Source organism: Thalassospira sp. MIT1004, assembly GCF_001858545.1.
Lineage (GTDB): Bacteria > Pseudomonadota > Alphaproteobacteria > Rhodospirillales > Thalassospiraceae > Thalassospira > Thalassospira xiamenensis.
On sequence record NZ_MCAO01000033.1, the window covers coordinates 346,030 to 517,071 of the forward strand.

The 171,042-nt window shown below is 53.2% G+C and carries 165 protein-coding genes, 2 tRNA genes, 1 pseudogene and 1 riboswitch (1 of these 169 only partly in view); of the genes and pseudogenes, 87 read left to right on the plus strand and 81 right to left on the minus strand.

Features of this window, described 5'->3' with window-relative positions:
• The 15 genes from BC440_RS13145 to BC440_RS13215 all read right to left on the minus strand — a co-directional run.
• Positions 1-186 carry the 5' end (the start) of a MarR family transcriptional regulator gene (locus BC440_RS13145; RefSeq protein ID WP_071240261.1) on the minus strand. 318 nt of this gene lie to the left of the window's left edge, so only the first 186 of its 504 coding nucleotides appear in the window; its start codon is at positions 184-186; its stop codon lies off the left edge, out of view.
• A 124-nt stretch (positions 187-310) separates the two neighbouring features.
• Positions 311-2,101, minus strand: coding sequence for a thiamine pyrophosphate-binding protein (locus BC440_RS13150; protein WP_071240262.1), 1,791 nt, complete (start codon positions 2,099-2,101; stop codon positions 311-313).
• 262 nt (positions 2,102-2,363) lie between these two features.
• Positions 2,364-2,440: transfer RNA gene (locus BC440_RS13155), tRNA-Ile, on the minus strand.
• Positions 2,441-2,586: 146 nt separating this feature from the next.
• Positions 2,587-2,958: an MbcA/ParS/Xre antitoxin family protein gene (locus BC440_RS13160; RefSeq protein WP_083379364.1), complete on the minus strand. Its 372-nt coding sequence runs from the start codon at positions 2,956-2,958 to the stop codon at positions 2,587-2,589.
• A 238-nt stretch (positions 2,959-3,196) separates the two neighbouring features.
• The gene (locus BC440_RS13165; protein ID WP_071240263.1) at positions 3,197-3,499 is read right to left on the minus strand and encodes a hypothetical protein; all 303 of its coding nucleotides are present in this window, start codon (positions 3,497-3,499) and stop codon (positions 3,197-3,199) included.
• Between the two features lie 135 nt (positions 3,500-3,634).
• Positions 3,635-4,546 carry a hypothetical protein gene (locus BC440_RS13170; RefSeq protein ID WP_139192121.1) on the minus strand — a complete coding sequence of 304 codons (912 nt, stop codon included), beginning with the start codon at positions 4,544-4,546 and terminating at the stop codon, positions 3,635-3,637.
• 19 nt (positions 4,547-4,565) lie between these two features.
• Positions 4,566-5,681: a hypothetical protein gene (locus tag BC440_RS13175; RefSeq protein ID WP_071240265.1), complete on the minus strand. Its 1,116-nt coding sequence runs from the start codon at positions 5,679-5,681 to the stop codon at positions 4,566-4,568.
• A gap of 472 nt (positions 5,682-6,153) precedes the next feature.
• The gene (locus BC440_RS13180; protein WP_071240266.1) at positions 6,154-7,116 is read right to left on the minus strand and encodes a TniB family NTP-binding protein; all 963 of its coding nucleotides are present in this window, start codon (positions 7,114-7,116) and stop codon (positions 6,154-6,156) included.
• Positions 7,109-9,157: a Mu transposase C-terminal domain-containing protein gene (locus BC440_RS13185; protein ID WP_071240267.1), complete on the minus strand. Its 2,049-nt coding sequence runs from the start codon at positions 9,155-9,157 to the stop codon at positions 7,109-7,111. The genes BC440_RS13180 and BC440_RS13185 overlap by 8 nt, the downstream gene beginning before the upstream one ends.
• Complete coding sequence (locus BC440_RS13190) at positions 9,154-9,789, minus strand: TnsA endonuclease N-terminal domain-containing protein (protein ID WP_071240268.1); 636 nt, start codon at positions 9,787-9,789, stop codon at positions 9,154-9,156. The genes BC440_RS13185 and BC440_RS13190 overlap by 4 nt, the downstream gene beginning before the upstream one ends.
• A gap of 911 nt (positions 9,790-10,700) precedes the next feature.
• Positions 10,701-11,957: an MBL fold metallo-hydrolase gene (locus tag BC440_RS13195; protein ID WP_139192122.1), complete on the minus strand. Its 1,257-nt coding sequence runs from the start codon at positions 11,955-11,957 to the stop codon at positions 10,701-10,703.
• A gap of 104 nt (positions 11,958-12,061) precedes the next feature.
• Entirely contained in the window at positions 12,062-14,317 is a 2,256-nt protein-coding gene (locus tag BC440_RS13200; protein ID WP_083379367.1) for a DUF87 domain-containing protein, read from the minus strand.
• A gap of 295 nt (positions 14,318-14,612) precedes the next feature.
• Positions 14,613-14,885, minus strand: coding sequence for a hypothetical protein (locus tag BC440_RS13205; RefSeq protein WP_071240271.1), 273 nt, complete (start codon positions 14,883-14,885; stop codon positions 14,613-14,615).
• A 299-nt stretch (positions 14,886-15,184) separates the two neighbouring features.
• Positions 15,185-15,955, minus strand: coding sequence for an RES family NAD+ phosphorylase (locus tag BC440_RS13210; protein WP_071240272.1), 771 nt, complete (start codon positions 15,953-15,955; stop codon positions 15,185-15,187).
• A complete protein-coding gene (locus BC440_RS13215) occupies positions 15,936-16,325 on the minus strand; it encodes an antitoxin Xre/MbcA/ParS toxin-binding domain-containing protein (RefSeq protein WP_071240273.1) in 390 nt (129 codons plus the stop codon). Before BC440_RS13215 ends, BC440_RS13210 begins: the two co-directional genes overlap by 20 nt.
• A 156-nt stretch (positions 16,326-16,481) precedes the next feature.
• Between BC440_RS13215 and BC440_RS13220 the strand changes: the two genes are divergently transcribed.
• From BC440_RS13220 to BC440_RS13240, 5 genes are all read left to right on the plus strand, one after another.
• Positions 16,482-17,009, plus strand: coding sequence for a multiubiquitin domain-containing protein (locus BC440_RS13220; RefSeq protein ID WP_083379368.1), 528 nt, complete (start codon positions 16,482-16,484; stop codon positions 17,007-17,009).
• Positions 17,009-17,389, plus strand: a complete 381-nt coding sequence (locus BC440_RS13225) for an E2/UBC family protein (RefSeq protein ID WP_071240274.1) — start codon at positions 17,009-17,011, stop codon at positions 17,387-17,389. Before BC440_RS13220 ends, BC440_RS13225 begins: the two co-directional genes overlap by 1 nt.
• Positions 17,386-18,795, plus strand: coding sequence for a ThiF family adenylyltransferase (locus BC440_RS13230; protein WP_071240275.1), 1,410 nt, complete (start codon positions 17,386-17,388; stop codon positions 18,793-18,795). The genes BC440_RS13225 and BC440_RS13230 overlap by 4 nt, the downstream gene beginning before the upstream one ends.
• Positions 18,796-19,228: 433 nt before the next feature.
• Positions 19,229-19,969: a hypothetical protein gene (locus BC440_RS13235; RefSeq protein WP_139192124.1), complete on the plus strand. Its 741-nt coding sequence runs from the start codon at positions 19,229-19,231 to the stop codon at positions 19,967-19,969.
• A 10-nt stretch (positions 19,970-19,979) separates the two neighbouring features.
• Positions 19,980-20,567 carry a hypothetical protein gene (locus tag BC440_RS13240; RefSeq protein ID WP_071240277.1) on the plus strand — a complete coding sequence of 196 codons (588 nt, stop codon included), beginning with the start codon at positions 19,980-19,982 and terminating at the stop codon, positions 20,565-20,567.
• Between the two features lie 147 nt (positions 20,568-20,714).
• Here BC440_RS13240 and BC440_RS22960 read toward each other — a convergent pair whose 3' ends face one another.
• The gene (locus BC440_RS22960) at positions 20,715-20,894 is read right to left on the minus strand and encodes a hypothetical protein (protein ID WP_139192125.1); all 180 of its coding nucleotides are present in this window, start codon (positions 20,892-20,894) and stop codon (positions 20,715-20,717) included.
• A 16-nt stretch (positions 20,895-20,910) separates the two neighbouring features.
• Positions 20,911-21,264 (minus strand): DUF2513 domain-containing protein, encoded by a 354-nt coding sequence (locus BC440_RS13245; protein ID WP_071240278.1) that lies wholly within the window; start codon positions 21,262-21,264, stop codon positions 20,911-20,913.
• Positions 21,265-21,908: 644 nt separating this feature from the next.
• On the opposite strand from BC440_RS13245, the gene BC440_RS13250 reads away from it, so the two are divergent.
• Both BC440_RS13250 and BC440_RS23150 read left to right on the plus strand, forming a co-directional pair.
• On the plus strand, positions 21,909-22,658 hold the full coding sequence (locus BC440_RS13250) for a tyrosine-type recombinase/integrase (protein ID WP_071240279.1): 750 nt from the start codon (positions 21,909-21,911) through the stop codon (positions 22,656-22,658).
• The gene (locus BC440_RS23150) at positions 22,591-24,591 is read left to right on the plus strand and encodes a hypothetical protein (RefSeq protein WP_175484488.1); all 2,001 of its coding nucleotides are present in this window, start codon (positions 22,591-22,593) and stop codon (positions 24,589-24,591) included. The genes BC440_RS13250 and BC440_RS23150 overlap by 68 nt, the downstream gene beginning before the upstream one ends.
• A gap of 956 nt (positions 24,592-25,547) precedes the next feature.
• Here the strand turns inward: BC440_RS23150 and BC440_RS13260 are convergent.
• The 3 genes from BC440_RS13260 to BC440_RS13270 form a co-directional block, all read right to left on the minus strand.
• Positions 25,548-26,456 (minus strand): TniB family NTP-binding protein, encoded by a 909-nt coding sequence (locus BC440_RS13260; protein WP_071240281.1) that lies wholly within the window; start codon positions 26,454-26,456, stop codon positions 25,548-25,550.
• Positions 26,453-27,292 (minus strand): Mu transposase C-terminal domain-containing protein, encoded by an 840-nt coding sequence (locus BC440_RS23535; protein ID WP_244271160.1) that lies wholly within the window; start codon positions 27,290-27,292, stop codon positions 26,453-26,455. The genes BC440_RS13260 and BC440_RS23535 overlap by 4 nt, the downstream gene beginning before the upstream one ends.
• A 1,022-nt stretch (positions 27,293-28,314) precedes the next feature.
• Entirely contained in the window at positions 28,315-29,157 is an 843-nt protein-coding gene (locus tag BC440_RS13270; protein ID WP_071240283.1) for a TnsA endonuclease N-terminal domain-containing protein, read from the minus strand.
• Here BC440_RS13270 and BC440_RS13275 point away from each other — a divergent pair.
• Positions 29,149-29,820, plus strand: a pseudogene (locus tag BC440_RS13275) (ATP-binding protein); the annotation flags it as partial. The gene BC440_RS13270 and the pseudogene BC440_RS13275 sit on opposite strands and share 9 nt — an antisense overlap.
• On the opposite strand, the gene BC440_RS13280 reads toward BC440_RS13275, so the two are convergent.
• From BC440_RS13280 to BC440_RS13300, 5 genes are all read right to left on the minus strand, one after another.
• Complete coding sequence (locus tag BC440_RS13280; protein ID WP_063092241.1) at positions 29,821-30,432, minus strand: SAM-dependent methyltransferase; 612 nt, start codon at positions 30,430-30,432, stop codon at positions 29,821-29,823.
• Positions 30,433-30,505: 73 nt separating this feature from the next.
• A complete protein-coding gene (locus BC440_RS13285) occupies positions 30,506-30,799 on the minus strand; it encodes a hypothetical protein (protein WP_063092240.1) in 294 nt (97 codons plus the stop codon).
• A gap of 71 nt (positions 30,800-30,870) precedes the next feature.
• Complete coding sequence (locus tag BC440_RS13290; protein ID WP_063092239.1) at positions 30,871-31,185, minus strand: hypothetical protein; 315 nt, start codon at positions 31,183-31,185, stop codon at positions 30,871-30,873.
• An 89-nt stretch (positions 31,186-31,274) separates the two neighbouring features.
• On the minus strand, positions 31,275-31,745 hold the full coding sequence (locus BC440_RS13295; protein WP_063092238.1) for a GNAT family N-acetyltransferase: 471 nt from the start codon (positions 31,743-31,745) through the stop codon (positions 31,275-31,277).
• A 226-nt stretch (positions 31,746-31,971) separates the two neighbouring features.
• A complete protein-coding gene (locus BC440_RS13300) occupies positions 31,972-32,715 on the minus strand; it encodes an SDR family oxidoreductase (protein WP_063092237.1) in 744 nt (247 codons plus the stop codon).
• Positions 32,716-32,837: 122 nt separating this feature from the next.
• Between BC440_RS13300 and BC440_RS13305 the strand changes: the two genes are divergently transcribed.
• The gene (locus BC440_RS13305) at positions 32,838-33,752 is read left to right on the plus strand and encodes a LysR family transcriptional regulator (protein ID WP_063092236.1); all 915 of its coding nucleotides are present in this window, start codon (positions 32,838-32,840) and stop codon (positions 33,750-33,752) included.
• An 81-nt stretch (positions 33,753-33,833) separates the two neighbouring features.
• On the opposite strand, the gene BC440_RS13310 is transcribed toward BC440_RS13305, so the two are convergent.
• The 12 genes from BC440_RS13310 to ade all read right to left on the minus strand — a co-directional run bounded on the left by BC440_RS13310 (position 33,834) and on the right by ade (position 42,401).
• Positions 33,834-34,799 (minus strand): glyoxylate/hydroxypyruvate reductase A, encoded by a 966-nt coding sequence (locus tag BC440_RS13310; RefSeq protein WP_065702163.1) that lies wholly within the window; start codon positions 34,797-34,799, stop codon positions 33,834-33,836.
• Positions 34,800-34,966: 167 nt separating this feature from the next.
• Positions 34,967-35,386, minus strand: coding sequence for a VOC family protein (locus tag BC440_RS13315; RefSeq protein ID WP_063092234.1), 420 nt, complete (start codon positions 35,384-35,386; stop codon positions 34,967-34,969).
• A 34-nt stretch (positions 35,387-35,420) separates the two neighbouring features.
• Positions 35,421-35,897 carry a DUF6314 family protein gene (locus BC440_RS13320; RefSeq protein WP_063092233.1) on the minus strand — a complete coding sequence of 159 codons (477 nt, stop codon included), beginning with the start codon at positions 35,895-35,897 and terminating at the stop codon, positions 35,421-35,423.
• 75 nt (positions 35,898-35,972) lie between these two features.
• Positions 35,973-36,344, minus strand: a complete 372-nt coding sequence (locus tag BC440_RS13325; protein WP_063092232.1) for a histidine triad nucleotide-binding protein — start codon at positions 36,342-36,344, stop codon at positions 35,973-35,975.
• A gap of 32 nt (positions 36,345-36,376) precedes the next feature.
• Entirely contained in the window at positions 36,377-36,703 is a 327-nt protein-coding gene (locus BC440_RS13330) for a phosphoribosyl-ATP diphosphatase (protein WP_007088470.1), read from the minus strand.
• 2 nt (positions 36,704-36,705) lie between these two features.
• Complete coding sequence (gene hisF / locus BC440_RS13335; protein ID WP_063092231.1) at positions 36,706-37,467, minus strand: imidazole glycerol phosphate synthase subunit HisF; 762 nt, start codon at positions 37,465-37,467, stop codon at positions 36,706-36,708.
• 24 nt (positions 37,468-37,491) lie between these two features.
• Entirely contained in the window at positions 37,492-38,220 is a 729-nt protein-coding gene (gene hisA / locus BC440_RS13340) for a 1-(5-phosphoribosyl)-5-[(5-phosphoribosylamino)methylideneamino]imidazole-4-carboxamide isomerase (protein ID WP_037989078.1), read from the minus strand.
• Positions 38,217-38,771, minus strand: a complete 555-nt coding sequence (locus tag BC440_RS13345) for a GNAT family N-acetyltransferase (protein ID WP_037989259.1) — start codon at positions 38,769-38,771, stop codon at positions 38,217-38,219. The genes hisA and BC440_RS13345 overlap by 4 nt, the downstream gene beginning before the upstream one ends.
• On the minus strand, positions 38,768-39,418 hold the full coding sequence (gene hisH, locus BC440_RS13350; RefSeq protein WP_037989080.1) for an imidazole glycerol phosphate synthase subunit HisH: 651 nt from the start codon (positions 39,416-39,418) through the stop codon (positions 38,768-38,770). Before hisH ends, BC440_RS13345 begins: the two co-directional genes overlap by 4 nt.
• Entirely contained in the window at positions 39,415-39,855 is a 441-nt protein-coding gene (locus BC440_RS13355; protein ID WP_063092230.1) for a DUF2628 domain-containing protein, read from the minus strand. Before BC440_RS13355 ends, hisH begins: the two co-directional genes overlap by 4 nt.
• Before the next feature lie 71 nt (positions 39,856-39,926).
• A complete protein-coding gene (hisB, locus tag BC440_RS13360; RefSeq protein WP_007088464.1) occupies positions 39,927-40,526 on the minus strand; it encodes an imidazoleglycerol-phosphate dehydratase HisB in 600 nt (199 codons plus the stop codon).
• A gap of 144 nt (positions 40,527-40,670) precedes the next feature.
• Positions 40,671-42,401 (minus strand): adenine deaminase, encoded by a 1,731-nt coding sequence (gene ade / locus BC440_RS13365; protein ID WP_063092229.1) that lies wholly within the window; start codon positions 42,399-42,401, stop codon positions 40,671-40,673.
• Positions 42,402-42,608: 207 nt separating this feature from the next.
• On the opposite strand from ade, the gene hslV reads away from it, so the two are divergent.
• The 3 genes from hslV to BC440_RS13380 all read left to right on the plus strand — a co-directional run bounded on the left by hslV (position 42,609) and on the right by BC440_RS13380 (position 45,142).
• Positions 42,609-43,169 (plus strand): ATP-dependent protease subunit HslV, encoded by a 561-nt coding sequence (gene hslV / locus BC440_RS13370; protein WP_007088462.1) that lies wholly within the window; start codon positions 42,609-42,611, stop codon positions 43,167-43,169.
• A 58-nt stretch (positions 43,170-43,227) separates the two neighbouring features.
• A complete protein-coding gene (gene hslU / locus BC440_RS13375; RefSeq protein ID WP_007088461.1) occupies positions 43,228-44,538 on the plus strand; it encodes an ATP-dependent protease ATPase subunit HslU in 1,311 nt (436 codons plus the stop codon).
• A gap of 124 nt (positions 44,539-44,662) precedes the next feature.
• Entirely contained in the window at positions 44,663-45,142 is a 480-nt protein-coding gene (locus tag BC440_RS13380; RefSeq protein WP_223304937.1) for a GNAT family N-acetyltransferase, read from the plus strand.
• Between the two features lie 17 nt (positions 45,143-45,159).
• Here BC440_RS13380 and BC440_RS13385 read toward each other — a convergent pair whose 3' ends face one another.
• Together BC440_RS13385 and BC440_RS13390 are read right to left on the minus strand one after the other, a co-directional pair.
• Complete coding sequence (locus BC440_RS13385) at positions 45,160-46,548, minus strand: ATP-binding protein (RefSeq protein ID WP_247643573.1); 1,389 nt, start codon at positions 46,546-46,548, stop codon at positions 45,160-45,162.
• Positions 46,549-46,814: 266 nt separating this feature from the next.
• Complete coding sequence (locus BC440_RS13390) at positions 46,815-47,396, minus strand: malonic semialdehyde reductase (RefSeq protein WP_063092226.1); 582 nt, start codon at positions 47,394-47,396, stop codon at positions 46,815-46,817.
• Positions 47,397-47,541: 145 nt separating this feature from the next.
• Here BC440_RS13390 and BC440_RS13395 point away from each other — a divergent pair, with 145 nt between their 5' ends.
• The 7 genes from BC440_RS13395 (at position 47,542) to BC440_RS13425 (ending at position 53,815) form a co-directional block, all read left to right on the plus strand.
• Positions 47,542-48,795: a polysaccharide deacetylase family protein gene (locus BC440_RS13395; RefSeq protein WP_063092225.1), complete on the plus strand. Its 1,254-nt coding sequence runs from the start codon at positions 47,542-47,544 to the stop codon at positions 48,793-48,795.
• 145 nt (positions 48,796-48,940) lie between these two features.
• Complete coding sequence (coaBC, locus tag BC440_RS13400) at positions 48,941-50,158, plus strand: bifunctional phosphopantothenoylcysteine decarboxylase/phosphopantothenate--cysteine ligase CoaBC (RefSeq protein ID WP_063092224.1); 1,218 nt, start codon at positions 48,941-48,943, stop codon at positions 50,156-50,158.
• Positions 50,159-50,236: 78 nt separating this feature from the next.
• Entirely contained in the window at positions 50,237-50,710 is a 474-nt protein-coding gene (gene dut / locus BC440_RS13405) for a dUTP diphosphatase (protein ID WP_063092223.1), read from the plus strand.
• Between the two features lie 139 nt (positions 50,711-50,849).
• Positions 50,850-51,305 carry an Rrf2 family transcriptional regulator gene (locus BC440_RS13410; protein ID WP_007088455.1) on the plus strand — a complete coding sequence of 152 codons (456 nt, stop codon included), beginning with the start codon at positions 50,850-50,852 and terminating at the stop codon, positions 51,303-51,305.
• A 202-nt stretch (positions 51,306-51,507) separates the two neighbouring features.
• Positions 51,508-52,458 carry a cysteine synthase A gene (gene cysK, locus BC440_RS13415; protein ID WP_007088454.1) on the plus strand — a complete coding sequence of 317 codons (951 nt, stop codon included), beginning with the start codon at positions 51,508-51,510 and terminating at the stop codon, positions 52,456-52,458.
• Between the two features lie 120 nt (positions 52,459-52,578).
• Entirely contained in the window at positions 52,579-53,382 is an 804-nt protein-coding gene (gene moeB / locus BC440_RS13420) for a molybdopterin-synthase adenylyltransferase MoeB (protein ID WP_063092222.1), read from the plus strand.
• Entirely contained in the window at positions 53,372-53,815 is a 444-nt protein-coding gene (locus BC440_RS13425; RefSeq protein ID WP_063092221.1) for a DsrE family protein, read from the plus strand. The genes moeB and BC440_RS13425 overlap by 11 nt, the downstream gene beginning before the upstream one ends.
• A gap of 13 nt (positions 53,816-53,828) precedes the next feature.
• Here BC440_RS13425 and BC440_RS13430 read toward each other — a convergent pair whose 3' ends face one another.
• Positions 53,829-54,503, minus strand: a complete 675-nt coding sequence (locus BC440_RS13430; protein ID WP_063092220.1) for a LysE family translocator — start codon at positions 54,501-54,503, stop codon at positions 53,829-53,831.
• 81 nt (positions 54,504-54,584) lie between these two features.
• On the opposite strand from BC440_RS13430, the gene BC440_RS13435 reads away from it, so the two are divergent.
• Both BC440_RS13435 and BC440_RS13440 read left to right on the plus strand, forming a co-directional pair.
• Entirely contained in the window at positions 54,585-55,502 is a 918-nt protein-coding gene (locus tag BC440_RS13435; RefSeq protein WP_063092219.1) for a LysR substrate-binding domain-containing protein, read from the plus strand.
• A 100-nt stretch (positions 55,503-55,602) separates the two neighbouring features.
• Positions 55,603-56,136 (plus strand): MgtC/SapB family protein, encoded by a 534-nt coding sequence (locus BC440_RS13440; protein WP_063092218.1) that lies wholly within the window; start codon positions 55,603-55,605, stop codon positions 56,134-56,136.
• A gap of 10 nt (positions 56,137-56,146) precedes the next feature.
• Here BC440_RS13440 and BC440_RS13445 read toward each other — a convergent pair whose 3' ends face one another.
• The gene (locus BC440_RS13445; RefSeq protein ID WP_063092217.1) at positions 56,147-57,187 is read right to left on the minus strand and encodes a LacI family DNA-binding transcriptional regulator; all 1,041 of its coding nucleotides are present in this window, start codon (positions 57,185-57,187) and stop codon (positions 56,147-56,149) included.
• Between the two features lie 53 nt (positions 57,188-57,240).
• Positions 57,241-58,572 (minus strand): GH1 family beta-glucosidase, encoded by a 1,332-nt coding sequence (locus BC440_RS13450; protein WP_063092354.1) that lies wholly within the window; start codon positions 58,570-58,572, stop codon positions 57,241-57,243.
• 229 nt (positions 58,573-58,801) lie between these two features.
• On the opposite strand from BC440_RS13450, the gene BC440_RS13455 reads away from it, so the two are divergent.
• From BC440_RS13455 to ugpC, 4 genes are all read left to right on the plus strand, one after another.
• Entirely contained in the window at positions 58,802-60,046 is a 1,245-nt protein-coding gene (locus tag BC440_RS13455) for an ABC transporter substrate-binding protein (RefSeq protein WP_063092216.1), read from the plus strand.
• A gap of 156 nt (positions 60,047-60,202) precedes the next feature.
• Entirely contained in the window at positions 60,203-61,054 is an 852-nt protein-coding gene (locus tag BC440_RS13460; protein ID WP_063092353.1) for a sugar ABC transporter permease, read from the plus strand.
• Between the two features lie 2 nt (positions 61,055-61,056).
• Complete coding sequence (locus BC440_RS13465; protein WP_063092215.1) at positions 61,057-61,911, plus strand: carbohydrate ABC transporter permease; 855 nt, start codon at positions 61,057-61,059, stop codon at positions 61,909-61,911.
• A gap of 5 nt (positions 61,912-61,916) precedes the next feature.
• Positions 61,917-62,990 (plus strand): sn-glycerol-3-phosphate ABC transporter ATP-binding protein UgpC, encoded by a 1,074-nt coding sequence (ugpC, locus tag BC440_RS13470; protein ID WP_063092214.1) that lies wholly within the window; start codon positions 61,917-61,919, stop codon positions 62,988-62,990.
• Positions 62,991-63,048: 58 nt separating this feature from the next.
• Here the strand turns inward: ugpC and ddpX are convergent, their stop codons facing one another.
• Positions 63,049-63,606: a D-alanyl-D-alanine dipeptidase gene (gene ddpX / locus BC440_RS13475; RefSeq protein WP_007088442.1), complete on the minus strand. Its 558-nt coding sequence runs from the start codon at positions 63,604-63,606 to the stop codon at positions 63,049-63,051.
• A gap of 19 nt (positions 63,607-63,625) precedes the next feature.
• Between ddpX and tsaB the strand changes: the two genes are divergently transcribed.
• Together tsaB and BC440_RS13485 are read left to right on the plus strand one after the other, a co-directional pair.
• Positions 63,626-64,444, plus strand: a complete 819-nt coding sequence (gene tsaB / locus BC440_RS13480) for a tRNA (adenosine(37)-N6)-threonylcarbamoyltransferase complex dimerization subunit type 1 TsaB (protein WP_063092213.1) — start codon at positions 63,626-63,628, stop codon at positions 64,442-64,444.
• Positions 64,441-64,980, plus strand: coding sequence for a GNAT family N-acetyltransferase (locus BC440_RS13485; RefSeq protein WP_063092212.1), 540 nt, complete (start codon positions 64,441-64,443; stop codon positions 64,978-64,980). The genes tsaB and BC440_RS13485 overlap by 4 nt, the downstream gene beginning before the upstream one ends.
• A 103-nt stretch (positions 64,981-65,083) precedes the next feature.
• Here the strand turns inward: BC440_RS13485 and BC440_RS13490 are convergent, their stop codons facing one another.
• The gene (locus BC440_RS13490; protein ID WP_007088439.1) at positions 65,084-65,329 is read right to left on the minus strand and encodes a sulfurtransferase TusA family protein; all 246 of its coding nucleotides are present in this window, start codon (positions 65,327-65,329) and stop codon (positions 65,084-65,086) included.
• A 195-nt stretch (positions 65,330-65,524) separates the two neighbouring features.
• On the opposite strand from BC440_RS13490, the gene BC440_RS13495 reads away from it, so the two are divergent.
• The 30 genes from BC440_RS13495 to BC440_RS13640 all read left to right on the plus strand — a co-directional run bounded on the left by BC440_RS13495 (position 65,525) and on the right by BC440_RS13640 (position 99,460).
• A complete protein-coding gene (locus BC440_RS13495) occupies positions 65,525-65,947 on the plus strand; it encodes a Fur family transcriptional regulator (protein WP_007088438.1) in 423 nt (140 codons plus the stop codon).
• A 165-nt stretch (positions 65,948-66,112) separates the two neighbouring features.
• Positions 66,113-66,904, plus strand: coding sequence for a GNAT family N-acyltransferase (locus BC440_RS13500; protein WP_007088437.1), 792 nt, complete (start codon positions 66,113-66,115; stop codon positions 66,902-66,904).
• Complete coding sequence (locus tag BC440_RS13505; protein ID WP_063092211.1) at positions 66,901-67,803, plus strand: lysophospholipid acyltransferase family protein; 903 nt, start codon at positions 66,901-66,903, stop codon at positions 67,801-67,803. The genes BC440_RS13500 and BC440_RS13505 overlap by 4 nt, the downstream gene beginning before the upstream one ends.
• A gap of 144 nt (positions 67,804-67,947) precedes the next feature.
• On the plus strand, positions 67,948-69,333 hold the full coding sequence (gene miaB, locus BC440_RS13510) for a tRNA (N6-isopentenyl adenosine(37)-C2)-methylthiotransferase MiaB (protein ID WP_063092352.1): 1,386 nt from the start codon (positions 67,948-67,950) through the stop codon (positions 69,331-69,333).
• The gene (locus tag BC440_RS13515) at positions 69,330-70,424 is read left to right on the plus strand and encodes a PhoH family protein (protein ID WP_063092210.1); all 1,095 of its coding nucleotides are present in this window, start codon (positions 69,330-69,332) and stop codon (positions 70,422-70,424) included. The genes miaB and BC440_RS13515 overlap by 4 nt, the downstream gene beginning before the upstream one ends.
• Positions 70,408-71,010, plus strand: a complete 603-nt coding sequence (gene ybeY / locus BC440_RS13520) for an rRNA maturation RNase YbeY (protein ID WP_063092209.1) — start codon at positions 70,408-70,410, stop codon at positions 71,008-71,010. The genes BC440_RS13515 and ybeY overlap by 17 nt, the downstream gene beginning before the upstream one ends.
• Positions 71,007-71,987: a hemolysin family protein gene (locus BC440_RS13525; protein ID WP_082242524.1), complete on the plus strand. Its 981-nt coding sequence runs from the start codon at positions 71,007-71,009 to the stop codon at positions 71,985-71,987. Before ybeY ends, BC440_RS13525 begins: the two co-directional genes overlap by 4 nt.
• A complete protein-coding gene (gene lnt, locus BC440_RS13530; RefSeq protein WP_063092208.1) occupies positions 71,980-73,560 on the plus strand; it encodes an apolipoprotein N-acyltransferase in 1,581 nt (526 codons plus the stop codon). Before BC440_RS13525 ends, lnt begins: the two co-directional genes overlap by 8 nt.
• A gap of 99 nt (positions 73,561-73,659) precedes the next feature.
• Positions 73,660-74,130, plus strand: coding sequence for a helix-turn-helix domain-containing protein (locus BC440_RS13535; RefSeq protein ID WP_037989098.1), 471 nt, complete (start codon positions 73,660-73,662; stop codon positions 74,128-74,130).
• Positions 74,131-74,440: 310 nt separating this feature from the next.
• Complete coding sequence (gene metK / locus BC440_RS13540) at positions 74,441-75,613, plus strand: methionine adenosyltransferase (RefSeq protein WP_063092207.1); 1,173 nt, start codon at positions 74,441-74,443, stop codon at positions 75,611-75,613.
• Positions 75,614-75,745: 132 nt separating this feature from the next.
• Positions 75,746-76,462 (plus strand): tRNA (guanosine(46)-N7)-methyltransferase TrmB, encoded by a 717-nt coding sequence (gene trmB, locus BC440_RS13545; RefSeq protein ID WP_063092351.1) that lies wholly within the window; start codon positions 75,746-75,748, stop codon positions 76,460-76,462.
• Between the two features lie 233 nt (positions 76,463-76,695).
• Positions 76,696-77,205: an RNA polymerase sigma factor gene (locus tag BC440_RS13550; protein ID WP_065701880.1), complete on the plus strand. Its 510-nt coding sequence runs from the start codon at positions 76,696-76,698 to the stop codon at positions 77,203-77,205.
• 104 nt (positions 77,206-77,309) lie between these two features.
• On the plus strand, positions 77,310-78,236 hold the full coding sequence (locus BC440_RS13555; protein ID WP_063092206.1) for a DUF4880 domain-containing protein: 927 nt from the start codon (positions 77,310-77,312) through the stop codon (positions 78,234-78,236).
• Between the two features lie 195 nt (positions 78,237-78,431).
• Positions 78,432-81,158, plus strand: a complete 2,727-nt coding sequence (locus tag BC440_RS13560; RefSeq protein WP_063092205.1) for a TonB-dependent receptor — start codon at positions 78,432-78,434, stop codon at positions 81,156-81,158.
• Positions 81,159-81,340: 182 nt separating this feature from the next.
• Positions 81,341-82,069 carry a heme acquisition protein HasA gene (locus BC440_RS13565; protein ID WP_063092204.1) on the plus strand — a complete coding sequence of 243 codons (729 nt, stop codon included), beginning with the start codon at positions 81,341-81,343 and terminating at the stop codon, positions 82,067-82,069.
• A gap of 116 nt (positions 82,070-82,185) precedes the next feature.
• Entirely contained in the window at positions 82,186-83,934 is a 1,749-nt protein-coding gene (locus BC440_RS13570; protein ID WP_082822649.1) for a type I secretion system permease/ATPase, read from the plus strand.
• Entirely contained in the window at positions 83,931-85,268 is a 1,338-nt protein-coding gene (locus BC440_RS13575; protein ID WP_063092203.1) for an HlyD family type I secretion periplasmic adaptor subunit, read from the plus strand. Before BC440_RS13570 ends, BC440_RS13575 begins: the two co-directional genes overlap by 4 nt.
• 100 nt (positions 85,269-85,368) lie before the next feature.
• On the plus strand, positions 85,369-85,971 hold the full coding sequence (locus tag BC440_RS13580; protein ID WP_063092202.1) for a biliverdin-producing heme oxygenase: 603 nt from the start codon (positions 85,369-85,371) through the stop codon (positions 85,969-85,971).
• A gap of 156 nt (positions 85,972-86,127) precedes the next feature.
• Positions 86,128-86,667 (plus strand): ribosome maturation factor RimP, encoded by a 540-nt coding sequence (gene rimP / locus BC440_RS13585; RefSeq protein ID WP_082822658.1) that lies wholly within the window; start codon positions 86,128-86,130, stop codon positions 86,665-86,667.
• Positions 86,668-86,676: 9 nt separating this feature from the next.
• Entirely contained in the window at positions 86,677-88,236 is a 1,560-nt protein-coding gene (gene nusA, locus BC440_RS13590) for a transcription termination factor NusA (protein ID WP_037989105.1), read from the plus strand.
• 19 nt (positions 88,237-88,255) lie between these two features.
• Positions 88,256-88,846: an RNA-binding protein gene (locus BC440_RS13595; RefSeq protein WP_007088418.1), complete on the plus strand. Its 591-nt coding sequence runs from the start codon at positions 88,256-88,258 to the stop codon at positions 88,844-88,846.
• Between the two features lie 80 nt (positions 88,847-88,926).
• The gene (gene infB, locus BC440_RS13600; protein WP_063092201.1) at positions 88,927-91,587 is read left to right on the plus strand and encodes a translation initiation factor IF-2; all 2,661 of its coding nucleotides are present in this window, start codon (positions 88,927-88,929) and stop codon (positions 91,585-91,587) included.
• 17 nt (positions 91,588-91,604) lie between these two features.
• Positions 91,605-92,024, plus strand: a complete 420-nt coding sequence (rbfA, locus tag BC440_RS13605) for a 30S ribosome-binding factor RbfA (protein WP_007088416.1) — start codon at positions 91,605-91,607, stop codon at positions 92,022-92,024.
• Complete coding sequence (truB, locus tag BC440_RS13610) at positions 92,024-92,950, plus strand: tRNA pseudouridine(55) synthase TruB (RefSeq protein WP_007088415.1); 927 nt, start codon at positions 92,024-92,026, stop codon at positions 92,948-92,950. The genes rbfA and truB overlap by 1 nt, the downstream gene beginning before the upstream one ends.
• Before the next feature lie 17 nt (positions 92,951-92,967).
• Positions 92,968-93,237 carry a 30S ribosomal protein S15 gene (gene rpsO / locus BC440_RS13615; protein WP_007088414.1) on the plus strand — a complete coding sequence of 90 codons (270 nt, stop codon included), beginning with the start codon at positions 92,968-92,970 and terminating at the stop codon, positions 93,235-93,237.
• Positions 93,238-93,459: 222 nt separating this feature from the next.
• Positions 93,460-95,586 carry a polyribonucleotide nucleotidyltransferase gene (gene pnp, locus BC440_RS13620; protein ID WP_063092200.1) on the plus strand — a complete coding sequence of 709 codons (2,127 nt, stop codon included), beginning with the start codon at positions 93,460-93,462 and terminating at the stop codon, positions 95,584-95,586.
• Between the two features lie 106 nt (positions 95,587-95,692).
• Positions 95,693-97,087: a nitronate monooxygenase gene (locus BC440_RS13625; RefSeq protein ID WP_037989291.1), complete on the plus strand. Its 1,395-nt coding sequence runs from the start codon at positions 95,693-95,695 to the stop codon at positions 97,085-97,087.
• A gap of 219 nt (positions 97,088-97,306) precedes the next feature.
• Positions 97,307-97,744 (plus strand): iron response transcriptional regulator IrrA, encoded by a 438-nt coding sequence (gene irrA / locus BC440_RS13630; RefSeq protein ID WP_007088411.1) that lies wholly within the window; start codon positions 97,307-97,309, stop codon positions 97,742-97,744.
• 247 nt (positions 97,745-97,991) lie between these two features.
• The gene (locus BC440_RS13635; protein ID WP_063092199.1) at positions 97,992-98,429 is read left to right on the plus strand and encodes a rubrerythrin family protein; all 438 of its coding nucleotides are present in this window, start codon (positions 97,992-97,994) and stop codon (positions 98,427-98,429) included.
• Positions 98,430-98,491: 62 nt separating this feature from the next.
• Positions 98,492-99,460 (plus strand): serine hydrolase, encoded by a 969-nt coding sequence (locus tag BC440_RS13640; protein ID WP_082822648.1) that lies wholly within the window; start codon positions 98,492-98,494, stop codon positions 99,458-99,460.
• 18 nt (positions 99,461-99,478) lie between these two features.
• On the opposite strand, the gene BC440_RS13645 is transcribed toward BC440_RS13640, so the two are convergent.
• The 3 genes from BC440_RS13645 to BC440_RS13655 are packed head-to-tail and all read right to left on the minus strand — an operon-like array spanning position 99,479 to position 102,470.
• A complete protein-coding gene (locus BC440_RS13645) occupies positions 99,479-100,285 on the minus strand; it encodes an ABC transporter ATP-binding protein (RefSeq protein WP_063092198.1) in 807 nt (268 codons plus the stop codon).
• Complete coding sequence (locus BC440_RS13650; RefSeq protein WP_063092197.1) at positions 100,279-101,340, minus strand: iron ABC transporter permease; 1,062 nt, start codon at positions 101,338-101,340, stop codon at positions 100,279-100,281. The genes BC440_RS13645 and BC440_RS13650 overlap by 7 nt, the downstream gene beginning before the upstream one ends.
• A gap of 5 nt (positions 101,341-101,345) precedes the next feature.
• Positions 101,346-102,470, minus strand: coding sequence for an ABC transporter substrate-binding protein (locus tag BC440_RS13655; protein WP_063092196.1), 1,125 nt, complete (start codon positions 102,468-102,470; stop codon positions 101,346-101,348).
• 188 nt (positions 102,471-102,658) lie between these two features.
• Here BC440_RS13655 and BC440_RS13660 point away from each other — a divergent pair, with 188 nt between their 5' ends.
• Positions 102,659-103,447: a class I SAM-dependent methyltransferase gene (locus tag BC440_RS13660; RefSeq protein ID WP_063092195.1), complete on the plus strand. Its 789-nt coding sequence runs from the start codon at positions 102,659-102,661 to the stop codon at positions 103,445-103,447.
• A gap of 133 nt (positions 103,448-103,580) precedes the next feature.
• Here the strand turns inward: BC440_RS13660 and BC440_RS13665 are convergent, their stop codons facing one another.
• The 3 genes from BC440_RS13665 to BC440_RS13675 form a co-directional block, all read right to left on the minus strand.
• Complete coding sequence (locus BC440_RS13665; RefSeq protein WP_063092194.1) at positions 103,581-104,036, minus strand: OsmC family protein; 456 nt, start codon at positions 104,034-104,036, stop codon at positions 103,581-103,583.
• A complete protein-coding gene (locus BC440_RS13670; RefSeq protein ID WP_063092347.1) occupies positions 104,033-104,665 on the minus strand; it encodes a GntR family transcriptional regulator in 633 nt (210 codons plus the stop codon). The genes BC440_RS13665 and BC440_RS13670 overlap by 4 nt, the downstream gene beginning before the upstream one ends.
• Positions 104,666-104,886: 221 nt before the next feature.
• Positions 104,887-107,238 carry an alpha/beta fold hydrolase gene (locus tag BC440_RS13675; RefSeq protein WP_065702165.1) on the minus strand — a complete coding sequence of 784 codons (2,352 nt, stop codon included), beginning with the start codon at positions 107,236-107,238 and terminating at the stop codon, positions 104,887-104,889.
• Positions 107,239-107,521: 283 nt separating this feature from the next.
• Here BC440_RS13675 and BC440_RS13680 point away from each other — a divergent pair, with 283 nt between their 5' ends.
• Both BC440_RS13680 and BC440_RS13685 read left to right on the plus strand, forming a co-directional pair.
• On the plus strand, positions 107,522-108,799 hold the full coding sequence (locus tag BC440_RS13680; protein WP_063092192.1) for an MFS transporter: 1,278 nt from the start codon (positions 107,522-107,524) through the stop codon (positions 108,797-108,799).
• Between the two features lie 90 nt (positions 108,800-108,889).
• Positions 108,890-109,453, plus strand: coding sequence for a CHAP domain-containing protein (locus BC440_RS13685; protein WP_007088400.1), 564 nt, complete (start codon positions 108,890-108,892; stop codon positions 109,451-109,453).
• A gap of 146 nt (positions 109,454-109,599) precedes the next feature.
• On the opposite strand, the gene bioB is transcribed toward BC440_RS13685, so the two are convergent.
• The 13 genes from bioB to BC440_RS13750 all read right to left on the minus strand — a co-directional run bounded on the left by bioB (position 109,600) and on the right by BC440_RS13750 (position 122,773).
• On the minus strand, positions 109,600-110,592 hold the full coding sequence (gene bioB / locus BC440_RS13690; protein WP_063092191.1) for a biotin synthase BioB: 993 nt from the start codon (positions 110,590-110,592) through the stop codon (positions 109,600-109,602).
• The gene (locus tag BC440_RS13695) at positions 110,592-111,167 is read right to left on the minus strand and encodes a biotin transporter BioY (protein ID WP_063092190.1); all 576 of its coding nucleotides are present in this window, start codon (positions 111,165-111,167) and stop codon (positions 110,592-110,594) included. Before BC440_RS13695 ends, bioB begins: the two co-directional genes overlap by 1 nt.
• A gap of 287 nt (positions 111,168-111,454) precedes the next feature.
• The gene (locus tag BC440_RS13700) at positions 111,455-112,093 is read right to left on the minus strand and encodes a GntR family transcriptional regulator (protein ID WP_223304939.1); all 639 of its coding nucleotides are present in this window, start codon (positions 112,091-112,093) and stop codon (positions 111,455-111,457) included.
• A gap of 99 nt (positions 112,094-112,192) precedes the next feature.
• The gene (locus BC440_RS13705) at positions 112,193-112,939 is read right to left on the minus strand and encodes a proteasome-type protease (RefSeq protein ID WP_063092188.1); all 747 of its coding nucleotides are present in this window, start codon (positions 112,937-112,939) and stop codon (positions 112,193-112,195) included.
• A gap of 19 nt (positions 112,940-112,958) precedes the next feature.
• Complete coding sequence (locus BC440_RS13710; RefSeq protein WP_063092187.1) at positions 112,959-113,777, minus strand: transglutaminase family protein; 819 nt, start codon at positions 113,775-113,777, stop codon at positions 112,959-112,961.
• A 1-nt stretch (position 113,778) separates the two neighbouring features.
• On the minus strand, positions 113,779-114,726 hold the full coding sequence (locus BC440_RS13715; protein ID WP_063092186.1) for an alpha-E domain-containing protein: 948 nt from the start codon (positions 114,724-114,726) through the stop codon (positions 113,779-113,781).
• Between the two features lie 18 nt (positions 114,727-114,744).
• On the minus strand, positions 114,745-116,148 hold the full coding sequence (locus tag BC440_RS13720) for a circularly permuted type 2 ATP-grasp protein (protein WP_063092185.1): 1,404 nt from the start codon (positions 116,146-116,148) through the stop codon (positions 114,745-114,747).
• A gap of 164 nt (positions 116,149-116,312) precedes the next feature.
• Positions 116,313-117,074 carry a precorrin-4 C(11)-methyltransferase gene (gene cobM / locus BC440_RS13725; RefSeq protein ID WP_063092184.1) on the minus strand — a complete coding sequence of 254 codons (762 nt, stop codon included), beginning with the start codon at positions 117,072-117,074 and terminating at the stop codon, positions 116,313-116,315.
• Positions 117,074-119,023: a precorrin-3B C(17)-methyltransferase gene (gene cobJ / locus BC440_RS13730; RefSeq protein ID WP_231858549.1), complete on the minus strand. Its 1,950-nt coding sequence runs from the start codon at positions 119,021-119,023 to the stop codon at positions 117,074-117,076. Before cobJ ends, cobM begins: the two co-directional genes overlap by 1 nt.
• Entirely contained in the window at positions 119,020-119,760 is a 741-nt protein-coding gene (gene cobI, locus BC440_RS13735; protein WP_063092182.1) for a precorrin-2 C(20)-methyltransferase, read from the minus strand. The genes cobJ and cobI overlap by 4 nt, the downstream gene beginning before the upstream one ends.
• Positions 119,757-121,010, minus strand: coding sequence for a bifunctional cobalt-precorrin-7 (C(5))-methyltransferase/cobalt-precorrin-6B (C(15))-methyltransferase (locus BC440_RS13740; protein WP_063092181.1), 1,254 nt, complete (start codon positions 121,008-121,010; stop codon positions 119,757-119,759). The genes cobI and BC440_RS13740 overlap by 4 nt, the downstream gene beginning before the upstream one ends.
• Positions 121,007-121,699, minus strand: a complete 693-nt coding sequence (locus BC440_RS13745) for a precorrin-8X methylmutase (protein ID WP_063092180.1) — start codon at positions 121,697-121,699, stop codon at positions 121,007-121,009. Before BC440_RS13745 ends, BC440_RS13740 begins: the two co-directional genes overlap by 4 nt.
• A 36-nt stretch (positions 121,700-121,735) precedes the next feature.
• Positions 121,736-122,773 carry a sirohydrochlorin chelatase gene (locus BC440_RS13750; protein WP_063092179.1) on the minus strand — a complete coding sequence of 346 codons (1,038 nt, stop codon included), beginning with the start codon at positions 122,771-122,773 and terminating at the stop codon, positions 121,736-121,738.
• A 418-nt stretch (positions 122,774-123,191) separates the two neighbouring features.
• On the opposite strand from BC440_RS13750, the gene cbiB reads away from it, so the two are divergent.
• Complete coding sequence (gene cbiB, locus BC440_RS13755) at positions 123,192-124,211, plus strand: adenosylcobinamide-phosphate synthase CbiB (RefSeq protein ID WP_223304940.1); 1,020 nt, start codon at positions 123,192-123,194, stop codon at positions 124,209-124,211.
• On the opposite strand, the gene rfaE1 is transcribed toward cbiB, so the two are convergent.
• From rfaE1 to BC440_RS13770, 3 genes are read right to left on the minus strand one after another with little or no spacing between them, the layout of a single operon-like run.
• A complete protein-coding gene (gene rfaE1, locus BC440_RS13760) occupies positions 124,208-125,680 on the minus strand; it encodes a D-glycero-beta-D-manno-heptose-7-phosphate kinase (RefSeq protein WP_063092177.1) in 1,473 nt (490 codons plus the stop codon). The genes cbiB and rfaE1 overlap by 4 nt on opposite strands.
• Positions 125,681-125,722: 42 nt before the next feature.
• Positions 125,723-126,307, minus strand: a complete 585-nt coding sequence (locus tag BC440_RS13765) for a D-sedoheptulose 7-phosphate isomerase (RefSeq protein ID WP_063092346.1) — start codon at positions 126,305-126,307, stop codon at positions 125,723-125,725.
• A gap of 28 nt (positions 126,308-126,335) precedes the next feature.
• On the minus strand, positions 126,336-127,289 hold the full coding sequence (locus BC440_RS13770) for a UDP-glucuronic acid decarboxylase family protein (RefSeq protein ID WP_063092176.1): 954 nt from the start codon (positions 127,287-127,289) through the stop codon (positions 126,336-126,338).
• A gap of 253 nt (positions 127,290-127,542) precedes the next feature.
• Here BC440_RS13770 and BC440_RS13775 point away from each other — a divergent pair, with 253 nt between their 5' ends.
• Positions 127,543-128,772 carry a hypothetical protein gene (locus tag BC440_RS13775; protein ID WP_063092175.1) on the plus strand — a complete coding sequence of 410 codons (1,230 nt, stop codon included), beginning with the start codon at positions 127,543-127,545 and terminating at the stop codon, positions 128,770-128,772.
• Positions 128,773-128,817: 45 nt separating this feature from the next.
• Here BC440_RS13775 and cobT read toward each other — a convergent pair whose 3' ends face one another.
• Entirely contained in the window at positions 128,818-129,849 is a 1,032-nt protein-coding gene (gene cobT, locus BC440_RS13780) for a nicotinate-nucleotide--dimethylbenzimidazole phosphoribosyltransferase (protein WP_063092174.1), read from the minus strand.
• 237 nt (positions 129,850-130,086) lie between these two features.
• On the opposite strand from cobT, the gene cobS reads away from it, so the two are divergent.
• Both cobS and BC440_RS13790 read left to right on the plus strand, forming a co-directional pair.
• Positions 130,087-130,839: an adenosylcobinamide-GDP ribazoletransferase gene (gene cobS / locus BC440_RS13785; protein ID WP_037989300.1), complete on the plus strand. Its 753-nt coding sequence runs from the start codon at positions 130,087-130,089 to the stop codon at positions 130,837-130,839.
• A gap of 83 nt (positions 130,840-130,922) precedes the next feature.
• Positions 130,923-131,534 (plus strand): histidine phosphatase family protein, encoded by a 612-nt coding sequence (locus BC440_RS13790; RefSeq protein ID WP_063092172.1) that lies wholly within the window; start codon positions 130,923-130,925, stop codon positions 131,532-131,534.
• A gap of 69 nt (positions 131,535-131,603) precedes the next feature.
• Here BC440_RS13790 and BC440_RS13795 read toward each other — a convergent pair whose 3' ends face one another.
• Entirely contained in the window at positions 131,604-132,179 is a 576-nt protein-coding gene (locus tag BC440_RS13795) for a hypothetical protein (RefSeq protein WP_223304942.1), read from the minus strand.
• Between the two features lie 312 nt (positions 132,180-132,491).
• Positions 132,492-132,716, plus strand: a riboswitch (cobalamin riboswitch).
• A 59-nt stretch (positions 132,717-132,775) separates the two neighbouring features.
• Here BC440_RS13795 and cobU point away from each other — a divergent pair.
• From cobU to BC440_RS13840, 9 genes are all read left to right on the plus strand, one after another.
• The gene (gene cobU, locus BC440_RS13800; RefSeq protein WP_082822647.1) at positions 132,776-133,315 is read left to right on the plus strand and encodes a bifunctional adenosylcobinamide kinase/adenosylcobinamide-phosphate guanylyltransferase; all 540 of its coding nucleotides are present in this window, start codon (positions 132,776-132,778) and stop codon (positions 133,313-133,315) included.
• 32 nt (positions 133,316-133,347) lie between these two features.
• Entirely contained in the window at positions 133,348-134,388 is a 1,041-nt protein-coding gene (gene cobW / locus BC440_RS13805) for a cobalamin biosynthesis protein CobW (protein ID WP_063092170.1), read from the plus strand.
• Between the two features lie 90 nt (positions 134,389-134,478).
• The gene (gene cobN, locus BC440_RS13810; RefSeq protein ID WP_063092169.1) at positions 134,479-138,246 is read left to right on the plus strand and encodes a cobaltochelatase subunit CobN; all 3,768 of its coding nucleotides are present in this window, start codon (positions 134,479-134,481) and stop codon (positions 138,244-138,246) included.
• A 199-nt stretch (positions 138,247-138,445) separates the two neighbouring features.
• The gene (locus tag BC440_RS13815; protein WP_063092168.1) at positions 138,446-139,132 is read left to right on the plus strand and encodes a hypothetical protein; all 687 of its coding nucleotides are present in this window, start codon (positions 138,446-138,448) and stop codon (positions 139,130-139,132) included.
• Between the two features lie 164 nt (positions 139,133-139,296).
• Positions 139,297-140,094 (plus strand): endo alpha-1,4 polygalactosaminidase, encoded by a 798-nt coding sequence (locus BC440_RS13820; RefSeq protein ID WP_223304944.1) that lies wholly within the window; start codon positions 139,297-139,299, stop codon positions 140,092-140,094.
• A 53-nt stretch (positions 140,095-140,147) separates the two neighbouring features.
• Positions 140,148-140,774, plus strand: coding sequence for a cob(I)yrinic acid a,c-diamide adenosyltransferase (cobO, locus tag BC440_RS13825; RefSeq protein ID WP_063092167.1), 627 nt, complete (start codon positions 140,148-140,150; stop codon positions 140,772-140,774).
• Between the two features lie 48 nt (positions 140,775-140,822).
• Complete coding sequence (locus BC440_RS13830; RefSeq protein WP_063092166.1) at positions 140,823-142,337, plus strand: cobyric acid synthase; 1,515 nt, start codon at positions 140,823-140,825, stop codon at positions 142,335-142,337.
• Between the two features lie 192 nt (positions 142,338-142,529).
• Positions 142,530-143,201: a glutathione S-transferase family protein gene (locus BC440_RS13835; protein WP_037989310.1), complete on the plus strand. Its 672-nt coding sequence runs from the start codon at positions 142,530-142,532 to the stop codon at positions 143,199-143,201.
• Positions 143,198-144,004, plus strand: a complete 807-nt coding sequence (locus BC440_RS13840; protein WP_063092165.1) for a class I SAM-dependent methyltransferase — start codon at positions 143,198-143,200, stop codon at positions 144,002-144,004. The genes BC440_RS13835 and BC440_RS13840 overlap by 4 nt, the downstream gene beginning before the upstream one ends.
• A 34-nt stretch (positions 144,005-144,038) precedes the next feature.
• Here the strand turns inward: BC440_RS13840 and BC440_RS13845 are convergent, their stop codons facing one another.
• Together BC440_RS13845 and BC440_RS13850 are read right to left on the minus strand one after the other, a co-directional pair.
• A complete protein-coding gene (locus BC440_RS13845) occupies positions 144,039-145,070 on the minus strand; it encodes a substrate-binding domain-containing protein (protein WP_063092164.1) in 1,032 nt (343 codons plus the stop codon).
• A gap of 72 nt (positions 145,071-145,142) precedes the next feature.
• Positions 145,143-145,955 (minus strand): tetratricopeptide repeat protein, encoded by an 813-nt coding sequence (locus tag BC440_RS13850; protein WP_223304946.1) that lies wholly within the window; start codon positions 145,953-145,955, stop codon positions 145,143-145,145.
• A 240-nt stretch (positions 145,956-146,195) separates the two neighbouring features.
• Between BC440_RS13850 and BC440_RS13855 the strand changes: the two genes are divergently transcribed.
• The gene (locus BC440_RS13855; RefSeq protein WP_063092162.1) at positions 146,196-147,101 is read left to right on the plus strand and encodes an SDR family oxidoreductase; all 906 of its coding nucleotides are present in this window, start codon (positions 146,196-146,198) and stop codon (positions 147,099-147,101) included.
• A 151-nt stretch (positions 147,102-147,252) separates the two neighbouring features.
• A complete protein-coding gene (locus tag BC440_RS13860; RefSeq protein ID WP_063092161.1) occupies positions 147,253-148,260 on the plus strand; it encodes a complex I NDUFA9 subunit family protein in 1,008 nt (335 codons plus the stop codon).
• Between the two features lie 86 nt (positions 148,261-148,346).
• Here the strand turns inward: BC440_RS13860 and BC440_RS23155 are convergent, their stop codons facing one another.
• The 3 genes from BC440_RS23155 to BC440_RS13875 form a co-directional block, all read right to left on the minus strand.
• Complete coding sequence (locus BC440_RS23155) at positions 148,347-150,494, minus strand: methyl-accepting chemotaxis protein (RefSeq protein WP_158526691.1); 2,148 nt, start codon at positions 150,492-150,494, stop codon at positions 148,347-148,349.
• 114 nt (positions 150,495-150,608) lie between these two features.
• Positions 150,609-151,394: a cobalt-precorrin-6A reductase gene (locus BC440_RS13870; RefSeq protein ID WP_051682189.1), complete on the minus strand. Its 786-nt coding sequence runs from the start codon at positions 151,392-151,394 to the stop codon at positions 150,609-150,611.
• 26 nt (positions 151,395-151,420) lie between these two features.
• Positions 151,421-152,554 carry a cobalt-precorrin-5B (C(1))-methyltransferase gene (locus tag BC440_RS13875; RefSeq protein WP_063092159.1) on the minus strand — a complete coding sequence of 378 codons (1,134 nt, stop codon included), beginning with the start codon at positions 152,552-152,554 and terminating at the stop codon, positions 151,421-151,423.
• Positions 152,555-152,789: 235 nt separating this feature from the next.
• Between BC440_RS13875 and cobA the strand changes: the two genes are divergently transcribed.
• From cobA to BC440_RS13910, 7 genes are all read left to right on the plus strand, one after another.
• A complete protein-coding gene (cobA, locus tag BC440_RS13880) occupies positions 152,790-153,659 on the plus strand; it encodes a uroporphyrinogen-III C-methyltransferase (protein ID WP_063092158.1) in 870 nt (289 codons plus the stop codon).
• A gap of 78 nt (positions 153,660-153,737) precedes the next feature.
• Entirely contained in the window at positions 153,738-154,526 is a 789-nt protein-coding gene (locus BC440_RS13885; protein ID WP_065702167.1) for a sulfite exporter TauE/SafE family protein, read from the plus strand.
• 155 nt (positions 154,527-154,681) lie between these two features.
• Positions 154,682-155,302 carry an SCO family protein gene (locus BC440_RS13890; protein ID WP_063092156.1) on the plus strand — a complete coding sequence of 207 codons (621 nt, stop codon included), beginning with the start codon at positions 154,682-154,684 and terminating at the stop codon, positions 155,300-155,302.
• Between the two features lie 55 nt (positions 155,303-155,357).
• Complete coding sequence (locus tag BC440_RS13895) at positions 155,358-156,698, plus strand: cobyrinate a,c-diamide synthase (protein ID WP_063092155.1); 1,341 nt, start codon at positions 155,358-155,360, stop codon at positions 156,696-156,698.
• 84 nt (positions 156,699-156,782) lie between these two features.
• Positions 156,783-157,244, plus strand: coding sequence for a YcgN family cysteine cluster protein (locus BC440_RS13900; RefSeq protein ID WP_063092154.1), 462 nt, complete (start codon positions 156,783-156,785; stop codon positions 157,242-157,244).
• A 183-nt stretch (positions 157,245-157,427) separates the two neighbouring features.
• A complete protein-coding gene (locus tag BC440_RS13905) occupies positions 157,428-158,918 on the plus strand; it encodes a PAS domain-containing methyl-accepting chemotaxis protein (RefSeq protein WP_063092153.1) in 1,491 nt (496 codons plus the stop codon).
• A gap of 192 nt (positions 158,919-159,110) precedes the next feature.
• Positions 159,111-159,863: an MBL fold metallo-hydrolase gene (locus BC440_RS13910; RefSeq protein ID WP_223304948.1), complete on the plus strand. Its 753-nt coding sequence runs from the start codon at positions 159,111-159,113 to the stop codon at positions 159,861-159,863.
• A gap of 79 nt (positions 159,864-159,942) precedes the next feature.
• Here the strand turns inward: BC440_RS13910 and BC440_RS13915 are convergent, their stop codons facing one another.
• The 6 genes from BC440_RS13915 to BC440_RS13940 all read right to left on the minus strand — a co-directional run bounded on the left by BC440_RS13915 (position 159,943) and on the right by BC440_RS13940 (position 164,646).
• Entirely contained in the window at positions 159,943-160,209 is a 267-nt protein-coding gene (locus BC440_RS13915; RefSeq protein WP_007088354.1) for a DUF1150 family protein, read from the minus strand.
• A gap of 16 nt (positions 160,210-160,225) precedes the next feature.
• Positions 160,226-160,729 (minus strand): Hsp20 family protein, encoded by a 504-nt coding sequence (locus BC440_RS13920; protein ID WP_007088353.1) that lies wholly within the window; start codon positions 160,727-160,729, stop codon positions 160,226-160,228.
• Between the two features lie 236 nt (positions 160,730-160,965).
• Positions 160,966-162,636 carry an adenylate/guanylate cyclase domain-containing protein gene (locus BC440_RS13925; RefSeq protein ID WP_063092151.1) on the minus strand — a complete coding sequence of 557 codons (1,671 nt, stop codon included), beginning with the start codon at positions 162,634-162,636 and terminating at the stop codon, positions 160,966-160,968.
• A 192-nt stretch (positions 162,637-162,828) separates the two neighbouring features.
• Positions 162,829-163,554, minus strand: coding sequence for a gamma-glutamyl-gamma-aminobutyrate hydrolase family protein (locus BC440_RS13930; protein WP_063092150.1), 726 nt, complete (start codon positions 163,552-163,554; stop codon positions 162,829-162,831).
• A gap of 206 nt (positions 163,555-163,760) precedes the next feature.
• On the minus strand, positions 163,761-164,210 hold the full coding sequence (locus BC440_RS13935) for a YeeE/YedE family protein (RefSeq protein ID WP_007088350.1): 450 nt from the start codon (positions 164,208-164,210) through the stop codon (positions 163,761-163,763).
• Positions 164,211-164,214: 4 nt separating this feature from the next.
• Complete coding sequence (locus BC440_RS13940) at positions 164,215-164,646, minus strand: YeeE/YedE family protein (protein ID WP_037989156.1); 432 nt, start codon at positions 164,644-164,646, stop codon at positions 164,215-164,217.
• Between the two features lie 120 nt (positions 164,647-164,766).
• Between BC440_RS13940 and BC440_RS23160 the strand changes: the two genes are divergently transcribed.
• On the plus strand, positions 164,767-164,910 hold the full coding sequence (locus tag BC440_RS23160; RefSeq protein WP_156487995.1) for a hypothetical protein: 144 nt from the start codon (positions 164,767-164,769) through the stop codon (positions 164,908-164,910).
• Positions 164,911-164,956: 46 nt separating this feature from the next.
• On the plus strand, positions 164,957-165,931 hold the full coding sequence (locus tag BC440_RS13945) for a methyltransferase domain-containing protein (protein WP_063092149.1): 975 nt from the start codon (positions 164,957-164,959) through the stop codon (positions 165,929-165,931).
• A 110-nt stretch (positions 165,932-166,041) separates the two neighbouring features.
• Here BC440_RS13945 and BC440_RS13950 read toward each other — a convergent pair.
• Both BC440_RS13950 and BC440_RS13955 read right to left on the minus strand, forming a co-directional pair.
• Positions 166,042-166,117: transfer RNA gene (locus BC440_RS13950), tRNA-Ala, on the minus strand.
• Positions 166,118-166,217: 100 nt separating this feature from the next.
• Positions 166,218-166,523 carry an FYDLN acid domain-containing protein gene (locus BC440_RS13955; RefSeq protein WP_007088347.1) on the minus strand — a complete coding sequence of 102 codons (306 nt, stop codon included), beginning with the start codon at positions 166,521-166,523 and terminating at the stop codon, positions 166,218-166,220.
• Between the two features lie 346 nt (positions 166,524-166,869).
• On the opposite strand from BC440_RS13955, the gene aroA reads away from it, so the two are divergent.
• The 3 genes from aroA to rpsA all read left to right on the plus strand — a co-directional run bounded on the left by aroA (position 166,870) and on the right by rpsA (position 170,893).
• Complete coding sequence (gene aroA, locus BC440_RS13960) at positions 166,870-168,216, plus strand: 3-phosphoshikimate 1-carboxyvinyltransferase (protein ID WP_063092148.1); 1,347 nt, start codon at positions 166,870-166,872, stop codon at positions 168,214-168,216.
• A 103-nt stretch (positions 168,217-168,319) separates the two neighbouring features.
• Positions 168,320-168,964, plus strand: a complete 645-nt coding sequence (cmk, locus tag BC440_RS13965; protein ID WP_063092147.1) for a (d)CMP kinase — start codon at positions 168,320-168,322, stop codon at positions 168,962-168,964.
• 225 nt (positions 168,965-169,189) lie between these two features.
• A complete protein-coding gene (gene rpsA, locus BC440_RS13970) occupies positions 169,190-170,893 on the plus strand; it encodes a 30S ribosomal protein S1 (protein ID WP_007088344.1) in 1,704 nt (567 codons plus the stop codon).
• Positions 170,894-171,042 lie beyond the last annotated feature (149 nt).

The following is a 171,042-nucleotide window of genomic DNA, read 5'->3' on the forward strand; positions in this document are numbered from 1 at the left end:
GGCCAGCTCTCGTTGGGTCAGACCTTCCTGATCCCAGAGGATACGCAAAAAGATCCACTGTCCGAATGTGACATGATGCGATGACAGCCGAATTTGCAGGGACCGGTTAAAACCGCGCGTTGCAAGTCGGATAATGTGCGCAAAACGCTCTCGCGAGTTGGGAACTTTATTTTCTTTATCCGCCATCGATCGAAAGATGCCCTTAAAAGCCAATTGAAAATGTTTTCGGATTGACTGATACAGTCGTCCCAGACCGAAGTCAAACGTGCTTGACAGGATGACTGCCAAGCACGCTCAAACGGCAAACATCTTATTGACCTTCGTCAGCTTCTGCCGTTTCTTCGGCAGTGCGCGTCATGCCAGCAGACATTGCCTTTGTGTAACCGGGGGTTATGCGCGCATCAATGACAACAGGCTGACCGGCCTTGACCGCTGCCAGCCCTTCTTTGATCACGTATTTCAGTTCCGCTGCGGTGCTGACCGGACCAAATGCAGTGACCCCCTGTGCGCGTGCCATTGCTGCCAGATCAATATCCGGCCCGCCAATATGCTGCCCGATCCATTTGTTTTCGACCGGCCGATCACGGCTGATTGCGACCTTTTCCTGATGGATTTCATCATTATAGAAGGATCGATTGTTGGCAATGATCGCAAGGAACGGAATGCCATAGCGTGCCGCAGTCCAGAAGGCCGAAACACCCATCAAAAAATCGCCATCGCCCAATACAGCAACCGGCAGTCGGTCGGTGTCACGCAGCGCAAGTGCAGCCCCCACCAGCATGCCCGGACCAGACGCAATGCCAGCACCGCCGTCATAGCCAAGATAATCAAGCGGGTGACGGAAATGCCACGAATCGCCGCCCCAGCTGAGGGGCAGGCGAACCAGCGACACCACATCATCTGACAGGGCCTCACCCATCGCAGCAGCAAGACTATCGACATCCAATGGCGCACTCTCATCGGACACTGTGCCAATGCATTTTGCGGGCAGGTTTTCCGGGGGGGACCCAGCCTCTATGCCAGTTTCCTCGCAAAGCGCTTTGATCACAACATCGGGTTCTGATGCGATATGCAAGTCGGCCCGCACAGCGGCCTGATGGTCCATACTCCAACCGTTATGAAGCTGATGGTCCACAGACACCTGAACAAGCTTCGCTGCTTCGGCCACTGGTCCTGCCTGTTTGAGCGTTCCGGCAACATCGACCCAGTCAAAACTGACAATAAGGTCTGCCTCATTCAAAACCTTCGCGCCATCTGGTGACATAAAGAAACCCGGCGCGCCAGTATGCAGCGCATGGTCCGTCGGGAAGGCTGCGCCAAGTTTAATATCGGTCAAAACGCGTGCATTAAATTCTTCGGCCAGTGCCACACGGCGCGCCCAGTCTTCAGCAGAACGTGACACCCGCCCCATCAGGAATACGGGCGATTTTGAGGTTTGCAGCAATGTGTGCAGTTCGACCAAGGTTTCGCGTGAAGGGACAGTCGGGGCAGGCAGTGCAAAGCGACTGACATCTGGCAACTTGACCGGGTCGGTGACTTCTTCTTCCTGAACCGAGACATCAAAACAAACATAAACTGGCGCCATCGGTGCGGTTTTTGCAATTGTCGCACCACGGATCATGGCTTCAAGCGAGGCAGGAAGGGAGGCGGGCTGATCATCCCATTTAACATACGGGCGCACCAAGGCCGCCTGATCCCGAGATGTATGGATCCAGTCAATCCATGGTCGACGCTCAGCTGCGTCAACCGGACCGGTTGCGCCAAACACCAACACGGGGACGCGATCACACCAGGCGTTATAGATCGACATTGTTGCATGCATCAAGCCGACATTGGCATGGACAATTGCGGCCATCGGACGTCCGGTGACTTTCGCCCATCCGTGCGCAATCGCGACAGTGTGTTCTTCATGCAGACAAAGAAGCATTCTGGGGTCTTTATTGCCCAGATGGTTTACCAGACTGTCATGTAAACCACGGAAACTGGATCCGGGATTAAGAGCGACAAATTCAACATCAAGGGCACGTAATATCTCAGCAATAAGGTCACTGCCCCACAGCCCTTCTGATCCTGACGCAACAGGATTCTCGACCTTTTCCATTTTTCCTCCCGGACTTTTCCGTCTTTTATCAAAGCAAATTAGAAGTTTTCTTTTTAAATACTTCGATATCTAACATTATGTCAAACGGGATTTCTACATACACTTGGGCTACTATTGAACAACGGTCATCTTTTTTGCTGACTTAGGGTGACCCTTAAAGCCCTACACATGTGCCCGAGGTCACATCAGGTGGAAGATAGATAAGTTTTGAATTGCCAATAACTCGACAATCTATCAGTAATTTTTAGAAGTCTAACAGAGGTGGTGGGCCCGGCGAGACTCGAACTCGCAACCAGACCGTTATGAGCGGTCGGCTCTAACCAATTGAGCTACAGGCCCCGATTGAGTAAGAGTTTGCGGATCCTCAATACGCCGCCGTAAACTAGATATATTCGGCCCAAGGTCAAGCGCAAACTCAGTTCACGCTCATGGACATTAACAGCGACATCGCTGGGGCAATTTGTCTCAGACACTTTAATTTCAGCCTAATGAGCATTTTCAGCTTCGAGATATTCTTTGACGTGGAAAATACCCTCAACGCCTCTTTGCACCATCACCTCCAAGGCACTCAGACCACCGAAGGTTTGGTTCGGCTTCTTCACCCACTGATAGCCTCGCCGTTTGTCGACAAAAAGCACCCTCAGCTGTTTATGAATGCCTAACAACAAATGCGCCCGAACCAACATGTCGTCACTAGGGCTTTGCTGCTCGTTCCTAAACGCTATCCCGTTGTCACCAAGAAGAACCTGCACTTCGGCATCCGAGAGCTCCCAGTTCTTCAACAATCTGAATGCCGCGCGGCACAATGCTTGAGATTCCTTCTGAGTAAGTACGTTCTCCACCTGCTTTTTAGACATTCTCACCTCCAGTCGGGAGCACACTCCAGAACTAGAATTCACCAATATCACTGAATAGCCCCTGAAATTGAAGAAACCCGGTTTGATCAGATTTGTCGTCTTTCGAATTCGACGGGTAACACCATTCCGTTGGCACTATGTTTGCTCTTCGGGATGTAGAATATTTTTATGTAATCGAAGACAACCTGACGTGCCTCATCCCGTGATTTATAGACCCTGCGGAGAATGCGCTGACGCATCACTTTGAAACACCCCTTTCATTTAGCAAACGCATCAACCGGTTTCTGAAACGCGACAATTCATAGATCCACTGCTTCCGCACCACCTCGACGACTTTCAGTCTTTGATCTGGGCAGTTAACAAAGTAACTCTCAGCCGCGGCAATCAACTTTTCCGCAGTGACCGGAAGCTTTGACCGCAAAATCGATCCAGCAACTTCAAAGACATTTGCTTCAATCTGACTGGTTGCACTCTCGCGTTCGCCACGGGCAACGGCAACGCATTTTTTCAACAAATCATCTTCAAAATCTCTTGCAGGCATTGGCACACCATTATCCAGAGAAGCTTCGCACCAGACAGAGAAAGGGCTGAATGCCAAATCAACCCATCAGAACTGCCCGTGAGAGCAAAGCTAATCATCGACGGCTCGCTATACAGCGCTCCAAGGTCATTACATTCACAACTTTTCAAGTAGAGCTTTCAGCTTTGCCGCGCCTCTTGAGTAAAGCAGCTCCAGGCTCTCAAGCCCCTCTGTTTCTTCAAATGCCGGCGGCAAGAATCTTTCCATCTGCTCACGATGTAAACCCTGAGCTTTGATCTGATCAATCACGCGCTCGAGGTCACCAAGACACGCGGTGAAGAGCACGACTTGCTCCAAGGCATCTTTCATTAACTCCGCAGAAAATGCACCCTCAGAAAGATCAACAAGCCCCGAAGCAAGCTCGTCATTCAGTGCAACGCTTGGAAGAGTTTTACCAAGGTTCTCTTTGTACGAACCAACTTCAAGCGCTTTTCCCCTCTCATCATAAAGCACGGAGACCTTGATGCCTGGTGCCTTCGCGGAAGGTCTAACGCTAAACCACCCACCTGACTGATCAAAGTAGCATTGCCCAAAAACGAATGGTTCGATCTTGGGGCTCTCAAACAACACCTCGGGCCCAGCCCTAGAAATCTCGTCTCGGAATACTTTGATGTTTTCAAGCGGATTGACAAGGGTAAGGCGAACTTCATCCGGAGCACCAAAACCAATTACTGAGGCAAACAATGAAGTGCGACCAGACAATCCAAGACTGCGATCTTGCATAAAGTCCGCTGAAAGCGCGCTTACAACAGTTTTTATATCTGCTGGTTTGTGTCCGTGAATAATAGCGTTCTTAGGCTCATGTTTAGACCGCTTTGCAATCAGCTTCTTGCATTCAACCTCAAGCCATGAGCCATGAGATGATGCCAGTGCCTCGATGGACTTGAGCTCATCTACCGTCGGCTCAGCAAGGATATCATTGAACCTCCATCCCCGCTCATAGGCGTTAAGCATTTCTTGTTCACTCAAGCGCCTTTGCTTGTCTCCCTGCCAGAGCAGTGCACGCAAGAAGGTCCACCTGCTTCGGTCAACCATTGAACAAACCTGTTCTGCGATGCCACTCAGGGACAGGTTTAGGCTGCAAAAATTGTCTTTCATCGCTGAAAAGTTTTTGAAGAACTTCTGGATCAACCCCGAACTTGAGAAACCCACGTTCCTTTTGGGAGTACATCAACAATTCAATTTCTCCCTTTTTGATCATCTTCAACATTCTCACATATGACAGCCCCTGCTTGTTGTACTTCTGCACAGCTGCCACTAACTGCACCGGAAGAATTGAGCACTTTTTGGCAGTCTCTTCCAATTCATGCAGGAACCCGGCAACAACTTCTTCATCAAAGCGCCAGCAATGGTTGCCATCCAGATCTGGAGAATGGAACGGCCTCAAGAAGCCCGCATCGACCAATGTCTTCAGAGTATGCAAGGAGATCGACAACATGTTGGCTGCAGCACCGATACTTATCAATCTCGACTTCAAGTCCAGATAAGCATCGATACTTTCGTGAGTAAGAAGTCGATTTACCGTGCCCCCTCGACGGAACGTGACGGTTTTCAGATGCCCCTCTTTGATCAACCTATCGAAGTGCTCCCGGCTGACCCGAAGCCATTCGCGCGCGTCAGCAGCACAAACAAGCCATTTGTGTCTCCCAGATCTAGGGGTAATAGTTTTCGGCGACACCACTGGTGCCTCGCCAGCCACCGAGTGCAGATAAGCCTCGAAACCTGCAAAAACGACCGGGATACGGTCCTGATGATCTAGACTAAACTGATACAACTTTTCCAGACTGTATCCAACGCAAGACAGTGCTGAATAGTCCTCAGCGGGAAAGAACAACTTCCCTATGTGAGAGATGAAACCGTTCGGCCAATTGGCGAGCGCATCGGCAGATACTGCCACGTGGCTCACTATCTTATCCACACTCAACTGATGGTAACATCTTCCATCCAGATTAGCGTAACTGAGAAGTGAAGAGCCAAGTATTGCGACTGTCTCTATGATTTCTCGAAAGGAAGCACTCTTTAGTTGGTTCGAAAAACCGTACTGCTCCAAATCAAAATCAGTCCCCACATACTTGTTGGACAAAAGCCTTAGCAAGCCAATATGCGCATTGGATAGGGCAGAATCTGCATTCTCGTTGGGCATTGAACACCTGCAAAAGTCGACAGTTGTTCGATAAAAACGGGAATTCTCACCACAATCTGAACACACCTCTCGTAATCTGCAAAGATGCTTGGGGCAATGCGTCACCAACCTCAGATCCCAAAAACTCGAAAGATATCCATTTTCCCGAGCACATTGAGAGCAAATTGCTTTCGTTGGCCACTCAAGGAAATATCTAGAGATCACCTCGCCATTTGGTATTCCGACCTTTGAGTGGTTTCCCTCGAGGGCGTTCAAAGGAGCCAAAAGGCTAAGTTTTCCGGTACCTTGCCCCAAGATTTCGGCAAGTTTCGGCAGAGCGTTGTTCCACTTTGACGCTTTGATCCTTGAGTAATCGAGACCAGCGAGCTTCAGAATCCACGACGAACGTTCATAGAAATTGATATGAGAAACTCGTATCAGATATCCAATCAAGCTCTCGTCTCGAATAGGCGGCGCAGTAATTGGTACGACTTCAGAAAGGTACATCAGATACCCCTTTCCGTTGCCCCGTTTTCATCTTACCTACCGCTTTGCTCTGCCCCGGTTGCGATGGCCGAATAGCCTTGGTATCGAGTTCAGCAGACGCTTCCTTTAGCTCCGAAAGAGCAGCCAGAAGATGTTGTTCAGTGAGTGCCTGACACCGCGCTAACAACGCGATTTCAACAGCTCGATAGATAACCTTTGTGATGTAACCAATTAGCCCTTTGCACGACCGAGCAAGCCTCAACATGACTTCACTGCTTTTAAGAACTGACTTTGACGGATCAGGCAACGGCAGTTCGTTGTTCAAGAAATGGAACAACATTAGGAGCTCTTTCGCACCATCCTTCGTCGAAGGATCAAATGGGTGCAGCTCAATTCGCCCGCGCCGGCGCGTTTCAAGTTGAGGGTTCACCATAAAGATGTCGTTGACCTCCGGAAGTCCAACAAACAACACTGGCCTACGTAAAATTTCGAGCTGCGTCTTCAACCAATCGGCCGTATCGTAGCGACGAGCTTGACTACCTTTGTTGGTCAAATGCTGAAATTCGTCGAAGATCAGCATGCTAACACTGGCGTGATCTGCAAACCGTGCGATCCGTCGCTCCATAGACTCTCGCGTGCCCATACTCGCGCACGGATCCCCTAATGCATGAAGGATACGGGACGCCAGGTTTTTGATCGTGCAACTTTGCGGAATGATAATGGACAGAACTCGACTACAATCGTGTTCACTATTTGCGACTGTGCAAAAGTTCTCAATGATAGACGATTTTCCAGCTCCGGTTTCTCCGACCAACGTCATTATACCTGGCGCATATGCCCGAGCACCTGATCGGTGAAAGTTTGTTATCCGAGCAGTTGCCTGTTGGAACTGGTTATGATGAATCCTCTGATTTTGAAAAGCTGCCAAACCATCCGCTTGAGCATCGGTCAGGATCATTTCTTTATGCATTATCGCCTCCCGTTCCTCTGGACGGAGACGTTGATTTCCAGTGAGCTTTTTCGATCTCTGCTGCAATCTCATCAGATGAAAAATCAAATTCCTGAACTGGAATATCTTCTCTTTGCTTATCCTCTGATGCATTCTCGAAATTAGTCACCACCTCAGCTATGACTTCTTCTCGAACATATCTGTGAGCCTTGTTTCGCTGCACCTTCCGCTTACTAGTCTTAAGTTGCTGCGCGAGCTCGAAGGTTGTCACACGAGCATTGAGGAGCTTTTCCTCAGAGTGCTTGCGTGCACCGTCCGTCTCCTTGGAAACAACCCTGCTGATCAACTTGTGACGCCAAACCGACAAACCGTCAGCATATGAGGCATATACGCAACTTGCAGGTAAGAAAATTCTGTTCCGCGCATCCTCCACATAAACCATGAGCAGGTTTTCTGGATCATATTTAACGCGAACTTTTGGGTTGCGCCCCAAGTTCATTCTTCCGGTCATCAGCTGACGGTAAAGCAGTTTGATAGCTTCTGATTGGAATTGCAGATTGAACAACCGCACGCCGATACGCGACAACGTACATGTTTCAACGCACGAAGTCAGAACACTTAAATCTTCGAGGTTACTTAGGAGGCGGACGGGATGCTTTTCCGTACCTTTTGTCCACCTGTTAATAGGACAGTCCCTGATCCCTTCGTGATAGGTGTTTGGATACTCATCGACCACAAACTTTGTCACAAGCAACATCAAATCTTGAATGGTAAGCTTGGCGTTCTTTTCGGACTCATAATCGCCACGCTCTTTAGTGTTGGAAAACGTCGTCCCGTCAAGCGTATGGATCAGTTTTGAATTGAGCGTTTCAAAAAACCGCTCGACCTTCCCCTTATAGCGTGGCTTTCGTTTCGGGTTGTATTCAATAGAAATTCCAAGCTGACTTAAGGCATCAAGCAAATTCTGTGAGTGGAACTCCAAACCATTGTCGACAACCAAAACAACGATCATGCCCAAACAAGGCCACTCATGTTCGATGTCAGCTTCTATTTCATTGCCGCTTTGGGCATTGAATTCATCAACAACGCTTTTTATGAACTTGTCCTTAGGACTTATCGCATTTCTCAAGCACCTCATGATTGAGCGATAGGAGGGTGGTTCAGGGCTTATATCAAACCCGACCACCATGCGGCTGTAGCTGTCTAAGGCTAGCGTCACCCAGACGCGCCCCATCACATCACCGTTTGGGTAGACAACCAATAAGTCTACCAAGTGGTGATCTATCTCGACCCTCTCCAAGGCATAACTCGTAATAACTCCCGAACCGACAGGACCAAACTTTTGCTCTGCCACCTGCTGGCCATGATGGGCTACAAGCACCTCATAGGGGTCCAGTTTGCTGAGGTACCTATAAATTGTCCGACGGCTGGGAGCTTTTAACTTCATGCCAACCGACGCAGTCTGATTTTCCCTTTTTATTCGTCGACAGATAGCCCGATAAATCTCCGTTCCGGTACTGTATTCCGGCTTCAAATACCGTTCATGCACAATTTCCCAAACGATACTTTCAAGTCGGTTGTCAAAACGCATCTTGTCCGGGCCCTTGAAGCAATTTCTAGGCAACAAGGCACGAATATCCTTCCCGCCGGAAATCCAGGATTTGTACCAGCGCATTAGGGTCCGTTTGGAGGGAATGTTTTCACAACCGTCTTGATCGCAACGCCGAACTACACAGCTAACTGCCTGATTAAGATTGCTTGCACCTGACGCCCCATCCACCTGCCTGACAAATGCGAGTCTGGCTCGAGCTTCTGTTCGCTCCTGATCACTAAAAGAGTCAAATGAGACCAACTGATGCTGAGCATAATTGGTAAAGTCGCTCAAAATCTCCGCTTCACCGTCAAATACTGCCTGTGCAATCTCTTTAGACGGTATCAGCAGCGGCTCGCCCGTATCCAGACTACTGAGATGAACGTCTTGGTTTTCGGTCAAAGTCACGACCTTATACTGCGCACCTTGAAACGCTAGGCGAGAGCCTTCAGGAAGATGAATTCTTGTCATTTCCTTCCTCCCTCGTCCACGAGTTCGACAGAGGACATCCTCCCGATCTTTTCATCCAGATTGAGCTTAAGTTGTCCCGTTGCGACCAGTGTCAAAGCGTCATCAAGGGTCGCCTCTTCACCCATGATTTCCACCACATCCTGAATCAGGAAACTTCCTGCGCTCTCGGAATAGGACCTGAACCTACTCGCATCGAACTCTGGGGAAGCACTCAAGCGGTGAGGACTAAGGGACCTGACGTTCGAACTTCTTGGTTCCCGCCGAATGTCATCTTCCGTCCAAATCTCGAACTGATAGCCTTTTTCGGCTAATACCGTTTCGATAACCGGAAACCGTTTCAAATTCTCCGGCTTCCCAAGATCGCGCTTGGGCTTGACCTCAATCACTGTCCGACCGAAGTCACCAGTGATCAAGATGTCCGGAAAATACACTCTCTCCCGACCATCAAACTGGTAGTTCAATTTGAATGGCTGCACCGCAATATCATCAACTTCGGGAATGAGATCGAGAATGATGAGGGCATCTCTCTCAAGCTGAGATTCCCAGGGAAGTAGACGTTTGACCTTACGGCTGTAGTAAAGACCGTGCACTCGCCCTTTGCTGCGGCTTACAACTTGGCGTACCGGTTTCATAATAAGTTTCTCCTTCGCATGATGCAGGCAAAGCTCACCCGTGGCGTGCTGACACGCAGTGCTTGCCTTGGATTTGGCAACGTGCTAAAGGAGGAGGTGCAAACTAGCTCGCTTTAGCGACGTAATTGACCGGTTCAGTTCTCTGGATCGGTTTTTTGCGTTTTGGGGCCTCCCTTTACGGATTTATTTCGAGCTTCATAATCCTGCCACAGGCATTTTTGTCAACTTGCCCTCAAAGCAGAAAACATACCAATGGTTGCATAGTATTTTTTGTAAATACTGCCGATTCTGCATTACCCATCCACGTCGATTCTGTATTTTCCAAATCCGTTTTACAGAATTCTCCTTAGTACAGACTCATTTTTTTGTATTAAAATTAGGATTATATCAGTTCTCTGGAAGTCCTCTAACAATGGTACGCCCTTCAACAAACAACTGACAATTTTATGTATTTCCGAAATACAAATCCAAATTCTGTATCCATTTTCATAACAAATAATTCAACCTTAAATTTAATTTCGATTTGAAATGAAGTGGTCAAAGTAGCCTGTTGCAGGCTAAGCCAGCCTGGAAAAAACCTGATGCCGATTGAGTAACTTATAAGACTCGGGGCTGTTTTCTTAATTTATGCTCGGGCTGGGGCAACATATGGCCGACCAGGTCAAACTCCAGGCGCGAATTCCTGGTCGGCGTGAACAACAAACCAGCTAATTGCTGTTTCGATGATGCTCTAGACATAGGTAAGAAGAAGCTGCCGCCGTAGTGCGAAATCGTTGTCAACTTCTTGGCACAAATGACAGCTTTTGTGGCACGAATGACAACTTTTGTGGCACGTGACATGGTGAGATTACGGCAATCGTTTCGGGAGTGATTTTGTCCGTTAATTGAGGTTTCCGGACAAAAGGTTGTAGTTAAAGCTTTTGGATAATCTCCAGGAATTCTGATTCTGGATATTGGGAAACATGAATGAAATTCGCGCCGTGAGATTCCACGTAGTCATGTATCTCGTCGCTCGCATGTCCCCGATATTGGGGGGGATCACTGGCATTTGCGACGAAGTTATACGCACTTGTCGCGCAAACCAAATCTCGATGAAAGTCTAGGCGTGAGCCGTGATGGGATAAAACCAAAGTGGAAATATTCTGAAGATATCGGTGATAATAATGCATCCACTTGGTTCGATATGCTTCGTTTCTGAAAGGTGCGTCACCAGTAGCTAACCACCCCACAGGGCACGCATCCAGATTAGAATGTGGCCAGTGAGTGAGTAGGAAGGTTTGAAACTTTGGAGTTGCAGGATTGAACGGTGACATTGGTCCAGAATACAGGGACATTGACACATGGTTGTGGGTGCTTCTTGCTCTGCTCGGCTTAAATCGACCATAAGCTCTTTTGAGCCTCATGCGTTGACGGCGATCTTTCAGGCTAGTGGCAAGGTCTTCGGAACGTATGCGCCTCTTTGTCGTTTTGCTGCCAAAAAGAATCGCTCGAACCTCACGCTGAAAGTCTGCCAGTTTGACAGAAGGTTCACTTGAGACGTAGGGAATCAATACCCAGTCAATGGAAGAACTTGGATGTGAAATTCCAAGACAGGAACCTGGTGCGAGATCGGAGAGCTCCGCTTGGGCAGATTTTTGTTTTCGTACTTGTTTCAGCTTGTTTTTATCGACTTTTAAGCTGAAGCCTAGTTCATCTCTCTCCCCAGCGTCACGCGGCGGTTCTTCAGGTGCTCGCATATCATCATCGCTGTTGCCTCTGGCACGAATTACGCGGCCAACTCCACGTTTGCCAAACCAAACATCTGGTTCAAGGCATGCCTCAATGTGATTTAGGTTGGTACCAGTTTCAGCCTCAATACGAAAAATATCAGCGAGGTTTACTTGCTGATCAATATAGGGAATTAAGACGGTATCGACACTTATATGTGTCAGTAATTGATCCAGTCCCTGCACATGATCATTATCCAAGTGCGAGAGGACAAGAAGATCAATTTTTTCGTAATTATTTACATACCAATCTATAGATTGCTGGAGAGCGTCATTCTGTGTTGCTCCGCAATCATACACGATGGTGAACTTTTCCGTTCTTGAACTGCGGATTCTGATTTCAGAAGTATGAAAACCGCCCTGACCAACAGGGTGTTGGCATCGGATAACCTGAGTTGGCAATTGTGCCTCCCACTAAAAATATACAGAAGAAATTACACTCCGGTGTAAGAGGTTTATTTCAACTTTAGGCGCTGGCTGTCACGTAGCGCTTATGTCTGGGATGATCAGAAAGGAATCTCATCATCCAAGTCATCAACAATTGCTTTTTGTCCTGTTGCGGACTGTGGTCCCTCATTTGGAGTTTCGATTGCAGGCAATTGGGGCACTGGATTCTGGGCCCGGAAAGAATCGAGGAAGGGTTGACGGTCATTCAGTCGAACAAGAACGGGATTTTCACAAGACGAAGCTTTGCCAAAAATCACGGCATGACGGGCTTCAAGACTAGGTAATATACCGGCATAATCACGGCCGATATAGTTGGAGAGAAACTCCTTGCCGGTATCGTCAAATGTGCGCATCGCGAAGATTGTGTTGCATTGATTGAGAATGGTTTTGGTTACGTTGGCGGTACGCTGGGTGATGAGCAGACATCCAAGGCCGTATTTTCGTCCCTGCAGAATTGCGCGAGCACTTCGCGCCGTTGCCGCCTTGTCACCCTCAGCTACGACCGAATTCCATTCCGGGACAAGCGAGTGTGCTTCCTCGTAAACCAGACAAAGCCGACCTTGGTCAGCCATTCCCAGTTCCTGGCACACTTCAAGAGCGGCATCCGAAAAAATCGCGGTAATTTCAGTTGGTGTCAGCGTGGCCCAGTTTGCATCGCCCTGATACATGCGGCCAGCTTGCCGAGTAACTTCAAATTGTGCCGGATTGAGAACACGTAAACTCCTTGGGTTTTCCGGCAGAAGGAATTCGCGTAGTTGCTCTGTAACCTTTGCTCGAAATGCGGGATGGCTTCCGCCTTGCTCTTGATTCTGGTGAGCTACGCCGCCGCGCCCTGCGTTCATCAGTTCTTGATGTTGCTGACCTTCGTAGGTCGCATCAATAAATTCCGACAGCAATGTCGCATATTGGTTGGTCAAGTCTAAGCAAATGACCTTGATGCCGTCGGCAATCATGCGCTCGACCAGTTCGATCGATAGATAGCTCTTGCCGATGCCGAGGATACCGAGAATGGCAGTGTTGTGGGTGACGGCTTCGGAGATGTTTACGCCAACGCCAAAATTGGTGTCGGGAAAATGTCCGACCACGTTTGGAGAGATGTTTTGGTCCGTGGTTTCCAGCAGAAAGACCGGCGCATTGATCCGTGGCAGCCATTTTACCGGTATGAATTTGCCGGCATCACTATCCCATCGACCAATCTTGCGGGCCTTGGCACGGGCATAGCCATAAGTGTTTTTCTGCTGAACAATGTCTTCGCGCGTCAAACCGTCAATGATCTGAAAAATGACGCTATGGTTGCCAATTTTTGACTCAACCAGTCGCCCTTCGGCAAGATCAGTGTCTTCGATGACTTCAAACAGAAGGTACTCGAGATTGGCATCGCTTACGACGATGCCGCAAAGTCGTTCAATCTGTGCGATTTCATCGATGTCAGCTAGCGCGTCAGGTGCAGCAGAAACAGCAAGTGCTGTGCCTGAAGTGTGGTTTTTCGTCAGATTTTTCAGGTTGTTTTGGAGGCCTTTGGGCAGTTCTACCGTCAGAGATCTAAGCAAAATTCCTTCGTCACGCCCGACATAGTTCAAGGCAACGCCCAGCATCCAGGGTCCATTATTGTCGGCGATAATCATGGGTGTGCCACGAGAAACTCTGGTGTCTCCGCTTTGACGTATCAGAACGATGTTGGGGGACTGATAGGCTGCAATTTCGCCAACAACATCATTGGTTGTCAGAACGTGCCATTGCTGAGCAGTCCAATCACAAAAATCCAAAACCGACTCAACCGGCCTCAGCACCACGATCACCGCCCAGGCAGTCAGAATGATTGGTGCTTCATAAGGTTGCGAACGGTGGAAAATCCAGACGCAGATCAGAATGACAATCGTGAAGAGGACAACCGGGCTTCCCAAACTGCGCACAGCGTTGTCGAGCATCCGCACCCAGGGGCGGTTTTCTGATCCGCTGGAAGGTCTGAGGAGCAGCACTCCTACAGAGGTGATAAAAATGACAACGCATAGCGCGATAGTCGATGTTAGTAGCGTTGCATCAAGGCTGTCCTGTTCAACGACAAGAGATCCCGCAAATAAAGCTGCTCCTGCCATAAAAGCATTGGTTGCTGCATCGGCAGGTGGTGTGAAGTGCGGATTGAGCAGACGGCTGCCAAATAGCAGACTGGCAAAGCCGCTATAGAGCCAAATGGCATTCTGATTGGGGGTAAAGCCGGTTGAAATAAACAGATGCTGTAAATATGCGAGAAACGCGCCGTATAGAATAAGGCTGAAGACCCGATTTCGTGTTTTGCGCCGAGTTGCTTCTGCCATTCTCTAAATCCCCCAAAACTGTTGAATATTAGACGGCCATAAGAACTTGGGCGTCAAGATTATCCAGAGAGCTTAGGATGATTTCGCGTTTGCATAGGTATCCTGCTCGCAAGAGCAGTAATCAGGTACTTATTGAAGTCCGAGACCTGACCATAGCTCTGTCTGTGTCGATCACAAAAGCTGCTGTGGTGATCATCTCTTGGTGGTCGTACCCTGCGATCTTTGGGCGAACTTCAAAGAAGGATCCAATGCGAACATGGTGTTGGTTTCGGCTCGCAGTGGCTATTTTGGCGTATCAACATGCCATGTAAGCGTCAAACTCATCCATTGTGGTAATGATTTTCGCCACTCGGCCGTCAACCGTTACAATATGCATCTGCATGCCATCGTTTTCGATGCTGGCACAGGCTGCCTCCCTAATTTGCCACAACTCTGCCTCAGCAACACGAACCGCATCCCGCGCTTCATACATCTTTTGCTTGGCGTCCGTGATGATGTCCCAAGAAACCTCCAGGTTTTGGGGGCTGGGTATGTATTCTTCGTTTTCTTCTTGCATGTAAAGCTCCATGTTTGGTTCTTGATATATCGGTAATCATCAGGACAAATTTTATCCCGATATGGTTCCATATCTTGCAAGATCCTTGTTTGCACAAGGGATATCCAGAAAAAATCTAGGATGAATGGGAACGAAGTCCAAAGGCGTGCAATAAAAAGAATGGCGCCCAGCTTGTAGCGGACGCCATTCTCAAGTTTGTCTCGGAGCGTAAGGATGGATCATTTGATCCGGTGAGTCATTATCTACGCATTTCACCAGAGCATATTAGACCCTAATCGAAGGTCCGGCCCAAAGAAGCCCGTTTAATGCCATCACGCAACCTGAGGGATAGGTTCTTCACGTTTTAGATCATCAGGGTCGAGTTTGTTTTCTTGGTCTGTACGTTTGCTGTCAAAAGCATACAAACTCGTGATCTTCTGTCCGTTCCATGAAAACCGATAATGCTCCATCTGTGTCGCCCGATCAGCAACAGCATCCCTCTGTAGCACGACCAACCTTGTGCCTGTTGGTCGTTCCGGCGAGTGGAACAGAACCCCATGAACATTTGCCTCTTCGCTCTTTTCCATATCTCGCAATCGTTGAAGGATACTTGCGCCAATATTGCGACGTTCTGATCTAGCCAGATTGAGTGACAGCATGCGGGCATCCAGAAAGCGCCCGATCACAGGTCTTCCCAGCATCCGCATGTCTAGGCCAATCGGCTTCTCCGACGTGCGTCCAAGAAAAATTTCCCGCTTCTTGACGGAAACTGCAAGGGCAGTCTGCCTGTCGGTGGAAAGTTCCAAGCACCTGATCGATTTATCAAATAGCCAGGTTCCTTCTGGATTTGGATAAGCGAATGGTGCGTGGTTCCAGTTCTGGAGTTTGGGAGACGTCTCGTCGAGTGAATGGCCGCTGAGCGAAATCAGCTTCTCCCGTTCCTTGAGCCTCGGGTTGGTCATGCTTTCGAGCTTTACGAATTGCTCGTCATTGCCGTTGGCAATCCGCCCGTAAATTGGAACGGGCGGAAAACGGGAAGGAATCAGGAGATAACCGGTTTCGTTGATGTCTCGAACGGGGAACTCATCCACCTCGCTGCGCATCTACATACTCTCTTACTTTGTAGATATCGATGACTTGACCACCAAGCATTACTTCAAGCGCAGTGTTGCCATCGAAAAATTCATTCTCGGTTTTAATCCACTTGTCGGCAGCCTGCGGGTCCGGCAGCAGAATTTCGAGCGCTTTATAGATGCTCAGCAAGTGAGATATGCGTTCCGTGGTGTCGTTTGGCAGATTGCCTCCTTCTTTCTTCCACTTGAAAAACGTTGATCTGGCTGGCGAACCCAGAAGTTTGATCTGTTCGTCTGTGGAGAGCTCCCAAGTTTCGGCCAGGCTGGAAAAGGCGTCGATTGCAGACGACCGATCAACACTCCCTGCATCCGTTTCGCGCACAGGGTTAGAGCGTGTCATGCATAGGCTCCTAAAAATAGTTTATATTTGGACTTGCGAATCCATTTAGTCCAGATCTATACTGGTCTATATCGAGACGCTTTCATGATTCTAGTCCATGAAAGGTAAATTGCAAGTAAATCCGCCGATTCAGGAATGACGCGAAGGAGTTTGATTATGAGTGCTGTTGTTGAAGATGTCCGCGTAGGGTCCGATAAAGGGCGTAAACCCAAAGATAAAGGGTCCTACGAAATCCTTGTTGGCGATGCTGACCTCAATTTTAGGCAGTTCGTTCTCGATGATCCGATTCCGACGGGTCGTCAGGTCATCGAGGCCACCGGTATGCGTAAAGCCGAAGAACGGTTGGTATTTCAGGTTCTGAAGAATGGTGAGCTTGAAGAGCTTCGACTTGAAGAGACCGTCGATCTTCGTGAGGCTGGGGTTGAGCGGTTTCTCATCTTCACCAGCGCTGAGTCTTTTCGAATTGATCTTGATGGCAAACGCCTTGAATGGGGGCAGGCCGTCGTGAGTGGTCGTGTGCTCAAGCGTCTCGCGGGTGTAGATCCTGCCAAATACTCTGTGTGGCAGGAAATTCGGGGCGCAGAGGATCGTTTGATTGCAGACAATGATCTCGTACGCCTAGATCACGCGGGACTGGAACGTTTCTTCACCGGTGTTTCAGATACCACGGAAGGATCAAACTGATGTCCTTCTTGCCTTCGAAAGATCGTCGTTATCTTGCGGACCGTGACGTTTCCTTCCACGAAGTTGTGGAAGGAAACAAGAAAGGAGTGGTTCTTGAAAACTTCTTGCTGCCGGCAGGGAAATACCAAACAGCAAGTGCTGATATCCTGATCATGTTACCGCCAGCCTATCCGGATGCTCCTCCTGATATGTTCTACGCATTTCCGCATCTGCAATTAGTTGCGAGCCACCGGCAACCTAATTGCACAAATGTTCGCATTAACTTTGATCGGAAAAGCTGGCAACGCTGGTCGCGACACAATGACCAGTGGCGACCTGGGGTCGATGGGCTTTGGACAATGGTAAAGCGCATTGAACAAGCGCTGGAGGTGGCAGCGTGACAAATTGTGACCTGATCTTTCAGCAAGTTCACCGAGAACAGCTCTGCCAGCTGTTGGCCAGTAGGAAAGGTGAAGAACGGGCTGCATATATGCTGTTTGGTATCAGCGATATTGCTAAAGACCCATGGCAACTGACCCGCCGGGTTCGCTATACCTCATATGAAGTCATCCCAATTCCAGAAGAGGACTATGTTTCCGCAAGTCGGAGGCATGTCACTTGGAAGACCAACTCCTTTGTAAAGCTTTGTCAGCGTGCAAAACAGGACGGTTTGGTCGTGGCTATTGCTCACAACCATCCAGCCTGCACAGACGCATTCTCAGACCAAGATGATCAAAATGAACGTGATCTCTATCAGTTGATGGTCAATCGTAACGGCGGTGAACATCCGTTGGTTAGCGTGCTGCAGGTTGGCAAAGATACGATCCGGGCCCGAGTGTGGAACGGTCCTAGCGTGCCTGACGACTGTCAACGGATCAGTTTCATTGGTTCCGGTATTGAAGTCTCGACGATACAACGAGATCGGCCGAAAGCGTTTCTTGATCGTCAGGCGTTGGCATTTGGTGAAGATGTCAACGCTGCGCTCAGGGATTTAAGAGTGGGTGTAGTCGGATGTGGCGGGACAGGCAGTCCTGTTGTTCATCTTCTGGCCCGTCTTGGGGTGGGTCGGATCGTGGTTCTCGATGACGATATCGTAGAGACGACCAACCTCAACAGGTTACAAGGTGCAACCATTGATGACGCCAACGAAAAGACGCCAAAAGTTGATGTGATGGTGCGCGAAGTTAACCGAATGGGATTGGGCGTTCAGGTCGCTTCAATCAGGGGTTGGGTGAATACGCCTGAGGCGCGTGACGCACTAAAATCTTGTGACGTCATATTTGGATGTACTGATGATCATTCAGGGCGCTTGTTTTTGAACCGCTTTGCCCTGTTCTATCTGATTCCGGTCATCGATACTGGACTGGTCTTAATGCCAAATGAGTCGGGAGCGCCTGGGTTACAAGAAATGGCGGCTAGGGTTTCTGTTTTGGCGCCCAGTGCACCGTGTCTTGTGTGTCGTAAGACAGTGAATGTCACACGTGCACGGGAAGAAGATCTTCGTCGACATTCTCCGGAAGAATACGAGGCCTTAAAGAACGAAGCCTATGTTCGGGGAAGTGGCAATCCGGCGCCTGCGGTTGTGACTTTTACGACCGAAGCCGCAACGATGGCAGTGAACGAATTATTGCAAGGCTTGGTGGACTTTCGCGCAGAGGGTCGGTGGGCGTGGCAAAGATATCGTCGACTTGACCGAGCAACAGAACGGGTACAAGGAGCAAAGGCGATACCTGGTTGTGGCATATGTGCGGATCCGACAATTTGGGGTCGTGCAGATATTGAACCTTTTCTTGATCGGACCGGATGATGGGAATCTTAATCAATCTAGTACGCAAGTTTCTGGAGGCCTTCCACTTTGTTACTTGCAGTGATGTGACAGTACGCTTTGTTTCGCGTCACCCGAACCCGGAACAGATAAGATCCGGTGAGATGTTGATTGTCCGAGACAAGATCGACAAATGGTTGTGCTTCCATTGCCCGGATGGATGTGGAGAAATAATCAAATTGCCACTCAATCCGAGACAGCGACCACGGTGGGGAGTTTCAAGCGATTGGCTGAGACGACCAACAGTCAATCCGTCTGTGCGGCAGACGTCAGGGTGCAAAAGTCATTTTTGGGTCCGGAAAGGAAAAATCGATTGGTGCGGAGATAGTGGAAATAGCGCCTGAGCTGAGATCTAGAAGTTGAATTTAGTTTACCAGAATCAGAAAATTTAACTTGAATCTCGAAAGGATATTGCGTGGACGTTTACGAAAATATTGTTATTGGAGGTTTCATTTATACACTCGGGTTTTGTGCAGGTCGAAGAGCCCTACCTCCACCAACGAATATTAATTTGTTGCAGCAAACTCCGATGGACCAATCATTGGCAGATGTTCTGATCGGTATGCCAAACGTTTACCATCTGATTGAATTCAAACGTAGGGCCAGTAGAAGTCAGAAGGAAACGGACAAACGCCGTTTCCTCGAACGATATCTGAGCGTCCATGATCGGCGTTTCTGTAACATCTCGCGGGCAACCCATCTTTATATCGAAAACGATCTGCGCAGTGGCAGCCTTGAAGTATTCTGTGCGCCATACCTTGACTTTGTAACAGGCCTCAAAAAAACCACCTTGGATTTGATCGCAAATACGATTTTGGACGGGGTGCAAGTGACGGACTTGCGAATTTCAGGCAAGGAGTGTTGCGATTATCTTGAGCTTGTTCAGCAGGCATACAAGGGAATGTACAAAGCTAGTGGTTCGGCTGGGGATAGCGGCGGTTTTATAATTGTTGGCGGTGCGTCAACCGGTGAGATTCAGTTTCAGGCGTTACCTGACATTCGACAATTTGCAATGACAGGTCGTGAGCTTCAGCGATTACATCAAGACCAACGTCGCGATCTGGATCAAAAGATTGATACCAGCAAAACTCGCTCACGAGTGAATGAACGGGAGCGATCGCAAGATAGAACAATTTCGCGCGGCTTAAGTATGTAGGGGTTAGCAGATGAATGAATTCTCAAAGAGCTCAACTGAGTTCGAAGAAGCGTTGCGGGTTTTTTACGGCTTGATGGAGAAGGCTGAAAATGACCGGGAAATCTCTTTGAAAGCGGCAAATGACTTGCGGAAAGCGGTTGAGCGGTTTGAAGAAACAACCCGAACCAGTTTAGCTATTGCAGCACTAGAGCGCGCGATGAAACCTATCGCCCGTGACATTGGGACAAGTGTGAAATCCGATATCTCGGCAATGTATAAAGAAGCGGAAAAAGCTAAGGAATGTGCAGAAGCTGTCACTACCAACATGACTCAAAAAGCGCGAAAAGTCCTATGGCCGATCCTTGGCGTTCAGGCGATGCTGATTGTGCTAATCTTGACTCTGATTACGGTAGGATATTTTTATTTTAGTCCGCTCTTCGGTTTGGAAGCCAAGCGGGCGGAATATGCACAACTGGCGCAGAATGTTGAGTTACTGGAGTTAGTTGAGAACAGCAGCGTTCGGCCATGTAGCACGAAGGAAGGTCAGCGCTTTCTCTGCACAAAAATATACAGGAATGGTAGTGCCGACAATCAAGTGTATTATGTTCAGCCTTACTAAAGTTCCCAGCAGCAAAGTTGCTTTGTTAAACCGGTCACACCAACGTTCAGCAATGGCCTGATCTGGTACGAGGGCTATGTATGTGCACCATTTAATCGCGCGACAAATTTTCCAAGGATGGTCAGTGCGGGCCCACCGAGTTTTCGTTCAATCAAATTCAACTGCGCCAGCTCTTTGAGAATATTCTCGGGAACTCGCTTTTTCATCAGCCCTGAAGCCAATCCGACAATGGCCATCTTCTTGTTCTTCAGAAAGTTTGGCGTTCACTCTTGCGGCCTCTCGCGCGAAGTGTGCAATGGCGCGACGGCGTCGCTCTTCATTGTTCATGTCTACCTCGTGTTTCCTAGAGTGTGAGACCTGTCGCTTTTGATATCTCCTGTTTCAGATAACCAATGGCGATGGTCGAGAGAATCTCCAAGGTCACATATCCACCGGCCTCGGCCACTTTGCTTCTGGTCTTGGACCAGATCGTCTCATTGCGAAGTGCTTGTGTGAAGTCATGCCCTGCCGAAGTCAGGCGATAGGCGTTGTCATTGACCCGTGCAAGAAAGCCGCAATCACAAAGTAATTCCAGGTGATGGTTTTGCTTCTTGAGCTCTGCCGAAGCGCTGAGTGGTCGGCGTGTAATAAAAACAATATCTGGACTGTCCTCTATCTCCATTAGGAGATCACGCAAGTAGCTGTCATCCCGATGCATGGAATCCCTCCTGCCAACGAACAAATTGAGCACCATCCTGGACGCAATACGCGCATGCGACGACGTTACATTACGAGAATCTTATACCCTTTTTGCTGCCCATCCATAACATACGACATGACTCAAAATGCCGCAGGTATTTCCCGACTAATGAGTCTCATCCACGAAAAAGGGAATCTCAAATTAAAAAACGAGTCTCAAAGATGAAAACGGGAGTCTCATTGAAAAAAATGGAGTGGATACCAAACCATTGAAAAAATGGACTTCTACTTTTTCTCGAAGAATTTTCATGTAATCAGAATTTTCATGCGGTTTCCGAAATGCGTGAAACTTGATGAGTGCATCCTGGGAGCTTGATGCGTCAAAATCTTGAGGTATTCTTCAATCTAGGGCAGAATTCAGCTCGCTTCTTCCCTTGGAGCAGTCCCATGAATCGGCCTAGTACAGAGCAGTCCTACCTTCTTAGTCTGGCGGCCTCGGCCGGCGATCTTGTCGACACTGCATTGGCAACATCTACGCGTCGAAGATACCAAGCTGCTTGGAAACGATATCAGGATTGGTGCAGGTTGCACGGCTTGGTACAGAGCGCTCCTTCGGCCAAGACAATCGGTCTGTTTCTCACAGAGCGTTCCCGGATAGTAGGCATGTCGGCTCTGACACAAGACCTCTCGGCGATCCGGCATCATCTAAGACTTTCCGGGTGCGCGGTAAGGGACGATCGCGAGCTTTTGGCTCGCCTCCTGAAAGGGTGTCGGCGCGCAAAAAAGAATATCAATCGACCTAAACGCAAAATCGAACCTGACACGCTTCTCCGAGCGTTGGAACTTATTCCCCAAACCCTGAAGGGTCGACGGGATCGTGCGATGTTACTGACTGGTTTTGCTAGCGCGATGCGTCGATCGGAGTTGGTCTGCTTGGAATGGAGTAACATCCGATTTGAGGAAGAGGGGTTCTGTATCACCACTGGTTGGAGCAAATCAGGTAAAGCGATTGATGGCTGTTTTGTTCCCAGAGTTTCTTCACCATTGTGTGCATGGTCAGTGCTAAGCGGATTACGTGGTGAGCTCTCAGACAGTAGCCAATTCTGCTTTCCTCGAATTGCGGCTCATGCTCCCACCATGCAGCACGTTTCCGACCGATATCTTTACCGCCTCATAAAGCATCTGATGGCCGAGCTTGGAGCTCCTCACGAAGAGTATGGTGCTCATTCATTGCGGCGGGGGTTTATTACCGCAGCTCATCATGCCGGCGTTGTGAACGGCGATATTCTCAATGTCACGCACCATCGCACCGAAAGGGGTCTCATGCCATACATTGCTGGCGTCGATGGCAATGCTTACCGGAAAGTCATCGCAAGTCTTGGAGCAGGTTTCGATCAAGATGAAAGAGGCTAGTGCCGAACTTAAAAGCATTCCTGCGTATGTCGCGAGAGAATTTGAACACCCGCAATATCTGCTCGATTTTGTGGGGGTCGGACATGACAGTATGTTGTCGGTCGAGGAAGGTTATGATTCTCAGCAGATTTGGTTGATTGCTCGAATTTTGGAAATCAATGAATCAGTTTTAACAGTCGAACACGATCTTTACGGATGGGCCAGATCAAACGCGCATACAGCAGTTCTGCGACGGTTTCCCATCAAGGATTTTTCGCAGGTCCGTGAGAGTCAACTTCTTTTCTACCACAGACAGATCCTACCCAAAGAACAGTCTTTGGTGACCTATAGGATGTGGGTTGACCCAGAATCTATAGAACATGTTTGGCTCCATCGCGAAACCAAGAATGATGTTCTGCTCTCGCGTTCATCACAGAGTAATAGAATTAATCAAGGGTGGATTGCACCTCGGTTTCGTGTGTCGTCTATCTTGAGACAGTCTGGTAATCGTAGCCACTATGGATCAGAGTTTAAGGAAAAAATTCTTCTAAGTCCCGGCGATCTTTTTTGGATCTATTTTCACAAATCACCTCTCTTGGTCCAGTATCTTCTGGAAGGAGCGACGAAGCCCGTATTGCCGCGATTTTTTCAGCGGCAACCAAAACAAGTTGGCCTAAGGTATGAGGCCGTACTGAATAAATGTGACAGTCTGACTTATATTCGTGCGGCTATAAATTTGGCGAACTTTCAGGTTTCGGGTGGAAGATCGAATGCCTACCTCAGTAAAACAGCTCAGATGCTCGTCGGTATTTTGTTTCGCGACGGGCGCGCATTCTCCGAATTTCCCCTACTCTTTCCGTTTACCGAACCGTTTATGATCGAGTTTCTGGGGCGTCGTGTGTTGACTTCAGAGCCAAAACTGGACCGTCCTCTAGATGAGGCGGCTGAAGGGCAATTAATCAATCGTCAGGCCATTCAAGCTGTTCAGATTATTTCAATTGAACCCAAACACTGTGTCACGCGACTTTATTTCTCAAGCAAGCAAAAAATTGCGAAGAGGTTTAGACCGAATAAAAACGGTCGAATTGATGTCCCGGTTTCTGGATTCTTTGGTGAGTCAATTCTGCGGAAAACGTTTAGGTGGACACCGCCACCCGAACTTGCGTTGAGAACCGCGCAAGTTGGCCCTCCCCTCCGTCCAGCCAGTTACAATCGACTCCCGACGGATCATCCAAAAGAGAGGTCGATTGGAAATGTGAATACGCCGGAAGAGCTAATTCGAGTATCTAGGACACTATTTGATCAGAAGGTAAAAGTTCCTTTCAAAAGAATACGGACGATCTTGGGTCAAGCTCCTCATTACGACTATCGTTTCCGAACATTTCAACTCCTTCCATCTAGCCCAAATGGAAACAGAGCTATCTTCACTACTTGGTTGGGCAGTAAGGTTGGCTTTCCAATCAGCCCGACCGCATCCGCACTTTTCTCACTGGTTGAGTCCACTTCAGCGCAGGTATGGACATTGGCTGCCGATTGGCTTCCAATGAGTCATGAATATCCGACGATCTCACTTGTTGAAATACCTGAGTGGTGGGGCACCCCGATCCTCGTACAGCCCCATAGCAAACGCCGACTTTGTGTCCTAATGGCAAGGTTGTACCTTCATAACGCGAATTACTATTTGTTCTGTGTCGAGCGGCGATCGCCGCCCCATTATTCTCCGTTGCGACTTGGAAACTTTTTGGTCAAGCCGGACGAAGAAATGTGGCTTGGTCAGGATGTTCTCTTGGATATTCTTTACACTGGCGTTCGGTCAAGTAATGGCGGTTGGCCTCGAACGGAAGAACTCGTAGAAGTAGCCGGATGCTATTCATACCCTGTCAGAAGAAAAGCTAAGAGCCGAGAAGGGGTAGGAGACGATCTTTTGCGTGCAATTAATAAACTGGATTATTGAGGTCATAATTGAGCAGTGCTGTACCCTCACGTAATTCGTGACATGGGTCATCAATCGGACGTAAGAAGTAGGATCGCCAACACTTGGCATTCGTGCCGCACGCGATAAGGCTCCAGGGCCAGTTGAAAATGAGCCGACCCACGAGTGCCATTAGTTGATGTCGAGTTTCGCAATCGAGAACGCCAATGTTGGGTTTTTCGCCTGGCATGTTGAGCCTCTCATAATCTCCACCCATCAATTTATGGACAGTATTCCGTAGCTCAGGTGCTCTGTGCCCTTGCCCTGTGCAGCAACGCATAAGTTCTGAGATCAATCGAAGCAATGCTTTCGGCGTATCCGATGGGGTGTCCCAGAAAATTGTCCCCGTTGTTATTGCTTGATCTATCCTCTGTTGTAGTCGGAAGGCATAGGAATCAATGTGAAAATTCGTCTTTGCGTCACGCCGGTCCATGCCGCATTTGTCGCACTTGTGGATCTCGCCGCGATGCAGGCAGACGGGTGCTTCGCAATTCCAACAGCGATCAAGCAGACGTTGGCGATGTTTTGTACAAACCGTAACGCAATTTAGGCGCCAAAACAGCTGATAGTAGCCCTCTTCCTTTAGGCACTGTGGACAATAGGTTTGGCCGAACTTCTTATGAAGTCTGTGAAATATCCCAAGGACGGTGATCTCTTGCTGCAACCCTGAGCCTGAAGTTTCCGGTAGCAAAAGCTTTTCGTAAAATGGAAAGGTGGTTGCGAGTGCTTTTGCTGGCGAAGTGCCCGTCAGTATCGCCATCTGACGGAGAATGTTTGAGTCTCCCAGGCGATCAGTATCCCTGTTCCATATCGGATAGAGGGGCCAGACCAGATCACAAAATGTTTGTAGATAAAGCCCATTCAAATGCGCCGTTCGGACAACCCAGCTCGATAGGCTTTCACCGCATTTTGGCCGTGGACGGACTGGTAAATAGCTCCTAGCCATGAGACTGCTTGGCCAAATCACGTAGCCTTGCTGCCTGAACGGACTTTGGAACAAAGCCAGTATCCCTGAAGTGAGCAACTGTAAGGCTTGGGGAGCCATCATCAAATGCAATGTAAGTTGCTTCTTTCAGAAAATCGATCATATCTCCCAAATTGCCCTCACCTACAGTGAGGATCATCTGTGCAATTTCCTCGTTCTTATAAAGGAATGAAGGTTCGGGTAACGGAATCAAGGATTCGATCATATAGAGAAGTTTTCGGTACTCCTCGCCGTCTTTCCATAGAGGCAAACTATAGGGGCGAAATCGGCTGGCTAATTGGGGGTCAGATGCAATGACCCGTGCTGCAGAGTCTATGCCAGCAGCAACAAAAGAGATGCGTAACTCATTGCTTAAAAATCGCAGCATGTTCAAAAACTCGTGCTGAGACCGAACACTGCAGCGGGCGACATTGTGAAACTCGTCAATGATGATTGAACGAAGACCGAGACTTTCGCATAAAGTAAGAGTTTGGATCTCAAGAACAGAAGTCGCGGCTGACTCTTTAAAGAGTGCCCCCAGACGTTTTAGCATCATGGAATAAAAACGTCGCAAATCGGGTCTGGGGGGCATGGTTATAAATATAACGGGAACATTGTTGGATTCAGCTTCGATATCCGTGATCGGCGGATGAGCTTTAAGCGCTCTTTCCAGAATCATCGTTTTTCCGTTGTTGCTCTTTCCAATCAGCAACATTGAAGGCATCCGATGACACGGAGGTTGTTTTACTGTGAGAGAAATCTCTCTCAACAAACGATCAGCATATTCGTAGGAAGTCCACTTTGGTTCCTTCATCCAAAGGGTTTTCTTTTCCGCATTTTCCGCGAGTAGCTGGAGGGTTCTTGGGTGCAGGTGAGATGTCATTCGAGATCAATCCCTGTCTGCAAAATCTTTGGATCGAACTCATAAACTGCTTTACGCCCTTCCGAGCGTCCGCCTTTGTCTCTATCCGCTTCCCGTGTAGTGGCGAGCTTATTACCATCAACGTGTTTGGCTCTTTCGCCGTTATTGATGGCTGGAACTGTAGAAGGGTTGTTGCTAGGCTGGAGTGCCTTTTGCCGTCTCTTGCGCTTGTGGTGCTTCGTTTCTTTGAGAGCTTTCTCGGTGTCCCGACGCATTTCAAGCAGGCTTTCCACAATCTGAGTCTCGTTCTCTAAAGCCCTTCCTGCACGCTCTGCTTCACGAGTAATGATGTTGTATTCATATTGGCTCATTGGTGGCAGGGATTTATCCCTGTAGACGAGCGGGTAATACTTCTGTTCGCTAGGCACATAGATGAACAGTTTGGAGATATCGCGTGGGTCATAGCGAACCGTGTAGCTTCTCTTCTCGCCCATATTGAGGAGGTGATCCAGGATTTCACCATCATACTCAATGTGATTGAAGCGAACGCCGTACTTCTGAACCGTTCTCGTAACCTGCGGTAGGAAATCCAACAAAAAGCGATCTGGGTCTTCAGGTTCTCTGCTTGTCTTGCCATATTTTTCGTACATTATCTGTAAACCTTGTTCGAACTTTGCCATCGGGGGCATGCCGATTTCGGTATGCACTTTGTTATGGTAGACGCCAGTAATGAAAAGAGCCCACCTTCGATCTAATTCGCTTAAAGTCAGGCATGCATCTTTTTCCGGGTTGTAGTCGGAATTCTTGTTTGGAGGGCTTCTTGTCGAACCTGGTTGCCCATGATTTTGCCGGTTCATGTTTCTGATCCAGCTTTCTACTGTGCCCCCAAAATTCGGTTGTCCTAAGGGTCTGAACAGAACGGATATTCCATATTCTTGGCAATCTCTGACAAACAGATTTCTCCTGAACTCTTTGGCATTATCGGTATGAATTATGCCGGGTAGTCCGTGCATTGGCCATGGAGCGCTAATACGGCGTTTAAGTAACCATTTGTCCTTCCTTAGGACAGCGTGTGTCAGACACATCGCAACGGAAAGAGTGCTGGGGTGTGCAAAGCTCACATAGTATCCGAGACATGCTCGGCTATAACAATCAATAGCGGTCGTTAAAAAGGCTCTTCCGATTACGCATCTGTTTTCTGGATCGACGAGATGTCTGTCGGTTGGTGTATGATCAATTTGAATGCATTGCAGCGGATACTCTGCGTACGGAAAGTGCCCTTGTTCCAGTTTATATTTTTCGTTCGCGTGCTTTACTGAAAACCGTTTGCTGCATACGGTTTTGGGCGCCACCGAAAGAATCCGTTTCCGAAATGCGGATATTGAAGGCAACGGGATATTCTTTAGTTGGCAATCTACACGTAACTCGTTGTACGCAGAGGCTAGCGTTGGTCTTCGTTTGTTTAGGTAATGTGTATCGATCGTGGACGTCATCAAGGCCTCTTGATCCTTAGTGAGCCGTCCAGTTCTAGGCATGGTCTTCTTGCTCGAATGCAAAAAACACGAGGTGTTTGGCTTCTTGATATATCGTTGGACCAGTCTGTAGAACGTAGCAGGTGAGACATGCAATTCTTCTGCATGTGCTTCAGCTTGGGCTCTGGTCTTCTGCTTGGTATCTAGCCACCGTTCGACACTAGTGCGAAATTGGCACGCCCTTTTCCATTCTTCGTCGGAAACCTTATCCCGCTTGTTATCGCTGGCAACTGGGGGATGACCTTGTTGCATCATGGCGTCAACCTGCGTTCTATTTCGATTCGGACCCGAAACATACCACATAATGGCTCAGTCGTCAGCAGGTGCCATATCGACCACCACTTTACTTAGAAATCTTGCCACATACTGACAAGGCTATTTTCAGTTACGAGCGACATCGGATCAGATGCGATTTGGCGGTTTGCCAGCATCCTTAGAACTTCAGAAAATACGAGGTTACTTGGGAAGTTTCCCAATTCTTGTTGAACGTTTTGAATCAGTTTAGGTCCGCCTGTCCGAAGAAGTGATGCAATGGCTGTTTCCAGCTTCGTATTTTCGGGATTGCGGCGAAATGGCATTAGCTGTTCGGCTCGATGCAGTTCCGGCGTTCTGATTTCGTCTTCGCTATAGACAGCAAATCTCCAGCCGCGCCGTTTTGCCCAACGTTGAGCGTGCTTGAATTTTCCTATGAGATCCGGCGATTTTGGGCCGTTAAGCTCAGAGGTGAATTTGACCTCGACAAAGATGCTTTCAAGATGAGTTGGTATGTTGTTATGGTAGACACGTCGCACGATATGGAAATCTGGGGTGTAAGACCTGAGGCGAAAGTCTTCGTCAAAATAACCAATCTTTATGGGTTGTGCATCGATAACACGCACACCTCTTCTCAGAGCCATGATTGTAATGAAGTCTCGCTCAAGGCGGCTTTCAAACTTTACGAAGCCACCTGTGCTATCGATAATGATGTTTCCAGTTGATGAAATCCTGCTCGGCGGAATTTCGCGCTGACTGATGGTGGTTTGGGAGGCTGCTGAAAGTACTTCGAATAAAGCGTCAGATTCCGAGGAAATTTTAGCGAGTCTCAGGTTATCGTGCTGAGTCTCATATTTAGAGAACCAGTCAGTCCATTGGTCGTTGATATCATTGGCCATAGCGAATCTCACATTTAGAAAACTTTTCCAGGTGGCCATCGTGTTCGCCCTGGCGAGATTTCCTTAGCCCATCATGGCGTTCTGTTTTTGGATGAATTACCGGAATTTCAGCGCAATGTCCTTGATGCATTGCGTCAGCCACTTGAAACCGGGCAGGTATCGGTTGCGCGTGCCAATGCGCATGTAACCTATCCGGCGCGCGTGCAACTGGTGGCGGCAATGAATCCCTGCAGGTGCGGCTATTTGGGTGATAATGATCTGGCGTGCACGCGGGCACCGCGATGTGGCGAGGATTATCAGGCGCGGCTTTCCGGCCCGCTTCTGGATCGTTTTGATATCCAGATTGATGTTCCCGCAGTCACACCCGAAGAACTTGACCTTCCGGCGTCGGGCGAGACGACGCAGGTGGTGCGCAAACGGATTTTGGTGGCGCGCGAAACCCAGTCATTACGATATAAAAATGATAATATTTTGACCAATGCTGAAGCAGATGGCGAGGTCTTGCAAAAAGCAGCGGTTCTGGATGAGGATGGGCGTGCCTTGTTGCAGGATGCCACGCGTCAGATGAAGCTTTCAGCTCGCGGGTATCATCGTGTTTTGCGTGTTGCCCGCACGATTGCCGATTTGGCGGGCATGGATAACGTCAAGCGCGGGCATATCGCCGAAGCCCTTGGTTACCGGCATATGGCTTATCGGAGATGATCAGGCAACACGGGAAATCCGGTAAACGGACGATGGTGGTACATTGCGCATGATCGTTCCGATCCGGCTGGCGCGAAGGCCCATCCGATCAAGAATGGTGCTTGGAATCGGGCAGCGCGGGCCATAGGTGAACTGATAGAGGGCACCGGTAGGTCCAAGATAACGGAATGCACCATTCAAAACGCCCATCACTTGGCGGGGTCGCATGGAAAGCAATGGCAGGCCGCTGATGGCAGCACCCAGATCATTGGATGGATAAAGCGGGTTTAAGGTGATTCGGCTGGCATCCATATGCAGCACCCTGGCACGTGGATAACGATCTGAGAGCAATCGGGCAAATTCGGCCCCGGCTTCGACCAGGGTCAGATCGCCCTCATCAAGACCGCGCGCGATCAGGGCCCGTGTAAAAACACCGGTACCCGGACCAAGCTCAAGCACGGAGCCGGTTGCGGGGGAAATTTCGGATGTAATCAATTCTGCCAATGCCGAACTGGAGGGGGAAATGGCCGAAACCCGTTTGGGATCGGCCACCCAGGCCCGAAAAAACGGCAACAGGTCCGACATCGCATTTACTGCCTTTTGATCGAATTTCGATAATGACGTCAATCTCATCATCCTTCATGTCGCCAAAAGTGCAGGTTTGTGTTCATTTTGTGAGAACACGTGAAAAACCGGGATATCGCGATTAATGTGTGTTCCGACGCAGATCATCAATCAACTGTGCCTTGGCTGGATCAGTATGGAAACTTGAAGGGATGATCATCATTCCCTTGGTGCCATCGCGGGCTTCGATCATATAAAGGGTGGCATCATCCCCTGGATCGGTACCTGCATCGACACTGTTGCTGTGCACGATTTTCAGATCTGCCGGATCATAGACCGGGCCGCCCCCATCACAACGTAATACGCCATCTTCATAAACGAATTGATGCGAAAAGCCGTGGCGGATGGCATTTTCCTGCAGTTCTGCGAGATTCATGACTTGGCTCCTTGCTCGTTTTGATATCCGTGTTTCATAAACGCGCAAAGAGAATGACTGTTCCGTCAGGATTAAGGATTGCCCGATTTGCTCTCGCGTTGCTGACTTCGCAAATGGTCAATCAGTTCGGCTTTTTCATGTTCTGTGTAAAAACTGCTCGGTACGATCAGGGTGCCACGCGTACCGTCGCAGGCCTCGATCATATAAAGCGTCGCATCATCACCCGGATCGGTGCCGCTATCGACGGATCGACTGTCGATAATAGTCAGATCATTGGCGGAATAGCTTACTTCCTTGCCATCGCAGGTAACATGGTTTCCAGCCGCACTGAAATGATGGGTGAAGCCCTTAAGTGTGGCAATTTCCTGCAGTTCGGAGAGATTCATGGTGTAAGCTCCGTTTGCCGGTGTTTCGTGGGATTTCAATCATAGCATGATAAGGCTGAGAAATATTGCCATTACTATGACAGAAAACCTCAGATTTCCTTTTTCATGCCTTCGTGGCTGGCGACAAAGCCGAGCCGTTCGTAAAAGCGGTGCGCATCCTTTCGGCTTTTATCGGTTGTGAATTGCACAAGCGATGCACCAAGTAATTTCGAAATCGAAATGGATTCGGTAATCAGCTTTTTCCCCACATTCTGACCGCGACATTTTGACGACACCCGCACCCCTTCGATCTGCGCACGCAGACGGCCTTTGCGCGAAAGCCCGGCAATCAGGGTCAGTTGCAGACAGCCAACAATATCATCACCGCGACACGCCAGCAGGTATTTGTTGGGAAGGGCTTCGGTGCTTTGGCTTTGCATGGCATCGAACGCGGCATAATAGACATCAGGCAGCGGATCGCGCAGTTCTTCGCGGGTTTTGCCCTTTTCGTCATCGGCCAGAAGCGCAACGATGGCCGGGAGGTCTTCGTGGGTGGCGTAGCGGAAGGTAATATCGGTCATAAAGGCATCCTTGTTCGGGTCGAGGTGCCATCATGGGTTAAAATCAGGGGCTTGCCAATTTGCTCGGTGGAGTTTTTGCGAGTTTCTTGTCGCTGTTTTGGCAATAGGGCCATTCGTAGAACGGCAAAGGTGCCGTCCTCATGTTTGCAGGACGGCACCTTTGCGTAATCACCCTGTCGCGCGGGATCTGGGAAAAGCGGCAGGGCAATCAATTTAATGATCGGGATCAGGCAAGGCCGCCATTGGCGCGCAGCGTCTGTCCATTGACCCAATCGGAATCCGGCCCAGCCAGGAAGGAGACAACACCGGCGATATCTTCTGGCTGTCCGAGGCGTTCAAGTGGCGGCATTTTGGAAAACTGCGTAATCTGTTCGTCGGTCTTGCCGTTCAGGAACAGCTCGGTAGCAACCGGGCCGGGGGCTACGGCATTGACCGTGATATTGCGGCCGCGCAGTTCCTTGGCATAAACACCTGTCATGGCTTCAACCGCCGCCTTGGTTGCATTGTAGACCGCATAACCCGGCAATTTCAGATGAAGGGCCGTGGTTGAAAAGTTGATTACCCGACCGTTATTGCGCAGGCGTTTGGCCCCCTCGCGCAGCATGTTGAAGGTACCGCGTACATTGGTATCCATCATCGAGTCATAGACCGCGTCACTCATTTCCGAGATCGGCTGTGTGGTCATGACGCCAGCATTATTGACGATGACATCAACCCCGCCAAAACGGGTTTCGGCGTGATCGAACATCTGTTTGACGGCATCGGCATCGGTGATATCGGCCTTGATTGCCATCGCCTGATGGCCGCTTGTTGTCAGTTCGTCGACAAGGGCGTTTGCGCTGTTGGCACTGTTGGCATAGTTGATAACAACGGCAAAGCCATTCTGTGCCAAGCGTTTGGCAAGGGCCACACCAATGCCACGTGCGGCACCGGTGATAATGGCGGTTCTGGTTTCATTTGCATTTGTCATGTCGGTTTTCCTGCCTGGTGATGAACCAATTTCGATGGGCGGAGTATGAACCGGATGACATTTGGGATAATTACCCCATAATCGACAATACTGTTCGATAAATCATAACAATTTGAAATGCGATGGACCGGTTTGAGGAAATGCGCAACTTCGTTCGAATTGTCGAGCGCAGAAGCTTTACCAAAGCAGCGACGGATCTTCAGATACCACGCGCCACGATGACCAACGCCATTCAGCGCCTTGAAGAACGGTTGGGTACTCGGCTTCTGAATCGCACCACCCGGCAGGTTCGACCAACTCTGGACGGCGAAGCTTATTACAAGCGCTGTATCCGGATACTGGGCGAGCTGGAGGAAGCCGACGGCCTTTTTCGGCCTTGTGCGCCCAAGGGGCTTTTGCGCGTCAATCTTCAGGGGACACTGGCCCGGATGTTTGTCATTCCGGCCCTGCCGGGCTTTATGGATGAATATCCTGATATCACGCTTGTGGTGGCGGATGGTGATCGGTATGTCGATCTGGTTCATGAGGGATATGATTGCGTTTTGCGCAGTGGGGAACTGGTCGATTCATCCATGATCAGCCGTCGTTTGGCAACAATGCCCGAGGTGACGGTTGCAAGTCCCGGCTATCTTGAAAAATATGGCATGCCCGAGCGGATCGAGGATTTTGAACGCCAGGGACACCGGGTTGTTTCCTTCCTTTCCGGTGCGGATGCCAAGTCGATGCCGATTGATTTCACGATTGACGGTCTTGTGCGGCAGGTGGAGATTCCTGCCAATATTTCCGTGACCGGGGCGGATTTATATATCGCGGCGGCTATTGCCGGGCTTGGGATCATTCAGGTCCCGTATTACCGCGCGGTGGCCGATCTGAAGGCTGGTCGGCTGGTCGAAATCCTGCCGCAATATCCGCCGGAATCGATGCCTGTATCGGTGCTGTATCCACATAACAGGCAACTTTCACCGCGCGTTCGGGTATTTACCGACTGGCTGGGGCAGCTTTTTGCCAATGGGATCGAAGGACTGATGGCAAGCTGATTGCGGTTCGAGGTGACTAACGTTGGCAGGCAGAATGGACTGGCATAGCCAACCATTCTGCTCCTTTACCAACGATGCGGCTTAATATCCTGTTTTACGATCAACAAGGCCGCGCGGGGTTTCGCCGCGTGAGATGCGATCAATATTTTCGGCGATCTGATCGACCGATTCCTCAATCCGTGTCGCGGCCGCGATATGCGGCGTGATGCGGATTTTCGAATGATCCCAGAACGGGTGGCTTTCGGGTAGCGGTTCGGTTACCGCCACATCAAGGAACGCCCCGCGCAGATGCCCGGTATCGATCAGGCGCAGAAGATCCGCCTCCACAATCATCGCACCGCGCGCGGCATTGATCACTGCGGCATTTTTTGGCAATTGGGACAGAGTGTTTCCGTTCAAAACGCCCTCGGTTTCGGCGGTACGCGGCAACATGCAAACCAGGATGTCGGATTGTCCAAGGAACTCGTTGAGGGTTTCGGCCCCGGCATAGGTGGTGATGCCATCAATCGCCTTCATCGTGCGGCTCCAGCCGGATACGGCAAAGCCAAGCTGGGTCAGGGCGGTGGCGACCGCCGCACCAAGTGCACCCAGCCCCATCACCCCGACCCGGCATTTCGAAATACGTGCGACATCGTGCTGGGTCCAATCGGCCTTGGCCTGCTGACGGGCATAAATATCGAAATCGCGCATGAAATGCAGCGCGGCATACAGATGATATTGCACCATCTGATCGGCCATACCGGCATCTTCAAGGCGAATGACTGGCACTTCTGTCGGAAGGCTGGGCGCTGAAAGTACATGATCAACACCCGCGCCAAGTGAGAAGATCGCCTGAAGTCCCGTCAGGCTTTTAAGCAATCCCTGCGGCTGTTTCCACAACAAGGCAAAATCAATCGTTTTGGGATCGTAATTTTCACATTGTGTGACGATATTTGCATCCTGCAGGCGGGCGACCATGGCCTCTTTCCAGCGATCATCCTCGCCCGCCGCCGCAATCAGGATGCTGGGGGTTTTGCGGGTAGCATTGGCGGAACTGGCGGCGGACATGGGCAATTCTCCTGACGGACGGATGATGTGGATCGACGATTTAGGGATGTCGCGGATACCGATCAGAACCGGCATCGCTCATATTACCTGATCATATAACGCATTGCAGGGCAAAGCGTTCCGCGACATCAAAGCCAAAGTCTGATCATCTCTGCCTGAAATGCCAATTAATGCGCAAAAATCATCGCCGGATCGCGGAATGTCTTGAATTCCAGACCATTGCCGGCCGGGTCTTCCACAAAGAAAGTTCCCTGTTCGCCCGGTTCATCTTTAAAGCGGATTTTCGGCTCCAGCAGGAATTTAACCCCCGCTTCTTTCAGGCGATCTGCCAGATCATGCCATTTATCCCATTCCAGAACCGCGCCAAAATGCGGGATTGGCACCGCATCACCATCCACATTCCCCGCGCCGGCATTTTGTCCTGCTTCGGGGCGAACATGGGCAGAAAGCTGATGACCAAAGAAATCAAAATCAATCCATGCCTCGGTCGAACGACCTTCGTCACAGCCAAGGATATCGATATAAAACGCGCGTGTATCGGCAATCGATTTAATCGGAAATGCCAGATGGAACGGGGGCAGTGACATGTGAACCTCGTAACGTTAAGGAAATTGCTGCGGCCTAGGCCTTTGGTTTTCGAAGATAAATGCTGTGCAACAAATGGTCTTTCTTCGGGCCAGTTATTTTTATTTTAGTTTCGAAATGATTTTCATCATGCCAGATCATGCAATGATGATAAAAATCATCACCACAGGGATGAATGTCTCGTGCACAAAGCACATCGGCAGCATTCTCTCCAAATTGCAGCAGGACATAGCGATTGCCAAAGCTTAACGGATCGCGAAACAGAAGCTCAATCCCGGGCAGGTCTTCATGCAGAACGAAGTCGTATTCGCGGTAACCGTCAAAGCGTTTGCCATCCCCGCGCTCAAGAACTCCTTCCTCCCGATAGCGTATAATTCCGGTCTTTTCAGGCTCTATCAGACGAAAAGTCACATCGCCTTTGAACTTTCCTGTGGGACCAATATCTCGCACAAGCGTCCAGTCACCCGGAAGGCTTTGGAAAATCATAGCGGCGGACGAGATATCTCGGATCATGACATTCCGGTAAATCAAAAAGGCAGGGACGCCATAGCCGCCCTGCCCCGAATTCTAGTCTTGCAGGCGTTAACCTTAGTCTTTTGGCAACATCAGGCCCAGCTTTTTGCCGCCGATGATATGGACATGAAGATGCGGGACGTCCTGGCGGCCATGGTCGCGGGTATTGGCGATCAGGCGATAACCGTCCTCGACAACGCCTGCCGCGGCGGTGATTTTGCCGATTGCGCGTGTATAGGCGATAACTTCTGCGTCCGATGCATTGGCTGCAAAGTCGTCATAGCTGGTATAGGCACCCTTCGGGATCACAAGGATATGGGTCGGGGCCTGCGGGGCGATGTCGTGAAAGGCAAGGACGTGATCGTCCTCAAAAACCTTGTTGCACGGGATTTCGCCACGAAGAATTTTGGCAAAGATGTTTTGCGGATCATAGGCAGAGACGGCCATGGGGATGCTCCTGATCTTGACGGGATATGACCCTATTTATCGGTGCGGGATGCCTTTTCGGCAATACCGGAAATACCCTGGCGTTCGGCCAGTATGTTCCATACATCTTCCGGTTTTACCCCCTGATCGGCCCAAAGAACAGTCAGATGATAGAGCAGGTCGGCACTTTCGGATGCCACTTTTTCCGGGGTTTCGGCAAGGGCCGCGATCACGGTTTCAACGCCTTCTTCGCCAACTTTCTGGGCGATTTTTGCCGTGCCCTTGGCAAAAAGTCTGGCGGTGTAGCTCGTTTCTGGATCGGCACCCTTGCGGGCGGCAATCACAGTGTAAAGCTGATCAAGGATATGTTTATCAGTCATAATCACCCCTCGCGGACCGGGATGCCGGCGGCTTTCATGTGGTCCTTGACCTCGCGGATACGATAGGTCCCGAAATGGAAGATCGAGGCAGCCAGAACCGCCGAGGCATGGCCTTCGGTCACACCTTCGACCATATGGTCCAGCGTCCCGACACCGCCCGATGCAATCACCGGCACATGTACGGCATCCGCAATTGATCGCGTCAGCGGCAGGTTAAAGCCCGACTTGGTGCCATCGCGATCCATCGAGGTGACCAGGAGTTCCCCGGCGCCATATTCCGTCATTTGTTTTGCAAACGAAACGGCGTCAATCCCGGTTGGTTTGCGACCACCGTGGGTAAAGATTTCAAACTTGTCCGGGCCGGTCGATTTGGCGTCAATCGAAACCACAATACATTGTGATCCGAACTTGCGTGCCGCTTCGCGCACGAAATCGGGGTTATTGACCGCGGCCGTATTGATCGAAACCTTGTCGGCACCTGCCAAAAGCAGTTTGCGAATATCTTCAAGCGAACGCACGCCGCCACCGACTGTGACGGGCATAAAGCATGCCTCGGCGGTGCGGGCAACAACGTCGAAAATGGTATCGCGATTGTCGCTTGATGCGGTGATATCAAGGAAACAAAGCTCGTCTGCGCCTTCGGCGTCATAGATACGTGCTTGTTCCACTGGATCGCCGGCATCAATCAGATCAACGAAATTGACTCCCTTGACGACGCGACCGTCCTTGACGTCGAGACAGGGAATGACACGGGTTTTCAGCATGGTCGGTTTCCTGTTTGGGTCCGCTTAGGACAATGCCCTGATAGCTTCTGCCAGATCAATCCGGCCATCGTAAAGTGCGCGTCCGGAAATCGCGCCGTCAATCCCGGCATCGGTATGTTTGGCAACTGCAATCAGATCATCCAGCGATGAAACCCCGCCCGATACGATTACCGGGGTCGAAATCGCGCTGGCAAGGGCTACCGTGCTTTCGATATTCGGGCCGCCCATTGCACCATCGCGGTCAATATCGGTAAAGATGATTGCGGTGACACCGCAATCCTCGAATTTCTGAGCGAGCTCAAGCGCGGTGACTTCGGATGTTTCGGCCCAACCTTCAACCGCGACATAGCCATCGCGGGCGTCAATGCCAACCGCAATACGACCCGGCCATTTTGCACAGGCTTCTTTGACAAAATCTGGATTACGCAGGGCGACAGTGCCAAGGATCACACGGGTGATGCCCTTGTTAAGCCAGTAATCAACCGTTTCCATCGTGCGGATACCGCCGCCAAGCTGGGTTTTGGCCTTGCCTGCGACTGCGGCAAGGATGCGGTCAACCGCGGCTCCATTGACCGGTTCACCGGCAAAAGCACCGTTCAGATCGACGATATGGACCCAATGACAGCCGGCAGCGACAAATTCACCGGCCTGTGCACCCGGATCGTTGTTGAATACGGTGGCCTTGTCCATATCACCGCGCAGCAGGCGAACGCATGCACCATCTTTAAGGTCGATTGCCGGATAGAGATTCACTGGTCAGTGTCCTGTATTTTCTTGGTGTAGTAGTAACCTTCGACCATTTTACCGTTGACCATTGCGTAATAGGGATTGATGCCCCAACGGACATAACCCAGCCCGTTATAAAGTGCGATGGCAGCAGTCTGGGTTTCACGAAGATCAAGTTTCAAAACCGAATAACCGCGTTCGCGCGCATAAAATTCGATGCTGCGCACGATGGCCTTGCCATTCCCGCGCCCGCGCGCCCACGGTGCCACGAAATGGCCGGTGATCTGGGCCGAATGCCGTTGTGCTTCAAGGTTGGACGGCGTTTCAAGCAACTGGGCGGCCCCGGAAATCACGCCGTCAACGCGCGATACAAACAGATGACGCCCCGGCATCAGCAAAACGCCGCGCCAGTATTTTTCCATATCCGGACGATCCGGCGGGGTCAGCCAGCCAAAACCTCCGCCTTCGACGATTGCCTGGGTACAGGCATCAACGATGTCGGAAAGGTCGCCCGCGCTCAGTTCCGTAACGCGTTCGGCGGTAACACCGGGTTCGATCGTATTGCTCGGTGCGGTCATGGTTTCCATCCCAGGAAGTTACCAATGATGGTAAGTCCCGTTTTCTGGCTTTTTTCCGGATGGAACTGGGTACCGATCATGTTGTCGCGCCCGATCATCGCCGTAAGCGCGCCACCATAATCGACCGATACCAGCCGTTCATCCGGATTTTGAACATGCATGTGATAACTGTGCACGAAATAGGCATGATCGCCATCCGATACACCCGACAACACGGAATGCGATTTGCCAGACAGATCAAGGACCAGCTCGTTCCAGCCCATATGCGGGATTTTAAGCGACGGGTCTGCGGGTTCAATTGCAACCACTTCGCCCTTGATCCAGTCAAGACCCGGGGTGTCGGCAAATTCGCGACCAACCGTCGACATCAACTGCATGCCGACACAAATGCCAAAGAATGGCTTACCACCTTTGATGACCTGCTCGTTCAGAACTTCGACCATGCCGGTAACGGCATCAAGGCCGGCACGGCAATCGGCATAGGCACCAACACCGGGCAGGACGATATGGCTGGCATTGCGGACCTTTTCCGGATCATCGGTGACAATGATATCGGCGGAAATGCCGGTTTCGCGGGCCGCGCGTTCAAACGCCTTGGCAGCAGAACGCAGGTTGCCTGAACCGTAATCGATAATCGCAACACTCATGGGTAGGGGGTGCTCCCGGATAAGGGGGTGGGCGCAACATTTTGCAGGGTATCGTGAACAGCGCGTCCGCCACGCAGGCGATCAAAGAAACGATGTTCGGCTGCATTTTCGTTGGGGCCTGCGACAATTTCGACAAGCTTCCAGCCACCGGCCGCGAGCTTTTTGCGCCGCAAGTCATTGGCAATCAGGCCAAAACCGATGCCGGTCGCAAGGGCGAGGGCAAAATCCATTTCCGGACCGCCATCGAATAGATAGATCACAAGATTGCAAATCAGCGATACGCCGATCAGACCAAAAAAAGCGGCCCACAAACGATGATAAAGCGCCCAGATGCCGCTAAAAATAAAGGCCCAGAAATTAAAGCCTTCGCGGATCAGGATCGCATTTTCCATCGGATTGGCATCGCCGGGATGGGTATGGACTGTGTAAACCTTCATCGAAAACCGACTTCCTGTTCCAGGTGATGCATCACCCGGTCATTCGGATCATACTAGGGGCATCTGGCGGGTTAAAGCGACCCGCCGAGAACACCCTTGGTCGAGGGAATGGCATCGGATTTGCGCGGATCGATCTCGATCGCGGCGCGCAGGGATCGTGCCAGCGCCTTAAAGGCACTTTCGACGATATGATGGTTGTTATCGCCATACAGATTTTCAACATGCAGCGTCAGGCCAGCAGCCTGTGCAAAGCCCTGGAACCATTCGCGGAACAGTTCGGTGTCCATATCCCCGACCTTGTCGCGAGTAAACTCGACATTCCAGATCAGATAAGGACGGTTTGAGCAATCCAGCGCCACACGTGTCAGTGCCTCGTCCATCGGAAGCAAGCAACTGCCGTAACGATTGATGCCCTTTTTATCGCCCAGTGCTTGCGAAAACGCCTGACCGATTGCGATGCCTGTATCTTCGGTGGTGTGATGGAAATCGATATGCAGGTCGCCCTTGGCCCGGACTTTAAGGTCCATCAGGCTGTGGCGTGAAAGCTGTTCGAGCATGTGATCAAGGAAGCCAATCCCAGTCTCGACATCGTATATGCCGGTCCCGTCAAGATTAAGCTCGACCGTGATCTGTGTTTCGTTGGTATTGCGCTCTACGCGGGCCTTGCGCATGCAAAGCTCCTTTCCTGCAGGTATCAATGCATCTGTTGGGTCGTATTTAGCAATAACAGCAGCGAAAAGCCAGTTTAACCGGCTAAGTATTGGCCACAAAACGTAACCGGTATTTGTCATTGTTAAACTGTCCGGTTTGATGGCTTAGACAAAGTCGAACTTGTCGACGTCAAACAGGCCCTTGTCCGTCATTTTCAGGTGCGGGATTACCGGCAAGGCTAGGAAAGCGACCTGCAGGAACGGTTCTGGCAGGATGCAACCAAGATCCTTGGCGGCAGCGCGTAGCGTGATCAGATCCTTCTCGACCACCTCAAACGGTTCCGTACTCATCAGTCCGGCAACGGGTAACGCCAGTTCGGCCGTGATCCTGCCACCATCTGCAACGGCAAAGCCGCCACCCAGTTCAATCAGTCGATTGACCGCGGCGGCCATGTCGGCGTCATTGGCACCGACCACAGTGATATTGTGGCTGTCATGCCCGACCGAAGATGCAATTGCACCGCGTTTCAAACCAAAACCACGGACGAAACTGCGCCCAATATTGCCGTTCTTGCCGTGGCGTTCGACAACGGCCACCTTGATCACATCCTTTTCAAGATCGGGTTTGAGGCCGTTATCGCCAATTTCAAGGGTGGCTTCATCCCGGAAGGTCAGGATCAGGCCCGGTTTGACGCGTATCACAGGCGTTTGGTTCTGACCCGGTTTGGGTTCGGCCATGAATGCCTCGGCGGTGACCGGTTTGGCCTTCATCGAGGTCAAGCCAATTGGCGCAACGGTTTCGCGGGCGTCAAACAGACCGTTGGTGACCAGACGGCCACCGGCAATCACATCGCTGACCGCGCAGGTTTCCAAATCATCAAGTATGGCTATATCGGCCCGCCAACCAGGCCCGATCAGTCCGCGGTCACGCAAGCCGAAAATGCGGGCCGCTGAATGCGATGCAGCGCGATAGACATGATGGATAGGGCAATTACGTGCTTTTAAATGACCAATTAATCGTTCAATAAGACTATCAAGGTGACCCTCTTCACCAATATCAAGCGGATTGCGGTCATCTGTGCATAGCGCAACGAAGCTTGACGTATTTTCATCCAGAATTTCGGCCAGCGCCTCAAGATCCTTGGAAACAGATCCTTCGCGGATCAGGATCGCCATGCCCTTGGCAAGCTTTTCGCGTGCTTCGGCGGCTGATGTTGCCTCGTGATCGGTGCGGATGCCCGCGGCCATATAGCCGTTCAGTGCCGTACCCTGTACCAACGGGGCGTGACCATCGATATGGCCGTCCTGAAAGGCTTCAAGTTTTGCCATGATGCCGGTATCAAGGTTCAGAACACCCGGATAATTCATCATTTCGGCCAGCCCGACGACCTTGGGATGGTTTCGGAATGGCAGAAGATCATCGATTTCAAGCTGCGCACCCGATGTTTCAAACCCGGTTGCCGGAACGCACGATGACAGATTAACGCGGATATCCATCACGGACCGTTCGGCGCAATCCAGGAAGTATCTGATCCCGTCCGCTCCCAGCACATTGGCAATTTCATGTGGGTCACACAGGACCGTGGTCACACCGTGCGGCAAGACGCAGCGATCAAATTCAAACGGCGTGACAAGCGAGCTTTCGATATGCAGGTGCGTGTCGATAAAGCCCGGGACGGCGAATTTACCGGCACAGTCAATTTCGCGGTCGCCCTCGTATGTGGCATGCGTACCAACAATCCGGTCACCCACAATGGCAATATCGGTTTCAGTTACCTTACCGGTGATGACATCAAGCAATCCGATATTGCGCAGGACCAGATCGGCCTTGATCCTGCCCTGACCGGCCAGAATGCATTTGCCAAGATGGGTTTGCGCAAGGTCAGGATTGCTCATGATCATTTTCCTTCGTTCTTTGAAATTCTTTTATGGTCCAAGGGTAAAGCATGTGGCGGTGATACGTCCTGAATTTTTTCTGTTCCGTCGCATTGAAACAGTGTTTGTGATCCGGGGATGGTGGTTCGCGGGGCTTGGCCCTTGACCGGGCGGTTGTGCGTGCTAACTCTTGATCGAACGCATTGGATGAAAATCTAGGGATTATTTATGAGCGAAAAATCGCAGCCGAGCTGGCATGGCACGACGATCCTGTCGGTGCGCAAGGGCAATGAAGTGGTGGTTGCCGGTGACGGTCAGGTTTCTTTGGGCCAGACCGTGATCAAGGGTAACGCCCGCAAGGTGCGCCGCATCGGCCAGAAAGGCGAGATCATCGTCGGATTTGCCGGGGCGACGGCGGATGCCTTTACCCTTTTGGAACGTCTTGAAGCCAAGCTGGATCGTCATCCAGGCCAGACCATGCGCGCCTGTGTCGAACTGGCCAAGGACTGGCGCACGGATCGCTATCTGCGCAAGCTTGAAGCAATGATGGCCGTGGCCGACAAGGATGTTTCGCTGGTCCTGACCGGAATGGGCGATGTTCTTGAACCGGAAGACGGCATTATCGCCATCGGATCGGGCGGGAATTATGCACTTGCCGCGGCGCGGGCCCTGATTGATCTGGACCTGAGTGCCGAGGAAATTGCCCGCAAAGCCATGGCGATTGCCGGTGATATCTGTGTTTATACCAATGACAGCGTTACGCTGGAAAAGATCGAGGATGCGAAATAAGGGTGCCGTTTAGGGCCTGACATCGCATTTCCGTCGCAAGAACTAACGGATAAATTTAATGACCCAACATTTCAGCCCGCGCGAGATCGTATCCGAGCTCGATCGCCATATCATCGGTCAGAAAGATGCCAAGCGGGCGGTCGCCATTGCCTTGCGCAACCGTTGGCGCCGCCAGCAGCTTGACGACACGATGCGCAATGAAGTGCTACCCAAAAACATTCTGATGATCGGCCCGACCGGTGTTGGCAAAACCGAAATCGCCCGGCGTCTTGCCAAACTGGCAGAGGCCCCGTTCATCAAGATCGAAGCCACCAAATTCACCGAAGTTGGTTATGTCGGTCGTGATGTTGAACAGATCGTTCGTGACCTTCTGGAAGTGTCGCTGGACCTGACGCGTGAAAGCATGCGCAAGAAAGTCCGTGCCAAGGCCGAAATGCAGGCCGAGGAACGCATTCTTGATGGTCTGGTTGGTGAAAATGCCTCGGCTGATACCCGTCAGAAATTCCGCAAGATGCTGCGAGAAGGCGAATTGCAGGACAAGGAAATTGAAATCCCTGTTCAGGAAAACAGTTCTTCTTCGATGCCGACCATCGATATTCCCGGCATGCCGGGCGCACAGATGGGGATGCTGAACCTGTCGGACGTGTTCGGCAAGGCATTTGGCGGTCAGACCAAACCAAAACGCATGACCGTCGAGGAAGCGTTTGAGCGTCTGATAGACGAGGAAGGCGACAAGCTTCTGGATATGGACAAGGTCACCGCAGAGGCCATCGAAAACGTTGAACAGAATGGTATCGTGTTCCTTGACGAGATCGATAAGATCACCGCGCGTTCCGAGCGTGGCGGTGATGTATCGCGCGAAGGTGTGCAGCGCGATTTACTGCCGTTGATCGAAGGGACAAGTGTCTCGACCAAACATGGTACGGTCAAAACCGACCATATCCTGTTTATCTGTTCGGGGGCATTCCATCTTTCAAAGCCATCGGACCTGCTGCCGGAATTGCAGGGCCGTTTGCCAATCCGGGTCGAGTTGAAAGCCCTGACCGAGGAAGATTTCCGCCGTATTCTGCTGGAACCGGAAGCATCCCTGATCAAGCAGTATGTCGCACTGCTGAAAACCGAGGATGTTACGCTGGAATTCGCCGACGATGCAGTTGATGAACTTGCCCGTATTTCGGCCAGCGTCAATGAAACGGTGGAAAATATCGGCGCACGTCGACTGCATACGGTGTTGGAAAAGCTTTTGGATGACATCAGCTTTACCGCAACTGACCGCGGCGGTGAAACGATTAAGATTGATGCGAATTACGTCCGCGAGCAGGTCGATGGCCTTGCCAAGGATGCGGATCTTTCGAAGTTTATTTTGTAATCGAGATGTTCGATTAGGGCAGATACGCAAAGGGCTAGCACGATGTTGCTAGCCCTTTTACTTTAACCCTGCGCGGTTTGATCTTGGACTATAATTAGGGCATGTATATTGAATGGGTACGGTCATGTCATATGACATTGTTTATCTGGCAGACAGACCTGATTGCGTTGATGCCTGTGCGGCTTGGGCATATGGGCGTTGGGGCGTGCAAAAGACTAAGAGTAGTCTTGAAAATGCCAGGGCTTACTTTGCTCAATGCAGTCAGAAGGACGGTCTTCCGATGACTCTTCTGGCGATCAACCGCGATACCAACCTGCCGATCGGGATGATTAGCCTTTGGCCGCAGGATGGGCAGAAATGGCCGGATAAAACCCCATGGATTGCTGCAGTCTATACGCTTTACCGCTATCGCGGGATGCGCATTGCAACAACGCTTGTCGAGCGTATCCTGCAAGAAGCAAAACGTTTTGACTTCGATATTGTTTATCTTCAGGCCGGAAGTGCTGCCGGGATGTATCGAAAATTGGGATTTCGCGAAATTGAACGCAGAGATGCGAGTACTGCTGCCGCCGGTCATGAAATCCTGTTCTGCAAGGATATGTGATTGTTGCCCAAAGCGGTTCAGGCGGTATGGAGTTTGCGGATATTATCGCTGGCCTTGGCGGGCAGATAGACGGTGAATACCGAACCAACCCCCTGTTCGCTGTCGATGATCATGGTGCCACGGTGGCGTTGCACCAGATGTTTGACGATAGCGAGACCAAGACCGGTGCCACCAACGGCACGCGACCGTGCCGTATCGACCCTGTAAAACCGTTCAGTCAGGCGTGGCAGATGTTCGCGTGCGATTCCGTCGGAATGATCCCGGACGGCAACGGCCAGAACACGGTCATGCCGGTAACGGGCCAATGCACCCGGGGTGTTTTTGGCCAGTGTGATCGATACATCAATACTGGTTTTGGGATGTCCGTATTTGATGGCGTTTTCGACCAGATTGACAAAAACCTGGGTCATTTCCTTTTCCTCGCCAACAATTTCGGTGTTGTCGAGGTCGCAGGAAATCCTGATTTCCATGCCCTTGGCTTCGGCCTTCATCGCCAGTGTCTGGGCGACTTTGTCGATGATCTTGCCGATATCGCAATCATCAGATGGCGGTGTATGTTCGTTCAGCTCGATCCTTGCAAGTGACAGCAAATCTTCGATCAGGTGCTGCATACGCTGGCCCTGATCACGCATGACCGGCAGGAACTGGTGCAACGCATCGGGATCGTCCTTTGCCGGGCCTTCAAGCGTTTCGATAAAGCCCAGCAACACCGAAAGCGGGGTGCGTAGTTCATGCCCGGCATCGGTCGCGAAATCGGCGCGCATCTGTTCAAGTTTGCGAAGCTCTGTCAGGTCCGAGAAGGACAGAACAAAGTTCCGGTCCCCGGTTGCGGCTGGCAGGCGCGCGGTCAGAACATCGAAATGACGATGGGCGTCGCTTGCCAGAACGAATTCGGCATGTTTCATCTGTTCGCGTTCGCCCGCGACATCATCAAAGGCATCAAGCAGGATCGGATCGCGGATATATCGTGTCAGATCGCGACCGGTTTCCAGATTGTGGAACAGGCCGCGTGCGGCCTGGTTAAAACCGGTCACAACGCGTTGCCGGTTGACCATTACAACCGGGTTCGGCAGGTGATCAAGGATTTCGGCATCGGTGCTGGTCTGGGCTTCAAGATGGGCGATGCGTTCGCGAAATGCGTTGGTGATCTGGGTATAAAGGGACGACAGCTCGGACGCCGCACCGAAAAAAAGATGCTGTGGCGGGGTGCCGCGGAACTTGTCACGCAATGCGGTAGCGTAACGCGCAACACGGCGCAGATCATCGAAATAGATACGTAAAACCCCGGCGACACCGACCCACGCCAAGACCGCACACAGAATCGCTGTGCCCCAGCCAAGCAATTCCATCGATGCCAGTACGATAAAGATCGCAGCATTCGGGAATGCAACCGCAAATGCGGTCATTAACAACTGGCGAAAGCCCAACGGATGCTCCTGATGTCGGGTACCCCAGAGGGTACGCATTAACGCATGCAAAAAATTTCGACTAAAATGATTATGCGCCGGTAAAGATCAAATAAAAGTTAGATGACAGTTTTCAAGTATCGGAAAAGCTTGAAAAAATACGTCGTCCGAACCCTGATCATACAGGTGTATAATCCGATTTTGCCAAAAAATCTGCGAATGCGCCAGCGCGGCCATCTCGCGTCGGTTTCGACTTCAGATAGAAATCAGATAATTTCGGCACCTTCGTCAAACGCAAGGCGAGGGCTGCGATCAAACAGTTTTGAGGGGTCGCCATAGCCGATATTGATCAGGAAATTGCTTTTGACCGACGTGCCCGCGAAGAATTCCCCATCAACCTTGGCATTGTCAAAGCCTGACATCGGGCCGCAATCAAGTCCAAGGGCACGTAACGCCAGAATGAAGTAGGCTGCCTGTAATGTTCCGTTACGAAACGCGGTGGTGGCAATCAGGTCATCATTGCCTGAAAACCACGATTTTGCATCTGTATGCGGGAACAGTTTCGGTAATTTTTCATGGAATTCCATGTCATAGGCAATGATGGCTGTGACCGGAGCTGCCAGGGTTTTTTCCCGATTTCCTTCGGAAAGTGCCGGTTCCAGACGTTGCTTGGCGTCCTGTGATTTAACAAACTTGATGCGCATCGGTTCGCAGTTGGCGCTGGTCGGGCCCATAACCGTAAGGTCCCACGCCTTTTTCAGAAGCGCTGTGTCGACATCGCGATCCTGCCAGCCATTGTGGGTTCGAGCTTCATTGAAAAGAATGTCGAGTGCGTCTGAATCCAGCATGCGAATCTCCCTTAATACTGCGGTTGAATTGAGTGCCTTTCAGGTAGGTTGCAGTGAACTATACACAAGCCGAGTGACGAAATTGTGGAAAAACAATTGGTTCGCTGGTAGGTTCACAAAAAACATAATTACCGGAAACCATAAAATGAAGACTGTGGTTTTGGGGGCTGCAGTGACCAATGAGTGGGGTCGCAAAAAGATGGATGTGGCAATGCAAGCACAGACCAATGGGCAGCAAACTTCTGATGCTGTTGCGCGCGCCAAACGCGCAAACATGTTTCGTTGCATGGTATTCGGCACGGCCTTTGCGGTCGGTCTGACATTTGGTGTCTCGCCGGGCATGGCTCAGAATGCCGATACAAGCGGTACTGCAACGGAAATCCAACCTCCTGCTGCTGATGTGTTGCAGTCTGATAATCGCCAAAGCAACAATGATGCCTCCAGGGACGTACAGGCACCATCGGGTGATGCGACGTCGGCCGTTGTGTTTATGTATCATCGGTTCGCGGAAACCGATTTCCCGTCGACCAATATTCGTGGTCCGCAGTTCGAAGCCCATATCCGCGAACTGACAAGTGGCAAATATACGGTCATGGGCATCCCGGAAATCATTGATGCCATGCAAAATGGCAAAGGACTTCCTGATTATGCCGTCGGTATTACGGTCGATGACGCCTACCGTTCGGTTTATGACGTTGCGTGGCCAGCCTTTAAAAAGCACAATATCCCGATGACGGTATTCGTCGCGACCGAGCAGGTTGATGCCGGGTACGAGAACTACATGACCTGGGATATGTTGCGCGTACTGGTCAAGGACGGGGTAACCATTGGCGGCCACAGCCAGCATCATTCGCACTTGCCAAGCTTGCCAATCGAGGAAGTGAAGGCCGAACTTGCGCATTCGGCGCAGCGTTTCAAGGAAGAACTGGGCTTTGTCCCGGACATCTTTGCATATCCGTATGGCGAGGCCAGCGACGAAGTTGTCGCAGCGGTCAAGGAAGCCGGTTATAAGGCGGCATTTGGCCAGCAAAGCGGCGCGATGAGTACGGAATCGGATATGATGTATTTGCCGCGCTTTGCCATGAACGAGAATTACGGCGAAATGGACCGCTTTATTCTGGCGGCAAATTCCCTGCCGTTATCGGTCAGCGATGTGACACCGCCAAATTACACGCTTGAACGTAATCCGCCAGCATTCGGCTTCACCCTTAAGCAGAAGGCAGCCCACATAGCCTGTTACCCTTCCGAGGGCGAACCGACCATGAATCGGCTGGGCGATGAGCGGGTTGAAATCCGTCTGGATGCCCCGGTTTCATCGGGGCGGTGGCGGATCAACTGTACTTCGATGGGGCCGAATGGACGGTGGCGCTGGTTTGGAATGCTTTATACCGTTCCCTGATAAATCATTGAGAATGAACAATGAAATGGCGCCATGGGTTTTACGAACCTGTGGCGTTTTTTCTGATCACTTTGGACGCTTGCGCGCAATCAACGGAGAAGGTAGGTTAATCACACTTCTTCAACGTAAATAGCTGGTAACCACAGTGCAGGCAGGAAAAAATATCCTTCTGATCATCTCGGGCGGCATTGCCGCCTATAAGGTTCTTGAGGTGATCCGGCGGTTGCGTGACCGGGATATCAATATACGCGCGATCCTGACCAAAGGCGGTGCAGAGTTCGTTACACCGCTGTCGGTGGCGGCCCTGACCGAGAACAAGGTTTATCAGGATCTTTTTTCTCTGACCGATGAGGCCGAAATGGGCCATATCCGCCTGTCGCGTGAGGCCGACCTTGTTCTGGTCGCTCCGGCAAGTGCCGATATCCTTGCGAAAATGTCCACCGGACAGGCGGGTGATCTTGCAACGACGGCCCTGTTGGCTACCAACAAGCCGGTGATGGTCGTTCCGGCGATGAATGTCGAAATGTGGAACCATGCGGCGACACAGGCAAATATCGCGACCCTTGAAGGGCGTGGCGTGATGTGTGTCGGGCCGGCGGCGGGTGATCTGGCTTGTGGTGAAACCGGATCGGGTCGTTTGGCAGAACCTGCTGAAATCATCGCAGCGGTTGTTGATTTTCTTGAAGGACAGCCGGTTTCAAAACCGCTTTCAGGGAAAAAGGCCGTTGTAACCAGTGGCCCGACATACGAGCCGATTGATCCGGTGCGCTACATTGCCAACCGGTCTTCGGGCAAGCAAGGGCATGCGATTGCCGCGGCTCTTGCTGCGGCCGGTGCAGATGTGACGCTGGTTAGCGGCCCGGTAAGCCTGCCTGATCCGATGGGTGTCAAAGTTGTGCGTATTGAAACAGCCCGCCAGATGCTTGATGCGGTGCTGGCCGCCCTGCCCGCCGATATTGCGGTTTGTGCTGCCGCAGTTGCAGATTGGCGCGTGGCCGAAGAAGCAGGTCAGAAGCTTAAAAAAGATGGCTCTGGTGTGATTGCAGACCTGAAGCTTTCGGAAAATCCGGATATTTTGGCGACACTCAGCCAGAAAGGTCCTAAACGCCCGCAATTGGTTGTTGGTTTCGCTGCCGAAACGGAAAATGTCATCGAACATGCCCGCGCCAAACGGGCGCGCAAGGGGTGTGACTGGATTCTTGCAAATGATGTCGCCCCTGGAACCGGGACCTTTGGCGGTGATCATAATGAAATTTTCCTGATTTCCGGGGTGGATGCCACCAGTGACGAAACTTGGCCTCGTCAGGGTAAGAACGGTGTGGCGCGGGCGCTGGCAGAACGAATTATCCAGCATTTTGCATGATATTATGGATTTAACCCGGTCAGTGTTTGTGTGGCATTGCAACGCATCTGACCAGAAAAGTGAAGACAAGGATTGTTTATGACGCGTTTGACTGTCGATCTGAAACAGCTGCCCCATGGTGCGGATTTTCCGCTGCCCGATTATGCCACCGCACAGTCGGCGGCCGTCGATTTGCAGGCAGCGATTGACGATACGCTTGTGATTGCACCGGGTAAACGGGCCATGGTTGAAACCGGTATTGCGATTGCCCTGCCCGCCGGGTTCGAAGCACAGGTTCGCCCGCGTTCGGGGTTGGCTGCGAAAAATGGCGTCACGGTTCTGAACAGCCCGGGGACGATCGATGCGGATTATCGCGGTGAAATCAAAGTAATCCTGATCAATCACGGTGACGCGGCATTCACCATCGAGCGGGGTATGCGCATCGCCCAGCTTGTGGTCGCACCGGTAACCCAGGTGGCGTGGAATGCAGTTGCCGATCTGGATGAAACGGCGCGTGGTGCCGGTGGCTTTGGATCGACCGGTGTTGCTGCACCGGCGGTAAAAACGGTCTGATTGCCGTAAATACAGCAGCAATATCATCGAAAGCATTTGGGTTATCTGATGATGTTGCTGCGTTGTGAACTCTGATAATCGCCAGTCCCGATATTTCCGGGGGGATCAGCGGAACTGCAAGGGGAGCATGAAAGAGACGATGTTAAAACTGTCAAAGAAGATGCTGTTCGCCATAGAGGCGGTGGTGGACATCGCCTATAACGCTGCGGGTGAACCGGTGCAAAGTCGCGATATCACCGCACGTCAGGGCATTCCGAAACGTTATCTTGAACAGACCCTGCAACAGTTAGTGCGTGCCGACATTCTGGTCGGTGTGCGCGGTCCGCGCGGCGGGTATCGTCTGGCACGTGAACGTCGGCGCATTACCCTTGCCGATATTGTATCCGTCATCCGGTCAATGGAAACATCCGACGACCCGATCGAGGATCCGGCAGGATCGCCGTTGGGTAAGGAAGTTGTCCGTCCGCTTTGGCGGGAATTGCAGGACGAAATGATGGTGGCGCTGACCCGGATCACGGTCGAGGATCTATGCAACCGTGCGCGTGACGCAGGCCTGCGCAGCGGGATTGAGGAATCACCGGATTTCATTATTTAGTCGTCGGAACGGGCTGCGGATTGTTGTATCGTTAAACCACAAGAATCCGCTGCGGTTCATATCCAATACACAGGCATCGGAAACCGGCCAAACCAGGTTTTGCGTAAAAACTGTTTAAACCCAATTGACTTGGGTGTTAAACGGGATAAATACAAATCAAGAATGTGATTGGTTTTAAATTACAAGAAATTGCGAGGAAAACATGACTGAGTTTCGCGGCAAGATTTACGACAGCATCATCGACACCATTGGTGCGACGCCGCTGGTTCGTCTTTCACGTCTGGCAGCGGCCGAGGGTGTGAAGGCCGACCTGATTGGCAAGCTTGAATTCTTCAACCCGCTGGCCTCGGTCAAAGACCGTATCGGTCTCGCAATGATCGAGGATGCCGAAAAGTCCGGTCGGATCAAGCCGGGTGCAACACTGGTCGAACCGACATCTGGCAATACCGGTATCGCGCTTGCTTTTGTTGCGGCGGCCAAGGGTTATAAGCTGATCCTGACCATGCCCGAAAGCATGTCGCTGGAACGCCGCAAGATGCTGATGCTTTTGGGCGCGCAGATTGACCTGACCCCGGCAGCCAAAGGCATGAAGGGTGCTGTTGCCCGCGCCGAGGAACTGGTCGCCGAGATTGATGGCGCGATCATGCTTCAGCAGTTTGAAAACCCGGCAAACCCGGAAATTCATCGCAATACGACGGCCGAGGAAATCATCAAGGATACCGCAGGCAAGATCGATATCTTTGTTGCCGGTGTCGGTACTGGCGGGACATTGACCGGTGTTGGTGAAGTCCTGAAAAAACATAATCCGAATATCCAGATCGTCGCGGTCGAGCCCGAAGACAGCCCGGTTATTTCCGGTGGCGCACCTGGACCGCATAAAATCCAGGGCATTGGTGCCGGTTTCATTCCAGGTAACCTTCATACCGATGTGATTGACAAGGTCATGACGATTGGCAATGAAACCGCCTTTGCCACCGCACGCAAACTTGCCAGCATCGAAGGTCTGCCGACCGGGATTTCGTCCGGTGCGGCCGTTGCTGCCGGTATCGAGCTTGGCCAGTTGCCGGAAAACGAAGGCAAACGTATCGTGATCATCATTCCGAGCTTTGCCGAACGTTATCTGTCGACCCCGCTGTTCGAAGGTCTGCAGTAATCCGGTTTTGCTGACCGAAGCATCTTAAGAAGGCCCGGATTTTCCCGGGCCTTTCTTGTCTGAGGCATGCGCGCTATATGCAATGGCAGACCCGTTTGGCATGAATGAAAGAAACCGCCTGTGAGTGATTTTGATTTCAGCGAAAATGAAGTGCAGCGCTATGCCCGGCATATCGTTCTGAAGGATGTTGGCGGCACAGGGCAAATGAAGCTGAAGCGCGGGCGGGTGCTGATTGTCGGCGCGGGTGGACTTGGATCACCATTGGCAATGTATCTGTCCGCGGCCGGGGTTGGCAGCATCGGGATCGTCGATGCGGATACGGTCGAACTTTCCAATCTGCAGCGTCAGATCGTGCATGGCATGAAAGATCTTGGCAGCCCCAAGGTCGAAAGTGCCAAATCTACCATGCTTGATATGAACCCGGAAATCACCGTACGGACGCATGACGTGCGGCTTGATGCGTCCAATGTTATGGACCTGATTGCGGATTATGATGTGATTGCCGATGGGTCGGATAATTTCGAAACACGATTCCTGCTAAACGATGCATGCTATTTTGCGGGCAAAACGCTGGTGTCGGGTGCAGCCCTTCGGTTTGACGGGCAGGTTTCGACATTCAAGGCGCATCTGGGCGATCCGCATCCCTGTTATCGCTGCATCTATCACAGCCCACCGCCCGAGGATGCCATTCCGTCCTGTGCGCAGGGGGGTGTTCTTGGTCCCGTCGTGGGCATGATTGGCGGGATTCAGGCAACCGAAATCCTCAAGGAATTGATGGGGATTGGCGATGGTTTGTCCGGCAGGCTTGTGATTGTCGATGCACTTGGTGCATCCTTCCGAAAGATCAAAGTCCCGCGCGATCCGGGCTGCCCGCTTTGTTCCGAAAACGCCAGTATCAAGGACCTGTCCATTCATGAGCATTGAAACCGCGAAACAGTCGGAAAGCCCACGGAAATTGTCACTGGTGGTGTTTTCAGGCAGCTTTGAAAAGGTTCATTACGCACTCGTAATGGCATCTGCGGCACTGGCTTCGGGGCGCGAAGCCACCCTGTTTTTCACCATGGAAGCCTGTCGTGCGGTTCTGGCTCCGTCGGGCTGGCGTCATTTGCGGACAGAGGCCGAAGGGGCAACGGCTACCTCGATTGATCTCAGTTATTCCATACGTGGCATCGGCACGTTCGAGGAACTGCTGTCGGCCTGTGTCGCACTGGATGGTAAGTTCATGGTTTGCGATATGGGTCTTCGTGCGCTTGGCCTTGAAAACGAAGCAAAGCGCGAAGAACTTAAAATCGAGACGGGCGGCGTGGTAACGTTTCTGAATGACGCCCGTCAACAGGGCGAAATGCTGTTTATCTAAGACGTTGAAGAATTCAGTTGGTGCTTGTCAGTAGCTTGATGCCAAGTCCGGCAAGACACAGGCCCACCCCACGTTCAACCCAGATTTTAATAGCTGCGATGCGCGCTTGCACCGAAGGCAGTGTCAACGCGACCGCGACCAGTGCAAACCAGATCATGTGGCATGCCGCGATATACAAACCGTAACCGATTTCCATCAAAACCGGTGTATCGGGTGAAATCATCTGACTGAACAATGAAACGATGAACAGCATCGTCTTGGGGTTAAGGGCATTGCAGGCAAAACCGATCCAGAAAGCGGATCGGTTCCGTTTTTGATCTTCTTCCGGCCTGTTAGTGCTTTTGTTTGTCATTCGAGTCTGAAGGGCCGCGGGTCTTTTCGAAAATAAAGGCCGAATATCTGGCCAAAGTGCGGATATCCCCAGCCATATCAGATAGGCAGCACCCAGATAGCGCAAGCTGGTCAGAACCCAGACATTACTGGCAAATACAACGCCAAGCCCGATCAGCGTATAGGCCAGATGTACTGAAACACCGCTGCCGATCCCGATAGCGCACAGAACACCAGCGCGACGACCCCGTGTAAGTGCAATACGCGTCACCATGGCGAAATCCGGTCCGGGGCTGATAACGGCAAGAATGGTGATGATGGCGACGGCAATGACTTCGATCTGGGCAATAACGGGCATATTCGTGGTCCTTGATCTGTGAGTTGATTCAGTATCAAATTGAAAAGATCATCAGAAAATCGAAAATTCGTGGGAAATTTCGTGAGTAATTTTCACAGAAAGCGCAATCTGCCGCCACTTGCTGCGTTACCTGCCTTTGAGGCCGCGGCACGGCATCAAAGCTTTTCCCGCGCTGCCGAAGAATTGCACCTGACGCATGGTGCGATCAGCCGTGCAGTCGCGCAGATCGAGGAACGGCTGGGTATTGATCTGTTTGTTCGTCGCAACCGGCGTGTCTGGTTGACCCCGGCAGGCGAACGGCTTTTCAAGTCGGTCGTAACAGCCCTGGACGGGCTGGATGGCACGGTCGAGGAAATTCACCGCCATGACAGTGCATCGCCGATACTGTCAGTATCGTGCGAACCCAGCCTTGCCATGCGCTGGTTGATGCCAAGGCTGGGTGCGTTTCGCGAAGCTAATCCTGACTTGAATATCGATCTAAGGCTGGCCGGTGGGCCGGTTGATCTGCTGGTTGAGGGATGCGATCTGGCAATCCGGCGGGCCGATTTCGGCATTGCCGAGGATTACGAGGTAACCCGCCTTTGGCCGGAATTTGCCGGGCCGGTTTGTGACCCGGATTGCTGGGAAGGCATTCTGGTTCGCGATTTGTCCAATGCGCGATGGCTGCATAGTCGTACGCGGCCGGATGCCTGGGATATTTGGAAACGGGCGAGTGGAAGTAATGCAAGTCCGGCAAGCAAGCAATATTTCGACCATTTCTTTTTTACACTTCAAGCCGCTGTCAATCGTTTGGGGACTGCAATCGGGCCTTTGCCGCTGGTTTATGATGATCTCGTGGCTGGCCGATTGGTTGCGCCGCACGGTATGGCACCTACCGGCTATGACTATGTCCTGATTACATTGGATAGACCGGGGCGCGACCCGCGGATTTTGCGCTTCTTTGACTGGATGATGGTCGAAGCCAAGGGAATTGAAAGTGGAGTCGTGCCGCAAGACTGATTGATATCGGGCTGCCCGATTGACCGTTGGTGGAACAATGCACGAACAGGGTGCGTTTCGGTCTGTATATCAAACAGATTAAGCGCGAACTGGAAGCGGCATGACCAATCTTTCCTATCTTGCAACCGTCGAAGGCTATTTCGATATTGCGGTAATCGACATGATCCTGCGGCTGTGCGCGGCAACCGTCATTGGCATGCTGATCGGGTTAAACCGGGATGTGAATGGCAAGCCGACCGGCATGCGCACATTGGCATTGGTAGCACTTGGTGCGGCGGTTGTGTCGGTGGTTGCTGTACATTTCGAGGATTTGATCGATCACCCTGATGCACTATCGCGCGTCGTGCAGGGGATTTTGCAGGGCGTTTTAACCGGCATCGGCTTTATCGGGGCGGGTGTTATTCTGCGCCATCCAAAGGATATGTCAGTCAGCGGCCTGACGACGGCGGCAACCGTCTGGATCACGGCGGCACTTGGCATCGCATGCGCCCTTGCGGCCTGGCATATCGTGGTGATCGCGACGGTGTTGACGTTGATTGTCCTGATTGTTTTAAAACCGGTCGAACTGATGCTGGTTCGGCTTCTGGGTAGCGACGAAACGGTGGAAGATATCAGGAAAGACAACGAAGGCTGATTGCCATCGATCAGAAATCCTCCCCCTCCCGGAAGGCGGCGAGGTCATCAATCCGCCGATAAGGCAGCAGCGTTTGCAGTTCTTCGGCGGGTGTGCCGGTCATCAGGCTGTGCAAATGTTCTGACAGGACTTTTCCAACCTTGCGTTGCGGCTGGTAGTAATAGGCAAGTTTCTGTTTTGAAAGCATACGGAACGGCATGCCGCCAAAGCCGACAACACCAATTCCGTCACGGATCGTATCCATGTCCAGTTCCAGCAATGCTTCGAGTGCACCAATCATTGTCATCTGACTTGCGCAGACCACGGCAGTAGCATCGCGCTGATCAGTCAGCAGGCGGATGGTGGCTTCGCGGGCCGCGCGGACGGAAACATCCGAAGTCATCCAGATCAGGCTTTCTGGATCAAGTCCTGCCTCGATCATGGCGCGGCGCGCACCGCGTTTGCGATATCCGAAAAAGGTCAGGTCTTCAGGCGGATCAATCATGCCGATTTTGCGGTGGCCGTCATCAATCAGGCGTTTGACCGCATCATATGCCGCCTGTTCATCATCGTGATCGACAAAGGCATGCGGAGTTAAAAGTTCGGTACGGCCAAAGCTGACAAAGGGAAAGTCATGTTGCAGGCAGTATTTGGCGCGGCTGTCCTGCAATGTGGTGCGCGAAAAGACAACCGCATCGGCCATGTGTTGCGTATGTACGCGGCGAACGGGTTCAAGTGGATCTTCGCTGCTGGTCTGGGCCAGGACAACCAGTGAATAGTGATCGGCCTCCAAACCTTTTGCCAGGCTTTCAACCTGGGCCAGAAAGCCCGGGTCGCCATAATCACCAACTTCGGGGGAATACAGGATCGAACAGACCTGCATGGTTTTGCCGGTGCGCAGCATGACGCCACGGGCATCGGGGTGATAACCGATTTCGGCCGCCGCGGCTTTGACGCGTGCGACCGTATCAGGTTTGACCTCCGGCCCGTCTTTCAATGCACGAGAAACCGTTGTGACCGACAGGCCAAGACGGTCAGCAATAGTGCGAAGGTTCGGGCGGGAGGCTGACATACACAGGTCCGTTCATCTATTCTTTGGCGGACAATCTAATCGCCCGTTTGTGGTTAAGGCAATGCGTTGCTTTCGATCACGCGCCGCATGAAGTCATAAGACGCCTTTGGCGTCCGTTTCTGCGTGTTGTAATCGACATGCACCAACCCGAACCGCTTTTCATAGCCATATGCCCATTCGAAATTATCAAGCAGGGACCAGGGCATATATCCTTGCACATTTGCGCCTTCGTCAACGGCGCGCAAAAGAGCCGAGAGATATTCACTGTAGTAGGCAATGCGATCCTGATCTTCGATATAGCCGTCATGACCGGGAAGATCGATGAAGGCACCGCCATTCTCGGTCACGAAAACCGGCGGATTGCCGTAGTTCTCCTGCAGGATTTTCATGGTGCGATAGAAGCAGTCACCATCAATCGCCCACCCCATTTCTGTGCGACGGAAATATTTTGGCGGTTCGGCGTGTTTGAACGGCCATGCGCGTCCTTCAGTGGCTTCTATATAGCTTGGAAAATACTGGTTCAGGCCCTGAAAATCGACTTTGGTTTTGATCGCTTCAAGGTCTCCATCCTGAATATGGGGTTCCATGCGATCAATAATCAGCTCGGGATAGCGGCCGAAATAGACCGGATCAAGGAAGGTGCCATTCCATTTGGCTTCGAACAGATCGACCAGATGGGCGTCCTGTTCGCGCCGATGCGGCAATGTATAGGCCTTGTGCATCGGCAAAACGAATCCGACCGGTGCATCGGGATAATGATGCTTGATCACGCGGGTCGCCCGCGCATGGCACATATTCAGATGATGGGCGACGCGCATCGCCGCGCGTGGATCGGTAATGCCCGGTGCGTGGCGGCCTTCTTCGTGACCGACCCATGCAACCACGTTGGGTTCGTTAAATGTAACCCATGATTTGACCCGGTCGCCAAACCGCTTCACCAGCAATTCGGTGTAATCGCCAAACCAGTCAACGATATCGCGATTCGCCCAGCCCCCGCGATCCTGCAACGCCTGTGGCAAATCCCAGTGATAAAGACAAAGCCAAGGATCAAGACCGCGTTCGCACATTCCGTCAATCAGCCTGTCGTAAAACGCCATGCCGACTTCATTAACTTCGCCGGTGCCATTCGGTATGACACGCGGCCACATTACCGAAAATCGATAATGTTTCGCGCCAAGCCGGCGGATCAGGTCAAGATCCTCGGCCCAGCGATGGTAATGATCGCAGGCGACGCTGCCGTTGTCGCCATTGGCAACCCGGCCGGGTGTGGCGCAGTAGGTGTCCCAGATGCTGGCGCCGCGCCCGTCGTCGCTCGCGCCGCCTTCAATCTGATAGCTTGAGGTCGAGACACCCCAGCGGAAACCGTTGGGAAAAGGTTTAATCATGATTGCTTCCTTGCCCTGTCGCGGATCACATTCGTTGGCAGATCCAAAATCGTAACGTTTCGGAAATTTCGGCAAAAAAATAATGCCGGATCGATTTCGCCTTATTATGGCCGGGTTTTCTTGATTGACAAGAGTGAATAAAGCGCTTATCAAAAAAATCGAAACGTTACGAATTTTCGACCATTTAAGAAGTCGGGCGCGAACGTATCCATTAGGGAGGACATCCGTTATGAAGAAATTTTCAAGGGTTGCAGCACTTGCGACATTTCTGAGCGCCGGTGTTTCTGCCGGTGCGCTTCACGCCCAGACTGCCGAAGTTCTGCATTGGTGGACATCGGGCAGCGAGCAGGCTGCTTTGGGCGAAATCCGTACCGTTTTCGAAGCACAGGGCGGTAAATGGGTCGATACACCGATTGCGGGTGGCGGCAATGCCCGCGCGGCTGCGGTTAACCGCATGCTGGGCGGCGACCCGGCGACTGTTTTCCAGTTTTCCATCGGGCAGCAATTGCGTGAATTGGCCGATCAGGGGCTTCTGGCCGATGTAAATGCGGTGGCCGAGGAAGAAAACTGGGATGAAAAGCTGCCGCCACTTATCGTTCAGGCGGCAAAATATGATGGTGATTATATCGCTGCCCCGATCAACATCCATGGTGAAAACTGGATGTTCTACAACAAGGAAGCGCTTGAAAAAGCCGGGATCGAGGTGCCGAAAAGCTGGCCGGAATTCGTTGATGCGGCCAAAAAGCTTGAAGATGCCGGTGTGATTCCGATCGGCCTTGGCGGGCAGCCGTGGCAGGAACGCATCCTGTTTAACAGTGTCCTTCTCGGCGTTGGCGGGCGTGAATTCTACGCCAAGCTATACAGCACGCTGGATGATGAACTTCTGGCATCCGACACCATGCGCAAGGTGTTTGAAGCCTTTGCAGCGCTCAAACCCTTTGTCGATGAAGCGAGCCCGGGTCGTAACTGGAACGAAGCGACCAATATGGTCATCCGCGGCGACGCCGCGTTTCAGTTTATGGGTGACTGGGCCAAGGGTGAAATTATTGCGGCCGGTGTCGAACCGGGCACAACGGTCGGCTGTGCCTTCGCCCCGGCCATCGATACCGCCTATATCATGACGGTTGATGCCTTTGCCTTTTCCGCGATGGACAGCGAAGAAGCACAGGCGGCCCAGGAAAAAATGGCGCATGTGATGCTGGAGCCTGATGTCCAGATTGCGTTCAATAAGAAAAAGGGTTCGATCCCTGCCCTTCTTGATGTGCCGGGTGACAGTTTTGATGTCTGTGCACAAAAGGCCATGGCGACATTGCAGGACAAGAAAACCCATCTGGTCAGTACCGGTCTGTTTGGTGTTCCAAGTGCCGTTTCCGGGGCAATTGATGACAGTATCTCCAATTTCTGGAACAGTGCTGACATGAGTCCGGAACAGGGGCAGGAAGAATTCCGTCAGGCGATTTCCTACGCCAAGTAAGGCAGATGGAATGACACGGCTTTGCAGGTGTGCCGCTGCTTGATGCAGCGGCACCTTTACAAAGAAGCGAGATTACTTATGGCCGAACCGGCACAGGGTGCGTTGAAAACTTCGCACGACGGCAGACGGCGCTGGCGTCCGCAATGGACGGCAAGAATGGCGCTGATCCCTGCCATGACGATTACCATCGTCTGTTTTTATGGCTTTATTATCTGGACCTTTGTGATTTCGCTGACGCGGTCGCGTCTGTTGCCGGTCTATAAATTTACCGGCTTTGACCAATATGTGCGCCTGTTCGCCAATGAACGTTGGTGGACGGCAATGCAGAATATTGCCATTCATGGCTTCCTGTTTATCGGTGGATGTATCGTTTTCGGTTATTTGCTGGCGATTCTGATTGATCGCGGGATCAAGGCCGAGGGCATGTTTCGCACGGTTTTCATGCTGCCGCTTTCGATGTCTTTCATCGTGACAGGTGTCATCTGGCAATGGGTGATGAATCCGGGTTTGGGGCTTCAGGATGCTGTGCGCGAACTGGGCTGGACTACATTTGAGTTCAACTGGATCGTGCGTCAGGACCGGGCGATCTATACCCTTGCCATTGCCGGAATCTGGCAGCAGGTCGGGCTGTGCATGGCGCTATTTCTAGCAGGGCTGCGTAATGTCGATCCCAATATCTGGAAGGCATCAAGGGTGGATGGCATTCCGGTCTGGCGGGTCTATCTGCATGTGATTACGCCGATGATGCGCACCGTATTCTTTACCGTATTCATCCTGATGAGCGCGATTGTCATGAAGGCCTATGACCTTGTCGTTGCCCTGACCGGCGGCGGGCCCGGCTTTTCATCGGATTTGCCGGCGAAATTTGTGGTCGATCATATCCTGAACCGGCAGGAACTTGGCCTTGGTGCGGCCGGTGCATTTGTATTGCTTTGTACCGTGATTGCAGTCATTTCGCCCTATATCCATTTTGAACTGCGCAAAGCACGCGACGGTGGGGGGCATTGACCATGCGATTTAACTGTCTTGCGCTTTATGGACTGCTCGGGATTGCTGCCCTGATGATTTTGGCGCCGGTTTTTATCATGGTGTCGACATCGCTTAAACCGATGGATGAAATTCGTGATGGCAGCATCTTTGCCCTGCCGGTGGAACCAAGTTTTGACGCGTGGCGCGAAGCATGGTCTGGCGATTGTAGCCAAACCGCAGGCGGAAATTGCGGTGGTCTGTCATCCTCCTTCCTGACATCAGTCAAAATCGTCATTCCGGCGCTTTTCCTTTCGGTCGGACTTGGTGCGGTTACCGGTTATGCCTTGGCAGCGTGGAAAATACGCGGGGCCAATCTGATGTTTGCTGCCCTTCTGGTTGGCATGTTCATCCCGCCACAGGTAACACTTTATCCCCTGATCATCATGGTGCGCGAACTGGGAATATTCGGATCCATTCCGGGATTGGTTCTGGTGCATGTCATATGGGGCGTTGCCTTTACCACCATGATGTTTCGTAACTTTTTCAAAACCGTTCCACAGGATCTGCTGAAAGCCGCCCGCATTGACGGAGCCGGTTTCTGGCCCTTGTTCTGGCATGTCATGTTGCCCCTTTCGTTGCCGATCCTCGGTGTCGCGATGATTTTGCAGTTCACATATATCTGGAACGATTTTCTGTTGGGCCTGACCTTTGGTGGGCGATCCGGACAACCGATGACGGTTGCGCTCAATAACCTTGTCGGATCGCAGTTCGGCGAGAAGGAATATAACGTGGATATGGCTGCCACCATGCTGACGGCGCTTCCGACATTGGCTGTTTATCTGCTGTCGGGGCGGTTGTTTGTTCGCGGAATTGCGGCTGGTGCAGTGAAAGGATAACGGACATGAACGGCGTTGAATTACGTGGTGTGACCAAGGCCTATGCCGGTCTGACCGTGATGAAGGATATCAATCTCGAAATCGAGGATGGTGCGTTTCTGGTCCTGTTAGGGCCGTCGGGGTGCGGCAAATCGACGATCTTGAACATGATTGCCGGTCTGGAACCCGTCACCGGCGGATCAATCCACATCGCCGGGCGGGATGTCACGGAACTGGAGCCTGATGAACGCGATATCGCGATGGTGTTTCAGTCCTATGCGCTCTATCCGACCATGTCGGTGCGCAGGAATATCGGTTTTGGCCTTAAAATGCGTGGCATGCCCAAGGCCGATATCGAAAAGCGTGTCGATGACATTGGTGAACTTCTGCAAATCACCCCGCTTCTGGATCGCAAACCGTCGCAATTGTCCGGCGGGCAGCAGCAACGCGTGGCGATCGGCCGTGCGCTGGTGCGCGAACCATCGGTTTTCCTGTTTGACGAGCCTCTATCGAACCTTGATGCCAAATTGCGTGCCGATATGCGTGTTGAATTGAAACGTCTTCATGAACGGCTTGGCCGGACCATTGTCTATGTCACCCACGATCAGATCGAAGCCATGACGCTGGCAACCAAGGTTGTGGTATTGGACAAAGGGTCTATCCAGCAGGCTGATACACCGGAAAATGTTTATCGCCGACCGGCCAACCGGTTTGTCGCCAGCTTCGTCGGTGCCCCGACCATGAATTTCATTGATGGCAAACTGGTTCAGGTGGGTGACGGAATTGCGTTTGACGGGGGATCGGGCCAATTGCCATTGGTAGATTTGCCCGGCCGCGCCCGTGAACTTATCGGCTGCCCCATGACATTGGGCGCGCGGCCGGAACATCTTGTATTTGATGATTTTGGTGCAAATGCCCGGGTCCTTCTGGCAGAGCCGACCGGGCCTGATCAATATGTCCGTCTTGCCGTCGCCGGGGCGGAGGTTACGGCCCGTACAGGCCCCGAACAGCATTTCAGTTCCGGCAGTGATGCCCGGATCATGATTGATGGTGCGCGTGTATCGCTGTTTGATCCGGAAAGTGGTCAGGCCGTACTATAGAAACCGGGCCGACCGCGTGCTTATTACGGTTGGTCCGGCAACTTTGTTGCCCAATCAATTATTTCATCATGCTTTGCGGCAGGGAACTGTCGGAAAACAGGGGATAATTGCTGCGTGCGTTAGGCAGTTGATAATGCCACCATTCGTGGCTGTAATATTCGAAACCCGCACTAACCATGATGCCCAGAAGCAGCAAACGGTTGGCCTCGGCGTCTTTTGAAAGCCCGTCCGCTCCATGATAGGACCGGATATGCATTTCATCAAACCCTGCCCCCATATCCAGTTCCTTGCCGTTTGCGTCCAACAGCGTTAGATCAATGGCAACACCACGGCCATGTGGCGATCCAAGATCGGGATTGGCGATGAAATCGGGATTGGGTGTATGGTTCCAAAGAGCCCGCTGGGCTTCTTGTGGGCGGAAGGCATCCAGAATACGAATGCGTTTACCGTGACGTCGCGCCATGGCGACAGCCTTTTTCAGGCAGTCCGCCGCATCACGATGAAGATAGCAGGCAGGCCGTGAATAAATCGGTGCCCCGGTGAAATTGCGATCCGTGGCATAAACAATATCAATTTCGACATCATATTCTTGTGGCGTAATTTCGACCAGCGCCATTGCCGGAGGCCCCCTGTTCTTGTCGTTTACCGATTACATCAAAAAAATGCTGACCGGTCAGTTGCGTAACAATCCCCATAGCGCAGATCAGATCGCACCGCAAACGTCATCCGGGGCCATTGAAAAAACGGGCCCAACGCTTTTGGCTATCGACACCGCGTCAACGTCACTTTCAACTGCCGTGCTGGTCAATGGCGAGGTCAAGGGCGAGCTTTATGAGGATATGGAACGCGGGCAGGCAGAAAACCTGATGAGGTTTATTGCCGAAAGTCTGGATCAGGCGGGAATCACCTTTGACGAGGTTGATGGTGTCGCCGTCACCGTCGGACCGGGCGCTTTTACCGGTATGCGGATCGGCCTTGCGACCGCGCGTGCGCTTGGGCTAGCACGTAAAATTCCGGTGGTTGGTGTCAGTTCGCTTGAGGCGGTGGCCTATGGCGTTTCCGAACGTGATCAGCAGGGACGAAATATTCTGGTGGCACTCGACAGCAAGCGGAACGAAATTTTTGCCCAGGCCTTTGATGGCAAGAAGCGCCCGCTCAGTGCGCCGGAATGTGTTGCACCCCGACAGGCTCTGATGATGGCTCCACCGGGCGATACGCTTCTGGCCGGCGATGCTACCCCGCGCCTTTTGACTGCGGCTGCCCACGCGCCGGATGCGTTTTATGATTGCACGACGCCGGGGCTACCGCGAGCCGGGAATGTGGCGCGGATTGCAGCGGCGCGTTGGGGAACGGATGAAAACCTGCCGCCTGTGCCAATGTATCTACGTGCACCCGATGCGCGCCGGATCGAGGATCAGGGACCGGCAAAAAACAAGCCGGTACATGAGGAATGAGTGCTTCATCCCACCAGCCGGAAGTTGAAGACGGGATTGAAGTCGTTCCCCTGACTGCGGCGTTTTGCAATGTTGCAAGTGCGCTTCATGCTGAAGGGTTCGAAGATCAGGATTGCTGGTCGGCGGATGAGATGATCACACTGCTTGATGTGCCTGGGGCCTTCGGGTTTCTGGCCTTTGCACCGGGGAATGAGGCGGAAAACCGCCTTGATATCCCACTTGGTTTTATCCAGATGCAGGCAGTGCTGGACGAGGCGGAAATCAATACCATCGTTGTCGCAAAGGAAGCGCGTAAACGCGGCGTTGCCAGAAAACTGTTGTCTGCGACCTTTGATCGCTTGCGCGAAACCGGTGTCGGGCGGGTTTTACTGGAAGTGGCCGATGATAACGCACCGGCGATTGCGCTTTATCGTGATTGCGGCTTTGCCGAGATCGGGCGGCGCAAGAGATACTATCGCCGGAAGTCCGGGCGTGAGGTTGATGCGCTGGTTATGGAGCGTGATCTTGGTGCTTGTGTTTTGGGCTGGGGCGATTAATGCAAGCTGGATGTATTCTATTTCGCTATATCCACATCAAATGTGTGGTTTTGACCGTCAAGCTGTTATAGTCTAGGCCTTGATGACGACGCGCGGGATTTGTTCAACCTTTTCGTATCGTTAAACGGTATGTGTTCGGTGCGTCGGCAAGTTCGACAAGGTCAATGACGGTGTCGCCCATTTCGGTGACAGAACGCGGAACGTTTTTTAACGGTTCGCCAGCGCCTAGTGTTACTTCGAGAACCTGACCCTGTGTCATGGTTTCAAGTTTCAGTCGGGTGCGAACAAATGTCATCGGGCAGACATCCTTTGTGATGTCGATCTTATGATCGGGCGTGATGTCGTCCATATGCTGTCTCCTGATTGGGCACCGGAAACGTGAAGTAGCGTTTCATCGGGCTGGAGGCAAGCTGGAGAGAACAAATTATCGCTATTTGTACCTTGCGATATGTGACAGTTTTCTCGATATTTAGCCCACATGAGAGCAAAAGCCTGGGAGCATCCTGGCTGGGGACAGGCGGAACCGGAAACGAGAAACAAGACTATGCTTACAGAATCAACCATCGAGCAGAAGTGCATCGACGCGGGTTTGAAAATGACCGGCCAACGCCGGGTGATTGCCCGGGTCCTGTCGGAATCAGAAGATCATCCCGATGTGGAGCTCGTTTATCGCCGGGCGACCGAAATTGACCCGAAGATTTCGATTGCAACCGTTTATCGGACCGTTCGCCTGTTTGAAGAGGCGGATATTCTTGAAAAACACGATTTCGGTGATGGCCGTGCACGTTACGAGGAATTGACCGAGGAACACCACGACCACCTGATTGATATGCGATCAGGTAACGTGATCGAGTTTTCGAACGAAAAAATCGAAAAGTTGCAGGAAGAGATCGCCAGAGAGCTTGGTTACAAGCTTGTCGGTCATCGATTGGAGCTTTACGGCGTTCCGATGAAGGACGAAAAGTAACCGATTTCTGACAATACGGTTGCGAAAATCGCAGATTTCAAGCCACCCGTTCATGCTGAGCGGGTGGTTTTTCATATTCCTGTTACGCGTTCTTAACAAAGCCTTCACTCGCCCCTGACGCGAAACTTGCGCAAAATCTGCGCAGATGAACGAAAGGGAGTTGCGATGAGCGACGATCGACAGCAGCGGTTAGAGGTGCGCCTCGCCGAAACCGAGGACGAAATCCTCGCCAGTCAGAAACTTCGCTACAAGGTGTTCTATGAGGAACGCGGGGCAAAGCCCAGCGCGGAAATGGCTGCGGCCGAGCGCGACTTTGACAATTATGATCCTTTATGTGACCACCTGCTGGTAATCGATCACAATCGCGGTCAGGGACCAGACGGTGTTGTCGGAACCTATCGCCTGCTGCGTCAGTCGGTTGCAAATCAGCATGGCGGCTTTTACAGCGCTGATGAATACCACATCCAGTCAATGCTTGATGCGGCACAAGGCAGCGGCGAGATCATGGAACTTGGTCGTTCCTGCGTTGAAGAAGCCTATCGCACGATGCCGACCCTGCAACTTCTCTGGCAGGGAATTGCTGCCTATGTTTTCAAATACGATATCAAGCTGATGTTTGGCTGCGCATCTTTCCATGGCACCGATCCGGATGCCTTTGGCGATGTTCTGACCTATCTGCATCACAATCATCTGGCACCCGAAGAAATGCGACCTCGCGCAGTCGAAGGCCGGTACGAGCCGATGGCGCGCACGACGATTGATGCAATTGATGCACGACAGGCGCTTCGCGATCTGCCGCCATTGATCAAGGGCTATCTGCGATTGGGTGGTTTCGTCGGTGACGGTGCGGTGGTTGATCATCAGTTTAATACCACCGACATTTGCATCGTGTTACCGACGGAAAAGGTAACGGATCGTTACTACAAGCATTATGAGCGGACCGCGAGGGTATCGTGAACTGTTATGCGTGTGCAGCCATCCGGCTGTTGGCCTATGCCCTGCTGACTTTGATCCTGATCCCGGTTCAGGTGATGGCAATTGCATTTCGACTGCGATTGGCCGATGATCTGCCGCGGTTTTATCATGCGCTTTGCCTGAAAATCCTTCATATTGAGCTTCGCGTTTCCGGGGCAGAGTTGATGGACGGTCCGGGTATTATTGTGGCCAACCACGCATCCTATCTCGATATTCCGGTGCTGGGGGCCTTGGTTCGAGGCAGTTTCATTGCCAAGACCGAGGTCGCCAGCTGGCCGATCTTCGGAACGCTTGCCAAGTTGCAGCGATCCACTTTTGTCGAGCGTCGCCCGGCCCGCGCTCGCGAGCAGAATGACCAGATTTCCCGGCGTCTTGCCGATGGGCACAAACTGATCCTGTTCCCGGAAGGCACAAGCAACGATGGCAACCGTGTGCTGCCGTTCAAATCGACTTTGTTCGGTGTTGCCGAACGCACCCTGCCCGATGGATCGCAGGTAAAAGTCCAGCCGGTTTCGATTGCGGCTACCCGTCTTGATGGAGCACCGATCGGACGCGATTTGCGTGCTTTCTATTCCTGGTACGGTGATATGGACTTGGCGCCGCATTTGTGGCAGTTTCTGGCTCTTGGCAAAGTAACGGTTGAGCTGGTTGTTCATCCGCCTGTGACCTTGGCCGATGCCGGGTCGCGCAAGGAACTTTCCCGGATGTGTGAAACAGCTGTTGCGCGTGGACATCATGCAGCACTGACCGGCATGCATCAGGGGGTTCCGGTTCCGCTGATTGATAATGGACGTACCGGTGATCTGATTGGCTTTTCGCCGCTGGCCATTGTTTCCGAAGATTTTCGTCTGTTCGGACCGGATCGTCAGTTCGGCTCCTGACCGTTTTGCCGTATGATCCGATTGCGTGAATTGGGTTTCATGTAACCGGAATTTCAGATATCGAAGATGTCCGGTCTGCGGTGTGAGCTTTCACACCGCTTTTCGGCGTATTCGAGAAAGCAGAAAACGGATCCAGAAGTGAGTGTGACGAAAAAGCTTTTTGTAAAAACCTATGGCTGTCAGATGAATGTTTATGACAGCCAGCGCATGCAGGACGTATTGGCGCCGCTGGGTTACCAGCCGGTCGACGATGCCGCAGGTGCCGATATGGTTATCCTCAATACTTGCCACATCCGCGAAAAGGCTGCTGAGAAGGTCTTTTCCGATCTTGGCCGTATTCGTAAACACAAAAAAGCCAAGGAAGCCAATGGCACGGACAAGATGATTGTCGCTGTTGCCGGTTGTGTTGCGCAGGCCGAAGGTGCGGAATTGATGCGTCGCGAACCGATGGTCGATATGGTGTTCGGGCCGCAGACCTATCATCGTTTGCCGGAAATGGTAGCGCGCGCCAATCGCGCAGTCGGGCGTGATCGCATCATTGATACCGATTTCCCGGCCGAGGAAAAGTTTGACCACCTGCCACAACAGGTTTCAAGACAGGGTTATTCGGCCTTTCTGGCGATTCAGGAAGGTTGCGATAAATTCTGTACCTTCTGTGTTGTGCCTTATACCCGTGGTGCCGAATATTCCCGACCGGGCATGGATATCATCAATGAAGCCCGCCAGCTCGTTGAAAAGGGCACCCGTGAAATCACTTTGTTGGGTCAGAACGTCAATGCGTATCACGGCGACAGCCCGAATGGCGGCGAATGGACGCTTGGTCGTCTGTTACGCGAATTGTCCGAGATTGATGGACTTGATCGCATTCGTTACACAACCTCGCACCCGCGCGATGTAGATGATGACCTGATTGCAGCCCATCGTGACCTTCCCAAACTGATGCCGTTTTTGCATCTTCCCATTCAGGCAGGATCGGATCGTGTGTTGCAGGCGATGAACCGCAAGCATGATGGCGCATCTTATCGCGAAATCGTTACAAAACTCAAAGATGCCTGCCCTGATCTTGCGCTGTCGTCTGATTTTATCGTGGGTTTTCCCGGCGAATCCGACAAGGATTTCGAAGACACGATGCAAATGGTGCGCGATATCACCTTCATTCAGGCTTTCAGCTTTAAATACAGCCCGCGCCCCGGCACTCCGGCATCGGCCATGGAACTGCAGGTTCCCGAGCCGGTAAAGACCGAACGGATCATGCGTCTTCAGGCGCTTCTCGCCGAGCAGCAGCTTGAATTCAACCGAAACTGTCTTGGTCGGGAAATGGGTGTCCTGCTGGAACGCCACGGCAAACTTGAAGGACAGCTTGTCGGAAAAAGCCCTTATATGCAGCCGGTTCATGTCAGCGGTTTGCCAGAATCCGCATTGGGACAGATCGTAAGGTTGAAAATCACCGAAGCACTGCCTAATTCCCTTGGCGGTGAACTGGTCGATGCCCCGGTTCAAAACCGGGATTCTGAAAGGAAAATTGCGTGACTGCCACTTCAGCCAAGGCAAAAAACACGGCAAAAGCCAAGTCTTCGACCAAAGACACCGACCAGATCGAATTTGCAGATAATGCACTTGCCCAGCTTTTATATGGGCCGCAGGCCGAAAACCTGACCCGCCTTTCCGAAGGTACCGGGGTTCAGGTTTCCAGTCGTGGATCGGTTGTGACCCTTGCCGGGCAAGGTCCCAAAGTAGCCCAGGCCAAAAAGGTTCTTGGTCAGCTTTATGCGCGCTTGCGCGACAAGGAAATAGATCATGTCGATGTCGAAACGGTTGATGGTGCCATCCGTTTGTCCGAACCCGACGAAGCTGACCCCTGGACCGGGCAGACCAAAGATATGTTTGGCGGGTCGCGTCTGACCATCCAGACCAAAAAACGCCGGATTTCGCCGAGATCCAAACGCCAGAAGGATTATGTCGAGGCCATGCTTGATCATGAGCTGGTCTTTGGCATTGGTCCGGCCGGAACCGGCAAGACCTATCTGGCGGTCGCAATGGCGGTCCAATCGCTTATTCAGGGTCAGGTTGATCGTATCGTCTTGTCACGTCCTGCGGTCGAGGCCGGCGAACGGCTTGGTTTCCTGCCGGGTGATCTGAAGGACAAGGTAGATCCGTATCTGCGTCCGCTTTATGATGCGCTGCATGACACCTTGCCTGGCGACGTCGTGATCAAGCGAATGGAAAGTGGCGAGATCGAAGTTGCCCCGCTTGCTTTTATGCGTGGCCGTACTTTGGCCCATGCCTTTGTCATTCTGGACGAAGCACAGAATACGACAGCCATGCAGATGAAAATGTTCCTGACCCGTCTCGGCGAAGGATCGCGGATGGTGGTGACGGGTGACCTGACTCAGGTCGATTTGCCCGATGGCACAAAATCGGGTCTGCGAGATGCGCTTGAAACCATCGCGGATGTCAAAGGTGTCGCGACGATCAAGTTTGATCAGCGCGACGTTGTTCGCCATGCGCTTGTCACCAAGATTGTTCAGGCTTATGACGCGGCAGATGCATTGCGGGACAGACTGAAAAAAGGCTATCGCGGAATCAAAGACGAGGATCAGGGCGATGACAGCACCGCTTGATCTGGACCTTGATGTTGAAGCGGGCAATTGGACCAAGGCCGACATTGATGCGATTGAAAATGCTGTGCGTGCCGCCCTTGATGGCGCTGTGCGTGACGGTGCGCTTTGGGAAGAAGATGCGGCTCCAGCCGATGGCACACCCGACCAAGGAGATGGTGCATCGCTTTTAAGTATTGCGCCGGTGGTTGAGGTCGGTGTTCGGTTATCCGATGATGCGTCTGTCCGGATATTGAACCGTGATTATCGCGGCAAGGATAGTCCGACCAACGTTTTATCGTTCGCAGCGCTTGAAAGTGCGGATGATGCAGCAGCTTTCATGATGTCATCCGATATGCCCCTGATGCTGGGTGATATCGTCATTGCACGTGAAACATGCGAACGTGAAGCTTCGGAACAGAACAAGACACTGATAAATCATCTTGTTCATCTGATTGTACATGGCACGCTACATCTTGTCGGCTATGATCATATGGTTGATGATGAAGCCGAAGAGATGGAAGAACTTGAACGGCAAATTCTTGCCGCACTGGGGATCGATGATCCCTATGAACCGATTGAAGATCAAGATATCGAAACAGGACAATGAACGAGAATAGTCAGCGCGACGACGACCACGAGAGTACGAGCCCTCGCCAGGGCGGGGAGAATGGTCAGGACTCCGATAACGGATCCTTGTGGGGAAATGTCGCATCGGCATTAGGCCTTAAGCGCGGCAAGCCAAGGAATGGTGAGGCATCGCTTTCCGACACACTTGAAGAACTTGCCGAGCGCAGTGAAGAAGATGACGAGCCCGTCTCGCTTCACGAACGATCACTTTTTGAAAATATCATCGCACTCCGCGATATGACGGCCGAGGATGTCATGATTCCGCGGGCCGATATCGTTGCGGTCGAAAAAAGCATCACGCTTGACGAGCTTGTTGACGTGATGGTGAAAAAAGCTCATTCACGACTACCGGTTTATGGCGAGTCCCTCGATGAAATTGCCGGTATGGTTCATATCAAGGATGTGCTGGGCTGTGTCGCTGCCGGCAAGGAATTCAAGCTACAATCCCTTTTGCGTCGGGTGTTGTTCGTATCGCCCGCCATTCGGGTGCTTGATCTTCTGTCCGAAATGCGTTTGTCGCGAACGCATATGGCATTGGTCGTCGACGAGTTTGGCGGCATTGACGGGCTGATCACGATCGAGGATCTGGTCGAGGAAATCGTCGGCGAGATTGATGACGAACATGACATTGATCAGACACCGAAACTGATCCGGCTTTCCGATGGCTGTTATATCGCCGATGCCCGCTACGAGGTCGAAGACCTTGAGGAAAAGCTGGGATTCGGCCTGTTGGATGAAGACGAGGACGAAGATATCGATACATTGGGCGGGCTGGTCTTCTCGCTTGCGGGGCGTGTGCCTGCGCGTGGGGAACTGATCGAACATCCGTCCGGTATCCAGTTCGAAGTCCTTGATGCCGACCCGCGCCGAATTCGGCGTTTGCGTATTCATCTGGTCCGGACCGAACCGGCCGAGATCAGTGACGAAAGTTCCAAACAGGGATCATCGAATGATTGACAGACTGGCGGTGCGCCTCGCCAACCTTTCGGGTTGGCGCAGGCGCTTCCTGTGGTTGGTGTCTGGGGCGGTTGCGGTTTTGGCGTTACCGCCTTTCTTCTTTTTGCCGGCCTTGCCGGTGGCTTTTGCCATACTGCTCTGGTCGCTTGAGGGGGTTAAGTGCAACAAGGGGGCGCTTTCCGCCGGTTGGTGGTTTGGTACCGGGCATTTTGCAGCTGGGTTCTATTGGATCAGTCATGCGTTTCTGGTTGAGCCGGAAATCTATGGCTGGATGATTCCGTTCGCTCTTTTGGGACTTGGTGGGGGGCTCGCCATTTTCCCGATGGTTGCTGTTTGGGCGAGCTGCCGGTTGACGCGAGAAATTATTGGTCGTGCCGTAATGCTGGCAACTCTTTGGGCCGTGGCGGAATTCGTCCGCGGTCATGTGTTGACCGGATTTCCGTGGAATTTACTGGCGCATGTCTGGGCTTTTGATCCGGCACCAATGCAATTTGCCTCGGTTGTCGGTGTTTACGGATTATCCGTCATTACGGCGTTGTTTTCGACGCTACCTGCAACGGTTATTGCCGGGCGCGCTGGCAGAATAAGTGCGATGGCCGGTATCATGATTGCGGTTCTGCTTTGGGGTGGTGGTGCGATCCGTTTGGCGTTGATTGGTCCCGCAACGGCGGATGCAACCGTTTCCGATGATCTGCCAGTGGTTCAGGTTGTCCAACCCAATATTCCTCAGCGTGAAAAATGGATTCCCGAACTTCAGGATCAGCATTTTGCCAAATTGCTGCGATTGTCGCGTCGTCCGGTTGATATGTCATCTGATCGCAAACGTATCGTGATTTGGCCGGAAACGGCTGCGACATTCTTTGTGGAAGCGCAGCCTGTTCGCAGGTTGCAGATGGCATCGATTCTTGGGCCCGATGATATCCTGATTACCGGAGCACCAAGAACTTATCCGCGGGATACGGATGACTTCAAGGTTTGGAACGCCGTTCAGGTTCTTGATAGCAAAGGAGAAATTGTTGCGAGTTTTGACAAGTTTCACCTTGTTCCATTTGGCGAATATGTGCCGTTCCGTGAATGGATTCCGATCCCGAAGCTGACTGCCGGGCGTACGGATTTTTCATTTGGTGAAGGGCCAAAGACGCTTGACGTGGCCGGAATGCCGAGTTTTTCGCCGTTGATATGTTACGAGGTTATTTTCCCGGGCGATGTTATTGACGATGCTAATCAGCCTGAATGGCTGCTTAATGTGACCAATGACGGGTGGTTTGGCAAAAGTGCTGGTCCCTATCAGCATCTGGCAGCAGCGCGGTTCCGCAGCATTGAAGAAGGTCGACCTATGGTCCGGGCGGCCTATACCGGCGTATCAGTGATGTATGACGCATATGGCCGGGAATTGGCAAAACTCCCCTTAAGAACAGAGGGATTCATGACTCACACCCTTTCGGGGGTGTATAACCATACTACAGTATATTATTTGTGGCGCGATATTCTATTTTACGGTATTGTAACCTTTCTAGCCGTTCTCGTTTTGGGATATAGTAGGTTATTCAAGTCCCTTAAAGCGGCTGTGTGAAGCACCGAACCGCTCCCTGATTGTCCCACCAAAAATAAGAGCGGGTAGGTCGGAGTGAGAGAAGGACAACACAAAATGTCGCCTAAGGATGAAAACACGATGGTCAAGAATACCCGTGGTAGAGGTCGGGGCCGGACCGCAAATGGCAAGCCTAACCCCGTCGACATTCATGTCGGTGCACGTGTTCGGTTGCGCAGAACCCTTCTTGGTATGAGCCAGGAAAAACTGGGTGAGGCCATTGGGCTGACATTCCAGCAGGTCCAGAAATACGAACGCGGTGCAAACCGTGTCGGGGCTTCGCGCCTTTATGATTTGTCGCGCGTTCTGGAAGTACCGGTTTCATTCTTCTTTGATGATATGCCTGACGAGATTTCGACGAAATCCGTGCATGAGCGTCGCGAAATGTCGGAAAGCCCGGATCCGTTCGATAATGATCCGATGAACCGCCGTGAAACCCTTGAACTGGTACGTGCATATTATCGGATCACCGATCCGACCCAGCGCAAGCGTGTTTTCGAGCTGGTTAAATCGATGGGCATTCTTGTTGCCGATAACGAAAATGCGAAATAGAAGACACCCGAAATTATGATTTCAAAAAGCGCATTTGCCAGAAAGTTGCAGATGCGCTTTTTCTTTGTTTCCTTCGAGTTTCTGGCCGAAATGCGTCAGGCGCGTTACGCTTATGCGTCGATCTTTCTTGACCCTAAAATGTCATTGGGGCAAAACCGCAGCTTGGGTGATAAGCCCGATTGAATACGTGGACGGATTTGGACCGCTTGCCACCACGTTAAAAAAGGCTAAGTGGGCGCAATTGGTGCAAACTTGTACCGATGCCCTCCGGTCCAGTTTTGGAACTCCTTTTTTACCGGAGAAGGTTTTAATGTCTCTTTCCGAATATCTTTTTACCAGTGAGTCGGTTTCCGAGGGTCACCCGGACAAGGTCTGTGACCGCATTTCCGATTCCATCGTTGATGCGTTTCTGGCCGCCGATGAAGATTCGCGCGTTGCCGTTGAGACTCTGGCAACCACCAATCGTGTGGTTCTGGCTGGCGAAGTTCGCGGTCCTGAAAGCGTTTCCAAGGAAGTCATGGTCGAAGCTGCACGCGAAGCCATTCGCGCCATTGGCTACGAGCAGGAAGGTTTTCACTGGAAGACTGCTGAGATTGAGTGCCACGTCCACGAACAGTCTGCAGATATCGCTCAGGGTGTCGACTCCGCTGGTGAAAAAGACCTCGGCGCGGGAGATCAGGGCATTATGTTCGGTTATGCTTGCAACGAGACGGACGAGCTGATGCCGGCTCCGATCCAGTTCTCGCACCGTATCCTGCGCAAAATGGCCGAAGACCGCCATTCTGGAAAATCAGCCGAGTTCGGTCCGGATGCAAAAAGCCAGGTTACCTTGCGCTATGTAGATGGCAAGCCGGTTGGGGCGACGTCGGTTGTTGTTTCGACCCAGCACGCAGATGGCCTTAATCAGGCCGATGTGCGCTCGCTTGTTATGCCCTATATCCAGAACATTCTGCCGGAAGGCTGGATGCCAGCCGAAGACGAGATTTACATCAACCCAACGGGTCGTTTTGTTATTGGTGGCCCTGATGGCGACGCCGGTCTGACCGGTCGTAAAATCATCGTTGATACCTATGGTGGCGCTGCACCGCATGGCGGTGGTGCATTCTCGGGTAAAGATCCGACCAAGGTTGACCGCTCGGCTGCTTATGCTGCTCGTTATCTCGCGAAAAACGTTGTTGCCGCTGGTCTTGCTGAACGTTGCACCATTCAGGTTGCCTATGCGATCGGTATTTCCAAGCCGCTGGCTCTTTATGTGAATAACCATGGCACCGGTAATGTGGATGAAATCAAGCTGGGCAGTGTGCTGCGTCAGTTGATGGATCTCAGCCCACGTGGCATTCGCGAACATCTTTCGCTGTGTCGTCCGATTTACACCCCGACTTCTGCGTACGGTCATTTTGGTCGTCAGCCGCAGGAAGATGGTCACTTCTCTTGGGAACGTACCGATCTGGTGGGTGATCTTAAGTCGGCATTCGGTGCCTGATTGGCTGAAAAGCCAACGCGCGAATTGCCAAAATCGTGTGGCATGATATGAGGCGGGCGGCCCCGATACAGTTCCGGGGCCGCTCGTTTGATTTTGGACCCCTTTTTCGAACCCGTCCTGACAGATAAGACAATGCGCAACAGCAACCGCCCGCTACCAACTCCGGATCGTCCAAATTTTTATGGCCGTCGTGGCAGCCGTCCTCTTAAGGATTCGCGCCGGGCGCTGGTCGACGAACTGTTGCCGAAAATCGGGATTACCTATCCCGATCAGGCTGATGTCGATCCGAATGGCTATTTCGCGGAGAAACCGGAACAGCTTTGGCTCGAGATCGGCTTTGGCGGGGGGGAACATCTGGCGGGCCAGGCTCAGGCCAACCCGCAGACGGGGATTATCGGGGCTGAACCGTTTATGGACGGGGTTGGCAGCCTGTTGCGCCATATCGATGAGCGCGGACTGACCAATGTTCGGGTCATTGCGGACGATTCCCGACCACTGCTTTATAAGCTGGTTGATGCCTGCTTTGATCGGGCATTCCTGCTGTTCCCGGATCCGTGGCCGAAAAAGCGTCATGCTGAACGTCGATTCATTGGCCCCAAAAACCTTGCATTGCTGGCGCGTCTTCTCAAAGATGGGGCCGAGTTCCGGGTGGCCAGCGACGATATGCAGTATATTTCCTGGACACTGCAACATCTGCACAATCATCCGGATTTCGAATGGCTTGCTGAAAGCCCCGAAGACTGGCGCAATCCGCCCGTTGATTGGGTCAAAACCCGTTATGAACAAAAAGCACTCCGTCAGGGCAAAAAGTGCAACTATTTGCGGTTTCGTCGTAAAAAGCGTTCCTGATCTGCACGGTTTTCTATTGTTATCTGACCCGCACCAAAGGCTTTTCGTTGTGTGCGGGTTTTCTTTTGCGTGAACAACATAACGACACAATTTCAATAAGTTGAAATTTTAATTGAGAATGATTGTCATGTGCGATATTTTATGTTGTTCCACTGATATGACATTGTCGCAAAATCGCTTGTGCCAAATGCCGGTAACAACAATTTCTGCGCATAATTCCAAAGGTCCGAACCGTGACACACTGGGATGTCAACATACTGTTCCGAACCTATCGCTCCCGGTTGCTGCATTTTGTGCAGCGGCGGAAGTTGTCGTGGCACATGGCCGACGACATCGTGCAGGATACCTTCCTTCGGGTTGTGACCACACCATCGCTACCCGATCCGCAATTTGCCCAGTCCTATCTTTTTAGGACGGCCCAAAATCTGGTGATCGATCATTTCCGGCGGGAACGAATACTGACCTTCGTTCAGGAACCCGATAAAGCATTTGAATTCGTTGCCGATGACGCTCCGTCCCCCGAACAGATCGCATGGTCTCGGCAGGAATTGCGCCATCTACAGGCTTCACTGAATGCTTTGCCAAAAAACCTTCGGACTGTTTTCATTCTTGCCCGGCTTGAAGGCAAAACATACGTCGAAATCGGTGAACAACTTGGCATTCCAACACAAACCGCGTTTAGCCGCATGGTCCGTGCCCTGACACTTGTCAAAGAGGCAATGGATAAATCGGAAAAAATTTGAATGTCAGATCAGAAATATGCGCTTCAGGTTCGTCCCAATAGTGAGGGTGTTTGTGTGATACGCCCAAACACCATCTGATCAATGACGCACGGAACCCGGCATTCATGGCTATGACAGGTGAAAATCACCTTGCAAATCTGCCCGATACGGTTTCGGAGCAGGCGATCTATTGGTTTGCACTGTTGCTTGATGGCAGTGAAACCGAAGAAGACCGTCGGGCATTCGCCCGCTGGGTCGAGGCTGATGCGGCGCATCTTGAGGCCTTTGGAGAGATAGAAAGGCTTTGGAGTGGCAGTACTAGCCTTAATCTTTCAACAGGCAATAAGGTCGGTCGACGTGCCTTTATGACGGGAACGGCGGCAGCGCTTGTCATCAGTGCGGGTTGGGCATTCTCCCCGCGTCACCCTTTTGCCGATATCCGGACTGTAACCGGCGAACGGCATAGTTTTTCCCTTCCCGGCGGTGTTGAGGCCGAACTGGCGAGCGATACCGTTATGTCCTACGTCGCGCGTGACGGGATAAACGGTGTCGAACTCCATAGCGGCGAAGCATGGTTCAATCATTCGGCAACAGGCAACGCCTTTTTTGTTGCTGCTGCCCATGGCGCAAGCTGGTCGTGGGGCGGAAGGCTCGACGTGGCTGCTTATGATGGGGGTGTCACGGTAATCGCCGAACAAAATCCGTTGATTGTTCGTGTTGGCGGCGCGCAAACCCAAGTGGCTGCGGGAAATGCCGTGCGCTATCGAGATGTGCAAATCGGGCGGCCTTACGAGGTTGATCTTTCGGCAGAGCTGGCCTGGCGGAACGGCCAGCTCGTCTTTATGGGGAGGCCGCTCGGCGAAGTCGTTCGCGTTTTGCAGCGCTGGCAGAACGGCAAGATCATGATCATCGGCGAAGAACTCAAATCCCGCCCGGTAACCCTTGTGGTCGACCTTGAACGGTTAAAGGATGTTCTGCCGGTTCTGGCTCGTGTTCTGTCGATCAATGTGCATCGGTTTACAGATTACCTGACGGTCATTCGCGCCGCCTGACCCTCTCAAACTCCAAAATCACCAATCGATATGATCCTTCGGTTCGGTCAGAATATTTTGATAATAAAAATTATTATCAAAAAATGCAATGAATATCAGATATCTGAATTTCAGCCTCGTCTAACTGAGTAACGAAATAATGAATGAGACGCAATCTCATTCATATATGCATTCGTGACTCAGGAGACAAAAAGAATGCTCTCGAACGGGGTGGGTCGCATTGTCGACACCAACAAAATAATTCGTAAATCCAGTACACCTATTGGGGGTGTTCGCACAATTGCCCTGACAGCCGTTGGCAGTGGCATGATTGCTTTGATGCCGCTTGCCGTGGGGGCTCAAACCCGGGGCGCAGAAATATTGCAACAGGCTAACAAGGCTGAAATTGCGCAGGTCGCTGAAGAGGGCGTGACCTTGTCAAATGATATGCTCTCATTTGATATATCCGCACAACCGCTTGCCATGGCATTGGTCAATTTTTCGCGTGTATCGGGGATCGATGTTGCCGTGGACGGGACATTGCCCGACGGTACACAAAGCGTTGCCGTCCAGGGGAATATGACGGCTGGCGCAGCCCTTGATCGCATGTTGTCGCAAAGCGGTTTGATCTGGAATGCCGTCAATCCGACAACCATTTCCATCATTGATCCTGTACGGGAAGATGCCGGTAACGCCTCAATCATAACTGTTCCGGTCACCGTAACGGCGACTGAAAGGGCGCTTGGTCCTAATGGGGTACCGGACAAAGTGTATGAAACGCCGGGCTCGGTAGCGGTAATTACCCAGGAAAGTATGCGAAAGTCGCCCGTACGCGAAGCGCGCGAGATTTTCAACAATGTTGCCGGTGTGGATATTTCCAATGACGCGCGTGACCCCGGTTTGACAGTCAACGTTCGCGGTCAGCAGGAAATGGGGCGTGTGAACGTCAATATCGACGGCGCGCGTCAGAACTATAATCAGATGACACATGGCACATCTTCTCGTGTGTATCTGGACCCTGCTTTGTTGGCAGAAGTGGAGATCGAGAAATCCAATCTCAACCAGAATGGTGGTGCCGGGTCTTCTGCAGGTATCGTCACAATGCGTACCCTCAATACACAAGACATTCTTGATGATGGCGAAAAATGGGGCGGCAAGGTAAATGTCAGCCACGGCACGAATGATTACGAATTTGCGGGCGATGCTGCTGGAGGTGTTAGGCTTGCGCCAAGGTTTGACATCTCAGCCGCGGTAAGCCGGAAGGTCATTGGTGACTATAGTCCGGGGAAACGCAATCCAGCCCTGTTTACTGACGGAAACGGCAATTATCACGATGTACACAGTTCCAGACCTGAATACACTTTCCTTCGCCAGACATCCGGTTTGGTGAAAGCCAATGTCCATCTTACAGATGATCAGGAACTGAATCTTGGGTATGTTGGCTCAAAAAGCAATTACACCAAAACCAACGACGTCACGAATACAAGACCGGATCTGAACGAAACCAAAACCCATACCCTGACCGCCAAGCACAACTGGAATCCGTCGACTGATTTGGTCGATCTGGATACGCACGTTTATTGGACCCGAACAGAAAGTAACCAATACAGGCCAACCAGATTTAACACCAGTGGATCAGTTAGCCAGAACCCCTACGACACGGACTATACGCTTGATACGACAGGGCTTGATTTGGCCAACAGTAGCAAGTTCGAGCTATATTCAGTGGGTGATGGCCTGAGCAAGGTTAGCTTTGACTATGGTACCGAGTTCTTTCACGACAGGGCAAAGACAACCTCTGAGGTCGAGGACCTTGGAGGATCAGGTTCTGCCTATCAGGCAGAAGGAACAACCCCATCCGGGGAGCGTGATGTTTATGGTGGACATGTAACGGCGACGTATGGCTGGAACGACGTGTTTCAAATCAGTGGTGGTTTTCGCTACGACCGTTACGAATTGACAGGTGACTCGTATTGGTGTGAAGCGTTACCCGGTGGTTTTACATCACAGCAGTGCGGAAGCGGCAATGACGTACCTTTGGACGTTGATTTGTCGGAGGACCGGGTTTCGCCGTCTTTTGGTGCAAGCGTGACGCCATTCCCCGGTCTGCAATTCTTTGCCAACTATCGCGAAAACCTGCGGGCGCCGACAGTTATGGAAGCCATGTTCAAGGGCATGCATATCGGTGATCAGCCGGTTACCTATTTTTCGAACGCCAATCTCAAGGCTGAGGAAGTTGAAACCAAGGAAGTTGGTGTCAACTTCATGTTCGATAACGTCATAAAGCAGGGCGATGGATTCAGAGCCAAACTGTCCTACTACCGTTCAACAATCGATAATTATACGACTGTTGGTTTCGTGCCTTTGCCCTCACTGCCGTCAGTGAACTGGCCATCGGTTGGGGCGGGCATGGTCAACCTTAGTGACCCTGTCTATATGACCGGTACGGAGCTTGAGGCCTTCTATGATGCTGGTGAGTACTATTTTGGCGGTACGTTGACGACATCGGACATTGATCTGATCGGGAATTATAATCAGTTCATTCTTGATACCACCTATTCTACTGCAGCGCAGAACGCAGCTACTTACGGTACAGTTGGCGGATTGTTTGGCATTTATGCGCCGCCCAAACGCAAATACACGCTTGACGGCGGGTTCCGTCTTTTCGATCAGGATCTTGTCTTGGGAATGCGGGCGACATTCGTTTATCCGGAAGAAAACTATGGTTCCCAGGTCGGGTCGGTAAGTCTCTCGACCGTTGGTGGCGAATATTACAAGTACCGCGTATTCGACTTTTACAGTTCCTATGACATCAACGATGCCGTGAAACTGCGGTTCGCCGTCAATAACCTGTTCGATGAGGGATATGTTCAAGGAAGCGGGGGAACGTATGCCCCGGCACCGGGACGTACCGCGATCATCAGTCTCAGCGGCAACTTCTAGGCCGCTTAAAAGGAAAAATGCCAATCACCGGTCAGGTCATCGACCTGACCGGATAGGTTTGTCTTTCTTTCAACTAAGTATTTGATTTTAAACATTATTTTGTTGACTCATGATGATAATAATAGTCATCCTCATCATGTTGCTCCAATGGTTGGGGCGGAAACAAACCAGGAGATGTCTAAATGACTATTACAATTGATCTGAACGCAGATGGTTCCGGAAACGGTGTTGATCTGCATGGTCTGTTGGAAGATTTCGACGCCAACTTTTCCAAGGGATTGTTCAACTACGGCGAGTTTCTGAATGGTGGGCTCTTTGACGGTCCGCAATACTATCTCAGCGATGAAGACAGTTCATCAAGCTACACCGATGGCTTCCTTGCAACGACCGGTGGCGGAGATGACTTCACCTATGACATCAGCACCCATCAGATTGTCGGAAATCTTGATCAGCTTTCATTCGGGGAAACGTTGGTTCAGGATTCTAGCGGCGACTACAATCTTAGCGACTCGTCGGTCGATATTTCTGGCCTTGACCTCAGCAGCAGCAAGACTGGTATGGTCCTGACCGCGCTTTTTGGTGGTGACAGTTCAGAATTGCAGTCTGTTTTTGCCTCCGAAGGTGTCGAAATCAACGGCAGTTCCGGCGCGGATGTGATCGGCGGTTTTGCAGGTGACGACGTCCTGACTGGCAATGGCGGGGCAGACACTTTCGAGTTCGATACTTCGGCATCGTTCGGTGATGACACCGTTACCGACTTCACCGATGGCACCGATCTTCTCGATATCGATTACAACTCGGTCACGATTGGAGATGATGGTGCTGGCAATGCGCTCATTACCCATGCCAACGGCACCATCACCCTGACTGGTGTTGACTTCAACGACCTTGACGCAAGCGACTTCGTTTAACGAAGACGGCCCGCTCCGCAGGCGGCGGAACGGGCACAAGGTCTTTGATTGCAGGGCACCGCGGAACAGCGGTGCCCACCTCATCCTATCTTTTTCTTTTCCGGAATGGAAACAGCGTGTTCGAACAGGTCCATTCGCAACATTTGTCCAAATCGTCCGTATTCTCGCCGTTGGCGGCCGCCATTCGATCCGTGCGCGGAGCGTTCCTGTCGGTCGCGGCGTTAAGCGGCGTGTCAAATATCCTGATGCTGACCGGGCCGCTTTTCATGCTGCAGGTTTATGATCGGGTTCTGGCGAGTCGCAGTATGCCGACGCTCGTCGCGCTCGTTGTTCTGATGCTGGCGCTATATCTGTTTCTGGGAACTGTCGATGCGCTTCGGGCGCGGATGCTGGTGCGGATTGGCTGGCGGGTGGATGAGCAGGTCGGACCGTTGGCGCTGGCAACCACTCTTGATCAGGTGCTGCGAAATGATAATGCAACCTTAAGGCCGCTCAACGATCTTGATCAAATCCGACAGTTTCTGGGTGGTGCGGGTCCTATTGCGATTTGCGATATGCCTTGGATGCCGCTGTTTCTGGGGATCGTTTTTGCTTTTCATCCCTGGCTTGGTTTTCTTGCCCTTATTGGCGGTATCATTCTGGTGATTTTGACATTGATCGGCGAGCTTGCCACCCGTCGCCAGGTTGAACGGATGAACTGCCAAGCCGTTTCACGTGCAAATCTTGTCGAAGCTGGGCGTCGAAATGCCGAAGCCATTCTCGCGATGGGCATGCTGGCGAGTTTCACAGACTATTGGGCACGTTTGAATGACAGGTATTTACGAGACAATACCGGTGTCGGTGACGTCAATTCGACCTTCTCGGCCTATATCAAGGTCATTCGCCTTGCGATGCAGTCCGGCGTTCTGGCACTTGGTGCGTATCTGGCGATCCTGCAGGAAGTCACACCGGGTGTGATGGTTGCCGCCTCAATCCTGACAGCGCGGGCATTGTCCCCGGTCGAACAGGCGATTGGCAACTGGCGCGGATTTGTTGGTGCCCGTCAATCGCGCCAACGTCTTGAACGCTGCTTTGCCGACACACAAAAAACGTCTGAACGCCTCGAACTGCCTGCCCCGCAACAAAGCCTGCATGTTTCCAATCTGATCGTTCGGGCCCCTGCAAAGCGGGTGGAAGGAAAGCTGGCCGCACCGGGGCGCGTATTGCTGCGCATCAACGACGTGTTCCTGAAAGCAGGCGACGGGCTTGGCATTATTGGGCCAAGCGGATCGGGGAAATCTACATTCGGTCGCGCACTGGTCGGGATTGGTGCGATCCAGAATGGCACCATCCGCCTGGATGGGGCGGAGCTTGATCACTGGGAGCCGGATCGGCTGGGGGCGCATGTCGGTTATTTGCCGCAGGACGTCGATCTGTTTGACGATACTGTTGCCCGCAATATTGCGAGGCTACGTAGCGATGTGGACTCTGCGGCAATCGTTAAGGCCGCGCAATTGGCCGGGGTGCATGACATGGTCCTGTCTCTGCCCAAGGGATATGACACGCTGATCGGAAGTGGCGGGCTTATTTTGTCGGGTGGGCAACGCCAACGGATCGGGCTGGCGCGTGCCCTGTTTGGTGATCCGTTCCTGATTGTCCTTGATGAACCCAATTCCAGTCTCGACAGTGCCGGGGAACAGGCCCTGATCGAAGCGGTCCGTCTGGCCCGGCAACGCGGGGCGATTGTTGTCATGATTGCCCATCGCCCCGGCGCACTGGCAACGGTCAATCTGGCGATGGTTATTCAGGATGGACGCCAGATTGCCTTTGGTGCGCGTGACGACATTCTGCGCAAAACCATGCGCCAGGTCGGAGAAAGCGCATGAGCCGAAAACAGTCGCACACGTCGTCAAAAACTCCATTCGTCAGCCCTGCAATGCATAGTTTGCGCCGACATACCCTGTTTGGCGTAACCGTGATGCTGGCATTGTTTGCTGGTTTGGGAAGCTGGATGGCGTTGGCCAATCTTTCCGGGGCGGTGGTTGCCACCGGCAAACTGGTGGTCGAAAGCAATGTGAAGGATGTGCAGCACCCTGACGGAGGCATTGTTGGTGAAATCCACGTGCGTGACGGGGATCGGGTGCAGGCCGGTGATCTTCTGATCCGGCTGGACGATACGATGGCACGCGCAAGCCTTGGCATTGTCGATAGCCAGATCGATGCCTTGCGGGCACGCAAAATGCGACTGGTTGCTGAACGGAACGAAGCGAAAATCGTTGCTGTGCCCGATTTGTTCGAGGCCCGTATGCAGGACCTGGCAATCGTTGAGCTGGTTGCGGCCGAGACAAAACTATTCGAAGCAAGGCGTAAAAGTCTGGAGGGTGAAAAGGACCAGCTTCAGCAAAAACTGTTGCAGCTTTCGGAGACGATCATCGGGCTTGAGGCCCAGAAAGCTGCCAATGAAGAAGAAAGCCGCCATATTCGCGATGAACTTGACGGGCTTGAAATGCTTTACAAAAAGCAGCTTGTACCGATTACCCGTGTTGCGGCATTGCGTCGTGAACGCGCCAGTCTGGGGGGCAAACATGGGGAGTTGACGGCACAGATTGCCGCGACCGGCATGCAAATCTCGGAAACAGAAATGTCGATCCTGCAGCTTGACCGGAACCGCCAAACAGAAGTCCTGACGGAACTGGGTGAAATTGATCAACAATTGGCCGAATTGATGCAAAAGCAGGTTGCGTTGCGCGATCAACTGCGTCGTGTCGACATCCGAGCCCCCTATGACGGGACGGTCTATCAGATGACGATACATACGATTGGCGGCGTGGTTGCGGGCGGGGACCGGATCATGAGGATTGTGCCTGATCAGGATGAGCTGGTGATCGAAGCCCGAACCAACCCGCGCGATATTGATCAGGTCCATCCAGGGCAAAAGGCGATGCTGCGTTTTACTGCCTTTAATCAGCGCACAACACCGGAACTTTCCGGGACGGTGTCCTTTGTGGCAGCGGACCTTTCACGCGATGAACTGACAGGCGAAACCTACTATAATGTCCGGGTGAAAATTGCCGGTGGCGAGATGGAAAAACTTGATGGGCAAGGTCTGATGCCCGGCATGCCGGTTGAAACCTTTATCGCAACGGGGGATCGCACCGCACTTAGCTATCTTGCCAAACCACTTACCGATCAGTTTGCCCGCGCGTTCCGCGAAGAATAATTTTTCACCGGTTTCGGATATCGAACGCCCCGAATCGTTTCTGCTTTGAAGGGCTGCGAATTCATGCGGCATTTGCGGACAGGGACGAAAGGTAATCGGGATGACTTTGGATATAACAGCAGACGGTGTGATAAAAACCCGCCTTCAGAACCTCAAACAGGCAACAACCGGCGACCATCAGCACATCGATGACATGGTGATGGAAATGGCACCGTTTGAAAGCCGCGATAACTACGCCCGGTTTGTCGGGATGCAGTATGTGTTTCACCGCGCTGTAAAACCGCTTTATGACGCCAGTGACCTGAACGCCCTGATACCCGGGCTTTCGATGCGCAGTCGGTTCGATCATGTCTGTGCAGATCTTGCAGACCTGCAATGCAGCCTACCTGAAAATACCAAACCATTTCCTGTTCCCCAAACCGGAATGGGTCGTCTGGGATGGTTATATGTTTGTGAAGGTTCGTCGCTTGGGGCGGCATTTTTGCTGAAAGCAGCCGGAAATATCGGGCTGAATGCCGAGTTTGGTGCCCGTCACCTGGCTGGGCACGAAGACGGTCGCGGCAAGCATTGGCGCGAATTTGTTGATCAGGTCAATGGCTTGGCTTTAAGCGCTAAACAAGAACAGGAAGTGATTGATGGTGCTATTGCTGCCTTTGACTTTTTCCGAACCCTTTTGATCGAAGATCGCAAGCTTGCCGCATAGGCGCAAATCCCTTGGTTGAAAGGCTTGCAGAGACAGGATCGTGACTTGATTTCTGGCAAAGTCGGCTGTATAAAGCCGCCAAGCTTTTTGTAAATTCTGACAAAGAGTGGGCCCTTCGCCCGCTCTTTTGTGCTTTTTGGGGTATGGCATCGCTATATGGCTGAGCTGATCGGACAACAGTTGAAAGACCCGCTGATGATGCGGATCACGGAGATTATCGAGCCGTCGATCAATGCGCTGGGTTTCGAACTGGTACGTGTGTCCATGATGGGCAAGGACAGTAATGTCTTGCAGATCATGGCAGATCGTGCGGATGGCAACGGCAGCATCAATGTTGAAGATTGCGCCGAAATCAGCCGTACCGTCTCTGCCCTGATGGATGTCGAGGACCCGATTTCCGGGGCTTATCACCTTGAAGTCAGTTCACCGGGTATTGACCGCCCGCTGACCCGTGCCAAGGACTTTGATGTCTGGCGCGGGTTCGAGGCAAAGGTCGAGCTGGTGATGGCCCAGAATGGCCGTCGCCGTTTCAGCGGAAAGCTGGATGGAGTTGAGGATGATGCGGTCGCCCTGATTGTCGATGGCGAACGTGAATTGTTGCCGTTGGCCGATATCGCAAAGTCGAAATTGGTGCTGACGGATGAATTGATCGCGCATGTCACCGGCAAGGGCCGGTCTGACGAAAACGCAGAATAGAGGTTGGATATGGAAGCAACTTCGGGAATGCCGCGGCCGGAACTTTTGCAGGTTGCAGATGCCGTTGCCCGTGAAAAGGGCATTGATCGTGATGAAGTTCTTGGCGCAATGGAACAGGCCATCCAAAAGGCCGGCCGTTCCAGATATGGCCACGAGCATGACATCCGTGCCCATATCGACCGTAAAACCGGTGAAATCAAGCTGGCCCGTTTCATCGAGGTCACGGATGATATCGAAAACGACTTCACCCAGATGTCGCTGGAACAGGCGCGTATTCGCAACGAAAATATCCAGCTTGGTGAATTCCTGATTGATCCGCTGCCGCCGATCGATTTCGGACGTATTGCTGCGCAGACCGCAAAACAGGTTATCGTGCAGAAGGTCCGTGATGCGGAACGTGAGCGTCAGTTCGAAGAATATAAAGACCGTGCCGGTGAAGTGATCAACGGCGTCGTCAAACGAGTCGAGTTTGGTAATGTTCTGGTCGATATGGGCCGTGCAGAAGCCATTCTGCGCCGCGAAGAACTGATCCCGCGTGAAACTGTCCGTCAGGGTGATCGCGTTCGTGCGCTGATCCTTGATGTGCGTCGCGAACAGCGTGGGCCGCAGATCTTCCTGTCGCGTACCCATCCGACTTTCATGGCAAAACTGTTTGCCCAGGAAGTTCCGGAAATCTACGACGGTATTATCGAAATCAAATCGGTTGCCCGTGATCCGGGTTCGCGCGCCAAGATTTCCGTTCAGTCGTCGGATAACTCAATCGACCCGGTCGGGGCATGTGTCGGTATGCGTGGTTCGCGCGTGCAGGCTGTTGTTGGCGAACTTCAGGGCGAAAAAATCGACATCATCCAGTGGTCGGAAGACCCGGCAACCTTCGTTGTGAACGCATTGGCTCCGGCCGAGGTCACCAAGGTTGTTCTTGATGAAGAAACCAATCGTATCGAGGTTGTCGTCCCCGACGATCAGCTGAGCCTGGCCATTGGCCGTCGTGGTCAGAATGTGCGTCTGGCGTCCCAGCTGACCGGATGGGATATCGATATCCTGACCGAGGAAGACGAAAGCGAACGTCGCCAGGAAGAAGCCCGTAAACGGGCGGAGATGTTCATCAAGGCACTTGATGTTGATGAAGTCATTGCCCATCTTCTGGTCGCCGAAGGCTTTACCTCGATCGAGGAAGTCGGTTACGTGCCGTTGGCCGAACTGGCAGAGATCGAAGGTTTCGAAGAAGAAATCGCCGAAGAGCTGCGCACGCGCGCTCGTAACTTCCTTGCCGAAGAAGCCGAACGTCTTCAGAAGCGTCGTGAAGAGCTTAAGGTTGCCGATGACCTCGTCGAATTTGGCGGACTGTCGCTGGCCGTTGTTGTTCGCCTGGGCGAGAACGATGTCAAAACCCTTGAGGACTTCGCGGATCTCGCAAGCGACGAGCTGATCGAATATGTCGGTGATGCGGACAACATGACCATGGATCAGGCCAATGACCTGATCATGGACGCGCGTCGTCAGCTTGGCTGGTTCGAAGGACTTGAAGAAGAAGTTTCCGAAGATGCCGAAGAAGGCGAAGACGCCTGAGGGCTGATCGGAGGACGCCATGTCGCACCGTAAAGGCGGCAAGGTAGCCGAGGTTCCGGAGCGCCGGTGTATCGTCACCGGCGAAGTCCGGCCTAAGGAAGACCTTCTCAGGGTTGTGATCGGACCGGATGATTCGGTTGTTCCCGACCTTGAGGAACGGTTGCCTGGACGGGGATTATGGTTGTGCCCGTCGCGGGATGTGATAAATACCGCCTGTGCAAAAAATGCCTTTGCCAAGGCGGCGCGGCAAAAAGTCGTGATTGATCCTGCGCTGGCAGACCGGATCGAGAAGCTTTTGCTTCAGAAAAGTCTCGATCTGCTGTCGCTTGCGCGCAGAGCCGGTCAGGCGGTTGCCGGTTACGAAAAAGTCAGGGCCCAGATTGACGAGGGCGCGGCAATGATATTGGCAGCCCGAGATGGTGCTGCGGACGGAAAATCGAAGATCGAGGCGAAAGCCCGGGATCTGCCGATTTATACCGTTCTGGATGCTGCCGAGATTGGCGCGGCCTTTGGCCGCGAAAAAGCAGTACATGTGGCTGTTGCGCCAGGTGGACTGGCAAAACAGTTAAGTCGCTCGCTTAGGCGGCTAGAAGGATTTCGCGCGGTCTGAAGGCAGGCTTGCGCAGAACGGACAGGACAGGACAGGCAAAGGATGCCGGTCCCGCAGGAAATGAGGAAGTTGGACGGATTATGAGTGATCGCGATCAGGAGAAGAAACCGCTGAGCCTCAACAGATCGAAACTTGAACTGAGCAAGACGGTCGAGGCTGGGCAGGTACGGCAAAGCTTCTCGCATGGACGGTCCAAATCTGTGACTGTCGAAGTGCGCAAGAAGCGGACTTTCGAAAAGAACGAATCCGGCCGCTTCCGTGAAGTGAAGAAGGATGCGGTTGCTGAACAGCAGCAGCAAGCTGCCGCACCGGCGCCGGCGGCAAAACCCGAACCGGTTGCCAAACCGGAACCGGTTGAAGACCACGGCAATCTTACCGATAGCGAGCGTGCAGCACGCATGGCTGCCCTGAAAGCAGCCGAAGAGCGCCGCAAGCAGGAAGAAGCCGAAGCAGCCGTACGTGCCGCTGAGGAAAGCAAGCGCAAGGCAGAAGAAGCCGAACGTCGTAAACAGGAAGAGGCCGAAGCAGCAAAAGCTGCTGCGGCAGAAACCCCTGTGCTGGAAAAGGATGCCCCGGTTTCTGTAGAAGAAGTCGAGAAAGCCCTTGAAGCATCGACGACCAAAGGCAAATCCAAACCGAAGCCTGCTGCTGTTGCCAAGAAACAGGAAGAAATCATTCCTGGCGAACCGGCAGAACCGCTGGTTCCGGAAGAACGCCGTCGTGCCGATCCGTCCACCGTCAAGCCGAAAAGCCGCAAGGAACTGGACGAGGAAGAAGCCCGTACCGCAGCCGCACGCAAACGCGCCGAAGAAGAAGCTCTTGGCCGTGCCGCGCGTACGAAGGGTGACGAAGGTCGCCGTCGTGGCAAGCTTTCGATCAATAATGCTATGACCGGTGACGAAGGTGGCCGTCGTCGTTCGATGGCCTCGATCAAGCGTCAGCAGGCAAAAGCAAAGGCCCGTATGCAGGGTCAGCAGAAGCCGAAAGAGAAAATCGTGCGTGATGTTATCGTTCCGGACGTTATTACCGTTCAGGAACTTGCCAACCGTATGGCTGAACGTGCTGCCGACGTCATCAAGTGCCTGATGGGCCTTGGCGTTATGGCAACCATCAACCAAAGCCTTGATCCCGATACCGCACAGCTGGTTGTCGAGGAATTCGGCCACAAGATGAAACGCGTTTCGGATGCCGATGTTGAAGAAGCGCTGGTCAGTGCCGTTGACAATGAAGATCAGCTGATCGGTCGTCCGCCGGTTGTGACCGTCATGGGTCACGTTGACCATGGTAAAACCTCGTTGCTTGATGCCCTGCGCAAAACTGACGTTGTCAGTGGCGAAGCTGGCGGCATCACCCAGCATATCGGTGCCTATCAGGTGACGATGGAAACCGGATCGAAGATTACCTTCATCGATACCCCGGGCCACGCTGCCTTCACGGAAATGCGTTCGCGCGGTGCCAAGGTTACCGACATCGTCGTTCTGGTTGTTGCTGCTGACGACTCGGTCATGCCGCAGACGATCGAAGCCATCAGCCATGCGAAAGCAGCCGGTGTGCCGATGATCATCGCGATCAACAAGATCGACAAACCGGGTGCAAACCCGTCGAAGGTTAAAACCGAACTGCTTCAGCACGAAGTCGTCGTCGAGGAAATGGGCGGTGAAGTTCAGTGTCTTGAAGTTTCCGCCAAACAGGGCCTTGGCCTGACCGAGCTGGAAGAAGCCATTCTGCTTCAGGCCGAGGTTCTTGACCTTAAAGCCAACCCGGCACGTGTTGCTGACGGTGTTGTGGTTGAAGCCCGCATGGAAAAAGGTCGCGGCCCGGTTGCCACGGTTCTGGTTCAGCGCGGTACGCTTAAAAACGGTGATATCTTTGTTACGGGTGCCGAGTGGGGCCGCGTTCGTGCGTTGGTCAACGATCATGGCGTTCGCATCGAAGAAGCCATTCCGGGCATGCCGGTCGAAGTAACCGGTCTGAACGGCGTGCCGTCTGCCGGTGATGACTTCGTTGTTGTCGAAAACGAAGCCAAAGCGCGTGAGATTTCCGACTATCGTCAGCGTCGCATCCGTGAAACGCAGGCTGCTGCGATGAAGAAATCGGCACTTGAGAACATGTTCTCAAGCTCGGGCGACGTCAAGGAACTGCCGATCCTTATCAAAGGTGACGTGCAGGGTTCTGTCGAAGCGCTTATCGGTACCCTGCAGAAGCTGGGTAACGAAGAAGTCAGTGTACGCGTCCTGCATAGCGGCGTTGGCGGGATCAACGAGTCCGATGTCACGCTGGCGCGTGCGTCGAATGCGCTGATCATCGGCTTTAACGTGCGTGCCAATCAGCAGGCCCGTGAACAGTCCCGTCGCGACAATGTCGACATTCGTTATTATTCGATCATCTATGATGTTGCAGACGACATCAAAAAGATGCTGTCGGGCATGCTGTCGCCGGAAGTTCGCGAGAAGTTCCTGGGGTACGCAGAAATACGCGACATCTTTACTATCTCGGGCAACAAGATTGCCGGTTGTATGGTTACCGAGGGTACCGTCAAGCGTGGTGCGGGCGTTCGCCTGCTTCGCGACAACGTCGTGATCCATTCGGGCGAGCTGTCGACACTGCGTCGCTTCAAGGATGAAGTAAAAGAAGTCCGCGAGGGCTATGAATGTGGCATGTCATTCGCCAAGTATAATGACCTGCAGGTCGGCGATATGATCGAGTGCTTCGAGCAGGAGGAAATCGCCGTCGAACTTTAAGACGGTGGATTGACGATATGGCGAAGCAACCGGCCAAAGCACCAAGTCAGCGACAGTTGCGCGTGGCGGAGGAAATCCGCCAAGCCCTGTCGCAGGCACTTGAGCGCGGAGATATTTATGACCCGGACCTGACCCGGCGCCCGGTAACCATTACCGGCGTCAGTTTGAGCCCGGATATGCGCAATGCCATGGTATCCTTTACGCCGCTTGGCGGGGGCGAGGCGGAAACCTCGCTTAAGGCGCTAACGCGGCAGAAGGGCCATTTGCGTACCCATGTGGCGCGTACGGTTCATATGAAATACGTACCGGCGTTGCGTTTTGTGGAAGACAAAAGTTTCGATGTCGCCGACCATATCGGTGCCCTCCTGCGTGACCCGCATGTCGCACAGGATCTTGCGGCGGACCGGTCGGACGACCATGAGAATGAGGACGACTGATGGCGCGTCGGCGTCGCGGTAGAAGCATCAATGGCTGGCTGGCAGTCGACAAGCCCTTGGAAATCACCTCTTCGACGGTGGTCAATCAGGTGCGTCGTCTGCTTGATGCGGCAAAGGCCGGTCACGGCGGGACACTTGACCCATTGGCGAGTGGTGTCCTGCCTATTGCATTTGGCGAGGCGACAAAAACGGTTGCCTATGTCATGGATGGTAGCAAAAGTTATCGTGTGACGCTTAAATTCGGCGAAGCACGCAGCACCGACGATGCCGAGGGCGAGGTTACGGCCACCTCGGATCATCGTCCGGATGCAGACGAAATAAAGGCCGTGCTGGGTGAGTTTATTGGCGAAATCCAGCAGGTGCCGCCAAAGTTTTCGGCGATCAAGGTTAATGGCAAGCGTGCCTATGATCTTGCCCGTCGCGATGAAGACGTGGTGCTTAAACCGCGTCCGATTCTGATCAAGGATCTTCGACTGGTCGATATGCCGGATCGCGATCATGCCGTTCTCGAAGTTGTTTCGGGCAAAGGGGCATATATGCGGTCTTTGGCGCGCGATATTGCGCTGCGCCTGGGTTCTGTCGGCCATATATCCGCCCTTCGCCGCACGTCGGCGGGGCCGTTTCCTGAAACGAGTTCCATTCCGCTTGCGGAGTTGCTTGAAATGGATCCGGATGCGGTGTTGGAGAAATTGCTTCCGGTCGAGACCGCGCTGGACGACATCCCGGCGCTGGCCCTGACCGAAGTCGAGGCGCAGCGGCTATCGAGTGGGCAACCTGTCGGGTTGTTGCCGGTGGCAAAACGCAGTGCCCTCGAAACCCCCGTCGTGCAGGACGATATCGTCTGCGCCATGCTCCATGACCGCGCGGTTGCGTTGGCGGAGATAAGTGGCGGCGAAATCCGGCCTGTACGTGTTTTTAATCTCTAAAGGCGAAAGGATGCCTGATGTCGATTACTGCTGAACGCAAAGCTGAGCTGATCAAAGAATACGCTCAGAAAGACGGTGACACCGGTTCCCCCGAAGTCCAGGTTGCAATCCTGACCGAGCGGATCAAGAACCTGACCGAACACATGAAAGAACATAACCACGACTTCCATAGCCGTCGTGGTCTTCTTATGATGGTTGGCCAGCGCCGTCGTCTGCTGAAGTACCTGCAGCGCAAAGACCAGTCGCGTTACGAGACCGTTATCGAACGCCTCGGTATTCGCCGCTGATATCGAACTGCGGCGGAGGTGGTTGATCCCCTCCGCCGTCGTTTTTTTAATGTCCCGAGCGGATCGGGAAACACGGGGAAGCAGGGTCGGATGGGCCGACCTCTTTGCTTGGTCCGGACCCATTAATTATGCAGCTTTTATGAAAGCCTCATAATTAATGTGTTCGGAACTCGTGTATGACTATCCGGGTCCGCTGAAGGTTTGTAAGAGGAAGAGAAAATAATGTTTAATGTCGTCCGCAAGGAAATGCAGTGGGGCAATGCCAAGCTGGTTCTCGAAACCGGTAAGGTCGCGCGTCAGGCCGATGGTGCCGTCATGGTCACCTACGGCGAGACCGTTGTGCTTTGTACCGCTGTTGGCGCGAAATCACCGCGCCCGGATATCGACTTTTTCCCGCTGACCGTGAACTATCAGGAAAAAGCATTTGCTGCCGGTAAAATCCCGGGTGGTTTCTTCAAGCGTGAAGGCCGTCCTTCGGAAAAGGAAACTCTGGTTTCGCGTCTGATCGACCGTCCGATCCGTCCGCTGTTCCACCCGCTTTATCGTAACGAAACCCAGATCGTTTGTACCGTTCTGTCCCATGACATGGAAAACGATCCGGACGTGGTTGCGATGATCGGTGCGTCTGCGGCGCTGACCATTTCCGGTCTGCCGTTCCTTGGCCCGATCGGTGCTGCGCGCGTCGGTTACAAAGACGGCGAATATATCCTGAACCCGGCAACCGAGTCGGTTAAGGAAAGCGACCTTGATCTGGTTGTTGCCGGTACCCGTGACGGTGTGATGATGGTTGAATCCGAAGCCAGCGAGCTTTCGGAAGAAATCATGCTTGGCGCCGTTAAATTCGGTCACGAGCAGTTCCAGTCGGTTCTTGATCTGATCATTTCGCTGGCCGAAGATGCCGCGAAAGAGCCGCGCGACATTGCAGAACTGCCGGAAGGCTATGATGCGCTGGTCGAAAAAGTCGCTGCCCTTGGCACCGATGGACTGACCAAAGCATACAGCCATGTCGTCAAGCAGGAGCGTTCGGCTGCTGTTTCTGACGCCAAAGCCGCGATTGCGGGAAAACTGGCCGAAGAAGAAATTGCCGATGCCCTGAAAGGCAAGGTTTCGTCGATCATCAAGGATCTGGAAAAAGACATCGTTCGCGGTGCGATCCTGAAAACCGGCAAACGTATTGATGGCCGTACAGGTGCTGACGTTCGCCCGATCCTTGGCGAAGTTTCGGTTCTGCCGCGTGCACACGGTTCGGCGATTTTCACCCGTGGTGAAACCCAGGCACTTGCCGTTGCCACCCTTGGCACCGGTCAGGATGAACAGATCGTTGACGCGCTTGACGGCGAATATCGCGAAAACTTCATGCTGCACTATAACTTCCCGCCCTACTCGGTTGGTGAAGCTGGTCGTATGGGTTCGCCGGGCCGTCGTGAAATCGGTCATGGTAAACTGGCATGGCGTGCCCTGCACCCGCTGATGCCGGGCAAGGACGCCTTCCCTTACACCATTCGTATCGTTTCTGAAGTAACCGAATCGAATGGTTCGTCCTCGATGGCGACCGTTTGCGCAACCTCGCTTGCGATGATGGATGCCGGTGTTCCGCTGGCACGTCCGGTTGCCGGTATTGCCATGGGTCTGATCAAGGAAGGCGATGATTTTGCCGTTCTGTCCGACATCATGGGTGATGAAGATCACCTTGGTGATATGGACTTCAAGGTTGCCGGTACCGAAAAAGGTATCACCTCGCTGCAGATGGATATCAAGATCACCTCGGTGACCCCGGATATCATGCAGATCGCACTCGGCCAGGCCCGTGACGGCCGTCTGCACATCCTTGGCGAAATGTCCAAAGCGCTTCCGGAAGCACGTGGTGAAGTTTCGGGCAATGCACCGACCATCACCCAGTTCTCGATCCCGCGTGACAAAATCCGTGACGTTATCGGGTCGGGCGGCAAGGTCATTCGCGAAATCTGCGAAGAAACCGGTGCGAAGGTCGATATCGAAGACGATGGCTCGATCACTGTTGCACATACCGACGGTGCAAAAGGCAAACAGGCAGTCGATTGGATCAAATCGATCGTTGCGGAACCTGAATTGAACCATATCTATGATGGTAAGGTTGTTAAGGCTGTCGACTTTGGCGCATTCGTCAATTTCTTTGGCGCGCGCGACGGTCTGGTCCATATCTCCGAACTGGCGCAGGAACGCGTCAAACAGGTTTCGGATATCGTCAAGGAAGGCGACGCGGTCAAGGTCAAGGTCATTGGCTTTGATGATCGCGGCAAGATCAAATTGTCGATGAAACGCGTTGACCAGGAAACCGGTGCCGATCTCGACGCCGGCGACGCTGAATAATCCGATCTGATAGACCGGACGGCGATAACAACAACACGCCGTCCGGTTTTCCAAATGCGATGCCGGGGCATCGCTGGCGATGAAAAGCCGAATGGGAGAGACGAATTTGAAAGCCCTTAAACCGCTCGTCATGTCTGGAAAAGAGGTCTTGCCACTGATTGAAGGTGGCAAAGGTATCGCTGTTTCGACGGGTAAAAGTTCCGGCGCATGGGCAGCTGCTGGTGGCATCGGGACGTTTTCCGCCGTCAATGCCGATTCTTATGACGAAAATGGCAATCTGGTTCCGGTCGAATATGCCGGAAAAACCCGCGGTGAGCGCCATCAGGAACTGATCGCCTATGGCATCCGCGGCGGTATCGCCCAGGCACAGATCGCACACGAAATGCGCGGCGGTGAAGGCCGACTGCACATGAACGTTCTGTGGGAAATGGGCGGTGCGGAAGAAATTCTGCGTGGTGTGCTTGAGGGCACCAAGGGTCTTGTCCATGGTGTGACCTGTGGTGCGGGTATGCCTTATAAGGTATCGCAGATCGCAGCCCAGTATGGCGTGCATTATTACCCGATCGTCTCGTCGGCGCGCGCATTCCGTGCCTTGTGGCTGCGGTCGTATAAAAACACCCCGGAATGGCTTGGCGGCGTGGTCTACGAAGATCCATGGCGTGCCGGTGGCCACAATGGCCTGTCAAATTCCGAAGACCCGCTTGTGCCCGAAGACCCGTTCCCGCGGGTTGCAGCCCTTCGCGAATACATGAATTCGGTCGGCCTGAATGAAGTTCCGATCATTATGGCGGGTGGCGTCTGGTTCCTGCGTGACTACGAAGACTGGCTTGATAATCCGGAAGTTGCCCCGGTGGCGTTCCAGTTTGGAACCCGTCCGCTGCTGACCAAGGAAAGCGAAATTTCCGAAGAATGGAAAAACCGTCTTCTGACGCTGCAGAACGGCGACGTGTCGTTGCATAAATTCAGCCCGACCGGTTTTTACAGCTCGGCTGTTCGGAACGACTTCCTTGAAGATCTTCATCAGCGTTCCGATCGTCAGGTCCGTTATTCGCGCACCGCAGAGGCTGATCTGCATGTCGGTATTCCGCTGGGTCGTCGCGGTCGTCCAATCTATGTCCGCGAAGATGATGCCGACAAGGTTCGGGCATGGCTTGATGCTGGTTATACTGAAGGCATGCCGACACCCGATGAAACCATGGTGTTTGTCACGCCTGACAGTGCGCTGACGATCAAGAAAGATCAGATCGATTGCATGGGGTGCCTGTCACAGTGCCAGTTCTCGAACTGGGAACAGCATAGCGGCACCACCGGCAAGCGTGCCGATCCGCGTTCATTCTGCATCCAGAAAACGCTTCAGAACATTGCACATGGTGCGATGGTTGAAAACGAGCTGATGTTTGCCGGTCATAATGCCTATAAATTTGGTGAAGATCCGTTCTACGCCAACGGCTTTGTCCCGACGGTCAAACAGTTGGTCGACCGGATCGCCACGGGCGATTAGGTTAGACAACAAATCAGACACTGGACTTTTACGGATCAAGAAGGGGTCGGGTTTCCGACCCCTTCTTGTTGTTTGATCCCCTATAGGCCATTGAAAATCGGTATGATTGGAGTTGATCAAAATCAAAGAAAGGTGCGTCTTGGTTCCTTAATATACGCTTGGATTTGATCGGGAACCGGGCATTGGCCGGTCCTGAAAAGCGTATGAAGGGACAATTTCATGACGACGAACCCGCGTCCTTACACCCATGCCCTGAACCGCCTGAAAGAGGCCGGGTTGCGCCCGACCCGTCAGCGCTTGGCATTGGCCCGCCTGCTGTTTGATAATGGTCATCGGCACATCACCGCCGAACAGCTTCATTCCGAAGCCATGAGCCAGAATATCAAGGTATCCTTGGCGACCGTATACAATACGTTGCACCAGTTCACCGAGGCAGCGCTTCTGAATGAAATCGTGATCGATTCCGGTCGATCCTATTTCGATACCAATACCGCCCCGCATTACCACTTCTATTGCGAAGAAGACGGCATGCTTAGCGACATACCCGCTGATGCGGTGCAGCTTGCACGCGTCCCCAATATGCCCCGTGGTACGGAATTGGCGTCGGTTGATCTGGTGTTTCGTTTGCGGCGCCAGTCGGCCCGCAACGCTGCCTGATTGCTATTGGGTCGGTTTATTCGGCAGGGCTGTGTCGCAAATATAGCGGTGCGGTGACAGCGAAATGACGCGTCGATGAAAACCGCCTGAAATGGCGCGAAACGTCCCTTCAGTGCTTGACGGGCAGGGTTTTCAAGACAAATACAGAGGCGACGGTTCCACATGGAACGGTCGCCCTTTTTATACCTATGTGTGTGACAGCAACACCGCATATTTCAGACTTCAATGACAAAAAAGGAAGCCCGTAATGGTGCTCAAGGGAACACGGACCGAGGAACTTCTGCGTGCGGCATTCGCATCTGAAGCACAGGTCAATCGTCGTTATCTTTATTTTGCGCAGCAGGCCGATATCGAAGGCCATCCGGAAATTGCCGAAATGTTCCGCGCCACCGCCGAAGCCGAAACCGGCCATGCCTTTGGCCATCTCGAATTTCTTGAAGAGGTCGGCGACCCTGCAACCGGGCAGCCGATTGGTACCACTAGGCTTAATCTTGAAGCCGCATTTGCCGATGAACAGAACGATGCCAGATCCCGATATCCCGAAATGGCCCGTATTGCGCGCGAAGAAGGTTTTAACGATATTGCCGACTGGTTTGAGAGCCTTGCGCGTGTCGAAGATGCCCATGCCGCCCGAATGGAACGCGCCCTGGCATCTTTTGGGACTGTTTCCGAACCGGTGGAATAAGGTTGAAGACAATCCGACGATGCTTTTACAGATATAGCGCCTTTCTGCTTCTGGTGATGTTAATGGCACCGCTTGCGGCCAAGGCACAATCGTCGGTGGACCTTGACGATATCCTGACCCATGCGGGGCGTTTGGAGCCCTTGCAGGCCGTGATGATCGCCCACCGTGGTGACGTGATCGCGACGCAGGGCTACCATGGTAGTTCCCCCGATCAGGCGGCCAATATCAAATCCGCATCGAAATCGATTATTTCGGCATTGGTTGGCATTGCCATAGAACGTGGTGTTTTGACCGGTACGGATCAGAAAATCGCCCCCTTGCTGCGGGATCAGTTACCTGCCGATCCCGACCCCCGACTGTTTGATATTACCATCGGGCATCTTTTGTCGATGCAGGCCGGCCTGGGGCGGACATCGGGGCAATATTACGGTCAGTGGGTCGCGCAATCGAACTGGGTGCGTGCTGCTCTTGCCCGCCCGTTTGCCGACGATCCGGGTGGTGACATGCTGTATTCGACCGGCTCAAGCCACCTGCTGTCGGCCATCCTGACACGCCAAACCGGAAAATCGACGCTGGAACTGGCGCGTGAATGGCTGGGGCCATTGGACGGTTTTGCTATTACCGCTTGGGATCGCGACCCTCAGGGTATTTACTTTGGTGGGAATCAGATGGCGATGAGCACCAGATCGCTTCTGGCTTTTGGCGAACTTTACCGGAATGGCGGGCGTACCGCGGATGGCAGACAGATCATCACGCAAAGCTGGATCGATCAAAGCTGGCAGCATCGGACAAATTCACGCTTTACCGGCGATGAATACGGTTATGGTTGGTTTATGCGCGATCTTGCCGGGCAGGATGTGGTCTATGCGTGGGGATATGGTGGGCAGATGCTTTACATCGTTCCTAGCCTTGAATTAACCGTGGCGATGACATCGGACGAAACAAAACCCTCGGCCCGAACCGGATACCGCGATCAGCTGCATGGCTTAATGGCCGATATCATCGACAGGATAGAAGCAGATGCAGGCTGATCGGGGTGAGCGGACTTTTTATTGAGCCGCAATCCGTTCTGAAAGGTATTCGGCGGTGTGGCTATTGCCGGTGATCGGTCCGCGCAAAACAACATGCGGATGACCAAGCGAATTGCGTTCGACATGCCCATCAACCTGGTACACATCACGCAAAAGATCACGATCAATCACATTGGCGCATTCGCCAAATGCCACCATGCGGCCATCGCGAATCGCCATGGCGTGATCGCAATATTGCAGCGCATGGTTAAGGTCGTGGATCGCGATCAGGATGATTATTTTCTGGCGCTTGGCGATATCGCGCATGAAAGACAGGACCTCCATCTGACGATGCAGATCAAGGGCTGAGGTCGGCTCGTCCATCAGCAGGATTTCGGGTTCACGCACCAGCGTCTGGGCAATGGCAACCAGTTGGCGTTGACCACCACTAAGTTCGCCCAGATTGCGGGCGGCCAGATCAGAAATCCTAAGGGCGGCCAGAATATCGTCAATCCGGGCCAGTTCATCGGTCTGAACGCGCAATGACGATCCCTGTTTGGCGGCAAGGATAACCGACTCGTAAACAGAAAGAACCGCGTTTGATCCGGTGTCCTGCGGCATGTAGCAAATCGTGTTGCGGCTATAATTCGCCGTTTCGACATGCACTTTTCCGCCACCCTTGGCAAGACCGGCGACCCGTTTGAACAGGCTTGATTTGCCCGCTGCATTCGGGCCGATGACGGCAATTACGTCGCCCCCCATCAGAACCGGCGTACTAACACCGGAAACCACCTCGGCGCGGCCATAACGGGTGCCAATGTCTTCAAGACGAAGTGTTGTTACCATGATTTCCTCCGGCTTGCGAAAATCAGCGAGAAGAAGAACGGTACGCCGACAAGCGCGGTAATTACCCCAATGGGCAGGATTGCGCCGGGGACCAGAAGTTTTGACAGAACCGACGTCGCCGACAGGATCAACGCCCCGCACAGGACGGATGCCGGCAGGAAGAAACGCTGATCCTCGCCCACCAGCATGCGGGCGATATGCGGCCCGACCAGACCGATGAACCCGATGGTCCCGACAAAGGAAACCGGGATTGCCGCCAGCATACTGACCAGCAACATCGTCTTCAGGCGCAACGACTGGACATTTACCCCGAAACTTTCCGCTTTGGCATCTCCCAGCCGAAGGGCGGTGAGTGCCCAGGCCTGGCGGGTAAACAGCGGAAGGGCGATGGCAACCGCTATGGCCGTGATGGCAACCTTGGACCAGGTTGCCTTGACCAGACTGCCCATGGTCCAGAATACGACCGCGGCCAATGCCTGTTCGCTGGCGAGATATTGCAGCAACGCCAGAAGCGCGTTGAAGGTAAAGACCAGCGCGATCCCCAAAAGGACGATGGTTTCAACCGTGACACCGCGCATCCGGCTGAAGAAATGAATGATCAACGCGGTCGCCATCGCCATGAGAAAGGCATTGATCGGAATAATGAATTCGACAAAAGCCGGCAGGATCGCGACCCCGAGAACCAGTGCCAAGGCTGCACCGAAACCGGCCGCAGCCGAGATACCCAGCGTAAACGGGCTGGCGAGCGGGTTGGCCAGGATGGTTTGCATTTGCGCGCCCGCGGTCGAAAGGGCCGCACCCACGGTCAGCGCCATCAGGGCGACCGGCATGCGAATTTCCCAGATCACGACGCGCAACTGATCGCTGGCATCCGACGGGTTCAGCAGTGCGAAAATCACATCAGCCAGCGGATAATTGGCCGGGCCGGTTGCCAGATCAACAGCAAATGACAGGAACAGCGTAATTGTCATGCCGCTCAGGATCAGGATACGACGCAGGGAACGCGCCTTGTAATGCGCGCTCCCTGCCATAACGGTGGTTTGATCGGAGATCATGGAAATCAGTTCTGATCGCTGATGGAAATGAAGTAACCCGGCTGATAATCGATCGGTAGAAATCTTTCATGCAGTTCGCGGAATGATGACTCCGGTTCGATATCGGCAAACAAATCCGGGTGGAACCATTTTGCCATTTGTTCGATCACCACGAACTGATAGGGGCTGTTATAGAATTGATGCCAAACGATGTGGATATTGTTGTTTTTGGTCGCCTTGATATCCCGGAATGCCGGGCGTTCTGTCAGGCCAATCAATTTGCGTTTGGCTTCTTTCATGTCAGCTCCGGGACCAACAGGAACCCAGCCCATGCCGGGTGCATATGCTTCCCAGTCACCGCCAGTACCGACAAATTGGTCGGGGTTGCTGGCAACAACCTGTTCCGGGTTAATTGTGCCGAAAGTGCCCGGAATGATATCGGCTGCAATGTTTTTGCCACCGGCAAGTTCAACCATTTTACCGAAATTCTCATTACCAAACGACATGCAGCATTCGTCGGAATAACCGGCAGCACGTTCGATGAAGACGTCGGGTATTTTGGGGTTGGCCTTGGCAAGGCGATCAGTGACCCGTTTGATATGATCGGCGCGGAATTTGATGAATTCCTCGGCGCGCGTTTCCAGACCGGTTAACTGACCAAGAATGCGCATACTGGTTTCCGTGTTCTTCATCGGTGATTCACGGAAGTCGATATAGACCAGCGGAATACCTACAGCAGCGAGTTTTTTGTCAAGGCTGGCATCATCGGTCGCACCCTTTGCTTCAAGGTTCATCACAATGACATCAGGTTTAAGCGATATGGCCTGTTCGACATCGAATGTTCCATCCTTGATACCGCCAAACGTCGGCAAGCTATCAATTTCCGGATACTTTGCTGCATATATGCCGTAACCTTGCGGATCGGCTTTTTTAAGATCATCGCGCCAGCCAACGACTCGCTTGAACGGCGCGTCGGTATCAAGCGTCGCGAGGCCATAAATCAGACGACCTTCGCCAAGAATAAGCTTTTCTGCCGGAACTTTGACCGAAACTTCGCGGCCTGCCACATCGGTAATCGTGACGGTTTCTGCTGCGTGAACGGTCCCCGCGACCATTAACGCAACGGCAGCAATAGCGCCAAAAATTTTCATCCCCGTACCCTTATTTAGGATTGCCTGACCGCGGCATTATCATTTATTGAGAATGCAAATCAATACTTTTCGCAATAATTGATTTTTTTATGGATTTGGTGATATTTGGCGCGGTATCTGCCGCCGTGTGATCCCCGCAAGATCGCGCGGCCTTTTGCAGAGACAGGCTATTGGGGATTCTTCGAACGATGACGACGCATTCAAGCAATTTCAATCTGCGTGACGAGATCAAGGAATACTGGTCAATGCGCGCCGACACGTTCGATCAACAGCCTGGGCACGAGATTTTTTCAGATCAGGAACGTCTGGCGTGGCACGACCTGTTTCGCCGTCATCTGGGCGACGGGACCGGCAAACATGCGCTTGACCTTGCCAGTGGCACCGGCGTTATCAGCCATTTGATGCATGACATCGGGTTTGAGGTTACCGGGCTTGATTGGTCCGAAGCGATGCTGGAAAAGGCGCGCGCCAAATCGAAACAGCGTCAGTCCAATATCCGTTTCCTTCTGGGCGATGCGGAAAACACGCTTGAAGACGATAACAGCTATGACGTCATCGTCACCCGGCATCTGGTCTGGACGCTTGTTGATCCGACAGTAGCCTTTACCGAATGGTTCCGGGTTTTGAAACCGGGGGGTAAGCTTCTGGTGGTTGATGGTGATTTTGTTTCCCCGACCTGGATCAGCAGCTTAAACAAGGTGATGGCAGGTTTCCTGAAATCCCTTGGTTTGAAGCGCGAAGCAGCCGAAATACCGCAACTGAAAACCCATCAAGATATTCTGTCGCGCGTTCATTTTTCGCAAGGCGCGCGGGCCGATGAAGTGACATCGATGTTGAAAACCGCCGGATTTGATCCGGTTGTTGCCGATTTCAACATGCGCCAGATTCACCGCGCCCAGTCAAAACACCTTACGCTTGCCAAGGGCTTGGAACGGGGAGCCCAGCACCGTTATGCCATCTGCGCGACCAAGCCGTAGAAGGTCACACAGAATTGGCTGATTGCAGGCGACCGGAAAACATTGCGATGTCGTGGCGCATCGCATCCAGCAACGGGTGAAGTAGCGCAAGTTGCGCATCTTCCGTGCCCAGCTTAACCGTCAGGTAATTACCCTAATCAAGTTTGATGCTGATTTCGGTTTTGACCGAATTGGCAAGAAAGCAGGCCTCGTGGGCCGCGTGATGCAGTTCGGCCTCGACCTCGGCCGTCGGCGCTGCAGCGGCATAGGTGACCTTGGGGTAAAGTTCGACCCGGGTGATGACGGTTTTGCCGTCCTGCTTTTCCATGACACCGGTTGCAGCATCGACATAACTGTCGACGACGATTTTCCGGCGTGATGCGAAGTCAAGGAAGAACAGCATGTGGCAGCTTGAAAGGGCCGCCACATAGGCTTCTTCGGGGTCGACATTTTCGGCGACGGAATAGGGCAGTGGCACGACATGCGGGGATGAGGATGCGGGGACTTCGACCCCGCCGTCAAATCGCCAGAGATGACCACGGCTATAGCGGCGGTCGGCAAAGTTTGCGCCGTCGCGTTGCCATGTGACTTCTGCACCGAAACTGCTCATTGAGGGGCTCCGCTTTCGGGGTGGACGACAAGTTGTCGTGATGTGATGCCGATGTGTTTTTCAATGATTTCGACGGCTTTGTTGACATCGCCAAGGCTGCATACGGCTAGCAAGTCATTATGTTCTTCATAAAACGCTTTGCGCGCCTGCGATCCTGCGGGTTGCCGGTGATAGGAACGGCGCGCTTCGCCGCGTAATTCGTCAATCATCTGCAACAGGCGACCATTACCACACGGGGCATACAGGGTCCGGTGAAAGGCGATATCGAGTTCCTCAATGATCTCCGGGTCTTCTTCTTCAAAAAGTTCGTCGTTCAGGCGGATCCCCTTGCGCAGGTCGCGTTGTGTCAGATGCGGGATCGAGAGGATAAGAGCGGTTGATTCAAGTGAAATACGAATTTGCGACAGTTCGTGGGCCTCGTTAGCGCTTAAACCGTTTACCGCGAGGCTGCGGTCGGAACGTTTGGTTAGTAATCCGTTTGCCAGCAAGCGTTCCAGCGCTTGACGCACCGGCTGGCGGCTGACGCCAAATCGTTCGGCCAGCCGTTCCTGTTTCAGGATTGTGCCGGGCGAAAGGGTGCCGTTTTCTATTTCGCTTTGAAGCGTTTCAGTGATTTTATTTGGATCCATGGATCCAAAGTCATGCAAATTTGCCAAAGAGTCAAGTGGGTTCCGTTGGGATGAATTCACCCAAAATTAAATGCGACAGCGTCGAAAATCCTGGCCGCGGTTTATTTGTATGAGGGTTTAACTCGCGGTGTTGTGGAGGGGGCGTGGGCGTTGGGCGTTTGCCCGAGGGATGCTCAAGGGCTCCGGGGGCTCAGGGGGGATTCGTCGGGCATTCTCTCAGGTTATTGGGCCGGGATGGCTGCGGTCAAGGTGCTGTTGGTCGGGGCGGTTTTGGAGATGAAGTCGATCACGCGATTGACCGCATTGTCGATATCCTCGTTCAGGATGCCGTGCCGGTCGGATGCCAGCATCTGGATATCCAGTTTGCTGCATCCTGTGGCGTGGCGTTTGATCAGGGTGGCACTGGCGGGGTCAACCACCTGATCGCCGTCGCCCTGCAAAATCAGGATCGGACAGGCGATATCGGGCAGACGGTTTTGCATTTCGGCAACCGCCAGGCGCAGGTTGTGCAGGCCGCCAATCGGGATGTTGCGGTAATTGATATCGGGATGTTCGGATTCGTTAAGCCGGAAACTGAGCATTTCCTGTGCCGAAGGTACCCAGCCCATCAGTTTGTTGGCACCATAAAGCAACGGCACAAACATCAGGTTGCGGTTTCGGAATTTAAGCGGTGTTGATGCCACGACGAGCCCGGCCAGTTTTTCGGGCCGGTCGGCTGCCAGAATAGCCGACAGCGCCCCGCCGGTTGAAAAACCGACAACAATGATGTTGTCGCAAAAGGCCGACATGATTTCATAGCCGCGCCGAACCGATGCCAGCCAGTCACCCCATGTGCGTTTTTGCAATTCATGCGGTGATGTGCCGTGCCCGGCAAGGCGCACCCCCATTACGGCATAATCGCGCGCGGCCAGCCGATCCCCAAGATTGCGAAGTTCGGCCGGAGAGGCAAGGAAGCCATGCACGACCAGAACGCCGGTGGTAAAATGTTCGTTGCCATTGGGCAGCAATAGATAGGGGCGGCTATCGGCGGTGGCGGTTTCCTGATCGTTGATTGAGGCATATTTCGGTTTTTGATATTTCGCGCGGTTCCATTGCCATGCGCGGATTTCATCATCAAACCGGCGTTTGGCAAAATCGCGCGGTGTCAGGTGATCGACTTCGTCCCGCGCCTTTTCAAGCGCAGTCCAGGCCGCATTGATCGGGGCCATTTCATTGGCATAGACCATCACCGGATTGTCCATGCGGATCTGGTCAAAAGTGGCTTCTTCCTGCAATTTCGGCAGGAAGCAATATTTGCCATCAGCGCGTTCGATCAGGCCAAGTTGTACGGCGGCATCGATATATTCGCGGATCTGCGGGCATTTCAGATCAAAGATGCCAATATAATCTGCCGGGTTGCGCATGCCGCGATGCAGATGAACGCCTTCGGCCTGCTGGACATTTTTGATCGCCAGATAAAGGGTGCGGTCGAAATGGGCGATATCGACCTCGGTCACGCCATCGGCCAGCCACATCATGATCAGGCGCGATGCCAGATGACTGACATTGAGCGTGAGGTTCGAATACATCACCGCCATGCAATGATCGCGAAGCGGGCTGATATGGCGGGTAATGGCGTATTGCGTGATGCGATCAGGAATCTTTTCAAGCGTCTTGGCCGGGCGGAACAGATCATCGATGCAGGTCGCGGTTTCAACCCGATGGGCCAGCATACGCCGATCAATCCAGTTGAATTGATGGCGTGGATCAACCGGATCGCCAAGCCGGATATCCATATCTGTGCGTTTAAACAGAAGATTGCCTTCGATAATCAGTTCTTCGGCCATCTTGGGGCTAAGCCCGCCGGCGAAAAGATCGGCACCGCGCGCCAGCAGGTTCTGATCAACGCGGAGCGGATGGAAGGTGATGTTGGCGGGAAACATCAGGGTCGGCTTGGCAAGGGCGGCTTTGAGAATTTCGGGCGTGGTATCAATCGCAGTTGCCCAGCGATCAAGTTCATCGTGTTTGCCTTTGTCCAGCAGCATCGACAAACCGGTTTTAAAACCATCGATGCAAAGTGCGAGCAGGGCCGCGCCGCTATGATGGGCGCGCCGTTGATCGGCGGAGCGGGAATAGATGCTGTAATCCGGGCGTTTGGGATGCGGGCGTTCGGCGGCCAGAACGCGCCGGTCCTTGACCATGCCGCCTTCGGGAAAGATTACGACCTTACCGCCGCGCAGGATTTCTTCGGCAAGGAACGGCAGCAGACGTTCGTAATCATTGGGTACACCGCCAAGAGCCCGCAAGTACCGAGAAAATTTGTTGTCTTCGACGAAAAACTCGCCCGACGCGATGGACCGGCAAAACACCCCGGTTTCAAGCGCGATCAGATATTGCGGGATAAAGGTTTCAAACCGGGCGAAATGGTTGAACATGAAAATGTCGCCCTGGGCCAGATGATCGCGGTCGCCATGCATCTTGATGTTGATGTCGACCTTGGCGCGCAGTGCGGTCATGGCCCTGAGGGTCCATTCGCAAGTCTGGTTGCGGATCGCGAATTGTTCGCGTTCGATTTCCCGGAAATTCTGATGCATGGGTGATTTCGCCCCGAAGGCCTGAATGCCAAATTGATCGGCGTTATGATTAACTGGTGTCGTTTCCTTTAGGTCCTGATGCCTGAAACAGATATGTGTTTTCCCAATGGGTTTGAGAAGGCCAGCTACACGCATCAGGCGAACAATCTGTGGCACGCATCTTTGCGTATCCCTATAATCGTTACGATACGTTAAATTACTGTTCTGTCCGGATAGCAGGCCATTTCGCCCCAAATATGGCCGTCAAATGCAACCGTCCGGTGCAACATGATCCCGCCCCGTCATGAAAACTGGAAAATCCGTGCTGCCACCAACCGCCGAGCCATCCCGGAAATCGATCTTTCAGGATCGCAACTTTGTCCTGTTTCTGATCGGGCAATGCATCACCACACAAGGACTTTGGGTGCAGAAAATCGCCATGTCGTGGTTGGCATGGTCATTGACCGGGTCGGCATTCTGGACAGGGTTGATTGCGGCACTTAATTTCGCCCCGGCTTTTATTCTGGGGCCGGTTTTCGGCGTGATGGCGGATCGGGTCAATCTACGCAAAACGGCGGTGACATTGAACCTTATGATGGCGGCGACGGCATTTCTGTTGATGATGCTGTCGATGGCAGGGCAAATCAATCTGTTCTGGATGGTGGTTCTGGCCGGGGCGAACGGGGTTTTGGCCAGTGCGATGACGCCCATTCGGCTTTCACTGGTGCCGGTGATTGTTCAACGCGAATTCATGAGCCGGGCGGTGGCCTATGCCGCGATGAATTTCAATATTTCACGTCTGGTCGGCCCAGCGGTGGGTGGTGTCGTGATCGCGACATGGGGAACCGGGGCGGCATTCATGATCAATGCGGCATCCTATATCCCGATGATCTTTGTTCTGGCGACTGTCAAAATCCATGTTGAACGGGCACCCGATGCCAAAAGCAAACGGGTGCTGGCGGCCCTTGTCGACGGGGCCAACTACGCCCTTCATCACCCGATGATCCGGTCTGTTCTGGCGCTATCGTGTTTTGTCGCACTGGTCGGAACCGGGATGGTCGAACTGATGCCGGTCTTCGCCGAGGCGGTTTATGACCGCGGCGTCACCGGGCTTGGCATGCTGGCATCGGCAAGCGGGGTTGGCGCAGTTGCATCGACATTCATGTTGTCGCGGGTCAGATCCGATCCGGCCGCCTTTCAGCGGGTGACGGTTATCGGGGCCTTTGCCGCCGGATGCGGCATGCTGGGGCTTGGTTTTGCACCGTGGTACGAGCTTGCCGTGGTTCTGGTTGCGATTACCGGTTTTGGTTTGACGGCGGTCGGGGTTGGGTCGCAAACCGCATTGCAATTGACGGTGGATAACAAGCTGCGCGGTCGGGTGATGAGCTTCTGGAGTGCGACAAGCTTTGGCGGGATTGCCTTGGGCGGCACGATGCTGGGTGCGATATCGGAGGCCGGACACATTCAATATACCGCACGTGGATCAGGGATATTGATTTTGTGCGCGGCGGTTTTCGGGTTTTGGCGCTTGTATCGCATTGCGACAAATAGTTCGAAACCTGCCACAGAAACGGCAAAATGATCTTGTTTTTCGGGGCTCTTTGTAAACGCTTGTTTAAAACTCGTCGGGTTAGGGTGACGGATCATTTTGCATTTCTTGGGGGAATATCGCATGCGGCTGGCGGTCGTTATCGGATTTTGTATGCTTGTATCGGGATGCTTTGCATCTGCAAGTACGCCAAAACCCAATAGCGGCCTTGAAAGTGACGGCGTTTCGACCGTGACCAATGTCAGCTTGCCGTCATCGCGTCTGTTGCCCTTTGCCCCCACCGACGAATTTTTGCAATGCGTGCCTTATGCGCGTGCTGTGTCGGGCATTGAAATTTATGGCGATGCCTGGACATGGTGGGATCAGGCGAAAAATACCTATAACCGGGGCAAAAAACCCGAAGTCGGTGCGGTTCTGGCGCTGAAGAAGACATCGCGGTTGAGATACGGGCATGTGGCGGTGGTTGCCGCCATCCTCGACAGTCGCAAGATCATGGTCAATCATGCCAACTGGGGCAGCGATTCGCGTACGCGGGGCAAGGTGCATTATCGCCAGCCGGTTGTGGATGTTTCGCCCAATAATGACTGGTCCGAAGTGCGGATGATGAACACGATCGGCACATTCGGTCGGGTTTATCCGGCACATGGCTTTATCTATCAGCCACACGAAACCGCCGAAGCCCACTAGATTTTCCGTCCTTTTCCTGCCTGCTTCCCTCTTCCTGCTTTCCTGACCCGTTTATAAAAAAGGCGAAGGCCCAACTGAGGGGCGCTTCGCCAAGGGGAACCTTGCGCGGGTGGGGCGCACAAGTTCGGGGGTTGATGTGGATATTTTCAGGCCGCCGATGTCGGAACCGGACCAAGCGCTGTAAACAGGGCGGTATCGCTATCTTCTTCCGGGTTTGGTGTGGTCAAAAGTTTTTCGCCGTAGAACACCGAATTGGCCCCGGCCATCAGGCACATGATCTGGGCTTCGCGGGTAAGGTCGGTACGCCCGGCCGAAAGGCGGACGGTGGATTTCGGCATGGTGATGCGGGCGGTTGCGACCATGCGAACCAGTTCAAGGGCATCGACGGGCTCGCGGTCGGCAAGCGGTGTTCCGGCCACTGGTACCAGTGCGTTGATTGGTACACTTTCGGGATGTGGCGCGAAACCGGCGAGGACATGGAGCATTGATGCGCGGTCGCGGATGCTTTCGCCCATGCCGATGATCCCGCCGCAACACAGGTCAATCCCGGCACCGCGCACGGCAGCCAGCGTATCGAGCCGGTCCTGATAGGTCCGGGTGGAGATGATCTGGCTGTAATATTCCGGACTGGTATCAAGATTGTGGTTATAGGCGGTGAGGCCAGCCCCGGCGAGGCGTTCGGCATGGCGGGTTTCGAGCATGCCAAGGGTAACGCAGGCCTCCATGCCGAGATTGCGGACACCGCGCACCATTTCGATCACGGCATCAAAGGCCGCACCATCGCGCACGCGTCGCCATGCGGCCCCCATGCAGAAACGATCCGCCCCGGCGGCCTTGGCACGCGCCGCCATTTTCAAAACCATACCGGGGTCCATCAACTGTTCCCTGCCCAGCTTGACCTCGCGGTGGTGGGCTGATTGCGGGCAATAGGCGCAATCTTCGGGGCAGCCGCCGGTTTTGATCGACAGCAGGCTGGCCTTTTGCACGGCATTGGGATCGTGATGGGTGCGATGGACCGCGCTGGCGCGGCCCATCAGTTCAAGCAGGGGCAGGCGATAGATCGCCTCGATCTCGTCCACCGTCCAGTCGTGACGGATGGTTTGATCAATTGCCGGGTTTTGTGCGGGAAGGCTGTTCATCAGGCGGTGCCGCCTTTGTTGCGTTTGATGAAGCGGGTGCAGGCGGCGCTGCCAAGGGCAACGAGGGAGATTTTGATGGTGTCGCCCAGAATGAACGGGGTGAAGCCGTATTCAGCAACCTTTTCAAGCGGCACAAAGGCGGCAAGCCATGCCAGACCCAGAACATAGACCGGGATCATACCGGCCATCATGATGCCAAAACGCGCCAGCGTACCGCGCCCCTGTGCCAGTGCGCCGACCAGCCATGAGGCAATCAGATAACCCAGCAGATAGCCGCCGGTCGGCCCGGCCATATAGGCAAGCCCGATGCCACGTTCCGGCGTTCCGGCAAAGACCGGCAAGCCAGCCGCACCCGCCGCCAGATAACCCAGCATGGTGGCACAGGCGACGCGTGGGCCGGTGGCGAGTGCAATAGCCATGATCGCCATGGTTTGCAGGGTCATTGGCACCGGCCAGAAGGGAACGGTGATTTTGGCGCTGGCGGTCAGGATGGCGACACCGGCCAGAACCATCAGGCTATATTTCATTCCTATCGAGATGCGGGTTTCGGCCGGTTTAGAGACTGCATTGCTCATGGTGATTTCATCCTCCTCTGGATCGCATTCAAAATTATAGATAAAAAACGAATCTCATCTATTAATTACGCCGTGATCGGAGGGTGAAATCAATCCCCAAAATAGATAATCGGATGAAATTGGCCGATATTTGCGGAAATGTATCGTTAGTATATTGATTTATATGTTATATTTTTATCTATAAAATTGGAGATTTGCACATAAACAGGCGTCCTGCATTGCCAAAACGCAGGCAGGAACAGGTTCGAACCGTGGATTTTGGGTTCGGGAGACAGTTCTGGAAGGGGTCAGGAAAGGGTTTGCGGGCGGATTTTAGGCCCCGGTTTGGTGCCGATCCATTTGACGTGACGCGCAAGGGTGGCGGCAGAAATGTCAAACTGCCGTTCGCGGAGCGCCTTCAGGATGGCGCGGTGATCCTGATCGGTCGGGGCTTCCCATTCCATGCGGAAGCCGGAAAACAGGAAGCGGGCACTTGCGGCATGCAGATCGTCAATGGTTGCCAGCAGGCGGGGCATGCCGCACGGGGTCAGGATGAGGCGGTGGAAGGCGCGATTGGCTTCTTCCCATGCCCGGACATCGGGGGCATTTTCGCCCGCACGGTTGATCGCCTCTGCCTCGTCGAGAATGGCGCTGGTCAGGTGCGGGGCGGCATGGCGAAGGGCGAGGACTTCGAGGGATGCGCGCATTTCAGCGACTTCGCGGACTTCTGCGATATCAAAGCTGGCAACCCGCACACCGCGGCGCGGTTCGCTGACGACCAGCCCCTGTGCTTCGAGGCGGCGAAAGGCTTCGCGCACTGGCACGTGGCTTGCGCCGAATTCCTCGGCAAAATGGTCTTGGCGCAACTTCGTACCCGGTGCGATATGCCCGGCGATGATGCGGTCAGCCAGTTCGCGGGTGATCCTGCCTGTAACGGTATTGTCCATGTCGCTTTTCATGATTTTATAGATAATTTGCGCGCCCGATTTTGTCGAGCACGCATATCCGTAACCGGTAAATTAATCGCGCGATATCAGAAGGTTTGTTTAGCAGTCCGGTGCACAATGTTCGTCAGGCATATCGGCGAATGCTTCGCGCAATGCCTGCGACCATGCGTCCGAAAGGGCTTTGAACCCGGCATCTTCGGCATCAATCCGGCGATGTTCGGAGAAATGGCACGATCCTTCGGGTAGGACGGCAAGATCAAGCGGCATGCCGACCGACAGGTTGGATCGCAATGTTGAATCCATCGACAGCAATGCGGCTTTGACGCCGTCGGCAATCGGCGTTTCCGGGGTGATCACGCGATCAAGGATCGGTTTGCCGTATTTATGTTCGCCGATCTGAAGGTAAGGCGTGTCTTCGGTGGCCTCTATAAAGTTGCCCGCCGCATAGACCAGAAACAGGCGTTGTGCCCCGCCCTTGCGCTGCCCGCCGACCATGATCGAGGCCGAGCTGCTTTCCTTGCGTTGTTCGAGCGTGTCCTGATATTTGTGCTGCACTTTCTGCATCGCCTCGCCCATCAGTTCGGCAACGCGGAACATGCTGGGTGCGCTCAGGATACAGTCGCCCGGTTCGGTTTCCGGGTTGTCGATGGCTTCCTGCAGGGTGCTCATGACTGCCTGCGTGATCGCGAGGTTGCCCGCAGTCAGCGCCACGATGGCGCGTTCACCGGGTACTTCCCAAGTGAACATCTTGCGATAACGCGAAATGTTATCAAGCCCGGCATTGGTTCGGGTGTCGGAGAGGAACACCATCCCCTCATCAAGCATCAAGCCCACGCAGTAGGTCATATTCTATTCTCGGGTCCGGCTATTGCTGTGATTGCGCAACGATGACTGTTACATCCAAATCCTCGTTTGCACCACCAGTATGTACACCCCGTATAGGTGTGGCACCCTGTGCATCAAGTCCAGACCCCAGACGAATATAATAATCGGTCGGGCAGCAGCGGTTTGCCGGATCAAACCCGACCCAGCCCAGTTCGGGCAAATGCAGTTCCGCCCACGCATGGGATGCTTCGTGTGATTTGCCATCCTGATCGGCAAACAGATAACCCGATACATAGCGTGCGGGAATGCCAAGATGGCGGGCGGCCGAAATCATGACATGGGCGTGGTCCTGACAGACGCCCTGACCATCGGCCAAGGCGTCGGCGGCGGTGGTATGGACATGGGTGCTGCCCGGGACATAGGCGACGGCATCGGACACGGCTGCCGAAAGGGCGTGGGCCCGTTCAAGCAGGTTATCCGGGCTGGTTTTCTTTTCGACTTTGGCGGCGAGTTTGCGGATCGCGGCACTGGATTTTGTTACGGGCGTTGAACGCAGGAACACGGTTGGAAAGGCGCGTTCCTTATGCCCGCGAAGCATGCCTGTGGTATCGGTGGTTTCGACTTCTCCGGACACAACGACATCAACAGAATCAACTGGCCCGGTTGCGGTCAGCGTGCTGATGGTGTCGCCATTGCCATCGACAAATTCTGAATTGATCACGCATCCCTCGGCCTTGATCGACCAGCGGATGATTTTTTGTCCGTCAAACAGGGACGGCGTCAGCTTCAGACTTTGCACGACATAGCGTGCCGACGGGGAAAACCGATAATGGGTGCGGTGTTCAACAGTCAGGCGCATCTTACTGGCCCCCGAAATAATAGGTTTCGGCAATTGCCGATGACAGGGTCTGATTTCGTTTGAGGAAATCAGACAGGAATTCGTGAAGGCCCTGGCTGAAAATTTCGTCCATGCGGGTTTGGGTCAGCAGGGAATATGTTTCGACTGCCAGGCTGTGCACCGGGCTTCGTTGGCCGTAATGGCGGGCCAGATGTTCCAGATGGTTGGTGATCTGTTCCGAACAATGGGCCAGCGACCGGGGACTGAACGGATTGAGGATCAGGAAATGCGCTATGTGATAGGGTGAATAATCATCGCGATAAACCCAATGGAAGGCACGCAGGGATGATGCTGCCCGCAGAACCGTCGTCCATTGATAGTTATCGACCCCGTCGCCGACCATGCTGGTTTCGGGTAGCAGGACATAATATTTCACGTCAAGCAATCGTGCGGTGTTATCGGCGCGTTCGATGAAAATGCCAAGACGGATAAAATCGTACCCGTCGTTGCGCAGGATTGTTGAATCGGTCGCGCCGCGAAACAAGGCACCCTGCCGTTTGACCCAGTCGATGAATTCCGGCAGATCGGTTTTTGCAAGGTTATGCATTGCCGTTCGGCGCAATTCCATCAGGGCATTGTTCAATGCTTCCCACATTTCGGCGGTGATGGCGGTACGCATGGCGCGCGCGTTGGCGCGTGCATTTTCAAAACAGTTCAGGATCGAAGACGAATTATCGCGATTGAAAATCAGATAATCGGCAACCTCGGCCTGACGGAGCGGCATGGCGGGATCGTAACCCTGGGCGCAGCCCGATGCAGACAGGACGGAGGCCCATTCTGACCGGTTACCGTCACCGGCGGCCGGCATCAGGGCCATGCGATAGCCCATTTCCATCAGCCGGGCCATGTTTTCGGCCCGTTCCACGTAACGGGACAACCAGAAAAGGTTGTCTGCTGTACGACTAAGCATGTGACTTCCCTTTCTTCTCTACTCGGCCATGATCCAGGTGTCTTTTACCCCGCCGCCCTGCGACGAGTTGACGACTAGTGATCCTTCGCGCATGGCAACGCGGGTCAGGCCACCCGGCGTCAGCCGGATGTCATCGCCGACAAGGCAGAAGGGCCGGAAATCGACATGGCGCGGGGCGATGCCGCTTTCAACGAAGGTTGGGCAGGCGGAAAGGGCAAGGGTCGGCTGGGCGATGAAATCGCCCGGATCGGCCTTGATGCGCTCGGCATAGGTCGTCTGTTCTTCCTTGGTGGAGGCCGGGCCAACCAGCATGCCGTACCCGCCCGAACCATGGACTTCCTTGACGACCAGTTCGCCAAGATTTTCCAGCACATATTTCAGATCGTCCGGGTTGGCGCATTTCCATGTCGGTACGTTATTCAGGATCGGTTCCTGCCCAAGGTAAAACCGGATCATGTCGGGCACATAGGTATAGATTGCCTTATCGTCGGCAACACCGGCACCCGGTGCCGAACAGATCGCAACCCCGCCTGATCGATAGACATTCATCAGGCCGGGAACGCCCAGCACGGAATCGGGCCGGAAACAGAGCGGATCGATAAAGGCATCGTCGATCCGGCGATAAATCACATCAACCCGGGCGGGCCCGCGCGTTGTGCGCATATAGACGCGGCCTTCGGACACGAACAGATCCTGCCCTTCGACAAGTTCAACACCCATCTGGTCAGCAAGGAAGGAATGTTCGTAATAGGCGCTGTTCATTGCACCCGGTGTAAGGACCACGATATTTGGCTCGCGATCGCACCGTTTGGGCGCGATGCTTTTGAGCGTCTTATGGAGCATGTCCGGATAGCTTTCGACCGGTTCGATCCGTAATTTCGAAAACAGTTCCGGGAACATCCGCATCATGATTTCGCGGTTTTCCAACATATAGGAAACGCCCGACGGGGTGCGGCAGTTATCCTCCAGCACATAGAAATCATCCGGGCCGACGCGCACGACATCAACGCCGACAATGTGGCTATAGACCTTGCGCGGGGGATCGATGCCGATCACGGCCGGCTCAAACGCGGCGTTCCTGAACACCAGATCGGCGGGGATGATCCCGGCCTTGATGATTTCGGCGTTGTGATAGACGTCATACAGGAAGGTGTTGAGCGCGCGTGCGCGCTGCTTGACGCCACGTTCGAGCTTGCGCCATTCCGTGGCGGTGAAAATGCGTGGAATAAGATCGAACGGGATTAGCCGTTCCGGATCGCCACCTTCGCCATAGACCGCGAAGGTGATGCCGATTTTGCGAAAAAGAGTTTCTGCCTCTAGTCGCTTCTGCTGGAGGGTTTCGGGCCCGCTGGCCTCCATCCAGTCAACCAGTGCGCGATAAGGTTCGCGTACTTCATCGTTCATCATCATTTCGTTGAACATGCACACTCCCCTTGCTTATCCTTTGATTAAAGGCGGTGCTGCAAGGGGCGGTCAAGCATGTTCACGGTTGAAATGTTTCTTTTTTCAGCAAAAACAGGATTTGCTGAAAATTTGGGCCGGGTCGTTTAACTGATTGTGCAAAAAACGGGCGTTTTACAGTTCGGTTACGGTTTTGCTGGCCGCAAAACATGGGTGTGATCGGCAGCATACAGGCGGGAATCGGTGAAATCCTTCCGCCCAAAGACCCCGCCCACCATGATCAGAGCCGTCCGGGTGATACCACTACCTTTGACCTTGGCGCGGATATCGCCAAGCGTCCCGTGGATGAATTGCTGATCGGGCCAGGTGACGCGATAGGCGACAACAACCGGGCAATCTTCCCCGTAATGCGGGATCAGATCGCGGACGACATTGACCAGATTATTGATCGAAAGATGCACCGCGAGGGTGGCGCGCGAACGACCCAATTCGGCCAGGCTTTCGCCTTCGGGCATGCAGGATGATCGCATGGCGGTGCGCGTCAGGATGACGGTTTGCGAAATATCGGGCAGGGTCAGCTCTGCCCCAAGTTCGGCGGCAGTGGCGGCATAGGCCGAAACGCCCGGCGTGATGTCATAGGGGATGCCAAGGTCATCCAGACGTCGGATCTGTTCGGCAATCGCGCCATAGATCGACGGATCGCCGGAATGCACGCGCGCGACATCCTGCCCCGCGGCATGTGCCATTTCAATCTCGGCCAGAATTTCATCAAGGTTCATCGGCGCGGTATCAATCACGCGCGCGCCGTCGGGGGCGGATTTGACGATTTCCTCGGGCACGAGTGACCCGGCATAGAGGCAGACCGGGCATTTTTCGATCAGTTTAAGCCCGCGAACGGTGATCAGATCGGGGGCGCCGGGACCGGCACCGATAAAATGAACGGTCATCAGTTTGCCTTATCGTTTTTGGGATCGTTTTTGGGATTATCGAGGCTGTGGACCGGGGCGTTTGCAGCGTCCGGGCCCTTTTTGGCATAGCCGCGCGGGGTATAGACCCAGCTGTTTTCGCCGCGTGTGATATGGCGGCTGTTGCTGGAGCCGACCAGAACGGTGGTCAGCATATCGACCATATCGACTTCAAGTTTCGCAAGCGGAACGACTGTTATCTGTTCGTCAGGGCGGCCAAGCTGTCGACCCAGCACGACCGGTGTTTCCGGCCCGCGATGTTCAAGCAGGATATCGCGGGCTTGTGCCAGAAGATCACGGCGGCGTTTGGATACCGGGTTATAGAAGGCGATGACAAAGTCGCCCTCGCCCGCGGCCTTGAGACGACGCAGGATATCCTCGCGCGGGGTCAGAAGGTCCGAAAGCGATATCGCACAGAAATCATGGCCCAGTGGCGCACCGATCCGTGATGCGGCGGCTTGCAGGGCGGAAATGCCCGGAGATACCTGCACGGCAACGCGGTTCCAGTCAGAACGATCTTCGCGATCCAGCAGTTCAAACACAAGCGTCGCCAGCGCATAAATCCCGGCATCGCCAGACCCGATCAGGGCGACGTCCCTGCCAGTGGCGGCCAGTTCAAGTGCGTGTCTGGCACGGGCCTCTTCGGCGCCAAGGTCGGAATGATGGCAGGATTTGCCGTCAATCAGTGGCCCCAGAAGATCAAGATACATCTGATAACCGACAATATCGGTCGCACGCGCAATCAGGCTGCTGGCTTCGGGACTGCGCCAGCCGGGCTGTCCAGGGCCGATGCCGACAATCGACAAACGTCCCTGCGGACGACCCGATTGCAGCGGATCAATGTCATCGATTGAAAGCCCAATGGCACAGGTGGCCCGTTTTAATTTCTGTTTCGAAACGATCAGCGTGCCGTTCGTGCCGATGGTGGCAAGGGCCGCGCCCTCAGCAACGCCATGGCAGCCGGTTTCGGCAAAGACGATATCGGACGGATTGGCAAGGCGGGGGGCTTCGGCTTCGAGTGTTGCGGCGTCATAGAAACGCGCGGGGACGCCCAGATGATCGGCCAGTGCGTGAACGGCGGCTTCATCGGCCTTAAGATCAATGGATGCCACGCAGGCAACGCTTTGCGCGCTCAGGCCATTTTCGGCGAGGGTTTCGGTGGCGAGTTTGATCAGCTCGTCCGGTTCGCAATGACGTTCGCATCCGACGCCAAGCGCCAGAACCGGCGGGTGATAGACAATCTCGTGATTGTTCTTGTCGTCCCTGTTCGTGTCCATCGCCTTGGCGGTGGTGCGAATGATGACCTTGCCAGTGTCGCTGCGTTCGATATTGCTGTTGGTCAGCCAGGCGGCTGATCCTGCCTCGACCTCGAACCGGGCGGTTTCACCAGCCAGAAGGGCTGCGGTGGCTGGTTTGACAGCCTGCGGATTAGCAAGATGCCAGCCGACCGGCGGTTCATCAAGGGCCAGTCCCAGCATCGCATCGCCCGGCGTGGTGATCGCCGCCTGCCCGCCCAGCCGTTCGGCCAGATCGCGCGCCAGCCGATTGCCACCGTGATGCCCGCCCAGAAGCGGGATGAAGGTGCTGCCGGCCTCGTCGACTGCGATGACGGCGGCGTCCTGCCATTTATCTGCCAGAAGCGGTGCCAGAGCGCGGATCAGGATGCCTGATGTGCAAACGCCGATGATTACATGATCAGTCGAAAATGTTTGTTGCAGATGTGTAATGGTATCCTCGAACGCGACATCGACATCGCTTGTCGAGACGCGTGTGCGCAGGCCGTGGACTGATGCACCCTGCAGGTTTGCGGCAATGCGTTTGGCGGTGGCAAGGGCGCGCTGCGTCAGACAGATGACCGCAATTGGCGCAATCGGGTCCGTCGGCAGGATCGGGTTGGTATTGCTGGCGGTGGGGATATTCGGGGGCGTCATCGCCATGCGTCTCCGCGACGGTGGATCAGGATCATCGAGAAATAGGGTGCTATGGTATCTTCCGGAAGGTCACCAAGCGGGACCATTTTCTGGGTTTCAAGCGTCGCGCGTTCGATATAGCGCGCCCGGTCGGTCAGGCCAAGTTCTTCGATCACCTTGCGGACTTTGGCGAAGTGGCGGCCAAGTTTGATGATGGCAGCCGCATCGGTATCGCCAAGTTGCGCGCGCAGGCGTTCTTCGGACAAGGGTCCCGGAATGACCTGCAACACATCGTTTCTGGCGGCAAGCGGTGCGCCAAGCTGGGCGGCGCAGGCCATCATGGAACTGACACCCGGCACGGTTTGAACCGGATGCCCGGCTTCGGCCAGACGGCCAAACAGATACATGAAGCTGCCATAGAAGAACGGATCGCCTTCGCACAGAACGGCAACGCTTTTTCCGGCTTTCAGATGGTCGCCGATTTCAAGGGCCGCGGCGTCATAGATCGGGTCGGCGGGCTGGCCCATGGTAATGCGGATGGCGATCTCTATCCGTCCTGTGGGGACATGCGGCGTGACGATTTGCCGGGCAAGACTGGCGCCGTCTTCGAGGGCGGGATAGGCAATCACATCTGCCTTTTGCAGTATGTTATAGGCTTTGAGCGTGATTAGGTCGGGTTCGCCCGGCCCGATGCCAAGGCCATAGGCCGTACCCGCCACGGGTAATGCGCTGGCGGGTGTTGTGGCCGCGTCGCTCATGCTTTTACTCCGACATAGTGGGTGACGGGGGCAAGGTTGCTCCAGCCCCTGAAACTGCCGCGTGGAACCAGCCGGGAAACCGACAGGCGCGATAGGGTGCCACCGTTTTTATTGTAAAACCGTAATAATTCTTCTTCGCCTTCCAGCGTGACCGTATTGGCCACCAGCCGCCCATGCATCGGCAGGATATCCCAGCACCGATTCATCAGACTGGATGTCGTGATGCCGCCGCCGACGAAAATCGCATCGGGTGTCGGAAGTTGATCGGCGAAGGCAATCACATCCTCGATCCCCTTTTGGCGGATCATCAGATCGGGTGTACCAAGGCGGATGGCATTTTTTGCGATCAGGTCGCAGCGTTTTGCATCGCGCTCTATGGCGATGGCCTGCCCCCCGGCGCGCATCCATTCGATTGAAACCGAACCGCATCCCGCCCCCAGATCCCAAAGCATGGCATCGCGCCATGGGGCAAGGGATGACAAGGTTTGGGCACGGATTTCGGATTTGGTGATCATCCCGTCATGGATGAAGGCATCATCGGGAAGACCGGCCCCATTGCCCAGAACGCGGCTTTTGGGACCGGCCACCAGATCAATCATGATCAGGTTCAGTGGATCAACCGGTTTGACATCGGGCATTGAGGTTGCCGTGGACTGCCATGTTTGGGCGGTCTGGGTGGTAATGCGTTCTTCTGTACCGCCCAGCCGTTCGCAAATCGTCATATGGCTTTGATCGTAGCCGGCTTCGCACAGCATGACGGCAACCAGTGCCGGGGTGCTGCCATCGGCACTGAGCGTGATCAGTTTGCCGCGCGGGCGCAGGTGCGATCGCAGGATTTCCGGGTCGCGCCCGTGCAATGTGATGACATCGCATTCGGCAAGCGCCCAGCCCATGCGGGCGGCGGCCAGACTGATGCTGGACGGGTGCGGGATCACGTTAATTGATCTGGAACCGAAATAATTAACCAGTGTATTGCCGACACCAAAGAACATCGGGTCGCCACTCGCGAGAATGACCGGGTTCTGATCAAGGCAATCCTCGATCAGGGGCATATTGGCCTCGAACGGGGTGATCCAGCTGTTCTGGGTGGCAATATTTGATCCGGGCAGCATGGCGATGTGGCGTTTGCCGCCAAAAATCACGCTGGCGGTTTCCAGAATCTGACGTGCAATCGTGCTTAGTCCGTCATAACCGTCTTCGCCAATGCCGATCACGGTGATTTTGCCGTTCAAGGGCGATTGTTCGTTCATTTGCCATTCCCCTTGTCAGGGTCGGTGGGTTTTGTGGCCGTGCCATCCGGTGTCTGCCCCGGCGATGCGAGGCGCGCCAATGCGTTAAGCGTTGCCGCGGTGACCGCACTGCCGCCAAACCGGCCGCGCAATGTGACGAACGGGATGTCACCGGCATGGGCAATCAGGGCTTCTTTGCTTTCCTCCGCACCGACAAAGCCCACCGGCATGCCGATGATCAATGCCGGTTTCGCCAGACGGTTCGAAATCAGGGCCTCAAGCAGATGAAAAAGCGCCGTTGGCGCGTTGCCGATGGCAATTATTGCACCATCGATATGATCTGCCCAATCTTCGATGGCGGCAGCCGACCGTGTAGTAGCAAGCTTGGCTGCGCGTTCGGCGTTGCCATCTATATTCAGGGTGCAAATGACCGGGTTCTGTTGGGGCAGAAGGCGGTAAATGATCCCGTGACGGACCATTTCCGCATCACACAGGATCGGTTTGCCATTTTGCAGGGACCTGATTGCTGCGGTCACCACGTCGCCGCCAAAAGCAATCAGATCTCCCTTTTCAACCATGCCACAGGCATGAATGATCCGTACGGCAACCGACCGCAATTCTTCGGGAAAGCGGGCGAGATCGGCTTCGGCTTCGATGGTTGCAAAGCTTTGCCGATAGATTTCCTGCGGGTCCCGCAGATAGTCGAACATCGCCACACCTTTCGCAAAGGAACGAAGGGCGACCGGTTAGGAACCGGTCGCTTTATTGGTTTCGTGGCTGTGATCGTGGCTGTGCCCGTGATCATGGCTGTGGTCATGAGAATGATCATGAGAATGACCGTGGGAATGCCCATGATGATGGTGACCGTGATCATGACCATGACTGTCGCCGTGACTATGCCCGTCGGTGCCAATCCCCATCACATGATGATGATGCCCGACCTGAGGTGTTGCAACGTCGCCTTCATATCCAATGATCTGTTCGCGATATTTGCAAAGCTGGCAGTTCATATTGTTGTCGCCGGTGTCAATTTCAGCCAGGCGTTCGGCAAAGCTTTCCAGCACCAGCGGATGATCGCGCAGATATTCCGCCTTGATGAATTCAACATCTTGGAATTCGGCCGCGATTTCGTCTGTATGGGCGTAAATCCGGTCGATCAGAATGCCAGCAAACAGGAAATACGGGAATACCACCACACGCTTGTAGCCAAGCTTCATGGCTTCGCGCAGACCGGCATTGACACGCGGATGGGCAACCCCGGAATAACTGATTTCGGTACGTCCGAAACCAAGCCCTTCCTGTAACATGCGTGCGACCTTATAGACGTTTGAATTGGCATCCGGGTCATTGGTGCCACGCCCGACGACCATCAGAAGCGTATCCTTGCGCGAGATGCTGTCATCAGCGGTTGCAAGGGCTTCTTCGATGCGATCAGCACTGGCACGCAGAAGTTTCGGGTCAATCGCCAGATCACGTCCGAATTTAACGTCGATATCCGGGTTTTCATGGGCGAAATTGTTCACTTCGCTTGGCAGGTCATTTTTGACGTGACCGGCGGCAAACAACATGCCCGGCAGGGCATAAATCTTCTTGTGGCCCATAGCTTTGAGTTTTTCAAAGCCATCGCGCAGGATCGGGTGCGCAAATTCGAGAAAGCCGCTTTCGACATCATAATCGGCCAGATGGGTCTGCTTCATTGTTTCAACCATGGCGTTGAACTGTGAAACAGCGCGCTCATCACGCGAACCGTGTCCGCATATCATTACGGCGCCTTTGGGGGACATAAAAGGCTGCTCCTTTGTCTCTCTCGTGTTTTGGTGCGCGACGGTCACAAACCGCCACGGTACCCGATGCCACCCCCGTTTTCACCGATTGGCCTGCGGAATGCAAGCCACAGCTGATTGGATAATCGTCGCAAGGGCGGGTCGGATAGAAAATACAAACTGTTGTGGTTTGTTTTACGGGTGATTGCAGATGTTGTGGTCACAAATCTTGCTACCCGAAATGATGGAAGGGGTAAGTAACAGGTTTGAGGCCTCCTGATCTGGATTTTGAAGTATGGTATGAAGAAAAAACAAAAAGTATGAAATTCTTTTATCAAAGCCCGTACCGATTGGCAAATCGTGCTGTTTGTTCGGTAATTTGCCCGTGTAATCCCGGATGATGATTGACGGGCATGTGCCTGCGACGCACATTGCCGCAATGGAAACCATGATTCTTGAATTTCTGATTCCGCAGCCCGGTTTCATGGGCCCGCTTTTCACCGTGCTGGTTCTGGCACTGGTGCTTGATGCGGTTTGTGGGGATTTCCCTTGGCTGTTCGGGCGGGTGCCGCATCCGGTGGTCTGGATTGGCAATCTGATTGACTGGTTTGAAAAGCGCCTGAACAAACCGCGATATGGTAACAGTGATCGCTTTTTACGCGGAAGCCTCTCCAGTCTGGCGGTGATTGCCTGTGCGGCGTCGTTTGGCGGCGTGATCCAGCTGATATCGTCATTTGGCGATGTTTTCCGGTTTGCCGATATTCTGCTGCTTGCCATCCTGATTGCGCAAAAGGGGCTTTATCAGCATGTCAAAGACGTCTCGGTCGCCTTAAAGCGCGATGGCCTTGCAGGCGGAAGGGCAGCGGTTTCGATGATTGTCGGCCGCGATCCGCAATCACTTGACGATGCCGGGGTCAGCCGGGCGGCGATTGAAAGCTGTGCGGAAAACTTTTCGGACGGCGTGGTCGCGCCGCTGTTCTGGTACGTGCTGGTCGGGCCGATTGGGCTTTGTGCCTATAAAGCGATCAATACGCTTGATTCGATGATCGGTCATCGCAGTGACCGTTATCTTTATTTCGGCAAGTTCGCGGCACGTCTTGATGATGTTGCGAACTTTGTCCCTGCACGGATTGCCGGTGGGGTGATCTGCCTTGCCGCTGTGATGGGCCGCAAAACTTCCGGCGCGCATGCCTGGAAAATCATGCTGCGCGATGCGTCAAAACACAAATCGCCCAATGCCGGGTGGCAGGAAGCAGCCTTTGCCGGGGCGCTTGACCTATCGCTTGCCGGGCCGCGCCAATATGGCGCGGAACTGGTCGAAGACCCCTATATCGGGGATGGCAGGCGGGATGCGGATGCCAGCGACATCGACCGTGCGCTAAAACTTTACACCACGTCCTGTATTCTGAACGCGGCATGGCCGTTGGTGTTAAAGATGATCTGGGTCGGGCTGGTCTAGTCTTTGCCCTGATTGATGCGCGCAATGGTCGATGTCGTCGAGAAGCCATCGGCGAGATTGGCTAGAACAACCTTGCCGCCATATCCTTGCACGATATCTGCGCCGACAACCTTGTCGATGGTGTAATCGGCACCCTTGACCAGAATATCGGGTTTGAGGGCCTCGATCACCGTGATCGGGGTGTCTTCGCCGAAAATCACCACACCGCTGACGGTTTCAAGAGACCCCAGGACAGCCGCACGGGCAGCCTCGGATTGCACGGGGCGTGCTTCGCCCTTAAGGCGTTTGACCGATGCATCGGAATTAAGCCCGACAATCAGCCGGTCGCAGTTGGATCGTGCCTGTTGCAGGAGGCTCAGATGGCCCGGATGCAGAAGATCAAAGCAGCCATTGGTGAAGCCGACCTTATAACCCTTGCGCCGCCAGCGTTCGACACGGTCCACCATGCGGTCAAGCGGCATCAGTTTGGCTTCGCCGATCATCAGGTCGTGATGATGCAGAACAGAAATCAGTTCGTCCGGATAAACAACAGCGGTGCCGATCTTGCCAACCACGATGCCTGCGGCAACATTGGCAATACGCGCAGCGTCTGAAAGTGATGCACCCCCGGCAATCGCCGATGCAAGGCAGGCAACGACCGTGTCACCGGCCCCCGATACGTCAAATACTTCGCGTGCTTCGGTCGGAAGGTGGGTTGCCTCACCTTTGCTGGTGACAAGCGTCATGCCATCCTGGCTTCGGGTCAGAAGGACGTTTTCAATACCGCATTCGGTGATGATTTTGGTGGCTGCGGCAATTGCATCCTCGTCACTTTGAATGTCGATGCCGGTTGCGGCCTGGGCTTCGGCTCGGTTCGGGGTGACGACCGTCGCACCGCGATAGATGCTGTAATCTGTACCCTTGGGATCGACAATAACCGGTTTTACGGCCTTGCGCGCGGCAGCAATGGTTGCGGCGACAACGTCACCATGCAAAACGCCCTTACCATAATCGGAAAGGATAATGGCACTGACATCGGGCGCTAGTTGTGCAGCCAAGGCAGACAGGTTGCTGATGGTTGGGGCGGCAAGCGTTGCGGTAGTTTCGTTATCAGATCGTAACAATTGTTGTCCGCCCGCGATATAGCGGGTTTTGATCGTTGTCGGGCGGTTGCGTTCAATCTGGATATAGGGCTCGACACCCTTGTCATTGGCGACATATTCCATCACCTCCCGGCCTGGAAGATCATCACCGACAAGGGAAAGAAAACGAACCGATGCGCCAAGGGCCGTCGCATTGCGGGCAACGTTGCCCGCACCACCCAGCATTGCACTTTCGCGTTCGACCCGGATGATCGGGATCGGTGCCTCTGGCGAAATACGGGTGACCGAGCCATAGACAAACCGGTCAAGCATCACATCGCCGATGCAAAGTACCTTGGCATTGGGCAGTTGTTCAACCAGTTGGGCCAGATGGCTGAGATCGGTCATGTGCGTATCGTCTTCTGTTCGTTAAATCGAAAGTGGCTCGGATCAGGCCTTGGTCAGGCCAAGGGTATGTTCGAGTGCGCCAACAAGCATTTGCCCGAGCTGTATATGCATTTCCTGAATACGGGCGGTGGTGTTGCTTGGCACGATCATCAACGGATCACACAGATCAACCATGGCGCCACCGGTTTTACCGGTCCAGCCAGTGGAAATCAGCCCCATCTCGCGCGCCTTTTCAAGGCCGAGATTGACGTTCCTGCTGTTGCCGGACGTTGAAATGCCAATTGCGACATCTCCTGGCCGACCCAGTGCCTCGATCTGGCGGGAAAACAGATAATCAAATCCGAAATCATTGCCGATTGCGGTCAATGCCGAGCTATCGGTTGTCAGGGCAATGGCCGGCAATGCACGCCGGTCATTGATGTAACGAACCGTGAATTCGGTTGCGATATGCTGCGCGTCGGCTGCTGATCCACCATTGCCAAAGAACAGGAGTTTGTTGCCTTCGTTCAGCGCATTGGTGCAGATCGATACCAGTTTTGCAAAGGGCGCACGCGTTGCTTCGCGGGTTTTGTCGACCAGATCAAGATGCTCGTCAAATTCGGCATCGAAGAAGGCATTGATATCCATTTCTTCACTCATACAACTCGGTGATTGTCTAGCTGCGGTTTTTCACAAGATCACGGAAATAGTCGATGGTTGACGCCAAGCCGGTTTCTAGTGCGACAGTCGGATTCCAGTTCAGGATTGTTTGCGCCTTGGTGATGTCGGGTTTGCGCTGCAACGGATCATCCGCCGGCAAATCCTTGAATATGAGTTTGGATTTCGCGCCAGTCATATCAATTACGCGCTCTGCAAGTTCGCGAATTGTGATTTCATGCGGATTGCCTAGATTGATTGGGCCGCTGACCGATTTTTCGGTCGCCATAAAGCGGACAAATCCCTCAATCAGATCCGAATAGAAGCAGAATGAGCGTGTCTGCCGGCCATCGCCATAGATGGTAATATCCTCATCATATAAAGCCTGAATGATGAAGTTTGATACAACGCGGCCGTCTTGAGGATGCATACGGGGACCGTAAGTATTAAAAATTCGCGCGACTTTGATTTCCAGCCCGTGCTGGCGATGATAGTCGAAGAACAGTGTCTCTGCGCAGCGCTTTCCTTCGTCATAGCAAGCACGCGGCCCGATCGGATTTACACTGCCACGGTAATCTTCGGTCTGTGGATGAACTTCCGGATCGCCATAGACCTCACTTGTGGAGGCCTGGAATATCTTCGCTCCGACGCGTTTGGCAAGTCCGAGCATGTTGATCGCACCATGAACGCTGGTCTTGGTGGTTTGAACCGGATCGTGCTGATAATGGATTGGGGACGCAGGACAGGCGAGGTTATAAATCTCGTCAACTTCAAGATATAGCGGGAAGGTTACATCGTGACGCATCAGCTCGAAATGCGGGTTGTCGAGCAAATGGACAACGTTGTCCTTTGTGCCAGTGAAGAAGTTGTCGACGCACAGAACGTCATGGCCTTCCTGGAGCAATCTTTCGCAAAGATGGGAACCGAGAAAACCGGCCCCACCGGTGACCAGAATGCGTTTGCGCCGCCACATAATCTTTTAATCCTGACAGGTTGAACTTAAATCGGCCTGAAACTAGCAGCTTGGATGATCCATTGCCATGACTTATCGTTTTTAAAAGTGGTGTTTTCGGCAAATATCGGAACGTCAGGAAATGACTGATTTTCGGGTTTGGTTTCAATTTGTCACAATGATAAATACATAAGCTGTTAACGGCCCGCGAACTATTGTATTTCAATCGGGACTTTCGCCGCGCGTTGCACATTGGAAAATCTGGTCATCCTGTATGTCTGAAAGCACGTTACCCTCACCCGAAGCCTTTTTGGTCGATTATGTGCGCCGTCTTGAGCGTCGCAAGGATGGCGTGGGGGCGGTTCATGTGCATTTTTCAAAGCTGCTGCCGTTCAACCGGCGCGATCATCATATCCGGACGGCAATTGCATCATTCGAAGAAATCGTTCCTGATGTGACCGGGCGTATTTTCACGCTGTCCAATCAGGATCTGATTTTCATCTTTGATGCGGCCGAGATTGACGAGGTCAATGCAGTCATCTTCCGGCTCAAATTCCTTTTCAATGATGATCCGCTGATCAGTGACGGCAAGGATGAAAGCGGTGCGCCTGCGACCTTTACCGACTATTTCGATGTCGCACAGCAATACAAGGATTTCCTGCATCTGACACAAACGCTTGTGCGCTCAAACGCCAACCGTCCGCGTCAGGTCAGCAAGGCGGCCGAGCGTCACAACGACAGCCCGATGCTTGAAGATGATCGTGCACCGCTGACACCCAAAATACTGGGGCGTATTGACGAAGCATTGCGCAGGGCCGATCTTTCGAACCTGATGCGCAGGCAGGCGATTTGTGCGGTTGTCGGTGATGCGAACCCGACGCCGGTTTTTCACGAATTGTTCATTTCGATCAAGGATTTGCAGCAAACACTGCTGCCCGATGTCAATGTTTTGTCCAATCGCTGGCTGTTTCAGCATCTGACGGAAATTCTTGATCGTCGCATGTTGTCGTTGCTGACACGCAGCAATGATGCATCGGTGACCGGTTCGGTCAGTATCAATCTGAATGTTTCGACCCTGCTGTCGCCGGATTTCCTGACATTTGACAGCAACGTCAAGGCAGGTCAGCGCGGAACCATCGTGCTTGAACTGCAAAAGATCGATATCTTTGCCGATCTTGGCGCATTCTTTTTTGCGCGTGATTTCTGCCGCGATCGTGGTTACCGGATTTGTATTGACGGGATCAGCCACCTTTCGCTGCCCTATATCAACCGCAACAAGCTTGGCGTTGATATGATCAAGATGATCTGGGACCCGGAAATGGAAAATCTGGACGAAGAGCACGGCAACGCCATGCGCGAAGCTGTGGCGCAATCAGGCGATACGCGCGTGATCATGTGCCGCTGCGATGATGAGCGGGCGATCAAATTTGGTCATTCGATCAATATCACCATGTTCCAGGGTCGCCATGTCGAGCATCTGCTGAGCGAGCGCACCAAAAAATAACGCCAGCAAACGGCCGGTATCTTTTTAATTCCGAAATCAAAACGATTACGCGTCGCGGCTTGTGACACCTGCCTTGACAAAGGTTGCCATGCCGTTGTGGCATTCCGCCGATGCCCGCAATAGCGGAATGGCAAGGGCTGCACCCGATCCTTCGCCAAGGCGCATGCCAAAATCGAGAAGTGCCTGTTTTCCAAGCTTTTCAATCAGTCGTTTATGGCCCGGTTCGGCCGAAATATGCCCGACCAGACAATGGTCAAGGGCATCGCTGCGAATAGTGCCAAGGATTGCCGCGGCTGCACAGGAAACATATCCATCAAGAAGAACCGGTACCCGTTGGTAACGTGCGGCCAGAATGGCACCGGCCATCGCGGCAATTTCGCGTCCGCCGACACAGCGCAGAACGTCGAATGCATCATGGAACTGATTTTTGTGCAGGATGATGGCATCCCCGACCACGCGTGTTTTGCGTTTAAGCGTTTCATCGTCGATGCCGGTGCCGCGTCCGGTCCAGTCGGCGGCTTCACCGCCAAACAGGGCATAGGCAATGGCGGCGGCCGAGGTGGTATTGCCGATCCCCATTTCACCGGGCACAAAAAGGTCAATCCCCTTTTCGATGGCGCTCATGCCAAAGGCCATTGCTTCGGCGCAGCCTTCGTCATCCATGGCGGGTTCTTGCGAGAAATCGTTGGTCGGGATTTCAAGGGCGACTTCCATCACGCGCAGTTCCGCGTCAACCGTTTTGCAGATCTGGTTGATTGCCGCACCGCCATTGATGAAGTTTTCAACCATCTGCTGGTTGACCTCGACCGGGAATGCCGACACGCCCTGTGCACAGACGCCGTGGCTTCCGGCAAAGACCGTGACACGCGGGCGTGTCATGTTCGGTCGTGAATTTCCTTGCCACCCTGCCAGCCAAAGGCTGATATCTTCCATCCTGCCGAGCGCGCCTGCGGGCTTGGTCAATTGTGGCTCGCGCGTACTTACGGCTGCCTGTGACTCTGCATCGACACCGGGCAATTGGGCCATAAGGGTGCGGATTTCATCAAGACTTTGGGGGGGATGCTTGGGATCGAACATGGAAAATCTCCGGCTGGCGGACAAGGATGCAAAGCGTCTTCTGCTTGGCTTCTGTCGCGCCCATGATTAGTCTGATTGCGTGCAAAATGCCAGTTCGAATATCGGAACACACCCGTGAACAATGATCATAATCAAACCGGAATGAATTTGCAAAACCTTGATGATGATCAAGTTGATGCCAAACAGCCAGAAACCGGATCTGAATCAGAACCTGAGCCTGAAGCCCCCCCCAAGGGGATGCTTGCTGATTTTTGGCGTGCTCTTGCCCTGCTAAGCCGGATACCGGTTTTCATTCCATGTGACTTCAGCGCGCATGCGATGGCACGATCAGTTTGGTGCTGGCCGCTGGTTGGGTTGTTCATGGCCGGGATTGCGATCATTCCGGCCTACGTCATCGAGATTCTGACCGGCAATGTCATGATTACGGCCATTGTCGCGACTTTTACCCTGATCGCGTTGACTGGGGCGATGCATGAGGATGGCATTGCCGATTGTGCCGACGGATTTGGCGGTGGATTGGACCGTCAACGCAAGCTTGAAATCATGCGCGACAGCCGGATCGGCACTTATGGTGTTGTTGCGCTTGTTTTATGCCTAGCGATGCGCATCGCCCTTCTGGATGCTGCGGGTGAAAGTGGCAGCATGGCCGCCATCCTGATTGTGATGGCGACACTATCGCGCGCGGCGATGCCGATTGTGACCTATGTGTTTGATCCGGCTCGTGAAGATGGTCTTGGCAAAAGTGCCGGACGACCCGACATCAAAGTGGTGAGCGCGGGTATTGCCATCGCCTTGGTTCTGGTGGTGATTGTTGCGGGTGCGGTGACCGCGTTCATGTGTCTGATAGCCATGATGGTCGGGGCATCGGTTGTCGGATGGATCGCCCGGCATCAGATTGGCGGCCATACTGGCGATGTGCTGGGCATGACTCAAATCATCTCCGAGCTGCTTGTCGGTATTGCATTTATCGCGATACTTCAGATTGCCTGATGATAAGATCATGAAAAGGACCGTTTAAAACGGAGCCCAAACCCGGGTCGTATTTTTCGACCGCATTTTTCCTTGGGGGAAGAATGGACAAAGCAGTGACAACCCGTTGGTGGCTTGTTCGCCATGCGCCGGTTCTCAACCCGGAACGGCTTGTCTATGGCCGAAGCGACATGCCGGTTGATCTTACCGATGAAAAGGCATTGCGCGCCCTGTCGCGCCATTTGCCAAACGACGCGGTCTGGATTACGAGCCACCTTTCGCGCACGCTTGATACCGCGCTTAAACTTCTTGAGCTGATGGATGAAAACATCCTGCCGACGCGTGAAACCGGCTTTGCCGAACAGCATTTTGGCGCATGGGAAAAGAAACACTGGAATGATCTGCCCAAAGGGGAAACCACCCGTTTCTGGACCGATTTCGCGCGCCAGCATCCTCCGAATGGGGAAAGTTTCAGCGACGTTGTCGAACGGGTTGGGCCAATATTTGACCGGCTGACAAGATATTGGGCCGGGCGCGATATTGTGGCCGTTATTCACGGCGGGACGGTGCGCGCGGCCCTTGCCAATGCGCTTGGTCTGTCGCTTGAGGCGGCCTTATCATTTCATATCGATACGCTTGGCGTGACCCGGATCGAACATATAACCGGCGTCGATCAACCGGGCTGGCGGGTGACCGGGGTTAATCTGCGTTACTGATTAAAGGGGGCTGTGCAGTTGCCGATACCCTGTTGGGCTTGAATGACATGCCACACAGGGTATCAGTTTTCAGGCGGATTTCCGTTGATCGGTTTCCTGCGCATCGACAAGTGCATATTCCGACAAAAAGCGATCTACCATATCGGCAGAGACATCGTATCTGCCACAGATTGACGCGACATCGTCAAGATAGGCTTCGTAGTAGGGAATAGGCCGACTGCGCGATTTGCCGCGAAGCTCGTTGATTTCCGTAAAGTCGGATGCAAATTCCGGTGCTTCGATAACCTGAATGATCGTGTCGTCGATGATGGCGGCGGGTTTGCCTTTGTATTTCTTGCCACAGGCTGAAAGCATTTTGCTGGCGGTCGGGATGGATATCCCGGGCTGGCCCAGAAGCAGTGACATTTGATCTTCGTCGAAATCGTCATTTTCGAACAATTCTACGAGTTTCGTCAGGTCACGGACCAGAAGAGAAAGCGCATTTACGCGGATGCCACGCGCATGCGACCAAATGATGGTCGCGACAACACCACAGGTCGGGCGGCTGGCATAAATGTTTCGAACATCACGACGCGCCAATGATATTTCACCATTTACAGCATGATGTTGCAGGAATTCGGGAAAGGATTGATCATTATAGCTCAATCTATCCAGCAGCCCGCGCCACATGTCTTCGCGTGATACGGTCTGCCAGGTTGTTGATTTCAGATTCCGAATTCGTTGAATTTGTTCATGAATTGCCATTTGATCAGCAAATTTCCAATTAACCCCAAGAAGTTTTTCCGAAACCCTTTGCGGTTTCGGCATCCGGACTTTGTTTGTTTTGTAATGTCCGGCGGTCACGCGGGCGGCTTTTGTCGGCTCTGATCCATCGTGACAAAATTATGTTCTCCTAAAGAATAACCGCCGACAAGCAGTCAATTCTTACAAATACTGACCTTATGGCTAGGTCGGAGTTTGGGCTTTGGTCGTGGGGGTAAAGCTGCTAGGTTCGGCGCTGCCGTTTGGTGATGGGAAACCGGTGTGATGCCGGTGCTGCCCCCGCAACTGTAACGGGTTGGGTGATCCGGGTGATGTGATGTCACAAGCCACCGGTAATGTTGATTTGCAGACAACATGCCGGGAAGGCGGATTGCTTTCATGCCCGCAGCCAGGAAACCAGCCATCGGTATTCCTGTTCGTAAGGATATGGGGTAACGCAATCCGGCCTCGGTGGGAGGTCAAGGCGAAGGAAAGTGGGTATGACCCAGAATATGGCTGATAGCAGCCAGCTTGCCGGGATCCATCTGATCCTTGGCGGTGCCAGATCGGGCAAAAGCCGGTTTGCTGAAAACCGGATCAACCATGCAGGCGGCGGTATTTATGTCGCGACCGGTCGTGCATGGGACGAGGAAATGGCAAATCGCATCGAACTTCACAAATCATCGCGCGGCGAAATGTGGCAAACGATTGAGGAACCGCTTGATCTTTGCGCTGTCCTGTCTGCCTGCAATCACGACGGCAGTAAACCGGTTCTGGTCGATTGCCTGACGCTTTGGCTGACCAATCTGATGCTGGAAGATCGCGATATCGGGGCCGAGTTTGACCGGCTTTGCGACCTTTTGCCGGGGCTGGATATCCCAGTTCTTCTGGTTTCGAACGAGGTTGGTTTCGGGATTGTGCCGGAAAATGCCATGGCGCGCAGCTTTCGTGATCATGCCGGACGATTGCATCAACGGATTGCCGAGCTTGCCAATCAGGTGACGCTTGTGGTTGCGGGCATTCCGATGTCGGTTAAATAGATCAGAATTCATAGATTTAAGGGTAATTGAATATGGCACAGCTTGGAAAAATTCCGGCAACAGTGATCACCGGTTTTCTTGGTGCAGGCAAAACCACGATGATCCGCAATATGCTGGAAAATGCCGGGGGTAAGCGGATTGCGCTGATCATCAACGAATTTGGTGATCTGGGCGTGGACCGCGAGGTGATTAATGGATGTGGCATATCGGGTTGTGCCGAGGACGACGTTGTCGAACTTGCAAACGGTTGCATCTGTTGCACGGTGGCCGATGATTTCCTGCCGACCATCAAGGGCCTGATTGATCGCGACACGCCGCCTGATCATATCGTTATCGAAACGTCAGGACTGGCATTGCCAAAACCGTTGGTCAAGGCGTTCAACTGGCCGGAAATCCGTTCACGGGTCACGGTAGATGGTGTGGTGGCTGTTCTGGACGGGGCGGCATTGCGCGACGGTCTGTTTGCCCATGATCATCATGCGGTTCAGGCCCAACGTGAGGCTGATGATAATCTTGATCATGAAAGCCCGCTTGAGGAACTGTTTGAAGAGCAGCTTCATTGTGCGGATATGGTGGTTCTGAACAAAACCGATTTGCTGAGCGCTGCCGAAATTGCCAAGGTAGAGGCAGATATCCGGGCCGAGCTGAAACGCCCATCGGTCAAGATCATCGCGACCGCGCATTCGAAGGTCGAAAATGCTGTTTTGCTGGGACTTGGAGCGGCGGCCGAAGACGATCTTGATAGCCGCCCCTCACATCATGACGATGGTCACGAACATGACCACGACGATTTTGAAAGCTTTGTCGTGTCACTTGACGCGGTTGACGATGCGGCCGTACTTGAAAAACGCCTGATTGATGTCGTGCGTCAGTTCGATGTCCTACGGATCAAGGGTTTTCTTGATATTCCCGGCAAGCCGATGCGCCAGGTTGTTCAGGGCGTTGGTGAGAGGTTCCAGCGTTATTTCGACCGGCCGTGGGCCGAAACCGAAACGCGCCGGTCGGAACTGGTGGTGATCGGCTTGCATGGCTTGGATCGCGGTGCCATCGAAGCGGCAATCAAGGCATCGTGACGTTTTGAAATTGTAAGATCATCCGGTCGACAACGTTGTGCGGGCGGATGATCTTGAACCAGCACACGATAAAAGAAACGGACATTTCCGATGCATCTGCTTGCCGCCCAGCCTGGACTTGTTACCGATGGAAGCGAAGCCGTCGATCTGGGGCAAAGCCCGGGCGATGTCGTTATCCTGTCGGCGGCAGAGTCCGAGCTTGCCTGTCTGGCGGGGGCGCAGGCGCGATTGACTTCGGCATTTGGTGATGTGACACCATCGCTGCGATTGGCAAGCCTTTTGCAGTTGGGCCACAACATGTCGGTCGATCTTTATGTCGACGATGTTCTGGCCGATGCCAAATTCATCATCGTGCGCATTCTGGGCGGTCGGGGATATTGGGAATACGGGATCGAACAGCTGGTCGAACTGGCCCGTCGCAACGACGTGCCGTTGGTACTGTTGCCAGGTGACGATCAACCCGATGCGGAACTGTTGTCGTTATCGACGGTAAAGGGTGCAACGTATCAGCAAATCTGGCGTTACCTGATCGAAGGTGGTCCGGGAAATGCTGAACATTTACTGCGTCTTATATATGAAAAATTGAACCCGTCTGTCAGTTGGGACTGGAAGCCGGCGGCACCCTTGGTCAAGGCAGGCCTTTATTGGCCGGGGAAAATCACCGCAAATCTCGAAGAAATTGAACAGAATTGGAAACAAAATCATACTGTTGTCTCGATCATCTTCTACCGTGCATTAATTCAGGCTGGTAATCTGGATGTAATTGATGCGCTGGTTGAGGAGTTGTTGGGTAATAGCCTCAATCCATTGCCTGTTTTTGTTGCCAGCCTCAAAGACCCGGTTGCGGCGGCCTTGGTTGAAGAATGGCTGGGGTCAACACGTGCGGATTTGATCCTGAACACCACCGGCTTCTCTCTTTCCGTTCCGGGTGTGGAACGAAAAGATGGGCCGTTTGATGTTGTCGATGCACCGGTTTTCCAGGTGGTGCTATCTGGCGGTGGTGAAGCATCGTGGCGGGATGGGGTGAACGGCCTTGCCGCGCGGGATATTGCGATGAATGTCGCACTTCCCGAAGTGGATGGCCGTATTTTATCGCGCGCCGTGTCGTTCAAGGGATCGGCGGGCAAGGATGCCCTGACGCAGATTGATCTGGTCAAATATATCCCGGTGCGCGATCGGGTGGCGTTTGTTGCCGAACTGGCGGCCAATTGGGTCAAATTGCGCAAGACGGATGCCCCGGTGCGCAAAGTTGCGATGATCATGGCCAATTATCCCAACAAGGATGCGCGCCTTGGCAATGGTGTGGGGCTTGATACACCGGCCGGGATGATTGAAACCCTTCGGGCGATGAAGGATGCCGGGTACAGGATTAATGAGCTGCCGGAAAATGGCGATGACCTGATCGCAGCGGTCAAGGCCGGACCGACGAATGATTTCAAGTCGCTGGCGGATCGCACCGTTCGTGTGACGATCCCGGTTGCCGATTATCGCGCGGCATTTGCCGCCCTGCCCGCACGCATCCGTCAGCAGGTAACGGATGCCTGGGGAGAGCCGGAAAGTGATCCGTTTTATCTGCCAGATCGGTCGGCGATTGCCCTTTCGATCCTGCCGATGGGCAATGTTGTAGTTGGGCTGCAACCGGCACGCGGATACAATATCGATCCGCTTGAAAGCTATCATTCGCCCGATCTGGTGCCGCCGCATAACTATTTCGCGTTTTATATCTGGCTGCGCCATCATTTCGGGGCACAGGCAGTCATTCATTTCGGCAAACACGGCAATATGGAATGGCTGCCGGGCAAGTCATTAGCGCTGTCGGAAGAATGCTTCCCCGAAGCCGTGTTTGGCCCGACACCGCATTTCTATCCCTTTATCGTCAATGATCCGGGTGAAGGCACACAAGCCAAGCGCCGTGCACAGGCGGTGATCCTTGATCATCTGACCCCGCCTTTGACGCGAGCAGAGAGTTACGGACCCCTTAAGGATCTTGAGGCGCTAGTTGATGAATATTACGACGCAGCAGCAGTTGATCCACGCAGATTGATCATCCTGAAGCGTGACATCCTTGAGCTTGCTATTCGCATCGGGCTTGACCGCGATTGCGGGATTGAGCCGGACGAGGACGAGGAAAGCGCGCTTGCCAAGCTTGATAACTATCTGTGCGAGTTGAAGGAACTTCAGATCCGCGATGGTCTGCATATCTTTGGTAAGGCACCGGAAGGCGATCTTTTGACCGATCTTCTGGTCGCACTGGCAAGATTGCCGCGCGGGGCGAGCGAGGGGTCGAAGGCGTCACTTCATCGGGCCTTGGCCGCCGATATCCTTGGTGATCCCGATTTTGATCCGCTTGATTGTGCCTTTGCCGAATTCTGGCCAGGAATTAGGCCCGAAATTCTTGCGCAATATGACGTTGGTGCGTGGCGTACCATGGGCGATACGGTGGAGCGGATCGAGCTTTTGGCGCGTGATCTGGTACGTGGGGAGGTGGTCGCGGATCAGGCATGGCAGCGGACAATTGAAGTTCTTTCCGATATCGAAATATCTATTCGTCCGGCGGTGACAACCTGTGGCGAGGCAGAGATTGCCGGATTGCTGCGCGGTCTTGCGGGCAAGTTTGTCGAACCGGGGCCATCGGGGGCGCCAACGCGCGGGCGGCCAGATGTTTTACCGACCGGGCGGAATTTCTATTCGGTCGATACGCGCACGATCCCGACCCCGGCGGCATGGCAATTGGGGTGGAAATCAGCCGAATTGTTACTGGAACGGCATGTGCAGGATCATGGTGAATGGCCCGCGGCCCTTGGTCTTTCGGTTTGGGGCACCAGCAATATGCGCACTGGCGGTGATGACATTGCCCAGGCGCTTGCCCTGATGGGTGTACGGCCAACATGGGACAGCGCATCGCGCCGTGTGACCGGGTTCGAGATTATGCCAGCATCTCTGCTGGGGCGACCGCGCGTTGATGTGACGTTGCGCATATCGGGGTTTTTCCGCGATGCGTTCCCGGGTCTGATTGACCTGTTTGACAGCGCGGTGCGTGCGGTGGCCGAACAGGCGGATGAAGCGCCCGATATGAACCCGATTGCGGTTCGGGTGGCGGCAGAAACGGCAAAGCTGTGTGACGCCGGGGCCAGTCCTGATCAGGCCAGAAAACAGGCGGCATTTCGCGTGTTTGGTGCCAAGCCCGGTGCCTATGGCGCGGGATTACAGGCGATGATCGACGAAGAGCTTTGGGAGGACGAGGCCGATCTGGCGGATGCCTATCTGGCGTGGGGCAGTTATGCCTATGGCAACGGGGCGGAAGGTGAAGCCGCGCGTGATATGTTTGAAACACGGCTGTCGCGGGTTGATGCGATTGTCCATAATCAGGACAACCGCGAACATGATTTGCTGGATTCCGATGATTATTATCAGTTCGAAGGCGGAATGACATCGGCAGTTCGGCATCTGTCCGGCAAACAGCCGACGGTTTATCACAGCGACCATTCCCGCCCGGAAAGCCCGAAAATCCGCACATTGGAAGAAGAAATCGCCCGTGTTGTCCGGGCACGCGTGGTCAATCCGAAATGGATCAAAGGCGTAATGCGCCATGGTTACAAGGGCGCATTTGAGATGGCGGCGACGGTGGATTACCTGTTTGCCTTTGCCGCAACGGCGCGCTGTGTTGCGGATCATCATTTTGATCTGGTTTATGATGCGTATCTCGATGATACGGATGTGCGTGATTTTATCAGGGATTACAATCCCGACGCACTTTCTGATATCCGCAATCGTCTGCGCGAGGCGATTGATCGTGGCCTTTGGCAGCCGCGCCGGAATTCCGTATCAGTCGATCTGATGGGGAATGGCGCGGCATAACCGGGCCTTAGACGTTATCGTAAATCACGAGAATTTTACCGTTGAAATGGATGGTCGGAACAAACCGGGCGGTTGAAACGTTTCGTTTTCGCACCATATCTCTTTTAACCAAGTGTTAATCTATTGGTTGAGGGACGGGGCACACCTATCGAGCCGATAACCGCACAAGACGGATCGGCAACAGAGTTAGGAGGCCACTATGGAAAGAACGAAACACGTTCGTTTGCCTGACTATCTGCGGACCCCTCTGCCGGTTCATGCCGGACATGCAAAAATTGTCGATTTCCTGCTTGCTGATGCCGACCTTCCTGACTGGTTACGTGCCGATTTGCACGGCCAGGGCCGTTATCGCCCGGCCCGCGGTGCGATCCGTTCGGTTCTTGACCTGCGTGAACGGTTTCACGGCGTTCATGCACCGGTCAGTATTGAAGAATTCCGTGATGACCTGGACGAACTTGCGCGCCATCTGCCGGGGCCGGATCAAACAACCATTAAAATTGATGCCAAGGTCCGGATTTACTGGCGTTACCTGCAAGGTGTTGAACGCCAGATATGGCGTGCAACCATTTCAAGGGCCCATGTGGCGTTAAATCATTTCCCGGTGGTTCGCGAATTGAAGTCACTGATTGCGGATGTGGTTTCGACGCGCAACTGGCTTGAGCGTCGGCTCGAAGTGATCGAAAAAAGCTTCCAGAAACCGGTTCATGCCCCGAATGATGCGGTGCGCAAGGCATTGCTTCGCCTGCGTCAGATGTCGCCGGGCGACCGGTTGCAGTTATTTAACAAGGCGCGGATGCGTCGCCCCGAATTGCGTAATACCGACATGCGTGAGCCTGATAAATGGGCCGATTTGGTGACCGGCGACCTTGGTTTATCGTCAGGCTGAAGGGCTAAAAGATATATCGATTGACCGAGCCCGGCGGGTTTCGGGGGATCGCACCCGTTACGGGTGCAAGAGCGCGGCTGGAAACGGCCGCGCTTTCTTTTTGGGTGGTTGTCTATTGCCCGCCAGACGGGCAAACTCACAAAATTGATTTTCCGGGGGTATGGATGCGCGCGTTTGTTGCCGTTGCTGGTTTTGTTTTGCAATTTTCTGCAGGGGTCGGCATCGCGGCGGCGGATGACTGGCCAACGGTGCCGGACGGGTCGCTGCATTGGCAGTTGCAGGGTGACATTGATGTTAGCGGCAATATCCGCGTAATCGATAGCGATCTGTTTGAAACGACGGCCGAGCAGGTTCGGGAATGGCACGCGGCCGGTATTTTCCCTATTTGCTATATCAATGTTGGTGCGGTCGAGGAATGGAACGACGATTACGGACAATTCCCAAAGGGTGTCATCGGGAATCCCTATTGGGGGTGGGAAGGTGAAAACTGGCTTGATATCAGCCGCTTTGACCAATTCGCCCATATTATGGAAGTCCGGCTTGACCTGTGTCGGGAAAAGGGTTTTCTGGCTATTGAGCCGGATAACATTGATGCCTATGAAGCGGATACAACCAACAAGAAAACCGGGTTCGATCTGACACGGTCCGATCAGGTTCGATATATCGGATGGCTGATTGAGCAGGCGCATGCGCGCGGGCTTGCCATTGGGCAGAAAAATGCTGCCGAACTGGTGCCTGATCTGATCGACAGAATGGATTTCGCCCTGCTTGAATCATCTTATCGGTTTGGCTTCATGGATGCGTTTTTGTCCTATGTGCAGATGAACAAGCCGGTCTTTGCCATTGAATATATCGAAGAGGGGGTCAATCCGGACCGGTTCTGCCCCGAAGCCCGAAAATACGGTTTTCAGGGTGTCATCGCGCATGTCGAACTGGATCGAAAACCCGAAAACTGTCCTTGATCCGGCGTACGCTTCGCCGCATTGTTCGGGCAGAAATGCAAAGGGATGAAGCAATGACCGACACCAACACGCCCAATACCGATCTCAATACCCGCCACGACGAAAAAATGAAGAAGATCAAGGCCGCGCGCGACAAGATGATGGCGCAGAAGATCGACAAAAAGGGCCTGATCATCGTTCATACGGGTAAGGGGAAAGGCAAATCATCGTCGGCATTTGGCATGGCGATGCGCTGTGTCGGGCATGACATGAAAGTTGGCGTGGTCCAGTTCATCAAAGGCGGCTGGGAAACCGGCGAGGCAAAGCTTTTGAAGAAATTCCCCGATCTTTGCGAATTTCACGCCATGGGAGCGGGCTTTACCTGGGAAACCCAGAACAGGGCGCAGGATGTGGCTTTGGCACGTGAAGCCTGGAACAAGGCGCTTGAGATGATGCGTGATCCAAGCTTTGCCATGGTTATCCTCGACGAGATCAACATCGTTCTGCGCTATGATTTCCTGCCCCTTGATGATGTTCTGGCAGCCTTGGCCGACAAACTGCCCGACCAGCATGTAGTCCTGACCGGGCGTAATGCGCCTGATACCCTGATCGAGGCGGCAGACCTTGTGACCGAGATGACAATGATCAAACATCCGTTCCGCGAACAGGGCATCAAGGCGCAGATTGGTGTCGAGTTCTGATTTGCGGTCTTGGCATACAGCCAGATAAAAGAAAGTTTTGAAACCGGAATGAGCGTGCGCCCTGTTCCTGCTTTGATGTTGCAAGGTACCGGTTCGGATGTTGGAAAATCCTTGCTGGTGGCGGGCCTGTGCCGTGCCTTTGCGCAACGGGGGCTTCGGGTGCGACCATTCAAACCGCAAAACATGTCCAATAATGCGGCCGTAACCGAAGATGGTGGCGAAATTGGCCGGGCACAGGCGTTGCAGGCGCGGGCGTGCGGTGTGCCTGCGTCGGTCCACATGAATCCGGTTCTGTTAAAACCCCAAAGTGAAATTGGTGCTCAGGTCGTGGTACAGGGCAAGGTCCTGACCAGTGCGAAGGCACGGGATTATTATCGGTTAAAACGCGATTTGCTGCCGCGTGTGGTGGAAAGCTTTGATCTGGTTTCTGCTGATGCCGATTTTGTGCTGGTCGAAGGTGCCGGATCACCGGCCGAGGTTAATTTGCGTGCCGCCGATATTGCCAATATGGGCTTTGCCGAGGCGGCCAAAGTTCCGGTCGTTCTGGTGGGGGACATTGATCGGGGCGGGGTGATCGCATCAATCGTCGGTACGCATGCCCTGCTGTCCGAGGGGGACCGTCACTGGCTGCGCGGTTATATCATTAACAAGTTTCGCGGCGATGTGTCGCTGTTTGAGCCTGCCTTGCAGATCATTCATGATCAAACCGGGCTTGAAAGTTACGGTATCGCAACATATTGGCAGGGGGCCAATCGCCTGCCGGCCGAGGATGGCGTGGCGCTTGAAAAAGCCGGGCGTTATGTGCGGTCGGGCGTGGATGAGAACCGGATCAGGATTGCAGTGCCGCACCTGCCGCGGATTGCGAATTTTGATGATCTTGATCCGCTTGCCGCCGAACGAGATATTGATCTTCTGATCATTAAACCGGGCGAAGTTATTCCTGCCGATATTGATCTGGTACTTTTGCCTGGCAGCAAATCGACCACATCCGACCTTCGTTTCCTGAAACAGCAGGGCTGGGATATTGACATTCTGGCGCATTACCGCCGGGGTGGCCATGTCGTCGGAATTTGCGGTGGTTATCAGATGTTGGGGCGCATGGTCCATGATCCCGATGGTATAGAAGGTGCGGCGGGATCAGAAGCCGGGCTTGGATTGCTTGACGTTGAAACCGTGATGGGCGGTGACAAGACGCTGCGTCAAACCACCGGGCTGGCGGGACTTGGTGGGGTTATGGCCGATATCCCGGTCAGTGGTTATGAAATCCATATGGGCGAGACAACCGGGCCGGATCGTGACCGAAGCTGGCTTTGTCTTGATGGCGGGATTATTGACGGTGCGCAAAGTGCCGATGGACGAGTTACGGGATGCTATTTACATGGCCTGTTTGGCAGTGATCCGTTCCGGTCGGCTTATCTGAGCGCGATCGTCAACCGGGACCGGAACAGTACCATCGATTTTGAAGCTGGCATTGATGCCGCCCTTGATGAACTGGCCGATCATGTTGGGGCGTGCCTTGATCTTGACGGGCTTTTGGCATTGGCACAAAGCCGGTCAGGATGACAGGATGACAAAAAGCGCAAGATTGGTGCTGTTTGGCGCGACAAAGCCTTTACATCGGCGCATTTGCGTGGTTTGAGAGAATTTGAAATTCCGGTCCTGTAATGAATGGCGCACAGACGCCATATGGTATCAAACTGCCATATGCGGCCCGGTTTGCAAAACGTTCATCCTTGGTTGGGTATCTTCAATTCCATGCGTCAATTACATCATTTCTGGCTATCACCGTTTTCGCGCAAAGTGCGTCTGGTTCTGGCCGAGAAGAAGCTTGAATTCGAGCTTAAGGCAGAACCTGTCTGGGAGCGACGCGATGCGTTTCTGTCGCTGAATCCGGCGGGCGAAGTGCCGGTTCTGGAAGAAGAAGATGGCACGGTGTTGTGCGATTCAACCGTCATCTGCGAATATCTGGATGAAGTTTATACCGACACGCCGCTTTTGGGTTCGGATGCCAAGGAACGTGCGGAAATCCGCCGCCTTGTTGCGTGGTTTGATGGTAAGTTCAACCGCGAGGTCACCGATCATCTGCTCGGCGAGAAATTGTTGAAACGATTCTTTTCGACCGGGACGCCGGATACCAAAATCCTGCGCGCCGGGCGGACCAATGCGGCCTATCATCTGGATTATATCGGCTGGCTGTTTGAACGCCGGAACTGGCTGGCTGGCGAACATCTGACCATGGCTGATATTGCTGCCGCGGCACAGATTTCTGTCATTGATTATATGGGTGACATCAACTGGTCGAAACATCCGCGTGCCAAGGATTGGTATATGCGGATCAAAAGCCGCCCCGCGATGCGCGATATTCTGGCGGACCGGCAGGCAAGCTTCCCACCGTCCCCGCATTATGCAGATCTGGATTTTGAATGACGGGTTCGTCGAAGGTCGACAGCTTTTACCCGCAAGGTGGCCTTAACGCCGCCAGCTACGACCTTCGTGCCGATCTTGATCGCAAATTATTCGAAGACCCGATTCCGTTTTATCGCGATATTGCCGTCAAAACCGGTGGCCCTGTTCTTGAACTGGGGTGTGGCACCGGGCGCATTGCGGCTGCCATTCACGAGGCCGGTATCGCGATTGAAGGACTTGATCTTTCCGATGCGATGCTGACCAAGGCACGGACGAAATATCCCGATATGGTCTGGCACAAGGGCGATATGTGCGACTTTGATCTGGGACGGAGATTTGCCCTGATCATCATCCCGTTTCGTGGTTTTCAGGAAATCACCGATGGCGAGGATCAGAAACGCTGCCTGATGACGGCCTCTGATCATTTGCTGCCTGGCGGGATGCTGGTTCTTGATCTGATTGATCCCGACCTTCAGTATTGCCTTCCGGAAGGTGATCCGGAAAGTGTTGAACTTCCGCTGTTTCCGATGCCAGAAGGTGTTGGAGCACAAGATAGCAGGTTGCGGATCACCGCAATGGAGCGAACAAGCGACCCCCTGACCCAGCGGTTTGAAGAACACTGGCGGTTCGAGGAAATCGATCCGTCAGGAAAGGTTCTGCGATGCGAGGATTGCTGGCATCACATGCGATGGGTTCATCGTAGTGAAATGCGCCTGATGTTAGAGATTTCAGGTTTCATTTCGGTGTCGGAATTTTCGGATTTCAAAGGCAGCCCGCCGCGATATGCTGCCAATCAGGTCTGGATGGCAAAACGACCGGACTGATGTCCGGCCGTTTGTTCATCCATTTTGCGCGGGCTTAGTTCCCGACGAATTTCTTTGCCCCTGCAAGGGCTTCTGCACGTTCATCATCGGGCAACGGGACCAAGCCATTTTCGGCAAGCAGGCCTTCCTCGCCAATCACCGTGTCCGAGGTATAGGTCGAAATGAACGAGCCAAGCGTTCTGACCAGTTGCTGGTGATCATCTTTAACATACAGGTAAAGGGCGCGCGATCCAGGATAGCTTCCGTCAAGGATCGTATCGTAATCGGGGGCAACGCCATTGATCGATACACCCTGCATGGTGTCGCGATTGCGGTCCAGGTTGTTGAAACCCATAATGCCGTAGGACTTCGGGTCTTTCTCAAGTTTGCTGATGACCAGACGATCATTTTCACCGGCAGCGATATAGGCACCGTCTTCGCGGATGGTGCGGCACAGAAGGCGGAAGCTTTCGGGGTCGCTGGCTTCGAGGCTGGCGATGTCACTGAAAGTTGCGCATCCCTTGTCCATGAGAAGCTGTCCCATAAGGTCGCGTGTACCCGATGTCGGCGGCGGACCATAGACGCGTATCGGAATATCGGGCAGGTCGGCATCGATATCGGACCATTTGACATTCGGATTGGGAACGCTTGCGCCCTGAACCGGGACAGTACGGGCCAGTGCCAGATAAAGCTGCCGTGCAGTCAATGACATGGTCGGTGCATTACGTCCTCCCATAAGCACGATGCCGTCGTAACCGATTTTTATTTCGCTGATATTGCGTACCGAATTGGCAGCACAGATGGCGGTTTCCGACCCGGTGATCTGGCGTGATGCATCGACAATATCGGGATATTCCGCACCGATCCCGCCGCAGAACAGTTTAAAACCGCCACCAGAACCGGTGCTTTCAACCACCGGGGCGGGTTCACCGGTGGTCTTGCCGAAATATTCGGCGACCTTGGTGGTCAGCGGAAAGATGGTCGAAGAACCGACAATTCTTATCTGGTCACGCGCCTGCGCAGTGTTTGCGGCAAGCATCATGGATATGGACGCGGCGATGGCGGTCGTGGCAATCAAACGACGCATGGGGTCCCCCGGCTGAAAATCTGGCGATATGGTCCCGAAACCGGCGGGCACATATCAAGTACGGATCAGAACCTATTCCGATCCGGTTTGAACATCCATCTTTTCTATATTCGCTCTTGCCGCATCAGCGACAGGGGTTCCGTTTGAATTTTCTATGACAGTTAGATAATCCTGACGCGCAAGGTCATTGTCTTTGTTGATCCGGTGCAGGTTCGCACGTTCAAAAAGCGCCTGAATATTTTGGGGCGAGAGTTCCAGCGCGCGTTGAATATCGGTCATGGCAAGGTCGTATGTTTCAAGCATGCGCCATGCCGTGCCGCGATAAATCAGTGCTTCGACATTGTTTGGATCAAGATCAAGCGCGTTGTTAAGGTCATCGATTGAATCCCAATACTGACCGGCCATGCCAAGTACCATTGCCCGATCAACCCAAAGGGTCGGATCGTTTTTAACAATGCCAAGTGCGCGGGACTGGTCGCGCCAGGCAAATTCCAGATTTCCCGCCATCATCCAGCTTTGTCCTGCTTGGGCCAAAAGCCCGGCGACAACCTGTTGGGGGGATGTGCTTTCATCGGCAAGTGCATCAAGGCGGGTTGCGGCTTCTTCGTATTTTTCAAGTGCAATCAGGGCGACCGCAACGCAATGTTTCGCCGGTTCACCGCCGCCCATATCGCGCCACGCGATGGCGCTTTCAAAACCGTCTTCGGGTTTCAGGCGGGCGAGTTTCAGGCAGTCCTGATATTGTTTGGCGTCCTCCGCGCTCATATCCGTGCCTTGCGCCAAGGCTTGCCTTTGCAGGCCGAGCGAAACCAGAACCATGCCAAACAAAGTCATCGTAACAAGGGATGATGCGCGCAGGGTTTTGCGTGCAAGCAGTTCAGACATGATGGGCCTTTCAGTTTGGCGTTGGTTGCAAGGCGGATCGATAATGATCAGCATAGGCGGATGTTGTCGATTCTGACCAGAAGCCGTTTATAAGGGCCGCATTGCAAATCATGAAAGCGGCAAGAAAATGATTGTGATTTCAAAGTTTCCGAAAACCGACCGGAAAGCTTTTGTCATGCGCGTTCAGGGCCGATAGTGTTCCACACACAAAGATAGTCGCCCCGGCATATGGATTTGATAATGACCGAAAAGCTGTTTTGCTTCGGATTGGGATTTTCAGCGCGCCTTGTCGCAAATCAGTTACGCGAAGAAGGCTGGGAAATTGCCGGCACCACGCGTAGCGCAGAAAAGGCCGATAAACTGCGCGCAGAGGGGATCGAGCCGCACATTTTTTCCGATGACAAGCCGGTTGCCGATATTCGCGATGCCTTGAAAGATGTGACACATGTCCTGATTTCTGCACCGCCGGGTGGAAATGGTGATCCTGTTCTGGCCCATCATGCCGGTGATCTTGCCGCGCTGCCGGGTGGTACATGGATCGGATATCTGTCGACAACAGGTGTTTATGGCGATTACGACGGTGCGACCGTCACCGAAGATGACGACCTGATGCCAAGCGGCAAACGTGGTCGCAGACGGGTGGCCGCAGAAAAGGCATGGTTCGATCTGGGGCAGCGTCATGATCTTTGTGTGCAAAGTTTCCGATTGGCCGGGATTTACGGACCGGGACGTAATGCCCTGGAAACGGTTCGATCCGGACGGGCGCGGCGGGTTGTAAAGCCCGGACAGGTTTTTTCACGTATCCATGTCGAAGATATTGCACAGACGGTTCTGGCATCCATCAAACGTCCGAATGCCGGTGCGGCTTATAATGTGTGTGACGATGATGCCGCTCCTCCGCAGGATGTGATCGCGTATGCCTGTGGTTTGCTGGGTATGGACCCTCCGCCGGAGGAAGATTTCAAGACGGCATATCTGAGCCCGATGGCTGCAAGCTTTTATGAAGATAACAAGCGGGTTGCCAATGACCGGATCAAGGCCGAACTTGTTGTGAAGCTGCGTTTTCCCGACTACAAGGCGGGTTTGCTGGCGCTCCATGATGAAATATTGGCCAAAATCAACGGGGGCGGGACACATGCGCTTTAAAAGCGCATTGTTGACGCACCCTATGGGTCGTATATAACCGCTTAGGAATTTTGATCGGGCCGATATCCGCATTTGGCCCTGATGGTACCCAGCGCCGGATCGTGATGGCGGGATCATCGCGACATTACCGACCGGCAAGGAGAGAGCAAGCATGGATCGTCGTATCGCAACCGTTTTTGGCGGCACCGGATTTGTCGGGCGTCATATCGTCAAGCGCCTGCTTGAGCGCGACTTTATCGTCCGCGTTCCGACCCGCAGCTTTGAGCGCGTCAAGAAACTGAAGCCGATGGGCTATCTTGGGCAGGTGGTTCCGGTGCATTGCGATGTCCGCAATGAAGAGTCGCTCAAAAGCGCGATCGAAGGTTCGGAAGCGGTGATTAATCTGCTGGGCATTCTGTATCAGCGCGGCAGCAGCAGTTTCATGAATATCCATGTCAAAGCGGCCAAGCGTATTGCCGAGGAAGCCAAGGCATGCGGTGTGAAAACCTTCCTGCATATGTCGGCGCTTGGTGTGGATAAGAACCCGCATGCGCTTTATGCGACTTCGAAACTGGCTGGTGAAAAAGCTGTTCGCGCAGCCTTCCCGGATGCGGTGATTTTTCGTCCGTCGGTTATCTTCGGCCCGGAAGACAATTTCCTGAACCAGTTTGCCACCATGGCGCGCTATTCCCCGGTTCTGCCGGTCATTGGTGCGCCGGGCCTGCCGAAGGTTGAACTCGACAAAGGCAAGGTCGACATGCTTGGCGATGGCGGACCGAAATTCCAGCCGGTCTATGTTGCCGACGTTGCCGAGGCATTCGTGACGGCACTGGTCGAAGGTAAATCTGCGGGTAAAACCTATGAACTGGGGGGGCCGGAAGTCTATAGCTTCAAGGGACTCCTGCGCGATATGCTGCAGATCACCCGCCAGCGCGCCATTCTGATGCCGGTGCCGTTCTGGCTGGCGTCGATCAAGGCGTTTTTCCTGCAATTCCTGCCAAAACCGCTTTTGACCCCGGATCAGGTTCGTCTGCTTAAAACCGATAATGTCGTGTCTGACGGTGCCGAAGGTTTTGCCGAGCTTGGCATTACGCCCAACAGCGTTGAAGCAATTGCGCCGACCTATCTGAAGCGTTTCTGCCCGCCGCGCAAAAGCGGTGAGTTCCGGCGTTTCGTCTAATCACTAAATCTTTCAGAACTGATATTAAAATCCCCGCCGATTATTTCGGCGGGGATTTTTGTTGATTTCAGGCATTCTCAAGCAGCCTAACCGGCGCGAACACGGGCTACAAAGCTGTTGGCTTCGTCTTGCAGACGATGGGCCTTTTGCAGAAGCTCTTCGGCAGTGTTGCGGGTTGAACCTGACAGTTTCTGAACTGCCTCGGCGGCACGCGATACATTGAGCATGTTTTCAGACACGTGACGCACACCGTTGGCGGCTTCTTCCGATCCGCTGGCAATCTCGGCCGTGGCAGAACCCTGTTGACGCATGGCGGCTGCGATCGAGCTTGAGATCGTATCGATTTCGCCGATAGTCCGGGCGATGGTCGAAATCATCTCGACGGCTTCGCTGCTGACCGAACGCATTTCTTCGATCTGCTTGCCGATATCCTCGGTCGCGCGCTGGGTTTGGGATGCCAGATTTTTGACCTCGTTTGCGACCACGGCAAAACCCTTGCCTGCGTCACCGGCTCGCGCGGCTTCTATGGTAGCGTTAAGGGCCAGCAGGTTGGTTTGGTCAGCAATGGTCGTGATCAGTTCAATGACTTCGCCAATGCGATTTGCCGTGTCAGACATCTGGCGAACGGTTTCATCAGATTTGCGGGCTTCGGAAACGGCAGCGCGGGAAACTTCCTCTGCCTTGGAAACCTGTCGTTCGATTTCGGCAATCGATGCAGACAGTTCCTCGGTTGCGGACGAGACCGAGCTGACATTCTGGGATGCATTCTGGGATGCTTCGCTGACTTCGATTGCGCGGTGAACGTTGTCACCGGCGTTATGTGCCATGTTGTCGGCGGCATCGCGCATGTCACCAACCTGGGACAGCAGTTCCGTGACCAGCCCATTGACGGAGCTTTCAAAGCCGTTCGCCATTTCCAGCAATGCTTCGCGACGTTGTTGTTCCGCACGAATTTCTGCGGCTTTGTTTTCTTCCCGAAGACGTTCTGCTTCCTTCGCGTTTTCCCGGAACAATTCGACTGCCGATGCCATATCTGCAATTTCGTCGCTGCCATGATCGGTTACCGGTGTTTCAAGGTCGCCTTTGGTCAAGCGATCCATGGCAACGTTCAATCCGATCAGACGGGCCAAAAGGTTGCGTTGGACATAAAGCCATATGATCAGTGCAGAAATAATCAGTGCTGCGGTCGCAACCCCGATCATGATGTTTTTCGCAATGCCGATGGTGGTTGTAACCCCCTGATTGGCATCGTTGATTTTCGCGCGCATATCTTCCAGAAGTTGTTGCGCGGTTTGGGCCATTTGTTGGGATGTCTCTGTTGTTTGTGTCAACAGATCGGTCAGCAAAGCTTCGCTAACGAATTCGTTCTGACGCAAATTGAACAGATTGTTACTGCCGTTCGATGTCAGACCATTTGCAATTGTTTCAACCGACGATCTTGCCGTTTCGCGATCTTCATCCGACGGAATTTCATCTGAGCCACTTTGCATTTGGGGGATAAGCGGCGTTGATAAATTCTTGATCTTGTCGAGTTCTTCGGGGCTGCTTGCCGTGAAAGTCATGCGGGCCAGTGCGGGAATCTTAAGTGCCACCGCGCGCAGTTCCAGCATGTTCTTTGTTGTTGGCGCGTCCTCTCCGCGAAGCGTATTCAGCGTTTGAAAGACTTCTTTGGTTTTCTCCGGATTGCGGACCAGGCCATATAGCTGGCTTAAGTTGTTTTCCAGATTGCTGTTCGCCATGTCACTGGCGCTGATTGTGATCGATTCAATTTCATTCACGGCGCGAATGATGTCACTCATGATAAGTTGACGCGTTTTCTGCGTGTCAAATCGTGACTTCATGATATCGGACAAGCTATTAATATTATTGATCATCTTCCCTGTTTGTTGGGAGAATGAGCTTAGTATTTCGCCATCAATATCGTATCTGGCCAACTCGGCGATTTGATCGTTCATGCGATTTTCGATCATGCCGAGTGCTTTGGTCGTGTTTTCCAACTGTGCTTCTGATTGCGCAGTTGTGACACGACGCGCCATGCCTGTGACGGCATCGCTAAACGCGCTTAGTTCCTGGCCGGAAATCAGGGCCGGGATAGCTTCTTCTGCTACGACTTTTTGCTGTTGTTCTGTGATTTGGAAAGAAAAAACCGCTAGGGCGGCGGCACATACAGCGAGCAAGGCGATTGGCACAATTGCCAGCATCAGCCTTCCGCGCAAACCAATTTTGCCGGTCATGACAATTCCCATTAAAGGATTTCAGGGTGTCGGCGGCTTATTTTGCCCTTCTCGACTGTTGTTACTTGGACCGCCCTGAAAGGTCCAAATCACGAGAAGAAATATCTTTTTGAGTCAGTGTTTTGCAAGCGTATTTCTGATTTTTTCTATTATTTCTTGTATTTTCTCTGCTTGTTCAACCGGAGCTGCACCGGGCCGTTCAACCATGATGATCGGTATGTTCAGTTCGCGGGCAGCCAGAATCTTGGCTTCGGTAGCATCACCGCCGCTATTTTTGCTGACGATGACATCGATTTTGTGGCGTTGCAGAAGTTCGATTTCCCCTTCGACCGTGAAGGGACCACGGGCAATCAGCCATTCACCCAGAGTCAGATTGAATGGATCTTTGGGAGACTCGACAGTCCGCACAAGCAGCCATGTTTTTTCCAAGCCTTCGAAATGGGCAAGATCCTTGCGTCCGCTGGCGATCAAGGCGCGTTTTCCGTGTTCGGGCAGGATTTGAGCTGCCTCTGCGAGGCTTCTGACGATGATCCAGCGGTCTTTATCCGTTTTTTGCCATGCTGACCGCTGAAACTGAATGCAGGGTGTCGCCACCGCGTGACAGGCTTGGGCAATGTGGCTGGATATCTGTGTGGCATAGGGGTGAGTTGCATCGATCACGAGATCGATTTTTTCCGAACCCAGACAGGATATGATGCCTTCGGCTCCGCCAAAACCACCAATGCGGACGGGGATGCCATCCGGTAATCTGGGGGCACTGGTACGACCGGCAAGAGAAAGCTGCAGACGCACATCTGATCCGAATTCCTGTAACAGGTCAGCAGCGATACGGTTGGCATCCCCCGTGCCGCCAAAAATAAGAATGTTCAGCGGGGTTTCTGTGTTTCGAGGGGGAGTCATATGTTGCGGGCCTGTTCTTGTTCATTTTAAAGGTTCGGCTTTGTGCCTTCGGCGGGAAGAAAGGCGTCAAAATCACCATGTCCGGCACGGGCGATGATCCTGCCAACACGATCAACAACGACAATTTCGATGGCGGAAGCGCCGTCGATGGTTGCGCGGGCGGTTTCACCAGCCTGAAGGGCAATGGTGCGTGCTATATCAACGTTTCTGGATGAGCAAAGTTCCAGAACCTGTTTAGCCGTATTGGCGTTGGCAATTTCAGATACCAGTTCGGCATCACCGCCAAGTGCGGCAACTGTATCAGAGAGCTTGTTGAAATCGACTTCGGACCGGCTGCTATGCAGATCCATATGGCCCTGCGCCAGTTTGACTAGTTTGGCAAATCCGCCTGAAATTGTGATATGATCGACTGGATGGCGACGCAGATATTTTAGCATGCCGCCAACAAAGTCGCCCATATCCAGGATAGCCTCGTCCGGCAGATTATAAAATTGCCGAATGGCTGCTTCGGACGTTTTGCCGGTGGCCCCGGCAACATGTTTGCGGCCGGTGGCGCGCGCGACATCAATGCCACGATGGATGGAATGAATCCACGCCGAACAGCTGAACGGAATCACCACGCCGGTGGTTCCCAGTACGGAAAGACCGCCAACAATTCCCAGTCGCGGGTTCCAGGTTTTCAGAGCGATTTCCCGCCCGCCGGGAATGGAAATTTCAATTTCGACATCGGTAGTCGCGTTAAACTTGTTTGCCAGTTCGACGATCTGCTGTGTCATCATTTCGCGCGGTTTGGGGTTGATCGCGGCTTCGCCCACCGGGATGGGCAGGCCAGGTTTCGTAATCATCCCGACACCGTCGCCGGCATGGAAGGTGATGCCGGACCCCTGTTGTCCATGGCGGATTGTTGCAATGATTTCCGCGCCATGGGTGACATCGGGATCATCGCCAGCATCCTTGATCACGCTTGCCCGTGCCCAGCCATCGCCGGTTTCAGCCTTGATCAGGTTAAAGGATGGTGTTTCACCCCGGGGAAGGATGATGGTGACCGGATCAGGAAATTCGCCAGACAACAGCGCTTGCCACGCCGCGCGGGTTGCCGCGGTGGCACAGGCCCCCGTTGTCCATCCCTTGCGTAGTGGTCCGTCCGGTTTTCGGGTCATGGGGCGGGCGATCCCGGTTTATGGCTTTGAAGATTTGGGTTAACCATTATTATGGCACCACGCATTTTTTGACAGAGCTCATATATTAAACATTATAAATGATGTGGTATTAGGTAAATAACGAAAAAAATACGGATTAATATGTTGGACGTAGCACCAAGATGCTGTTTAACATATCCAAACGATCCGGTCCTGCACAGATGGACCAGTTGGCTGAGAGATAAAGAATTCCGCAATGACGACACTTGGTCTTGATTTTCCGGTATTTGAGCCGGGTTGGGTTTGGCTGGTCGGCGCAGGTCCGGGTGATCCCGGTTTGCTGACGCTTCATGCTGTCAATGCGATGCAGCAGGCCGATATTGTTGTCTATGATGCGTTGGTTGATGACCGGATTCTCAATCTTTTGCGTTCGGATGCCAAGCGTGTTTATGCCGGGAAGCGCGGTGGTCGGCCGTCTTCAAAGCAAACGGATATATCCCTGCAGCTTGTTGATTACGCCAAGCAGGGCTTAAGGGTTCTGCGGCTTAAAGGTGGTGATCCGTTTGTTTTTGGCCGCGGTGGTGAAGAAGGCCTGACGCTGGTTGAACATAATGTGCCGTTCCGGGTCGTGCCGGGTATTACGGCGGGGATTGCCGGTGCGGCCTATGCCGGGATTCCAACAACGCATCGTGATTGCAATTCATCGGTAACCTTTGTCACAGGCCACGGTTCAAGTGGCGAAATGCCCGATAACATTAATTGGGCGGCTCTTGCCAAAGGGGCGCCGGTATTGGTGCTGTATATGGCGATGAAGCATTTGCGCCGTATTTCATCGGAACTGATGGCCAATGGACGATCCGGTGACGAACCACTTGCGGTTATCAATCAGGCAACAACCCCCAATCAGGGCATTCTGATTTCGACGCTTGCCAATGCGGCCGATGATGTCGAAAAAGCCGGTGTGGAACCGCCGGCAGTTTGTATTCTGGGCAAGGTGGTCGACTTGCGCGACCGGTTGAACTGGCTTTCGCCGCAGGATGACGTCAAAGCCGTGCGCCATGTTCCGTTCGAACAGGTTCTTGACCTTATTACCATGCCGGCGGATGCGAACGTTTCCAAATCCTGAGTTCCGGATTGATCTATATCGTTGTTCACAATGGATCGGCGCGTCACAATCGACGCAACTGATCATTTCGGGTGGATCATGGACGAACAACAGATACTGATCCGCATCATCGAAAGCGGCTGGGCACAATGCATGACTGTTTTGCAAGAAGACAGCGGCGTTTTGGCGACAGCATTGATTGCCGGACTTGTCGGCAGTGCCACGCACTGTGTTGGGATGTGTGGGCCATTTGTGATCAGTCAGGTCACGTCGCGCATGGAAAAGCTGCCGCTTGAAAAGATGAGCGAGCTTCGCCGACTTACCGGGGCCGCCTTATTGCCTTATCAGTTTGGCCGATTGACGACCTATACCCTGCTTGGTGTGATGGCGGGCTTTTTCGCCGATAGCATCACGGTGCTGACCAAAATCTGGTGGTTGGGGCCTATGTTGCTTTTGTGTGCGGCACTTTTCTTTCTGGTCTTTGGGGTAATCGGTCTGGTGCCACATCTTGCCGGGCTGTTTCCAAACGTGGCTGGAGGAAACGCTGCGGGGGCATGGTGGAACCGTGTGGTTGGTGACCGCATTAAACCGCTATTTGGTGCGCCATTTGGCTGGCGGGGTTATCTGCTGGGGATCATGCTTGGATTTATTCCCTGCGGTCTGATTTATGGTGCGCTGGTTCTGGCGGCCGCAGGTGGCAATGTATTGACCGGCGGGTTCGTCATGGCGGTATTTGGTCTTGGCACCGTGCCGATGCTGTTTGCAACGGGCGTGATCGGCCAGTATGCCACCCGACGTTTTCGTGCTTTTATGGCACCGGTCGGTCGGGGGCTTATGGTCGTTAACGCCATCATCCTTGCCATGCTGGCATTTCATCAGATCGGATAATTTTGCGAATTCGCAATGACGCTATTGTGAGCCATGGCACAGTCACGGGTCTTGCATGATCGTTTTGCGGATTTATAGTGCCCGCAAGACAGTGGGTTATTCATCCGGTTGATTGCGGCAAAGGTAATCCCGGGACAAAAGGAACAGGTAGCGGCGTGAGCAGGAAAACACTCGTAATCATTCTGGCGATTGCGCTGGTTCTCGGAATCGGATTGACCTATCGACTGATGATGATGGGATCGGAAACCGCATCTTCAAGTTCGGGTGCTGCGGCAATTGGCGGACCGTTTGAACTGGTTGATCAAAATGGTCAGACCCGCACCGAACAGGATTTCCGCGGAAAATACATGCTGATTTATTTCGGTTATACCTATTGTCCGGACGTTTGCCCGACCGAATTGCAGGTGATGGGCAATGCGCTTGATGCTCTTGATCCCGAAATTGCCAATGAAGTAACGCCGGTTTTCATTTCGGTTGATCCGGAACGCGATACAGTTGACGCGATTGCGGCTTATGTTCCCCATTTTCATGAACGTATGGTCGGCCTGACCGGAACGCTTGAACAGACTACAGCCGCGGCAAAGACTTTCCGTGTGTATTACGCTAAGGCATATGCTGACGGGGAAGCAAAGGATTCGGATGCCTATCTGATGGACCATTCGTCCTTTGTGTATCTGATGGGACGTGATGGGTCATTTATCCGTCACTTTAATTACGGAACAGCCCCGGAAGATATGGCAAAGGGCATTGCCGAAGTCGTTAAGAAGAACGGATGATTACCGCGTTTCTGTAGGGATCAGTTTGTGCGGCATTCAGGGAAATCGGAAGAATATGGAATTATCTGCAATGCAGCTTCCGGGCCTGATTATTGCCGCACCTTCGTCAAATAGCGGCAAGACGGTTCTGACGCTTGGCCTTTTGCGTGCACTTGCCAATCGGGGTGTTCGTGTAGCGGCGGCGAAAACCGGACCGGACTATATAGACCCGGCATTTCAGGCCGCTGCATGCCGAGAAAAATGTATCAATCTTGATCCTTGGGCGATGTCCGGTGATCAGATCGTTGCGCTTGCCCAGCGGCAGGCCGGGGAGAAGTCACTTCTTCTTTGCGAAGGTGTGATGGGGTTGTTTGACGGGGCAGCGGACGGCAGTGGGTCAACGGCCGATCTTGCGGCGATGATGAACTGGCCTGTGGTGCTGGTTATTGACGTCAAGGGGCAGTCGGCATCGGCTGCCGCGGTGATCGCCGGGTTCGCCGGCTTTCGCAAAGATGTGAAAATTGCGGCTGTGATCCTGAACCGGGTTGGCAGTGATCGGCATCGTATGATGATTGAAACGGCGTGCCGCGAACATCTTCCGGAAATTCCTGTGATCGGGGCGGTCCGGCGCAGTGATGCATTATCGCTGCCCGAACGGCATCTTGGCCTTGTGCAGGCAGGCGAACATGACGCGCTTGATGTGTTTCTTGATCAGGCGGCCGGGATTATTGCCGAGGATGTCAATCTTGATCAGTTGATCGGTCTGGTACGCGGGCGGAAACTTGCGGTGGGGGCTGGTGATGGTTCGGATGCGGTTGGCATCGGTATCCCGCCATTGGGGCAGCATATCGCCATCGCACGGGATACGGCTTTTGCCTTTGCCTATCCCCATCTTCTTGAAGACTGGCGCCGTCAGGGGGCGGAATTATCGTTCTTTTCCCCGCTTGCCGATGAAACCCCAAGCAATGGGGCGAACGCGGTCTATCTGCCGGGCGGTTATCCGGAACTGCATGGTGAACAACTGGCGAATGCGGGAAATTTCAAAGCGGCAATCGCGGCGATGGCAGTCAGAAATATCCCGATCTACGGCGAATGCGGTGGCTATATGATACTGGGCGAGGCATTGATTGATGCAACTGGCCAACATCACCAGATGCTTGGGCTTTTGCCCCTTGTGACGAGCTTTGCTGATCGCAAGCTGCATTTGGGATATCGAACACTGGTTTTGTCCGGGGCAACAGCTTTGGGGCCGGTTGGGACCGTTCTTCGCGGGCACGAGTTTCACTATGCCTCGACGATCAAAGCCGATGGTACGCCCCTTGGAAACATGGCCACGGCAACTGGTGGTGACCTTGGCAGTGCCGGTTTGATGAAGGGCAGTGTTTTCGGCTCGTTCTTTCATCTGATCTGCCAGTAGCTTCGATTGGTGATCTTTGCGGTTTGGAAGTCCGCCATATGCTATAATCCAAAAATAATAAAATGATGCCGGACGAGAGAGACGATGACAGAGCCGACGGTTGAGACAGGGAATGAACCGTTTTGGGAAACCAAGACGCTTGATGAAATGACTACCGAGGAATGGGAGTCCATTTGCGACGGATGTGGCAAATGCTGTCTGCATAAGCTGCAGGATGAGGATACCGACTTTGTTTATTATACCTCGGTAGCCTGTCGATTACTCGATTGCGAAACCTGCAGCTGCAAGGATTATCCAAATCGAACCCAGCATGTGCCTGACTGTGTGCAACTTTCGCAGGAAAACGTCGCGACATTGTCCTGGATGCCATCGACATGTGCCTATCGTTTGATGGCCGAAGGAAAAGGATTACCTGACTGGCACCCACTAATTACAGGACGCGCAGACTCAACGATCGCGGCGGGAATGTCGATCAAGGGAATGGTGATCTCAGAGGATGACGCCCACCCTGATCTGACCCGATATATTGTTAAATGGCCAGCTTGAACGTATAATCCAAAGTATGTTCACCTATGCTAAAATAGGTGATTGATTACTTCATCGGTATAGATATCCTGTGATCCGAACAATTGCGCAGTATATGCGGAATTGTTCGTTTTGTTTTTATACAGGCCTTTAAATGACCGGGTCTTCAGTTAGAAACCCGGGCAACACAAGAAAGACATTCGGATGGGTTTTGCGTCACTTTTCAGTAATGACAGGTCGCAGGAAGGTCAGCAGATTGTAAATGCGCTGAGCCTGTCGATGGCTGTTATCGAGTTTTCGATTGATGGCAAGATTCTGACGGCCAATGATAATTTCCTGAAAACAATGGGTTTCTCGCTGGAGGAAATTGTTGGTCGGCATCATTCGATGTTTGTCCCGCGTGAAATCAGTAATGGCGAAGAATACCGGAAATTCTGGGAACAGCTTCGCAGCGGTAAATTCTCGTCGGGTGCTGTGCCGCGTGTGCGCAAAAATGGCGAGATGATATGGCTTGAAGCGACTTACAACCCGATTCTTGGCAAAGACGGAAAGCCGACGAAGGTCGTCAAATTTGCATCCGACATTACAGCGCGTCGCGTTGAGCGTGCGGTTTTGCAAAGTGTCTTTGACGCGATGGAAAAATCGCAGGCCGTGATCGAGTTTGACCTGAACGGCATTATCCTTAAGGCAAACAAGAATTTTCTTGATGCCATGGGATACAGACTCGATGAAATTATCGGCAAGCATCACAGCATGTTTGTTGAGCCAGAATATCGTGACTCTGCCGAATATCGCTCGTTCTGGGAAACCCTGAAAACCGGGAATTTCCATACGGGCCAATTCAAACGCGTCGGCAAGGGCGGCAAGGAAATCTGGATTGAGGCGTCCTATAACCCGGTGCTTGATCCGGTTGGAAAGCCTTTCAAGGTGATCAAGTTCGCGTCAGATATTACCGAGCAAACCCTTCTGTTGCTTGAGCTCAAGACCATGATCGATCAGAACTTTACCGAGATCGATAGTAACATCGCCGCTTTGGGCAATTCGGCCAATCAAAGTGTCAGCACATCCGAGGAAACCTCGCATACGGTGCAGACCGTTGCGGCCAGTGCCGAGCAGATGGCGGCATCAATTGCAGAAATTTCGCGTAGTATGGCGCAGTCTCGTGACGAAACAGAGCGCGCATTTGATCAGACGATCAGCGCCAACAGCTCGACCCAGCGTATGGCGGAGGTTGTCGAGTCAATGGGGAGCATCGTTGAAGTCATTCAGAATATTGCCGGGCAGATCAACCTTCTGGCATTGAATGCGACGATAGAGAGCGCGCGTGCGGGCGATGCTGGCAAGGGGTTTGCCGTTGTTGCCAACGAGGTCAAGAACCTGGCCAATCAGGCCGCTCGTGCGACCGAGCAGATTTCCGATGAAATTTCAGGCATTCAGTCGATCTCGTCAGAGGTTGTCGGTGCCCTTGAAACCATTCGTCATTCGGTGGAAACGGTCAGGGACAGTGTCACCAACATATCCTCGGCGGTTGAGGAACAAAGTGCGGTGACCGAAGGCGTTTCGGAAAACATGCGCATGATGGCAGGTGCGGTTGACGGTCTTGCCCGGAACCTTGATAACATCAAGTCCACCACGGGTATGGTCGCCGACTCGGTCAGTCGAACCCGTAAGGCTGCGGAAGTCCTGGCGCGTTAACCGTCTGATTTCCTATACAGATGTATCGAACTGCAGGATGGCCGATGCATTCGGCCGTCCAGTTTTGTTTGTGCGGTGACGGTTTTGAGACTTTATCGCGAAAACAAATCTGAACAGCTTGCCTAATGTTCACTGTCTCAGCAAAAATAGACACTCATTGCAAATGATCCGCAAACAGCGCGGTGACAGGGAATGTCGAGTGAATATATGCGCATAGATGTTCTGGGTGTTGGCGAGGCATTCGATCCCGCCTTTGAAAACTCATCCGTCGTGGTGAGTGCAAATGGCTATCGGTTGATGATTGACTGTGGGGCAACGGTGCCCGGATTGCTGATGCGCAAGTTTCCCGATCCGGATGCCATTGATGCGATTTATTTCACCCACATGCATCCCGATCACGTTTTCGGACTGGTGCCGGTTATGCTGAACTGGCGCGATGACGGTCGATCAAAGCCGATCCATATCATCGCGACACCTGCGGTACGCAATCATCTGGAAAAGATCATGGAGCTTGGCTTTGCCGGGCTTGGAAGTGCGTGGCCGTTTGAAATTATCTGGCATGCGGTGCCGGAAACCACGCAGATAGGTCCGTTCGAAACCAAATTTGCCCGTTCCGATCACAGCGTTCAGAACCATGCAATTTTGCTGCGTTTCGAGAATAAGGGTTTTGCCTATTCCGGTGACGGTAACGTGACAGCCGATACTACAGCGCTTTTTACCGCTGCTGATCTGGTGTTTCAGGAAACATATTTGCCCAAGCATGATCCAAAACATGCCGCGCACTGCGATTTGGAAACTGTTCTGCAATTGGCATCTGATATGCCCGGATCACGTTTCTGGCTCTATCACATCAAACGTAATGTAAGACGCGAGATCGCCGAACTTCTGCGCGAAAATCCGCAGGTACGGGTTGCCGTACCTGGCGAAGTGATCGAAATCCGTTAGGGTGACGCCTCAGCAAACCCAGCAAAAAGGCAGCCCATCGGCTGCCTTCTGATTTCCGAGATATCCTGATCGGGTCGTCTTAGTGAACCGAACGCGGGTCCATGTCGTGCTGGCGGATTGCCGCATGGGCTACGGCCTGACTTTCGAACGATGCGATATGGGTACCATCCGCGGTAAATACCCCAAAGACCGTTTCGTTGCTTTCGTCTTCGGGATTGGCCATCGCGCGCACATAAGCAAAATCGTGAATGCCAAGCATGGCAAAATCACCAGACGAAAGCAGGTTCAAATCCTGTTCCGCGCCGCGGGTTTCTTTGGTCTCATGGTCTGAGATGCGATTGCTCATAAAACCACTCTCCTTGTTACGCCTTGCGGCTTTTATCTTCGACCGCGTCTGCGCCATTTTCAGCATCGACGGTCATATCTATGGTGCGTGACGAGACGGCTTTCTTCTTGGCAGAGTTGATCGCAATTTCACGTACAACCGGTTCAGGAACCGGACGGTTCAAATCCACATGCAAAAGTCCGTTATCAAGATGGGCGCCAACAACTTCAATACCCTCGGCCAGTACAAAGGAACGCTGGAACTGGCGGGATGCTATACCGCGATGGATATAGATGCGGTTGCTGTCGTCTTCCTGATGCTTGCCACGAATAATCAACTGGTTGTCTTCAGTCGTTACCGACAGATCGTCTTCGGCAAATCCTGCGACCGCGACCGTGATACGCAGATGGTTTTCGCCGATTTGCTCGATATTATAAGGCGGATAGCCTTCTGCCTTGGTTTTGGAAACCTGATCAAGAACACGTTCGATCTGGTCAAACCCCAACAGCAGCGGACTGTTAAACATTGAAATTCGTGACATAGGCAGCACCTCCTCAGTAGAGCGAGTGTGATATCGACCAGACCCCACGCTTTTGGCGTTTCGGGCGTCTGAACATCTGACCCGACCCGTTCGGCATCAGACATATCTATCTAATCGAATAAATGTGGTTTTCTATCGCATAGTCAAGACCCGGATTGATACTGTAACCGCGGAAACCTTGGGAATATGCGATATCAGACCTGTGTAATACGCAGATCATGACCGATCAGAGATGATCATACAACGCGTTCCGGCAGTTCGGGCATATTTTCCAGTGCATAGTAGGCAACAGTCTGATCCTTTCCGCGCAAGGCCACTTCATGCATCACCGCATTTTCAGGTAATGGAATCGGCCCATGGTCGAAAATTGCCTTTGATATCACCAACGGCACACCATGCTTTTTGGTCTGGCTTTCCAGTCTTGCCGCCGTATTGATCGTGTCGCCGATGGCGCTGATGTTTTCGCGGCCGGGTGGCCCCATTTCGCCAACAATCGCTTCGCCCATGTGAATGCCAATACCGATGCGCAATGTATGCGGAAGCTCTGATTTCAAATGTTCATTCAGATTTTCGATTCGGCGCAACATCCCCGCCGCCCCGTGAAGGGCATCACGGATCATGGTTTCCGTATCGTCCGTATCAAGACCGTAAAGCGCCATCAGGCCATCACCGGTGAACTGGGCATAGAGCCCGCCACTTTCGCGTAAGGCTTCTGTCATTTCGGCAAAAAACTGGTTCAGTATGAACAGTACATCGTAGGGCATTTTCTTTTCGCCCAAACGTGTCGAATCCCGAAGGTCGGTGAATATGGAAACAACCTGACGTTCGCTACCGGACAAACCGCCGGGGCGGCGTCCATCCTGTGCGGTGGCGTTCGGCGGCAATAACGGCGCAACCGCAAGATCGTTTACCGGCTTGATCTGGCAGGCCAATCGCATACCACGCGGCGCGTGGATGCTCTCAAGCGCGGCTGCTTCGATCTTGCCGGGGGCTGCAAGCTGATCAATGCCCGATCCGCAATGGATGCGGCATGTCGTGCAACGACCATGTCCGCCACAAACCGATGCCATCTGCACACCGGCATCGCGAAGGGCTTCAAGTGCCGTTGCCCCGGGGGCGACGCGGATCAGCTTGCCGTTGGGCATCGATAGCATCGGTCCGCGTTTGATGCGATCAACGGTCTGGCGAATTTGCCGCACGACAAAGGGTGCCAAAGCCAGAGAAATGGCAATTATCGTGCCTGGGAGAAGTGCATTTTCATAAAATTTTACTGCCGCGTCATTGACGTTTGCGGCATCCAGAACACCAAAAACATATTTGCGTCCGCCTTCTTCGGTCCGGCGAATGATTTCAGCGGATGCCGCGCCAAATCCGGCCAGTGCCAGTGTCGGGACAAGTACTGCTGATGCGCTAAGCACACCGCGCCAACGCGGGTAAAATGGCTTTAATCGCAGCCAGAAATGAATACCGATACAACCATGGGTCCAGACGACAATCACAGCGATTGCATGCAATACGCCCTGGCTCGGAATAAACACGGCAAGATCAAGCAAAACACGTTCAAACGCGGAATCGACACCAAATCCGAGGTCGATGATCCGCGTTGCGATGATATGGCGGAACAATAGAAATGGAATGCACAGACCAAGGATCATCTGTGTCCATTCGGATTTGCGCAGGCGCAGGGAGCGCCTGCTGGTCAGTCGCGCTGTCGCCAGAAGGAAATGCGTGATCGCAGCGCATAAAAGAAGAATTTCCAGCGGTGGGAATTGCCAGATACCGGTTGTAACCGGGACGATGGCTTCCATTGCTTCGGGCGAAATGATGCCAGCGGCCTGATTGATCAGATGCATGAAGACATATGCAAACAGCGTCAGACCGGAATAAAGCCGTAAATTCTGGATCATGGCATTCCATTTTACTGGCAGAAATTTTGCTAAAGTCCAGTATCAGGCGCAATCATAAACAAATCGTATTGCGGAATGTTCTGAAAACTTCCAGCCGGTTGCGCATGCATCACTATATCTTAAAACGCAAAACGGACCGCCATCGAAATGCCGCGGTCCGTTATAAGGGGATAATGCCTTCCCGATCCTGGGTCAGGCGGCTTTAACCGCCCGATTACCCCGCAGGAAATTGAGCATCCATTTGGCAAACAGTTGGCTATCAAGCTTTTCGTCAAGTGACTTGGTTGCCTTTGAATGTACGTCTTCGGGCAACAATGTGTATCGTGCCTTCAGCAATGCTTCTTCATAGGGGCGCTGGAATTCCGGATGCGGCTGGATCGAAGCAGCGGTTTCGCCGTATTGAATAGCGGCATAGGGGCAGAATTCGGAGCTTGCCCAAACATTTGCGCCTTCGGGCAATTCTATCACCTGATCCTGATGGAATGCGTTCAGCTTGAACTTGGCTGGCGCATTTCCAAGCCAGATCGGGGCCGTTTTGCTGGTGGTGTATTCATGAACACCAATACCCCAGCCTTTGTCAGATTTGACGACCGTGCCACCAAGGGCGGCTGCCAGAATCTGGTGACCAAAGCAGACCCCGAAAACAGGAATTTGTGCGGCGACGATATCGCGAAGCAATTCCTGCAAACGGATCATCCAGGGTTCGTTTTCATAAACACCATGCTTTGATCCGGTCACAATCCAGGCATCGACGGCATTCAGGTCTTCGGGGAATTGATCCAAAAGTACAGTCCAGGTCTGGAAGGCAAGCTCGGGATCCAATGCGCCAAGCATGGTTTCGAACATGGATGGATAGCTTTTGAATTCATCGCGAAGTTCTTCCGGAACAAGACCGGTTTCAAGAATGCCGATTTTCATGCGAGGCCTTTGAAATCATACTGTGATGTTGTTTTGCACATATGCCAGTGTCGCTGCAAAGACAAGCATGTTGCAGCAAGATTTCAGGCTTTCCAGACTAGTCGCCACAAATTTTGAATGCTAACAGATTGATTTCCCTGCGAATGGCAATTTGTGGCGTATGGCTGGTTTGCGTGGCGCACTTGCCATAAAGGTTAAGGTTTTCGCTATTTTTGCGCGATTGCGGCCTGATCCAATGTGTTCATCATCAGTTTATGCACGATCATTCCGGCGATCATCGCGATCACAAAAATGATTGTTTCGATATGCCCAAAGGCAAGCGCACTAATCGCGGGACCCGGGCAATAGCCAACCATGCCCCACCCAATGCCGAACAATAGCCCGCCAATAACCAGATTGCGGTCAATGTCGCGTCGTTTCGGCAGTTCTATTGTCCCGCCGCAAATGGCAGTTCTGCGGGATTGGGCAAAGCGAAATATCGGGAATGCGATAACAAGGGCACCCGCCATGACGAACGCAAGGCTGGGGTCCCAGTTTCCGGTCTGGATCGCTGCGATATCAAGGAAACCAAGAACCTTTTGGGGGTCTGTCATCCCCGAAATGATTAGGCCCAAGCCGAACAGGGCGCCACAGAAAGCAGAAGCAAGAATACGCATTGATTTAGCCCCCGATAACATGACGAATGACAAAGGTACTGGCCATGCCCGCGCCCATGAAACACAGGGTGGCGACCATTGATCGTGCTGACAGACGCGACAGGCCGCAAATTCCGTGTCCGCTGGTGCAGCCACTGCCAAGTCTCGTGCCAAACCCGACGATCAAGCCGGCTGCAATAATGACCGGCCATGAAGCGCTTACAATGCTTTGGGCATTGATCGGGGTGAGGGCCAACAGGATCATTGGAGCAATGATCATGCCAGAGATAAAGGCAAGTTTTTCAACGCGACCCGATGTCGGGCCTTTGCTGGTAAGCAGGCCTCCAAGGATGCCGCTGATGCCTGCAATGCGGCCATTGAGCAAAAGGTAAAGGCCTGAAGCCAGTCCGATCAGCGCACCACCCAGAAGTGCGGAATAAGGCGTAAAGTTTTCCATCTTGTTTCCCGGCAGCAAGAGGTTGAGGTAAATATTTATATTAATACATTATGTTTTAATCAAGTTATTCTGGTGATCGCCCGGATCATCCAAGACTATTCATCAACTGCGAAGTTTGTCGTGAATTCTGATGCAGAGGGACCAGATAAAATGATTTTGCAGCGTGCAAAAGCGATAAAATTAGATAAACATCTGATTTTAAATGATATTATCCATATTGCCAAAAGCGCGGATTCAGCTGATATAGCGATGATCGAGTTTTGATGCTGCCGGTCATTTGGCCGGAGCCTTTTCGGATTTCTTCATATACATGAGCAAAGATCGTTTGTTGGCCAGTCGGCGGCTTGATGTCGCGCTGGCGCTTGTCGGGCAGAATGATACCGAGGCCGCAATCGATGTGACCCGGGCGGCAATTTCGGCTGATCCCGATTGGGAAGAAGCACATTTTGTGCTGGGCGATATTTTCGAACGCATGGGACAGCACGAAAATGCGATCGAAGCTTTTCGTCAGTGCCTTGCTCTTGATCCGGTTGACCGTATGGGAGCCGAAGTTCGACTGACTTTGCTGGGTGCGGTTGCCATGCGCGATCGCTTGCCGCCTGATTATGTTCGGGCCCTGTTTGACGACTATGCACCACGTTTTGAAATCTCGTTGCGGGATCGCTTGGCCTATCGTGGGCCGGAGCTTCTTTTTGAAGCCATCCGGCCATACTTGCCGGAATTGTTGCGCCCGTTGCGGGTTCTTGATCTTGGTTGCGGTACAGGATTGGTCGCGGACGTTTTTGCGGGCCATGTTGACGTGATTGACGGTGTCGATCTATCGCCGCGCATGATTAACCGGGCAAAGGCAAAGGGTCTTTATCGAAATCTGATTGCCGGGGACATCACGGATTTGCCTGATGCGCTTGATCGCGACTATGGCTTGGTGGTTGCTGCTGATGTTCTGAATTATCTTGGCGATCTTGTCCCTGCGCTGCGGGCTGCCCACGAGCGGATTGTACCAGGTGGATTGATGGTTTTCTCACTTGAACATGGTGACACATTCCCGTTCGATCTTGGGCCGGGGCAAAGGTTCCGCCATCATGAACAGGCAATTCATGACTGGTTGAAAGATTGCCAGTTCAAAGTCATTGCCGATGTGATTGGAATTTTGCGACAGGAAAAGGGGAACCCTGTTTCAGGCCGTATTATGGTGGTTCGTGCAGGAGATGGTATCGCCGAATTGCTTGATGGTTTTGGACATCTTCCCGATCCGGAGCGTTCAATCGATCGCACCGTGCACTAAGCAGTATTTTGCATCCAGACGCTTTTGAAGGTCGTCCTTTGGACGGCCTTTTCATTTGGGAAAAGAATACTGAAACGACAAAACCCGTCGCTTTAGGCGACGGGTTTTGATGGTGGAGCCGATCAGGATCGAACTGACGACCTCTACAATGCCATTGTAGCGCTCTCCCAACTGAGCTACGGCCCCATTTTAGTCCGCGTCGCAACGATTTTGAGTGTTTCCGTTGCGGCGCGGGCGATATTTAGAAGGTTCACCAAATCTTGGCAAGACCTATTTTTAAAAAATCCTAGCGGTCGTCTTCGTCGCTTTCGACATGTTCGAGAACTTCGCCAAGATCATCGTCATCTTCACCAAGATCAGACGCATCCTCAAGGATATCGTCATCAATATCGGTGTCGACGTCGTCATCGAGATCGACGTCATCATCAAGATCTTCGTCTTCTTCCGGCTTCGGCTTTGCAACCGCGGCTTTCTTGATTTTGGTCACCCCGTCCGGGGTTGCGCATTTGGGGCACACGACCGGCGTACGATTCAAATCATAGTATTTGGTACCGCAGGCTTGGCAGTGACGTTTCTTACCGCGTGCTGACATTACGGCAAACCCTCTTAAATACCGTTTCATCAAAGAATGGGTTGAAGGCCGAATTCACCTTCTTCTAGTTGGCCCAATTGCCATCTTGGGGCGGGCTTGTCAAAAGGAAATTGTCCGATTTTATTCCAAGCCTCAAAAAGGCGGGATTCTGCGCTACGCACCGCCATAAGCTTCAAGCAAAATTTGGCTTCGATACTGGTGCGTCAAAAGCGCATATGATACGTGTTTGCCCCCCGGCAATCGAACGTACCATTTGCGCCTGGACTTGCGGCGGCATCAAGGTACGGTTCAATGGTCGGAAAACGATTATTTGATGGTCACAACAAGACATAGACAGGCAGGCCCGATGAGCTCTTCGCAGACCAAACGTCCGCTTCAATCGCTGAAGTCCCGTGCGCTTAAAGGCGATATCCGGGTTCCCGGCGACAAATCAATTTCCCATCGTTCCCTGATGTTTGGCGGTCTTGCCATTGGTGAAACGAAAATTACCGGCCTGCTCGAAGGTGAAGATGTACTGGCAACCGCAGAAGCCATGCGCAAGCTTGGCGCGACCGTTAATCGCGATAATGACGGGACCTGGCATGTGACTGGTGTCGGGGTTGGCGCCTTGCGGGAACCCGATAGCGTCATTGACATGGGCAATGCGGGAACCGGTATTCGCCTGATGGCCGGGATTGTTGCGACCCATCCGATCACCACTTTCTTTACCGGTGATGCGTCGCTTTGCAAACGTCCGATGGGGCGTGTTGCCGACCCGCTTGCTGAATTCGGTGCGCAATTCATCACGCGTGAACGTGGTCGCCCGCCGATGGCCGTCATTGGAACCGATGAAGCAAAACCGGTGACATATACGCTGCCGATGGCATCCGCGCAGGTAAAATCGGCCGTGTTGCTTGCCGGTTTGAATACCGCCGGAACGACCACAGTGATCGAACCGAAACCATCGCGTGATCATACCGAACGCATGTTGCGTCATTTCGGTGTCGATGTTGATGTCAGCATCAATGACGATGGCGGCCGCACGGTCAGCCTGACCGGCCCGGTTGAAATGAAGGCGGCTGATATTGTGGTTCCCACAGATCCGAGCTCGGCGGCATTTCCGCTGGTGGCGGCTTTGATCAATCCGGAATCACAGGTTACCATCCGTGATGTCTGTTTAAACCCATTGCGGACCGGCCTGATCACGACGCTTATTGAAATGGGCGGTGACATTACGATTGCTAACGAACGTGAAGAAGCCGGTGAAACCATCGGTGATCTTGTTGTTAGTGGTAAAAATCGCCTGACCGGCATTGTTGTGCCAGCAGAACGCGCGCCATCAATGATTGACGAATATCCGGTGCTGGCTGTTGCTGCTGCTTATGCGCAGGGTGAAACCCGAATGTGCGGACTTGAAGAATTGCGGGTTAAAGAATCGGATCGTCTTGCCGCTGTGGCCGCGGGTCTGGCAGCAAACGGGATCATTCATCGTATCGAAGGTGACGACCTTATTGTTACGGGTGGCGATGTGCCGGGTGGCGGCATGGTTGAGACCCACCTTGATCATCGCATTGCCATGTCGTTCCTTGTTCTTGGACTGGGCGCGAATGATCCGGTTGCGGTTGATGATGCCAACCCGATTGCGACCAGTTTTCCGAGTTTCGAAGCGCTGATGCGCGAACTTGGGGCCAACCTTGCCCCGGCTGGTTCGTAATCTGTTTCGCGGGCAGGCTTCTCTATTCACATACCGGGGCTCGTAATGCCGTTATTGGCACACAAGTATTAAGTGACATCAAAACAAACAGGGGCACCCGCGCATGATCATCGCAATTGACGGACCGGCAGCATCGGGAAAAGGTACTTTGGCGCGTCGAGTCGCTGCAGCAATGGACTATGCCTACCTTGATACCGGACTTTTATACCGGGCAACGGGCGCAAAGGTTTTGGCGCTTGGGCTTGATCCTTCGAACGAGGATGCAGCGGTCGGGGTGGCAGAAAAACTTGGTGCCGACGATCTTGAGAGTGAAGAGCTTCGTAGCGAAGAAGTTGGAAGTGCCGCATCAAAAGTTGCAGCGATTCCAAAGGTTCGCGCGGTGTTGCTAGCTTTTCAGCGCAACCTTGCCAGCAGCCCGCCTGATGGCAAACGTGGTGCTGTTCTTGATGGTCGTGACATTGGCACGGTTGTCTGTCCGGATGCCCCGATCAAGTTCTATTTGACGGCCAGTGTCGAAGAACGTGCAAACCGTCGGTTCAAACAGTTGCAGGAAAAAAATCCCGCTGCTATATACGAGCGCGTTCTCAAGGAGCTTGAAGAACGGGATGCTCGAGACAGTGCGCGGGACGTTGCGCCGCTCAAGATGGCATCGGACGCAATCCACATCGATACGGATCGTCTGAATGCTGATGCGGTGTTTAATGCAGTCATGGCGCATATTCGGACCCATATGGGCGAGAATGACTGACACACGGGCGTTTTAACCGTCAAGCGACAGAACGATCTCAGGGGTTGTTACCCTAAGGTGAACGACATGTGCGTTCACCTTTTCGTCTATGGAAAACCGTTTGGTTTTTCGCGAACGGGATCGGGACATCGATTGGCAAAAACCCGCCGCGATTTTGTGGCAAGACCATCGGATACAACCGATTGGCCGGAATAGTGACGATACACTCGAAAGGAAGTCTCTTTAATGACAACCGCTGAACAAGCACAATTCTCCACCGGCGAAGATTTCGCCGCCCTGCTGGCCGAAAGCCTCGGTTCTGAAGACGAGGGCTTTATTGGCCGCGTGATGACCGGTACGGTCGTCAAAACCACCGACGACGATGCAATCGTCGACGTGGGTCTGAAGTCCGAAGGCCGCGTGCCGCTTAAAGAATTTGGCGCAGGCGACGTTAATATCGGCGATACCGTTGATGTTTATGTCGATCGCTATGAAAACAAAGATGGCCTGATCGTTCTGTCGCGCGAAAAAGCGCGTCGCGAAGAAGCCTGGGTCGAGCTGGAAAAACAGTTCAACGAAGGCAAACGCGTCGACGGTACCATCTTTGGTCGTGTTAAAGGCGGCTTCACTGTCGACCTGTCGGGCGCCGTGGCATTCCTGCCGGGCAGCCAGGTTGACATCCGTCCGGTTCGCGACGTTACCCCGCTGATGAACAACCCGCAGCCGTTCCAGATCCTGAAAATGGATCGTTCGCGCGGTAACATCGTGGTTTCGCGTCGTGCCGTTCTCGAAGAGACCCGTGCTGAACAGCGCGCCGAACTGATCCAGAACCTCCAGGAAGGTCAGGTTCTTGACGGTGTTGTCAAAAACATCACCGATTACGGCGCATTCGTCGATCTCGGCGGTGTTGACGGCCTGCTGCACGTCACCGACATCGCATGGAAGCGTATCAACCATCCGTCTGAAGCCCTTCAGATCGGTCAGACCGTCAAGGTCCAGGTTATCCGCTTCAACAGCGAAACCCAGCGTATCTCGCTTGGCATGAAACAGCTTGAAGCTGACCCGTGGGAAGGTGTCGAAGCCAAATACCCGGTCGGTTCGAAATTCGAAGGCCGTGTCACCAACATCACCGATTACGGCGCATTCGTCGAACTCGAAGCTGGTGTCGAAGGTCTGGTCCACGTTTCCGAAATGTCCTGGACCAAGAAAAACATCCACCCGGGCAAAATCGTTTCGACCTCGCAGGAAGTCGAAGTCATGGTGCTCGACGTCGATGCACAGAAACGCCGTATTTCGCTTGGTCTCAAGCAGTGCACCTCGAACCCGTGGGATGCCTTCTTGGCCGCTCATCCGGTCGAGTCCGAGATCGAAGGCGAAGTCAAGAACATCACCGAATTCGGTCTGTTCATTGGCCTTCTGGGCGGTATCGACGGTATGGCGCACCTCTCGGACCTGTCATGGGACCGCGCTGGTGAAGAAGTCATCAAAGAATACAAAAAAGGTGACATCGTCAAAGCCAAGGTTCTTGACGTTGACGTCGAGAAAGAACGCATCTCGCTTGGTATCAAACAGCTTTCGGGTGACCCGTTCAAAGAAGCCGTTACCGGCATCAAACGCGGCGAAACCGTAACCTGTGAAATCACCGAAGTTAACGATGGTGGTATCGAGGTTGCTGTTGGTGGCACCGATCTTAAAGGCTTCATCCGCAAGGCTGAACTCGCACGTGACCGTTCGGACCAGCGTCCGGAACGTTTCGCAGTTGGCGAGAAAGTCGATGCGCGTGTGACCACGATCGACGCCAAAACCCGCAAGGTTACCCTCTCGGTCAAAGCTCTTGAAGTTGCTGACGAGAAGAAAGCCATGGCGGATTATGGTTCGGCTGACAGCGGTGCATCGCTTGGTGATATCCTTGGCGAAGCACTTCGCAAGAAACAGGAAGGTGCCGAATAAGGCATCTGTTCCTGATCAAACAGGGTCTGCGACGGCAGATCATGAAGACGGGTCGTGCATTGCACGGCCCGTCAGACTGCTGACAAAGTCCTCGCCATTGGCGGGGACTTTTGATTCAATGGGGAATGCTTAAGAAACCCAGCCCACAT

What these genes read in the sequence shown, in the direction of transcription:
- BC440_RS13535 (WP_037989098.1), top strand. Translation starts at nt 73,660, where the DNA reads ATGGTCAAGAATACCCGTGGTAGAGGTCGGGGCCGGACCGCAAATGGC.
- BC440_RS13465 (WP_063092215.1), top strand. Translation starts at nt 61,057, where the DNA reads ATGCGATTTAACTGTCTTGCGCTTTATGGACTGCTCGGGATTGCTGCC.
- BC440_RS13455 (WP_063092216.1), top strand. Translation starts at nt 58,802, where the DNA reads ATGAAGAAATTTTCAAGGGTTGCAGCACTTGCGACATTTCTGAGCGCC.
- BC440_RS13775 (WP_063092175.1), top strand. Translation starts at nt 127,543, where the DNA reads ATGTCTGAAAGCACGTTACCCTCACCCGAAGCCTTTTTGGTCGATTAT.
- BC440_RS13305 (WP_063092236.1), top strand. Translation starts at nt 32,838, where the DNA reads ATGGACCGGTTTGAGGAAATGCGCAACTTCGTTCGAATTGTCGAGCGC.
- cobS (WP_037989300.1), top strand. Translation starts at nt 130,087, where the DNA reads ATGCTTGCTGATTTTTGGCGTGCTCTTGCCCTGCTAAGCCGGATACCG.
- BC440_RS13640 (WP_082822648.1), top strand. Translation starts at nt 98,492, where the DNA reads ATGGCACCGCTTGCGGCCAAGGCACAATCGTCGGTGGACCTTGACGAT.
- BC440_RS13715 (WP_063092186.1), bottom strand. Translation starts at nt 114,726, where the DNA reads ATGCTTAGTCGTACAGCAGACAACCTTTTCTGGTTGTCCCGTTACGTG.
- BC440_RS13440 (WP_063092218.1), top strand. Translation starts at nt 55,603, where the DNA reads ATGACCAATCTTTCCTATCTTGCAACCGTCGAAGGCTATTTCGATATT.
- hslU (WP_007088461.1), top strand. Translation starts at nt 43,228, where the DNA reads ATGACCCAACATTTCAGCCCGCGCGAGATCGTATCCGAGCTCGATCGC.
- BC440_RS13225 (WP_071240274.1), top strand. Translation starts at nt 17,009, where the DNA reads ATGTCCTTCTTGCCTTCGAAAGATCGTCGTTATCTTGCGGACCGTGAC.
- BC440_RS13935 (WP_007088350.1), bottom strand. Translation starts at nt 164,210, where the DNA reads ATGCGTATTCTTGCTTCTGCTTTCTGTGGCGCCCTGTTCGGCTTGGGC.
- BC440_RS13840 (WP_063092165.1), top strand. Translation starts at nt 143,198, where the DNA reads ATGACGGGTTCGTCGAAGGTCGACAGCTTTTACCCGCAAGGTGGCCTT.
- BC440_RS13325 (WP_063092232.1), bottom strand. Translation starts at nt 36,344, where the DNA reads ATGGCCGTCTCTGCCTATGATCCGCAAAACATCTTTGCCAAAATTCTT.
- BC440_RS13490 (WP_007088439.1), bottom strand. Translation starts at nt 65,329, where the DNA reads ATGGACGACATCACGCCCGATCATAAGATCGACATCACAAAGGATGTC.
- BC440_RS13750 (WP_063092179.1), bottom strand. Translation starts at nt 122,773, where the DNA reads ATGTCCCCCAAAGGCGCCGTAATGATATGCGGACACGGTTCGCGTGAT.
- BC440_RS13925 (WP_063092151.1), bottom strand. Translation starts at nt 162,636, where the DNA reads ATGATCCAGAATTTACGGCTTTATTCCGGTCTGACGCTGTTTGCATAT.
- cobW (WP_063092170.1), top strand. Translation starts at nt 133,348, where the DNA reads ATGGCACAGCTTGGAAAAATTCCGGCAACAGTGATCACCGGTTTTCTT.
- hisF (WP_063092231.1), bottom strand. Translation starts at nt 37,467, where the DNA reads ATGCTGAAAACCCGTGTCATTCCCTGTCTCGACGTCAAGGACGGTCGC.
- BC440_RS13245 (WP_071240278.1), bottom strand. Translation starts at nt 21,264, where the DNA reads ATGCATCGGGATGACAGCTACTTGCGTGATCTCCTAATGGAGATAGAG.
- hisH (WP_037989080.1), bottom strand. Translation starts at nt 39,418, where the DNA reads ATGAGTGTTGCGATTATCGATTACGGTTCAGGCAACCTGCGTTCTGCT.
- BC440_RS13260 (WP_071240281.1), bottom strand. Translation starts at nt 26,456, where the DNA reads ATGACATCTCACCTGCACCCAAGAACCCTCCAGCTACTCGCGGAAAAT.
- cobJ (WP_231858549.1), bottom strand. Translation starts at nt 119,023, where the DNA reads ATGACGCCCCCGAATATCCCCACCGCCAGCAATACCAACCCGATCCTG.
- BC440_RS13205 (WP_071240271.1), bottom strand. Translation starts at nt 14,885, where the DNA reads ATGGAGCTTTACATGCAAGAAGAAAACGAAGAATACATACCCAGCCCC.
- BC440_RS13495 (WP_007088438.1), top strand. Translation starts at nt 65,525, where the DNA reads ATGCTTACAGAATCAACCATCGAGCAGAAGTGCATCGACGCGGGTTTG.
- pnp (WP_063092200.1), top strand. Translation starts at nt 93,460, where the DNA reads ATGTTTAATGTCGTCCGCAAGGAAATGCAGTGGGGCAATGCCAAGCTG.
- ade (WP_063092229.1), bottom strand. Translation starts at nt 42,401, where the DNA reads ATGAGCAATCCTGACCTTGCGCAAACCCATCTTGGCAAATGCATTCTG.
- BC440_RS13310 (WP_065702163.1), bottom strand. Translation starts at nt 34,799, where the DNA reads ATGTCCGCCGCCAGTTCCGCCAATGCTACCCGCAAAACCCCCAGCATC.
- nusA (WP_037989105.1), top strand. Translation starts at nt 86,677, where the DNA reads ATGGAAGCAACTTCGGGAATGCCGCGGCCGGAACTTTTGCAGGTTGCA.
- BC440_RS13595 (WP_007088418.1), top strand. Translation starts at nt 88,256, where the DNA reads ATGTCGCACCGTAAAGGCGGCAAGGTAGCCGAGGTTCCGGAGCGCCGG.
- BC440_RS13665 (WP_063092194.1), bottom strand. Translation starts at nt 104,036, where the DNA reads ATGAGCAGTTTCGGTGCAGAAGTCACATGGCAACGCGACGGCGCAAAC.
- BC440_RS13395 (WP_063092225.1), top strand. Translation starts at nt 47,542, where the DNA reads ATGAAGACTGTGGTTTTGGGGGCTGCAGTGACCAATGAGTGGGGTCGC.
- BC440_RS13845 (WP_063092164.1), bottom strand. Translation starts at nt 145,070, where the DNA reads ATGCGTCGTTTGATTGCCACGACCGCCATCGCCGCGTCCATATCCATG.
- BC440_RS13900 (WP_063092154.1), top strand. Translation starts at nt 156,783, where the DNA reads ATGACAGAGCCGACGGTTGAGACAGGGAATGAACCGTTTTGGGAAACC.
- BC440_RS13560 (WP_063092205.1), top strand. Translation starts at nt 78,432, where the DNA reads ATGCTCTCGAACGGGGTGGGTCGCATTGTCGACACCAACAAAATAATT.
- BC440_RS13655 (WP_063092196.1), bottom strand. Translation starts at nt 102,470, where the DNA reads ATGAAAATTTTTGGCGCTATTGCTGCCGTTGCGTTAATGGTCGCGGGG.
- dut (WP_063092223.1), top strand. Translation starts at nt 50,237, where the DNA reads ATGACGCGTTTGACTGTCGATCTGAAACAGCTGCCCCATGGTGCGGAT.
- BC440_RS13710 (WP_063092187.1), bottom strand. Translation starts at nt 113,777, where the DNA reads ATGCGCCTGACTGTTGAACACCGCACCCATTATCGGTTTTCCCCGTCG.
- BC440_RS13565 (WP_063092204.1), top strand. Translation starts at nt 81,341, where the DNA reads ATGACTATTACAATTGATCTGAACGCAGATGGTTCCGGAAACGGTGTT.
- rpsA (WP_007088344.1), top strand. Translation starts at nt 169,190, where the DNA reads ATGACAACCGCTGAACAAGCACAATTCTCCACCGGCGAAGATTTCGCC.
- BC440_RS13855 (WP_063092162.1), top strand. Translation starts at nt 146,196, where the DNA reads ATGACCGAAAAGCTGTTTTGCTTCGGATTGGGATTTTCAGCGCGCCTT.
- BC440_RS13555 (WP_063092206.1), top strand. Translation starts at nt 77,310, where the DNA reads ATGGCTATGACAGGTGAAAATCACCTTGCAAATCTGCCCGATACGGTT.
- BC440_RS13315 (WP_063092234.1), bottom strand. Translation starts at nt 35,386, where the DNA reads ATGTCACTGCCCCCGTTCCATCTGGCATTTCCGATTAAATCGATTGCC.
- BC440_RS13765 (WP_063092346.1), bottom strand. Translation starts at nt 126,307, where the DNA reads ATGGATATCAATGCCTTCTTCGATGCCGAATTTGACGAGCATCTTGAT.
- BC440_RS13380 (WP_223304937.1), top strand. Translation starts at nt 44,663, where the DNA reads ATGTCATATGACATTGTTTATCTGGCAGACAGACCTGATTGCGTTGAT.
- BC440_RS13330 (WP_007088470.1), bottom strand. Translation starts at nt 36,703, where the DNA reads ATGACTGATAAACATATCCTTGATCAGCTTTACACTGTGATTGCCGCC.
- BC440_RS13355 (WP_063092230.1), bottom strand. Translation starts at nt 39,855, where the DNA reads ATGAAGGTTTACACAGTCCATACCCATCCCGGCGATGCCAATCCGATG.
- BC440_RS13870 (WP_051682189.1), bottom strand. Translation starts at nt 151,394, where the DNA reads ATGACTCCCCCTCGAAACACAGAAACCCCGCTGAACATTCTTATTTTT.
- BC440_RS13240 (WP_071240277.1), top strand. Translation starts at nt 19,980, where the DNA reads ATGAATGAATTCTCAAAGAGCTCAACTGAGTTCGAAGAAGCGTTGCGG.
- cobT (WP_063092174.1), bottom strand. Translation starts at nt 129,849, where the DNA reads ATGTTCGATCCCAAGCATCCCCCCCAAAGTCTTGATGAAATCCGCACC.
- cobU (WP_082822647.1), top strand. Translation starts at nt 132,776, where the DNA reads ATGACCCAGAATATGGCTGATAGCAGCCAGCTTGCCGGGATCCATCTG.
- BC440_RS13650 (WP_063092197.1), bottom strand. Translation starts at nt 101,340, where the DNA reads ATGATCTCCGATCAAACCACCGTTATGGCAGGGAGCGCGCATTACAAG.
- ybeY (WP_063092209.1), top strand. Translation starts at nt 70,408, where the DNA reads ATGACAGCACCGCTTGATCTGGACCTTGATGTTGAAGCGGGCAATTGG.
- BC440_RS13190 (WP_071240268.1), bottom strand. Translation starts at nt 9,789, where the DNA reads ATGAAACCGGTACGCCAAGTTGTAAGCCGCAGCAAAGGGCGAGTGCAC.
- BC440_RS13770 (WP_063092176.1), bottom strand. Translation starts at nt 127,289, where the DNA reads ATGTGGCGGCGCAAACGCATTCTGGTCACCGGTGGGGCCGGTTTTCTC.
- aroA (WP_063092148.1), top strand. Translation starts at nt 166,870, where the DNA reads ATGAGCTCTTCGCAGACCAAACGTCCGCTTCAATCGCTGAAGTCCCGT.
- BC440_RS13955 (WP_007088347.1), bottom strand. Translation starts at nt 166,523, where the DNA reads ATGTCAGCACGCGGTAAGAAACGTCACTGCCAAGCCTGCGGTACCAAA.
- BC440_RS13215 (WP_071240273.1), bottom strand. Translation starts at nt 16,325, where the DNA reads ATGACACGCTCTAACCCTGTGCGCGAAACGGATGCAGGGAGTGTTGAT.
- cobA (WP_063092158.1), top strand. Translation starts at nt 152,790, where the DNA reads ATGACGACACTTGGTCTTGATTTTCCGGTATTTGAGCCGGGTTGGGTT.
- metK (WP_063092207.1), top strand. Translation starts at nt 74,441, where the DNA reads ATGTCTCTTTCCGAATATCTTTTTACCAGTGAGTCGGTTTCCGAGGGT.
- BC440_RS13220 (WP_083379368.1), top strand. Translation starts at nt 16,482, where the DNA reads ATGAGTGCTGTTGTTGAAGATGTCCGCGTAGGGTCCGATAAAGGGCGT.
- truB (WP_007088415.1), top strand. Translation starts at nt 92,024, where the DNA reads ATGGCGCGTCGGCGTCGCGGTAGAAGCATCAATGGCTGGCTGGCAGTC.
- BC440_RS13165 (WP_071240263.1), bottom strand. Translation starts at nt 3,499, where the DNA reads ATGCCTGCAAGAGATTTTGAAGATGATTTGTTGAAAAAATGCGTTGCC.
- BC440_RS13160 (WP_083379364.1), bottom strand. Translation starts at nt 2,958, where the DNA reads ATGTCTAAAAAGCAGGTGGAGAACGTACTTACTCAGAAGGAATCTCAA.
- BC440_RS13285 (WP_063092240.1), bottom strand. Translation starts at nt 30,799, where the DNA reads ATGAATCTCGCAGAACTGCAGGAAAATGCCATCCGCCACGGCTTTTCG.
- BC440_RS13150 (WP_071240262.1), bottom strand. Translation starts at nt 2,101, where the DNA reads ATGGAAAAGGTCGAGAATCCTGTTGCGTCAGGATCAGAAGGGCTGTGG.
- BC440_RS13485 (WP_063092212.1), top strand. Translation starts at nt 64,441, where the DNA reads ATGAGTGCTTCATCCCACCAGCCGGAAGTTGAAGACGGGATTGAAGTC.
- BC440_RS23155 (WP_158526691.1), bottom strand. Translation starts at nt 150,494, where the DNA reads ATGACCGGCAAAATTGGTTTGCGCGGAAGGCTGATGCTGGCAATTGTG.
- BC440_RS13250 (WP_071240279.1), top strand. Translation starts at nt 21,909, where the DNA reads ATGTCGGCTCTGACACAAGACCTCTCGGCGATCCGGCATCATCTAAGA.
- BC440_RS13700 (WP_223304939.1), bottom strand. Translation starts at nt 112,093, where the DNA reads ATGGACAATACCGTTACAGGCAGGATCACCCGCGAACTGGCTGACCGC.
- hisB (WP_007088464.1), bottom strand. Translation starts at nt 40,526, where the DNA reads ATGCGCAAGGCCCGCGTAGAGCGCAATACCAACGAAACACAGATCACG.
- BC440_RS13930 (WP_063092150.1), bottom strand. Translation starts at nt 163,554, where the DNA reads ATGAAAATCGGCATTCTTGAAACCGGTCTTGTTCCGGAAGAACTTCGC.
- BC440_RS13290 (WP_063092239.1), bottom strand. Translation starts at nt 31,185, where the DNA reads ATGAATCTCTCCGAACTGCAGGAAATTGCCACACTTAAGGGCTTCACC.
- BC440_RS13920 (WP_007088353.1), bottom strand. Translation starts at nt 160,729, where the DNA reads ATGTCACGAATTTCAATGTTTAACAGTCCGCTGCTGTTGGGGTTTGAC.
- BC440_RS13915 (WP_007088354.1), bottom strand. Translation starts at nt 160,209, where the DNA reads ATGAGCAATCGCATCTCAGACCATGAGACCAAAGAAACCCGCGGCGCG.
- cysK (WP_007088454.1), top strand. Translation starts at nt 51,508, where the DNA reads ATGACTGAGTTTCGCGGCAAGATTTACGACAGCATCATCGACACCATT.
- BC440_RS13850 (WP_223304946.1), bottom strand. Translation starts at nt 145,955, where the DNA reads ATGTCTGAACTGCTTGCACGCAAAACCCTGCGCGCATCATCCCTTGTT.
- BC440_RS13410 (WP_007088455.1), top strand. Translation starts at nt 50,850, where the DNA reads ATGTTAAAACTGTCAAAGAAGATGCTGTTCGCCATAGAGGCGGTGGTG.
- BC440_RS13425 (WP_063092221.1), top strand. Translation starts at nt 53,372, where the DNA reads ATGAGCATTGAAACCGCGAAACAGTCGGAAAGCCCACGGAAATTGTCA.
- BC440_RS13675 (WP_065702165.1), bottom strand. Translation starts at nt 107,238, where the DNA reads ATGCATCAGAATTTCCGGGAAATCGAACGCGAACAATTCGCGATCCGC.
- BC440_RS23535 (WP_244271160.1), bottom strand. Translation starts at nt 27,292, where the DNA reads ATGAACCGGCAAAATCATGGGCAACCAGGTTCGACAAGAAGCCCTCCA.
- cobM (WP_063092184.1), bottom strand. Translation starts at nt 117,074, where the DNA reads ATGACCGTTCATTTTATCGGTGCCGGTCCCGGCGCCCCCGATCTGATC.
- BC440_RS13280 (WP_063092241.1), bottom strand. Translation starts at nt 30,432, where the DNA reads ATGAGATTGACGTCATTATCGAAATTCGATCAAAAGGCAGTAAATGCG.
- cmk (WP_063092147.1), top strand. Translation starts at nt 168,320, where the DNA reads ATGATCATCGCAATTGACGGACCGGCAGCATCGGGAAAAGGTACTTTG.
- BC440_RS13460 (WP_063092353.1), top strand. Translation starts at nt 60,203, where the DNA reads ATGGCGCTGATCCCTGCCATGACGATTACCATCGTCTGTTTTTATGGC.
- BC440_RS13790 (WP_063092172.1), top strand. Translation starts at nt 130,923, where the DNA reads ATGGACAAAGCAGTGACAACCCGTTGGTGGCTTGTTCGCCATGCGCCG.
- BC440_RS13740 (WP_063092181.1), bottom strand. Translation starts at nt 121,010, where the DNA reads ATGAACGAACAATCGCCCTTGAACGGCAAAATCACCGTGATCGGCATT.
- cobN (WP_063092169.1), top strand. Translation starts at nt 134,479, where the DNA reads ATGCATCTGCTTGCCGCCCAGCCTGGACTTGTTACCGATGGAAGCGAA.
- BC440_RS13835 (WP_037989310.1), top strand. Translation starts at nt 142,530, where the DNA reads ATGCGTCAATTACATCATTTCTGGCTATCACCGTTTTCGCGCAAAGTG.
- BC440_RS13695 (WP_063092190.1), bottom strand. Translation starts at nt 111,167, where the DNA reads ATGAGCAATGCAGTCTCTAAACCGGCCGAAACCCGCATCTCGATAGGA.
- BC440_RS13180 (WP_071240266.1), bottom strand. Translation starts at nt 7,116, where the DNA reads ATGCATAAAGAAATGATCCTGACCGATGCTCAAGCGGATGGTTTGGCA.
- BC440_RS13830 (WP_063092166.1), top strand. Translation starts at nt 140,823, where the DNA reads ATGAGCGTGCGCCCTGTTCCTGCTTTGATGTTGCAAGGTACCGGTTCG.
- BC440_RS13200 (WP_083379367.1), bottom strand. Translation starts at nt 14,317, where the DNA reads ATGGCAGAAGCAACTCGGCGCAAAACACGAAATCGGGTCTTCAGCCTT.
- BC440_RS13670 (WP_063092347.1), bottom strand. Translation starts at nt 104,665, where the DNA reads ATGGATCCAAATAAAATCACTGAAACGCTTCAAAGCGAAATAGAAAAC.
- BC440_RS13635 (WP_063092199.1), top strand. Translation starts at nt 97,992, where the DNA reads ATGGTGCTCAAGGGAACACGGACCGAGGAACTTCTGCGTGCGGCATTC.
- rbfA (WP_007088416.1), top strand. Translation starts at nt 91,605, where the DNA reads ATGGCGAAGCAACCGGCCAAAGCACCAAGTCAGCGACAGTTGCGCGTG.
- BC440_RS13390 (WP_063092226.1), bottom strand. Translation starts at nt 47,396, where the DNA reads ATGCTGGATTCAGACGCACTCGACATTCTTTTCAATGAAGCTCGAACC.
- BC440_RS13175 (WP_071240265.1), bottom strand. Translation starts at nt 5,681, where the DNA reads ATGCCCAACGAGAATGCAGATTCTGCCCTATCCAATGCGCATATTGGC.
- bioB (WP_063092191.1), bottom strand. Translation starts at nt 110,592, where the DNA reads ATGAACAGCCTTCCCGCACAAAACCCGGCAATTGATCAAACCATCCGT.
- ugpC (WP_063092214.1), top strand. Translation starts at nt 61,917, where the DNA reads ATGAACGGCGTTGAATTACGTGGTGTGACCAAGGCCTATGCCGGTCTG.
- trmB (WP_063092351.1), top strand. Translation starts at nt 75,746, where the DNA reads ATGCGCAACAGCAACCGCCCGCTACCAACTCCGGATCGTCCAAATTTT.
- BC440_RS13500 (WP_007088437.1), top strand. Translation starts at nt 66,113, where the DNA reads ATGAGCGACGATCGACAGCAGCGGTTAGAGGTGCGCCTCGCCGAAACC.
- BC440_RS13680 (WP_063092192.1), top strand. Translation starts at nt 107,522, where the DNA reads ATGAAAACTGGAAAATCCGTGCTGCCACCAACCGCCGAGCCATCCCGG.
- BC440_RS13580 (WP_063092202.1), top strand. Translation starts at nt 85,369, where the DNA reads ATGACTTTGGATATAACAGCAGACGGTGTGATAAAAACCCGCCTTCAG.
- ddpX (WP_007088442.1), bottom strand. Translation starts at nt 63,606, where the DNA reads ATGGCGCTGGTCGAAATTACGCCACAAGAATATGATGTCGAAATTGAT.
- rpsO (WP_007088414.1), top strand. Translation starts at nt 92,968, where the DNA reads ATGTCGATTACTGCTGAACGCAAAGCTGAGCTGATCAAAGAATACGCT.
- BC440_RS13210 (WP_071240272.1), bottom strand. Translation starts at nt 15,955, where the DNA reads ATGCGCAGCGAGGTGGATGAGTTCCCCGTTCGAGACATCAACGAAACC.
- BC440_RS13940 (WP_037989156.1), bottom strand. Translation starts at nt 164,646, where the DNA reads ATGGAAAACTTTACGCCTTATTCCGCACTTCTGGGTGGTGCGCTGATC.
- BC440_RS13910 (WP_223304948.1), top strand. Translation starts at nt 159,111, where the DNA reads ATGTCGAGTGAATATATGCGCATAGATGTTCTGGGTGTTGGCGAGGCA.
- BC440_RS13445 (WP_063092217.1), bottom strand. Translation starts at nt 57,187, where the DNA reads ATGTCAGCCTCCCGCCCGAACCTTCGCACTATTGCTGACCGTCTTGGC.
- BC440_RS13720 (WP_063092185.1), bottom strand. Translation starts at nt 116,148, where the DNA reads ATGTTCAACGAAATGATGATGAACGATGAAGTACGCGAACCTTATCGC.
- cobO (WP_063092167.1), top strand. Translation starts at nt 140,148, where the DNA reads ATGACCGACACCAACACGCCCAATACCGATCTCAATACCCGCCACGAC.
- rfaE1 (WP_063092177.1), bottom strand. Translation starts at nt 125,680, where the DNA reads ATGACCGATCTCAGCCATCTGGCCCAACTGGTTGAACAACTGCCCAAT.
- BC440_RS13320 (WP_063092233.1), bottom strand. Translation starts at nt 35,897, where the DNA reads ATGATCCGAGATATCTCGTCCGCCGCTATGATTTTCCAAAGCCTTCCG.
- BC440_RS13875 (WP_063092159.1), bottom strand. Translation starts at nt 152,554, where the DNA reads ATGACCCGAAAACCGGACGGACCACTACGCAAGGGATGGACAACGGGG.
- cbiB (WP_223304940.1), top strand. Translation starts at nt 123,192, where the DNA reads ATGGAAACCATGATTCTTGAATTTCTGATTCCGCAGCCCGGTTTCATG.
- BC440_RS13450 (WP_063092354.1), bottom strand. Translation starts at nt 58,572, where the DNA reads ATGATTAAACCTTTTCCCAACGGTTTCCGCTGGGGTGTCTCGACCTCA.
- infB (WP_063092201.1), top strand. Translation starts at nt 88,927, where the DNA reads ATGAGTGATCGCGATCAGGAGAAGAAACCGCTGAGCCTCAACAGATCG.
- BC440_RS13525 (WP_082242524.1), top strand. Translation starts at nt 71,007, where the DNA reads ATGAACGAGAATAGTCAGCGCGACGACGACCACGAGAGTACGAGCCCT.
- BC440_RS13820 (WP_223304944.1), top strand. Translation starts at nt 139,297, where the DNA reads ATGCGCGCGTTTGTTGCCGTTGCTGGTTTTGTTTTGCAATTTTCTGCA.
- BC440_RS13270 (WP_071240283.1), bottom strand. Translation starts at nt 29,157, where the DNA reads ATGGCCACCTGGAAAAGTTTTCTAAATGTGAGATTCGCTATGGCCAAT.
- BC440_RS13905 (WP_063092153.1), top strand. Translation starts at nt 157,428, where the DNA reads ATGGGTTTTGCGTCACTTTTCAGTAATGACAGGTCGCAGGAAGGTCAG.
- rimP (WP_082822658.1), top strand. Translation starts at nt 86,128, where the DNA reads ATGGCTGAGCTGATCGGACAACAGTTGAAAGACCCGCTGATGATGCGG.
- BC440_RS13385 (WP_247643573.1), bottom strand. Translation starts at nt 46,548, where the DNA reads ATGACCGCATTTGCGGTTGCATTCCCGAATGCTGCGATCTTTATCGTA.
- BC440_RS13660 (WP_063092195.1), top strand. Translation starts at nt 102,659, where the DNA reads ATGACGACGCATTCAAGCAATTTCAATCTGCGTGACGAGATCAAGGAA.
- BC440_RS13345 (WP_037989259.1), bottom strand. Translation starts at nt 38,771, where the DNA reads ATGACCGCACCGAGCAATACGATCGAACCCGGTGTTACCGCCGAACGC.
- BC440_RS23150 (WP_175484488.1), top strand. Translation starts at nt 22,591, where the DNA reads ATGGCAATGCTTACCGGAAAGTCATCGCAAGTCTTGGAGCAGGTTTCG.
- BC440_RS13645 (WP_063092198.1), bottom strand. Translation starts at nt 100,285, where the DNA reads ATGGTAACAACACTTCGTCTTGAAGACATTGGCACCCGTTATGGCCGC.
- BC440_RS13295 (WP_063092238.1), bottom strand. Translation starts at nt 31,745, where the DNA reads ATGACCGATATTACCTTCCGCTACGCCACCCACGAAGACCTCCCGGCC.
- BC440_RS13745 (WP_063092180.1), bottom strand. Translation starts at nt 121,699, where the DNA reads ATGTTCGACTATCTGCGGGACCCGCAGGAAATCTATCGGCAAAGCTTT.
- hslV (WP_007088462.1), top strand. Translation starts at nt 42,609, where the DNA reads ATGAGCGAAAAATCGCAGCCGAGCTGGCATGGCACGACGATCCTGTCG.
- BC440_RS22960 (WP_139192125.1), bottom strand. Translation starts at nt 20,894, where the DNA reads ATGAACAATGAAGAGCGACGCCGTCGCGCCATTGCACACTTCGCGCGA.
- BC440_RS13185 (WP_071240267.1), bottom strand. Translation starts at nt 9,157, where the DNA reads ATGACAAGAATTCATCTTCCTGAAGGCTCTCGCCTAGCGTTTCAAGGT.
- BC440_RS13860 (WP_063092161.1), top strand. Translation starts at nt 147,253, where the DNA reads ATGGATCGTCGTATCGCAACCGTTTTTGGCGGCACCGGATTTGTCGGG.
- BC440_RS13945 (WP_063092149.1), top strand. Translation starts at nt 164,957, where the DNA reads ATGAGCAAAGATCGTTTGTTGGCCAGTCGGCGGCTTGATGTCGCGCTG.
- cobI (WP_063092182.1), bottom strand. Translation starts at nt 119,760, where the DNA reads ATGAGCGACGCGGCCACAACACCCGCCAGCGCATTACCCGTGGCGGGT.
- BC440_RS13895 (WP_063092155.1), top strand. Translation starts at nt 155,358, where the DNA reads ATGGAATTATCTGCAATGCAGCTTCCGGGCCTGATTATTGCCGCACCT.
- BC440_RS13430 (WP_063092220.1), bottom strand. Translation starts at nt 54,503, where the DNA reads ATGCCCGTTATTGCCCAGATCGAAGTCATTGCCGTCGCCATCATCACC.
- lnt (WP_063092208.1), top strand. Translation starts at nt 71,980, where the DNA reads ATGATTGACAGACTGGCGGTGCGCCTCGCCAACCTTTCGGGTTGGCGC.
- irrA (WP_007088411.1), top strand. Translation starts at nt 97,307, where the DNA reads ATGACGACGAACCCGCGTCCTTACACCCATGCCCTGAACCGCCTGAAA.
- BC440_RS13685 (WP_007088400.1), top strand. Translation starts at nt 108,890, where the DNA reads ATGCGGCTGGCGGTCGTTATCGGATTTTGTATGCTTGTATCGGGATGC.
- BC440_RS13300 (WP_063092237.1), bottom strand. Translation starts at nt 32,715, where the DNA reads ATGACAAATGCAAATGAAACCAGAACCGCCATTATCACCGGTGCCGCA.
- BC440_RS13575 (WP_063092203.1), top strand. Translation starts at nt 83,931, where the DNA reads ATGAGCCGAAAACAGTCGCACACGTCGTCAAAAACTCCATTCGTCAGC.
- BC440_RS13705 (WP_063092188.1), bottom strand. Translation starts at nt 112,939, where the DNA reads ATGACCTACTGCGTGGGCTTGATGCTTGATGAGGGGATGGTGTTCCTC.
- BC440_RS13815 (WP_063092168.1), top strand. Translation starts at nt 138,446, where the DNA reads ATGGAAAGAACGAAACACGTTCGTTTGCCTGACTATCTGCGGACCCCT.
- BC440_RS13885 (WP_065702167.1), top strand. Translation starts at nt 153,738, where the DNA reads ATGGACGAACAACAGATACTGATCCGCATCATCGAAAGCGGCTGGGCA.